The 230,686-nt window shown below is 41.3% G+C and carries 191 protein-coding genes, 1 other RNA gene, 5 pseudogenes and 1 CRISPR repeat array (2 of these 198 running past the window's edge); of the genes and pseudogenes, 106 read left to right on the top strand and 91 right to left on the bottom strand.

Annotated elements, in window-relative coordinates; translation table 11 throughout:
- Together modA (NSTC731_RS29470) and NSTC731_RS29465 are read right to left on the bottom strand one after the other, a co-directional pair.
- Window positions 1–259, bottom strand: partial view of a molybdate ABC transporter substrate-binding protein gene (gene modA / locus NSTC731_RS29470; RefSeq protein ID WP_445628049.1) — the start only. It extends 551 nt beyond the left edge of the window; the window shows 259 of its 810 coding nt (coding positions 1–259); the start codon lies at window positions 257–259; its stop codon lies off the left edge, out of view.
- Window positions 260–422: 163 nt separating this feature from the next.
- The gene (locus NSTC731_RS29465; protein WP_322665055.1) at window positions 423–1,391 is read right to left on the bottom strand and encodes a TauD/TfdA dioxygenase family protein; all 969 of its coding nucleotides are present in this window, start codon (window positions 1,389–1,391) and stop codon (window positions 423–425) included.
- 934 nt (window positions 1,392–2,325) lie between these two features.
- Between NSTC731_RS29465 and NSTC731_RS29460 the strand changes: the two genes are divergently transcribed.
- The 3 genes from NSTC731_RS29460 (at window position 2,326) to NSTC731_RS29450 (ending at window position 8,242) form a co-directional block, all read left to right on the top strand.
- The gene (locus NSTC731_RS29460; RefSeq protein WP_445628048.1) at window positions 2,326–3,939 is read left to right on the top strand and encodes a glycosyltransferase family 39 protein; all 1,614 of its coding nucleotides are present in this window, start codon (window positions 2,326–2,328) and stop codon (window positions 3,937–3,939) included.
- A 188-nt stretch (window positions 3,940–4,127) separates the two neighbouring features.
- The gene (locus NSTC731_RS29455; protein WP_445628047.1) at window positions 4,128–8,120 is read left to right on the top strand and encodes a DUF2157 domain-containing protein; all 3,993 of its coding nucleotides are present in this window, start codon (window positions 4,128–4,130) and stop codon (window positions 8,118–8,120) included.
- Window positions 8,111–8,242: a hypothetical protein gene (locus NSTC731_RS29450; protein WP_445628046.1), complete on the top strand. Its 132-nt coding sequence runs from the start codon at window positions 8,111–8,113 to the stop codon at window positions 8,240–8,242. Before NSTC731_RS29455 ends, NSTC731_RS29450 begins: the two co-directional genes overlap by 10 nt.
- 79 nt (window positions 8,243–8,321) lie before the next feature.
- Here NSTC731_RS29450 and NSTC731_RS29445 read toward each other — a convergent pair whose 3' ends face one another.
- From NSTC731_RS29445 to NSTC731_RS29435, 3 genes are all read right to left on the bottom strand, one after another.
- The gene (locus NSTC731_RS29445) at window positions 8,322–8,696 is read right to left on the bottom strand and encodes a hypothetical protein (RefSeq protein ID WP_445628045.1); all 375 of its coding nucleotides are present in this window, start codon (window positions 8,694–8,696) and stop codon (window positions 8,322–8,324) included.
- Between the two features lie 25 nt (window positions 8,697–8,721).
- A complete protein-coding gene (locus NSTC731_RS29440; RefSeq protein WP_445628044.1) occupies window positions 8,722–9,591 on the bottom strand; it encodes a hypothetical protein in 870 nt (289 codons plus the stop codon).
- Between the two features lie 386 nt (window positions 9,592–9,977).
- Window positions 9,978–10,328, bottom strand: a complete 351-nt coding sequence (locus NSTC731_RS29435; RefSeq protein ID WP_445628043.1) for a hypothetical protein — start codon at window positions 10,326–10,328, stop codon at window positions 9,978–9,980.
- A gap of 234 nt (window positions 10,329–10,562) precedes the next feature.
- Between NSTC731_RS29435 and NSTC731_RS29430 the strand changes: the two genes are divergently transcribed.
- A complete protein-coding gene (locus NSTC731_RS29430) occupies window positions 10,563–10,925 on the top strand; it encodes a hypothetical protein (RefSeq protein ID WP_445628042.1) in 363 nt (120 codons plus the stop codon).
- Between the two features lie 38 nt (window positions 10,926–10,963).
- Here the strand turns inward: NSTC731_RS29430 and NSTC731_RS29425 are convergent, their stop codons facing one another.
- Entirely contained in the window at window positions 10,964–11,923 is a 960-nt protein-coding gene (locus NSTC731_RS29425) for an NAD-dependent epimerase/dehydratase family protein (RefSeq protein WP_445628041.1), read from the bottom strand.
- Window positions 11,924–12,409: 486 nt separating this feature from the next.
- Between NSTC731_RS29425 and purD the strand changes: the two genes are divergently transcribed.
- The 4 genes from purD to NSTC731_RS29405 all read left to right on the top strand — a co-directional run bounded on the left by purD (window position 12,410) and on the right by NSTC731_RS29405 (window position 26,909).
- Complete coding sequence (gene purD, locus NSTC731_RS29420) at window positions 12,410–13,687, top strand: phosphoribosylamine--glycine ligase (protein WP_445628040.1); 1,278 nt, start codon at window positions 12,410–12,412, stop codon at window positions 13,685–13,687.
- A 125-nt stretch (window positions 13,688–13,812) separates the two neighbouring features.
- Entirely contained in the window at window positions 13,813–15,759 is a 1,947-nt protein-coding gene (gene nblS, locus NSTC731_RS29415) for a two-component system sensor histidine kinase NblS (RefSeq protein WP_445628039.1), read from the top strand.
- 398 nt (window positions 15,760–16,157) lie between these two features.
- Complete coding sequence (locus NSTC731_RS29410; protein WP_445628038.1) at window positions 16,158–21,599, top strand: trifunctional serine/threonine-protein kinase/ATP-binding protein/sensor histidine kinase; 5,442 nt, start codon at window positions 16,158–16,160, stop codon at window positions 21,597–21,599.
- A 513-nt stretch (window positions 21,600–22,112) separates the two neighbouring features.
- Complete coding sequence (locus NSTC731_RS29405) at window positions 22,113–26,909, top strand: amino acid adenylation domain-containing protein (protein ID WP_445628037.1); 4,797 nt, start codon at window positions 22,113–22,115, stop codon at window positions 26,907–26,909.
- Between the two features lie 397 nt (window positions 26,910–27,306).
- Here the strand turns inward: NSTC731_RS29405 and NSTC731_RS29400 are convergent, their stop codons facing one another.
- The gene (locus NSTC731_RS29400; RefSeq protein WP_445628036.1) at window positions 27,307–27,678 is read right to left on the bottom strand and encodes a hypothetical protein; all 372 of its coding nucleotides are present in this window, start codon (window positions 27,676–27,678) and stop codon (window positions 27,307–27,309) included.
- Window positions 27,679–27,937: 259 nt separating this feature from the next.
- Between NSTC731_RS29400 and NSTC731_RS29395 the strand changes: the two genes are divergently transcribed.
- Complete coding sequence (locus tag NSTC731_RS29395) at window positions 27,938–29,302, top strand: AAA family ATPase (protein WP_445628035.1); 1,365 nt, start codon at window positions 27,938–27,940, stop codon at window positions 29,300–29,302.
- Complete coding sequence (locus NSTC731_RS29390; RefSeq protein ID WP_445628034.1) at window positions 29,302–30,033, top strand: ParB N-terminal domain-containing protein; 732 nt, start codon at window positions 29,302–29,304, stop codon at window positions 30,031–30,033. The genes NSTC731_RS29395 and NSTC731_RS29390 overlap by 1 nt, the downstream gene beginning before the upstream one ends.
- Before the next feature lie 157 nt (window positions 30,034–30,190).
- Here NSTC731_RS29390 and NSTC731_RS29385 read toward each other — a convergent pair whose 3' ends face one another.
- The 3 genes from NSTC731_RS29385 to NSTC731_RS29375 all read right to left on the bottom strand — a co-directional run bounded on the left by NSTC731_RS29385 (window position 30,191) and on the right by NSTC731_RS29375 (window position 32,982).
- A complete protein-coding gene (locus tag NSTC731_RS29385; protein ID WP_445628033.1) occupies window positions 30,191–31,138 on the bottom strand; it encodes a glycosyltransferase family 2 protein in 948 nt (315 codons plus the stop codon).
- 65 nt (window positions 31,139–31,203) lie between these two features.
- A complete protein-coding gene (locus NSTC731_RS29380) occupies window positions 31,204–32,232 on the bottom strand; it encodes an Npun_R2821/Npun_R2822 family protein (protein WP_445628032.1) in 1,029 nt (342 codons plus the stop codon).
- Window positions 32,233–32,532: 300 nt separating this feature from the next.
- On the bottom strand, window positions 32,533–32,982 hold the full coding sequence (locus tag NSTC731_RS29375) for a hypothetical protein (protein WP_445628031.1): 450 nt from the start codon (window positions 32,980–32,982) through the stop codon (window positions 32,533–32,535).
- Between the two features lie 470 nt (window positions 32,983–33,452).
- Between NSTC731_RS29375 and NSTC731_RS29370 the strand changes: the two genes are divergently transcribed.
- Complete coding sequence (locus NSTC731_RS29370) at window positions 33,453–34,949, top strand: DHA2 family efflux MFS transporter permease subunit (protein WP_445628030.1); 1,497 nt, start codon at window positions 33,453–33,455, stop codon at window positions 34,947–34,949.
- A 121-nt stretch (window positions 34,950–35,070) separates the two neighbouring features.
- Window positions 35,071–35,820: an SDR family NAD(P)-dependent oxidoreductase gene (locus NSTC731_RS29365; RefSeq protein ID WP_334700088.1), complete on the top strand. Its 750-nt coding sequence runs from the start codon at window positions 35,071–35,073 to the stop codon at window positions 35,818–35,820.
- Between the two features lie 289 nt (window positions 35,821–36,109).
- Here the strand turns inward: NSTC731_RS29365 and NSTC731_RS29360 are convergent, their stop codons facing one another.
- Window positions 36,110–37,090: a sugar-binding transcriptional regulator gene (locus NSTC731_RS29360; RefSeq protein ID WP_445628029.1), complete on the bottom strand. Its 981-nt coding sequence runs from the start codon at window positions 37,088–37,090 to the stop codon at window positions 36,110–36,112.
- 101 nt (window positions 37,091–37,191) lie between these two features.
- Window positions 37,192–37,992: an SDR family NAD(P)-dependent oxidoreductase gene (locus tag NSTC731_RS29355; protein WP_445628028.1), complete on the bottom strand. Its 801-nt coding sequence runs from the start codon at window positions 37,990–37,992 to the stop codon at window positions 37,192–37,194.
- Between the two features lie 148 nt (window positions 37,993–38,140).
- Here NSTC731_RS29355 and NSTC731_RS29350 point away from each other — a divergent pair, with 148 nt between their 5' ends.
- From NSTC731_RS29350 to xylB, 6 genes are all read left to right on the top strand, one after another.
- Window positions 38,141–39,487 (top strand): ABC transporter substrate-binding protein, encoded by a 1,347-nt coding sequence (locus NSTC731_RS29350; RefSeq protein WP_445628027.1) that lies wholly within the window; start codon window positions 38,141–38,143, stop codon window positions 39,485–39,487.
- Window positions 39,488–39,598: 111 nt separating this feature from the next.
- A complete protein-coding gene (locus NSTC731_RS29345; protein WP_322692251.1) occupies window positions 39,599–40,522 on the top strand; it encodes a carbohydrate ABC transporter permease in 924 nt (307 codons plus the stop codon).
- Between the two features lies 1 nt (window position 40,523).
- On the top strand, window positions 40,524–41,345 hold the full coding sequence (locus NSTC731_RS29340; RefSeq protein WP_445628026.1) for a carbohydrate ABC transporter permease: 822 nt from the start codon (window positions 40,524–40,526) through the stop codon (window positions 41,343–41,345).
- A 179-nt stretch (window positions 41,346–41,524) separates the two neighbouring features.
- Window positions 41,525–42,682, top strand: a complete 1,158-nt coding sequence (locus tag NSTC731_RS29335; RefSeq protein WP_445628025.1) for an ABC transporter ATP-binding protein — start codon at window positions 41,525–41,527, stop codon at window positions 42,680–42,682.
- On the top strand, window positions 42,639–44,138 hold the full coding sequence (locus NSTC731_RS29330) for a mannitol dehydrogenase family protein (RefSeq protein ID WP_445628024.1): 1,500 nt from the start codon (window positions 42,639–42,641) through the stop codon (window positions 44,136–44,138). Before NSTC731_RS29335 ends, NSTC731_RS29330 begins: the two co-directional genes overlap by 44 nt.
- A 572-nt stretch (window positions 44,139–44,710) precedes the next feature.
- Window positions 44,711–46,177, top strand: a complete 1,467-nt coding sequence (gene xylB, locus NSTC731_RS29325) for a xylulokinase (RefSeq protein ID WP_445628023.1) — start codon at window positions 44,711–44,713, stop codon at window positions 46,175–46,177.
- An 11-nt stretch (window positions 46,178–46,188) separates the two neighbouring features.
- Here xylB and NSTC731_RS29320 read toward each other — a convergent pair whose 3' ends face one another.
- The 5 genes from NSTC731_RS29320 to NSTC731_RS29300 form a co-directional block, all read right to left on the bottom strand.
- On the bottom strand, window positions 46,189–47,028 hold the full coding sequence (locus tag NSTC731_RS29320; protein ID WP_445628022.1) for a class I SAM-dependent methyltransferase: 840 nt from the start codon (window positions 47,026–47,028) through the stop codon (window positions 46,189–46,191).
- The gene (locus tag NSTC731_RS29315; protein WP_445628021.1) at window positions 47,021–47,401 is read right to left on the bottom strand and encodes a DUF120 domain-containing protein; all 381 of its coding nucleotides are present in this window, start codon (window positions 47,399–47,401) and stop codon (window positions 47,021–47,023) included. Before NSTC731_RS29315 ends, NSTC731_RS29320 begins: the two co-directional genes overlap by 8 nt.
- Window positions 47,402–47,577: 176 nt before the next feature.
- Entirely contained in the window at window positions 47,578–48,186 is a 609-nt protein-coding gene (locus NSTC731_RS29310; RefSeq protein ID WP_445628020.1) for a TetR/AcrR family transcriptional regulator, read from the bottom strand.
- Window positions 48,187–48,298: 112 nt separating this feature from the next.
- On the bottom strand, window positions 48,299–48,802 hold the full coding sequence (locus NSTC731_RS29305; RefSeq protein WP_445628019.1) for a GNAT family N-acetyltransferase: 504 nt from the start codon (window positions 48,800–48,802) through the stop codon (window positions 48,299–48,301).
- 114 nt (window positions 48,803–48,916) lie between these two features.
- Window positions 48,917–49,633, bottom strand: coding sequence for a DJ-1/PfpI family protein (locus NSTC731_RS29300; RefSeq protein WP_445628018.1), 717 nt, complete (start codon window positions 49,631–49,633; stop codon window positions 48,917–48,919).
- A gap of 322 nt (window positions 49,634–49,955) precedes the next feature.
- Between NSTC731_RS29300 and NSTC731_RS29295 the strand changes: the two genes are divergently transcribed.
- Complete coding sequence (locus NSTC731_RS29295) at window positions 49,956–50,441, top strand: beta-lactamase hydrolase domain-containing protein (RefSeq protein WP_194040625.1); 486 nt, start codon at window positions 49,956–49,958, stop codon at window positions 50,439–50,441.
- A gap of 344 nt (window positions 50,442–50,785) precedes the next feature.
- Here the strand turns inward: NSTC731_RS29295 and NSTC731_RS29290 are convergent, their stop codons facing one another.
- Window positions 50,786–51,109 carry a hypothetical protein gene (locus tag NSTC731_RS29290; protein ID WP_445628017.1) on the bottom strand — a complete coding sequence of 108 codons (324 nt, stop codon included), beginning with the start codon at window positions 51,107–51,109 and terminating at the stop codon, window positions 50,786–50,788.
- Between the two features lie 799 nt (window positions 51,110–51,908).
- Between NSTC731_RS29290 and NSTC731_RS29285 the strand changes: the two genes are divergently transcribed.
- The 8 genes from NSTC731_RS29285 (at window position 51,909) to NSTC731_RS29250 (ending at window position 64,222) form a co-directional block, all read left to right on the top strand.
- Window positions 51,909–52,361, top strand: a complete 453-nt coding sequence (locus NSTC731_RS29285) for a pentapeptide repeat-containing protein (protein WP_445628016.1) — start codon at window positions 51,909–51,911, stop codon at window positions 52,359–52,361.
- Window positions 52,358–53,524 carry a 5-(carboxyamino)imidazole ribonucleotide synthase gene (locus NSTC731_RS29280; RefSeq protein WP_445628015.1) on the top strand — a complete coding sequence of 389 codons (1,167 nt, stop codon included), beginning with the start codon at window positions 52,358–52,360 and terminating at the stop codon, window positions 53,522–53,524. Before NSTC731_RS29285 ends, NSTC731_RS29280 begins: the two co-directional genes overlap by 4 nt.
- Before the next feature lie 60 nt (window positions 53,525–53,584).
- Window positions 53,585–53,768: non-coding RNA, 6S RNA (ssrS, locus tag NSTC731_RS29275), on the top strand.
- Window positions 53,769–53,904: 136 nt separating this feature from the next.
- The gene (locus NSTC731_RS29270; RefSeq protein ID WP_445628014.1) at window positions 53,905–59,325 is read left to right on the top strand and encodes a trifunctional serine/threonine-protein kinase/ATP-binding protein/sensor histidine kinase; all 5,421 of its coding nucleotides are present in this window, start codon (window positions 53,905–53,907) and stop codon (window positions 59,323–59,325) included.
- A 167-nt stretch (window positions 59,326–59,492) separates the two neighbouring features.
- Complete coding sequence (locus tag NSTC731_RS29265; RefSeq protein WP_445628013.1) at window positions 59,493–60,758, top strand: M16 family metallopeptidase; 1,266 nt, start codon at window positions 59,493–59,495, stop codon at window positions 60,756–60,758.
- 149 nt (window positions 60,759–60,907) lie between these two features.
- Window positions 60,908–62,182: a M16 family metallopeptidase gene (locus NSTC731_RS29260; protein ID WP_445632200.1), complete on the top strand. Its 1,275-nt coding sequence runs from the start codon at window positions 60,908–60,910 to the stop codon at window positions 62,180–62,182.
- A 103-nt stretch (window positions 62,183–62,285) separates the two neighbouring features.
- Window positions 62,286–63,281 carry a peptidoglycan-binding domain-containing protein gene (locus NSTC731_RS29255; protein WP_445628012.1) on the top strand — a complete coding sequence of 332 codons (996 nt, stop codon included), beginning with the start codon at window positions 62,286–62,288 and terminating at the stop codon, window positions 63,279–63,281.
- 587 nt (window positions 63,282–63,868) lie between these two features.
- On the top strand, window positions 63,869–64,222 hold the full coding sequence (locus tag NSTC731_RS29250; protein WP_322692341.1) for a phage holin family protein: 354 nt from the start codon (window positions 63,869–63,871) through the stop codon (window positions 64,220–64,222).
- Window positions 64,223–64,226: 4 nt separating this feature from the next.
- Here NSTC731_RS29250 and NSTC731_RS29245 read toward each other — a convergent pair whose 3' ends face one another.
- The 3 genes from NSTC731_RS29245 to argS all read right to left on the bottom strand — a co-directional run bounded on the left by NSTC731_RS29245 (window position 64,227) and on the right by argS (window position 67,178).
- Window positions 64,227–64,697 (bottom strand): cobalamin biosynthesis protein, encoded by a 471-nt coding sequence (locus NSTC731_RS29245; protein ID WP_445628011.1) that lies wholly within the window; start codon window positions 64,695–64,697, stop codon window positions 64,227–64,229.
- Between the two features lie 37 nt (window positions 64,698–64,734).
- The gene (locus NSTC731_RS29240; RefSeq protein WP_445628010.1) at window positions 64,735–65,298 is read right to left on the bottom strand and encodes a Uma2 family endonuclease; all 564 of its coding nucleotides are present in this window, start codon (window positions 65,296–65,298) and stop codon (window positions 64,735–64,737) included.
- Between the two features lie 125 nt (window positions 65,299–65,423).
- Window positions 65,424–67,178, bottom strand: coding sequence for an arginine--tRNA ligase (argS, locus tag NSTC731_RS29235; RefSeq protein WP_445628009.1), 1,755 nt, complete (start codon window positions 67,176–67,178; stop codon window positions 65,424–65,426).
- Between the two features lie 726 nt (window positions 67,179–67,904).
- Here argS and NSTC731_RS29230 point away from each other — a divergent pair.
- Window positions 67,905–68,741, top strand: a complete 837-nt coding sequence (locus tag NSTC731_RS29230; RefSeq protein ID WP_445628008.1) for a DUF4114 domain-containing protein — start codon at window positions 67,905–67,907, stop codon at window positions 68,739–68,741.
- A gap of 235 nt (window positions 68,742–68,976) precedes the next feature.
- Here NSTC731_RS29230 and NSTC731_RS29225 read toward each other — a convergent pair whose 3' ends face one another.
- The gene (locus tag NSTC731_RS29225; protein ID WP_445628007.1) at window positions 68,977–70,245 is read right to left on the bottom strand and encodes a tetratricopeptide repeat protein; all 1,269 of its coding nucleotides are present in this window, start codon (window positions 70,243–70,245) and stop codon (window positions 68,977–68,979) included.
- Between the two features lie 222 nt (window positions 70,246–70,467).
- Here NSTC731_RS29225 and NSTC731_RS29220 point away from each other — a divergent pair, with 222 nt between their 5' ends.
- Window positions 70,468–71,616: a DUF711 family protein gene (locus NSTC731_RS29220; RefSeq protein ID WP_445628006.1), complete on the top strand. Its 1,149-nt coding sequence runs from the start codon at window positions 70,468–70,470 to the stop codon at window positions 71,614–71,616.
- Window positions 71,617–71,618: 2 nt separating this feature from the next.
- Here NSTC731_RS29220 and NSTC731_RS29215 read toward each other — a convergent pair whose 3' ends face one another.
- On the bottom strand, window positions 71,619–72,287 hold the full coding sequence (locus NSTC731_RS29215; RefSeq protein WP_445628005.1) for a 2OG-Fe dioxygenase family protein: 669 nt from the start codon (window positions 72,285–72,287) through the stop codon (window positions 71,619–71,621).
- A gap of 239 nt (window positions 72,288–72,526) precedes the next feature.
- On the opposite strand from NSTC731_RS29215, the gene sfsA reads away from it, so the two are divergent.
- A complete protein-coding gene (gene sfsA / locus NSTC731_RS29210; RefSeq protein WP_445628004.1) occupies window positions 72,527–73,252 on the top strand; it encodes a DNA/RNA nuclease SfsA in 726 nt (241 codons plus the stop codon).
- Window positions 73,253–73,444: 192 nt separating this feature from the next.
- On the opposite strand, the gene NSTC731_RS29205 is transcribed toward sfsA, so the two are convergent.
- Window positions 73,445–73,846: a fasciclin domain-containing protein gene (locus NSTC731_RS29205; protein WP_322692349.1), complete on the bottom strand. Its 402-nt coding sequence runs from the start codon at window positions 73,844–73,846 to the stop codon at window positions 73,445–73,447.
- A gap of 934 nt (window positions 73,847–74,780) precedes the next feature.
- On the opposite strand from NSTC731_RS29205, the gene modA (NSTC731_RS29200) reads away from it, so the two are divergent.
- The 7 genes from modA (NSTC731_RS29200) (at window position 74,781) to NSTC731_RS29170 (ending at window position 81,404) form a co-directional block, all read left to right on the top strand.
- Complete coding sequence (modA, locus tag NSTC731_RS29200) at window positions 74,781–75,635, top strand: molybdate ABC transporter substrate-binding protein (protein ID WP_445628003.1); 855 nt, start codon at window positions 74,781–74,783, stop codon at window positions 75,633–75,635.
- Window positions 75,636–75,701: 66 nt separating this feature from the next.
- Complete coding sequence (locus tag NSTC731_RS29195) at window positions 75,702–76,307, top strand: DUF642 domain-containing protein (RefSeq protein ID WP_445628002.1); 606 nt, start codon at window positions 75,702–75,704, stop codon at window positions 76,305–76,307.
- Between the two features lie 260 nt (window positions 76,308–76,567).
- Window positions 76,568–77,221 carry a DUF642 domain-containing protein gene (locus tag NSTC731_RS29190; protein WP_445628001.1) on the top strand — a complete coding sequence of 218 codons (654 nt, stop codon included), beginning with the start codon at window positions 76,568–76,570 and terminating at the stop codon, window positions 77,219–77,221.
- A 787-nt stretch (window positions 77,222–78,008) separates the two neighbouring features.
- Entirely contained in the window at window positions 78,009–80,135 is a 2,127-nt protein-coding gene (locus NSTC731_RS29185) for an acylase (protein WP_445628000.1), read from the top strand.
- Window positions 80,136–80,272: 137 nt separating this feature from the next.
- Window positions 80,273–80,383: an iron chelate uptake ABC transporter family permease subunit gene (locus NSTC731_RS29180; protein ID WP_445627999.1), complete on the top strand. Its 111-nt coding sequence runs from the start codon at window positions 80,273–80,275 to the stop codon at window positions 80,381–80,383.
- 2 nt (window positions 80,384–80,385) lie between these two features.
- Entirely contained in the window at window positions 80,386–80,529 is a 144-nt protein-coding gene (locus NSTC731_RS29175; RefSeq protein WP_445627998.1) for a hypothetical protein, read from the top strand.
- A gap of 59 nt (window positions 80,530–80,588) precedes the next feature.
- Window positions 80,589–81,404: an ABC transporter ATP-binding protein gene (locus tag NSTC731_RS29170; protein WP_445627997.1), complete on the top strand. Its 816-nt coding sequence runs from the start codon at window positions 80,589–80,591 to the stop codon at window positions 81,402–81,404.
- A 457-nt stretch (window positions 81,405–81,861) separates the two neighbouring features.
- Here NSTC731_RS29170 and NSTC731_RS29165 read toward each other — a convergent pair whose 3' ends face one another.
- Entirely contained in the window at window positions 81,862–83,925 is a 2,064-nt protein-coding gene (locus tag NSTC731_RS29165; protein ID WP_445627996.1) for a YfbK domain-containing protein, read from the bottom strand.
- A 340-nt stretch (window positions 83,926–84,265) separates the two neighbouring features.
- Here NSTC731_RS29165 and NSTC731_RS29160 point away from each other — a divergent pair, with 340 nt between their 5' ends.
- On the top strand, window positions 84,266–85,723 hold the full coding sequence (locus NSTC731_RS29160; protein WP_445632199.1) for an alpha-amylase: 1,458 nt from the start codon (window positions 84,266–84,268) through the stop codon (window positions 85,721–85,723).
- 864 nt (window positions 85,724–86,587) lie between these two features.
- On the opposite strand, the gene NSTC731_RS29155 is transcribed toward NSTC731_RS29160, so the two are convergent.
- Together NSTC731_RS29155 and NSTC731_RS29150 are read right to left on the bottom strand one after the other, a co-directional pair.
- Window positions 86,588–87,985, bottom strand: a complete 1,398-nt coding sequence (locus tag NSTC731_RS29155) for an ATP-binding protein (protein ID WP_445627995.1) — start codon at window positions 87,983–87,985, stop codon at window positions 86,588–86,590.
- Window positions 87,986–88,273: 288 nt separating this feature from the next.
- Window positions 88,274–89,290: a FecCD family ABC transporter permease gene (locus NSTC731_RS29150; RefSeq protein ID WP_445627994.1), complete on the bottom strand. Its 1,017-nt coding sequence runs from the start codon at window positions 89,288–89,290 to the stop codon at window positions 88,274–88,276.
- Here NSTC731_RS29150 and NSTC731_RS29145 point away from each other — a divergent pair.
- Window positions 89,289–89,429, top strand: a pseudogene (locus NSTC731_RS29145) (AI-2E family transporter); the annotation flags it as partial. The gene NSTC731_RS29150 and the pseudogene NSTC731_RS29145 sit on opposite strands and share 2 nt — an antisense overlap.
- On the opposite strand, the gene NSTC731_RS29140 reads toward NSTC731_RS29145, so the two are convergent.
- Window positions 89,389–89,625, bottom strand: a complete 237-nt coding sequence (locus tag NSTC731_RS29140) for a hypothetical protein (protein WP_445627993.1) — start codon at window positions 89,623–89,625, stop codon at window positions 89,389–89,391. The pseudogene NSTC731_RS29145 and the gene NSTC731_RS29140 overlap by 41 nt on opposite strands.
- Window positions 89,612–90,904: a serpin family protein gene (locus tag NSTC731_RS29135; protein WP_445627992.1), complete on the bottom strand. Its 1,293-nt coding sequence runs from the start codon at window positions 90,902–90,904 to the stop codon at window positions 89,612–89,614. The genes NSTC731_RS29140 and NSTC731_RS29135 overlap by 14 nt, the downstream gene beginning before the upstream one ends.
- Window positions 90,905–91,466: 562 nt before the next feature.
- On the opposite strand from NSTC731_RS29135, the gene NSTC731_RS29130 reads away from it, so the two are divergent.
- On the top strand, window positions 91,467–91,688 hold the full coding sequence (locus NSTC731_RS29130; protein ID WP_445627991.1) for a hypothetical protein: 222 nt from the start codon (window positions 91,467–91,469) through the stop codon (window positions 91,686–91,688).
- A 36-nt stretch (window positions 91,689–91,724) separates the two neighbouring features.
- Here the strand turns inward: NSTC731_RS29130 and NSTC731_RS29125 are convergent, their stop codons facing one another.
- The gene (locus tag NSTC731_RS29125; RefSeq protein ID WP_445627990.1) at window positions 91,725–92,348 is read right to left on the bottom strand and encodes a 4Fe-4S single cluster domain-containing protein; all 624 of its coding nucleotides are present in this window, start codon (window positions 92,346–92,348) and stop codon (window positions 91,725–91,727) included.
- Window positions 92,349–92,658: 310 nt separating this feature from the next.
- On the opposite strand from NSTC731_RS29125, the gene NSTC731_RS29120 reads away from it, so the two are divergent.
- The 5 genes from NSTC731_RS29120 to NSTC731_RS29100 all read left to right on the top strand — a co-directional run bounded on the left by NSTC731_RS29120 (window position 92,659) and on the right by NSTC731_RS29100 (window position 99,550).
- Window positions 92,659–93,906, top strand: a complete 1,248-nt coding sequence (locus tag NSTC731_RS29120; protein ID WP_445627989.1) for a glycosyltransferase family protein — start codon at window positions 92,659–92,661, stop codon at window positions 93,904–93,906.
- A gap of 78 nt (window positions 93,907–93,984) precedes the next feature.
- Complete coding sequence (locus tag NSTC731_RS29115; RefSeq protein WP_445627988.1) at window positions 93,985–95,172, top strand: glycosyltransferase family protein; 1,188 nt, start codon at window positions 93,985–93,987, stop codon at window positions 95,170–95,172.
- Between the two features lie 82 nt (window positions 95,173–95,254).
- On the top strand, window positions 95,255–96,466 hold the full coding sequence (locus NSTC731_RS29110) for a glycosyltransferase (RefSeq protein ID WP_445627987.1): 1,212 nt from the start codon (window positions 95,255–95,257) through the stop codon (window positions 96,464–96,466).
- A gap of 183 nt (window positions 96,467–96,649) precedes the next feature.
- Entirely contained in the window at window positions 96,650–97,636 is a 987-nt protein-coding gene (locus NSTC731_RS29105) for a glycosyltransferase family 2 protein (protein ID WP_445627986.1), read from the top strand.
- 33 nt (window positions 97,637–97,669) lie between these two features.
- Window positions 97,670–99,550 (top strand): ABC transporter ATP-binding protein, encoded by a 1,881-nt coding sequence (locus tag NSTC731_RS29100; protein WP_445627985.1) that lies wholly within the window; start codon window positions 97,670–97,672, stop codon window positions 99,548–99,550.
- A gap of 114 nt (window positions 99,551–99,664) precedes the next feature.
- Here the strand turns inward: NSTC731_RS29100 and NSTC731_RS29095 are convergent, their stop codons facing one another.
- Window positions 99,665–100,903 (bottom strand): peptidase, encoded by a 1,239-nt coding sequence (locus tag NSTC731_RS29095; protein ID WP_445627984.1) that lies wholly within the window; start codon window positions 100,901–100,903, stop codon window positions 99,665–99,667.
- A gap of 544 nt (window positions 100,904–101,447) precedes the next feature.
- Between NSTC731_RS29095 and NSTC731_RS29090 the strand changes: the two genes are divergently transcribed.
- The 4 genes from NSTC731_RS29090 to NSTC731_RS29075 all read left to right on the top strand — a co-directional run bounded on the left by NSTC731_RS29090 (window position 101,448) and on the right by NSTC731_RS29075 (window position 106,399).
- Window positions 101,448–103,520, top strand: a complete 2,073-nt coding sequence (locus NSTC731_RS29090; protein WP_445627983.1) for a protein kinase domain-containing protein — start codon at window positions 101,448–101,450, stop codon at window positions 103,518–103,520.
- Between the two features lie 253 nt (window positions 103,521–103,773).
- Window positions 103,774–105,036, top strand: coding sequence for an O-antigen ligase family protein (locus NSTC731_RS29085; protein WP_445627982.1), 1,263 nt, complete (start codon window positions 103,774–103,776; stop codon window positions 105,034–105,036).
- Complete coding sequence (locus tag NSTC731_RS29080; RefSeq protein ID WP_445627981.1) at window positions 105,033–106,178, top strand: glycosyltransferase family 4 protein; 1,146 nt, start codon at window positions 105,033–105,035, stop codon at window positions 106,176–106,178. The genes NSTC731_RS29085 and NSTC731_RS29080 overlap by 4 nt, the downstream gene beginning before the upstream one ends.
- 29 nt (window positions 106,179–106,207) lie before the next feature.
- On the top strand, window positions 106,208–106,399 hold the full coding sequence (locus NSTC731_RS29075; protein ID WP_445627980.1) for a hypothetical protein: 192 nt from the start codon (window positions 106,208–106,210) through the stop codon (window positions 106,397–106,399).
- A gap of 24 nt (window positions 106,400–106,423) precedes the next feature.
- Here NSTC731_RS29075 and NSTC731_RS29070 read toward each other — a convergent pair whose 3' ends face one another.
- From NSTC731_RS29070 to NSTC731_RS29040, 7 genes and pseudogenes are all read right to left on the bottom strand, one after another.
- Window positions 106,424–109,096 carry a chloride channel protein gene (locus tag NSTC731_RS29070; RefSeq protein ID WP_445627979.1) on the bottom strand — a complete coding sequence of 891 codons (2,673 nt, stop codon included), beginning with the start codon at window positions 109,094–109,096 and terminating at the stop codon, window positions 106,424–106,426.
- Between the two features lie 289 nt (window positions 109,097–109,385).
- Window positions 109,386–110,699 (bottom strand): TldD/PmbA family protein, encoded by a 1,314-nt coding sequence (locus NSTC731_RS29065; RefSeq protein ID WP_445627978.1) that lies wholly within the window; start codon window positions 110,697–110,699, stop codon window positions 109,386–109,388.
- 243 nt (window positions 110,700–110,942) lie between these two features.
- Window positions 110,943–111,176, bottom strand: a pseudogene (locus NSTC731_RS29060) (transposase family protein); the annotation flags it as partial.
- 365 nt (window positions 111,177–111,541) lie between these two features.
- Complete coding sequence (locus NSTC731_RS29055; protein ID WP_445627977.1) at window positions 111,542–112,360, bottom strand: hypothetical protein; 819 nt, start codon at window positions 112,358–112,360, stop codon at window positions 111,542–111,544.
- Between the two features lie 3 nt (window positions 112,361–112,363).
- Complete coding sequence (locus NSTC731_RS29050; RefSeq protein ID WP_445627976.1) at window positions 112,364–113,008, bottom strand: C39 family peptidase; 645 nt, start codon at window positions 113,006–113,008, stop codon at window positions 112,364–112,366.
- A gap of 51 nt (window positions 113,009–113,059) precedes the next feature.
- Complete coding sequence (locus NSTC731_RS29045; protein ID WP_445627975.1) at window positions 113,060–113,437, bottom strand: hypothetical protein; 378 nt, start codon at window positions 113,435–113,437, stop codon at window positions 113,060–113,062.
- A gap of 855 nt (window positions 113,438–114,292) precedes the next feature.
- Entirely contained in the window at window positions 114,293–115,153 is an 861-nt protein-coding gene (locus tag NSTC731_RS29040; protein ID WP_445627974.1) for a Tab2/Atab2 family RNA-binding protein, read from the bottom strand.
- A gap of 422 nt (window positions 115,154–115,575) precedes the next feature.
- Here NSTC731_RS29040 and NSTC731_RS29035 point away from each other — a divergent pair, with 422 nt between their 5' ends.
- Together NSTC731_RS29035 and NSTC731_RS29030 are read left to right on the top strand one after the other, a co-directional pair.
- Window positions 115,576–115,908 (top strand): DUF433 domain-containing protein, encoded by a 333-nt coding sequence (locus tag NSTC731_RS29035; protein WP_445627973.1) that lies wholly within the window; start codon window positions 115,576–115,578, stop codon window positions 115,906–115,908.
- On the top strand, window positions 115,905–116,414 hold the full coding sequence (locus tag NSTC731_RS29030) for a hypothetical protein (RefSeq protein ID WP_445627972.1): 510 nt from the start codon (window positions 115,905–115,907) through the stop codon (window positions 116,412–116,414). Before NSTC731_RS29035 ends, NSTC731_RS29030 begins: the two co-directional genes overlap by 4 nt.
- On the opposite strand, the gene NSTC731_RS29025 is transcribed toward NSTC731_RS29030, so the two are convergent.
- The 13 genes and pseudogenes from NSTC731_RS29025 to NSTC731_RS28965 form a co-directional block, all read right to left on the bottom strand.
- Window positions 116,295–116,942, bottom strand: a complete 648-nt coding sequence (locus tag NSTC731_RS29025; protein ID WP_445627971.1) for an HAD-IA family hydrolase — start codon at window positions 116,940–116,942, stop codon at window positions 116,295–116,297. The two genes, NSTC731_RS29030 and NSTC731_RS29025, sit on opposite strands and share 120 nt — an antisense overlap.
- Window positions 116,943–117,174: 232 nt before the next feature.
- Window positions 117,175–118,368, bottom strand: coding sequence for an NAD(P)/FAD-dependent oxidoreductase (locus NSTC731_RS29020; protein ID WP_445627970.1), 1,194 nt, complete (start codon window positions 118,366–118,368; stop codon window positions 117,175–117,177).
- Window positions 118,369–118,654: 286 nt separating this feature from the next.
- The gene (locus tag NSTC731_RS29015) at window positions 118,655–118,819 is read right to left on the bottom strand and encodes a response regulator (RefSeq protein ID WP_445632198.1); all 165 of its coding nucleotides are present in this window, start codon (window positions 118,817–118,819) and stop codon (window positions 118,655–118,657) included.
- 38 nt (window positions 118,820–118,857) lie between these two features.
- Window positions 118,858–119,526 carry a response regulator transcription factor gene (locus NSTC731_RS29010; RefSeq protein WP_445627969.1) on the bottom strand — a complete coding sequence of 223 codons (669 nt, stop codon included), beginning with the start codon at window positions 119,524–119,526 and terminating at the stop codon, window positions 118,858–118,860.
- The gene (locus NSTC731_RS29005; RefSeq protein WP_445627968.1) at window positions 119,504–121,108 is read right to left on the bottom strand and encodes a sensor histidine kinase; all 1,605 of its coding nucleotides are present in this window, start codon (window positions 121,106–121,108) and stop codon (window positions 119,504–119,506) included. Before NSTC731_RS29005 ends, NSTC731_RS29010 begins: the two co-directional genes overlap by 23 nt.
- Window positions 121,062–121,250 carry a hypothetical protein gene (locus NSTC731_RS29000; protein WP_445627967.1) on the bottom strand — a complete coding sequence of 63 codons (189 nt, stop codon included), beginning with the start codon at window positions 121,248–121,250 and terminating at the stop codon, window positions 121,062–121,064. The genes NSTC731_RS29005 and NSTC731_RS29000 overlap by 47 nt, the downstream gene beginning before the upstream one ends.
- Window positions 121,247–123,295: a protein kinase domain-containing protein gene (locus NSTC731_RS28995; RefSeq protein WP_445627966.1), complete on the bottom strand. Its 2,049-nt coding sequence runs from the start codon at window positions 123,293–123,295 to the stop codon at window positions 121,247–121,249. Before NSTC731_RS28995 ends, NSTC731_RS29000 begins: the two co-directional genes overlap by 4 nt.
- 560 nt (window positions 123,296–123,855) lie before the next feature.
- Complete coding sequence (locus tag NSTC731_RS28990) at window positions 123,856–124,956, bottom strand: protein kinase domain-containing protein (protein ID WP_445627965.1); 1,101 nt, start codon at window positions 124,954–124,956, stop codon at window positions 123,856–123,858.
- Between the two features lie 586 nt (window positions 124,957–125,542).
- Window positions 125,543–126,103, bottom strand: coding sequence for a hypothetical protein (locus NSTC731_RS28985; protein ID WP_445627964.1), 561 nt, complete (start codon window positions 126,101–126,103; stop codon window positions 125,543–125,545).
- A 235-nt stretch (window positions 126,104–126,338) separates the two neighbouring features.
- Window positions 126,339–127,562, bottom strand: coding sequence for a type II secretion system F family protein (locus tag NSTC731_RS28980; RefSeq protein WP_445627963.1), 1,224 nt, complete (start codon window positions 127,560–127,562; stop codon window positions 126,339–126,341).
- Window positions 127,563–127,696: 134 nt separating this feature from the next.
- Window positions 127,697–128,827 (bottom strand): annotated as a pseudogene (locus NSTC731_RS28975) (type IV pilus twitching motility protein PilT); the annotation flags it as partial.
- A 188-nt stretch (window positions 128,828–129,015) separates the two neighbouring features.
- Window positions 129,016–131,022 carry a GspE/PulE family protein gene (locus NSTC731_RS28970; RefSeq protein ID WP_445627962.1) on the bottom strand — a complete coding sequence of 669 codons (2,007 nt, stop codon included), beginning with the start codon at window positions 131,020–131,022 and terminating at the stop codon, window positions 129,016–129,018.
- A 251-nt stretch (window positions 131,023–131,273) separates the two neighbouring features.
- The gene (locus tag NSTC731_RS28965) at window positions 131,274–131,465 is read right to left on the bottom strand and encodes a hypothetical protein (RefSeq protein ID WP_445632269.1); all 192 of its coding nucleotides are present in this window, start codon (window positions 131,463–131,465) and stop codon (window positions 131,274–131,276) included.
- On the opposite strand from NSTC731_RS28965, the gene grpE reads away from it, so the two are divergent.
- The 7 genes from grpE to NSTC731_RS28930 all read left to right on the top strand — a co-directional run bounded on the left by grpE (window position 131,435) and on the right by NSTC731_RS28930 (window position 141,343).
- Complete coding sequence (gene grpE, locus NSTC731_RS28960; protein WP_445627961.1) at window positions 131,435–132,139, top strand: nucleotide exchange factor GrpE; 705 nt, start codon at window positions 131,435–131,437, stop codon at window positions 132,137–132,139. The two genes, NSTC731_RS28965 and grpE, sit on opposite strands and share 31 nt — an antisense overlap.
- 330 nt (window positions 132,140–132,469) lie before the next feature.
- Window positions 132,470–134,428 (top strand): molecular chaperone DnaK, encoded by a 1,959-nt coding sequence (gene dnaK, locus NSTC731_RS28955; RefSeq protein ID WP_445632197.1) that lies wholly within the window; start codon window positions 132,470–132,472, stop codon window positions 134,426–134,428.
- A 767-nt stretch (window positions 134,429–135,195) separates the two neighbouring features.
- Complete coding sequence (gene dnaJ, locus NSTC731_RS28950; protein WP_322668135.1) at window positions 135,196–136,323, top strand: molecular chaperone DnaJ; 1,128 nt, start codon at window positions 135,196–135,198, stop codon at window positions 136,321–136,323.
- Window positions 136,323–136,580 carry a sulfurtransferase TusA family protein gene (locus tag NSTC731_RS28945; protein ID WP_099102520.1) on the top strand — a complete coding sequence of 86 codons (258 nt, stop codon included), beginning with the start codon at window positions 136,323–136,325 and terminating at the stop codon, window positions 136,578–136,580. Before dnaJ ends, NSTC731_RS28945 begins: the two co-directional genes overlap by 1 nt.
- On the top strand, window positions 136,577–137,722 hold the full coding sequence (gene rsgA, locus NSTC731_RS28940; protein WP_445627960.1) for a small ribosomal subunit biogenesis GTPase RsgA: 1,146 nt from the start codon (window positions 136,577–136,579) through the stop codon (window positions 137,720–137,722). Before NSTC731_RS28945 ends, rsgA begins: the two co-directional genes overlap by 4 nt.
- Before the next feature lie 441 nt (window positions 137,723–138,163).
- A complete protein-coding gene (locus NSTC731_RS28935; RefSeq protein WP_445627959.1) occupies window positions 138,164–138,946 on the top strand; it encodes a Uma2 family endonuclease in 783 nt (260 codons plus the stop codon).
- An 807-nt stretch (window positions 138,947–139,753) separates the two neighbouring features.
- Complete coding sequence (locus NSTC731_RS28930) at window positions 139,754–141,343, top strand: glycoside hydrolase family 57 protein (protein WP_445627958.1); 1,590 nt, start codon at window positions 139,754–139,756, stop codon at window positions 141,341–141,343.
- A gap of 193 nt (window positions 141,344–141,536) precedes the next feature.
- Here NSTC731_RS28930 and NSTC731_RS28925 read toward each other — a convergent pair whose 3' ends face one another.
- The 3 genes from NSTC731_RS28925 to NSTC731_RS28915 are packed head-to-tail and all read right to left on the bottom strand — an operon-like array spanning window position 141,537 to window position 142,596.
- Window positions 141,537–141,845: a transposase gene (locus tag NSTC731_RS28925; RefSeq protein WP_445627957.1), complete on the bottom strand. Its 309-nt coding sequence runs from the start codon at window positions 141,843–141,845 to the stop codon at window positions 141,537–141,539.
- Window positions 141,846–141,850: 5 nt separating this feature from the next.
- Complete coding sequence (locus NSTC731_RS28920; protein WP_445627956.1) at window positions 141,851–142,090, bottom strand: hypothetical protein; 240 nt, start codon at window positions 142,088–142,090, stop codon at window positions 141,851–141,853.
- A gap of 11 nt (window positions 142,091–142,101) precedes the next feature.
- Window positions 142,102–142,596 carry a helix-turn-helix domain-containing protein gene (locus NSTC731_RS28915; protein WP_445627955.1) on the bottom strand — a complete coding sequence of 165 codons (495 nt, stop codon included), beginning with the start codon at window positions 142,594–142,596 and terminating at the stop codon, window positions 142,102–142,104.
- 143 nt (window positions 142,597–142,739) lie between these two features.
- On the opposite strand from NSTC731_RS28915, the gene NSTC731_RS28910 reads away from it, so the two are divergent.
- Together NSTC731_RS28910 and NSTC731_RS28905 are read left to right on the top strand one after the other, a co-directional pair.
- On the top strand, window positions 142,740–142,883 hold the full coding sequence (locus tag NSTC731_RS28910) for a DUF6888 family protein (RefSeq protein WP_445627954.1): 144 nt from the start codon (window positions 142,740–142,742) through the stop codon (window positions 142,881–142,883).
- A complete protein-coding gene (locus tag NSTC731_RS28905; protein WP_335116743.1) occupies window positions 142,867–143,064 on the top strand; it encodes a DUF6887 family protein in 198 nt (65 codons plus the stop codon). The genes NSTC731_RS28910 and NSTC731_RS28905 overlap by 17 nt, the downstream gene beginning before the upstream one ends.
- 82 nt (window positions 143,065–143,146) lie before the next feature.
- On the opposite strand, the gene NSTC731_RS28900 is transcribed toward NSTC731_RS28905, so the two are convergent.
- The 6 genes from NSTC731_RS28900 to petC all read right to left on the bottom strand — a co-directional run bounded on the left by NSTC731_RS28900 (window position 143,147) and on the right by petC (window position 147,154).
- On the bottom strand, window positions 143,147–143,833 hold the full coding sequence (locus NSTC731_RS28900) for a Uma2 family endonuclease (RefSeq protein ID WP_445627953.1): 687 nt from the start codon (window positions 143,831–143,833) through the stop codon (window positions 143,147–143,149).
- Window positions 143,834–143,954: 121 nt separating this feature from the next.
- Entirely contained in the window at window positions 143,955–144,077 is a 123-nt protein-coding gene (locus tag NSTC731_RS28895; RefSeq protein ID WP_445627952.1) for a hypothetical protein, read from the bottom strand.
- A gap of 112 nt (window positions 144,078–144,189) precedes the next feature.
- Window positions 144,190–144,492 carry a pentapeptide repeat-containing protein gene (locus NSTC731_RS28890; RefSeq protein ID WP_445632196.1) on the bottom strand — a complete coding sequence of 101 codons (303 nt, stop codon included), beginning with the start codon at window positions 144,490–144,492 and terminating at the stop codon, window positions 144,190–144,192.
- 54 nt (window positions 144,493–144,546) lie between these two features.
- Window positions 144,547–145,140, bottom strand: coding sequence for a pentapeptide repeat-containing protein (locus tag NSTC731_RS28885; protein ID WP_445627951.1), 594 nt, complete (start codon window positions 145,138–145,140; stop codon window positions 144,547–144,549).
- A gap of 374 nt (window positions 145,141–145,514) precedes the next feature.
- Entirely contained in the window at window positions 145,515–146,516 is a 1,002-nt protein-coding gene (gene petA, locus NSTC731_RS28880) for a cytochrome f (RefSeq protein ID WP_445632195.1), read from the bottom strand.
- Between the two features lie 98 nt (window positions 146,517–146,614).
- A complete protein-coding gene (petC, locus tag NSTC731_RS28875) occupies window positions 146,615–147,154 on the bottom strand; it encodes a cytochrome b6-f complex iron-sulfur subunit (protein WP_289797433.1) in 540 nt (179 codons plus the stop codon).
- A gap of 229 nt (window positions 147,155–147,383) precedes the next feature.
- On the opposite strand from petC, the gene NSTC731_RS28870 reads away from it, so the two are divergent.
- Complete coding sequence (locus NSTC731_RS28870) at window positions 147,384–147,692, top strand: DUF3067 family protein (RefSeq protein ID WP_322710417.1); 309 nt, start codon at window positions 147,384–147,386, stop codon at window positions 147,690–147,692.
- A gap of 182 nt (window positions 147,693–147,874) precedes the next feature.
- Here NSTC731_RS28870 and NSTC731_RS28865 read toward each other — a convergent pair whose 3' ends face one another.
- From NSTC731_RS28865 to tatC, 5 genes are read right to left on the bottom strand one after another with little or no spacing between them, the layout of a single operon-like run.
- Window positions 147,875–148,201: a hypothetical protein gene (locus tag NSTC731_RS28865; RefSeq protein ID WP_445627950.1), complete on the bottom strand. Its 327-nt coding sequence runs from the start codon at window positions 148,199–148,201 to the stop codon at window positions 147,875–147,877.
- Complete coding sequence (locus NSTC731_RS28860) at window positions 148,191–148,559, bottom strand: hypothetical protein (protein ID WP_445627949.1); 369 nt, start codon at window positions 148,557–148,559, stop codon at window positions 148,191–148,193. Before NSTC731_RS28860 ends, NSTC731_RS28865 begins: the two co-directional genes overlap by 11 nt.
- A 46-nt stretch (window positions 148,560–148,605) precedes the next feature.
- Complete coding sequence (locus NSTC731_RS28855) at window positions 148,606–149,820, bottom strand: Nramp family divalent metal transporter (protein ID WP_445627948.1); 1,215 nt, start codon at window positions 149,818–149,820, stop codon at window positions 148,606–148,608.
- Window positions 149,817–150,245 carry a hypothetical protein gene (locus tag NSTC731_RS28850; RefSeq protein ID WP_445627947.1) on the bottom strand — a complete coding sequence of 143 codons (429 nt, stop codon included), beginning with the start codon at window positions 150,243–150,245 and terminating at the stop codon, window positions 149,817–149,819. Before NSTC731_RS28850 ends, NSTC731_RS28855 begins: the two co-directional genes overlap by 4 nt.
- Window positions 150,246–150,289: 44 nt before the next feature.
- The gene (gene tatC, locus NSTC731_RS28845; RefSeq protein ID WP_445627946.1) at window positions 150,290–151,084 is read right to left on the bottom strand and encodes a twin-arginine translocase subunit TatC; all 795 of its coding nucleotides are present in this window, start codon (window positions 151,082–151,084) and stop codon (window positions 150,290–150,292) included.
- Window positions 151,085–151,615: 531 nt separating this feature from the next.
- Here tatC and NSTC731_RS28840 point away from each other — a divergent pair.
- From NSTC731_RS28840 to NSTC731_RS28820, 5 genes are all read left to right on the top strand, one after another.
- Window positions 151,616–151,846 (top strand): hypothetical protein, encoded by a 231-nt coding sequence (locus NSTC731_RS28840; RefSeq protein WP_445627945.1) that lies wholly within the window; start codon window positions 151,616–151,618, stop codon window positions 151,844–151,846.
- Window positions 151,847–151,931: 85 nt separating this feature from the next.
- Window positions 151,932–152,789 carry an SDR family oxidoreductase gene (locus tag NSTC731_RS28835; RefSeq protein ID WP_445627944.1) on the top strand — a complete coding sequence of 286 codons (858 nt, stop codon included), beginning with the start codon at window positions 151,932–151,934 and terminating at the stop codon, window positions 152,787–152,789.
- A 635-nt stretch (window positions 152,790–153,424) separates the two neighbouring features.
- Window positions 153,425–154,756: a P-loop NTPase fold protein gene (locus NSTC731_RS28830; protein ID WP_445627943.1), complete on the top strand. Its 1,332-nt coding sequence runs from the start codon at window positions 153,425–153,427 to the stop codon at window positions 154,754–154,756.
- The gene (locus tag NSTC731_RS28825) at window positions 154,732–159,051 is read left to right on the top strand and encodes an nSTAND1 domain-containing NTPase (RefSeq protein WP_445627942.1); all 4,320 of its coding nucleotides are present in this window, start codon (window positions 154,732–154,734) and stop codon (window positions 159,049–159,051) included. The genes NSTC731_RS28830 and NSTC731_RS28825 overlap by 25 nt, the downstream gene beginning before the upstream one ends.
- On the top strand, window positions 159,021–159,914 hold the full coding sequence (locus NSTC731_RS28820; protein ID WP_445627941.1) for a WD40 repeat domain-containing protein: 894 nt from the start codon (window positions 159,021–159,023) through the stop codon (window positions 159,912–159,914). The genes NSTC731_RS28825 and NSTC731_RS28820 overlap by 31 nt, the downstream gene beginning before the upstream one ends.
- A 249-nt stretch (window positions 159,915–160,163) precedes the next feature.
- Here the strand turns inward: NSTC731_RS28820 and NSTC731_RS28815 are convergent, their stop codons facing one another.
- The 5 genes from NSTC731_RS28815 to thrB form a co-directional block, all read right to left on the bottom strand.
- Window positions 160,164–161,567, bottom strand: a complete 1,404-nt coding sequence (locus tag NSTC731_RS28815) for a hypothetical protein (RefSeq protein ID WP_445627940.1) — start codon at window positions 161,565–161,567, stop codon at window positions 160,164–160,166.
- 552 nt (window positions 161,568–162,119) lie between these two features.
- Window positions 162,120–162,485 carry a DOPA 4,5-dioxygenase family protein gene (locus NSTC731_RS28810; protein WP_445627939.1) on the bottom strand — a complete coding sequence of 122 codons (366 nt, stop codon included), beginning with the start codon at window positions 162,483–162,485 and terminating at the stop codon, window positions 162,120–162,122.
- Between the two features lie 360 nt (window positions 162,486–162,845).
- On the bottom strand, window positions 162,846–163,382 hold the full coding sequence (locus tag NSTC731_RS28805) for a universal stress protein (protein WP_445632194.1): 537 nt from the start codon (window positions 163,380–163,382) through the stop codon (window positions 162,846–162,848).
- A gap of 833 nt (window positions 163,383–164,215) precedes the next feature.
- Window positions 164,216–164,728: a hypothetical protein gene (locus NSTC731_RS28800; protein ID WP_445627938.1), complete on the bottom strand. Its 513-nt coding sequence runs from the start codon at window positions 164,726–164,728 to the stop codon at window positions 164,216–164,218.
- 29 nt (window positions 164,729–164,757) lie between these two features.
- On the bottom strand, window positions 164,758–165,672 hold the full coding sequence (gene thrB / locus NSTC731_RS28795) for a homoserine kinase (RefSeq protein ID WP_445627937.1): 915 nt from the start codon (window positions 165,670–165,672) through the stop codon (window positions 164,758–164,760).
- Between the two features lie 206 nt (window positions 165,673–165,878).
- Between thrB and NSTC731_RS28790 the strand changes: the two genes are divergently transcribed.
- Both NSTC731_RS28790 and NSTC731_RS28785 read left to right on the top strand, forming a co-directional pair.
- Window positions 165,879–166,256, top strand: a complete 378-nt coding sequence (locus tag NSTC731_RS28790; protein ID WP_445627936.1) for a hypothetical protein — start codon at window positions 165,879–165,881, stop codon at window positions 166,254–166,256.
- 55 nt (window positions 166,257–166,311) lie between these two features.
- A complete protein-coding gene (locus tag NSTC731_RS28785) occupies window positions 166,312–166,551 on the top strand; it encodes a hypothetical protein (protein ID WP_445627935.1) in 240 nt (79 codons plus the stop codon).
- A gap of 112 nt (window positions 166,552–166,663) precedes the next feature.
- Here the strand turns inward: NSTC731_RS28785 and NSTC731_RS28780 are convergent, their stop codons facing one another.
- Together NSTC731_RS28780 and NSTC731_RS28775 are read right to left on the bottom strand one after the other, a co-directional pair.
- On the bottom strand, window positions 166,664–168,352 hold the full coding sequence (locus NSTC731_RS28780; RefSeq protein ID WP_445627934.1) for an NAD(P)H-quinone oxidoreductase subunit 4: 1,689 nt from the start codon (window positions 168,350–168,352) through the stop codon (window positions 166,664–166,666).
- A gap of 186 nt (window positions 168,353–168,538) precedes the next feature.
- The gene (locus NSTC731_RS28775; RefSeq protein WP_445627933.1) at window positions 168,539–169,258 is read right to left on the bottom strand and encodes a response regulator; all 720 of its coding nucleotides are present in this window, start codon (window positions 169,256–169,258) and stop codon (window positions 168,539–168,541) included.
- 587 nt (window positions 169,259–169,845) lie between these two features.
- Here NSTC731_RS28775 and NSTC731_RS28770 point away from each other — a divergent pair.
- Window positions 169,846–170,940 carry a hybrid sensor histidine kinase/response regulator gene (locus NSTC731_RS28770; protein WP_445627932.1) on the top strand — a complete coding sequence of 365 codons (1,095 nt, stop codon included), beginning with the start codon at window positions 169,846–169,848 and terminating at the stop codon, window positions 170,938–170,940.
- 53 nt (window positions 170,941–170,993) lie between these two features.
- Window positions 170,994–171,257 (top strand): hypothetical protein, encoded by a 264-nt coding sequence (locus tag NSTC731_RS28765; protein WP_445627931.1) that lies wholly within the window; start codon window positions 170,994–170,996, stop codon window positions 171,255–171,257.
- Between the two features lie 296 nt (window positions 171,258–171,553).
- On the opposite strand, the gene NSTC731_RS28760 is transcribed toward NSTC731_RS28765, so the two are convergent.
- Window positions 171,554–171,736 (bottom strand): CsbD family protein, encoded by a 183-nt coding sequence (locus NSTC731_RS28760; protein ID WP_334804111.1) that lies wholly within the window; start codon window positions 171,734–171,736, stop codon window positions 171,554–171,556.
- 445 nt (window positions 171,737–172,181) lie between these two features.
- Between NSTC731_RS28760 and NSTC731_RS28755 the strand changes: the two genes are divergently transcribed.
- The 8 genes from NSTC731_RS28755 (at window position 172,182) to NSTC731_RS28720 (ending at window position 181,191) form a co-directional block, all read left to right on the top strand.
- Window positions 172,182–172,805, top strand: coding sequence for an SMI1/KNR4 family protein (locus NSTC731_RS28755; protein WP_445627930.1), 624 nt, complete (start codon window positions 172,182–172,184; stop codon window positions 172,803–172,805).
- A 575-nt stretch (window positions 172,806–173,380) separates the two neighbouring features.
- Window positions 173,381–173,614, top strand: coding sequence for a hypothetical protein (locus tag NSTC731_RS28750; RefSeq protein ID WP_445627929.1), 234 nt, complete (start codon window positions 173,381–173,383; stop codon window positions 173,612–173,614).
- A gap of 2 nt (window positions 173,615–173,616) precedes the next feature.
- On the top strand, window positions 173,617–175,296 hold the full coding sequence (locus tag NSTC731_RS28745; RefSeq protein WP_445627928.1) for a tetratricopeptide repeat protein: 1,680 nt from the start codon (window positions 173,617–173,619) through the stop codon (window positions 175,294–175,296).
- Window positions 175,297–176,056: 760 nt separating this feature from the next.
- Window positions 176,057–176,380, top strand: a complete 324-nt coding sequence (locus NSTC731_RS28740) for an RNA recognition motif domain-containing protein (protein ID WP_445627927.1) — start codon at window positions 176,057–176,059, stop codon at window positions 176,378–176,380.
- Window positions 176,381–176,496: 116 nt separating this feature from the next.
- The gene (gene rpsU, locus NSTC731_RS28735; RefSeq protein WP_012407716.1) at window positions 176,497–176,685 is read left to right on the top strand and encodes a 30S ribosomal protein S21; all 189 of its coding nucleotides are present in this window, start codon (window positions 176,497–176,499) and stop codon (window positions 176,683–176,685) included.
- A gap of 216 nt (window positions 176,686–176,901) precedes the next feature.
- Window positions 176,902–178,659 (top strand): serine/threonine protein kinase, encoded by a 1,758-nt coding sequence (locus tag NSTC731_RS28730; protein ID WP_445627926.1) that lies wholly within the window; start codon window positions 176,902–176,904, stop codon window positions 178,657–178,659.
- A 505-nt stretch (window positions 178,660–179,164) separates the two neighbouring features.
- Window positions 179,165–179,728, top strand: a complete 564-nt coding sequence (locus tag NSTC731_RS28725; RefSeq protein ID WP_445627925.1) for a pentapeptide repeat-containing protein — start codon at window positions 179,165–179,167, stop codon at window positions 179,726–179,728.
- Window positions 179,729–180,006: 278 nt separating this feature from the next.
- Window positions 180,007–181,191, top strand: a complete 1,185-nt coding sequence (locus tag NSTC731_RS28720) for a M20 family metallopeptidase (protein WP_445627924.1) — start codon at window positions 180,007–180,009, stop codon at window positions 181,189–181,191.
- Between the two features lie 81 nt (window positions 181,192–181,272).
- Here the strand turns inward: NSTC731_RS28720 and NSTC731_RS28715 are convergent, their stop codons facing one another.
- The 3 genes from NSTC731_RS28715 to NSTC731_RS28705 form a co-directional block, all read right to left on the bottom strand.
- Entirely contained in the window at window positions 181,273–182,325 is a 1,053-nt protein-coding gene (locus tag NSTC731_RS28715; RefSeq protein ID WP_445632193.1) for a hemerythrin domain-containing protein, read from the bottom strand.
- Between the two features lie 262 nt (window positions 182,326–182,587).
- Window positions 182,588–184,051 (bottom strand): ABC transporter substrate-binding protein, encoded by a 1,464-nt coding sequence (locus NSTC731_RS28710; protein WP_445627923.1) that lies wholly within the window; start codon window positions 184,049–184,051, stop codon window positions 182,588–182,590.
- Between the two features lie 71 nt (window positions 184,052–184,122).
- The gene (locus NSTC731_RS28705; protein ID WP_445627922.1) at window positions 184,123–185,493 is read right to left on the bottom strand and encodes a protein kinase domain-containing protein; all 1,371 of its coding nucleotides are present in this window, start codon (window positions 185,491–185,493) and stop codon (window positions 184,123–184,125) included.
- 677 nt (window positions 185,494–186,170) lie between these two features.
- Between NSTC731_RS28705 and typA the strand changes: the two genes are divergently transcribed.
- Window positions 186,171–187,961: a translational GTPase TypA gene (gene typA, locus NSTC731_RS28700; protein WP_445627921.1), complete on the top strand. Its 1,791-nt coding sequence runs from the start codon at window positions 186,171–186,173 to the stop codon at window positions 187,959–187,961.
- Between the two features lie 202 nt (window positions 187,962–188,163).
- Window positions 188,164–189,024: a hypothetical protein gene (locus NSTC731_RS28695; protein ID WP_445627920.1), complete on the top strand. Its 861-nt coding sequence runs from the start codon at window positions 188,164–188,166 to the stop codon at window positions 189,022–189,024.
- Between the two features lie 223 nt (window positions 189,025–189,247).
- On the opposite strand, the gene NSTC731_RS28690 is transcribed toward NSTC731_RS28695, so the two are convergent.
- The 5 genes from NSTC731_RS28690 to nagA all read right to left on the bottom strand — a co-directional run bounded on the left by NSTC731_RS28690 (window position 189,248) and on the right by nagA (window position 193,050).
- Window positions 189,248–189,691 carry a DUF29 domain-containing protein gene (locus tag NSTC731_RS28690; protein WP_445627919.1) on the bottom strand — a complete coding sequence of 148 codons (444 nt, stop codon included), beginning with the start codon at window positions 189,689–189,691 and terminating at the stop codon, window positions 189,248–189,250.
- A 219-nt stretch (window positions 189,692–189,910) separates the two neighbouring features.
- Window positions 189,911–190,267, bottom strand: a complete 357-nt coding sequence (locus tag NSTC731_RS28685; RefSeq protein ID WP_445627918.1) for a DUF4288 domain-containing protein — start codon at window positions 190,265–190,267, stop codon at window positions 189,911–189,913.
- Window positions 190,268–190,283: 16 nt separating this feature from the next.
- On the bottom strand, window positions 190,284–191,069 hold the full coding sequence (locus tag NSTC731_RS28680; RefSeq protein ID WP_445627917.1) for a hypothetical protein: 786 nt from the start codon (window positions 191,067–191,069) through the stop codon (window positions 190,284–190,286).
- 327 nt (window positions 191,070–191,396) lie between these two features.
- Complete coding sequence (locus NSTC731_RS28675) at window positions 191,397–191,804, bottom strand: hypothetical protein (RefSeq protein ID WP_445627916.1); 408 nt, start codon at window positions 191,802–191,804, stop codon at window positions 191,397–191,399.
- A gap of 82 nt (window positions 191,805–191,886) precedes the next feature.
- Complete coding sequence (nagA, locus tag NSTC731_RS28670) at window positions 191,887–193,050, bottom strand: N-acetylglucosamine-6-phosphate deacetylase (RefSeq protein ID WP_445627915.1); 1,164 nt, start codon at window positions 193,048–193,050, stop codon at window positions 191,887–191,889.
- Between the two features lie 159 nt (window positions 193,051–193,209).
- Here nagA and purE point away from each other — a divergent pair, with 159 nt between their 5' ends.
- From purE to NSTC731_RS28630, 8 genes are all read left to right on the top strand, one after another.
- Window positions 193,210–193,728 carry a 5-(carboxyamino)imidazole ribonucleotide mutase gene (gene purE, locus NSTC731_RS28665; RefSeq protein ID WP_445632192.1) on the top strand — a complete coding sequence of 173 codons (519 nt, stop codon included), beginning with the start codon at window positions 193,210–193,212 and terminating at the stop codon, window positions 193,726–193,728.
- Between the two features lie 266 nt (window positions 193,729–193,994).
- The gene (locus NSTC731_RS28660) at window positions 193,995–194,294 is read left to right on the top strand and encodes a putative quinol monooxygenase (protein WP_445627914.1); all 300 of its coding nucleotides are present in this window, start codon (window positions 193,995–193,997) and stop codon (window positions 194,292–194,294) included.
- Between the two features lie 153 nt (window positions 194,295–194,447).
- Window positions 194,448–195,227 carry a class II glutamine amidotransferase gene (locus NSTC731_RS28655; protein WP_445627913.1) on the top strand — a complete coding sequence of 260 codons (780 nt, stop codon included), beginning with the start codon at window positions 194,448–194,450 and terminating at the stop codon, window positions 195,225–195,227.
- Window positions 195,228–195,754: 527 nt separating this feature from the next.
- Entirely contained in the window at window positions 195,755–196,519 is a 765-nt protein-coding gene (locus NSTC731_RS28650; protein ID WP_445627912.1) for a sulfite exporter TauE/SafE family protein, read from the top strand.
- Between the two features lie 322 nt (window positions 196,520–196,841).
- A complete protein-coding gene (locus tag NSTC731_RS28645; protein WP_445627911.1) occupies window positions 196,842–198,041 on the top strand; it encodes a sulfate ABC transporter substrate-binding protein in 1,200 nt (399 codons plus the stop codon).
- Window positions 198,042–198,263: 222 nt separating this feature from the next.
- Complete coding sequence (gene cysT / locus NSTC731_RS28640; RefSeq protein ID WP_445627910.1) at window positions 198,264–199,124, top strand: sulfate ABC transporter permease subunit CysT; 861 nt, start codon at window positions 198,264–198,266, stop codon at window positions 199,122–199,124.
- Window positions 199,111–199,986, top strand: a complete 876-nt coding sequence (gene cysW, locus NSTC731_RS28635; protein ID WP_322670851.1) for a sulfate ABC transporter permease subunit CysW — start codon at window positions 199,111–199,113, stop codon at window positions 199,984–199,986. Before cysT ends, cysW begins: the two co-directional genes overlap by 14 nt.
- A gap of 150 nt (window positions 199,987–200,136) precedes the next feature.
- Entirely contained in the window at window positions 200,137–200,403 is a 267-nt protein-coding gene (locus NSTC731_RS28630) for an NIL domain-containing protein (RefSeq protein WP_445627909.1), read from the top strand.
- Window positions 200,404–200,679: 276 nt separating this feature from the next.
- Here NSTC731_RS28630 and NSTC731_RS28625 read toward each other — a convergent pair whose 3' ends face one another.
- Window positions 200,680–202,191 (bottom strand): hypothetical protein, encoded by a 1,512-nt coding sequence (locus NSTC731_RS28625; protein WP_445627908.1) that lies wholly within the window; start codon window positions 202,189–202,191, stop codon window positions 200,680–200,682.
- A 767-nt stretch (window positions 202,192–202,958) separates the two neighbouring features.
- On the opposite strand from NSTC731_RS28625, the gene NSTC731_RS28620 reads away from it, so the two are divergent.
- On the top strand, window positions 202,959–203,624 hold the full coding sequence (locus NSTC731_RS28620; RefSeq protein WP_445627907.1) for an NIL domain-containing protein: 666 nt from the start codon (window positions 202,959–202,961) through the stop codon (window positions 203,622–203,624).
- 22 nt (window positions 203,625–203,646) lie between these two features.
- On the top strand, window positions 203,647–203,979 hold the full coding sequence (locus tag NSTC731_RS28615; RefSeq protein ID WP_445627906.1) for an NIL domain-containing protein: 333 nt from the start codon (window positions 203,647–203,649) through the stop codon (window positions 203,977–203,979).
- 6 nt (window positions 203,980–203,985) lie between these two features.
- Here NSTC731_RS28615 and NSTC731_RS28610 read toward each other — a convergent pair whose 3' ends face one another.
- Together NSTC731_RS28610 and cysE are read right to left on the bottom strand one after the other, a co-directional pair.
- The gene (locus NSTC731_RS28610; RefSeq protein ID WP_322692966.1) at window positions 203,986–204,576 is read right to left on the bottom strand and encodes a Crp/Fnr family transcriptional regulator; all 591 of its coding nucleotides are present in this window, start codon (window positions 204,574–204,576) and stop codon (window positions 203,986–203,988) included.
- A 244-nt stretch (window positions 204,577–204,820) separates the two neighbouring features.
- The gene (cysE, locus tag NSTC731_RS28605; RefSeq protein ID WP_445627905.1) at window positions 204,821–205,546 is read right to left on the bottom strand and encodes a serine O-acetyltransferase; all 726 of its coding nucleotides are present in this window, start codon (window positions 205,544–205,546) and stop codon (window positions 204,821–204,823) included.
- A 215-nt stretch (window positions 205,547–205,761) separates the two neighbouring features.
- Here cysE and NSTC731_RS28600 point away from each other — a divergent pair, with 215 nt between their 5' ends.
- From NSTC731_RS28600 to NSTC731_RS28590, 3 genes are all read left to right on the top strand, one after another.
- Entirely contained in the window at window positions 205,762–206,244 is a 483-nt protein-coding gene (locus NSTC731_RS28600) for an RrF2 family transcriptional regulator (RefSeq protein WP_445632191.1), read from the top strand.
- A gap of 18 nt (window positions 206,245–206,262) precedes the next feature.
- Window positions 206,263–207,225: a cysteine synthase A gene (cysK, locus tag NSTC731_RS28595; RefSeq protein ID WP_445627904.1), complete on the top strand. Its 963-nt coding sequence runs from the start codon at window positions 206,263–206,265 to the stop codon at window positions 207,223–207,225.
- 253 nt (window positions 207,226–207,478) lie between these two features.
- Complete coding sequence (locus NSTC731_RS28590; protein ID WP_445627903.1) at window positions 207,479–208,033, top strand: hypothetical protein; 555 nt, start codon at window positions 207,479–207,481, stop codon at window positions 208,031–208,033.
- Window positions 208,034–208,202: 169 nt separating this feature from the next.
- Here NSTC731_RS28590 and NSTC731_RS28585 read toward each other — a convergent pair whose 3' ends face one another.
- Entirely contained in the window at window positions 208,203–208,913 is a 711-nt protein-coding gene (locus tag NSTC731_RS28585; protein ID WP_445627902.1) for a cadmium resistance transporter, read from the bottom strand.
- Between the two features lie 189 nt (window positions 208,914–209,102).
- Here NSTC731_RS28585 and NSTC731_RS28580 point away from each other — a divergent pair, with 189 nt between their 5' ends.
- Window positions 209,103–209,756, top strand: coding sequence for a cadmium resistance transporter (locus NSTC731_RS28580; protein WP_445627901.1), 654 nt, complete (start codon window positions 209,103–209,105; stop codon window positions 209,754–209,756).
- Between the two features lie 51 nt (window positions 209,757–209,807).
- On the opposite strand, the gene NSTC731_RS28575 is transcribed toward NSTC731_RS28580, so the two are convergent.
- A complete protein-coding gene (locus tag NSTC731_RS28575; protein ID WP_445627900.1) occupies window positions 209,808–210,605 on the bottom strand; it encodes a sulfite exporter TauE/SafE family protein in 798 nt (265 codons plus the stop codon).
- A 651-nt stretch (window positions 210,606–211,256) separates the two neighbouring features.
- On the opposite strand from NSTC731_RS28575, the pseudogene NSTC731_RS28570 reads away from it, so the two are divergent.
- The 8 genes and pseudogenes from NSTC731_RS28570 to hetF form a co-directional block, all read left to right on the top strand.
- Window positions 211,257–211,420: pseudogene (locus NSTC731_RS28570) on the top strand (NADH-dependent alcohol dehydrogenase); the annotation flags it as partial.
- 342 nt (window positions 211,421–211,762) lie between these two features.
- Entirely contained in the window at window positions 211,763–212,350 is a 588-nt protein-coding gene (locus NSTC731_RS28565; RefSeq protein ID WP_445627899.1) for a TetR family transcriptional regulator C-terminal domain-containing protein, read from the top strand.
- 41 nt (window positions 212,351–212,391) lie between these two features.
- A complete protein-coding gene (locus NSTC731_RS28560) occupies window positions 212,392–212,835 on the top strand; it encodes an acyl-CoA thioesterase (protein ID WP_445627898.1) in 444 nt (147 codons plus the stop codon).
- An 830-nt stretch (window positions 212,836–213,665) separates the two neighbouring features.
- Entirely contained in the window at window positions 213,666–214,496 is an 831-nt protein-coding gene (locus NSTC731_RS28555) for a squalene/phytoene synthase family protein (protein WP_445627897.1), read from the top strand.
- Between the two features lie 537 nt (window positions 214,497–215,033).
- The gene (locus NSTC731_RS28550; protein WP_445627896.1) at window positions 215,034–216,629 is read left to right on the top strand and encodes a protein kinase domain-containing protein; all 1,596 of its coding nucleotides are present in this window, start codon (window positions 215,034–215,036) and stop codon (window positions 216,627–216,629) included.
- A gap of 693 nt (window positions 216,630–217,322) precedes the next feature.
- On the top strand, window positions 217,323–218,081 hold the full coding sequence (locus tag NSTC731_RS28545) for an FHA domain-containing protein (protein WP_445627895.1): 759 nt from the start codon (window positions 217,323–217,325) through the stop codon (window positions 218,079–218,081).
- Window positions 218,082–219,154: 1,073 nt separating this feature from the next.
- Complete coding sequence (locus NSTC731_RS28540) at window positions 219,155–219,328, top strand: hypothetical protein (RefSeq protein ID WP_445627894.1); 174 nt, start codon at window positions 219,155–219,157, stop codon at window positions 219,326–219,328.
- Window positions 219,329–220,373: 1,045 nt separating this feature from the next.
- A complete protein-coding gene (gene hetF, locus NSTC731_RS28535) occupies window positions 220,374–222,872 on the top strand; it encodes a cell division protein HetF (RefSeq protein ID WP_445627893.1) in 2,499 nt (832 codons plus the stop codon).
- Window positions 222,873–222,970: 98 nt separating this feature from the next.
- Window positions 222,971–223,439: direct repeats of the CRISPR family, unit length 36 nt; unit sequence GTTTCAATCCCTAATAGGGATTTTGATGAATTGCAA.
- Window positions 223,440–223,839: 400 nt separating this feature from the next.
- Here hetF and NSTC731_RS28530 read toward each other — a convergent pair.
- The 3 genes and pseudogenes from NSTC731_RS28530 to NSTC731_RS28520 form a co-directional block, all read right to left on the bottom strand.
- Window positions 223,840–224,133: a hypothetical protein gene (locus NSTC731_RS28530; RefSeq protein ID WP_445627892.1), complete on the bottom strand. Its 294-nt coding sequence runs from the start codon at window positions 224,131–224,133 to the stop codon at window positions 223,840–223,842.
- Window positions 224,134–224,207: 74 nt separating this feature from the next.
- Window positions 224,208–224,702 (bottom strand): annotated as a pseudogene (locus NSTC731_RS28525) (RNA-guided endonuclease TnpB family protein); the annotation flags it as partial.
- A gap of 273 nt (window positions 224,703–224,975) precedes the next feature.
- Window positions 224,976–225,812 (bottom strand): prephenate/arogenate dehydrogenase, encoded by an 837-nt coding sequence (locus NSTC731_RS28520; protein ID WP_445632190.1) that lies wholly within the window; start codon window positions 225,810–225,812, stop codon window positions 224,976–224,978.
- 70 nt (window positions 225,813–225,882) lie between these two features.
- Between NSTC731_RS28520 and NSTC731_RS28515 the strand changes: the two genes are divergently transcribed.
- The 3 genes from NSTC731_RS28515 (at window position 225,883) to NSTC731_RS28505 (ending at window position 229,119) form a co-directional block, all read left to right on the top strand.
- Entirely contained in the window at window positions 225,883–227,445 is a 1,563-nt protein-coding gene (locus NSTC731_RS28515) for a pentapeptide repeat-containing protein (protein ID WP_445632189.1), read from the top strand.
- A 129-nt stretch (window positions 227,446–227,574) separates the two neighbouring features.
- Window positions 227,575–228,165: a DUF1517 domain-containing protein gene (locus NSTC731_RS28510; RefSeq protein WP_445627891.1), complete on the top strand. Its 591-nt coding sequence runs from the start codon at window positions 227,575–227,577 to the stop codon at window positions 228,163–228,165.
- Window positions 228,166–228,234: 69 nt separating this feature from the next.
- The gene (locus NSTC731_RS28505) at window positions 228,235–229,119 is read left to right on the top strand and encodes a hypothetical protein (RefSeq protein ID WP_445627890.1); all 885 of its coding nucleotides are present in this window, start codon (window positions 228,235–228,237) and stop codon (window positions 229,117–229,119) included.
- Between the two features lie 140 nt (window positions 229,120–229,259).
- On the opposite strand, the gene NSTC731_RS28500 is transcribed toward NSTC731_RS28505, so the two are convergent.
- Both NSTC731_RS28500 and NSTC731_RS28495 read right to left on the bottom strand, forming a co-directional pair.
- Window positions 229,260–229,496, bottom strand: coding sequence for a hypothetical protein (locus tag NSTC731_RS28500; protein WP_445627889.1), 237 nt, complete (start codon window positions 229,494–229,496; stop codon window positions 229,260–229,262).
- A gap of 241 nt (window positions 229,497–229,737) precedes the next feature.
- Window positions 229,738–230,511, bottom strand: a complete 774-nt coding sequence (locus NSTC731_RS28495; RefSeq protein ID WP_445627888.1) for a hypothetical protein — start codon at window positions 230,509–230,511, stop codon at window positions 229,738–229,740.
- Between the two features lie 157 nt (window positions 230,512–230,668).
- Between NSTC731_RS28495 and NSTC731_RS28490 the strand changes: the two genes are divergently transcribed.
- Window positions 230,669–230,686 carry the 5' end (the start) of a hypothetical protein gene (locus tag NSTC731_RS28490; RefSeq protein WP_445627887.1) on the top strand. Its footprint extends 678 nt past the window's final position, so only the first 18 of its 696 coding nucleotides appear in the window; the start codon lies at window positions 230,669–230,671; its stop codon lies off the right edge, out of view.

Below are 230,686 nucleotides of genomic sequence, written 5' to 3'. Positions count from 1 at the left end.
CTGGCGCACCTTGCTCAATTTGTTGCTGCAAGGCACCAGAAGCCCCAAAGTTATAATTAATATTGATATTTGATTTACTTTGTTGGTATAAAGGCTTAATTTCTTCCAGCGCCTCTTTTAAGCTGGCAGCTGCGGACACGAGTATGTTTGTGTTCGACTGTGCTATTACAGGAGCAGGAGGAACTAACGGTAAACCAATTGCTAGCAGCAAGCCAGCGATCGCTATACCCAAAAAGCCAAAAATTTGTCTTCTTTTCATAGAAAAGGCGTTTGAAGGGTTTCTTCCATAAAATTGACGTTAGGTAAAATAGTACCAAAGATACCAATATATAACCAACTATATCGGTAAAAATCTGGCTCGAAAAACTTCAGTAGGTAAACTGGGCTACGAACAGCGCAGCCCTTGTTTACCGCTCTGTAGGTTATGAAAGTGCTGATACTGCTTCTAGCTTCTCAGCTTTGTTCTTCAATACGGTTGGTAGTTCGCTGTTGAACGCCTCACCTTCAACCACTTGCGATCGGAAACCATCGGGCCCAACTGGAACATCGCCTGTGATAGTGGTGCGATAGAGAACGCGCTCGACTTCCAGATGATCCAAGTCTTGAGGGGCCAAATGGGAGGTGGCGCGGTTGTCCCAGAACGCAATGTCACCGTTATTCCAGCGGAAGCGGGTGGTGTAGGCGGGCTTAGTAATCTGGTTGAAGAATAACTCAAGCAACAGGTCGCTCTCTTGTCGTGATACGTCAAGAATGTGCGAGGTGAAGCCAGGGTTGACGTACAATGCGCGTTCACCAGTCTCAGGATGAACCCTTACTACTGGATGGATTGAAACCAGGGGATTGGCTGCGATGCGCTGGGCAATCTTGCTGTTGCTGGGCAAATTCAAACGCGCATTGAAGCGATGTTCGGCTTTTAATGTGTCTGCCAACGCCCGTAGGGGTGCTGACAGACCCTCATAAGCTGCAACTAGATTTGTCCATTGTGTGTCTCCACCGAAGCTAGGGACATTAACCGCACGCAAAATTGACGCCGCAGGTGGGTTGACAACTGCTGTGACATCGGTATGCCAACGGCTTTCGTAGCTGGAACGACGCAAACCATTGCGCCGCTCGTAACGGCTGCGGTCAATGGGCAGGATTTCTGAGAAGCCTTCAATCGGTTCATCTTCGTGGGGATGTGCGTAAGTCACTTCGCCAAAACGAGCCGTAAATGCAATCTGTGCCGCATGATCGATGTTTTGACCGCGAAAAAACACGACTTTCCACTTCAATAGTGCTTGACGAATTTCTTTGACTGCATCATCGTGCAAAGGACGCGACAAGTCTACGCCGCTGATTTCGGCACCGATGAAACCTGCTACCTGTTTGACTTCAATGTGTTTGTTGCTCATCTCAATTCTCCATAGTTTGATCGATCGGGCGGTGTTCGCACTCGTCCGTTTACTTGAGATATGTTGCTTGCGCTTAATGGCTACATACCAAAGGAAGCGATCGCAGTTTAAACATATTACTATAAATTGATCGATTTACCGTAGTATTTGCTTGCCATATTTTAGACTGCTGTGACAATAGTCGATTTAGTCCGGGAAAGGGTAAGTAAAAATTCGGAACACAGATATTAAGAAGCTTCTCAGATCCAGTGAGAAGCAAGCTATGTAATTAAATGGGTACAGAGAAAGCACTAAATTTTTGCTGCAAGTGCTTTTTTGGAACTTTGGACGATTCCACAATCAGTAAGCCGGGGTTAATATTTAAAGTTATGTTAAGAAATTTAAATGTAGGGTGAGTTGCACTGCGTAACAACACACCGTCAACAATTCAGGTACGTTAGTCTATGGCATCACATACCCTACTTCAAATTTATATTTCTTCATATACATTGCTTTTTTTCTCGCAGACTTACTTAGTGTCTCTTTTTTCTGTGTTATTCGCTACTACAAACTTACTTAGGTTTATTTCATATAAAGTTTATTAAATCTTTTTATTTTTCACACAAGTATTTTATTTCTTGATTAATTTATACTGTAGGATGACAAAGAAACAATTATATTTATGATAATTACGTATTGTAAAAAGCTGCAAAATCAATATTTAAATAATTATTTAGAGTAAAAATTTTTAATTAAAATGTTTATAGATAATTTGATACTGGTTAATCAGAAAATAAGACTTTTTATTTAATTCGTAAATTAGATAAATCTTCATGTTCATCTACTCTTTTATTCAGAGATACTAATTTGCTTTTTTCATGAGAACAGGCTAATAAAAAATTATCAATTGATTTTTTACCGAGATTAATTAAGCCTTGAGGAGATCGAAAACTACATGAAAAAGCAATTACCACAAAAGAAAACGCAGATATCACAGAAATGGACTATTTCTAAATACTGGTTACGTTTTTTAATTATAGTTTTATTAGTAATAGGTGTATTTTTTCGCTTCGTTAATATTGATAAAAAAATTTATTGGGGTGATGAAGTTTTATCCTCATTACGCATATCTGGCTATACGCAGTCAGAAATGAGGAAGCAATTAGGTAATGGTCGTTTGATTGGCATAGAAGATTTACACAAATACCAGCATCCTAACCCTGAAAAAAATGCAATTGATACAATTAAAGGAGTTATTGTAGAAGACTCGCAGATTTTGCCACTATACATCTTGATGGCCCGGTTTTGGGTAGAGTGCTTTGGCAATTCTATAGCAGCGATTAGAAGTTTTTCGGCATTTATTAGTCTGCTTACCTTTCCTTGTCTTTATTGGCTATGTCAAGAATTATTTGAGTCTTCACTAGTCGGGTGGATAGCCATCGGGTTGGTAGCCGTTTCACCTGTTCATATCGTGTATGCACAAGAAGCGCGATCGTATAGTTTAGCAATAGTAGCCATTTTAATATCGAGCGTAGCCCTGCTGCGAGCCATACGCCTTCAAACAAAAGCTAGTTGGTGCATTTATGTAGCAACATTATTAATAGGGTTTTATACTCATCTATTTTTTACCTTGGTTGCTTTTGCCCAAGGAATTTATGTAGTTACAATAGAACGCTTCCGATTGAGTAAAACATTAATTTATTATCTGCTATCATCGCTTGCGGGTTTTATCACGTTTGTACCTTGGATTTGGATTATTATTACCAATCCTCAGCCAGAAGCAGTAACTTGGGCGAATATTAAACAAACAGTATTTATGTCAGCTATAAGGTGGGCTGGTATCTTTAGTCGTGCGTTTCTTGATTTAAGTATTAGTCCTAACGATCCTGGAAAACTTAAGTTTTTCTTAATTCCTTTGATTTTGATTTTTTTAGTTATAATCAGCTACTCAATTTATTTTGTATGTCGAAGAACCTCTAAAAAAGTTTGGTTATTTGTTTTAACCTTGATTGCATCAGTAGGGCTTCCCTTACTGATAATAGATTTCGTTTTTTTAAAGCGATATGCTACTAGTCGATATACACTTCCTTCTGTTTTAGGGATACAGTTAGCTGTTGCTTACCTATTTACCACTAAGATTACGTCTATTTCTACTAATGCTTGGCAAAAAAAGTTTTGGTCACTTGTAGCAGTTATGGTAGTTATGGGCGAGGTTGCATCTTGTATGGTTCACTCTCAAGCGCAGATTTGGTGGAACCAATTCCCTGAAAAATACCAAAAATATCCTCAAATGGCTCATATTATTAATCAAGCTAAGAAACCACTTTTAATTAGTGATGAGGATAACATCATTCCACCACTACAAGTACTTAGTAACTTCATCGATCCAAAAGTACAATTCCAAATTGTCGGAAAAAATCAGTTACCAGAGATTACTAATGGCTTTAGTGACATATTTTTATTCTTGTTCGAGCCATCTGATTTCTTAAAAGCTGGAATTGAAAAAGTTTATAACTCAAAGTTACAGCAGGTAGACGACTTTCTCTGGAAAATAACAAAAGCTAATTAAACTCAGGATACGGGCACATCTACCGCCTGGGAGACTGCAAATGGAAACTAAAAGCAGATAGTTGGCATTTGAATCTCGCTTGGCGGTTAAAAATTAACATCAATTAGCCTGATAAGTTGCACAGTTAGAGCAAAAATATACTTTAATTAAACAAATAATTTAAGTATATACTGGTATTGCTGCCGCTTATGTCATCGCCCCTTGAGCGCCCGCTAAAAATTGAAATCAGATTGCCATCTTCCCATCCTCAATTATTGGAAGGACTGGATATATGGTTGCGTTTAGGTTTGATATCTGATACCCAAGTCAGGCAGTTATGTCGAGAGTTTCTGGTGTGTGCGGTGGTGTTGCAACCCCAGGCTGAAGCTCACACAAAGGTAGTATTTGCAACTTCCGACCCCGTGCAGCAGTTGCCTGTAGCAGCTTTACAATCTAGTAGCGGTAAACAACCACAACAAAAACCAGCTAAACCCAACTTCATCGGCACAATGTTGCAGTCCTTGGGGGCAGAACTGAGTGTGCGTTGGCTACTTTTTCTAGGGGTTTTTTTGGTAGTTGTATCCTCTGGGGTACTGGCTGCTAGTCAATGGGCGAGGTTTCCCGCTGCTGGACAGTACGGGGTTTTATTTGCTTATACTTTGAGTTTTTGGGGATTAAGCTTTTGGGCGACTAGGCAAAATAACCTCAGATTGACGGCTCAGACATTGCTGATTGCCACTCTTTTGTTGGTGCCAGTGAATTTTTGGGCAATGGATAGCTTTAAATTGTGGCAAAATCCTGTGGATTGGATTGTAGTTGCGATCGCCTGTCCTACCCTGACTGCTATAACTGTTTTACTCTCCAAAAATCGAACTATTTTTACCAATTTGCATACTGGCAAATTACCTCTGGTAAATATTCTAGGGCTGAGTTATCTGCATTGGGGTTGGCAATTAAGAGGATTTCCCTTAATTGCTGTTTATCTGGCAACGATCGCCACAACTATCATTACCATTTATTACCATCTTTTCCAACAGCCTCGTACTGTCAGCGACGATCGCCGTAGGTTAAGTATTAGTTTACCTGCTGCTGTAATTATTTATTCTTTAATAGTATTGTTGGTGCGGGCAATTTTTGTTACCAAGTTAGATGTCGCACTGTTGGGGTTAGCTATTGGCATTTGCGGCTGGTTGATGACTTGGTTAGCACAGGGAAGAAGGGCAGGGGGCAGGGGGCAGGAGGCAGGGGAAGTAGAGGAGCAGGGGGGCAGGGGGCAGGGGGCAGGGGGAGTAGAGGAAGTAACATTAATATCCTCGTCTCCCTTGTCCCCCCCATCTCCCTTGTCTCCCGCATCATTCTTACTCTGGGAAAGATTTGGGGGCGTTTTACTCTTTTTGGGTTGGGTGGTATCGGTAGTAAATTATCCTTGGCAAGCAATAGCTGTCAGTGGTTTGGGTTTGTGGTTTGTAGGGAGTCGCTTGTGGCAGTACAGTTTAAAGCGAGACTTTGCAGGGGCTTTTGTCATCGGCTTAGAGACGATTTGGCTAGGTTGGCGATTAGTACCCGATCACTTACAAAAATTAGCGATCGCAACTAGTACCCAACTCACCAATTCTCAAAATGAACCTTGGGCGCTACTGGGTATAGCTTTATTTCCCTACGTAATTTTGATGGTGGCGCTTACAGATAGTTTGTATCGCCGCCAAAAGCGAGAATTAGCTAAATTTGGCGAACTGCTTACCCTGTTATTTGGAGCTTTTTTAACAACGATCGCTCTTGTAAATCCCACATTGCGATCGCTAAATCTGCTATTTTCTACCGCCACTCTGGCATTTGTTACTCAACGCCGCTCCCCCTCATCCCTTCCCCTGATATACCTAACTCATATCATGGGGATGCTGACATTGTGCTTTACCATTAATTGGTTATTTCCCAGCCTGACTCAACAAGGTTGGGCAAGTATTTTATTGGCTCTGATGGTTGCAGAATGGCGATTCAGCTTGCAGGAAGGACTATGGCAAGGTAGTGCATGGGATATCGGCTTAGGATTAGCCGCAGTGAGTTTTTTCCTCTTGTGGATGAATGCAGAATCATCTTGGTATGGCATCGCTGATAACCGATCTGATTGGGGAGTTTTATGGCTAATTACGCCTTTAGCTCTGATGGGTGTTGCCAATGCCGCAATTATCGAGCGACGGCTTACTAGCCGTTACTTGAGTGTCTTGGCTGTAATAATTGCTCAGTTACTAACTTTACAACTACCAGAAATCAGATTAATCGGTTTGGCTGTAGGTGCTGGATTGATGTTTGTAAATACGCGCTATTTGCGCAACCAAGTATCTGCGGTAATTACAGAAGGATTTGTTTTAAGTTTCATTGGGGCGCTGCTGTGGACGGGTGTGCCTGGTTTACCTCGCCTCGCGGTAGCTGGTTGGTTTGTTGTCGGAGCGATCGCAATTCTAAGTTTATGGTTAGCGCGGACTATTTTAAGCCGACGCGGTAACGAATTAGCAGTTATCTATGCAGCCGCCAGCGATAAATGGGCGATCGCTTTATGTAGTGTTGAATTATTAAGTTTGACGGTGCATTCAGTGCTGATTTACCAAGGGTTTACGACTTCAGGATTTTTGTTCTTAATTGCCACTGCAATAACCCTGGCAGCCATTGTTTATCGCAGTTGGCGCGAACCGACAAATTGGGCATTTTATGGTGTTGGTTGGTGTTTGGAATTGTTGATTGCTCAGGTGCTAGGGTTGGGGGAACGTTCAATTGTGAGAATTGCGATTGCAAACATCGCCTTGGGTTTAATTACTCAACTTGTTGGCGAGTGGTGGCGGCGACGACATCAATTAGAAAGGTTTCCTAGCAGCCTGCACATTTTGCCATTAATTTATGGTGCATTTAGTGTGTTGCTGCGTTTGAACACCTTTACCGAGTGGACAGGTTTGTATTCCTTGGGTGTAGCTTTAATTATTATTGGCGTGGGGCGACGGCACCAGAGCTTCAAACCCTTGCTGTATTTAGGAATTATTGGCGTATCAATTTCTGCTTATGAACTTTTGTTTTATCAAATGTCACAAGCTTCAGGAGGAGCATTAGGTGATGGATTAATTGCCATGTCTGCCCTTGGCGCGAGTATCATGTATGCTTACCGCATTTTGTCGCCAAGGCTAATCAGCTACTTACACCTAACTCCTCAAGAATTGAAAAGAATTGCTCATATTCACTGGGTTTGGAGTAGCTGTTTATTAATGGCTGCTATTATTACACCCATTGCAGTTAACCGTTTGGTGGGATTGGGAACGGGAGTATTTTTGATTCGCTACGCCGTCTTTCAGGGACGAAATTTACCCACTTCCCCCAGCATCTTGGGAAGAATTACAATTGCCGAGATGTGGGTTTACCTTGGTTTATTAGAGGTAGCCGGGATGAGGATTTATTGGCGAGAGACAGCAGTAGGGCGATTTTGGGCTGGGCCATTAGTTCCTTGGAATGGGGCGATCGCTTGTGTGGTAGCCTACTTTTTGTACATCCTACCTTGGGAAAGTTGGGGTTGGTCTAAAAGACCTTGGCAACAAGCTGCATACATCACACCACTGATAATTTTATGGGAAACTAGACTGCAAACTTACCCCATAACCTTAGTACTCGCAGCTGGATTTTACATCTTTTTAGCAAAAGTGGGTGAAAATATCCGTTTCACTTATATTAGTGTGGCGTTGATTGATTGGGCACTTTATCGCTGGTTTGATTCCTTACGCCTAACTGATACTTTGTGGTATGTAACACCAATTGGATTATCACTGCTTTATATTGCTCAAGTGGATACCCAACTGAAGCTACCAGAGTACAAAACATCTCGTCATTTTCTGAGAGTACTAGGGAGTGGTTTAATTTGTGGGTGGGCAATTTTATTTAATCAAAATACAGCTTGGATACCGGGTATTTTCAGTCTCATCGCTATTTTTGCTGGATTAGCTTTGCGAGTGCGCGCTTTTCTCTACATTGGTACAGCGACTTTTTTAATTACGACAATCTATCAATCAGTAATTTTCAGCTTGCAGTACTCCTTTTTAAAATGGGTAGTTGGTTTGTTAGTTGGCATTTTATTGATTTACATCGCCGCCAACTTTGAAACCCGTCGCGCTCAAATCACTTCCTTAATTCGTAGCGCCATTGATGAATTTCAATCATGGGAATAGGTAAGCTAAAGATTAAACTCATTAGACAGGCGATCGCCCAAATTGAAGATACCTCTAAAATTAAGCAAGAGCGGTGGCTTTGCCAAAGCTTTTTAGACGCTCTGCAAACGACTAATGCATAGAAGCACAAAATAATAACACAGATTCCATTAACACAAGCTCAACTTCATTTACCCGAACTGAGGTTCTTGTTAAATCGTTTTACAACGAGAGAACACGTCGAATAATTCCTGTTACATTTTGGAGTGTAGTGAGAATATTTACGGTATTTTCCACTCGCTCAATTGCTTGAGTTAAGTCTTCTATTCCTTTAAACAAGTCTGGTTCTAACTTCTTTAGATTCGCAGCTATTTCTTTTAGAGCCGCAGTTTCAAGTTGACTGCGTAGAATCGCTATATTCTTACGTTCTTCAAGAAAATCTTGTTTTCGTGACTCGTCCTTTTCATTTTCAAATTTTTGTTGTATTTCTGGTAAATTGAGATTGAATTCTATATTCTTAATTCTCTTGAGGATTTCTTCACAATCTCTAGCAATGCTTGTGTTTTCTTCGGGTGTAATTTTTGAGCTAAAATTCATGGTAATTTTCTTACAATGTAAATATCTACTTTGCGTTTTTATCTGCTTCAACAATTTGTAGAAAATTATCAACATCTTGTAAAAAACTATTGAGTCTAGCAAGATTTAATTTTCCTTCAATAAGACCTTGAAACACTCCTTGAAACTCACTTAATGTATTGCTAGCATCTTTAAGTTCTTTTCCTTGTCTCCTTGTTAATATTTCCCGTCGAGTTTCAATCCATGCTTCTTTGTCAGGAATTTCTGCGTCCTGCGTTAGTGGACGAATAACTAAACGGTCTTCTTCTGCTATACGAATAAGTTTGGTATCTTGTTCAATTGAATCTCCAAGAGATTTTAACATTGCCGTATGAATAGTTAGTTCGCGCATAATTGTGCCATTACGTTTTTCTAGTTCATTGCGTAATGCTCCACGAATTTGTGATGAAACTACAAGATTAGTAATGCCTTCAAAAAGACCTGGATTTTTAATCAAATCGCTCTTTTGTAGTTCTTTCCCAATATTATTGAGATTATCTACTACTCCGTTAATTTCTCCTTCTGCACGTACAGGTGCATCGGAAGAAGCAAGTTCGTTAAGCAGTTGAAAATAATCTCTTAATAGATTGTTATGTTTGCGTAAATTATCAATAACCTCTAAACGTTCTTCATCAGTTTCAGTAAGTTTTTCATAATCTTCACGTGTTTGATTGGTAATTTGGTCATCTTTTAATAATTGCTCAGAAGTTTTATCTATATGAATGTCAGTGGCGGCATCAAGTAATTTGTCAACTGCATTGGCATATTCATTTCCTGCTTTGGCAAATTTTTTGTATTCATCAGTTGAGCGGCACCCTGTTGTTAGCGTTGCAATTACTGCAAATACAACGACGGTTTTACGAAAAGTCTTCTTCATAAACTAATGATTGTTTGTGTTCTTCTTGAGTTTGAGGGTTAAAGGATATCTGAAAACTTTTTGGTGTTGTATTCAAGAATTGTAGATCCTCCTAAATCCCCCCCTTTTTTAGGAGGCTAGGGGAGATCAAGCAAAATATTTAATACTTCTCAGACATCCTTTTAGCGTTAATGCCGTAGGCTTACCGGGAGAAAAACGCTGCAAATTGCAAATAGTAAAAAGCAAATTTGTTTGACCTACGCACAATATAAATCGGAATTAGAAAATTCATAGAGCCTCCAGAAGGATAATATTAGGATTGATTGACACAACTATCGAATACATCTTTATTTACCGTTGCGATATTACTCAAATCGCTGTTGTTTCCTTCTCCACTCCCCAATTAGTCAATTTCGGAATTTTGCGATCGCATCAAAAAATATTGCTCCAGGGTTGACATTTCGGTGTTTCGCGCAGTCTGTAGCAGCTTCCGCCTTCCCTGCAAGAACTTCCGCCAAGACGTTTCGGTGTTTCGCGCAGTCTGTAGCAACTTCCGCCTTCCCTGTAAGAACTTCCGCTAAGACGTTTCGGTGTTTTGCGCAGTCTGTAGGAACTTCCGCCAAGACGTTTCGGTGTTTCGCGCAGCTTGTAATAACTTCCGTCTTCCCTGCAAGAACTTCCGCTTCTGCATGGGAAGTTTCCCGACTTATCCCTTGCGCGTCTCCCAAAGAAAGAAGCAAGTGGCGTTTGAGGAACAAAACCCAACATTTTCATAGCTTTGTTGGGTTGCGCTTTGCTTCACCCAACCTACAATTTTTTTTAACCCAAGCGTATTGGGTTATGAAAGAGAGAGGTAAGATAAAAATTGGTGAAAATACTCAAATTTTAATGATTAAAAAAATAAATAATTTTACTCAGGACAACCTTTTAAAAAATTGTCCACTATGGAATTACTAAAAGTTTAGGTTATCTTTTCAGGCAAAGGAGTATTAATGGCAAGGCACAAACGCGATTCACGTATTCTGAGCAAAGCTGAAATGCGCTTGGCAAGTATTAAATCTATTAGTCCTACCCTAGATGTAGGAGAAAGTTTAACAGTTAAAGATTACACTGACAAAATTGAAAATCTCCGTCAATCTCTGGAAATTTACAATACTACCCTCTCTAATATTGATGTTTTATTAACCCAAATTATTGAAAATGAACAAGATTTAGCAGATTATTCTGAAAAAATTTTGCTTGGTGTTGCTCATAAGTTTGGTAAAAATAGCCATCAATATCAGATGGCTGGAGGTACTCGTAAAAGCGACCGCAAGCGTGCTACACGCCAAGGTGTTGTTTTGACTACCAGCTAAGGGCAAAACGGTTCAACAGATAAAGAGAATCAGGAAAATTAAGAAGATAGGGAATACAAAGATTTTACCCACTCCCATTCCTGCGTCAAACCCTCTTTTAGGGAGACTTGCGGCTGATATCCGAGAATTTTCTGCGCTTTAGATACATCAGCAGCCGTGTGGCGCGCGTCTCCCATCGCTTTTTCTATATGGTTTCTTTTGATTGGCTTCCCAACAATTTCTTCAATCGTATTTAAAACTTCTGCTAAAACCACCCTGCTACCACCACCGATATTAAAGATTTCTCCCACTGCTTGGGGTGCGGTAGCGGCGGCTAAATTAGCGGCGACGATATCACTAACAAAGGTAAACTCCCGCGTTTGCTGGCCATCGCCGTAAATAGGAATCGCCTCATCGTGCAAAATGGATTGAAAAAACTTATTAAATGCCATATCTGGGCGCTGTTTGGGACCATAAACTGTAAAATAGCGCAATGTCACACAGGGCACACCAAAGTTCTTGTGATAGAGTTCACACAAAAACTCTGCTGCTAGCTTTGTAATGCCGTAAGGAGAAACAGGTTGAGGACAAATTCTCTCGTGGGTAGGTAATGTTTCCGCATCACCATATACACTAGATGAAGAAGCAAACACTAATCTTTTGAGGTCTTTAGCATCTTTAGCTGCTTCTAGCAAAACTTGTGTAGCGTTAACATTTCGTTCTGTATAGCCTCGAAAAGCTTTACCCCAACTTGCTCTGACCCCTGCTTGTGCCGCTTGATGGTAAACTACATCAACATCTTTTAGGAGTTTTTGCCAATCTAAAAACTGCATATCTCCTTCAATTAATGCAAAACCAGGGAAACGATATAAGTGTCCAACATTATTTCGCTTTAACATCGGATCGTAATAATCATTAAATTCATCAATCCCGATTACTTCTTCTCCTTGTTCTAGCAATGTTTCTGCAAGCTGAGAACCAATAAAGCCTGCGACTCCAGTAACGATAATTTTAGCCATGTTGCCGATTTTTATATCCTGATTAACCGCGATATTCACAAGTTAATAATTATAATCAAAAATTGGTTATTGATTGATGATTTTTTCATAGATAATTTGATTCGTATCAGCAAAAAAGATAATTCAACTAATATACGTCTGCTGAAAATATGTTACTAACTTTATTTGGTAATTGTTAACAATAAAAATTCCAATTCTACTAATTAGTCAAATTGAATTTTTAAGAAAAAACTTACAATTCAGATAAGTCCAAAATACTTGTAGAGACGGCGATTTATCGCGTCTTGTAAAGACGGCGATTTATCGCGTCTCAAGTGTATGTGGTACAAGCATTTGACCTTAAATTGACACCAATAAGCCTATTCTGACTCCTGAATTCTCCTGTAAACCAAAAGAAACTTGCACAAGTGTGAGAATTGATGAAAAAATTGATCCGCGAGAGCAGTTAAGGTATTCTCATTTTGCAAGGGACGCACGAGGAAATCAGTGAAAGTTTTAGTTGTTGGTAATGGAGGGCGCGAACACGCTCTGGCGTGGAAACTGTTGCAATCTAAGCAAATTGAGCAAGTTATCTGTGTACCAGGGAATGGGGGCACGGCAAGTATGGAACGTTGCCAGAACTTGCCCTTAGCAGTAGATGATTTTGAGGGAATGAGCCGATATGCTCTCTTAAATGGCGTAACTCTGGTAATAGTTGGCCCAGAAGTTCCCCTATCTAAGGGAATCACAGATTATCTCCAAGATAAAGGATTGATGGTATTTGGCCCAGTCAGAGCCGGAGCGCAAATTGAAGCGAGTAAAGCTTGGGCAAAAGCCTTGATGCAAGAAGCAGGGATTCCGACGGCACGGGCTGCGGTATTTACGGAAGCTAAGGCAGCAAAATCTTACGTCAAATCTCAGGGAGCGCCCATTGTTGTTAAAGCTGATGGCTTGGCGGCTGGTAAGGGTGTAACGGTAGCTGAAACAGTTGCACAGGCAGAAAGTGCCATCGATGCGATTTTTCAAGGGCAATTTGGCAGTGCTGGTAAATTTGTCGTCATTGAAGAATGTTTGATTGGGCAAGAGGTGTCAGTTTTAGCGTTGACTGATGGGTTAACAATTAGACCCTTGTTGCCAGCGCAAGATCATAAGCGGATTGGGGAAGGCGATACGGGCGAAAATACTGGCGGGATGGGAGCATACAGCCCAGCACCCATCGCTACACCAGAGTTGATGGCACGCATTCAAACAGAAGTATTAGAAAGAGCGATCGCCACCTTAAGAGCTAAAGGCATTGATTACCGAGGCGTGCTGTATGCTGGGTTAATGATTGCACCCGATGGCGACTTGAAAGTTTTGGAATTTAATTGTCGCTTTGGCGACCCGGAAACCCAGGTGATTTTACCACTGTTAGAAACACCCCTAGAAGAGTTGATTCTAGCTTGCGTACAGCAACGCTTAAGTGAATTGCCGCCCATTGTTTGGAAAGGGGGAGCATCTGCTACTGTCGTTGCCGCTTCCGGTGGTTATCCAGGAGAATATCAAAAAGGCCAGGTAATTACTGGCATTGAGCAGGCAGAAGCAGCAGGAGCAACTGTATTTCATGCAGGTACGAAATTGAACCAGCAACAAGAAATAGTCACAGATGGGGGTCGAGTATTAAATGTGACCGGAATTGGAGAAAATTTTGAGCAAGCGATCGCCCAAGCCTACGCTAGTATCAAACATATTCAGTTTCAGGGGATGTATTACCGGAAAGATATTGGTTATAGAGTTAGGAGTTAAGAGTTAGGAGTTATTCGCCATGCCCAATGCCCTATTCCCTCTTTCCCTAACATATTTGTCAAATTAACTGTTAATTTTTAAGTTGTTGGGCTTTATAACAAAGACTACTAACAACTTTATTTAAGATGCTAAGTCTGTTCAAATCAATTCGAGATGCGATCGCAAGTTGGTGGTCGGAATTCACTCTCCAGACTAAACTGCTGGCTGTGGCCACAATGGTAGTTTCGTTGGTGATGAGTGGTTTGACCTTCTGGGCTGTAAATACAATTCAGCAGGATGCGCGGATGAATGACACCCGCTTTGGTCGTGATTTGGGGCTGCTGCTTGCTGCCAACGTTACCCCCTTGGTCGCTGACAATAATCTCACCGAGGTCGCCCGATTTTCCCAACGTTTCTATAGCAGCACCTCTAGCGTGCGTTATATGCTCTACGCCGATGAAAACGGGGAAATCTTTTTTGGCATTCCTTTTTGGGAAGCCGAGGTAGAAAATTCCCTTACCATTAAACGGCGGATACAACTGCCAGAAGATTACCCTGGTGATGGGGAAAAGCCGATGGTGCGGCAACACACAACTCCAGATGGGACAGTCACCGATGTATTTATTCCCCTGATTGTCAATAAAAAATACTTAGGTGTATTAGCGATCGGGATCAACCCCAATCAGACCGCTGTTATCTCCACCAATTTTACCCGCGATGTCACCATTGCCGTTTTTATCACCATTTGGGTAATGGTGATTTTAGCAGGAGTGATTAACGCTTTGACCATCACCAAGCCGATTAAAGAATTACTGGTGGGGGTAAAGCAAATTGCTACCGGGAATTTTAAGCAGCGGATTAATTTACCTTTAGGCGGCGAACTAGGGGAATTAATTTTCAGCTTTAATGAGATGGCAGAGCGATTAGAGCGCTATGAAGAACAGAACATTGAAGAACTAACCGCAGAAAAAGCCAAGCTAGAAACTTTAGTTTCCACGATCGCAGATGGTGCCGTGTTGATCGATCACAACATGCAGGTGATTTTAGTCAACCCTACAGCAGAGCGAATTTTTGGCTGGGAAGCCGCTAATGTAGTCGGTGGCAATGTCTTGCATCACTTGCCAGCATCAGTACAAATCGAAATCACCCGTCCCTTGTACGAAATGGCAGCAGGCGAATGCGAAAGCGCCGAATTCCGAATTTTTATTAACCAACCCACCCCACGGACGATTCGTATTCTCTTGACTACAGTACTCAATCTGCAAAGAGAAAGCATCAAAGGTATTGCGATTACTATTCAAGATATAACCCGTGAAGTCGAACTAAACGAGGCAAAAAGTCAATTTATCAGCAACGTTTCTCACGAACTGCGAACGCCTCTATTTAACATTAAAACTTATATTGAAACTTTGCACGACTACGGCGAAGACTTAGCTTTACAAGAACGCCAAGAGTTTCTGCAAACAGTCAACCATGAAACCGATCGCCTAACTCGCCTAGTTAACGATGTTTTGGATTTATCAAAACTTGAATCTGGTCGCAACTACAGCTTTGATGGCGTAGATTTAGCCCAAGCGATCGAGCAAACCCTGCGTACTTACCAACTCAATGCAAAAGATAAAGGTGTTGAACTTGTTCAAGAAGTTGCCCCTAATTTGCCGCTAGTATTAGGTAATTACGATCTATTAGTACAAGTGTTTGGCAACCTGATTGGTAATGCGCTTAAATTCACCAAAGCCGGTGGTAAAGTAGCAATCCGCGCCTACCAACTAGATTTCAAACCCAGTCACAACGAATCTGCACCAGTGCGGATTGAAATTTCCGATACTGGAATTGGCATCGCCACAGAAGATCAACACTCAATTTTTGAACGCTTCTTCCGCGTAGAAAACCGAGTTCACACCCTAGAAGGTACGGGTTTAGGTTTATCGATTGTTAGAAATATCATCGACAGACATCGTAGTAAAGTCTATCTAGTGAGTGAAGTCGGCATTGGCACCACTTTTTGGTTTGACTTAGCCATCTTTGAAGAAAAAGTCCCACCGATACAAGTTGAACCTATTGCCGAAACATCCAAAATCACCACAGTTTGAAAATTGCAGAAGCAGCCAAAATCATCACAGCCTGAAGATTAGGGATTGAGTATAGTTTGTTATTTTTTACCATTCCCGATAGTGGCAATTTTGGATGAAGCCTTTGAAGGAATTGCCACACTTTATTCAATTTATACATAAGAGTTGATTAGCGATCGCTCTCTAGGTGGATCGTCTCACAAAATCGCATTGCTCTCTTTTGAATCTAGAAATACTGCACTAACTGTTCGCATAGTTGTTGATACAACTGTCATTGACAATCTTCGTGCAAGCAGCATTGAATTTTGTTTAGTTGTGGCTCAATTAATTATGTATACAAGTTACGGAATGTTTATTCTGCCAAATTCTTGGGAAATATTAAAATGATCGACTTCTTCTCAAAATTTTAACTTTACCCTATGACGACGCTGGCAGCAATCCCCGATTCAAATCCATTGCCGTATATCCCTGGTTATGCCATTGTTAAGCAGCTATATGCAGGTTCTCAGACAATAGTTTATCGAGCAGTGCAGGAGTCAAGTCAGCGTCCGGTGGTGATTAAACTATTACGGCAAGACTACCCCAACTTTAACGAATTATTACAGTTTCGTAACGAGTATGCAATTACCAAAAATCTCAACATTCCTGGCATAATTCATCCATTAAGCCTAGAAGCATACGCTAACAGCTATGCCTTAGTGATGGAAGACTTTGGCGGCATTTCCCTACGGGATTATACCCAAAATTATTCCTTATCTTTAGGAGAATTTTTAGAAATAGCCCGACAAATTGCTGATATTCTCCATGATGTCTGCCAGCATCGAGTCATCCACAAAGATATCAAACCCGCCAACATTCTGATTCATCCAGAATCACAACAAGTCAAGCTGATTGACTTCAGCATTGCCTCACTCCTCCCCCGCGAAACCCAAAAAATCCAAAATCCGAATGTGTTGGAAGGAACCCTTGCCTATCTTTCCCCAGAGCAAACCGGACGAATGAATCGCGGCATTGATTACCGCAGTGATTTTTATGCTTTAGGGGTGACATTGTACGAACTTTTGACTGGACAATTACCCTTTCAATCCAACGATCCGATGGAGTTAGTACACTGTCATTTAGCCAAGTTGCCACTCGCCCCACACAGTATTAATCCAGAAATTCCCGCGATCGTTTCAGAGATAGTATTGAAGTTGATGGCGAAAAATGCCGAAGATCGGTATCAGAGCGCCTTGGGTTTGAAATATGACTTAGAATGCTGTTTCAATCAATGGAAAGCAACGGGTAGAATAGAAACCTTTGTTTTGGGACAACGGGATGTGTGCGATCGCTTCATTATCCCCGAAAAACTCTATGGGCGAGAAACAGAAGTTGCAAACTTGCTCAAAGCTTTTGAGCGCGTCGCTAATGGCAGTTCAGAAATGATGCTAGTAGCAGGATTTTCCGGGATTGGTAAAACTGCGGCGATCAATGAAATTCATAAACCGATTGTCAGACAACGCGGTTACTTCATCAAAGGCAAGTACGATCAGTTGCAGCGTAATATTCCCTTCAGTGCCTTGATGCAAGCCTTTCGTGATTTGATGGGACAACTGCTGAGTGAGAGTAATGTCCAATTGGCCCAATGGAGGGCGAAAATTTTGGCGGCTGTGGGTGAAAGCGGACAAGCAATTGTTGATGTGATCCCTGAACTAGAGCGAATTATCGGTCAACAGCCCCCAGTCCCAGAACTATCTGGTAATGCTGCCCAAAATCGTTTTAATTTGCTATTTCAGAAATTTATCGAGGTTTTTACCACCCCTGAGCATCCGCTGGTGATGTTTCTAGATGACTTGCAATGGGCAGATTCGGCTTCTCTGAATTTGCTGCAATTATTGATGAGTGAAGCCAGTTCTGGATATTTACTGATTCTGGGCGCTTATCGAGATAATGAAGTTTTTCCGACTCATCCCTTGATACTGACGCTGGAGCAGATTCAGCAAGCCCAAGCTACCGTCAATACCATCGCCTTGCAACCCTTGTCCGAAATAACGGTGAATCAATTGGTGGCAGACACCTTAAGTTGTCCCCACGAACTGGCTCAACCCCTGACGCAATTGGTATATCAAAAAACTAAAGGCAATCCCTTTTTTACAACGCAGTTTCTCAAAGCACTGCACGAAGAGGGTTGCATTCAGTTTCAGCCTGAACTGGGTTACTGGCAATGCGACCTGGCTTCGGTGCGGCAGTTGGCATTGACCGATGGAGTGGTAGAGTTCATAGCATTGCAGTTACAAAAACTTCCGGTGGATACACAGGAGCTTTTGAAACTGGCGGCTTGTATTGGCAACCAATTTGATTTGAAGACCTTGGCAATGGTCTGTGAAAAATCACTTGTTGATATAGCGACCAACCTATGGACAGCCTTACAAGAAGGACTGATTCTCCCCATTAGCGAAACTTACAAGTTCTTCCAATCAAATAACTCAGACCATATCAATCGCGGTGCTGAGATTGTCGTTCCTTATAAATTCTTGCACGATCGCGTCCAACAAACTGCCTATGGTCTGATTCCAGAAGATCGAAAACAGTCTATCCACTTCCAAATCGGGCAGCAACTGTGGGCAAATACGCCGGAAGCAGAGCGAGAAGGGAAAATTTTTGAAATTGTCAATCAATTGAACTACGGTCTGAAATTGACACCTCAAAAAAGTTCTCCTGGATTGTTGAATGCAGAAAATGGTGACGAAATCTCCAAGCTGCAAGAATTGGATCTAGCTCAACTGAACCTGCTTGCAGGACAAAAAGCCAAGGCAGCAACCGCCTATGAAATGGCAAATAAATACTTCACAGCAGGGCTGGCAGCGCTCCCAGAAAACGGTTGGTCAGATCGTTACGACCTGACCCTTGCCCTTTATACAGAAGCGGCTGAAATTGAGTACCTGAGTACCCATTTCGAGCAGGCAGAACGGCTTTCAGAAATTGTTCTTCAGCACGCCCAGGATTTGCTGCAAAAGGTGAAGATGTATGAAATCAAAATCTATTTCTACATTGCTCAGAATCAAATGCTGGCAGCGATCGATACCTCTCTACAAGTGCTGGAATTTTTGGGTGAACCGCTGTTTAAAGAACCCCCACTGGAGTTAGCGATCGAGGATTTAATTAACCTTCCAGAGATGCTCGATCCGCACAAGTTAGCAGCCATGCGAATTGCGATCGCAATGGTCACTCCCAGCCTGAATGCTAAACCAGAGTTGTTACCACTGATTGCTTACACACTAGTGAACTTATCGATTCAATTTGGCAACTCGGCATTTTCAGCATTTGGCTACACCTTTTATGGTCTGGTTCTATGTGGTACCCCAACCGGAATTGAAAAAGGCTATCGGTTTGGAAAATTAGGATTAAAATTGCTGGAGCGCTTCAACGAGAGGAAATTGTATGCAAAAGCGATCAATATTTTTGATGTGTTTGTGCGGCACTGGCAAGAACCCGCTCGGAAAACGATCGCTCCTTTACGTGAAGCGATTCAGGTTGGATTAGAAACGGGTGATGTAGAGTATGCCTGCTACAACGCCGCCTCCTACTGTAACTATCTTTTCTTTGTCGGTGAAGCACTGGAGCAGGTAAATCAGCAACAGCAAAAATACATCGATCTGTTGTTGAAATTCAAACAAGAGTATCAAATTTACTTCGGGCAAATTTGTCGTCAGCTGGTGTTGAATTTGATGGGAGCAGCAGAAGATCCCCTAATACTCGTTGGGGAGAGTTTCGACGAGCAAAAAATATTGCCGATTTTAATTGAAACTCAAAACGGAACTCTGTTGTTCCTGCTTCATCTAGCAAAGACCATTCTTCTGTTCATCTTTGAGGACTATCAGCAGGCACTTATCCATGCTCAAGAAGCCGAAAAATACCTGGGAAACATGGTTGGCTTCTTGCAGTATGCCGAACATAATTTCTATTACTCCCTCGCTCTGTTGGCTACCTGTTCAAATGGCACTGAGGCAGAGCAACAATCGGCACTAGAAAAAGTTGCAGAAAACCAGAAATTGATGAGTCAATGGGCTTTTCACGCTCCCGCCAATCATCAGCACAAATATGATTTAGTTGAAGCAGAGCGGGCAAAAATTTTAGGTCATTTAGACGCAATCACCTACTATAAAAAAGCCATTCAGGGGGCAAAAGAAAACAACTATATCCAAGAAGAAGCACTCAGCAATGAGCTGGCCGCCAAATTCTACCTAGCTTGGGGCAAAGAGAAGCTGGCCGCAGACTATATGCAACAAGCCTACTACTGCTACGCCCATTGGGGTGCAAAGGCGAAAGTTGCCCATTTAGAAGAACAATATCCGCAACTACTAACAGCCATTCTCCAATCGCCTAATCTTACCATCACATCTACGGCAACCATCCCCTTAACTTTGATGAAAAGTGTAACTAAAAGTTCTAGCAACCAAAATTTATACTTAGACTTACAAGCGGTGATGAAAGCCGCACAAGCCATCTCTCAAGAAATTGAATTAGAGAAATTGTTGGCAACCTTGATGCAGATCGCGATCGCCAATGCTGGCGCCCAAATCGGTCATTTGGTTCTTCGCCAAGATGAACAATGGTTAGTTGTAGCTCAAGCCGATCGAGAACTGGTAAAAACTTTAGAAATTCCCCTGGAGCAATACTCAGAAATTCCCCAAAGTTTGATTTATGCAGTAGCAAGAACTCAAGAGACGGCTGTGTTTGAAAACTTGAGTACAGCAGTGCAATTTGCCAGCGATCGCTACATTATCGCTCACCAGCCCAAATCAGTTTTATGTACTCCCATTAGTCGCCAAGGAAAACTCATCGGTATTTTGTACCTAGAGAACAACTTAACTTTAGGCGCTTTTAGCAGCGATCGCATCGAGATTCTCCAACTCCTAACTAGTCAAGCCGCTATCTCTGTGGAAAATGCCCGTCTGTATCAACAAACCGAAAACTATTCTTACACCCTAGAAGCAGAGGTAGAACACAAAACCCAAGCTCTCAACCAAAAAGCCCAAGATTTAGAGCAGACCTTGAAAAAATTGCAGCAAACTCAAGGACAATTAATTCATAGCGAAAAAATGTCATCTCTCGGTCAATTGGTAGCTGGTATTGCTCACGAAATTAACAATCCAGTTAATTTTATTAAAGGTAATCTTACCCATACAGAAAATTACATTCAAGATATGATGCGTTTGCTGATACTTTATCAGCAGGAATATCCCCAACCTAATCCAGCTATTCAAGCGATGAAGGAAGAGATTGAGCTTGATTTTCTGTTTAAAGATGCTAATCAAACCTTAGAATCTATGAAGAGTGGTAGCGATCGCATCAGCAAAATTGTCCAGAGTTTACGCAACTTTGCTCGCTTAGATGAAGCCGAAATCAAAGCTGTAGATTTACACAGTGGTATTGAAAGCACGCTGTTAATTTTGCAACATCGCTTACAAGCTTCTGAAAATCAACCCGAAGTGCGCGTCATTAAGGAGTATGGCAATCTACCTTTAGTTACTTGCTATCCTAGCCAGTTGAATCAAGTCTTCCTAAATCTGATTAACAATGCCATTGATGCGATTCGAGATAATCCCCAAAGCAGCCAACACCCAGAAATTCGGATTCGTACTGGAGTGATAGATCGTGACTGGTTACGAATTGCGATCGCCAATACAGATAGTAGCATTCCTGTAAATCTGCAAGAGCGGATTTTTGAACCGTTTTTCACTACAAAACCCATTGGTCGCGGTCAAGGTTTGGGATTATTTGTTAGCTACTCTATTATCCAACAACATCGCGGTACTTTAACTGTGCGTTCTCAGCCCACTGAGGGAACTGAATTTGAGATTGTTCTCCCTATCTATTAGACATCTTGCAAAAGTTACTTTTGCTTTCCGGTTGGGGAAAGGGTAAAGGGTAAAGGTTAAAGGGTAAAGGTTGAAGGTTTTTTCTTTCCCCTTTACCCCTTATCCGAATGGTACTAAGTTAAGATACAGCTATTTTCAGGTAAATAGACTACGCGGTAGGGGTACAGCATTGCTGATATGTGTCAACCTCAGCTGGAAATAGCTTATCTGTTGGCTGACATCCCCGCCCGAAAATAAATTTTCTGGCTTTTAGCTTAAGTCGACTTCAATAGACTGGAGATTTTTAGTCATCTTCAGATGACTTTAGCTATGAGGCGGGAATTTCAATTCCCGACGGACTGCTGTGCCCTTCGGCTCATCTGTACCTCACGCCTGTTGCAATCTGCTGTAATTCTTACGAAATGCCCGCTCTTTTCATTCCTCTAAACTCATACCAAGTAGAAACTTTTGATTGTGACTAGCCAATTTAAGTATTTAAGAATAGATTGGTAGTATCAAAAACTACTATTTCTAATGAAAAATTCTACTGAAAGTTCTCAACAAGACCTCAGTCTACCCAAGATAGAAGTAGACCAGCTGTTTCTGGAATGGCAAGAAAATCCAGCAGTTTACGTAAATGATATATGCATCCATCAGTTGTTTGAATATCAAGTAGAAAAAACACCTGAGCAAATTGCGGTCATTTTTGAAGACAAACAGCTTTCTTACCAAGAACTTAACCAGCGAGCTAATCAACTAGCGCATTATCTACAGACCCTGAATGTCAAACCGGAGGTTTTAGTTGGCATTTGCCTAGAGCGATCGCTAGAAATGATTGTTGGACTATTAGCGATTCTCAAAGCAGGTGGAGCTTATGTCCCCTTAGATCCAGCCTATCCCTCAGAGCGCCTAGCTTTCATGCTAGAGGACTCACAGTTATCGATACTGCTGACACAACAAAATTTACTTTCAAAGCTTCCAGAGCATCAGGCCTATATAGTTTGTCTAGATAGCGATCGAGAGGCAATTAGTCAACAAAGCCAGGAGAATTTAACCTGTCTAGCGACAGATAAAAACCTATCTTATGTGATTTATACCTCCGGTTCGACTGGTAAACCGAAAGGGGTAGCTATCGAACATCACAGCACAGTCGCTTTGTTGTATTGGGCCAGAGAAGTTTTTACAACCGAGGATTTAGCTGGAGTACTGGCCGCAACCTCTATTTGCTTCGATCTCTCAGTTTTCGAGATATTTGTTCCCCTCAGTTGGGGTGGTAAGGTGATTTTGGCAGAAAATGCCTTGTATTTACCGACCTTACCTGCTGCTAACGAAGTCACTCTCATCAATACAGTGCCATCTGCGATCGCAGAGTTACTAAGAATTCAAGGTATACCCGCTTCTGTTCGCATCGTTAACTTAGCAGGTGAACCTCTGCAAAATCGTTTGGTGCAGCAGATATATACGTTGGATAATATTCAAAAAGTCTTTAATCTCTACGGCCCAACAGAAGATACAACCTATTCCACATTTGCCTTGGTGAAGAAAGGTGACAGCATCGTGACAATTGGTCGTGCGATCGCCAATACATACTGTCTTGTGTTGGACGAACAAATGCAGATAGTACCCACAGGTGTTTCTGGAGAACTATACATTGGTGGCGAGGGACTAGCTAGAGGCTATCTCAACCGTCCAGAATTGACAGACCAGCGATTCATTCCCAACCCATTCAACAATTCAAAATTATATAAAACTGGGGATTTAGCTCGTTACTTACCAGACGGCAACATTGAGTATATTGGACGCATTGACCAACAAGTAAAGATTCGCGGCTTCCGGATTGAGCTAGGAGAAATTGAAACTGCACTGTGGCAACATCCTGATGTGCAAGAAGCTGTGGTGATTGCTAGAGAATTTTCTCCTGGCGACAAACGCCTAGTAGCTTACGTAGTTCCCAAGCCCGAATCATCAGACACGAATGTTGGTAATTTACGCCGTTTTCTCAAACAGAAATTGCCCGACTACGCGATCCCTTCTCGGTTTGTGCAATTGAGTGCTTTACCCTTAACAGCTAACGGAAAAGTCGATCGTAAGGCGCTCCCAGCACCCGTTCAAACTTTGAATGCAAATGAGAAGTTTGTTGCTCCTCGTACTCCTATTGAGGAACGAGTAGCAGAAATTTGGTCTAATGTATTGGGTCTAAAAAACATTGGCGTTCATGACAATTTCTTAGCGTTGGGAGGCCATTCCTTACTAGCCTTTCAGATCCTTTGCCGTATCCGCGATATCTTTCAAGTTGAGTTACCAATGCGGCATTTCTTTGAAGCGCCCACCATCTCTGAAATAGCCCAAAGCATTAGACAAGCACAACAGGAAGACATAGGATGTTCTGTGCCAATACAATCTATTGGGCGCGATGGCGATTTACCGCTTTCCTTTGGGCAAGAACGGTTGTGGTTTATTGACCAGTTAGTACCCAATCATGCTTTTTACAATGTGCCCGAAGCCTTTCGCCTCAGAGGTGTACTCAACGCCACAATATTAGAGCAGAGCTTGAATGAAATTATCAACCGTCATGAAGTCCTACGAACTACATATTCGAGCTTGAACGGACAACCCATACAGGTCATCCACTCAACTTTTCCCATCAAACTCTTAGTGGTGAATCTCCAAGGGCTGTCTCCAGACGAGCAAGAATCTCAAGTCCGCCAGTTCATCCTTGAAGAAGCCCAACGTCCTTTCAATTTAGTTCAAGGACCATTGCTACGAACAACATTGCTGCAATTGAGTTCACAAGAACATATATTCCTCCTCAACCTACACCACATTCTTTGTGATGATTGGTCTTTAAGTGTTTTGTTCGAGGAACTGTCAGCTCTCTATCAAGCTTTCTGCACTGGCAACCCTTCTCCTCTTCCTGACTTAGCTATTCAGTATGCAGACTTTGCAGCTTGGCAACGGCAGTCGCTACAAGGTGAAATTTTAGATAATAAGCTTGCCTATTGGCAGCAACATTTGAGTGGCAGTCTACCCATATTAGAATTGCCCACCGATTATCCACGACCATTAGAGCCAACATATCAGGGTGCGCGTCAATCAGTCGTTATTCCCAAATCCCTAACAGATGCCCTCAATGTTCTCTCGCGCCAAGAAAGTACTACCTTGTTTATGACCTTGTTGGCAGCATTCCAGACACTCCTATTTCGCTACACAGGGCAAGAAGACATTTTAGTAGGCGCTCCGATTAGCGATCGCCACCGTTCTGAATTAGAAAGACTAATTGGGTTTTTGCTCAATACTTTGGTGTTGCGAACCAACTTGTCTGGCTCTCCAAGTTTCCGGCAGTTGTTAGGCCGAGTCCGAGAAGTAGCTTTATCGGGTTATACTCACCAAGACTTACCGTTTGAGAAACTAGTTGATGGCCTGCAAATTAAGCGGGACTTGAAGCAAAATCCACTGATTTCAGTGATGTTTCATCTTCAGAATACCCCAAGACCTCAGCTGACTGTTCCCGAATTGACAATGAACCGTCTGGAAATTGATAACGGGACATCTAAGTTCGATCTATACCTGGAACTGCGCGAGACAGCAGCAGGGATATCGGGCAACTTGGAATATAGTACTGACCTATTTAAAGCTGAAACGATCGCTCTGATGATAGAGCATTTTTCTACTCTATTACAGAGTATTGTCTCTAACCCAGACCAGACAATTTCTAACTTACCCCTGTTAACAATCCCTGGCGATCGCCAAACTAAGCAGATATACAACGGCAATATAGATATTCGCAGTCTACCAGAGCCGGAAATGGGTAGAAGCGATTTGGAAGCAGCATTTGTCGCACCTCATACTCCGATTGAGTCACAAATGGCTAAAATTTGGAGCCGAGTTTTGGCGATCGAAGAAGTTGGGATTCACGATAATTTCTTTGAGCTTGGCGGTAATTCCCTACTAGCATCTCAGTTGATTTTTTATGTAAAAGAAACCTTTCAAGTAGATTTACCCCTAAAAAGCTTGTTTGAGAAATCCACTATAGAAGCGCTGGCTCAGGTAATAGAGACAGTGCGTCGAGATGGCGTTTCTACTTTAACCAGTGCGATCGATCTCAAATCTGAGGTAGTACTCGACCCTGCGATCGATTCTCAAGGAAGGTCTGTTGCTCAGGTCGATGAATTGCGTCATGTTTTTCTCACAGGAGCTACAGGCTTTTTGGGGGCTTTTTTACTTGATGAACTGCTACATCAAACTCAAGCAAAAATATACTGCCTGGTGCGTTCCACAAACGAGCATGAAGGGTTAAAAAAGATTCAACAAAACCTAGAAAAATATTCCCTTCATCACCCAAATTTTAGCTCTCATGTGATTGCGATTCCAGGAGACTTAGAACAGCCATACTTGGGGCTTCCTATTGAACAGTTTGAAAAACTGGGTCTGCAAATTGATGTTATTTATCACAGCGCTGCCCAAGTCAATTTTGCTAAACCATACTCTGTAATCAAGGCATCCAATGTTCTTGGAACTCAAGAAGTTCTCAGATTAGCTTGTATGGGCAAAATTAAACCAATGCATTACATTTCTACCATTGCTGTTTTTGGTGCAATCAGCCATTTTACAGGACAAAAAGTAGTTTACGAAGATGACAACATCGAGTCTTGTAAAGACTATGTTGCTCTGGATCTTGGCTATGCTCAAACCAAATGGGTAGCTGAAAATCTTGTATGGGTTGCCAAATCTAGGGGAATACCTGTTAGCGTCTTCAGAACAGGATTTCTTATGGGACATAGCAAAACAGGTATTGCTCATACACAAGATTCTTTTGTGCCTAGAGTTATTAAAGGATGCATACAGCTTGGTAGTTATCCGGAACTCATAGATCAAAAAGAAGAATTGCTTCCTGTGGATTACGCCAGCAGAGCAATCGTCCATTTATCCAAAAAGCAAGAATCTCTAGGAAAAGCTTTCCATATAGTACCCCCACCAGACGAAAATATTGGACTTATCAAGCTTTTTGAGTTTATTTGTTCTTATGGTTATCAACTCAAGAAGTTACCATATACTCAGTGGAAAGATGAGCTAATTGCAAATTTCAGGCACTCTCAGGAAAATGTTTTACATCCGCTTTTACCGATGATGTCTGAAAAAGTCTATCAAGATTCTTTGACAATCATGGAGTTGTATCAAAATACAGTTGATTATGACTATCAAAATACCCTCAATGGATTGGCAGATTCTGCAATTGTTTGTCCGCCAATGGATGTTAAACTATTTGATAAATACTTCTCATATTTCGTCAGTAGTGGTTTCTTAAATTCACCACCTTTAAAACAGGAGTAAATGTTCATGCTATAATTTTCAGCTTAACATTACCTTCAAGTTTCTCCAGTAATTCTGAAGTGCATAGTATGATTTATCTACTATTGAATAAGACGATGTTTGGCTGACAGACCAGAATTGTTGTACACTCAAGTTTTTATTTGGTATTGCTGCTGAAAAACGCTACTTTATTATCCAAGAGCATCAAAGTATGCCAAGGCATACGACTGATAATTTCTGGTTAGTGGGCCGAAGCGATAGTGACACTGTATTTGGTGCTGATAATGGTCAACTGTTAAAGGCACGTCGTGTAAAAAGGGAGCATCTTACTTTTGTAAAAGTGAGATGTTCCCCTCTTTAGTTTTGTATTAGACTCAACACAGAAGCGTTATATTTTCAACTCCCCAGAGAACCCAAATCAAGACCTTAATATCACGAACAACAAACAGACCAATAATAAACCCAAAAGTAACAGCAAAGCCTGATTGCGTTTTACCCAACTTTTCACAGTTACAGCAAAACTGTTAGTGTAACGCTGCTGTTCCAACTCTAATTTTGTCTCTTCAATATTTTGGTAGAGCGTACAGTCTTTAGCGTAGGGACGTTTAGGAAAATTGCAAGTATCATCAGCGTGATAGGTGCAGGTGTCGCACAGATACCCATCCCCAGCGGCGCGGTGCAATGGAATACCGGGATGACCGTAAGCTTTAAGTGTAGTCCGGCAATAGGGACAACTAATAGCTTGACTCTCAACAAGTTGATGGCAGTGGGGACAAGATACAGTAGCCAAAACCTTTAGCGCAAATAGGTAAACACTTTGATTCTAGCCATTTACAGGGATAATAGGGAAATACATACGTAGCCTGTTAATTTTGAATGTGGCTAGCTCTCAGAATTGGTTATTTTATCAGCATAAGTACTAATCTTATGATGATTTTTTAGATTTTTCTCAGTGATTTCTATCACTCAACATCATTAAGGCTATGCCATAATCTAGCAAATATCAGGTTTTATCCCAAGTCCAATAATTATTTAGAGGTAGAAAAATATTGCCTTTTAATCCTGAGCTATGCCGTAACGAAAGCGAAGTTGAAAGCAAACTCATAGTGCAATATTTGCTACCGCAGCTAGGTTATACTCCTGACACCTGGCATCAAGAAGTTGCCATTGGTAGCATCCGTTTAGATTTTTTAGCATTTGCTGCACAAGTGATTCCCTTTGTCTTAGATGCCAACTCACCGCTAAGTGTTGTCATGGAGGCAAAGCATCCCAAACAAAACTTAAATCATCATGTTCCCCGACTCAGGCATTATTTAACCAGCTTGAATGTCAGGTATGGATTGTTGACTAATGGCAAAGAGATTAGAATTTATCAAAAATTACAATACGATATTCAACTAGTATTTCAATGTTCTGGAAAGGAAGTTGAGATACAGTTAGATAAAATTAAAAGTTTAATTGGTAGAGAGAGTCTCAAAGAAGGACAGTTGGTAAATAAACCAGAAGTTCAAATAACTGAAAAGAATTACAAATTTGAAATCAAAAGGAAACATTCAATGAAAACAATCGCGGTTTACCATAATAAAGGTGGCGTTGGTAAGACAACAACTGTAGTTAATCTAGCTGCTGCTATTAGAAAGAAGGGGAAAAGAGTTCTAGTTATTGATTTAGATAGTCAAGCCAACACTACATTTGCTACTGGTTTAGTCAAATTTGATGACGAAGAGTTTGATGATATCAAAGATTCTAATATTCGTCATATTTTGCAATCAGAAGATTTTTTTCCTATAAATGAAGTCGCCAGAAAATCCCAATTCACAAATCCAGAAATTAGCGTTGTTCCTTCTCATATTAGTTTGATGAATTATGAAAATGAGTTAATTCAGCAAGAAGATAGTAAAATGATGCTTGCTCAAAAACTAGATGTAGTAGCAGAGGAATATGATGTAGTATTGATTGATACTCCTCCTTCATTAAATCTGTACGCTAGAATTGCTCTAATTACTGCTGACTATCTTATTATTCCTTCTGATCTCAAACCATTCGCTAATCAAGGACTAATAAACGTTAGGGAATTTCTCAAAAAGATAAATGGATTTAGAAAACAAATAAGAAAGCCTCAAATTGAAATTATAGGTGTATTAGCTTGCAAAATATCTACTAATAACCAGTTTGTTAAACATACTTTGCCCAAGCGACTCGAAGCTATTCCAAAACGGTATGATTTTGAGATGATGAATACGGTAATTTATGATAGAGATGATCTGGCAAAATGTGCTGAGAGATTTCTTATTATAGGAGACATGGAGGTGGCTGATCCTATTTCTGTGCTTGATTTTAAGCCAGATTCAACTGCTGCACAAGAATTTGAATTATTAGCAATAGAAGTTTTACAAAAAATAGGGTTGAATTAATGAAATTATCTACATCACTTGTTGCCATCAAGAAAATTACTTCTACTGTACCTCGTTCAAGTTTTGGAGATGATGAACTAGAACAGGCAGCAAATCTTATTTTAGAAGCGGCGGGAGTTATTAACCCTATAGTTATTCGTCGCTCAAGTATCAATTCCTTTGAGGTAGTTGATGGACACTTTGAATATCATGCTGCTGCTAGAGCTAGAGAGATAGAGCCTCATAAGGGCGAAATGATTGGAGCAATTATTATTGAGTCTGAAAATGAGGAGACTTTAACAAAGCAAGTTCAATTATTTAGACAACAAAAAGCTGATTCTTCAGAAAAAACATTTTTACAATCAAAAGATATAGAACAGTTTTTAATAAATTTGGAATCACGTTTTGAAAAGATAACGAACCAAATAATAGAGCAAGCAAATATTAATGCAAAGTTAGAAAATGAAGTGAAAGAGCTAAAAAAGCAGGTGGCTGATAAGACTGATCCAATAGAAGTTTTTAAAACACTTAGTCAAGTTAAAATTGTCTCAAAATTACAAAATGCTGGTTTTAATCAAAAAAAAGCTTCTCAGATAGCAGAAATAGTAGAAAATGAGCGCAATAAGAAACAATTTCAATCATTGAATGATGTCGTAGAAAGGGTTAAAATCCCGTGGGGGAAAAGGATGGTTAAAGCCATAAGTATTGAAAAAATGCTCGAAATAATTGATCGGTGGTCAGAAAATAATTAACTAAAGAAATTAGTAAAGTACATTAATGCAGCTAGTAGGTTGGGTTGAACGAAGTGAAACCCAACAATTAACGTTTAATGTTGGGTTTCGTTCCTCAACCCAACCTACACAGTTTTTTTGGATGAGGTGAAAAGTAAGTTGCACAATATGTTAATCTTTAACCCTGCATTTGTCGCAGTGCATTAAACGCCTTACCTCGCAACCCAATCGGTAACAACGATAAACCTAAACCAGTCCAAGCTTTAGCAGTCGAAAAAGACTGTCCCGTCAAAACTAGCTCTCTGCCTTTTTGCGTTTCACCCTTTTCAATTAAACGCAAACCTAATAATAATTGTGTTTCCGTTAAACGATTTTTTCTGACTTTCTCTAATTTTTCAGACTCAAACTTATAACTTTCTAAATACTGAATTTTATCAAATAAATAAGGAATGGCTCGATTAATACCCTGCTGCTCTGCATGGTAGCGATATTCCATCAATAATTCTGGTAAGTAATAGCCCTTTTTTCCAGCCAAAGCCAGACGCACAAATAAATCATTATCTTCGCAATTTTGCAGGTTTGGCTGCATATATCCTAATTCTTGCAAGGTTTTACGGCGAAATAATGTCGCTCCAACTTGAAAACTTTGCTGAATAAATACGACTTCTAACAAATTATTTACAACACCTGCGGGTAAATTCTTCCTACCCCAGCGATGAGAATTTTCTTGAGTCTTTGCCTCATCCCGGACATTGTTAATATCAATGATCCAATGGTCTGTACCAACAAAATCAATGCTAGAGTCTTGAGCAAGAATAGCTGATGTACTTGCGAGAAAATCGGGTGTTAGCCGGTCGTCATCATCAAACTTAATAAAATATTCACCACTGGCAGCATCAAAGCCAGAGCGCATATTATTACTTTTACCTATATTTTGCTGATGACGGATATATTTAATCCGATTGTCTGTGTATTGTGACATCAATTCGGGTGTGCGATCGCTAGAACCGTCATCACAAATAATTAGCTCAAAGTCTTGCTCAGACTGGTTGAGTACACTGTCAATTGCGAAAGGCAGTAAATTAACTCGATTAAAGGTGGGAATGGAAACACTAACTTTAGGCATTTTTGCAAGATGAGAGTGGACATTGCTCACTAACTAAACGCTTAATGAGCAAGGCTGGGCAAAAGCTAAGTGTAAGAAATAGTTTGATTAATTTTATTCCAAACTTTTTTGATAAATCGATTGCTTCTAGCCGCTAGGGTGGGTGGCTTTAATTGCTTCGGTTTTTTCTCTGGTTGCTTCAGAAAGCGATAGTGTAAAAATTCATTTTTGTAACGAATATCAACATCTTCACCTTTACACAAGCGGGCAAATCCAATAGCAGAATAGCCCATATAGTGAAGACGATGAATAGGTTTTAATCCCTGTTGATTGTAAAGAACATTATTAATGTTCACAAAGGGATTTGCATTAGCACAGTTACCAGTTCTATCTTCACCATTGGGACTGAGTGTAAAGTTAAATAGTGGTCGAGCAATTCTAAAAGTCATGTAACTAAATAAATCTGCGTCACACCACCAAGCGATTTCGTTAATCAATTCGACTTCTTTATCTTCTATCAATCGCTTTTTGAGTATTTTTAATTCTTCAGCGCCTAAAATACCCTTTTTTGAACCAAAAAAACTAGAACAGTGTATTTCTCGTCTGATTTCAGATTCAGGCAAAGACATTTTTTGTTCTAACTTCGGCAAGTCGAAAGCTGCAACTGAAGTTTGTTTTGTGTGTTCCCAGTCATCAAACACAAAGTCGTATTGGTTTAGTTTTTCTAAAACCTTATCCAACTTATTCATTGCCAAACTATCAGCATCATAAAATACAAATCTTTCAAACTCACCATCAAAAGCACACATTTTTCGGATTAAATTATTTTTTTTATTCCATTCGATAGAAGGTTTATTTTTTCGACTATTTCTGGGATAAGCGTTCCAAACTTGAACGGCAAAATCCTCCCATTTTTTGATTGAGCTTTTATTGTCAAACAAGGTGACATTCGGTCGAGAATCTATCTCCTGTTTAACTCGTTTTAAGCGGTCATCATAGGGAATAATACAAATCGGAATATCTGGACTAACATTTACTTCAATGCTGTTTAGCAAAGCTACTAGTTGGTCAAATACCACGTCATTAGCCAGTGTGTAAATCCCAAAATTATCCATTGTAGTAAATTATTTTGATTTTTGATTTATTGAATAAAGCCAATTCTCTGTGAAGCTGCACATCATTTAGACCCCTCCCAACCTTCCCGAACTCGCGGGAAGCGCCGCAGGTAGTAGGGTTATTTCTACACATCTTTATACAGAATTGGTCTAACGCGAATAATGCGATCGCTATTTTTTGACCGATTATTCTCAAATAATAATATACACATTTTCAACTTAACCCTGAAATAAGCAGGAAGCGATTTGGGTTACGGATGATACTAAACATTACCCTCCTATTTAAAAATGCCTAAAACTCTAGCTGTTAAACAATTGCCTCCTAGAGAATAATCTCAGCAACCCGGCGGTTCCCACACCCCAAGCACCATTAACCAATAAACCTGTCACTATTCCCACAAGTTTCCAGCCGCCAGCAATGGGTTGACCCTTGAGTGGTGCAACCACAAACCAAGCTACTAACGTCGGAGCAATTGCACCAAAGACTAAAGCTCCTAACCAATAGTTTTTATCGTGTCGAAAACGAGGTGCAATTACTACCAAAATCAGTCCCCAAATGCCTCCCCAGAAAGCATTTGACCAAATTTGCGGAATTCCTAATGGTTGTGTCGGTGCAGTTGAATAAGGGGCACGATCTGTAAAATTTACTACATGTAGCAGCGCCAACATACCTTGATGAAATAGCAAAACAGACACAAAGCCTGCAATAAATCCTAAAGCAAATCGAGATAAGGCAGCTTTTTGAGTCATTGCTTATACAAAAAGGTACTTGTTTGCAGTTGCAGATGTGACTTTAATAATTGACATTTCCCATTCCCTATTCTCCATTTTCTTTAGAGCTTGCTTCTGAGAGTTGTCTATGATAGTTTGCTAACTAGTCAAAATACAGTAACTCTATCAAATTACCGTGCTTTGTTGAACACTATCGTTGATATAGCCGAAGGAGTGCAGAGTTAAGAGTACTTAAGTACTTTACCAAATATACGACAAGTGGAAAAGTCAATCTTGCCGATTGGGAAGTAGATACCTGTGTTGGGGAAAGGTTAAAGGGTAAGGGAAAATTTTAGACCTTTACCCTTTACCCCTTAACCTTTTCCCTACTTCTGCAAGAACTCACGTTAAACTTAGTTTCCTGAACTTAGTAGCGAGGATAGCACCCTACAATGAATATACGTATGCAAACTATTCACAACCGTAAAGTCAAAGGCGGAGGCTAAACGTTGGCACAATTCCAAGCAGAACCTCTGGCTTTATCAGGCTCTCAAAAAAATTGGGTCTTACTCGGTGTCGGACTTGGGGTGTTCATGTCTACCCTGGATGTGGGCATCATTAATGTTGCTTTGCCCACATTAGTGCAAGCCTTTGGCACTAGTTTTCCTACCACCCAATGGGCTGTATTGAGTTACCAGTTGGTCAGTTCCGGTTTAGTTTTGGGGGCAACCCGCTTGGGGGATATGTGGGGTAAGAATTCCTTATACCAAGGGGGACTTGTTCTGTTCACTTTCAGTTCGTTATTGTGTGGTTTTGCACCGAGTATCGAGTGGTTAATCGGCTTTCGGGCACTTCAAGGACTAGGTGCTGTGTTCATTTCTGGGCTTGGTTTGGCAATTATCACAGAAGTTTTCCCCTCTTCCGAACAAGGTCGGGCTGTTGGTGTTATCGGTAGTGTAGTGTCGCTAGGAATTGCTTTTGGCCCCTCTGCTGGCGGATTGCTTTTAAACTGGTCAGGCTGGCATAGTATATTCTTCATCAATGTACCCTTGGGGATTATCGCTAGTTTCTTAATAGCTCGTGTAGTACCACCTTCTGCACGCATTGAGGGCAAACAGAAATTTGACTTTTTGGGAGCCATATTAGCTTTATTGACTCTGGGTAGTTTTGGGCTGGGTATGACGCTAGGACAGAGCCAGGGCTTTAGTAGTACTAATGCATTGGTATTATTAGCGATCGCCGCTGTGAGTTTCACTACTTTTTTGGTAGTTGAAGCGCTCCTAAAGCAACCACTACTAGAACTAAAGCTGTTTCGCAATCTTCAGTTGAGTATGGGTTTGCTAAGTGGCTGGCTAGCATTCATTGTTATTGGCGGTTCGCTACTCATCGTCCCTTTCTTTCTAGAGAGCGTTAAGCATTATCCGACAGTAAAAGTAGGGCTGTTACTAGCCGTATCGCCTGTACTTAGTGGATTAATTGCCCCTCTAGCTGGAATACTTTCAGACCGCTTTGGCGCTCGACTAATCAGTTCGATTGGGCTGGGGTTGATGATTGGCGGCTGTCTGGGAATTAGCACCTTTGATGCTCAAATTACCGAGTTAGGCTATATATCACGTTATTTTATATACGGCATTGGTCTGGGTTTATTTCAATCGCCCAACAACAGCACTGTTATGGGAGCAGTACCAAGAGAGCGGCTAGGGATTGCTTCTGGGCTGTTGTCTTTGTCACGTACATCAGGTAACACCGTAGGAGTTTCTCTAATTGGTGCAGTATTTGGAGCCTTAATCGCTAGTATGTCTGCGGGTGCAGATGTCTCTGTTGCTCCTCCTGATGCGATCGTTGCAGGGTTCCAAGGAACTTTTCGCTTCGCAGCCCTAATACTGTGTGGGGCGGCTGTTGCATCTGTTTTGAGGATCGGTAAGAGGTGGGTAGGGGAGCAGGGGAGCAGGGAGATGAGGGAGACAAGGGGACAAGGGAGACAAGGGAGACAAGGAGATAAATAAAACTCCTAACTTCTAACTCTTAACTCTTAACTCAGCACGGGCTAAACGCCCCGCTATCGCTAACAGCACTGTTTTGCCCAATGCCCAATATTCAATTATCAATTACTAAGGAGTTAAAGAAATGACAGGTAAATTAGAAGGAAAAGTGGCAATTATCACTGGGGCTTCTGCGGGAATTGGAGAAGCAACTGCGATCGCTTTGGCTTCAGTTGGAGCTACAGTAGTACTCGCTGCTAGGCGTGGCGATCGCATTCAAGCATTAGCAGAACGTATCGAAGCTAGTGGTGGCAAGGCATTACCTATTGTCACTGATGTAACTGATGAAACTCAGGTAAATAACTTGGTGGCAAAGGCAAATGCAGAATTGGGAAGGGTCGATATCCTTGTGAATAATGCCGGGATTGCCTTATTGGGAACTATTGAAGCTGGAAATAGCTCAGACTGGCGGCGATCGTTTGACCTCAACGTATTGGGACTGCTATATGCGACTCATGCCGTTTTGCCTCTGTTGAAAGCACAAAAATCTGGGCATATAGTCAACATTTCCTCAGTGGCAGGCCGGACGGCACGGGCGGGTGTTGGTGTTTACAATGCTACCAAATGGGGTGTTAATGCTCTCTCGGAAGCATTGCGCCAAGAAGTCCACAAAGATAACATCCGCGTCACCATTATTGAACCTGGGTTGGTGGATACGGAAATTGACAGCCAAATTACCGATCCCGTTGCCAAACAACGGATCGAAGAACGACGCAAGTCAATTCAACCTCTGCAAAGCGAAGACATTGCTGCTGCGATCGTTTACGCCCTTACGCAACCGCCGCGCGTTAATGTCAACGAAATCCTCATCCGACCAACGGGACAAGAACATTAACATAATTTGTAATTCGTAATACTTCGGCTACCTCAATACAAGTTCGTAATTCGTAATTAAAGACTGTTACGTAAGGGGATTTAGAACCAGATGTTTCTTGAGTCTATCTTACCTATACGAGGAAGAAAGCTACCTATAGCGTCTCGTAGGGAACTACTGAAAAAAGCGCCATGTATAGGTATAGATAGACTTAGCTTCTTTGTTTGGGGGAAGAGGAATTAAACCCAAAAATTACGAATTACGAATTAGGAACTCAACACTGAGCATAAATTATCTCACTTAGTATTTACTAAATTTTAGAAAGAATCGCTTGGGCAGCAGCTTCATCGGTAATCAATCCTGTAATTAACTTGCCATGCAGAGCAGCCAAAATTGCCTCTGCCTTTCTCACACCACCCGCCACTCCAATAATCAGTCGATGAGCGGGTTGTTCGAGGGCTACACTGGCAACCCGGCTGTTTGTCCCTTGTTGCAGCAATACTCCGCAATCGCTGTAAGCCCAACCTGCAATTTCTCCGACTGCTCCCAGTTCAATCAATTCAGCTACCTCATCGTCATTGATGAAGCCGTCTTGATGTAACGGAGCATTCCAAGCAATGTGACTAATTCCGACAAAGGTTGCTTTGGCTTGCTCTGCAAGAGTTTTGACGGTGAGAAACGATCGCTGAGTCTGCAAGAGTTCTCGTTCTTCAATGCTAGTGGCGACAACGGGAGTCGGCACTGGGTAAGCTTGGGAACCGACGCGATCGGATAAATGCATAACCACTTCGTGACGACCTGCACGCCCAGAATGAGACATATTGCCAATAATTGAAACAATTTTATGTTGGGGTTGGTTCATTGAGGGTATTTGCTCCACCATTGCTCGCAATGTGCGACCTGACGAAAACGCTAGTATGGTCGGGGTTTTAGCCATCAGGTAAGCCTCTAGGTGGGTGGCAGCACATACACCAATTCCGTATAATGTATCACCACTACCTGCGTCAGTTGGTACTACTTCACAAAGTGACAGAGCAAAGCGATCGCGTAACGACTCAGCCAGAGCAATGCATTCACTCAGAGGATGATCGAGTCGAAATTTAATCAATTTTTCACTGACCGCTAGTGCCACTAAGCGTTGTGCAGCTTGCCGGGACACATTGAGCTTGGTGGCAATTTCTTCTTGCGTATTGCCGGCGATGTAATAGAGCCAAGCAGCATGAGCAGCCAAGTCTAATTTGCGCGCCCGAAGGGGGGTGGCATCGCGCCGCTCTAAAAAAGGTTGTCCCATATACTACCTGCAAAAACTATGTACCTATCAAAGGTATGATTGCATTATTTAGACTATATGCCCAAAGAAATAATCTTTGCTCAATTATTTTTAAATTTCTATTATCCCCCAGTCACCTCTAAGTTAAACCCAGTAATGTAGCTTGCCTCTTCACTCATCAAAAACGCTACCCCATTTGCCACCTCTTCCAGGCTTCCTAAACGCCGCATTGGTACTGAATTAATCATCTGTTGCTCAACCATCTTGGGATCGGCATCAAAGTACTGCGATCCTACTGCTGCTTGCAATTCAGTTTGCCGCGTCCACATAAAACCAGGGCCAATCAACGCAGGCGAGAGTGCATTTACCCGAATGCTGTAAGGTGCTAAGTCTTTTGCTGCCGTTTGAGTAATTCCAATGACAGCAAACTTAGAAGCGGCATAAGCCAACATATTTGGTGGTCCAACCACCCCTGCATAACTCGCCATGTTGACAATCGCACCTCCACCTGCATCGCGTAATTGTTGTGCAGCCGCCTTGAGAATATGGAAAACGCCGACGACGTTGATATTAATGACCTTTTGAAAGTCGTCTTCAGGATATTCGTTAGTCTTGGCAAACACTCCTTGATAACCCGCATTATTAAATACATAGTCGATGCGCCCAAGCTGCTCTACAGCAGCAGTAAAGGCTTTAGCAACATCATCACTAGATGTAACATCACAGCGAAACGTGCCGACTGGAACGTTGTAACCTTTTAGTTCCGCAGCGACATCTGTCATCTTCGGTTCATTCAAATCTAGCAGGGCTATTCCTGCGCCATTAGCAGCAAAACGGTGTGCAGTTGCTTTGCCAATATCTCCTGCACCGCCCGTAATTAGGATGGTCTTACCTGCAAACTGATAAGTTGCTTTTGCCGTCATAGATTCAACCTCTTATTGAAGAATTGTTGCAAATGCCCACGATCAAAATCAGATTGGTATGATTTCTATTATTGAGCTTTTGCCCAAAATTAGAGCATAAAATCAAAAATTTATTTTGTTCGGTTTTTTACTTTAAAGGAGTTATGCGATGCGTATTCGCCGCTTCGCGAAAGTGCTAGCTGCATTTCTCGCTGGAGTAATGCTGGTGCATCTGCTATATGCTTGCTCACCGCGCTCCCAAGCCGCAGAGAAAACTAAACTAACGATCGCCACTGTTAATAATGGCGACATGGTGGTGATGCAAGGGCTTTCTCGGAAATTTGAGCAAGCTAATCCTGATATTCAACTCCGGTGGGTTGTGCTGGAAGAAAATGTGTTGCGCCAACGCACGACTACAGATGTTGCAAGCCAAGGCGGGCAGTTTGATGTCATGACCATCGGTTCCTATGAAACACCAATCTGGGCTAGGCGGGATTGGTTAAGACCTTTGGATCTAGGCGCAAACTATGACGTAAATGACCTGCTCAAACCGATACGAGAAGGACTTTCCAATAACGGCAAACTCTATGCTGTGCCATTCTATGGGGAAAGTTCCATGCTGTACTACCGCAAAGACTTGTTTGAAAAAGCTGGGATTGCAGTTCCTCAACAGCCAACTTATCCCCAAATGAGAGAATGGGCAAGCAAAATTCACGACCCAGCGCATGGAGTTTATGGAGTTTGCTTGCGCGGAAAACCCGGTTGGGGTGAAAACATCGCATTTGTTTCCACATTGGTTAATACCTATGGTGGACAGTGGTTTGATATGAAATGGCAACCAACGATCGATACTCCAGCTTGGAAAGAGGCGATCGCCTTTTATGTCGATCTACTCAACAAATATGGGCCGCCAGGAGCAAGTTCTAATGGATTTAATGAGAATCTAGCATTATTCTCCACAGGCAAATGCGGGATGTGGGTAGATGCAACCGTTGCTGCCGGGTTGTTATCCAATCCGAAAGAATCTCAAGTGTATAACAAAGTTGGCTTCGCTCGTGCGCCAATTGAAAAATATCCCAACGGTTCAAACTGGCTTTGGGCTTGGGCGCTAGCGGTTCCAAAAACGTCAAAATCACCCGAAGCCGCGCAAAAGTTCGTTGCTTGGGCAACATCAAAGGAATACATTCAACTGGTTGCCAAGGAGAATGGCTGGGTTGCTGTACCACCAGGAACTCGGACTTCCACATATCAAAATCCCAACTATCGAAAAGCTGCACCCTTTGCAGAAATCGTGTTGGCAGCGATCCAATCTGCTGATGTTACCCGTCCATCAGCACAACCAACTCCTTATAAGGGAGTTCAATATGTAGATATTCCAGAATTTCAGGCGATCGGTTCTTCAGTCGGGCAAACCTTAGCAGCAGCATTAACCAATCGAGCTTCCGTAGACCAAGCGTTGCAGCAATCCCAGAAATCCACCGAACGCTTCATGAAACACACAGGTTATATCGAGTGAAATTGAGCATGGGGCATTGGGCATTGGGCATGGGTAAAAAGAGCCAATGCTCAACTACAAAACATTCAGAATCCAAAATCTAAAATCTAAAATCTAAAATTCCTTTAGGTTATGTCTTCTTCATTAGCGGTAAAACCTCAACACGAAACGCCACCTCCCACCAAGCAACGAACTACGCGCCAAGTATCAACCTTACCTTTGGTTGCGCCTTCGGTCGTTCTCCTACTGCTGTGGATGATTGTGCCTCTGGTGATGACCGTATGGTTTTCCTTTCAGCGGTATAACTTGCTGAATCCAGATGCACGTAAATTCATCGGGATTGAAAATTTTACTTTCATTCTCAGTGACTCAGCTTTATGGACATCGATCGCCATCACAATAGTTTTGGTTGTTTCCGTTTTAGCAATCACAATTGGTCTGGGTACATTACTAGCAGTACTATTTGACCAAGATTTTTATGGTCGTGGAGTAGCGCGAGTACTGGCAATCTCTCCATTTTTCGTCATGCCCACAGTCAGCGCCCTAATCTGGAAAAATATGCTGATGCATCCAGTGAATGGGCTATTTGCTCAAATTACCAGAGGTTTGGGTTTGGGAGCAATTGATTGGTTTGCCAGCGTTCCCCTGCTTGCCATCATTATTATTGTTTCCTGGGAATGGCTGCCCTTTGCTTTGCTGATTTTATTAACAGCCATTCAATCACTCGATCGCGACCAGTTAGAAGCTGCGCGAATGGATGGGGCAAATGCGATCGCTCTATTTCGTTTCGTCATGCTACCGCATCTGAGCCGCGCCATTTCTGTGGTTGCCATGATTGAGACAATTTTCTTCCTGACTATCTTTGCCGAAATCTTTGTTACCACAGGCGGCGGACCAGGACTTGCAACCACTAACCTTGCCTATTACATCTTCTTAAAAGCCTTGCTGGAATTCGATGTCGGCGGTGCTTCGGCCGGTGGATTAATTGCCGTAATCCTTGCCAACATCGTGGCAATCTTTTTGATGCGTAGTGTTGCTCGTAATTTGGATACTTAACATGGCACGTAAAACCTCGAAGATTTGGCTATGGACATTGCTCGGCTGGCTTGCTGCTTGCATCTTGTTTTTTCCAATTTTCTGGATGTTTCTTACCAGTTTCAAAACTGAAGTCGCGGCAGTTTCAACTCCCCCTCAGTTGTTTTTCCGCCCGACATTGGAGAATTATATTGCCATCCAAGACCGGGCAAATTATTTCAATTATGCGTTTAACAGCGTAGCGATTTCCGTTGGCTCGACTATAGTCGCACTGCTGCTTGCCGTACCTGCCGCTTACGCAATGGCATTTTTCCCAACCAAACGCACCAAGGGCACTTTACTCTGGATGCTGTCCACCAAAATGCTGCCACCCGTTGGTGTGTTAGTACCAATCTACATTTTGTGTCGCAACGCCGGATTACTGGATACTCACATCGGTTTGATTATTATTTATACCCTGATTAATTTGCCAATCGTCGTCTGGATGATTTACAGCTTCTTCAAAGAAGTTCCCAAAGAAATTCTCGAAGCCGATCGCATGGATGGAGCAACTACACAGCAAGAACTTGTTCATGTCTTGCTACCATTGGCAGTGCCCGGAATTGCCTCCACTGCCTTGCTTTCGATTATTTTGTCATGGAACGAAGCATTTTGGAGCTTGAACTTGACAACGGCAGATGCCGCCCCACTTACAGCCTTTATTGCTTCCTTTTCCAGTCCTCAAGGATTATTTTGGGCAAAACTTTCCGCAGCGTCAACACTAGCGATCGCACCCATCCTCATCTTCGGTTGGCTGAGTCAACGGCAATTAGTCCGGGGTCTGACTTTTGGTGCTGTGAAGTAGAAGGCAGGCACTCTTACAGCTTTGCGTAAAACCTTGGCGAATTGAGGTTTTAAATTTAAACGCATAGGGGCGCAGAGGTAAGCGCAAAGGTACGCAGAGAATTTGCTACGAATTAATTAAATGTTGCACCTCTACGTCTGTGCGTGAGAAAAACTTAAACCCGTTAATGGAAACATTTTATGTCAACAGTTGCTTTAAGAAATATCCATAAAACCTACGCCGACACAGAGATCATCAAAGGCATCGATCTCGATGTGGGCGATCGCGAATTTGTTGTCTTCGTCGGCCCCTCCGGCTGTGGAAAATCAACCTTACTCCGCATGATTGCTGGATTAGAAGAAATTTCCTCCGGCGATTTACTCATTGATGGACAAAAAGTCAATGATGTGCTGCCCGATAAACGTGGTTTAGCAATGGTGTTTCAAACTTATGCCTTATATCCCCACATGACAGTGGCAGAAAATATGGCCTTTAGCCTCCGGCTTGCGGGTATGCCCAAAGCCCAACGTTATGAAAGGGCGCGTGAAGTCGCTCGTATCCTGCAACTAGAGCCGCTTTTGAACCGGAAGCCCAAAGAACTATCAGGAGGACAACGCCAACGGGTAGCGATCGGTCGTGCTTTGGTGCGTAATCCGAAAGTATTTTTGTTTGATGAGCCACTGTCCAACCTGGATGCTTCATTGCGGGTGCAAATGCGGATTGAGCTTGCCAGTTTACACGACAGCCTGCAAGCCACGATGATTTATGTTACTCACGATCAAGTTGAAGCAATGACCCTTGCCGACAAAATTGTGGTATTACAAGGCGGCATCATCGAACAAATGGGTTCTCCCCTGGAACTCTACCACCATCCCCGCAATCTATTCGTCGCCGGATTTATTGGTTCGCCAAAAATGAACTTTATTTCGGTGACAGTTTCAGCCGTCAATGACTCTGGGGCAACAGTTAGACTCCCTGGTGACGCAACCGTAACAATTCCGGTGAAGCCCAAAACCCTGTCAGTTGGGGATAGAGCAACATTAGGGATTCGTCCCGAACATCTGCGGCTCGATCGCAATAACCCAAGCGTGAATGGTGAAGTATTAGTCGTAGAACGATTAGGCGGAGAAACCTTTCTCTACATCAAGATTGCAGGTGGTGAAACTATAGTTGTGCAAACAGACGGAGATAATCCAGCCATTATGCATGATTACGTTCCGATTTACATTAATGGTGAGCTTTGCCATTTGTTCGATCGCGACGGTGAAGCCATCCCCAAAGTTCATCGTCACCACCTAACCCAAAATGAATCCCATGAACAGCAATATCAGCACAGGATCGGCAATCAAGCTGAATGAAGCATCTTTGTCTAATTTAGGAAATAACGTTCGCGTACCCAATTACGATCGCCACCAAATTACTAACGGTATTGTCCATATCGGTGTGGGTGGGTTCCATCGCGCACATCAGGCATTATACCTGGATAATTACTTTCATCAAAATCCCGGTAGTGAATGGGGAATCTGCGGGGTTGGGCTACTGGAATTCGACAAACGAATGCGGGATGCACTGAACTCTCAAGATTGTTTGTATACCTTAGTTGAAAGATCCCCAGAAGGCGATCGCGCTCGTGCGATTGGAGCAATTACAAAATATCTGTTTGCCCCAGATAATCGCCAAGCAGTAATTGACACTTTAGCAGACCCCAAATGCCGCATCGTTACCCTCACCATTACCGAAGGCGGTTACTACTATATTGAAGGTAGCGGTGAATTCGATGCCAATCACCCGACAATCCAGTACGATTTGCAGCATCCTGATGAACCAATAGGAGTATATGGCTTTTTGACAGCAGCCCTTGATCGCCGCCGTCAACAGGGAATCGCACCATTTACCGTGTTGTCCTGCGACAATCTCCAAGGTAACGGTAACATTGCCCGCAAAATGTTAACCGCATTTGCCCAAATGCAGAACCCAAAATTGGGAAGTTGGGTTGCCGAACAGGTAGCTTTTCCCAACTGCATGGTCGATCGCATTACTCCCGCCACCACACCAGCAGATATCAAAATGGTGGCGGAACAGTTTAACATTGATGATGCCTTTCCAGTTGTTGCCGAACCGTTTCTTCAGTGGGTAGTCGAAGACAATTTCAGCGCGGGTAGACCTGATTGGGAATCAGTTGGCGTTCAGATGACGAGTGATGTTCATCCCTATGAGATGATGAAAATCCGGCTGCTCAACGCCAGTCACTTGTTAATTGGCTATCTTGGCTCCTTGGCTGGCTACACTTACGTTCATGAAGTTATGGCAGATCGATTAATTCGGCAAGCCGTCGATAATTTGATGGCAGAAGTTACGCCCACACTTCAACCCGTACCTGGAATTGATTTAGATAGTTATAAAAAGACCTTAATTGAACGCTTTGCCAATCCTAAAATTCGAGATCAACTGCCGCGTCTTTGCCTGAATAGCTCCGCTAAAATGCCAAAATTTATTCTCGGCTCAGTGCGTGACGCGCTGCATCAAGGAGGGGCAATTGATTACATGAGCCTAACGGTTGCTGCTTGGTTCCGTTACCTCAACGGACAGGATGACCGAGGGAATCCCATTCCCATTGATGACCCAATAGCAGGTACTCTAACTCAACTAGCTCATTCCAGTGACAGCGATGCCAAACCATTGCTCAATTTAACTGAGATTTTTGGCGATTTGTCCCAATCACCGCTTTTTGTTGATGCAGTTACGAACCATTTACGCAGGTTGTATGAGTTTGGAGCTAAAGAAACATTAGTTAAATTATTACAGAAAACTTAACCAGAGAGTGGAAGCTGTAACATTTGAAGGCGGAAGTTTAATTTCCGCCTTCTAACCTTGAAAATTTTGAGGGGCAATTAATATCATGTTCGCTTGATTACTTATTAAACACGAAGAACCCCACCCTTAATCCCCTTCCCTTGCAAAGGCTACTGTGTACACACAAGAATTTTAAAGTTGCTACGTAACGCCGGGTGGATTAATTTTTGCAGGTCGATGCAATTAAGTTGCAAGTCAATGCAATTAAGTTGCAAGTCAATGCAATTAAGTTGCAAGTCAATGCAATTAAGTTGTAGGTCAATGCAATTAAGTTGCAAGTCGATGCAATTAAGTTGCAAGTCGATGCAATTAAGTTGCAAGTCAATGCAATTAAGTTGCAGGTCAAAAGAATTGTGTGTACACCATAGCTTTGCTAAGGAGAGGGGAGACAAAGCGTAGCTTTGGCGGGGTGGGGTGCAATGACTGTAGGAAGCATAACACCAATTCTCCAAAATAAGGCAACAGATGTAAATCATGAAAGTCTTGCGCCCATTGCGAATTGCGAATTGGTATAACTATTATCCGAACTTGATATGACTGACATCGTAATTGGCTTAGACTTGGGTACAGGAGGAGTACGAGCGATCGCAGTTGATCTGCAAGGGCAAATTATCGCTCAGTCAACCAGAAGCTATCCCCTTTTAACTCCACAACCCGGTTGGACGGAACAGAACTCATCGGATTGGGTGGAAGCTAGCTTGGATGCTCTCTTCGATGTTACTCAACAGCTAAACGGACATCGGGCGATCGCCCTCGGTTTATCTGGACAAATGCATGGTATGGTTCCTCTCGATGCGGATGGTAAAGCAATTAGACCAGCAATTTTGTGGAATGACCAGCGCACGGGTAAAGCTGTTGCTGAGATTGAAGCCGCTATTCCCAGGCAAGAGTTGATCCAACGGACTGGAAATCCGGCAATTACTGGGTTTCAACTGCCGAAGCTCTTATGGTTGCGGACTGAAGATCCACTTGCATACACTCGGTTATGGCAGATTCTTTTACCCAAAGATTATCTGGGATATGTGCTAACAGGCGAAACAGTAACGGAACCATCTGATGCCTCTGGTGTCGGCTGTTTGAATCTGGCAAATCGGCAATGGGATACAGATATTCTCCATACTCTTAATATTAATCCAGCGTTGTTCCCCCCGGTAATCGAATCTACCGCGATCGCTGGACGACTCAAATCAGAAATAGCCGCGCGCGTGGGATTACCTGTAGGATTACCTGTGGTCGCAGGCGGAGGTGATAATGCCGCAGCAGCAATTGGTTTGGGTATCTCATCAAGCAACCTGAGTCGGGGTAGTTTGAGTATCGGCACATCCGGAGTAATCTTTGCACCATGCGAGCGCCCAATTCCCGATGCCGAAGGTCGGGTACATTTGTTCTGCCATGTGGATGGCGGCTATCATCTGCTGGGGGTGACGTTAGCAGCAGGTGGTTCTCTGCGTTGGTATCGAGATACATTTGCAGCGCATATATCTTACACCGAACTGATGGATATGGCAGAGCGATCGCATCCTGGGGCGCGTGGTGTGCTATTTCTACCCCACCTTGCAGGAGAACGCAGTCCCCACCTCGATCCAGATACTCGCGGTGCTTTGGTAAATTTGTCATTAGCTCATACACAAGCAGATATAATTCGTGCTGTGCTGGAAGGGGTTGCATTTAGCTTGCGGTCAGCATTGGAGGTAATTAGTGCGATCGCTCCCCTCGATCAACTCTTAGCAACGGGTGGAGGCGCACGTTCTCACATCTGGTTACGAATTTTGGCAGATGTTTTGCAAACAAAACTCATTGCACCCAAAGCTGAGGAAGGAGCTGCTTACGGAGCAGCTATTTTGGCAATGGTAGGGATTGGTGTTTACCCCAATTTAGCAACTGCACTCAAGATTTTCCCGCAGGATAGTAATGTAGTACAGCCACAGGCAAATCTTTTGTACGAAGCAGGTTTTAACCGCTACAAGCTACTTTACGATACCTTGAAAGCTGTGCGTTGAGCATTAACCGCCTATTTCCGGGCAACAGCCATAATGTGAGCGCTCATCCCCAACATAGAGGGTTCGGTTTCTAACCAGCGAATCGCTTCTAAAAGGCGATCGCGGCGCCCTACATCATTCCAATGTTCCTGAAAGTTTTGTAATAACCAGCCTGGCCCTTCAATCGCTAAAATCTTTTCAGAATGTAAACCCGCTTCTTCAACCTCTGCTCTGAGTTCTTCTGGATGATGAAAGAAGGTTTTTGTAAAGTAGCGAGGATGGTTGTTTGGGTTGCGGTGTTGACCATCAATCAAATCCTGTTTAACAATCTCTACAAACTCTGGATCGTCTAAATGTCCCTGAAATAATCCATCTAAGGTTGAAGCAAAGCGAGAAACTCCCGCAGCAAAAACAAAACCTCCAGTTTTTAAGATCCGATGAGCTTCACGTAAAGCAATAATCCGATCTGTGCGCTCAGTCAGATGATACAAAGGCCCAAGTAACAGAACAGCATCAACGCTATTATCCGCCCGATTGAGTTGCCGAGCGTCTCCAACAGCCAAACTAGCTAGAGGATGCTCCGGTTGAGCTTGAGACAAATGTCGGGCTTGCTCTATGTGCAAAGGAACTGCATCAATGAGATGGACTTCATAACCCTGTTGAGCAAGCCAAAAAGAATAAACGCCAGCACCACCGCCAACATCGAAAATCACTGCGGGAGGAGGCGGTAGGTAGCGGCTAATAAGTTCTTGGCTTCGGGTTAATTCCAGCAGACCTGCACCTTTTGATAACCGATCTTGCTCTTGACCACTCGCGTAATGGATTAACGCTTCATCTCCAAGCAGATTGTTTAATTCAGATAAATCAGACATCGTGAATCTCAACTTCAATCAAATCATTATCTTTAAGGTTATATAGCTCCCGCAGTTTCACATCACAAGCTATCTCAATAATTGTTTTTGGATGATCTCCATTTTCAGTATTATTTTTGTCTGTTCTTAAGATAAAAGCATCTCTGCCAAATATCTGACAGGGAACAATACTCACAGAAACAGTCCCTCCATATTCTTCCTTTTCCAGACGCATAACATTTTTCGGGAGATGGTAAGGTCGATCTAATTGAATATTTAAAGTTCCAGGGAAGAATTTCATTCCGGTTTTTTTCAAGTAATATTCTTGGAGTTTCTCAATCCAGTAAGAAAAGTTTCCGAAACCACTGACAACCTTACCTTTTAAAATTTTCATATATCTTTATGTATATAAATAAGCTGGTATTTATATTAGTTAAACTTCAAGAATAATTTAAAATCCAGAAACAATAATTTGTCTCTAACTCTTTCCCCCTGCTCCCACGGTTACTGAGCGTAGTCGAAGTATGCTCCCCTGCTCCCTATTTGTATCAACCTGAAAGTAAAATGGTATTAGAGGGGAGTAGTACTTATACCGCGCACAAAAATATCTACACAGGTTTCGATATAGTCCTCACAGCTATAGCTGCTGGAATTGAATTTTGCACTGCGGCATAGCATTCCAGCTAACAGCATTCCTGTGAACATATCGACAGCCGGAAATGGATCGAGGTCTGCTCTGACAGTGCCTCGTTTCTGACTCGATTGCAGGTAAGCTACCAGTTTTTCGGCTAAGGGCTTGGCAGCTTCTTGAATCACTTGTTTGGCTGCCTCTGGATGACGTTTGGCTTCTCCAATGAAGGTACGAATTAAGTCTTCCTGCGTCTCCAGCATAGTATTGTAAAGATGGGCATACTGTTTTAAATCAATTTTGAGATCCTGTGTCCACGCTTCGGGGTGTGCAAGGGCTTCTGTCTGGAGTGCTAAGGCATTTTTCATTACTGCTCCCAGAAGTTGTTCTTTGCTAGCAAAGTGGCGAAATAAAGTCACCTCATTTACACCAGCAACACGAGCTATTTCACGGGTAGTTGCTCCTTGAACACCTAAACTGGCAAATACCTGCAAGGCGGCTTCTATCAAACGTGTACGGGTGAGAGTTGATGAACGGATAGTTTTATGCATTTATGCTGGCAAGTACTTACTTTGATCATAGATTATGTAGAAAAAGTAGTCGTAATTTAGGGAAAATAGTATTAATGCCAACATTTTTAAAGTTATTGAAAATATTTCCCTCTTAAGTTGATTTCGCTGCAATAGCTAATGTTTTACTCATTTTAGTAACTGGAACAACTATCCCACTTCTTAAATAATGAGGTGCTTTTTGGATAGCAGTAAATCCCAATCGTAAATAAAACCCTTCAGCATAAAGGCTAGCAGTTGTAATTACCTTGTCTATACTTTGCTCAGTTGCTTCGTCGCAAAAATGTTGAACTAAAGCACGGCCAATCCCTTTACCTTGATATTTAGGATGAACATACAGCCCGATGAGTTCATCAACAATGAAACTAGCAAAACCGACAACAACATCTCCCTCGATCGCAACCCAGAAAGATTCTGTTTTCATACTCTTCAAGATATTTGAACCATCAGGTTTGTCGCGGTAATTGCGCCAAGCTAAAAGTTCTTTTTGGGTGTAGAAAGTTGCAGGTAGAGCTTTGATAGCAGCAATATGAATTGCACTCAGCACCCACGCATCTGTTTCTTGGGCAGGTCGAAGAGATATTTCGTTAGTGTTCATTTGAAATTTGTATTAGATGCTTGTTTGACTTTCTAAGCCAAAGATATCGAGTTTGGGATATAAAAATTTTAGTTGGGTAGGCAGTAGCCCGTCATAGACATCGCAACACATCAATTAGCTGATATTAGTAGTTTGCAATTGAGTTACAACTCGCTGGACAATTTGCCGTCTAATTTCCTGAACATTATGACTCGCAGCGGTAACACGAGCAAGTACAGCCGCCGGAGCAGTTTGGGGAGAACCACTGTTAAAGGGTGGTTGGGGATTGTATTCGATCCCTAGTTGAATTGCTTGGGCGATCGCTTCTCCAAATAACTCAGCAGCGATCGCTAGTCCAAAATCAATGCCAGCTGTCACACCGCCACCTGTAATTCGATTGCGATCGATGACAACTCTTTGGGCAATTGTCTCAACTCCCAACATCTCAAGCAAATCCAACGATTGCCAGTGAGTAGTGGCGTGATACCCCTGAAGTAAACCCGCCGCCGCCAGCAGCAGAGAACCAGTGCAGACAGCAGTAACGTAGCGAGCTTGTTTCCCTTGGTTTCTAAGAAAATTGAGAAACTTTTCATCTTCCATTTTGGCATTGATACCTGGGCCTCCTGGCACAAATAACACATCTAAGGCTGGTGCTTGAGCAAAGGTTGTGTCAGGTAGAAAGGTAAGGCCGCGATCGCTCCGAATTGGTTCGAGTGTTTCCGCTAGCAAATATACCTGCGCCTTTGGCAATCTGACAAAGATTTCGTAGGGCCCCGTGAAATCTAACTGCGTCACATTTGGGAATAATACTATTCCAATCGATAGAGAAGGAACCTGTTCAATAAAAGTCATTATTTATACCCTTATTTGCAAAATTCTAATATAATTGCTCTCCCAGCTTGTCAAATACTATAACTTCTGAAACATAAACTACGGTAATCTTATCGACAAAAAGTATTACAAGCTTTAATCACCACTAAATCTACCGACAAACCGTATATTATGGATAAAGCAATAAAATAACCAACTTCAAAAGACAACTTTTGAAGTAATCAAGCAATATCTTGTGATATTTGGCTAATTTTGTTGTGCTTATTTTGAATATCTGCTTAAAGCTTGCTCTCTTAGAGTATTTAGCAAGCTGGCAGATATTAGAAAGTCAAAAGGAGTGAATGTGATCAACGCCATACAAATTAACGAAAACTTGACAACTACAGGACAAGTCATACCGAAACAGCTTGAGCAAGCTATTCAAGAAGGTTTTAAGTCCGTTCTCAATCTGCGATCGCCTGATGAACTAGGATTTTCTAAGGATGAGCAAAAAGTAGCGGAAGCATTGGGGCTGTATTATCAAAATGTTCCCCTCAAGGTGGATCTCAAAAATTTGAATGAAGAGGTAATTACCAAAATCCTCACGACACTCGAACAAATCCCGAAACCAGCAGTTGTGCATTGTGCCGCCGGAATGCGATCGACTGGAATTGCGCTGTTGAGTATCGCTATCCAGGAAGGATTAACGCCAGAGGAAACCTTAGCAAAAGCAAGAAATCTCGGCTTTGGATTCTTTGAACACGCTGGTGTTAGTCCCCGATTGAAGCAATTATTTGTGGACTATGTTAACAAACACGCGAAGGTAGCTTTACCTGCTAGCTGCTCTTAAGTATTAGTGATTTCTAATTGTTATGTCTTAATAGACTAGACGGCTGCTATACAAATTATTGAAGAAGAATTCAGAAGTTAGGATTCAAAATTAAGATGTTCTCTATGTTCGCGCGGCGGTAGCGAGTCCCACAGAATTCAATTCTGTTAGCGGATAGCTAAGGTTTAGCTCATTCTGACTCACCTCGACTGCACCCTTCTCTACGAGAGGCTGCGCCAACGGCTACGCTCAGGACAGGCTCGGCGACCACCTGACTCCTGAATTCTTTCTTCTTAAAAATTAAAAACTGCTCTTGCTGAAAGTAGACAAGAGCAGTTTTTAATAGCAAAGCCCAACATAAAAATTTAGGCATCTTCAAGTTCAAATTGAGCCACCGTAACAGCATTAAAAGCGAAAGCTAAAACTAATGGCATTGGCGACTGAAACCAAAAGGTAAAAAGAACAGCTAGGATTGTGCCTATTACTGCGGACATTGACCACAATCGCTCTTCAAAAGTCAGTCCTTTTTCGGCTTTAATCAATCTGAGAGCATGAACTGGAATTGGCTCCGGCATTACCCCACCCGGAGGGAAAGCCCAGAAGTTGTTACGTCGCTCAACAAATAAATCTGTCCAGCCATTTTCTTGGCACCATGCCTCAATCCATTGAAGTGAGTAATGATTCATCATCGGGTTTCAGAGTTCGGTTTGTAGAAGTTTTGTGCTTGGTGAATGTAAACTCTTGGAGATTCCTGAAGAACTAACTAATCGCTATAAAGTGAACGCTAATGCTCGATATTTAAGCTTTGTTAAGCAATTGAGACGCATATAATTACGACTCAAACTTTGCTTTCATTAATTAAAAGACTAACAGTTGATCGGGGCTGTTGAATTTAAAAGACAACAAACTTTACTTGAAAAATAGAAAGTCAAGAATTGTAAATAACTCCATGAGTATTACTGCTCAAAAAAACTTTTTATATCTTGAAAATTTAAATCTACAAATGAAGAATTGTAAATAAGTCAACAAGCATAGACCATAGGAAATATTGCTTTATTCAGCTAAATTATTCCTTTAGAGTTAGGAATTTCAAGTTTTATCTTTATCAAGAGCGATAGATTATGCTCCCCGTCTCTGTTTTGCTAAAGCTTGCTCGATCGGAGAAACAATTTATACTCAGTCATGGCGATCGCTATTGTATAAATATTGTTCTGAATATTTAATTTTAGTGCGATCGCAGATTGCCCCTCTCTACCTCAAGTAGCAGGGAGAATTTTGCGAAAGTAAGAAGTTTATGCTCTTTTTGCGTTACAAAATATTAAGCAACGGAAATACACGTTATCCAAGTCCAGTAGCAAGGCTGCGAGTCTCAATTAGTACGATTCAGTCTTGCTAATATTCAAATGCGGTAATTAAATGGGGAAATTATACACTAAATTGGCTCTCAATCTTTTTTGGCGGCAAACACTAGCATTCCTTCTCGGAATTATGATCTGGTGTGTGGCCGATCCAGCAGTGGCAGTAGACTGGACTCATCCACTGTCATTTAGCAATGCAGAGCTATCAAGACGTGATTTTTCTGGACAGAGTTTGCAAGCTGCGGAGTTTTCTAACGCCAATATGGAATTGGCTAACTTTACAAACGCTGACTTACGGGGAGCAGTCATGAGCGCTTCGGTGATGACAAAAGCAAATCTCCACGGAGCGGATTTAACGAATGCAATGGTCGATCAGGTAAACTTGACTAAGGCAGATTTGAGCGATGTAGTTTTCAAAGAAGCTCTTTTGCTCCGCGCCATATTTAATGATGTAAATATAGACGGTGCAGATTTTACAGATGCAATTTTGGATAGAGCGCAAATTAAAGAACTGTGCGAAAAAGCCAGTGGTGTGAATTCCAAAACAGGCGTGCAAACTCGTGATTCTCTAGGATGTCAATGAAGCGTGTTGGTGTAATTGGTGGCGGACAACTAGCCTGGATGATGGCGGATGCAGCACAGAAGCTAGGAGTAGAATTAATAGTACAAACTCCAAGCGTTCACGACCCGGCCGTGTCAATCGCTCAGGAAACTGTTTTCGCGCCAGTTGATGATGCAAGTGCTACGGAAATATTAGCTCAAAAATGCGATGTTATCACCTTTGAAAACGAATTTGTTAACCTGCAAGCTTTATCTCTTTTATCACAGCAAGGCGTTTGTTTCCGTCCCAAATTAGAAGCTTTAGCTCCTCTTTTAGATAAATATCATCAGCGTTGCTATTTACGTGATTTGGGCTTACCAGTTCCTCAATTTTTCGCCCTTGAGGAGGTGGAAAATATTCAATCCAAAATAGAATATCTAGGTTTTCCAGCAGTCTTGAAATCCCGTCGTCATGGTTATGACGGTCAAGGTACTTTCATAATTCAGGATTTTGCTGCTTTAGAACAAAAGCTAAGTCATGAAACCACAACAAAGACTTTAAATCAATCACTTTTCTTGGTAGAAGAATTTGTTCCTTTTGAAAGAGAATTAGCAATAATTGCAGCTCGTTCTGTGGAGGGAGAAATTGTCACTTACCCAGTAGTAGAAACCCAACAAGAACAACAAGTTTGTCGGCGGGCGATTGCGCCAGCCGAAATTACGCCCAATCAAGTAGCAGAAATCCAAGCGATCGCACATACTCTATTAAATAGCTTAGAAGTTGTAGGCATTTTTGGAATTGAGCTATTTCTCAGGGCTGATGGCAAAATCCTGGTAAATGAAATCGCACCACGCACCCACAATTCTGGGCATTTTTCTCTTGACGCTTGCGAAACTTCTCAGTTTGAGCAACACCTGAGAGCAGTTTGTGGTCTACCTTTGGGGAATCCGGCTTTACAGTGCGCGGGTGCTGTAATGGTTAACCTACTGGGGTATGAAAATTCTCACAGCGACTACCAAAGCCAGCGTCAACAAATAGCAGAAATTCCGCAGGCGCACGTTCACTGGTATGGGAAGACAGAATCACGTCCTGGGCGGAAGTTGGGACATGTCACTGTTTTGCTGGATAATCAAAATCGAGAGTCGGCAAGTGCATACGCCAATAACATCGCCCGCAACATAGAATCTATCTGGTATCCCAGGTAAATAGATCGGAAAGTTTCGATATTGAACACACAACATCTTTTGAAAAGCTATAATGAGTGAGTTGCACTACGACGTTGGTGACTGCCATCAAGTTTTTTGATCTATGCCTTTAATGACAAGGGAGTCAACTGTTCTCGTGGCAGTATACCGGGCATGTACCCGGAAACTTTAAACGAGGAATTTAGGTTCCCACCTGGATAAACCCAGGTCATAAACTTAGGTAAAACGGCGTCGCGGTGAACTTAAAATTATTAGCTTCCAAAGTCAGTTAGAATTTGGGAGCTTTAATTATTTAAATCAGTTTAAAATAAGCGAACTGACAGTAAAGATAGGCATGTTTTTGGGAAACCTAGATACTGAGGTCTCAAGAATTAAGCCCTATGGTCAGCATTCCCGGATATCAAATTAGCAAAGAACTCTACAACGGTTCTCGAACCTCGGTTTATCGCGCTAATCGAGAAACTGACCAAAAATCTGTAGTGATTAAGCTGATGAAAACTGCTTATCCCAGCTTCAGCGAATTGCTACAGTTTCGCAACCAGTTCACCATTGCCAAAAATTTGAATCTACCTGGAATCATCCAAACCTATAGCCTGGAACCCTATCAGAATGGCTATGTGTTAGTGATGGAAGACTTTGGGGGAATTTCTCTAAAGCAGTGGCAAGACAGAGTAGAGAATAGGAGAATAGGGGAAACAACACAAGCTCTCATTGAGTTTTTACAAATTGCGATCGCACTGTGCAATACATTAGATATTCTAATTCGTTATCGGATCGTTCACAAAGATATTAAACCTGCCAATATTTTAATTCATCCAGAAACTAAAGAAGTTAAGTTAATTGACTTTAGTATTGCATCTTTGTTGCCACGAGAAACTCAAAGCCTCATGAGTTTTAATGTATTAGAAGGGACACTTGGCTATTTGTCTCCAGAGCAAACCGGACGAATGAATCGGGGGATTGATTACCGGACTGATTTTTATTCTCTGGGTGTAACTTTTTACGAATTACTAACAGGGCAATTACCATTTCAATCGCCCGATCCGATGGAATTGGTACATTGTCATATTGCCAAACTTCCGTCTTTAGTGCATGAGATTAATCCACAAATTGCGCCTGTACTCTCATCTATCGTTAGCAAATTGATGGCGAAAAATGCCGAAGACCGCTATCAGAGTGCATTTGGGCTGAAATATGATTTAGAAAATTGTTTAGCTCAACTTAAAAAGACGGGTAAGATTGTAAGTTTCCCAATTGCTCAACGGGATGTGTGCGATCGCTTTATTATCACAGAAAAACTCTATGGGCGCGAGCATGAAGTTGAAACTCTGCTGAAAGCATTTGAACGCGTTACCAACAACCAAACAGAACTAATGCTGGTAGCTGGTTTTTCTGGTATTGGTAAAACTGCTTTAATTAACGAGGTTCACAAACCTATTGTTCGGCAGAGAGGCTATTTCATCAAAGGCAAATTTGACCAATTTAATCGGAATATTCCCTTTTCCGCTTTTGTGCAGGCATTTCGAGACTTAATGGGACAATTACTGAGTGAAAGTGATGTCCAATTGTCAACTTGGAAAAATAAAATTTTACAAGTGCTGCGGGATGAGGGGCAAGTTATTCTTGAAGTAATTCCCGAACTAGAACAAATTATTGGTCAACAACCACCTGCAACGGAACTTTCACAGAGTGCAGCCCAGAATCGCTTCAATTTACTCTTTCAAAAGTTCATTCAGGTATTCACCACAAAAGAACATCCATTAGTAATTTTCCTCGATGATTTGCAGTGGGCTGATTCTGCATCACTCAAATTGATGCAGTTGTTGATGAGCGAATCAGGAAGTGGAGCTTTACTTTTAATTGGGGCTTATCGAGACAATGAAGTATCTACCGCGCATCAGTTGATGTTGACTTTAGCGGAGATTCGCAAAGTCAATGCGACAATCCACAGCATTACTTTAGCTCCGTTAAGTAAAGCTAGTTTAAATCAATTGGTAGTTGATACCTTGAGTTGTTCAAGTAAAACTGCCCAACCACTAACGCAACTCGTCTATCAAAAAACTCAAGGAAATCCATTTTTTGCAACGCACTTTCTCAAAGCATTGTATGAAGATGGGCTGATTACTTTTAATTTTGCTCAAGGTTACTGGCAATGTGATATTGTTGCTGTGAAAGCACTTGCCCTCACGGATGATGTTGTAGAATTCGTAGCGCTACAGTTGCAAAAATTGCCAGATGCAACGCAAGAGATGTTGAAATTAGCTGCATGTATTGGCAACCAGTTTGATTTGCTAACCTTAGCAATTGTTTCTGAACAATCGGAAACGGAAGCAGCAGCATCTTTATGGAAAGCTTTGCAAGAAGGGTTAGTTTTACCTACTAGTGAAGTTTATAAATTTTTTCAAGATAATGAACATATTTATGACTCAAACGCCTTAGATTCTAATTTCCAAATCCCCACCTATAAATTTTTACACGATCGCGTACAGCAAGCGGCTTACTCTCTAATTCCAGATGAAGAGAAACAATTTACTCATCTAAAAATTGGTCAATTACTCTTACAAAATACCTCTGAGTCTCAGCAAGAGGAGCGAATTTTCGAGATTGTCAGTCAGTTGAATTGGGGAATGGCATTAATCACCCAGCCGACTGAACGTCAACAGTTAGCTCAATTAAATTTGAATGCCGGTCGAAAAGCGAAAGAAGCTACCGCTTATAGTGCAGCAATTCATTACTTATATTCTGGAATGCAGCTGCTACCGATTAATAGTTGGAAAATCGCCTACGAATTGACTCGAAGTTTACACGAAGAAGCTGCCGAAGCTGCTTTTCTCAACAATGAATTTGAGCAGATGGAATCTCTTATCCAGGTTGTCATCGAACAAACAACCACCTTACTGGATAGAGTGAAAGTTTATGAAGTGCAACTCCAAGCTTATCAGGTTCAGGGTCAACCATTCCGAGCGATCGCAACAGGGTGTGAACTTCTCGCTCAACTTGGGGTAACATTACCTGAATCAGTAACACCTCCAGACATTCAGCAATATGTAGTCAACACACTCTCAACTTTGGCAGCCAGAAGTATTCAGAGCTTAGTTGATTTGCCATTGATGGACGATACCAAAGCTTTGGTTGCTTTGCGGATTATGGCTAGCATTGCTCCCGCTATCCACCAGACTTCTTCCTATCTTTTACCCATTATTGCCTGCGAAGAGGTAAATTTATCTCTTAAATACGGTAATGCACCACTCTCTGCACCAGGGTATGCAGATTTTGGAATTGTACTTAATACTTGTAACCAACTGGAGTCAGGCTACGAATTTGGCAAGTTAGCTTTAATGCTTGTGGATAGATTTCAAGCAAAATCTGTTCAAAGTATGACTATATTTAAGGTGGCTGCATTAAATCAATCTAATAAACAACATATTCGCGCCTCAATTAGTTTATTACAGGAATCTCATAATATTGGATTAGAAACAGGCGATTTTTTTCATGTGCTGGCATCGATGATTTTCAAGTTATTCTATGTCTATTTAAGTGGCACAGAAGTTTTAGAAGTCTTGCTAGCAGATATCAAAGCCTACGAATCTAATTTCGCCAAAAACCAGCGCTTATTAAATTGGTCTAGTATAGTCTGTCAAAGCATTAAAAATCTAATCGAATATAGCGACAATCCAGAATGCCTCATTGGTGAAAATTGTCAAGAAGAACAACTTTTATCTGCGCTCATCAAAGAGAACGACGAATTAACACTCCATATATTTTTCTTGAGTAAGTTAACACTTGGTTATCTTTTTGAGAATTTTTCGGCGGCAGTTGAGAATGCAAATCAGGGAGAGCAATACCTTAACGGTGCAGCAGGAATGCTATCTGTGCCTGTTTTCTACTACTACGATTCTCTGTCTCGGTTGGCTATCTATCCAACGGCTGAAGCATCTCAACAAGAGCAATTACTCTTAAAGGTTGGCGAAAATCAGGAAAAATTGCAGTTTCGAGCCAAATTTGCACCGATGAATTTCCAGCACAAATTTGATTTGGTGGAAGCAGAACGGCATCGGGTTTTAGGCGAAAAAATAGCAGCAATAGAATTGTACGATCGCGCCATAACTCTAGCGAAAGAAAACCAATATATCCAAGAAGAAGCCTTGAGCAATGAACTAGCTGCCAAGTTCTACCTCGACTGGGGCAAAGAAAAAATCGCCCAAGTTTATATGCAAGAAGCTTATTACTGCTATGCTCGTTGGGGTGCTAAAGCCAAAACTGAGGATTTAGAAAAACGCTATCCTCAACTCCTGGCTCCCATCTTACAAGGGCAGCATCATCGCTTCCAACTGAGTTCAACCGTCGATGCATCATCATTTCCACATCAAACCATCCACACAAATCTTTCTAGCAGCAGTATTTCGGAAGCCCTCGATTTTGCCACCATCTTTAAAGCCGCACAAGTTCTCTCCAGTGAAATTCAATTAGAGCAATTACTCACTACCCTTTTGCAAGTGGTGATGGAAAATGCTGGGGCACAAAAAGCTGCATTATTTGTACTTCAACAGGGCGACTTGGTGGTTGAAGCTGTAGCTACCATCAATGAAGGAGTCAGCCTGGTATCTGCACCATTGTTAACCAGTGAAAGCATTCCGATTACATTGGTAAACTATGTCAAACGTAGCTTAAAAACTGTTGTGCTGGATGATGCAACAGCACAAACAGATTTTATCGCCGACTCATATTTTATGCAGCAACAACCTAAGAGTGTGTTGTGTACGCCGATGTTAAATCAGGGTAAACTCATCGGGCTGCTATATCTAGAAAATCCCCTGACAATTGGTGCATTTACAAGCGATCGCACCGAAGTTATCCAACTGCTATGCACTCAAGCCGCTATCTCTCTAGAAAATGCCCGTCTTTATCAAGAATCTCAAAATTATGCCCAAGAGTTAGAGCGATCGCTACAAGAACTTGAGCATACCCAATTACAAATGGTGCAAAATGAAAAAATGGCAACCTTGGGTAATTTGGTTGCTGGGGTGGCACATGAAATTAATAACCCGATTGGATTTTTGAAAGGCAGCCTTAACAATGCCGAAGAGTATATTCGAGACTTACTCGCCCATATCCAATGCTACCAACAACATCATGCCAATCCGGCGATCGCAGTCATTGAGCATAGCGAAGAAATTGACCTAGAATTCTTGACTGAAGACTTACCAAAGCTAGTAAGTTCGATGAAGGTGGCAAGCGAGCGGATTAAAGACATTAGCATTAGTCTTCGCACCTTCTCCAGAGCCGATACAACTGAAAAAGTTGCTTGTAACCTCCACGAAGGGATTGAGAGTACCCTGTTGATTTTGAAGTATCGCCTCAAAGCTAACGAAAAACGTCCAGCAATTGAAGTCATCACCGAATATGGAAAATTGCCGCCTGTTAAGTGCTTTTTAGGACAGTTAAATCAAGTATTTATGAATATCCTTGCTAACGCAATCGATGTCTTAGATACTTCCTGTGAAGGGCTTTCTTTTGCCCAAGCCCAAGCCAATCATCACCAAATACTGATTCATACCGAAGTATCCAGCGAACAAAATATGGTAGTAATTCGCATCAAAGATAACGGTCAGGGAATGCCAGAGGAGGTTAGAGCTAGGATCTTCGATCGCCTATTTACAACGAAAGAGGTTGGGAAAGGAACAGGATTAGGATTAGCGATCGCTCGTCAAATTGTCGAAGAAACCCATGATGGGCGGTTGAGTTGCAATTCTGTGCTTGGCGAAGGAACAGAATTTGTCATTGAGATTCCAGTATTTTAACTAATTTGCGATTTTCCTCTCAATGCATAACGCTTCTAATTTTTCGGTAATCTGGAGAACAGCAATAGCATAATTCTCCTAAATCTGTATAACTTGATTCTAAATGAGGTAGCGTTCAGAGTTAAAATGACACAATTGCGTTAAATTGTGGTCAAAACTACAAAAAATTGTTAAAACAACTAACTAATACCGTATTTCCAGCCTCGATCTTCCGACTAGACAGTGGTTTAACTTTTATTCATCAAGAAATTCCCACTACTCCTGTCGTTGTGGCGGATGTTTGGGTGCGTGCTGGAGCCAGCTTAGAGCCAAAACCGTGGTTTGGCATGGCGCACTTTTTAGAACACATGATTTTTAAAGGTACGGCGACGCTACCCCCTGGAATGTTCGATTCCCAAGTTGAAAATCGGGGAGGCATCAGTAATGCAGCGACAAGCTATGATTATGCTCATTATTCACTCACCACAGCTGCCCCTTATTTAAAAGATACTCTTCCCTACTTGGGAGAACTACTACTCAATGCGGCAATTCCAGAAGATGAATTTAGCCGAGAACGGGATGTAGTGCTAGAGGAAATTCGCTCATGTCAAGACGATTCCGACTGGATAGGATTTCAAGCACTGATTCAAACCATCTATCCGCATCACCCTTACGGACGTTCGGTGCTGGGTACTGAACAAGAACTGATGCAGCAATCACCAGAAGCAATGCGCTGTTTTCACCGCACTCACTATCAGCCGGAAAACATGACGGTGGTAATTGCAGGGGGTATAGCCCAGCAACCAGCTTGGGAAATGGTAAATCATTCATTTAGTGATTTTGCCGAACCCTCGAATTGTCCGCAGTTGGAGAAAGTGACAAAGCCAGCGATCGCCGGAATTCATCGTCAAGAATTGTGTTTACCACGGATAGAGCAAGCGCGATTGTTGATGGCGTGGCTGGTACCCGGAGTAGAAGATATCCGTACTGGCTATGCTTTAGATTTTTTGTCAGTTTTATTGGCAGAAGGGCGGACTTCGCGTTTAGTGCGCGATCTGCGAGAAGATTTGCAATTGGTACAGGGAATTTGCAGTAGTTTTTCTCTACAACGAGAATCAAGTTTATTTACAATTACTGCCTGGTTAGCACCAGAAAATCTGGAGGAAGTTGAGTCTTTGATTTGCGCTCATTTGGATGATTTGCAGACTAAAGGAATTAGCGAACAAGAACTTGCTCGTACACGCAGGTTGCTATGTAACGAGTATGCGTTTTCTACCGAAACGCCAAATCAACTTACAGGGCTTTATGGATATTACAATACCATTGCCCAAGCTGAATTAGCAGTGACATATCCCCAGCAGATTCAGTCTTTTGATGCCCAAGAATTGCAAAAATTAGCTAAACAGTATCTCTCGCCAGAGAATTATGCGGTTACTGTACTTAAACCGTGTTAGTTATTGGGCATTGGGCACTTGTACTGAGCGAAGTCGAAGTATTGGGCATTGGGCACTTGTACTGATCGAAGTCGAAGTATTGGGCATTGGGCATTAGTTTTTGACAAAGGACAAAGGACAAAGGACAAATGACAAATGAGAAAGGACAAATGACAACCTTGCTGCAAAAATCGCCCATCCATCGCACTGTATTGAACAATGGCATTGTCGTGCTGGTGACAGAAAATCCGGCTGCGGACATTATTGCAGCGCGAATTTTTGTGCGTGCCGGTAGTTGTAACGAAAACCGGGAGCAAGCAGGGTTGGCACATTTGCTCTCAGCAGTCATGACAAAAGGATGTGATGGACTTTCTAGCTTGGAAATTGCAGAAATTGTCGAGTCTGTAGGGGCGAGTTTGAGTGCGGATGCTGGCACTGATTATTTTTTGCTATCTTTCAAGACGGTAACATCTGATTTTGGGGAAATTTTAACATTGGCAGGGCGGATTTTGCGATCGCCTACCTTTCCCGAAACTCAAGTGGAACTAGAACGGCGTTTAGCACTCCAGGATATTCGTTCGCAAAAAGAGCAACCATTCAATGTCGCCTTTGAACAAATGCGGCAGGTAATGTACCAAAATCACCCATACTCTATGTCAGTGCTGGGAGATGAAACCACTATGAGCCGCTTAACTCGTGCAGATTTAGTGGAGTATCACCAAACTTACTTTCGTCCAGATAATGTAGTAATTAGTATTGCTGGTAGAGTCACACCCACAGATGCAGCAGCATTGGTGGAAGAAGTTTTTGCTGATTGGCAATCTCCACCCCAAGCACTGCCAATACTGAATCTACCTGAGATTAAGGTAGAACCGCAGGTAAGGGTAAAACCAGTACAGACACAACAATCAATTGTGATGCTCGGTTATTTAGGAACATCAGTGAGTTCTGTTGACTACGCCCCATTGAAATTGCTGTGTACCTACTTGGGAAATGGGCTTTCTAGCCGCTTGTTTGTCGAATTACGGGAAAAACGAGGTTTAGCTTACGAAGTATCCGCTTTTTACTCCACAAGGCTATTTCCAGCGTCCTTTGTAGTTTACATAGGTACAGCACCAGAGAATACCAGCATCGCCCTAGAAGGACTGCGGAAAGAAGTAGATTTATTGTGTACTACCGAAGTATCCGAAAGCGCGCTCCAAGCTGCGAAAAACAAGATCCTGGGGCAATACGCCTTGGGTAAACAAACGAACGGACAAATTGCTCAGATATACGGTTGGTATGAAATTTTGGGCTTAGGAATTGATTTTGACACCAAGTTCCAAGAATTGATTACGGCGGTGAGTGCCAAAGATGCGATCGCTTCAGCTTGTAAATATTTAAAAGAGCCTTACTTGTCTTTAGTTGGTCAAGAAGAAGCAATTAATCGAGCGATCGCAAACTGAGAATCTGCCGCAATGACGCCCCTTGGAGATATCGTAAAATGCAGCTGTTTTTTAGACCAAGCGGCTGTACCATTAGCATGAGAATCTTCTGGGAGTGAATTCCATGCAACGCAGCCTGACAGCAAGTATTTTGAGTTACTTAAAATTACTAGACCCAACTGTAAATCGCTGTAGAATGGAAAAACGGCAAAAAGATTGGTGGCCAAAGAAGTCTAAATCTTTATCAGCCATTAAAATACTCTTGTTTTCTGCTACACCTCTGCTGATTACCTCAACGGCTGTAGTATCAATAGCAGCTCCACAAAAAATTGCCCAAGTAAATCCTGGAAATAGCATCAATCGCCCTAGCCTGAAAGTTGGCAGTCAAGGCGAACGTGTAGCTGAACTTCAGGCAGCTCTGAAACTTTTGGGTTTTTATTCTGGTGCAGTAGATGGTATTTATAGTGAAAATACAGCTACTGCTGTTTCCCGATTTAAACAAGCAGCTGGCTTGAATCCAGATGGCGTTGTTGATGCCAGCACTTGGCAACGACTTTTTCCTAATCAACCAGTAGCAGCATCAACCGCCCCTTCATCCCAGCCAATATTTAACTCAGCTACAAATTTTCCTGTTCCAACCCAGGCTAGTAACCTCACCAACGTTAGAAATCCCAACCCCAACCCTCCCAGACAAGCTGTAACACAAGTTCCGACTAGACCAGAACCAAAACCTACTACCCCAAAAAAAGCTGTAACCCAGGTTACGAACAACCCTGAGCCAAGACCTGCTACTCCCAGAAAAACTACAACTTCTAGCACAAAGAAACCGCCAAAGCGTACTACATCAACTACTAGAACTCAGTCAAACACAACTACAAAACGAACTCCTGGTATTCAATACACCTCAGAAGGATTGCCAATTTTGCGTATAGGATTACGTGGTTCTGAAGTTGTTAAGTTGCAACAACAACTGAAAAAGCTTGGTTTCTTGAAAGGTGATGCTGATGGCGACTTTGGCGAGACAACCGAAGCAGCAGTGAAAGCTGCACAAAAACGCTATGGTTTAGAACCTGACGGCGTAGTTGGTGGCTCTACCTGGGAGGTTCTTTTGCGGCGTTAGGTATGGTATGAGCATAGCCAGCATCTCCTTTGCGTGTAAGCAAAAACGCTGACAAAATGCTCCGAAGTTTTGATAACTTATTTCTTTTTTGGAAATCCCCAAGTTACAGAGGTTTTTCAACTTCAATAAACCTCTGTAGGGGTTTTGCGCTTCACAATATTTTTTATGAATTTAACTAAATCATCGTAATACCATTTTGAAAAATGATTGCGACAGATGGATTCACACCAAGCCAGACGCACCAAGGCAATTCCCAATCCAAAATCGTTCGACTGAGCGACTTGCCTTGAGCGAAGTCGAAAGGAGCCGAAGTCTAAAATCCAAAATCTAAAATGGTATAAGTTCCCCACTTAAATTGTACTCAGGTCGGTGTGGGTAGTTCACTGCGGTACATCCTGCAATACGATAAAGATATACCGATTAGAAATATCTCTCTTGCCAGTACTGAAAAATTACATTGATTTTAGGCTGATAAAAGATGATGGCAACTTTTGGAGTCAAGCACAACAACACTCGATAGTGTTACAAATCACAACTGGCAATAGTGAAATTAATTAAACTTACTACTAATTCCTCTAAAAAAACTTATGCAACACTTTGTATTAACTTGGCTCGGTACTGCGGTGGCGTTATTCATTACAGCTAATATCGTTCCAGGATTCTTTATCAAGAATTTTGTGACTGCCTTAATTGCTGCCTTTGTAATTGGTTTGGTTAATGCATTTATTAGACCAATTTTACAGATTTTGACGTTTCCAATTACCTTGCTCACCTTTGGTTTATTTACATTGGTGATTAACGCCTTAGCCCTTTGGCTGGCAAGCGTCCTAACTCCTGGTTCTGGTTTTGAGATTCAGGGCTTTTTACCTGCTTTGTTAGGTTCAATTGTACTAGCAATTGTTTCTAGCATCATTAACTATTTTTTGAGAGTTGTTGACTAGAAAATTAAGGAACTTTTGTAATACTAATAATATTTAAAGCTTGGGCAACCGCAAGAGTTACCGCTCCTGGTTGCCCTTGTATTTGGAAAATTTGTTTAGGAACTAAAAACTTCACCCGCAATTTCTCTATGTTTGTAAAGGGGGAAACAGTCAAAGATGTGAGTTGAGAAGCTGCAAGAATAGCAGCTGCCTCTGCTACGCTAGGCGTACCTACTCGCTCGTCGATAATTGTGGCAGGGTTGGGGACACAGACAGAGCGAAGTATTTCCGCAGAAAAGGTTTTTAGGGGCAAATTGCGGAGGCGACAAAGTTTGACTAAGCCAACTTCCGAGGCTTTAGTGTCAATGGTAGCAATACCTGCGATCGCACTTGGAAAAAGTTGATTTTCTCGAAATACTTGCTCAATTGCCCCATCAATCAACTGCCATGATGTTCCTCGTTTACAACCGATTCCTACCCATAAAACCTGTTGCACTTGGTGTATTTCCTTACTCAATTGGTCAGGGTTTGGTTTACTCCAACAGCCAACCAAATAAATCTCCTACAGTCAGCCTCAATTCACTTGCAAAATCTGGCACAGGGAGTAAAGCTTCTAGTTCATCCAACATGACTGGCTGTTGATTGCGGATGTAGACAAATACCGTTTGTTCTTCTGGATCGATCAGCCAACCCATTTGTGTTTCATAATTCAGGCAATGCAGAATATTTTTTGTAACTTTCGTTTGTCTTTGGTCAGGTGATAGAATCTCAATAGTCCAATCGGGAGCAGCTGAAAATAAATTTGCTACCATGCCATTTTCTTGGCGAGGTATTCTCTCCCAGGTAAATACCGCTACATCCGGGACAATTGATCTGCGACCAAAAGTACACCGCAGTTCTGGATATGCTCGTGCAACTTTTTGGGGTTTCAAGATAGCATTAATAAAAATAATCAGTTCACCTTGAATAGTGCTATGTTCTCCCTGTGCCATTGGTTTTTGAATAATTTGGCCATCGATGTATTCACTAGCGGGCTTTGTTTCTGGTAACATCAGAAACTCTGCCAAAGTTATGCTTTTTGATGGTGTCTGTACCATTTGCGATCGCCTCCAGTCCAGCAATTCTAATTAAAAAACCGCAAAGTACACAAAGAAGCTATAACTTAACTCTTACTCTGCGTACCTTAGCGTTACCTTAGCGCCACTTTGCGTTAAAAAAAGTATTACATCCTCTCCAATACCTGAATTCCCAACAAAGATAATCCCAGCTTCAGAGTTCTAGCAGTCAAATCACATAAAACTAAACGGGATGTGCGCTGCGGTTCCTCAGCTTGTAGTATGGGACAGCGATCGTAGAATTGGTTAAACTTCTGACTCAGTTCAAACAAATACTCACATAAACGATTGGGCAACAAGTCTTGCTCTACACTACTAATAACTTCATCCAGTTGAAGTAAATATTTTGCCAGCACTAATTCTGTTTCATGCTGCAACAAGACGACATTATTTCCCAACTCTTTAAAGTTAATATCACCCTTGCGGCTAATCCCATGAATCCGTGCATAAACATATAGCATATAGGGCGCAGTATTACCTTTAAGATCCAGCATTTTGTCGTAGCTGAAGATGTAGTTACTGGTGCGATTTTGACTTAAGTCTGCATACTTAACTGCGCTGATTCCAACTACCCTAGCAACTTCATTAATGAATTCTTCACTTTCTTGGCGTTCTTCTTTTTGTAATCTAGTTTTTAAGTCAGCATGGGCACGAGAAACAGCTTCATCTAATAAATCCCGCAAACGCACAGTATCCCCAGAACGAGTTTTGAATTTCTTGCCATCTTCTCCTAACACCAACCCAAAGGGTACATGCACTAATTCCACATCATCAGGAATCCATCCGGCTTTGCGTGCTACCTGAAAAAATTGGGCAAAGTGGTTTCCTTGTCCAGCATCTGTTACATAAATTATCCGCTTTGCTCGATCCTGCTGAATCCGGTAACGGAGAGATGCTAAATCTGTTGTCGCATAGTTATAACCACCATCTGATTTCTGCACAATTAAGGGCAAAGGTTCACCTTCTCTATTTGTAAACCCTTCCAAGAAAACACATTTTGCCCCTTGGTTTTCTACCAGTAATCCAGATTTTTCTAAATCTTCCACAACTCCTGGTAGCAAGGGATTGTAGAAAGATTCGCCGCGTTCAGTTAACTTGATATCCAATAACTCATAAATTACTTGAAACTCTCGCCGCGACTGTTCGCACAAAAGTTTCCAAGCATGGAGTGTATCTTCTGCACCTGTTTGTAATCTGACAACTTCTTGGCGTGCTGTCTCTTGAAAAGCTTCATCTGTATCAAACCGCAATTTGGCTTTGCGATAAAAAGAGACTAAATCACCAATATCTACAGCATTCGCGGTGGTAAGGGCGTCTGGGTAAACTTCCCGCAGATAGGCGATTAACATCCCAAACTGCGTACCCCAATCACCGACATGATTTAACCGCAGTACATCGTGTCCTTGAAATTCTAAAATCCGGGCGATGGAATCACCAATAATCGTCGAACGCAAGTGTCCGACGTGCATTTCTTTGGCAATATTCGGACTGGAAAAATCTACAATTTCTCGCTTCGGCGTTTTCGCGGCTGGAACTCCCAGTCTGGGATCGGCTTGAATCGCGTTGAGTTGTGCTTCTAAGTATGCTGTTTTCAGTTTGAGATTGATAAATCCTGGGCCAGCGATTTCCGGCGGTTCGCAGATTTCGGATACATCTAGTTTTTCAACGATCGCACCTGCGATCGCTCTTGGTTGCAATCCTAACTTTTTACTCAAGGATAAAGCCACATTCGCCTGATAATCGCCAAATTTAGGATTGCTAGCAGGAACCAAAATTGGATCTACTCCAGCCAAGTCAGCGCCAAAAGCCGCGATTAAAGCCTGCTCTAAGAGAGCTTTTAGTTTTTCTTGTGTAGCGTTCATATATAGATTTTATCTGTGAAAGGGGGAATGTAGCTCTGGAAAAGCTTGATTATTTTAACCTTAAAAGATATTCATCAAGTCTAAGCAAAGACTCTCATTTTAAAGTAGAACCCCCTTAAATTGTCTCCCATCCTCGGCATAACTTCTAGATTCTGACGATACCGAAGTCTATTTTGACAGACTACTAGTTAATCCAGTCAACTAAAGCGTAGTACGTAGTAAACACTTTAGCGCTTAAAACAAAGACTAAACTTATTTACCCAGGTTTCATTGATTTGATAGATTACTACGTTTTCCAACGTAAGTACGGAGAGCATCTGTATTTGTATAGCAGCGTATTAACTAAGCCTTGGCTTCGTTGATACGGATGACGGCACACCATTACTTATCTACCTCATTTAAATGAAAATTCCTCTAGATAAAGCTTTTAGCTTTTCACTAGAGAAATTGCATATCTAATTTTCATACAAACTATATATTATTCATGAAGTTTTCATTATATATCAGTTTAAGTACTCAGTATTGATAACAGTATCATCCTAGAAGAAAAATCTTTCTTTTCAGTAAAAATCCTTTAGATAAAGCGCTATTTAAATATACTAGCAAAAGTAAATAGACAGATTGACGTTGCAGAAGTCTAGCTGTTAGAAGTAAGAGACAACTGAAGAGAGATAGCTGCTCAAAAAGCATTATCTAAATTGTCTTTCCTACTTAATGGCTCATAATATGAAACGTAATTTATTCCCTGCCTTGATTGCCGCTACAGCTACATTAACCGGATTAGTTTCCAAAGTAGAAACTGCATCTGCTGCTGATTTTAATTGGAATAGTTCATGGACTCAACCAACTGTATATAATAAGTCTCAAACTGGTTTTAACGACGCTCCTTTTCAACAATTTGTCCAAGCAGAAAGTGTTGCTCTTCCAAACAGCGGACAATTTAAATTAGACCCCAGTAAATTAAATTTAAAATACGACCACGATGTTTCTGTTTACTTTATTAATGAGGGCGCAGGTTATAGAAACCAGTTAGCCTTTGAAGCTACAGGAACTACTAACAAATCTGGGCTGCTTTTTAATGATATTTCCTGTCAAGGAAATGGATGTGTTAGTGGTGACTGGGGTGGTAACGCATTAAAACTAGGTGATGGGGTTAAAGTTGGTAATGTTACCGCAGGTACTCAACTAGATTTATGGTTGAGAGCTGATGGTTTGAACCGTGGCAACTCTGCCAATATCTTTGGTACTGACACTGCCTCTAACGCTGACGGACTACAGCACGCAGTTGCTTATGCTTACAACAACTACATCCTCCTGGCATTTGAGGATTTATACGGAGGTTTATACGCTTCAGGGGTAGATCCTGCAACTGGTAAGTGGAACGAAGGTTCCGATCGCGACTTTAATGATGTTGTCGTCGTTCTTGATGTCGGTGAGGCAAATGTTAAAGCGTTAATTGGTGCTACTGTTCCTGAACCATCTGTTACTCTATCAATGTTTGCGGTGGGAGCAGTTAGTATGTTTGGATTGCGCCGTCGCCGTCAAAGTCGCACTTCTCACTAAACTTTGAGACGGTGCTTAAGATAAGGTGCATTTAGTTTCATTGGAAAATAACAAGCGATCGCTCGCATTTTCACCCGTATAAATAATGTACGGGTGATTTTACGTTTGTAGTGGCATTTATATTTCAATACGGTTCAGTTAAGGGCTAATGGCAAAAATTTTGGGTTTTGGAGACGCGATAAATCGCCGTCTCTACAAGTGTTTTGGTCTTATCTGAACTGTATTGATTTATATTTTATCTATTGCGATCGCGTTCTAAATCATTAATCACTTTTTGCAAATACCACTCGTCTGACATTCCAGGATGATAATCTTTGTTTTGCTGAATCAATCGTTCGGCAATTTCCCAGTATCCGCCAACCATTCGTAAAAGTCGCTGACGTAGCAAATGATATTTTTGCTTTTTTGACTCTGGACTAAATTTCTGAATTTTTTCTAGGCTACTTAAGACTTGTTGATAATTTTCCCAGTCTTCTTGTTCGCAAAAGATACTCCCCGCCCGTTGATAATCTTCCACGGCGTTTTGTATTTCTTCTAAGCAAGTATAGGCAATGCCGCGATTGTAATAAGCTTGAGCCTCATCAGAATTGATTTGCAGCGCTTGGGTGTAATCTTGAATTGCACCGAGATAATTACCCATTGTCCGATAGACATTACCTCTGGCAATATAAACTAAGCCATCTTCGGGTTGCATCTGGACTGCTTGGTTGAGATCCGCGATCGCACCTTGATGATCTCCTAAGATAGAACGGGCTTTACCTCGGTTGCGATAGACAATGGCATCTTGAAAATTTAGTCGTAATGCTTGATTAAAATCTGCGATCGCTTCTCGATAATTCCCCATTTTACAACGCACAACCCCACGACAGCAGTAAGCTTGGGCATCTTGCGGATCGGCTTTTAATACCCAGTTTAAATCGGCGAGTGCTTCTTGAGTATCTCCCTTTTCAGCCTTTTCTAATAATTGCGTGAAATAATCATTGGTGGATAAAATCGGCGTATTGATGGAACGCGATTGTTCAATGGCAGTTTTTTCTGGTGGTTGTAGCTGTTTAATTCGTTCTAGACACAGACGACAATTTTCTTTATCTTGTTGCTCTAGATATAACCCAGCAGCTTTTTTAAAGTTAGCGATCGCATCTTGAATATAACCCTGTTTGCGCCGCACCATTCCCCGCAAATTATAAGCAGCAGCATAATTAAGATTGAGACGAATCGCACGTTCTACATCCTCCAACGCCCCCGGTAAATTTTTCAGCGCTACCCTAGCCAATCCCCGACAATAATATGCTTCCACACTCTCAGGATTCAGCCTCAGGGCTTCGGTATAATCTGAAACAGCTTTCAATATTGCTCCTGAGTCATAATGTGCTAAACCCCGTTGCAAATAAGCTTCGCTAAAGTAAGGTGTTAGTTGTAAAGCATGGTTAAATTCTTCAATTGCTCCCGCGTAATCTTTTCGCCTAGCCTTTTCCAATCCCCGATTGTAAAATTCGTCATTCATGGCATTTGTTTGGTTGATTCAGTTCATTGAATTCCAGCAGACTTCTTTTGTAGCCTAACCTATGCACTCATCTTCATATTTTAAGTATATTTCATATTTTTTGTGAAATAAAAACAACACACTACCCTAAGTTGTTATAAATGAAATTTATCCAATAGAATATTGTACGCGTCCAGATTCTAGAGTTAAGTTTAATGAAAAGATCGCTAATTATTTATACTAATGAAAATTAGAACTATTACAACAGGTATATTAATTCAATCTCTGCAATATCAGGAAAAAATTAAGCAAGCTGCTGAGTTTAATCAGCAGGTACAGATTTTGTTTGAAAAACAAGGATATGAAGTCCAAACAACTAGAATTGCTACTAATAGCTGGGAAGAATATCTGCAAGGCTTATCTAAAATCGAAATTATTAATGAAATTCAAGCTCTCGAACAACTTTGTCAAAGTTTGAATATCAGCTTTTTCAATATTGGTTATGCCAGCAACTCGGAAACTATAGATATAATTCCAGATATCAATAAAAATACATCAATTATTTATTGCTCTAGTAAAATAGGGGACAGGGAAAACGGTATAATTTTTGAGAATGCTAAGGAATCTGCCAAAGCCATTAAACGTATTTCCCAAGAAAGTGAAAATGGCTATGGTAACTTTCATTTTTGTGCATGGGCAAACTGCCAGCCAGATATCCCATTTTTTCCTACGGCATATCATACAGGCAATACATCTTTTACTATAGGTTTAGAGTTAGGCGATTTGGTAATGCAAGCATTTTCCCAAGCTAACAATATTCCTACGGCAGAGCAAAACCTGCAATTACTTTTAGAATTAGAATTAAAGAAAATCGCAGTTATTGCTGAAAACATCTCAGATCGATTTGCCGTTATATATAAAGGAATTGATACGTCTCTAGCTCCATCTTTAGATAAAAAAAATAGTATTGCTTTTGCTTATGAAAAATTGATGAATGGCAAGTTTGGTCATTCAGGAACTCTTGCAATTTCTGGGATGCTGACTCGCGTATTAAAAAATGTATCAGTAAAAACCTGTGGTTATTCTGGACTGATGCTTCCAGTTTGTGAAGATGTTGGACTAGCTACCAGAGCTAATGAGCAAACATATAATATTACAAATTTATTATTATATTCAGCAGTTTGTGGCTGTGGACTGGATACAGTTCCGATTCCAGGTGATATCACAATAGAAAAAATTACAGCTTTATTAATTGATATGGCAACTTTAGCTATCAAATTAGATAAACCACTATCAGCACGATTATTTCCAATTCCAAATAAAAAAGCTGGGGAAATGACTGCATTCAATTCCCCATATCTCGTAGATTGTAAAATATTTACGGTCGACTAAAATTATTCTGAAAGCAAGCTGGGAGAAGTTAGCACAAAAACATCTCTACTTCCCTGACCATCAATCTGTGGTTTAATAGGAGTGGTAAAGTGGAAAAAATCACGATCGTTGACTAATAATAGTTCTCCCGGATTTAGAACTTTACTAAATACGGGCTTTTGTTTTTTGTCAGTATATAGATGTGTTTCTCCACCTTGAATATTATCTCTATCTACTGAAAATATACCGATAAAATCAGTACCATCTTGATGAATACCTTCAGGTGCTGGATTACCCAAATTATCCGCCGAACAAATAGTTCTAATTTGATGAACTCCGATTTCAGCTTCCGGATGAAGTTTACAAGAATCACTGAATGCTAAGACAAGATTCTTAAAGATATCAAGTTCTATAAGTCCATCTTCTAATTCTGCAAACTCTCTTTTTATGTCACCCACTAATGGATTGTACTCTTTACTTTGAAAGAGGTAACCATGAGGTAATTTGATTAATTGATTTCCATAAACTGTAAACCGAGATAATCTTCTGGAACGATAAGTGCCTTTGATATAAGGGTCAATAGGCATATTACTAAAAAATGCCTTAAAACCTTCTGGATTGATCGAATTTACCTTTCTGAGAGTAAACAGAAAAGCATATTCTAATTCCGTTGATGTCCACACTTTTTGCATAGGATTTACCTCCTTGCACGTTGAAACTCTCCCAGATTTTTATGGGAGGCTTGTAATACTTAGTATATGCTACTTTTTATTACTATGTTGTCAATTTGACTACAAAAATTGACAATCCATGATATGTCAAGTTACTCAACTTCTGTCGCAGAGCAGAGTAGCTGCTGAAAAGATTTGCAGATATGGGTTCGGTGGGCAAAGAATCGACGTATATTTACAAACAGCAACAAGGTTCCATAATGATAGATTGGCTTTACAAGTACCCACCTTTGCATCCCGGTATTTTACTCAAGCGTTACAAGCGGTTTTTTGCTGACGTTCAACTGACTTCTGGCGAAATAGTGACAGCACACTGTCCCAATACAGGGCCAATGATTGGAGTATCGACACCTCTAAGTGCAGTACAGCTTTCCAAAAGCGATAATCTTAACCGTAAATTGGCTTACACTTTAGAACTAATTCAGGTACATGACAACGAGCCGACTTGGGTAGGCATAAATACTTTTTTGCCCAATCGGGTGGTAAAGCTAGCTTTGGCGAAACATCTTTTTCCAGAATTGGGCGACTACAGCCAAATTAAGGGCGAGGTGGTTTATGGGCTAGATAAAAAAAGTCGAGTGGATTTTTTCTTGACGGGAAGTAATGAGGAACGCCCGATTTATTTAGAAGTGAAAAATACAACTTTGTCCGAAGGGAGATTAGCTTTATTTCCTGACACGGAGACTACAAGAGGACAAAAACACTTGCGAGAACTGATGGCGCTATTACCTTTGACTCGTGCGGTGATGCTTTACTTTATCAATCGCGGTGATTGTATCGAGTTCTCTCCTGGCGATCGCACAGATCCTATATATGGTAAATTATTGCGGGATGCGATCGCTCTCGGTTTAGAAGTCTTACCTTGCCGTTTTGACATTTCCCCCGAAGGTATCCGTTATTTGGGTTTGGCAAAATTAAAAATTTGATTACAGCTAATTAAAAGAAACTAGTAATTACAACGTTTACACCCGCATAAAACAATAAATCCATCTAGACAGCATCTAGATGGATTTGTTGGTAGTTGATGTTTACTAAAAAACATTCAACCAGACTGTAATCAAGAAACGACTATAGGTAGTCGCCACCCCAGAAATAGCATTCGCTATTCTGACATTGGGTTATGCAGGAATCAAAACTGTGTCAATGACGTGGATGACACCGTTATCAGCAGCAACGTCTGGTGTTGCAACTGTTGCATCATTGATCTTAACGCCATTAGAAGCGTCAATTTTTACATCTGAACCTTCAACTGTTTTAGCTGTCTTCAGCTTAACTACATCAGCAGCCAGTACCTTGCCTGAAACAACATGATAGGTCAAGATTTTCTTGAGCTTTGGAATATCTTGAAGTAATGCGTCTACTGTACCTGCTGGAAGCTTATTAAATGCTTCATCGGTGGGTGCAAAAACGGTAAATGGCCCATCACCTTGAAGTGTATCTACCAGACCAGCTGCTTGGATTGCTGCAACTAGTGTGTTAAAAGAACCATTGTTAGTGGCAGTGTCAATTATGTTGGCCATGTGTTTTATCTAGTTCTGTGTAACTTGTTACAAATCTAAACTATTTGCTTAATAAAATCTATCTATCATTAGGCGTATGTCAAATCATTTTTGTTATTGATATCATAAAAGTTTATATATATATTTATATTAGTAAATAATTATACGTACATCGTCCAAGTGGATGAGTTATGGGCGCTGCTGGATGCGTAGTTTACCGCCGCAGGTCTTACCCTGAGCCTGTCGTACCACTTCGTGGAAGCAAGCTACGCGGAGCGTCTCGTAGAGAAGGGCATCGCTCTTTTTTACACAGTAATAGAGGCCGCATCCAAAGATTGTCAAAGCAGCGATCGCATACCAATAAAGTTAGTTAAATAGAAGATTAAAAATATTTAGTTGGTATAAATCAAGCTTTAGATATTTAGGATCGATATAAAAATTTACTATATACATACAGATAAGGGTTATTTAGAGAATTTAAATATACTTGCATTAGCTTTTTGTCAGGATTCGTTAACCAAAAAAGTTGGTAATAAGCATATTTAACTGATATTATTTCATCACTAAATACATTTCACTCGCTGTTTGTGTAATTCCACTTGGAAATAACAAACGGCCCATCATACCAATGCTTTTAGCAATTGTGATTGGCTGTTTGTTGTTTCCAGAATTTATGATGCGTAAGATTTACGCCAAAACCTTAGACAAGAGTGCAAAAGTTACTTTTGCACTCTTGCGGGAAAAGGGACTCATCTTTATTGGGGAAAGGTTTTTTTATTCCTTTTCCCTTTCTCCCAAACCCAATTCCCTACAAATGCCAAGAAGTCTCTTCTCTAACTCCCATTTATCTATATCCTCTACCTTCTGTGTAGTTGGTATTTCTGTTGCCTGTGCGTAAGTCAGGTATGTCAACAATAAGACTTTTAGGTAATATTTTCCCCAAACTATAACTTTCATGAACAGAAGAAGACTTATTGCTTGGATTGCTACAGCAGTTAGCAGCATGATGCTGGTAATAGGCTTGCAGTTCGTTAATTTATCACCAGCAAGTTCTGTAACGACACTGAACGTGTATGCAGCTGTCAGTTTAACAAACGCGCTGAATGCCATTAAGACTCAGTACCAAAATGCTAACCCAGGCGTCAACGTTGTTTATACGTTTGGTGCTTCTGGTACTTTACTAAGTCAAATACAAGCAGGAGCACCAGCAGATATTTTCATTTCTGCTGCTAACAGCCAAATAGATGTATTGCAGAATTCAACCCCAAGTAAATTGGTTGCAGGTAGCCGCAAAAACGTTGTCAAAAACCGTCTAGTTTTGATTGCGCCTACCACACCTCCCGTTAGTGTTGGTAGTGCTGCTCTCACTAGCTTCAATGGTTTGACCAATGCCAACATTACTGGTATTGCCATAGGTGACTACACAGGTACTCCTCCAGTTGTGCCAGCAGGAAATTATGCCAAACAAGTTCTCACTAGCCGAGGTATTTTTAATATTCTCAGTCCTAAATTATACCGTGCTGCCAATGTGCGTAACGTTTTAACTGCTGTTGAAAATAAAACTCTTCTAGTTGGAGGTGTAAATAAAACTATCAACGCAGGTGTTGTTTACAAAACTGATGCGGCCATTTCTAACAAGGTAAGAGTGGTACAAACTGCCCTCACAACAGAGAGCGATTCGATTGTTTATCCACTGGGTATACTCACCAGAACTAAAGTTTTAACGACGGCACAGAGTTTTTCTAACTACTTAAGTGGTAGTACAGCTCAGAATATCTTCAAAAATACTTACGGGTTTATCCTGCCTTAATCACCAGAAAGTAAATCAATCAAGTACTCGTTGTCGTGAATTTTGAACTATTTGGAGTCATGTCTTGTGAAGTTCACTAAAAAACTCTCAATTATTGTTTGTAGTTTGACTACTGCTTTCCTTCATACTGCTGTGATTACTAATACTTATAAGTCAGCAGCACAAGCTGAAAGACAAGAACTGATTATCAATGGGGGATTTGAATACGACTCTCTGATAGATCCTAATAATCCTGAAACTACAAATCCTAATGTTACAGGATGGGTTAAATCTGGTAATGCGATAGATACATCAGGTACTAAAATTGACAATTTTCCTAATACTGGTAAGCAAGGATTATCTCTTGGTGGATTTTCAGCCATTAGCTACATATCGCAGACTATCCCTACATTTCCTGGTCAACGCTACAAACTTACTTACTATCTGGCATCGACAGAAGAGGCACCCGATCTGAATAACAAATTTCAGGTTTTTGTAGGTGATAAAAAGGTTTATGTTCAAAAAGATACTCCTTACCAATCCTACACACAATACACGTTAAATTTTAGAGCAAAAGGAAGATCCACCGAAATAAAATTTGGCTCCCAAGCCAAGTATGCGTTTTTATATTTGGATGATGTAAGTGTCAAAGCTATACCTAAACATCAAGGAAAAAACTATGGATATCAATAAACCACAGGTAGGAGCCTAAGCAATGTCTGGCTCAATAGTGTCAAGAATGCCACTAACATTCATCTGATTTAAAAACTCCATTATGGGTTTATTGAGAAAATTGTCTTGGTGTATGAATCGTTATCTACATCTATAACTAACTCTTAGAAACCAGAAGAAAGTGTTCATTTTTATTGACACTACTGAAAGCCAGCCAGCATGAATGTAACTATCAACTTGTTTTCATTGTCAAAATTTAAAATTATTTGGAGTCAAGTTTCATGAATGTAACTAAAAAACTCTCAATTATTGTTTTTAGTTTTACTATTACCTTAATTAGTACTGCTGCGATCGCTAATATTTATAATACAGCAGCACAAGCAGCAGAACTTGTTAAAAACGGAAGCTTTGAACTCGATCCTCTCGTAGATCCTAACAATTCCAACGCTACAAATCCGAATATTACAGACTGGACTAAGTCTGGCGATCCGATGGATGTATCAGGGATAAGAATAAGCAATTTTCCTCAGCATGGTAGTGGTAATCAGGGCTTATCACTTAGTGGATTTATAGACCTCAGCTACATATCACAGACACTTTCTACACAACCTGGTCAGCAATACGAACTTAGTTACTATTTAGCATCTATAGATGAGGCCCCTGACCTTGATAATCAATTTCAGACATTTGTAGGTGGAAATAAGCTTTTCGATCAAAAAGACATTTCTTTTCAACCATACACGCAATATAAGTTCAATTTCACGGCAGATGCGTCATCCACAGAGTTAAAGTTTGGGGATTGGGATAAATATGAATTCTTATACTTGGATAATGTGAGTGTAAAACCTGTGCCTGAGCCATCAACTGTTGGAGGAATAGTTGTTACTGCTGGTTTATTAGGAATATGGCTGAAGAAAAAGAAAGCAATTAGCTAGAAAGAACAGCCCTTTTTTTACTTTTTGGAAAAGAACAGATCGTAAATCCCTCAAACTACTGTGCAGTAGTTATGAGGGATTTGGTCATTTTCCACTAAAACGGCGATCGCTCTAATATATCGATCTAACTCTCGATAATTTAGAGTCGCTGCTTGTGTTTTACACCGATTACTACTATTGCTACTAATTTGCAATTAATTTTAGAATTTTAAAGCAACTTAGCTAAGATAGCAAGTAATTTTTAATTAAAAACTATTATTATCTTTTATTCCCAAAAATCTTTCAAAAATATATCAAAAGATAGATGACAATAATTTAATTTAGATTAAAAAACTGACTGCTGCTATGCCAATACCTTAAAAAGACTTATCTATAAGGATTGAGCGCACAACATAAGTCAGATTTATAAAATTCAGAAGTTTTGATAAATGCTTGCTCAGGTGTAGCCTTTATGATAATGTCTCCTAATAGCACTAGAGTTAGATGCAAATCAGTCGCAGATAGCTTTTGAGAATTCTAGAACTAGTGTTAAACATTATTGATAATATACAATCGCTTGTCTATTCGGTATCTGTGGGATTAATGCTACTTCAAAAGCATTATTTCCACGCTAGTAGTATGGCGCTAGTAGTATGGAATTTTTATCAACTTATGGTGGCATACACAAAGGTGCTGGGATGCCTCTTTATGTATGTTGCTAGTGAGTGTAGATTTAATGTCTGTTTGTTACGGAATACAGACGAAAGTCACTAAATTTTTCCAGTCAAATTAATTTAATCGAACCATCATGTTGAATATTGGAATTTATTTGTGGCAATTCGATCGGTCAATACTGAAAAGAAAATTTTCTAGATTTTTAGCTTTTATCCTTAGTGCGATTTTAGTTATCGTTTTGGCAAATAACAGTTTTGCAACTGCACCCAAAACTACAGAGATATTATGGGATACTTACGGCATACCACATATATATAGTAAAGATGCTTCAAGCGCTTTTCAGGCGTTTGGTTGGGCACAAATGCAAAGTCACGCTAACTTGTTGTTGCGCCTCTATGGTCAAGCTAGGGGAAAAGCAGCCGAATACTGGGGAGAAGAGTATTTAGAATCTGATAAATGGGTACTGACGATGGGAGTATCCGATCGTGCTAATTCTTGGTATCAGGCACAAAGTCCAGCTTTCCGTAGTTATATAAATGCCTTTGTTAGTGGGATAAATACTTATGCCAAAGCCCATCCTGATTTAATTGACGAGCAAGTAAAAATAGTATTACCTGTCAAGCCAGAGGATGTGTTGGCACATTTGCAAAGAGTGCTGTATTTTACTTTTGTTGTCAATCAAGAACAGGTAGCAGATATGACTCATACTCAATCTGAAGCTGGTTCTAACGGTTGGGCGATCGCACCTAAACATTCTGCCAGTGGCAAGGCGATGTTGCTGGCAAATCCCCACTTGTTATGGTCGGATTTATTTGTCTGGTACGAAGCCCAAATTACTGCCCCAAGGATGAATGCTTCGGGAGCAGCGCTGGTGGGAATTCCGGTTTTAGCGATCGCTTTTAACGATTATTTGGGTTGGACTCATACCGTCAATACTCATGATGGTTGGGATGTATATAAGTTGAAATTAGCTGATGATGGTTATCTTTTTGATGGCAAAGTCCGTCCTTTTACAACATCAAAGTTTTTGTTAAAAGTTAAGCAAAAGAATGGCTCGTTAGTCAAACAACCATTATTAGTCAAAAGTTCCGTCCACGGTGCAGTCGTTCAAGAAAAAGATGGGTTTGCTGTGGCACTGCGGGTTGTCGGTACAGACCGTCCCGGTGTGTTGGAACAGTGGTGGGATATGGCGCGTTCCCAAAACTTAACCCAATTTCAAAAGGTATTGAAACGCTTGCAACTACCAATGTTTACCGTCATGTATGCAGACCGAGAAGGACATATCATGCACTTATTCAACGGTCTGGTGCCGATTCGTCAACAGGGAGACTTTCGATACTGGGAAGGTTTAATTCCTGGCGACACATCTCAGACTTTGTGGACAAAAATGCACCCATACAAAGATTTACCGCGTGTAATTGACCCGCCTAGCGGTTGGTTGCAAAATGCCAACGATCCACCTTGGACAACGACTTTCCCCGCTGTCATCAAAGCAGATGATTACCCTGCTTATATGGCTCCACGAGGAGAGATGTCTTTTCGGGCACAAAGTTCTGCAAAAATGCTGGCTGAAGATCCAAAAATTTCTTTTGCGGAAATGATTAAGTACAAACATTCCACCAAAATGGAACTTGCAGAACGCATCCTTGATGATTTAATTCCCGCAGCTCAAAAATATGGCGATGAATTAGCCCGTCATGCTGCTGATATTTTAGCTGCTTGGAATCGCAATGCTGATGCTGATAGTCGAGGCGCGGTATTGTTTGCTTTTTGGTGGCAAGAAATGGATAAAAACCAAACCTTCAGTATTCCTTGGAGTGAGAACTCGCCGCGCACCACACCCGATGGTTTAAAAAACCCAGAAAGTGCGGCGAAAGCGCTACAAATAGCAGCAACAAAAGTCGAAAAAGCTTATGGAAAGCTAGATGTTGCTTGGGGTGAAGTCTTCCGAGTACATAGCGGAAACTTAGATTTACCTGCCAATGGTGGCGATGGGGATCTAGGAATATTCCGCGCCCTAAATTTTGCTCCAGCTAACGATGAACGCTTTCAAGCTGTCGCTGGTGATAGTTATGTTGCAACCATTGAGTTTTCACAACCAGTAAAAGCAATGGCTCTGATCGGCTACGGTAACGCGACTCAACCCGGTTCGCCCCACATTACTGACCAATTACCACTGTTTACTCGCAAGCAATTGCGTTCTGTTTGGCGAACTCGAAAAGAAGTATTAGCACATTTGGAGGAACGCAAAACTTTTTAAGAGCTGCGCTAACCATAAGTTATGCATCAAAATGCTGACTGATTATGTTGCAGCTGCAACCGAAATGCTAAATACAAACGCACGCGATCGCTTTTGGCAATATTGGTGGGTGCAGTCATGTCTACTCTAGTGCAATTATGCAGAGTGTGACTTGTAATCCATTGGCCGAGCCTGGTATTTTGGGGATGAATGCAGGTGCAGTTTTTGTTGTAATAATTAGTATTGTTCTATATTGGCAAGGTAATTAGTTATGATTCTCATAGTATTTGCACCCTACGCGCCAGTTGCTCATGCCATGACCGCGCTGGCTCCCTTTAATCTCCTATCTACCTGCGGTCAGGGGAAGCAAAGCGCTGATTTCGTGGGGTGGGGTTCTTTGGGTTTAATTAAGTAATCAAGTAGATATGATATTACATATTTACAAAATTCTCAAAGATTTTCTTAAGTTTAATTATGTCAATATTGAGCGATAAGTTACATTACCAACTGTCAGCGAAGAATTTGACTTTGGGTTATGATAATATAACTATTATTAAGGATTTAAATTTAGATATACCGCCAGGAAAAATAACTGCTTTAGTTGGTGCAAATGGTTCTGGAAAATCCACTTTATTACGGGGTTTAGCAAGATTATTAAAACCTCGCGTTGGCACAATTTATTTAGATACAACAGATTTATTTAAGCTATCAACCAAAGATGTTGCTAAAAAATTAGGAATTCTTACCCAAGGCCCCGTTCCACCAGAAGGATTAACCGTTCGAGATTTGGTAGCTTGTGGAAGGTTTCCTTATCAAAATTGGTTGCAGCAATGGACAAAAGAAGATGGAAAATTAGTGGAACTAGCGTTAGAAATTACTGGAATTAAATATTTGGCAGAACGCGAGTTAGATACTCTTTCCGGTGGACAGCGACAACGTGCTTGGATTGCAATGGCATTAGCTCAAGATACAGATATTTTATTGTTAGATGAACCAACTACTTTTTTAGATTTGGCGCACCAAATAGAAGTTTTAGATTTATTGTATGATTTGAACCAAAATCAGCAACGAACGATTGTTATGGTGTTACATGATTTGAATCACGCCTGTCGTTATGCTGATTATTTAGTAGCAGTGAAAGAAGGTCAAATTTTTGCTGTTGGCGAACCTAATTTGGTGATTACTGAGAAGATGGTAAAGGAAGTATTTGGATTGGAATGTCAGATTATCCCAGACCCAGTTTCCGGTACACCGATGTGTATACCAGTGGGAAGAAAGGGGAGAACATAAAAACAAATCAAAACCTTACACAGCAGAATACAGTTCAGTTAAGCATTTCTTCTTTCTTGTCTTGCAGAGTAGGGAATAATTTTTCTGACTAGGAGCGATCGCAAAACATCTCGCAGATATGCAATGCTCTCTTCTGAAATTAAATTGCTGTATTTATTGCAGATATCTAATACAACGTGAGTTCGATGAACCTCTCCCCAACCCCTCTTGGAGGCGGAGAGGGGCAGAAATATTCTTAGTTGATAACGAAAAAATTAGGGTTTCAAAGCCTCTCGAAGAGTGGGGGAGAGGAATGGAAATGGGGTTTTTAGAGCCGTCGAACTCACGTTAATACAGTGGAGAGCGATCGCCTTTAATGTCCTTTGATGTAGATTGTGATATCTCCCAGAGATGATAACGGTTTTCAAGTAATTCAACTACACCACTCCCTACTCGCCGTCTCATTTATGGTCTAAAATCATTTTTTTGTAATCAACGCTCTAGATTGCTCCACTAGGCGAATAAACTCACCCCGATAGCCCTCCTGGTCTTCCCCCTTTCCTTGAGTTGCCAATTTCATCACCAAATCATAATTAGCATCTCCCTTATACTCAGAGTCACGCAGCACCATCCCAAAGGTCGCTACCGCAGCAGCAAATCTCAGGTTTGTGGAGGGATCAGTTCCTAAATCATCATCTTGGATAGTTTGGGTAATTAGTTGACTGGTGCTGTCCTGGGGCAACTTATAACGCAGTTTCACCTGCATCAACTCATTACCAGCAGCATCCGAGACAGTTTCACTAGAACGCTGATACCGCAAAGGATCTATCTCTGGCAGTTTCACATCGCTTTTCGTGCCAGTGGGAATTATTTCATAAAGCGCTGTCACAGAATGACCAGCCCCAATATCCCCTGCATCTTTCTTGTCGTCATTGAAATCCTGGTTTTGCAACAGGCGATTTTCGTAACCAATCAAGCGATATGCTTGAACTTTCGCCGGATTAAATTCCACCTGAATTTTTACATCCTTGGCAATAGTAAACAGAGTTCCCCTAAGATCGTTAACTAAAACCTTTTTGGCTTCCAATAGGGTATCAATATAAGCGTAGTTGCCGTTACCCTTATCAGCCAGTTGCTCCATTTTTCCATCCTTATAATTGCCGGTGCCAAATCCCAACACCGTCAGAAAAATTCCCTGCTCTCGCTTTTGTTCAATTAATCGCGTCAGGTCGCCATCACTGGAAACCCCGACGTTAAAATCTCCATCGGTGGCTAAAATGACTCTGTTATTACCAGACTTGAGGAAGCTTTCTTTGGCTATCTTGTAAGCTAATTCAATACCCTGACCGCCAGCAGTGGAGCCTCCAGCCTTTAAGCGGTCAATCGCCGCCAGAATTGTTGATTTTTGACTACCAGCAGTAGCCGGTAACACCAATCCAGCATTCCCCGCATAGACTACTAAACTTACCCGATCTTCAGGACGCAGTTGATTCACCAACAATTTGAGCGACTGTTGCACTAAGGGTAATTTATTCGGGTCATCCATAGAACCGGAGACATCAATCAGAAATACTAAGTTGCTTGGCAGTAAGGTTTTGGTTTCTAGGCGTTTACCTTGCAAACCCACCTGTACCAACTTGTGTTGAGGATTCCAGGGAGCAGCAGCAACTTCAGTGGTGATGGAAAAAGGACGTTCGCCTTTTGGTTGGGGATAATTGTAGGTAAAATAATTGATTAATTCCTCAATTCGCACTGCATCTTTGGGTGGTAATTCTCCTTGAGTAATAAACCGTCGCACGTTGCTGTAAGATGCTGTATCTACATCAATGGAAAAGGTGGAAAGGGGATCGTTTCCAACGCGATGAAAGGGATTATCTTCAATCCGGTTGTAGTTTTCTGTATTGAATCCGCTACCTATTTGAGGTTCCGGGGCAACCCTTCCAATACTGTCACGAGTTTGGAGTTTAGGCATATTCGCACGATTAGCAACTCGATCCTGGACAGATGAGCCAGACGGAATACTAAGGGGTGGGGCTATAGGTAAGGGTTGAGTCTTTTGGTTAGACTCAGTTTGAATTCGTTCTCTGTTAGGCTGATTCAAAGTGATGGGACTAGGAGCTTCCAATTCCTCTATTGGACTTTTTAGGGTTGCTAACTCCGGTGCAAATTCTGACTGCAAGCGTTGCAGAATTTTCATATCTGCTGGGGTAACTATCTTGGGATCGGTCGCTATTAGCTCATTGCTCCGATTCACACAGGCATTCAAGACTGTGGCAAATTCAGTTCGGGTTACAGGAAGAGTGCCAAAATTTTGAACGGGAACGACACAACTATACTGTTTTACCAATGTCTGGAGTGCTTGGTAGTCAGGGTGATTGGGGAGAATGGAAGTTTTTGGAGTAGAACTGGCAGGATTCTGATTGGCTGGAACTGCAACCGTAGCAGACTGGCGTAAAACGGCAATTCCTATTGAGGGTATCAATAAAAACAATATTACAATACTGACTCGCTGCCACATTTTGGATGGAATCGGGTAAGACACGGCTAAATCCTCACACTAAATTTTTCTGTCACATTTGACTATTTACCCAGAATAGTCCTGAGCAGCTTGGGATTTGATAACCGTTTCAGTTTTGGTAACTGTAATTTATACAACACTAACCAATTCCATTTGGCATTAGGGAATATCACAGTGTTTGTTGGTATCAACTCAAAAATCTGGGTTAAGTAAATTACTCAATCGCTTAACTTCAGATACTCAGTCGTCATTGAAACCTAAATAAATTCAGATGAAGTTACGATGTGTGACAAAAGTAACATATTCTAGCATCAGGATTTCTGACAGAAATCTGGAAAATCAAAGATTCTACAAAGGCGATCGCATGACTAACGGCGTAATAATGCAGTATTACCATTGGTACATCTCCAATGATGGTACGTTATGGGACAAGCTGGATAAAACAGCTAATGAGCTAGCTGATGCAGGCTTCACTGCTTTATGGCTGCCGCCAGCTTATAAGGGCAGTGGTGGAACATGGGATGTTGGATACGCAGTCTACGATTTGTTCGATTTGGGTGAGTTCGATCAAAAAAATACTGTTCGGACAAAATATGGAACACGCGAGCAATACTTAAGGGCTATTAAAACGGCACAGGATGCAGGTATTCAAATCTATGCCGATGTGGTTTTCAACCACAAAGATGGTGGGGATGAAATAGAACGGATCTCAGCTCAAGAAATGGATTGGAATGACCGTAACCGTCCAGTCAGTGATTGGTACGAAATTGGAGCTTATACAAAGTTCAATTTTTCTGGTCGTGGAGATAAATACTCTAGTATGAAATGGTATTGGTGGTGCTTTGATTCATTATCATACAATGTAGATACCAAAAAGGCAGACAAACTCTATCGCCTTAAAGATAAACATTTTGAGACGGAAGTTAGCCACGAACACGGCAACTACGATTATTTAATGGCTAACGACCTGGATACAGGTAACGATCTCGTGCGCGGTGAGTTGATGTATTGGGGGCGTTGGTTTGTTGATACCACAGGTGTAAATGGCTTTCGCATTGACGCTGTTAAACATATTCGCTCTACTTTTTTCCGTGATTGGTTAAATCATCTGCGAGTTCATTTTGGTGGGCGGGAACTGTTTAGCGTTGGCGAGTACTGGTCTCAAGATATCGATGCCTTACACGGTTATATTACTTCCAGTGATGGGCGTTTATCGTTATTTGATGTGCCTCTACATTTCAAGTTTCACCAAGCAAGTCGCCAGGGTAGTAGTTTCGATCTGCGATCGATTTTTGATAGAACTCTAGCTAAAGAACAACCTGCCCTAGCTGTTACCTTTGTCGAAAACCATGATACCCAACCTTGTCAATCTCTAGAGTCGCCTGTTGAACCTTGGTTTAAGCCCTTAGCCTATGCACTAATCTTACTGCGTCGCGAAGGCTATCCTTGCGTTTTTTATGCAGATTATTACGGGGCACAATATCAAGATAATGGACGCGATAATACCCTTTACTCTCACCGTTTTTTAATTGACAAGTTCTTAAAGGCGCGGAGAGAATACGGTTTTGGCGACCAGCATGATTACTTTGACCATCCCAATACTATCGGTTGGACGCGCTTAGGTAATAGTAATCATCCAGGTGCAATGGCTGTAGTGCTGACCAATGGCTCACCAGGGAACAAGTGGATGAATATGTTCCGACCCAATCAGGAATTTTACGATGCCACGGGACATATAAACGATATCATTCACACCAATAACGACGGATGGGGAAATTTTCCATGTCCTGGTGGTTCAATATCGGTTTGGCTGCAAAAATAGTTTGAATAGAAAACTAAGGTTAAAGAGGTAGATAGTAAGGAGTTTTTTCACTATCTACCTCTTTGACAATAGACCTCTTGGCATTTGTGCTTTTTGCACTCTTGGGGAAAAGGGTAAAGGTTAAAAGGGGAAAGGACTTTTGCAGTACCTTTTTCCCCTTCCCCTCGCCCCTTATCCCCTTCTTGGGGCCCCACCTTCCCCTTATCCCCTTCTTGGGGCCCCACCTTCCCCTTATCCCCTTCTTGGGGCCCCACCTTCCCCTTTTCCCGACAAATGCCAAGAAGTCTAATATAGAAATGGAACAAAATTTTCAACAGAATTACGGAATTGCGATCGCATCGCTTGAAGTCATAATCATCAGAACACAAACTGACTGCGTTCGCTGAATTTTTTGCTTGCTCAACTCCAAGCAAGAAATCTGAAAACAGCCAAATAATTAAAGCTATTAAGGAGATAAATTAACATGAGCGAGAATAATAATCCACAACCCAAAACAAAAAAACAACCTCCTAATACTATAGGAAAACCACCTAAGACTGAATTTATTAACTCCGAACAACAGTCCACAAGATCAGAATTATCAGATAAATAATTTTTTTACCCCAGTATTTTATTTATAGCTCAATCCGCTTGGCTTAAGGGTTATTGATGTAGATAATTGGTCTTTGAAGACGCGATAAATCGCGTCTCTACATGAAGGTTTTGTTGCTCATCCTGAACTGTATTGATTTATAACTATAAGACAAATTCTAGTGTAGGAGACAATCAAAAACTAGAAGTCTGACAAAAATATTCACTTGCTGCTAGATTTTGGGAACCATTGGTTTCCATTTTTTTTCATCTCTAATCCCATTTCTGATTGATTTATTGATTTGATAAGGGTAGGCAAATGGTAAAACAAGTTCTACCTGAGCGCGATTCAAATGAAAGCGTACCGTGATGGCGATTTTCTACAATTCGGCGAACGGTTTCTAAACCAAGTCCTGAACCATGTCCTACTGATTTGGTGGTGAAGAAAGGTTCAAAAATACGGGTTTTAATTTCAGGTGGAATTCCACTGCCAGAATCGATGATGTCAATATGAGCATAGCGATCGCAATGGTGTGTTGTAATTTCTAGCAATCCCTTACCATCCATTGCATCGATGGCGTTGTCAATTAAGTTTGTCCACACTTGATTCAGTTCGCTGCCATAGGCAAAGATTTTTGGAAGACTTCGATCGTAATTGCGTTGCACTTGGACACCGCACTTGAGTTTATGAGCAAACAATCGCAAGGTATCTTCCAAGCCTTGATGTATATCTACTTCTTGCTGAGTGCCTTGATCGAGGTAAGAATAAGACTTCATCGCTTGCACTAGTTCGGAAATCCTCTCAGATCCTCGCAAACCATGTTTAATCATCGACATGACTTCAAAGGAAAGCGCTAGCCAGTGCAATCCCAATTCTCGCAATTCTGTGTTGTCGTTGCGCCAACGTTTCATGAGTTGCTCTAGGGTTTCAACCTCAACCCCACCTTCTGCTAAAGGCTCTGCCAATTTCCAGGCTTGGTTTACACCATAGTTTTCTAACCATTCCAGCAATATCTCTTCGCGATCGCTTAGTGTCACCGGATCTACACGATTATTCAAAATCGCATCATAGCCTAGATCGCGTACTCTCAACCAGTGTTGAGTATGGGCTTCCTCAACATTGCGTTGCCCATAAACTAAGTTCATTCGTTGTAACTCTAGGATGGCGGCTGGCATTTCCTTTAAAGTCCGAACCAAGGCTGCGGCTGGGTTGTTGAGTTCATGAGCAAGACCCGCAGCAAGAGTCCCTAAAGCTGCCATCTTTTCCCGCCCACGAATGAAAGACTCTAGCCCCCGGACACGACGTTGCATAATTCGGAAGACCATCCGCTCAAAATCACGACATTCATGCAGCAGTTTGCGGAAGTCTTCTCCCTTCATTTCATAGATGTGGCAATTAGAAAATGCCCGCATTGTCACAGGTGCAGGTTCATCTGTGAGTACTGGAATTTCACCAAAAAAGGATGGGGCTTCGTGTTGCCCAATGGGAATTTCCACTCCTTCACTGCGGCGGGTCATGTTGATTTTACCTTTGACTAAGATAAATAAGCGACATACAGGGTCTCCCTCATGGGACAACACATCTCCGGGGGAAAGTTCAACTGTTTGAGCGCGATCGCAAACCCACTGCAATCGCTCTTTGGGAAGTTGTTGAAATGGGTCTAAGTTGATTAATTCCTCAACACATAACATCGATTAACCTCCTTGAGGGGGCGGGGGGGCAGGGGGGCAGGGGGCAGGGAGCAGGTGGTCACTGAGCGTAGTCGAAGTGGAGCAGGGGGTAGGGGGCAGGTGGTCACTGAGCGTAGTCGAAGTGGAGCAGGGGGCAGGGAGCAGGGATAAGAAAGTAGGGTTATACAGCTGTGTTTCCCTATGGAGAATTTTGGCTTAAATAGTTGAAGAAGGCTTTGTCTCAGTTTATCAGAATGCGCAAAAAACCCGATCCGTATATATGGTGGAGATGGATAGCGGTTCGAGCGCTCAAAATTTATTAAACCCAGCAGAACGACGATAAAGTAACCAGATAAACACGGGTGAACCCAGCAAGGCAGTGACGGAACCTACTGGTAGTTCTACTGCTCCTAGTCTAGAGAGTAAATCTGCAAAAGTGAGTAACCATGCACCTGCAAGGGCGGAAAGTGGTAAAACAAAGCGATTATCTGTACCAACAATCAGGCGGACACCGTGAGGGACAACTAGACCGACAAATCCAACCAAGCCACTGATGCTGACTGCACCTGCGGCTAATAGAGTGGCGACACCACCGATTAACAGGCGCGATCGCGTCAACGAAAGCCCTAAACTCACAGCTAAATCATCTCCCAAAGCCAGGATGTTTAGCGATCGCGCTAGCAAGCATCCCCCAATCAATGCAACGATGATATAAGGGCCAGTTGTAGCAATTTCTTGCCAACCCCGTCCATTAAGACTACCAACCAGAAAACTGAGCGCAACTTGAATTTGCCCATCTTCAGCTAAAAGCAGCAATGTACTTTGTACAGCACCAAATAAAGAACTCACCGCTACTCCGCCTAAAATCAACCGCTCAACAGAAATTCCCGACCCCGAACGACCGAGTAAAATGACGATCGCGGCAGTTAAAATTGCTCCTATCCATGCTGCTAAAGGAATTGCGATCGGGAATATGTGGCACACAATCATCAGAATTACAAGTAGTCCCGCACCCGCTGAAATGCCCAAAATAAATGGATCGGCGAGACTATTGCGTAACATTCCTTGCAGCAGTGCCCCTGACATTCCCAAAGCTGCGCCGACAATAATCGCAGCAGTAATGCGCGGGAGACGTAAATCCCAGAGAATTGTCTGTTTAACCGGATCGCCTTTGTGGAGAATGGCTTGCCACAATTCCGACATATTTAAAGGTACTGCTCCTTGAGAAAGCGACAGTGCTAGTGTTACCACCAGTGCTGTACCAAAAAGTAAAACAGCCCAAAATACGCGGTGTTCAGTAAAAATTGTCTGAAATGGTCTAATCAAATTTCGCGATCCTTTCTCCAAAACAGTCCGCCTGAGCTTCCAATATTTCTTCGTCACTCAGTTAATTTTATCTACCTGTATAACATCAGCCCTTATCCCTACCTTCTTGTGGCTGAAAGTGCCATTTGGTTTACTATTTCAATCTTAAGCGCCTTGTGTTTTGGTAGTCTAAGCAGCAAGACAGACGAAAGCGCCACCGGGGAAATAACTGCACCTATTGCACCAAACAAGTCCCCGAAACCTGGCGCTAAAAATACTCTGAGCATTTCTGAAGTGACATTACCCTCAAGTTCAATTAAAAATGAAGAAATTTTGACTTTTTTACTGTGGGTCAATAATTGAACCCATAAATAAAACTCTTCCCGTCTGATTATCCCTAATGGCACAGAAAAAGGGACGGTCAACAATCATTTGGAATGGTAGATTTATATCAATAGAAGATGTTGCTGATATAGCAACTGAAGTAACAGCAGCCGCTTCTGTGCCTTCTTCGTTCACTTCGACAAAAGTTTTATGCTTAACTTCGCTAATCTGAAGATTTTTACCCATACCGGAAAAATTGGCTTTGTTGCTGAAAGCTTCCTCCATGCCTAAACTTTTCAAGGAATCATTGAGTGTAACGTCGTAATCCGTTTTGAAGCGGGGTAGGCGAATAAACCCTTTTTGTTTGCTGAACTGAGTCATCCATTTTTCCCAGTTTTCAACATTCAAGTTTTGATAGAAGGCTTTTAGATTAGAGTTTTGTTTCGGCAGGAAAATATAAAAACTGAATTTACCATCTTTGCCGTAAGGTAAACTAACTGCTTGAAATTGTTTGCTTTCATAGTATCTATAGTCACCATTTTGTGACATCATCGGGTGTTGTTTTGGTTTGCCAGATGTCCTGTAAAAAGGGTATTGAGCAGTTTGATTTTTATCAAATTCTTGGCTCCATTTACCTTTAAAATATATGGCATTAATCAGAAACAACACCTGATATGGCTCGATTTTGTCAACGACCTTATTGATTTTACCGTTAGTATTATCTTTGACCCAGTTATTGATAATACTAGACGCTGTGGGATCTTTAAAATTTAAATTGCTGACCTTAGCTTTATAGAAATATTGTACTCTTTGGAGAAAGTCTGGCTGAAAGCTAAAGTTTTTATTTGCCCAAAGTGAATTAGCAATATTCAGTTGCACTTTCGGATCGGAATTATCTAAAAGCTGCTTTAATGCAGCCGCGTAAGAAGAATTGATTTCTGATAGATTCAACCCCTGGAATTCCAGGGTTTTTGCGATCGCTAGTTGAGTTGTGCCGCTTGCGCCATTGTAGGTCATAGCTAGAGCGATCGCAACACTCGAAGGTGAGATAAAAACATTCTTCTCACTTTTATCACCTTTTTGAACTTCTGAAAATAGTTTGAAGCCAAACTTATTGCTAGACGCAACAATTTTTGTATCAGTTTTGGCCGCCTTTGTTTGTAATGGAGTTTCTGGCTGAGGTAAGCTAGATTGGGCAAGGACACTTTTATTACTATCAATTTGAGAATAGCCTAATACACTAAATAGAACAACACTTGCAGATGCCAGAGTATAACGTCTGCCGAGACTAGCACCGTAAAGTCTTTGCATAAAATTTTCTCTCACACTACTAAATTTCTGCCGATTTATTTTACCACCTCACTTGTCAAAGATTCCCGTTCTGTGCTCAGAGTTAACGCAGATACTATATTAATGATTAACTCTCTTATATTAATATTGCGAGGGAATAATCTAGAATGCTTATGGAATAAGGATATAAAAAAAACTTGATTTAAGTCGTTCTATTAGAAAATAAACGCTCAAATTCCTGTTGTATCTATAGTTGAAAATTTGGCTCTTATTTTTATTTTTTGAGAGTGTTTAAACAGGGTTAAATATTGCATTTGCTCTAATAAACAAAATCGAACTGTTACAGTTTTTGTAACAGCAAGTTAAACCTCATCTAGGTTGAAACCTAGAGTTTTTTAAAAAATATATTTTTGTAGTGAAACGCAACCCAACATTACTACCAAATTTTATGTTGGGTTACGCTATCGCTGCACCCAACCTACAAAACTCTAGCATTCACCCTTTCCAAATGTCCTAACCTGTGTGATTACGGCTATAGCTTCTCGATGAGAGAGCAGGAATCTAAAAATTTGACCCTCAGAAGGTGAAAGTTGACCCTCAGAAGGTGAAAGTTGACCCTCAGAAGGTGAAAGTTGACCCTCAGAAGCTCAATGTTGACCTTCAGAAGCTCAATGTTGACCTTCAGAAGCTCAATGTTGACCCTCAGAAGCTCAATGTTGACCCTCAGAAGCTCAATGTTGACCCTCAGAAGCTCAATGTTGACCTTCGGAAGCTCAATGTTGACCTTCAGAAGCTCAATTTTTAAATTTTAACTCCCTGTTCTTCCCCCGTGCCCGTGCCCCTACGTTAATTCCAGTCCACCTTGATAGCCAGTGACAATGCGTCCACCATCCTTGAGAATGTGGATTTCTATCTGGTCGCTAGCCCAAGTAATTTGGTCTTGGAAAGCTGGGTTCAACACCCGAACCCGTTGATTGCTAGAAGAAACAGGAGAATTGGGAGAATTAACTGCCAGAGATTGTACAAAAGGCCCGTCAATCAAAATATCGAGTTGTTCTAACAATGCTTGGGAACCTGGCGGCGCAGATTGGGACTGTAGCTGCTTAAGAGTGAAGCCAGAAAAAGACATGACATTTAAACCAGCAGCTTTTACTTTCTGGGCTAAAGATGCCAGTGCAGCTGCTTGCCAAAATGGTTCTCCACCAGAGAATGTTACACCCGTGTTGTGGGGATTGCTGAGAATATTTTCGGCAAGAGCATCAACAGCAATTAATTGGTTAGCCTCAAAAGACCAGGAGTTAGTATTAAAGCAGCCAGGACATTCACGCAGACAACCTTGTACCCAGACGACTGCACGACAACCAGGGCCATTGACTTCTGACCGATCGACGTAACCCATAATATTGAGATAGCCTGGGGGAATTTCTATGAGTGCTAGCGATGGGTCAGTTGGCTTAATTTCCATCTCTTTAACTCCTTTTAGCCGTTAACTGTTAAATATAGCGAATCTCCAGTTAGATAACCGTGACAATAGTTATATAACTGGAGATTTAATTGATGATTAATCTCTCAAAAACTTTTGGTGCTTTGGAAAAGTCTGCTTTAACTTACTAGACTGAATCTTGTAAGATTTTTGTCAAATCTATTACACAATTGCTACAAACATAATGATGAAAATTTTCTCATCAAAGTTTCATAAAAGACTCATGTAACCTTAGGAAGCTACTTAAGTTAGTATGGCATCGATTCACTGAATAACTTAGGGACATTTAACCATGAGACTGATGGTATATTCCCACGATGGCTTCGGTCTCGGTAATATTCGCAGAATGCTGGCAATCTGCACTCACTTACTTGATTCGATTCCAGAGCTTTCTATTTTAGTTGTTTCTGGTTCGCCGATGCTGCACAGCTTTCGGATTCCGAAAAGACTCGATTATATTAAATTACCCTGCTTAAATCGGGATGCATTAGGTGAAATCTCTGTCAAGTATCTGGATGCAGAAATTAATGAAACAATGAAATTACGCTCAGAGTTAATTTTATCTGCGATCGCTAATTTTAAACCTGATATATTTCTAGTAGATAAAAAGCCTTATGGTATCCGTAATGAATTAAAAGCGGCTATCGAATATCTCAAAATAAAGTTGCCGGAAACTTCCCTAATTCTCCTGCTGCGCGACATTTTAGATCATCCAGATGTGACAATCCCAGAATGGCAAAAACATAATTACTACGAAGCAATAGAAAAATTTTACGATTGCGTGCTTGTTGTTGGTAATCCTGAAGTTTTCGACATTTGCCAAGAATATCAACTACCGTCAATGGTTGCCCAAAAGGTACAGTTTTGTGGCTATATACGCAAACAACTAGGGCGTAAAAGTCCAAATATCATCCGTAGTGAGTTGCGATTAAATCCAGAAGAACAACTCATTTTAGTTACGCCGGGTGGTGGCGAAGATGGTTACAGCTTAATTGACACATATTTAGCGAGTTTGGTATTGTTGCCAGCGTCCCATAAATTACGAAGTTTAATTATATGTGGCCCAGAAATGCCCCTAGAACACCAAGCTGCACTGAAACTAAAAGCTGCTGTATATCCCCAAGTGCAGATAGACGAATTTACCGATGATTTAATGAGTTACATCACCGCCGCAGATGCCGTAGTCGCAATGGGTGGCTACAACACAATTTGCGAGATTCTTTCAGTGGGTAAGCCAGCAGTAGTAGTACCCAGAATTAAGCCATCACGAGAACAGTGCATTCGTGCAGAAAATTTGGCAAATTTGGGGATTTTAGCAGCGATTCATCCTAATTATCTGACTCCAGATATATTACTGCGATCGCTGTTACAACAACTCCAAACTCCGCAGATTTCCCAACCGAAAATTAATCTTAATGGGTTGCCCAAAATTAGCCAATACATCTCTACCTTACTAGCAAAAAAAAAGAGCGCGATTCCATTTTGCTACAACCCAGTTGTCCAATTACCGAAATTAGCAATGATTGCCAAAATTGTTTAAGTAAAAAGTAAGAAAATTATTTTTTTATCTTTCATTTGCCTGATTCCAACCATCCAAAATCACAGAGGTAAAATTGTTATGAAACGTATTATGTTTTACTGCCAACATATTTTAGGTATGGGGCATCTGGTTCGCAGCCGCGAAATTGTGCGAGGCTTAACTAAAGACTTCCAAGTTTGTTTTATTAATGGTGGTGAAATAATTCAAGGATTTGAAATTCCTGCTGGTGTGGAAGTTATCAATCTGCCTGCAATTAAAACTGACCCAGAATTTTCTGAACTACAAGTAGTAGATGATGCTTTTAGCCTTGACGAAGCCAAAGAAATTAGAAAAAATCGACTTCTAAAAATCTTTCAGCAATTCCAGCCTGATATTTTGATTGTTGAGTTATTTCCTTTTGGGAGAAGACGTTTTTATTTTGAATTAATTCCATTATTAAAATTGGCAAAATCAAATAAAGGGTCAACTAAAATAGTTTCTAGTTTGCGAGACATTGTAGTTGTTAAACCTGAAAAACAAGTAAAACATGAAGAAAAAGTATGTAATTTAATCAACAAATATTTCGATATACTGTTGGTTCACAGCGACCCAGAATTAGTCCCACTAGAAGCAACATTTTCGAGAGTCAATGACCTCAAATGTCAATTATATTACACCGGATATGTAGTGCAAGAGCCACCAAAAAACCCTATTTTAACTGATGAAGACCGGGAAATTATTAAATCAGACAAACCCCTGATTCTAGCCAGTGTAGGAGGTGGTAGATTTGGTCATGAGTTGCTTGAACGTGTAGTGAATACAGCCCCTTTCTTAGAGAAAGTATTGCCACATAATATTCAGGTTTTTACCGGGCCATTCATCCCAAATTCCAAATTTAAGGAACTGCAAGAAATGGCAAAATTTAGTAAAAACATCTATATTCGACGCTATACTCCTTACTTACTAAATTACATGAAAAAAGCAGACCTTTCGATCAATATGTCTGGCTATAACACCACAATGAATATTTTAACTACAGGTGTACGAGCGATGATTCTTCCATTCACAGGTAATCAGGATAGAGAACAAACAATTAGAGCCGAAAAGTTAAGCAATTTAGGAGTTGTCAAATTTCTTAATCATAATTATTTACAACCTGATTACCTGGCAATTAATATTATTAATTACCTCAAAGAGCAGCCTAATAAAATTAGCTTTGATTTTGGAGGAGTTGAAAAAACTGCAAACATATTAAAAGCTTTAGTATTCAAGCAAAAAATTGCCTAGTTTGAGAAAGTGAGTAGAGTATATTGATTTTTTCTCCAAAATACAAAAAATAATAATCGATCGAATCGCAGAAAATCCAATCATGGATAAAATAAAAATTTGTATTACTACGCTTGAATATCCACCCGATTTCGGCGGGGTAGGTGAATCAGTGCATCGAATTGCAAAGATGCTAATAGACAGAGGCTATGAAGTTCACATTGCAGTGTTTCGCTCGAAACAATGGCTAGTTTCTGATGGAAGTCACAGACGAGCAAGTTGCATCTCAAGGCTTCAAGATGGTGTGTTTGTGCATCGCATTAAGTCAGCCGTTCGCACTCAAACAACAGAAATTCAAGACTTTTTTAGCGACGTTTATTTTCAACTCAAATGTCTGCATCAAAAACATAATTTTGACTTATTTCACGCCTTTTTTCTGAATGAAACAGGTTATGTAACGACGCTTTTAGCAAAAGAAAATGATCTTCCAATAATCAATAGTGTTCGCGGTAGCGACTTGCACAAACATATTTTTAATCCTAAAAATCATGCTCAGATAGCATGGATTTTAGAGAGTTCTGATTGGGTGACATTTGTCAGCCGTGACTTGCTCAAAAGAGCTAGTGTTATTACTCCAAGTGTAAAGTTAAAATCATCCGCTTTCTGGAATTCCATTGCACCTATTGACTTTGAACAATTCCCCACCCCATCTTTAGTTAAAGAATTGCCAGGTATTGTTATCGGTTCATCGGGTAGATTCCGAGATAAGAAGGGAATTGAATTTCTCCTCGATGCCTGCGCCGATTTGGGTAAAGAGTTAGATTTAACACTCTTACTGATAGGTGATTTTGTTGAAAAAGAAGGAAAGTATTGGCAGGAACAAATACAACAAAGTGAAATTGGCCATCGCCTCCATATTACTGGAATTACCAGCCGACAAGAAGCTTTAGCTTATTTACCACATCTAGATATTTTTGCAATTCCTTCACTGCATGATGGTTGTCCGAATACCCTCTTAGAAGCAATGTTGGCGAGTCGAGCAATAATTGGCACTCGTGTAGATGCGATCGCAGAAATCATAGAAGATGGTGTAGACGGTTTACTTATCAACCCCGGCAGTACAGAGGAATTAATTGCTGCAATCCGATATTTGGCAACACAACCAGAACTGCGACAAAAGTTGGGTGCATCAGCTAAGACAAAAGTAACTCAACAGCTTGCCCCATCAGTAGAATATCAAAACTGGATGAATGTTTACCAACGAGTCTTAAGGATATCTGATGCAGGTTTGTTAGGCGAAATATATCTCGTATAGAAAACGTCAGAATTCAGTCCTTCTGAACTCAGGATTGGTGAATAGTTAAAAAATCAGCAGAGCATTTGATGAATAAATATATCAATCACTCTAGATTCTTGATAAATTCTGAATTTTGGGTACTGAATTCTTAATATAAAACATGAAGTCACTTTGCTTGGAATTTAAGATTAAAAATTAATCATGAACAAACCACAAATCACGATAATTGTTTCGCAACGTGAGCGATTCAGTTACACCCGCGAATCTTTAGAAAGCATTTATGAACACACTCAATTACCTTTTTCCCTAATTTATATCGATGGCGGTTCACCTCAGCATATCCAGCGCTACCTTCAAGAACAAGCCGCAGCAAAAGGATTTCAATTAATCCGCACAGAACATTATCTTTCACCCAACCAAGCCCGTAACCTTGGTTTACAACAAGTTAATAGCGATTATTTAGTATTTATTGACAACGATGTAATTGTCAGTCCAGGTTGGCTCAACTCCTTACTTGAATGCGCCAAAGAAACAAAAGCGACTGTAGTCTGTCCGCTAACTTGTATTGGTAAGCCATTGGGAGAAACAGTACATTTAGCAGGTGGTGAAGCTCATATTGTTGTGGAATCGCAAGAGACTGGAATTAAGCGACGGGTGCATGAAAAACATTACTTTGTAAATCGGAAAGTTGCTGAGGTGCAGGATCGACTTCATCGCCAACAATGTGAGTTTGCCGAGTTTCACTGTATGTTAGTTCGCACCGAGATTTTTGGGCGAATCGGGCTGTTAGATGAAGGATTTCTAAGCACACGAGAACACATCGATTTTGGTCTAAAAGTAGCTGAGGCAGGAGGTACATTTTACTGTCAACCGACTTCGGTAGTTACTTATGTACCAGGGCTAAAGTTTGAATTATCGGAACTAGCATTCTTTATGCTGCGTTGGAGTAATGCTTGGGAAATTGCTAGTTTAGAACACTTTTCTAAAAAGTGGAATTTGACAATGAATGACAAGTATTTCAAGAAGCGCTATAAGCGGATGGGGCATCGTCGCCATCAGGGATTTTTAAAACCGTTGCTAAGTCGTCTTACCTTTGGGCAAAATCCCCTGTGGCTGGAGAAAATAGCGATCGCTCTTGAAAGAAAATTAAATTACTACATTAGCGATCGCTATACTCATAATTCGTAATTCGTCAGGTTTTGGAGAATTGGTTGGTATGATATGGCGCATCGAGATCCCAAAAGTCTGAAAGCTGCTTTACCAGGAATAGTACGGATTTTGCAGCGGTTTTCGCCCCAGTTGAGCAAACAAAAGGCGCTGCTAATTGTATCCTTTGTGGCACTGATAGCTGAGATTTTCTTGCACCTGCTAGAACCTTGGCCGCTAAAGTTTATTTTTGATTACATCCTTGTAGCTGGTTTTCAGTCTCAGTCTTTGGGTATTCCCCTACTTTCAAGAATTAGTTCGTTTGCCCTATTAACAGGCTTGACGTTGGGGTTAGTTGCGATCGCTTTACTTCGTGCTACTGCTGCTTACTTCAGTGTAGTGGGCATGGCACTGGCAGCTAGTAATGTGTTAACTGAGATTCGCTCTCAACTTTACAGCCATCTCCAAAATCTCTCTTTATCATTTCACCACAAAGTCAAGACCGGCGATTTAATTATCCGCGTTACCTCCGATATTGAACGACTGCGAGAGGTGACGGTGATGGCAGTATTACCCTTAATTGCCCATTCCCTCACCTTAATCGGGATGATTTTTGTCATGTTCTGGCTGAATTGGGAACTAGCGCTGATTGCTGTCGCCGTGTTTCCCTTATTTATTTTCTTCACCACGCGCTTGACAAAACGCATCCGACAAGTAGTGCGATCGCAACGTCAACGCGAAGGTGCAATGGCGGCAACGGCGGCGGAATCCATCGGGGCAATCAAAGTAGTGCAAGCTCTTTCTCTGCAAAATATGCTGGAAACTACCTTTTACGGTCATAATCGCCAAAGTTTAAAAGAAAGTGCCAAGGCGCAAAAACTCGCAGCCGGTTTAGAACGGATGGTGGAACTGCTGGTAGGAATTGCCACTGCTTTAGTGTTATGGCGGGGTGTGCAGTTGGTATTGGCAAAGGCAATTACACCTGGGGATTTGCTCGTATTTGTCAACTATCTCAGGATTGCTTTTAAGCCGATGCGACAACTTGCCAAATACACCGGACAAATCGCTAAAGCTACTGCTTCCGGGGAGCGTATCTTGGATGTGCTGGATACAGTACCCGAAATCCGCGATTCGCAAAAAGCAATGGATGCAACGCCTTTGTTGGGAGGTGTGCGGTTTGAAAATGTCACCTTTGCCTACAAACCGACCAAGAGAACTTTACACAACATCAACTTTGAGGTGCAACCTGGTCAACACGTCGCCTTAGTGGGGCCGTCTGGTGGCGGTAAATCCACCTTAGTAAGTTTGTTGTTGCGACTTTATGACCCCTTAGAAGGGCGGATTTTAGTTGATGGTCACGACCTGCGCCAATACAAGGTGCAATCTATTCGCCAGCAAATTAGCGTGGTATTACAAGAGAGCATTTTATTTGCTGCCAGCGTCAAAGACAATATTGCCTACGGGTGTTTGGGAGCTTCAGACCAAGCAATTGAACAAGCTGCGCGTTTAGCAAATGCTCACGATTTTATCATGGCGCTACCCGAAAGCTACGAGACTATTTTGGGTGAGAGAGGAGCAACGCTTTCGGGAGGACAACGGCAGAGAATTTCTATTGCTCGTGCTGCTATTCGTGAAGCTGCGATGGCAATTTTAGATGAGCCAACCACTGGTTTAGACAACGAAAACGAACACGCTGTCAATGAAGCACTCGATCGCTTGACTCAGAAATGCACAACCTTTATAGTTTCTCATAATCTTAGAGCCGTTAAACAAGCCGATTTAATTCTCTACATCGAAGACGGACAGATTTTAGAGCAAGGTACGCATCAAGAATTACTGCGCTTAGGTGGACATTACAGCGCAATGTATGCCTTGAAATCTGCGGGAAATTCCCATGAAAGTCATCATGTAAAGACGCGATTTATCGCGTCTTTAAAGACCAATTATCTACACTAATAACCCTTAAATGAACTTTGTACAATGGCATCGAGACTATTACGGTAAATAAAAAAATATTCCGGGCTATATCCACTCATAGCAATAGTCTCGATACAAGATTTGGTAATTACTTCAGAAAATAGTCAATCTATATTTACCACGTTCCTGTGGATTTTTGGAAGTAATAACTATATAGTATGTATCATCTTCAGGCAACCTAGCTCGGTCAATTAAAGCACTGTAGACACCACTTTTGTCTTTGTCTTTATCAATCGCGATCGTCTGTCCTTTAGAATTTAGCAAAGCTACATAGGGAGAAAACTCTTCATCAACACTATCTACACGAATACTTATCAGTTGATTTTTTCTACCTTGAAAATTAGAAACATTGTAAGCGCCTCCATTTTGTTTCAAGGTTGAGCTTTTAGCAGTTAGTTGGCCTGATTCATCTAAAGTATAGCTAGCTCTATCATTCCTGAGAGCCAAACTATAGCGGCCTGTATCTCCAGGATCTTGACTAGTAACAGCAATCTTATAAATGCCATTTTTAGGCAGTCGCGCAAAAATAAATGCATCATCACCACCACTGCTTTTATCCAAAGCGCCTTTTTTAACGATGATATTGTTATCAGGATCGTGCAGAAACAACAACGGTTTTAAACTCAAGTTATTGGACCTGCGTGTATCATTACTACCAATCAATCTAATTTGAACTAATTGATTTTCTCTGCCCTCAAACTCATAGAAATGAAAATATCTACCTTCAGATTGAAAGTCACCTTTACTCAGAATACCTAATGCAACATCTACAAAGTTAATCTGTTTGTAAGTTGGGGTTGCAGGTGAAGAAATCGCTGAATTATCGAGATTTTGGTTTCCTGTAGCGACATTATAACTTGGCTTGCGAACTCTCCCAGAACCACCATTAGAACGATTGGCGTTTGAGTTAGCAATTCTAGCTCTAGACGAGCTAGATGCATAGCCACCACCATTAGAACGATTAGAATTTGAGTTAGAAGTCCTACGTCTAGATGCTCTAGGAGTAGAGCTATTATCTGAAACCCTGGAAGTTCGCTGAGAAGTTTCTCTATGAGACGATACACGAGGAGCCTTTTGTACTGGTGACTCAATAGATATCTTCCGTCTTGGAGATGTTGATGCCTGAGAAGCAGGAATTTGCTCAATTCCTTTTTTTACTGCTTCTGGTTGTCTCTCATCTGGTGATTTAGCAATTATGAAATCTTGAGAACTGTGAGATTTCACCAAAGCACTTATAGGCAGCACATTACTTGTAATTAACAAACTACTACTCACGCAACCAATTAAAACATGACTTAATTTGCGACGATAGTTTTTGTTGTCTAATAGCATAATTACGTTCCTAATTTTGCTGATAATTTTGTCTTTTCTTGAAAAACAAAATTAATACTAGTTGCTGTTTTAGCCACAGCAGTTATGTAAATGAAAAGGGAAATTTAGCGTATATACTTTAGCGGCTTGCTAAAGGCATCGCCTGTAATCAAATGAATTCCTATATCCTAGATACCCAAATGTTTGCCTCAATCAAATCGGAAAAATTGTATTTTCAATTTAGACTACTAGAGGAAATCTCAATTTCGTAGGTATATACTGAGCTACAAACTTAAATTGCTGCTTTTCGGAATTTTGCCCAGATATTTTTGTAAACCTGACTAAATTGCTCATACAGATGTAATACATAAAGACTTGACGCCTATCAATTCGTCAAAAGGCATCGCTCAAACACAATTTTTTGCAATTTATCTAAATTGTTCAATACCTGATGAGGTAAGGAAATTGGGGATTTGTATGCTGTCTCAGTAATATTTACTAACAACAGAGATTATACTGCATGACTTAAGATGAATATATACCCCAACTGAAATGGATTCCCAGTATGCTCTGTTGTGTGAATCCCGATTGCCAAAAACCCTTAAATCCTGATAAAAACAACTATTGCCACAGTTGTAGAGCGGAATTGATACCCCTGCTAGGAGGTCGCTATCGTCCCACTCAGGTTTTATCAGACGAGGGTGGATTTGGTAGAACCTATCTAGCCAAAGATGTACACAAACTGAATGAATGCTGTGTTGTTAAGCAATTTGCGCCAAAACTTCAGGGAACTGGGCCGCTAAACAAGGCCGTTGAACTATTTAAACAAGAAGCGAGCCGACTGCAAGAACTGGCAGAACATCCGCAAATTCCAACTTTATTGGCTTATTTTGAGCAAAATAGCTATCTCTTTTTGGTGCAGCAGTTTATCGATGGGCAAAACTTGCTCAAAGAATCGGAAACGCGAGCAAACTATAACGAAACGGAGATTCGCCAACTTTTGCTAGATTTATTGCCAGTACTGAAGTTTATCCATCTGCGGGGAGTGATTCACCGAGATATCAAGCCACAGAATATTATTCGCCGTCAAAGTGACGGGCGATTAATCCTCATTGATTTTGGAGCTTCCAAGCTGTTGACAGCAACAGTGCATACTAGAATGGGCACTGTGATTGGCTCACACGGTTACACTGCACTTGAACAGATGCAAGAGGGAAAAGCTTACCCAGCTAGTGATTTATTCAGTTTGGGGGCTACTTGTTTTCATCTCCTGACTGGGGTTCGCCCATCTCAACTGTGGATACACCAGGGTTATGGTTGGGTTGCATCTTGGCGGCAACATTTAACCAGTTCAGGTAGGGACGGCATTTCTATATCTGTAGAGTTGGGTGAAGTTTTGGATAAGCTGTTGCAATTAGACATCCAAAAGCGTTATCAATCGGCTGATGAAGTCATCAATGACTTGACACCTCAAATACCATCATTGTCATCAGTGCCCCCAACTATACTGACAACAACATTTGCAGCTCCCCCAGTAAACAAGGTGCTAGTTTCACCAAAATCAAATAACAATCTGAAAAGTCAACTGTTGTTAGGTTCTAGCATTTTAGTCTTGGGATTAGGGGGAGTTTGGTATTTTCAGTCTCGTCCCCAGATAGTCAGCGAGGCTCCTCAACCTGTTTCTCAGCCTGTTTCTCAGCCTATTCAGCCCCAAAAAAACGTCTCAGAAAATTCTTATTCACCCAAACCCTTCAAGGGGCATTCTAGTGACGTGAATTCCGTAGCTTTCAGTCCTGATGGTACAACCCTTGGCAGTGCCAGTGATGATAAGACAATCAAGCTATGGAATCTGACAGGTGGACAGGAAATCCGCACTCTAGAAGGACACTCCAATTGGATTTGGACTATAGCTTTCAGTCCTGATAGCAAAATCCTCGCTAGTGGCAGTGCGGATAAGACAATCAAACTGTGGAATGTGGAAACAGGAAAGTTAATCCGCACCTTGCAGGGAAATAGCGATGGAGTTACTTCTGTAGCTTTCAGTCCTGATGGCAAAACCCTTGCCAGTGGCAGTGCTAGTAAGGATATGAAAATCAAACTGTGGAATCTGGAGACAGGAAAGTTAATCCGCACCTTAGAGGGACATACCAGTGGTGTTGCATCTGTAGTTTTCAGTCCTGATGGTAAAACCCTTGCCAGCGGTAGCTGGGATAAAACAATTAAATTGTGGAATCTAGGGACAGGAAAGTTAATCCGCACCTTAGAGGGAAATGCAGAGTCGATTCTCTCAGTCGCTTTTGCTCCCGATGGCGTCATCCTTGCCAGTGGCAGTAAAGACAAGACAATTAAATTGTGGAATCTGAAAACAGGAAAGTTAATCCACACCTTAAAAGGACATAATGATAAGGTTAATTCTGTCGCCTTTTTGCGAAGTGTAGGTTCAAATGGTATCACCCTTGTAAGTGGCAGTAGTGACAAGACAATCAAACTTTGGAACCCAGTCACCGGAAAGGAAATCCGGACTTTGGAGACAGGTTCTGGATATATTTATGCTGTTGCCATTAGCCCAGATGGACAAACCATTGCCGGTGGTGGAAGTGGTGAGAACATTCTCAAAATTTGGCAGATGACTAATTAAAAATATTTGATAGCGTACATTCAGAATACATTGCGACTTTTTTGGATTCTACCTGAGAAAGAACATTTTGTTGTGCAAAAATACCAAATTAATCCTAGCTTCAAAAGATGATATTGGCGAAGACTGTATTATGGTAATATTCTCTACGTGTTCGGGATTATAGCTTGAAAAAAATCTCAAAATCTATCTTTAAACCTGCAAAAGTGGGTTAGATAGGTTTTATTCTGTGAAAAAATATTTTTAAATAAAAGTTATGATTAATATATTTTTTCTACTCATACTATTTTCTTCACTTTTAGGGCGAATTAAATTTCCAGGAATAAATATTGGTATTCATTATTTATTACTTCCTGTATTTAGTTTCGGAATCATTAGTTTATCTTTAAAATCTCTCCCAGAAGTTGTTAAGAAGCATAAAATAATTGTAATATCTATAGGTCTGATGTATTTGTGGATGTGGTTTTCCTCATTAATGAGCAACTTTCCAAATATTGCTATTACTTATAGTCTAAAATACTCAACTTATTACATATTATTTTTTGCTTTTTTAGTATTAACCTTTAAGAATATAACCGCATCATCTTTAACATTTTATTATCGTTGCATATTATACTTACTACAGATAATTGCATGTTTGGGTTTTTTAGAGGTTTTACTTCCTAATAACTGGATTTTTAAATTATTAAAGTTTCCTAGCTTTTATCCTGAGATTGGTTCAATTATGCAAAACCCTAATCAGTTTGGGGTTATAGTCGCCATTGGATTATGTTTAAGCCTGATTTTAGAAAAACAGAATCAAATTTCTAAAATTGAATTACATATAAACGAATTCATTTTTCTAATTCCCTTAGCTTTGTCTGCCAGCGGTAATGGTTGGGTAATTTTTATAATTGGAATGTTGCTTTTGCTGATATATAAAATTATTAGTTTTAGAAAAATGATTTATCTAATCAGCTTGTTGTTTTTATTCATTTTAACTGCACCAGTTTCTACACGGAGAATTGGTTTGGCAGATAGCAAAATATTTCCATTAACTAATATATTTTTAGATAATTCAAGTTCAGTCAATCCAAATCAAAAAAAAATTCCTACTCTTATGGGAACAGGTTTTTCAAGGTTTCAAATGTGGCAGGCAGCTATTAATGAAACTATTAAAAGGCCATTTACTGGTATAGGCATAGGAGTTTTTCCAGACCAAATAGGAGTTAAAGTTTGGGGAAAAAAAAGTTATCACGCACATAATATATTTTTAAATGTGTCAGCAGAACAAGGAATTCCTGGATTATTGCTATTTACTAATTTTTTAACGAGAATAACATTGAAAGTTAAATATGCTAACCCTTTAATTACTGTTCCAATTATTATGTTTTTAGCATCTCAAATTCCAGATGTTTTTACTGAAGATTATACTTTTACAACTATTGAGTTTTATTTTATAGCAGCGGCTATCAATTCTCGAAAAGATGTTGTCACCCAATTAAAACCTGAAATTATTGAAAATGCCAAAAAAATATGAGTGTTAAACCTCGTCTTTACTTAATATTTCCGAATATATTTGATTTCAAGGGAGGTATTCAAGTTTACTCAAAATTTTTGCTGAAAGCTTTACAAGATATATATCCTGAAGCTGATTATGATGTGTTTCTCAAATATGATAAGTATAGTTTAAAACAGCCAGAGAAATTGCAGTTTTTAAGTTCAACAAGATTTCATTATTTTGGAGATTTACCAAAATTATTGCAACCAATTTTATTTGCCACGAAAATAATTATTTTAGCTATTCTTCAACATCCCGTTATAGTGATTTCCACTCATGTTAACTACGCGATTGTTTGTTATATTGTCAATTTTTTTACTAGAACTCCTTACTGGGTGGTTGCTCATGGCTTAGAAGTTTGGGATATCGAAAATAAGGCAACAAAATTTGCTTTACAAAAAGCAGATAAAATCATTAGTGTTAGTAATTATACTCGCCAGCGTTTGCTTCAAGATCCAAATATTGATTCCGACAAAATAGTTATTTTGCCTAATACATTTGATGCTAGTAAGTTTCCAATAAATTCTAAACCTACCTACTTACTCAAGCGATATAACTTAACAGATGAACAGCCGATAATTTTAACAGTAACGCGGCTGGGAAGTATGGCAAAATACAAGGGTTATGACCAAATCCTTTATGCTTTAGTGAAAGTGCGATCGCATCTCCCTAATGTTCACTTTATTCTTGCAGGTAAAGGAGATGATATACCTCGAATTAAAACTTTAGTTACCAACTTAAATCTCCAAGATTGTGTGACAATCGCCGGATTTGTTCCAGAGCAAGAATTGTGCGATCATTACAATCTCTGCGATGTTTTTGCTCTGCCTAGTAAAGGAGAAGGATTTGGAATTGTTTTTTTAGAAGCTTTAGCTTGTGGTAAACCTGTATTGGCGGGTAATCAAGATGGTTCTATAGATCCCTTGGCTGAGGGGAAGTTGGGATGTTTGGTCGATCCTGATAATGTTGAAGAAATTGCCGATAATCTAATTCAAATCCTACAAGGTGATTGCTCTAATCCAGTAATTTACCAACCAGAATACTTACAACAAAAAACTATTGAAGCTTTTGATTTTAGCCAGTTTCGGGAAAGTTTAGCAAAGTTAATTAGTAGTAATTAGTTACAATTTAATAAAATTTGGTAAAAAAAATGGACAATTCAATATTTGTTATATTTCTTGCCTTTGGATTTATTTGGGTTTTGATGGGAGTTGTAGGTTGGATTGCGTTTCTCAAATCTGAGGGTGAGGAAATTAAGTTTGGTAAGTGGGGACTTATAGTTGCTATTCCCATCTTAATACCAATAATTGTTACTCTAATTATTGGTGTATTTTATCATTAAAAACTCACTAAAATCTATGTTTTTTTACTTTTGAATCGCACCTCTAACCAAAATCACTGTACTTTCAACACCAGAGGCGATCGCTTCGGGAATATTACCTTGAATCGCTTGCTGTAGCAATCCCTCGCGGGAAGCTCCCAAAACTACAACGTCGTAACCTTCGGTTTCCACTAGGTTAATCACACCTTCGGCGACTGAATTAGCTTGCACCGGGAGAGCAATTACAGTATTCGACAATTTACGGCGACGCATCAAACGGCGGATGGCTTGTTCTGAAATTGACATATCTGGCTTGAGTTCAGATGGCTTAAACACCTGTGTCAGGCGAATTTTCGGATCGTTTCCCAATGTAATTAAAGCCGGTAGCAATTTAATTGCTAGTGGGGAATTGGGACCACCAGCCACTGGAACTAGCCAACGGTTAAAGGAGTGCTGAGTGCTGAGTTCTGTTAGCGGAAGCGGGGCGTTTAGCCCGTGCTGAGTGGGGAGTTTTGAGTGGGGAGTAGTGCCTAATTTTACTAATACGACTTCGCAGGTGGCTTGGCGAATTATGGTGTCAACAACGCTACCAAAAATCCTACCAGGGGTAGATGTGTTACCTTTCCATCCCATTAAAATTAGGTCGATGTGTTGTTCGTTGATTGTCTCCAAAATTGCCTGCGCCACATCGTGGGTAACTCGAATCTGCGTGTGCAAAGGAATTTTCCACTTTTTTGCTAAGACTTCTGCCTGTCGTAACAAACGGCGGCTTTTTGCCGTTCTTACCTGTGTTTCTGATGGGGAACTGTGGCGGGGTATCAGCATCACTTGCACGCAATCTATTTCATAATGGCGATCGCGGGCAATAGCTGCTGCCATTTGTAATAAAACACCTGCTGTTTCGGGATTAGCTACGGGTACTAATAATCTACCTCTACCAGTGCTGGGCGATCGCGTCTGGTAAACTATGTATGAAGGTTCTGGTCGCAGTTTCGGTGTGGCATTTTCACCATTGAGATGATCTGCTTCCGCCCGAATAATATCTGCACGGGTAATAATCCCAATCAGTTTTCGTCTATCTACCACCGGTAAGCGACTGATTTGATGGCGATCGAGTAAATATAGTACATTACTTAAAGTGTGAATTGGTGATACTGTCATCGGCACAGATGTCATAATTTCTTTTAAGAAAATATCGGCTAAATTGCGATCGCGAAATGTGTGGTTTGTACTCTCGCGGATTTTTAACAAATCTGATTGCGTTACAATCCCCACTAACTTGCTATCTTCTACCACAGGGAAACCGCGATGATGGGAACGAGCAAAAGCTTGCATTGCTTCTTCTAAGCTCATCTCTGCATCTAGAGTTTCTACCCGTTTTTGCATCACATCTTTTGCAGTTAACTTGGTTAATGCTCCTTCCATCGCAACTTCTTTGGTGAGAGTAATCCCTTTTAACTCCAAAAGTTTTTCATAAAGCGAACCAGGCATTACCTTATCCGCAACCAGGTAAGCAGCGACAGAAACAATCATCAAAGGTAGTACCAAGTTGAAATCTGTCGTCATCTCAAAGACAATCACAATCGCTGTGATTGGCACTTTCGAGACAGCACTAAAAAATCCACCCATACCCGCTAGGGCGTAGGTAGTAGGAGAACCAACTCCGGTGATATATAACTCAGATACACCGATGATGTGTCCTAAGCAAGAACCTAAAATCAGACTGGGAGAGAATAATCCCCCCGGCGCACCCGAACCAAATGCAATCAGTGTGAGGATAAACTGGGCCGCAAAGGCGATCGCGGCAACGCTAGGATGAGAATCTCCAGTAATTAATGACTCCCGCAATCCTGTATTATCACGGAAAGATGGAGGGAGCATAGCCACGACAACACCAGAGATAAATCCAGCTAAAGCCACCCGCCAGGGTAAGCTGATGTGTAATCTTCGATAAAATTTAATACTAAATATAATACCGCGATTAAACAATGCACCAAACAAGCCTGCCAAAATACCTAACAGGATGAAAAAGGGAATTTCTGGGATGGAGAATTGGCTGGAAGATTTTACTAATTGCAAGTTAAGGTCAAGAGAGCCACCACCCAAAAGTCGGGATATCACTCCACCAATAAAGGAGGCGATAATGGCAGTTCCGAGAGTCAATCCTGATAAATCTTGGAGTAATTCTTCAACGATAAATAATACACCTGCGATCGGGGCATTGAAAGCAGCAGCCAAACCGGCACCTGCACCAGCTGCAATCATCTGCCGTCGATGATCTGGAGAAGTGGGAACCCAACGACTCATCCCTGCTGCCAAACCTGCCCCCACTTGGACAGTAGGGCCTTGCCGTCCTAGAGTCATGCCAGAACCGATGGCGATGATGGCACTGAGTAACTTCACACCTGCTACCCGCCAAGATAATGTCACAGGCACATTGGCCAGAGATGCTTTGACTTGTGGAATACCGCTACCAGAAGCCTCTGGTGCTAATCTATCCACCAACCATCCAGCCAGAAATCCCAGGACAAGACCAATTGCAGGTAGTACCAGCCATGTCGGCAAAAGGTGGGTAGTATGCACTCGCCATGTCCCCAGCCATCCCGATCCGACTTTCAGGAATACCGCAGATAGGGCAGCAACCAGACCGATAATACAGGCTTCGGCGATCGCTAAACCTCTTCTAGGCTGCCACCAGGTGCGAAAACGCTGATTCATACCAGTTTTGGATTTGAGATTTTGGACTTTCCTGCAAAACGCTACGCGTAGCTTGCCTCCCCAGAGGGGTACGACTTCTCTACGAGACGCATTCGCGAACGCTCAGTCGAACGATTTTTGATGACAAATCTTAACTAAAAAGCTGTTCGGTGGAATCTTCAGAAGATGTTTAAAAGTCGTTGGCAAAATATAATTCGCTACCACACAAGCATTGTCCCCACTTACGAATTACTGTCTTCGTAGCGGGGCGTAGCCCATTACGAATTACGAATTACGAATTACGAATTATTTAATTGCTTCTTCCCGTAGTAGATAGCCCTTCTACGATCAGAGACGGAGTATAACAAGAACCATTCCAATCAACATCGCTGCCTAGTGTAACCAATTGCTTCAGGGCTGTGTAAACATTACCTGCAACCATCGTATCCTTAACGCGCCCAATTACTTGACCATTTTGGACGCGGTAGCCTAAATCAACGTTGATCGAAAAATCTCCAGAAATACTGCCGCCACCACCCAACATTTGATCGACAATCAAGCCATCATCTAGTTGTTGAATCAAATCTGGTAGCGATGCCGATCCGGGCTGGATGAGAAAATTAAATAAACCAGGGGTAGGATAGCTACCTAAACCAGGGCGAAAACCATTTCCAGTGGTATTAGTACCTAGTTGGGAGCCAGTAGTGCGATCGCTATAGAAATGCTGTAAAATCCCATTTTGGATAAATACTAGAGATTGAGTCGGAGTGCCTTCATCATCAAAAGGGCAACTGTAAGGACCAGCTTCAGGATCTTGGTAGATGGTGAGACTAGGTGCAACTACTTCCTTACCCAAACGTTCTGCCCAAGGTGAAGCTGCTTCTAAAACTCGCTTGCCATTCAAAGCGGCTTGTACAGTACCCCAAAGCATATCGGCGGCTTTAGAAGTGAATAAAATCGGGACACGACCAATAGGAGGTGAAATATTTTCACTAGACCAAATTAACCGTTGTAAAATTTGGTTAGCTAATCTCTGTGAGTCGAGTTCCCCCCGATTGGTTTGACCATCAGCAACACTTAAAAAATCATCACCACGCACCCATTCTGCTGATATATAGCAGCTGAGGGTAGTGTCTGTATAATGACAATCTAAACCTTTGGTGTTGACTAGTCTGGTGGTTTCAATATCACATTCCCAGTCACCATTGCATACAACATCGGGATAGGCATCACGGATGAGTGCGATCGCTTCTTTGCCCCAGTCCACCAAAACCTCTATCGGGAAACTTTCTCCTAAATTGGGGTAGTCAGGCTGAAAGTTAGAGCCTAATTCGACAATTTCCGGTTGATTTAGTTGACTCAAAGCCAGAGCTTTTTCCACCATTACTTCGGCTAAGACAGAACCGTAAGCCACCGTCAGTCCCGGACGCCCATTTCGCCAAAGCCGTAGTGCTGTGCCTTCAGATTGGTTAGTTTCTAGCTGTTTGAGTCGGTTTGCCTCAAAAAACACGGGACGAGAAAGCGATCGCGATTGATACACTTCAGCAGCTTCTGCTCCAGATTTTATAGCTAGTTCCAGCAACTGTTCGGCTAGTGTATCTTGTGACAAATTTTCAGAACCCATGACCCTTAGTGAATTGTGGATTTTGAACCGCATATCAACGCTATCTTTTGAGAAGTGCGATGTCTACGACGGGCTACGCCTACGCACCTTCCAGTGATGAACGCAGATAACTATCCAAAAATCATCAGTGTTTCTTTACAGTTACGATTGGAAACCGCAGATCGACACTGATGGACGCAGTTAATTATCCCAAATCATTGTCATGTCTCAACGGATCTTAGCGATCACTATTTTCAGTTATTATCGCTGTTTACCGCTATAGAAACTTTTTTGACCATACTTAGGCCGTTCTATCGGGCTTTCAGTTATATCCATCACAAAAGTTTTCGGAGTTTGTGACAGAATCAATAAGAACTTTTTTCCTTCTAAACGAAACCTCATAGAACTAATCAACGCGCTTTCTATGAGATGTACTGTACGACATACAGTTGATTCAGATACCTGTCAATCATGAGCTATGTGGAAGTAAGTTCGATATCCCTCGGAGGCGGAACGTCCCCGGCTTCGCTCCAATACTATAAGCAAATACAAAACTTGGTCTTGCAAACTGGTTTGTTTGGAAAACTACGTGTTTCTTTTGTAATGATAGTATCTTGGATTAGTTTAACTATCAAAGTAAATTTAAATAAGTCTTTATACTCTGTACAATATTCATTTATGATTGCTACTATTGGGTGGGTATATCTTGCCAAATGCTTTATAATTTGTAATTCTACATCCATTACTCTACCTACTTTGTAGAGTTTTATCTTTCAATTCCTTTTATCAAAAATACTCGGAAAGTGACAAAAGAGGGAGAATCCAAAATGGTATGAGCATTATTGGAGAAAATTTTAAGACTTTCAACTACCTTTTAATCTCGAATAATTCTCATCAGCATCCTTAGAAATTTTCTTCAGAAAAAATGCAGCCGCATCAAAGCTAAATCCACACGCAGCAGTTGGAAAACCTAAGTTCGGTTCACCCAATAAAGCTATAGAAAAACCTACAATGTTCATAGATACACCCAAACTGTATAAACTCAACATCGCTGTCTTTACAATTTTATTTTTTCTTCTATTTAAAATATTTTTCTCTATTGTTGTGAATGCTTTTATACTCTGTATAAAAGCATTCAAGTTTAAAGGTTTACCTTTTTCATACCAATTATCACTATCAATAATATAAAATTGAATATCTTGTTTTACAGGTTTCAAGCAAAATGTATAGATACGTAATTCCGAAATAATAACTAAATCAATATTATTCACATTAACATTTTTATTTTTTAACTGATTAAAACTTTCATCAATTTTTCTAGCTAAATCAGATACAAACAATTCAGTCAAAGACCAATTATCTTTTAATTCTCTTGCATCTACACGAGCAAAGCCTATTGCATTGTCATGATACTTTATTTGAAAATGCAAGTTATGTGTCTTAATAGCAATTTTTTCTAAAATATTATCAGTACTAGTGTTTTTTTCGCTGACTTCAAGGGAAAGTTTAATAAGGTCTTTAACTGGCTTGGCTAGCCAAATTTTAAAATTTTGATCAATCTTAATTTCTTCCTGCTTTAATTCGGCATATTTGGTATTTTCTTCTTTCAGAATTTCACAAGTTAGATGCTTAATTTGATCAGACAATTGGGAGGGTAAAACTTGATAATTAATGTCATACATAATTTACACACTATTCGTTCTAAATTGCCATGTATACTTCCAAATTAACTTTGGATTATCTGAATATTGAGATAGAGCTTCATAGTTCAAAAAACCAGATCCTTTCTGACTAGATGGGTCATTTACACGAACAAACTGTTTATCATTAAATATTTCATAACCTTTGATAACAACAACGTGTCCATTTGTTACATCATCCATGTAAGCAATTTGTATTGGTCTAAGTTGATCTATCGTTTCTCTAATATCAGCGAATGTAACCGTTCTGTCATCAGGGTTTTCACTATTTATCAATTGACATATAACATTATGCTTACCATATAAATAACTAAAATCATCTAAAGAACACGAAATATTACAACTTTCCCCATTTCTATCAATGCTACAACACTTGGGTCCAAATATGTTACGAAAAAATCGGTTGATCAAATTACGGTCATATAATAAATGTATCAATTCACATTGACTGCTAACTCTTCTTAAAGAATTACCTCTATTCTCCTGATTTAAAGAATTACCTAAATAATTTACAATCATCAAGATACACGCCGCCCAGCACCATCGTTGTTTTTCCTGTTTAATCAGATTTATGGGTAAAGTGTTATTTCTTCTACTTGGATTTGCGGTGCTTGACACTGTTCTTGTCATATCTATTACTTTCAACTCATTTTTAAATTGTCAGCATTTCAAAGTAATTAATTACTTTAATTCAGTGCTAACTCCTACTACAGCCCCAAATACTACAAGACTGTTAAGAATAGCTATACCAATCCCTAAAAACCATTCGTGATAAAGGGGCGATGGTTTTTCTTCTTTTAAATTAGATATAGCTATCAAAATGCCAAGGATAATACAAGTACAAAAGGGTAGCCATATACTTTTTGTCGATGAAATTGGAAGTTGCTGCAAAGACTCCCAGGAACCTTTCACTAATGCAACTAAGACTGGAAACGTTAATGACTTCTCGTTTGTAAAAATTGATACTTTAGGTGTGGTGGGTTGATCCTCATCTGATAATCTTTGACCAAACCTTGGTTTCAATGAGATCATGGTTAATTTTGCCAGCCAGTTTGTCATATTTTTTGTGGGGATACTTAAATCTTAAAAAGAAGTGTAGCACATATTACATTACTAATACTTTTGAAAGTATGTTGTACTTTTTTCAACTTACCTATAGTATCAAAATACTCTAAAAGTAGAAAGTGAATATCATTCCTGTGTAGTATGAGACTTTTTTTAATAAATTTGTTTAAATAAAAATCAGGGCAAGCGCATCTTGCCAATAATAAATCCCTAATATCAATAAAAGCCTATGTAATCGCATTAAGTGCCACTTATTGATAATCATTTAAGCGTTCGCTATTAGCCTGTAGAAATCAACCAAACTATAAATCCTTATTCTAGAGGCTGACCATTAAATGTAAATTTTGTCAATAGCATTTAAGATACACTTACTCTGAAACAAAAATTGACTTTCAAAAATGAACCAGTGTTTTTTAATTTAAATTAAAAGTTATTCCTCTGACTAGATAAATAACTGGCGTTTAAACTAAATTCTATTTTTCAGGCTATAACCTTTGTGTAGTCAGCATTGTAGATTTCCAACTCAAAACAGTATCATAACTGTTAAAAGCCTGCCCAGGATATGACTTTTCACATCCTGTGAAAAGTTAGATTTTAGATTAATCCCATAGCTTCGTGTTGGGACATGGGAGGTCATTAGCCCTGTTCTGTCACTTTGGGAGAAGCCAATGCCTGAAAGCCTTTAAGAGCTTTATTTTTCAGATTTTGGCTATAAATTTTAGTTTCTGTTAGAAAAGAAAAGCTCAAAACTTTATCAAATCAAAGTTTCAGAGTTTCGCTCTGATTATTGTTTTCCGAAAGTGACAAAACAGGGTTAGTCATTCTCCTTCCACTCCCGACTCCCCATTTTCAAAGATTCACCTCTTGCAACAGCCAAAAACCAGCAAAAACTTCTGCTTTAGGATCGGACTGTACGCCGATAAAATGTACTCCATTCGCTTTTTGCTTGGCTGCTTCAAAACCTTTAGCTTCCGCTAAAATTTGAGGTTTTTTGATATTTGCCACAATCCAACTTTCAGTTACACCAGTTTCTAAAAGCAATCTCGCCTCTTCGCTGGCGTCAAATCTTAAGAAAGCCAACTCCAAACCAGACATCCAGCCAGCCAAGGGCAACGCTCTTGATGAGAAAATCAAAATACCAGGAATACGAGCTTCAGGTGAAACTTTCGCCAACTCTAAAGGGAAAGCTTCACCAAAACCGATTTCCCACTCTGGCATATCAGCAAAATCCGCAGCATCTAAGGTAACAAATACCCACTGTTGTCCTTCTAAAGCATCTGGTAAACGTTGTGGCAAAGGTTTCTCTAAGCGGACTGAGGGATTAGTCCCCTCTTGATACCCTGTCTCTTGAGGATACACTTCTTCCATCCGCTGTTCTAACCATTGGTTGAGAACCAAAGTGCGGCGGCTAGGCTGGGCGGGAATACCCAAATCTTGGCAAGCTTTAGTAATCATATTGTTCATTTGGCGGCGGAAAAAGCGGATTTTAATTGGTGCTTTTCCAGCTTGGTTAATAGCCTCCTGCAATGCTGTCCGCAACCAGCCCGAATTTACCTGGGTACTGGGACAATATTGAGCATAGCGAAACAAAGAGTCTACTTTTGCGCCGATATCCAAGGGGCTTTCGCAGACTAAGACTTCCCAAACTTTTTTTTGATTAGCGTCCAAAATCGGACGGGAGTAAAAATCGATTTCCCAAATACTGCCCATGTTTTGCGGTAAAAATCTGGCTGTTATGTTTTTCTGATATCTCGATCATACGAGTGTTGGGGCAGCAGGGGAATAAGACAATACAGTTCGGGTTTTGGGGGAAAGGGAAAAGGGTAAAGGGTGAATTCAAACCTTTCCCCTTTACATCTTCCCCTTTTCTCAAACCACAAGGGAGGTGAAGAATCCTTATCTGAACCGTATTGGGGAATAAGAGAGTGGAGAGTGGGGAGTCGGGTCAAGGGGGATGAACGAGTCTTTGAGGTGGATAATATAAATACTAAGCATGTCAGACCTAGAGGTTTTATGTCCCTGACGCTTTAAAAGTTGGAAAAAATGCAACAACAGTACAGTACCTCAGCGCTCGTATGGAATTAGCCAAGAGTAATTAGGATAATGCTAAAAGACATTTCAGAGGTAGATGGATGCAACTAGAAGATTATTTTGAGTTTTTAGACCCAGATGACATCCGTATCAAAGGGCATCGCATTGGTATTGATAATGTAATTCAATATTACTTGCAAGGATATTCACCAGAGCAAATTTTAGAAGAATTACCTTCCCTGAATTTGGAGAAAATTTACGCTACGCTTACCTACTATCTGCATAATCGTGTTGAAATAGATGCTTATATGTTGCGGCTAGCAAAGTGGCGAGAACAGCGCTATCAAGAATCATTAGCTAATCCTTCAACTTTGATGCAACGTTTAAGAGTATTAAAGGCGCAACGCGAGCAGGAGTTGCTAAACTCTTGGTGAAGGTGCGTTTTCTCATTGATGAAAATTTGTCGCCCAAACTGAAGATAGCTGTTTTGCGCTTCAATCCAGCAATAGATGTTCTGCGCGTAGGCGATGCCGAAGCACCACCATTAGGTACGCTTGACCCAGATATCCTGCGCTACCTGGAATTATCCCAACGAATATTAGTTACAGACAACCGCAAAAGTATGCCCCAACATCTGGAAGAACACTGGGGAAATGGAGGACATATTTGGGGACTAGTTTGGTTGCGTTCGAGTGGGAACCTGAGTATTTGGGCAGAAACAATTTATTTGATTTGGGAAACGACTGAGGCAGAAGAGTGGATTGATAGATTGGATTCCACTTTAAAAAAATTTGGCGTTGTTAAATTGAAAGTATCTCCCTCATTTTCCACGGTCGATCCAAACGCCTCTGAGTCCAGCTGCTTTAGCTCCGTGGTAATCTTCTACAATGCTATCGCCGATATGCCACGCCGCCTCTGGGGAACATTTATGTTTATCTAAGGCAATGGCAAAAATTTGCGGGTCGGGTTTAGCTGCGCGTACCTGCGTAGAAATGGTGACGGAGGAAAAAAACTCTCTCAATCCCAAACTTTGCAATACTGAGTAAATCCGAGAATCAAAATTGGACAGCACCCCCAAGCTAACTCCCAACCGCCGCCAGTTGATTAAAGCTGGTAAAACATCGGGATAGACAAACCACGGTTCGCCAGTGCCAAAGTGAATGTAAAGTTCGCTAAAAAAAGCCGAAAAGTCAGAAAATTCCTTGAGAACACCTGCCCTTTCAAAAGTGTTCAGAGCAATTATCCGCCACCAATCAAACTCACGCTGGGGAATATCTTGCAGTTCTGCATCTGGAAATATCGGCGGCGGCGCTGTTTTAAAGCTTTGGATGAAAGCTGTATTCAATGTTTCGCCTGAAACTGTAACGCCAAATTCCTGGGCGATCTGACTATAAACTTCGCCCACACTACCTTTGACATCGAAGAGTGTACCCACAGCATCTAAAAAAATAACTTTCGGTTGTTCCATTAAAGTTTGAAAATTTTGAATGTTGAATTTTAGATTTTGGCTTGTTCAAAGCTTCTGTGGGTCGAGTCTAGCATCTGCTAAGTAGATTGGCGGAAATAAAACAAATCATCGTAAACATCTTGGTTTTTACCAATGCCCAATGACGGCAGTTGACGGTAGTTGCTCCACTTGGGGAGACCCCAAAACCTCACTGCCTCCCCAATGCCCAATTTCCAATTCCCAACCTTGAAAGTTACCGAGAAAGTGTTTCTATAATCGGACGGAATAGCCAATTAAAACCAACTTTTAGCTGATGGTCTAAAGTTGGCAATCTATATAAATAAGCAGCACGGCGAGCGATGTATGCTAAGGGACCATCTAGTTTAATTCCCAAACCACTGAGAGTAGCGTTGTCTATTCCTAGCGCCATCATCTCTCCTAACTGTTGGTAGTGGAAGGGAAGGAGGGGGCGATTAGTCAGAGTTGCCCAGATATTCCAAGCAGTATAATCAGCTTGTTGAAAAGCCGCTTGTGCCGTAGCAGGGACTTGCTGCCCTTCAGCATCATGGCAGTCTGCTAAATCTCCCAAGGCAAAGATTTCTGGACGATCGAGGACTTGCAGATTGGATGTAGTAATGATTTGGCCGCGCTGATTTTGCTTGAGAGGAAGAGATTTCACTACGGGCGCAACCTTAGTTCCTACAGTCCAAATTACCAAATCCACAGGAATCGTGTCTAACTGGTTTTTGTACTCTAGGGAAATGCAATTTTGCTCGATTGATTCGACTTTGGTTTCTAAGTCAATAAATACACCACGGGCATCTAATGCTTTCTTTGCTGCTTCCCGATTAAACTCTGGGGAAGTTCGCAAAATTTGGTCGGCGATTTCAACGATCCGAAAGCGTCCTCTTTGGCCTAGTCTGTCAGCTAACTTACAAGCTAACTCTACACCACTGTAGCCAGCCCCAACGATCGCTACCCGAATTTTATCAGCATCGGATTCTTCTAAAAATCGCAGGCGTTCTTCTAAACGATAAGCATCAGAGATGGTGCGGAATGTGTAGGCGTAAGCTGCCGCACCAGGAACTAAATCTAGCGGTGTCTCACCTCCTAGCGCCAGCACCAATCGGTCATAAGGGATTTCCGGGCCTTCTTGGATATTTACCCGTTGCTGGTCGATGTCAATTCCAGACACAACGCCTTGATAAAAACGCACCCCTGTGCCTTGTAAAAGTTCTTCAAAGGGTGGGGCAATTTCCCAGGTTTGCAGTTCGCCAGTGAGTAATTCGTAAAGTAAAGGAGAGAATAGGAAGCGATCGCTTTGATCTATTAGAACAATTTCGGGTTTTTGCGTAGATTCCCAAGGTAATTGGCTTAACCGCAAGGCTGTGTAGAGACCACCAAAGCCTCCACCAAGGATACAAATTCTAGAAGTTTGTTCAGTCATCTATTCTATGTTATGGAACAATCAATATTAATTAGGCAACTAACTTCAGGGTAACTGAAAGTTTAGGTTTCAAAACCCTCCATTTGTATGAATGGTTTTAACATCGCTAACTCAACACTGCTTTGGTGAGAAAATTGGCCAGCTTGCAATCTAACAATTGGATAAACTTGTTGGAAAACATTAAGGTTTTATTTCCATGAGTTGGTTTTTTTTCGACGCTAGGAGTTTTCTTGGCACTAATATTGCTTAAAAGTTAGTGTATCGAACTTACTGTGCTATTTCATACTCAACCACGACTTAGATGGATTTCAATTCGTTCCAGTAAGTCTCTGAAGCGAAATGGCTTGGTAATACAGTCATTGGCTCTATTTTTGAGTACGATCGCTCGTTTGCGAGCGTCTTTACGAGCTGTGATGATATTAATGGGTAGCGTCTGTCCCTGTCTACGAATTTCCCTTTATTAGCAAGGACTAATTGCCGCGATTGGTATTAGGTTCGTAAGCGATAACCCATCCCTCTAACGGTTTCAATGATGTTGCTGCCTAGTTTCTTGCGGAGATAACCAACATAGACATCAACAATATTAGAACCTGGATTATAATCGTACCCCCAAACGAAATCTAGGAGTTGTTCTCGACTAATAACTTGTCCGGGATAACGACAAAACATTTCTGCCATTGTAAATTCACGGGCAGGTAATTCTACAAAGCGATCGCCTACTTTTACCCGTCGAGTCCGCAAATCGAGTACCACATTACCCGCTGTGAGGATAAACTCTGGGGTATCTCTCACTAACCTAGCAGCTCGCAAACGCAACTTTACCCGCGCCAGAAGTTCTTCAAATCGGAAAGGTTTGGTGACATAATCATCCGCACCTCCTTCTAGTCCAGCGACTTTATCGTGAATGTCACTCCGAGCCGAGAGAATAATTACAGGTAAATCTTCTCCCTGTCCCCGCAGTTCTTCCAATACCTGAAAGCCATCTTTTCTAGGCAATCCCAAATCCAAAATTAGTAAGTCAAAAGCCCCACTGTGGACAACATCCACCACATGCAGTCCGTCGGCAACTATTGTCGTTGTAAAACCTTGCGATCGCAATCCTTTCTCAATAAATGAGGCAATGCGGGGTTCATCTTCAGCGATGAGAATGTTGGGCATAAGCACTCATTTCTTGCGGGGAATCGAGGGGTAAAACGATACTAAACATTGAACCTTTTCCTAGTTGACTTTGAAGCAATACCTGTCCATCATGCGCCTGTGCGATCGCTCGGACAATTGACAGCCCCAATCCCGCACCCTCGGAACGACGACGACTGTTATGAGTTCGAGCAAAACGTTCAAAAATCCGTCTTCGATCGATAAGGGGAATGCCTTCGCCTGTATCGCTTACCCAGAAACGTACTTTTCCTTTAGCGATCGCAGAACCTATGGAAATAGTATCATTCTTTTCAGTATGCTGAGTCGCATTCTGGGCTAAATTCATTACAGCCTCAGTAATTCTCTGGCGATCGACTATAATCTGACCTTTTGCTACCGCATCTATTTGCCAGTCCCGCTCTGCCAGTGCCTGGGCTTTGGCAAATAACTCTTGGGTTAACTCGGCTACATTCACCGTCGCTAACTGCAAAAAATCTAAGCGTTCTGCCTTTGCCAGCAAAATCATGTCATCCACCAGACGACTCATTCGGTCTAATTCTCCGATAACCAGTGCCAAGGTTTCCTGTTGCTCTTGAGGGTCATCTCCCATCAGTTCCAAATGTCCGCGAATTATGGTAATGGGAGTCCTGAGTTCATGCCCAGCATCGTTGACAAATTCTCGCTGGGTGGCAAAAGCTGCCTCTAGTCTGTCCATCATTTCGTTGAATGTCGTTGCTAGTTCTGCCAGTTCTCCCTTACCTCGCGTAGGTAAGCGCTGGGTTAAATCTGACTCACTAATTGCATGGGCAGTGGTGGTAATTGTCCGTAGGGGAGCTAGCACTCGTCCCGCCGCCAACCACGCCAAAAAGAATGACACTACAAACACTAAACTAGAAACTTCAATAATTACGGAAACTGCTTCTAGTGTCTCTGCTCGCTCACCATCTGTATTATGGGCAACAACAAAAACACCTCGCGTTTTTCCATTAATTTTAATCGCTTCCACCATGTAAAGGATTTTACTGAGATCGGGGTCGGAAAATTCTTTTTCTCCCTGTTCTGGTTTAGTTTGTTTTGCCCACCGTTGCATGAGTGGTGAGTCTTTGGCAAGTGGTTTGGGACGCGCTCTAGGGCTAGACTTATAAAATTCACCATCAACAAAGGTGATGAAATAAGAATCATCCTCTGGTAGTCGATATAACAGATAAGCTCTGAAAAGCTTAATCAAATCTTCTTTGGAAGTGGGAGGAGCAATTTGTTTTTTTCCAGCCAGCAACCATTTCAATTGCTCCGGGCCAATTACTACGTCTTCTGGATCGTCCTCAGTCCGCGCATCCTCTGTAGCAAAGGTTTCACCTTTAATTAAGGCATTGAAAGCCGCCATATCTTCTACCATATCTTGACGAACCCGCTCATCAATGCGGTGGTAGAGCTTATAGCGAAACGCCGGAATGGCGATGAGAAATGTTATCCCCAAAATCAGCAAGTACCAGAGCAAAATCCGGGTGCGTGCTTCTTTAAATACTTGCTGCCAACCCGAAAACAGTTTTGTTATTTTAATCCCAAACCTGCGATCGCGGCGATGATTGGTGATGCTGCTCATTTTTACCCCTCCCCATTTGAGACAGTTTATCGCAATTGGGGATCGTGGGCTGGAGACTGGGAATGGTTGGCGATTCAAAGGTGGATGAACGAGATTCTAACTCTGCTTCATCCCCAATCCCCAATCCATAATTTCCACTCACTGAGACAACCGCCAAATCTTAATCGTGTTATCTTCACTACCGCTAACAAGGGTTTTGCCATCAGGAGTGAAGGTAACAGATGTGACGGTGTTGGTGTGCCCTGCTAATGTGAGAATTTCTTCTCCTGTAGCTGTATTCCACAGTTTGATAGTGCGATCGCGGCTACCACTAGCAACAATTTTACCATCGGGACTGAAGGCTACGGATGTGACAGTATTGCTATGTCCTGCTAAGGTGCGAAGTTCTCTTCCCGTAGCTAAATTCCAAAGTTTAATGGTGCGTAGGCGTAGCCCGTCGTAGACATCGCGGCTAGCACTGGCTAAAGTTTTACCATTTGGGCTAATAGCCACAGTTGTCACTGTTTGAGAATTTCCTTCTAGTGTGCGGATTGGGTATCCCTTTGCTAGATTCCAGATTTTGATCGTCTTGTCAAAACTGCCACTGGCCAGAATCACACCATTAGGACTAATAGCCACTGACCGCACCCAGAATGTATGCCCTGCTAGTGTCCGAATTTGCTCTCCTGTTGCCAAATCCCAGATTTTAATCGTGTTGTCATCACTAGCACTAACTAGAGTCTCGCTATCAGCACTGATGGCTAGGGCATGAACTGAGTCAGAATGCCCTGTAAGAGTGCGAATTTGTTTTCGCGTTGCCAAATTCCAGATTTTAATCGTGTTGTCATCACTAGCACTAACCAGAAGTTTGCCATCTGGACTAATTACTACGACATTCACCTGCTGAAAATGCCCCTTGAGTGAAGCGATTAGTTTTCCGGTTGCGAGATTCCAAAGTTTGATTGTGCCATTGTCGCCACTGCTGGCTATGGTTTTACCATCGGGACTAATGGCGACAGATAAAACTGAGTTTTCGTGTCCTTGGAGGGTGTTAGCTAAGGAAACCTTACCCAAGCTAATCTGACTCAAAATCGCATCATTTTTACTCGGACTATTTTGTTGAATCAACCTAGAGACTAAACTGGTTTGAATCCGGCGAAAATTTTTATACCAAGATTCGCTGAATCCAAATAACAGAATGAAAGCACTTACCAAGATTAAAATCCTCAGTAAGGGATAGCTTTTTGGTAAAACTGGTGCTTTAGTTGCTGGTAATTTCCCAGATGACTTACCCGCAGGTGGCAGTGCGAGGAGTTGTTTGGGAGTCAAGTCTCTCAGGACTTCTTCGGCTGACTGGTAACGTTCATGGATATCTTTTTTCAAAAGCTTGTCGATGACAAAATCCAACTCAGGATTTAACGGACTCCGCAAATATTCCCGCCAATTACTTACCCAGGCGTACCCAGATTCCATCCACAACTGAAACGGCGAATTTCCCGTTAGCAGATGAAAGCACGTAGCCCCCACACCGAACAAGTCGCTGGCGGGGAAAGCTTTCCCATCTCTAATTTGTTCTAGGGGAGAATAACCATGCGAACCAATGGATGTGCCAGATTTCTGCTGAACTTTGGCGGTAAATTGCTTTGAGGAGCCAAAATCAATTAGGCTTAATCGTCCATCATTTTTATTGCGGATAATATTTTCTGGCTTGATGTCTCGGTGAATAACTTTGCGATCGTGGATAAATTTTAGGATGGGTAGTAAATCTAACAAAATAGATTGAATGTCTCTAGCGTTATAAGCCTTGCGCTGTTGCAACTCCTTTAACAAATTATCTCCATTAATAAACTGCTGCACCAAATATAGGCAGCCGTCTTGCTCAAAATAAGCTATCAAAGTCGGAATTTGGGGATGTTCCCCCAGGTCTTGTAATCGCTGCGCTTCTTCGGCAAACAACTCCATCGCCTTTTTTTGCGACCAAGTTCCTTGGAATTTTGGAGCTAATTGCTTGATAACACAGCGTTCATTGAGTTTATCTACGTCTTCTGATAGATAGGTTCTGCCAAATCCCCCCTCATCTGAAAGGACTCGGATCACACGAAAGCGATTTCTTAAAAGTGACACCAGCGGGGTGCTACAACTTTGGCAAAACTTCTTTCCATTGGGATTCAGGGGATTTGAGCAATCGGGATTTAAGCAGCAGATCATGATCTGACAGGCGCGACTGCATGACAACTTAGGCTAAGTTTGTCCCGAACTTTCCCTTAAGATAATTGACTCTCGCTTACTTGTGGTAGATCAACCCTGTTCTGGGGATTGGGGAATTACTTATATAGTTAGCTTTTGTAAATAGTAGTCAGTCTTCCTCATCTGTGGAAAACTACGAGAGCCATAAGATTAATTATTCTATCGATTATATAATAATTTAAATAAAAATATTGGTAGGAACTTTTAAACATAGTAATTTTGCTTGTATCTTAGCAAGCGACAACTGACTAAGTAATGAATATAAACCCCGATCAATAAATCATTACTGACTATCAAATATAGTCAAAATGCTTACTAAATTTGTTTTAGCTATTTTAAATTGCCCATAATTAATTATTCATTTGATACCTCAACTAAAAAGGCTGCAACATACAGCAGATTTCAAGGAAAGTGCGATACACAAGCTAAGTCTGTTACCCAGGTATAAAGTATGTTTTACTCCTGTTAGCGCAGCGGGGCGTAGCCCATTCTGAATTCTGAATTTTGAATTCTGCTGTATGTTATCTTGTTTCCTTGAATCTTGCTCTTGCTCTCCATTTCCGAATGGCACTAGCAGTTCTAGCTACAGGTGGTATGTATACATCATAATTTTCGTGTTGTATAATTTCATGTTGTGTAATTTTATTTTGTGTAATTTCGTGTTGTGTAATACTTTTATTATTTAATTTTTGGGTAGTTAAACAGTTAGCCAAAGTAGGCAAATAACTTTCATTACTTAAAGCTTTCATCACTTCATCAGCAGTCTTAAATCGCTCCTCCAAGGTGATTTTCACCATTTTTCCTAAAATCTGGGCGAAACTGTTGCTGATATTTACCTGTTTTTGCCAAGATATTTCACCAGTGTTTGGGTCGTAGTCCAATTCTAAAGGACTTTTAGCAGTCAACATAAAAATGCAAGTTACACCCAGTGCATAAATATCACTGGCATAAACTGGACGTAAAGAAAACTGTTCTGGTGGTGCAAATCCCTTAGTACCGATAAAGTTGGTATTTGCAGCTTGATTGATTGAGTTTTCACAAGCATCAACTAATTTCTCTTTTACTGCACCAAAATCAATCAGCACTATGCGCCCATCATATTCACACCGCAATAAATTCTGAGGCTTAATATCCCGATGAATCACATGATGTTTATGAAGATACTGTAAGACAGGTAATAATTCCTGTAAGAACTGCTTAACCGAGGCTTCACTTTTGGGCCCAGTTTGCCGCACTTCTCGCGCCAAAGTCAAACCCGGCACATATTCTTGAATTAAAAAAAACTCTCCATTTGCCTGAAAGTAGTCTAATAACATAGGAATTTGCGAATGACTACCGAGTTGGCCCAAAATTCTTGCTTCTTTTTCAAAGCGCATACATGCCCTTTGCCAACTTTGAGGACTAGTCACTTTTGGACAAAGCTGTTTAATAACACACAGTGGCTTCCCAGGTAATACGGCATTTTTGGCTAAAAATGTTACACCAAAACCACCTCTACCTAAAATTTGCAGTATTTCATAGCGATCGCGAAATAGCCGTTTGGAACCACACATATGACTCAACTGAGTTTGTTGTGAAATGCTCTCTTGAGAATTCGTTATTTTTTGAGGAAAACGATTCATTAGTATAAAATATCTGCTCTTAAACGTCTCTAATTCTATGACAATTCTTTATTGGCAACAGTAAGATTACTGAATCTTTGCCAAATCCTCATTACTCTTCAAAAAGTAAAAATAAATTTTTGTAGAATTAGTCTTTTCACGGATGTGTGAAGAGCTAATTTGTAGTTTTGTAAAGGTGAAAGTCTGTTGCGTGGGTATTTATAAAAATTTTGTATGAAGATACACATAATAAAACCCCTCTAGTTTAGCAAAAGGGGACGGCGTAGCCGGAAGTAAAAATATGTAATTTTACACTTAGTACATTTATGATGTTTTTTTGACTATACAGCAGATTTTAAACTAGTTAGGTACACAACGATTCGTCTGTTACCCAGGTAGAAAGCGTATTTTACTTTTGAATTCTGCTGTCATACCAATTCACAAAAAATATGATACAGATGCGAACCATAAAACCTATGCTAATTCTCACTTTCTTAATTTTGAATTTTGAATACTTCGGCTACGCGGTAGTTGAATCTCGACTTCGCTCGATTAGCGCGCAGCCGAAACTCAGTACAAGTTTTGAATTTTGAATTGGTATCAGTCCCTAAGCTGGTGGAGTTTGTGAAGAGAAAATATCTGTGAGATTCTCCTCAACCAGCAAATCCGGTGTTTGCACAATAAATGGGAGTTCGGCTCCCACAAGACCTCTTTGGATGCGTTCTAAAGTCTCATTAAAAACGATAAACAGAGGATATACAGTATTAGCTCCCTCACTCAAAATATGACTGTGACGCAGAGGCATCAACCACTCATAATCATTGTCTAGATAAACTTGGGTTTGTCGCCAACGTCCTAACAAATCAGAAAAGTCTTCGTCAGCGCGATGAATAAAGACTAAAATTTCTGCTCCAGTTTTGATTTTCCACTCTGGATCGCACATCAAAATTGCCACATCACAGGGTAAGCAAATCGTTTGTAAGGCTGTTGTAGCAGGATTGCGAAGCCGAACAATTGGCAAAGGTATAGTGATGACACTTTCATCAGGACGGCGCAGACTGGGAATCATCTCCAAGTATGGCCGATATTGCTTTAGTAAGGCGATCGCAGCTAGATGATTGCTGTACTCTGCCAAACTCGCTTCGTACTGAGATTTTTGCACAGTCATAGTTTATTAAATAGTGAGGAGTAGAGACGCGATTAATGAGCCAGCGCGTTGCGGGGGTTCCCACGGCAGTCGCTCATGGGGGGAACCCCCAAGACCGCGCTGCCTCCCCGTTGTAGCGACTGGCGTCGCGTCTGTACAGGAGTTAAGAATAAAATTAATTAGCGAGCGGCTAAAAGTTAGAAATAAAAAATTTTAATTCCTAACTCATAACTTCTAACTCTTAACTATTAATCCTTTATCCCAGCTTTTCAAATACTGCAAACATAGGCAAATACATCGCTAGCAAAATGGTTCCCACCATTCCCCCTAGAACCACAATCATCACCGGTTCTAAAATACTGGTCATTGCTTTTACTGCTTGCTCGACTTCATCTTCATAGAAATCGGCAACTTTCATCAACATTCCATCTAATTCTCCAGTTTCTTCTCCGATACTAATCATCTGAATTGCCATAGCCGGAAAAACGGCATCTTTTTGTAAAGCAATGCTAATCATGCCTCCTTGTTGAATCTCCATCCGGGCTGCGTCTATGGCATTGGCAATCACTTGGTTTCCTGATGTATCTCGGACAATTTCTAAGCAAGTTAAAATTGGTACACCTGAACGAGTCAAAGAACCAAAAGTCCGGCTAAAACGGGCAACTGAAGATTTTTGAATTAAGTCACCAAACAATGGCATCTTCAGGGAAAAACGATCGATTGTGATCCGACCAACAGGAGTTTTAGAGTATTGTGTAAAGGCAAATTTCAGTCCGATAAGAGCAGCAAGAAGAACTAAAGCACCCGGACTTCTCAGAAATTTACTAGCATCCATCAAGAATTGCGTTAGAGGTGGTAATGTGATTCCAAGTTGTACAAAAATTGTGGCAAAAATCGGAATCAGAAAAATAGTCATACCAAGAAAAATAGCAACTGCGATAAAACCCACGACCGTTGGATAAGACAGTGCTGATTTAATTTGGTTTTGTAAACGGGCAACATCTTCTAACAACTTGGCTAAACGATTCAATACTTCGTCTAGAACACCACCAACTTCGCCAGCTTGAATCATGCTTACATATAATCCATCAAAACAGTCAGGATGCTTCCGCATTGCCTCTGAAAGATTCATTCCGCTTTGAACATCGGTACTAATTTCCACAAGGGCTTGTTTCAGTTTAGTATTACTACACTGGTCGGAAAGCACCCCCAAACTTCTAACGATCGCAACTCCCGCATTCATCAAAACGGCAAATTGACGCGAAAAAACGGCTTTGTCTTTCACAGAAACCTTAACTAAGGAATTCTGGAAATTTTTCAAGGCAACATCTGGCTGAAATCCCTGAGATTGCTTGAGTTCTTGGATTACAAAACCTTGATCTCTAAGATTAGTACGAGCTTGTACCAAGGATTCAGCAACAATTTTTTCTGTTCGAGATTTTCCTTGCGAATCCCGAACACGGGCAACGAAGTTTGGCATAAAATAAATTCAAAATAGTTGTTATTAATTGGGCATGAAACAATTTTATTTTTGATTTTGGATTGAGGATTTTGGATTAAATTTCAATCTAAAATCCAAAATCTAAAATCTAAAATTATTACTCCCCAGTTCCTTTAATGTGCTTTGGCCGCCGTACCAGGTTTCGCACCTGCTGCCTGCGGTGGTACAGAAGTACCGATGAGACGTTGAATTTCATCAGGCTTAGAAGTCTTAGACATCGCTGCTTCAAAAGAAATCGTTCCGGCTTTGTAAAAATCAGCTAAAACCTTCTCCAGAGTTTGCATTCCCAATTTGCCGCCAGTTTGAATTGCTGAGTAAATTTGAGATGTTTTACCTTCTCGAATCAAGTTAGAAATAGCAGGAGTGACAATCAAAATTTCTTGAGCCATCACCCGACCATATTCACCGGGTTTAGGGTTTTTCTTGGACACCAAGGTTTGACTAAATACCCCTACCAATGAGTTAGACAATTGCACTCGCACTTGGGTTTGTCTTTCATGAGGGAAAACGTCGATAATCCGGTCAACAGTTTGGGCGGCGGAACTTGTGTGTAGCGTACCAAATACTAAGTGTCCTGTTTCTGCCGCAGAAATCGCCAAAGAAATTGTTTCCAAATCGCGCATTTCCCCTACTAGAATAATATCTGGATCTTCCCGCAGGGCTGCTTTCAAAGCATTAGCAAAGCTCTTAGTATCTTCTCCCAGTTGCCGCTGGTGAACCAAGCTTTTAATTGGTTCATAGACAAATTCAATTGGGTCTTCCACCGTTAAAATATGCTCTGCCTTGGTGCGGTTAATCAAGTCAATCATTGCCGCTAGAGTAGTTGTCTTACCGGAACCTGTAGGGCCTGTCACCAGGATAAGTCCTCTAGGCTTATCGCACATTTCCCGCACGATATCTGGCAGACCTAATTTTTCAAAGTTAGGAATCTTAGAACTTAATGCTCGTAAGCAAGCAGCATAAGCACCACGCTCTTTATAGACATTGACCCGGAAACGAGCCAAACCCTTAACACCATAAGAACAATCCAACTCCCAAGTCTGCTCTAGGGTTTTACGCTGGGTATTGTTGAGCATACTAAAAATCAGCCTTTGACATTGATCGGCTGTCAATACATGCTCACCTATGGGGGTAAGTTTGCCACTGATGCGGAAGTAGGGAGGTAAACCTGCGGATAAGTGCATATCCGAGCCACCCATCTCAATCAACTGCTCCATCAAGTCTTCAATCATCATTTCCATAGTTCTGCTTCCTTTTAATGTTTTTTATTTGTCATTTGTCCGTTGTCATTTGTTTAAAGTTATTAAGCATTCACCAATGACTAATGACTAATGACCAATGACCAATACTTCTCTACGAGAGGCTGCGCCCGAAGCGTAGCTATGCCGCAGGCTTTACGACTACGCTCAGTACAAGTGACTAATGACTATTCTTAAAACCGAGCTGTCATACAGTAAGGACAATCCAGCCATTCTTGTTTCAATGTGGCATCGCAACTCCGGCAGGTAAGACCAGTCTTGCGTTTGGCTTTTAACTCTGCTTCCAAACCAGTATCAGTAAACGTCACTCGTTCTACTTCTTCTAGGGTGGTGGAACCTTCACGCACTAAGTCCAAACTGTAAGCCAGTAAGGTTTTCATGCCCTCTTCTATTGCCACTTCTTTGATGCGTTCTGTGGGTGCATCTTCGTTGATCAGAGTTTGCAGATTTTCGGTGACTCGCATGACTTCATAAACACCACAACGCCCTTTGTAGCCGACACCATTACATTTTGGGCAAAGGTTATTTTTGGCTTTGGCATCTGCGATCGCATCTAATGTCAAGGTGTTAGCCTTATAGAAAGTGACTCCGACATCTGAGGAAGCTGATAGACCATAACGAGCTAGTTCCTCAGTTGTGGGGGTGTAGGGGACACGACATTCAGAACATACACGCCGCACCAAACGTTGAGCTAAAACGCCAATTAGGGAACTAGAAACCATGAAAGGCTCAATCCCCATTTCTCCCAAACGAGCGATCGCTCCTGGGGCATCATTGGTATGTAAGGTAGTTAATACTAAGTGACCGGTCAAGGCAGCTTCAATTGCTGTTTTTGCCGTTTCCTTATCCCGCGTTTCACCCACCAGTAACACATCTGGATCTTGCCGCAAGAAAGCCCGCAGAGCGGTAGCAAAATCTAGCCCTTTTTCCCGAATCACCTGTACTTGAGTAATCCCTGGAAGACTGTACTCAATTGGGTCTTCTACGGTACTGATATTAATTCCGGGATCGTTCTTTTCTGAAAGTGCAGAATACAGCGAAGTTGTTTTTCCCGAACCAGTTGGCCCAGTTACCAAAATTAACCCAAAGGGACGGCTAACCATATCCTTGACAATATTCAAAGTCTCTGGATCGGTAATTAACTTATCTAATCCCAGTTGGGTGGAGGAGTTATCCAAAATCCGCAGCACCACCTTTTCCCCGTAGCGACTGGGTAAGGTATTCACCCGGAAGTCCACCTTACGTCCTTCAAACAGCCGCCGGATACGCCCATCTTGAGGTAGGCGCCGTTCAGCAATGTCTAGATTGGAGATGATTTTAAATCGGGCTGTCACCGCCGGGATGATTTTTTTCGGCATTAAGGGGAAAGCTTCACGCAGTACGCCATCTTTCCGAAAGCGAATGCGTAAGCTTTCTTCTTGCGGTTCGATATGAATATCAGAAACGCCCTCATGCAAGGCTTTAGCCAGGATTCTATTAACTAGGTTAATAACTGGGGCATCCTCTGCACCCTTCATCGCTGCGCCTAAATCAGCCTCCATTTCTTCAGGAGCATCTGCAAGATCGAGATTCCCAAGATTTTCTAAATCTTGACTAATATCTGTAGAGTTTTCTCGTTCTAGGTGTTTTTGCCGAACAGCCATTTCATCCAAATATTGGTTGATTAGCTGCTGGTAGTCTTCCTGGGTAATCACCATGCGCTGTAACGCCAAGCCTTGGGGGCGCAAGATGCGGTTCAGGTCATCGGAAGCCTCTAGATTATCTGGAGCGACCATCGCCACTAAAACTGAGGGCGGAGTTTGGTCTTCGTGTTTCGACAGTGGTACTAAGCGATGGCGGCGGCAGATATCCACTGGGATGAGGGTTTCAATCAGGTTCCCCATCATCGTGTTGCCAACGGAATTGACTTCTGGATCGAGGAATTCAACTCCGTATAATATTTTCAGTTCAAATAGCTGCTGTTTTTTGTATTGCCTGAGCAACTCAGGCGATAGTTGTTGCCCAGTGATTGACTCTAATACTTCCGTTAAGGGTCTGCCAGATTTGCGGCTTTCAATTAATGCCTGCCTCATCTGTTCGGTATTGACATAGCCAGATTGCACTAGCTTGTTGCCGAAGGGCGAAAACTCTGTTCTGGTAGTTAGAGCGGTACTGCGCCGTTGTGGTGACGAGTAAGTCATAAATGAGCGAATGAGTAGGGGGAACCTCTGCTTAAAGTATTCCCCTACTGGGAGATAGAATTCTCATTTCCCAAAAAAGTCCTGAGTCACGTCGCTTTGCTTTGAATTCAAAATTCACGCATTCAAGATATTTTCAAATAAGATGAGGGACGAGTCGCATTTGGCGCTATTATTGCAAATTACTCGTTCGGGTTCCCGCCTTAGTAACGTCTGGGCTAACGCGTTCACCATTTGTCACAATAAGAGGACGGTTAGATCGCTTCCAGAAACTTGTCGGCAATAAAATCAGCCTCAGTGGCACGTCGTGGATGACGACGGTTGCAAGCTGTGGAGATACACTGCCATAAATAGGATCTGGAATGAATAGACAACGATCGATGAAAATAAACAGATAAACAATACAAGCCAGTAATTGGGTGAACCAACAGAGGTAAAGCAAGCAATGAAGAGTGACTTCCCAGCCCAAACTAATTTCAATGAATCTGGCAGCGAGGTGACAGAACAAGTAGCGGCCCAAACAAATGTATCAGGCGATACTGCTGTCAATTCAGAAAATAGCGTCGCTGCAACTGAGAAAACTGAAGTAGAAAGGGCAGCTTTGGCAGAACTGACTCAACAAATCGAGTCCGTCAAAACGCAACTAGAAGAGCGTAGTACTCAATATATGCGGATTGCCGCTGATTTTGAGAATTACCGGAAACGCACTAGCAAAGAAAAAGAAGACCTAGAGTTGCAGGTGAAGCGGAATACAATTTTGGAATTACTACCAGTAGTCGATAATTTTGAGCGGGCGCGATCGCACCTCAAACCGCAGTCTGAGGGCGAAATGACCATGCACAAAAGTTACCAAGGCGTTTACAAACAATTAGTAGATAGCCTGAAGCGCTTGGGTGTCTCACCAATGCGTCCCGAAGGTCAAGAATTCGATCCTAACCTGCACGAAGCAGTAATGCGGGAACCTACGGATGAACATCCTGAAGGAACAGTGTTAGAAGAGTTAGTGCGCGGATATTACTTGGGCGATCGCGTGCTACGCCATGCAATGGTCAAAGTAGCTGCTCCCAAGGAAAATACACCTTTTGCACCAGAAGATCAGTCGAGTTCAGCCAGCAGTTAAGCTGTAGTCGCTCGCCTCGCTGACCTCAAGTGCCTGGGTTATAGCAAGGACGAGCATCGCGTACCTCAAACTTGGACAAGGCTTTGGATAACTCTCTGTGTTTCAACTTTATGATTGCTACCAGCAACAGGGGTTGCACAGACGTTATCCGCTAGCCTTTGTTCTTAGCAAAAAAGTTATACCAAGCGTGAAAAATGATTGCGACAGATGGAAAACTGAAACACTTATCCAATGGATGTTTCACAATCCAAAATCTCAAATCTCAAATCCAAAATGGTATTAGTCCGCGACATATTACAGCAGAAATATTCAGTAAAAATACTGGCAAATATGGGAAAAGTTATTGGGATCGACTTAGGCACTACTAACAGTTGCGTCGCAGTTTTGGAGGGTGGTCAACCACTTGTGATCTCCAATTCTGAAGGGGGACGAACGACTCCAAGTATTGTGGGATTTGGGAAGAGTGGCGATCGCTTGGTTGGTCAATTGGCAAAGCGCCAAGCCGTAACCAATGCTGAAAACACAATTTACAGTATTAAACGATTCATCGGGCGGCGTTGGGAAGATACTGAAGTAGAACGCGATCGCGTCCCCTACAACTGTATCAAAGGTCGAGACGAGACTGTTGATGTCCAAATTCGCTCAAAAAATTATACGCCACAAGAATTATCTGCAATGATCCTGCAAAAGCTGAAGCAGGATGCGGAAAACTTTTTGGGTGAGGAAGTCACTCAAGCAGTGATCACCGTACCAGCATATTTCACAGATGCCCAAAGACAAGCAACTAAAGATGCTGGCACAATTGCAGGTTTAGAAGTCCTGCGAATCATTAATGAACCAACAGCTGCGGCTTTAGCTTTCGGATTGGAAAAGCAAGACCAAGAGCAGCTAATTTTAGTATTTGACTTGGGAGGCGGTACTTTTGACGTATCGATCCTGCAACTTGGGGATGGCGTTTTTGAAGTGAAGGCGACTTGTGGTAACAACCACTTGGGTGGAGACGACTTTGATAATGCGATCGTCCTTTGGATGATGGAACGTTTCCAAGAACAAGAGAAAATCGACCTTTCCCAAGACAAAATGGCACTGCAACGCCTGCGAGAAGCTGCGGAAAAGGCAAAAATTGAACTCTCCAGTATGGTGAATACCTCCATCAACTTGCCATTTATCACAGCTGATGATACCGGGCCAAAGCATCTGGAGATGGAACTCAGTCGCTCGAAATTTGAAGAACTCGCCGCGAAATTAATTGAAGCGACCATCGAACCACTAATCCAATCGCTCAAAGATGCGGATCTCAAACCAGAAGCCATTGATCGGATTATTTTGGTAGGTGGTTCTACCCGTATTCCGGCAGTCCAAAACGCCCTAATTAAGTTTTTCAACGGCAAAGCTCCCGATCGCTCCATCAACCCTGACGAAGCTGTAGCATTGGGAGCAGCTATCCAAGCAGGTGTGTTAGGTGGTGAAGTCGATAATCTCTTGCTATTGGATGTCACTCCTCTGTCCTTGGGAATTGAAACTTTAGGTGAAGTGTTCACCAAAATCATTGAACGCAACACCACAATTCCTACAAGTCGGTCACAAGTTTTTTCCACCGCAGTTGATGGACAAACCTCAGTGGAAATTCACATCCTCCAAGGTGAACGAGCGATGTCACGAGATAACAAGAGTCTCGGCAAGTTTTTGCTAGCAGGAATTCCCCCATCGCCCCGTGGTGTACCGCAAATTGAAGTATCCTTTGAAATTGATGTCAACGGCATCCTCAAGGTTTCTGCCCAAGATAAAGGTACAGGTAGAGAACAGAGTATCAGGATTACCAATACAGGTGGTTTGAGTAGCAACGAAGTCGAACGGATGCGCCAAGAGGCCGAACTGTTTTCCGAAGAAGATAGAAGACGTAAAGAACTGGTTGAACTCAAAAACCAAGCAGATAATTTGTTGTTCAGTTATGAATCTACAATCAAGGATAATAGCAACTTTATCGGCGACCAGATGAAGACCTTGGCCAGTGAAAAAGTTGCACAACTCCAAGCTGCAATGATTGACTCCAGCATTTCCCCAGTGGAATTTAAGCAGCGCTTAGACGACTTCCAACAAACCTTGTTTGCAATTGGTGCTGATGTCTACAATCGAGCTAACAGCCAAACTGATGAGATTGAGGGGGGTTCATCTAGTCACTTTACCCCAGAAGTAGACTCACCAATGAATGGCACGCTAATACCACAATTCAACTTTGATTTTGACGAAGAAAGTACAGCTCAGGCTGATTATGAGGCGATAGATTAGGGAATGGGCATTGGGTATGGGGCATGGGGAAGAAGCAAGGGAGCAGGGAGATTAGTTTTCCCCTGTGCCTCTTTTGAGTGCCCAATGACGGCAGTTGCTCCACTTGGGGAGACGCCAAGGGCGATGGGGTCTCCCCTTCTCCCAAAGGGAGAGGCTAGCGCCAAGGAAGAAGACCGCACTGCCTCCCCAATTCCCAATCCCCAATTCCCAATATCCTAATTTGCAAATTTTTATTAAGATATTTTAATATATTTAAATATTTAACGAAGTTTCACAAGACCTCAGTCCTTTGCTAGATTGTAGAAGCAAATTACTTTGGGCTGGGCAATGTGCAAGTTCAGAGCCACTTCCATTGCATAAGGGTGGTTTTCCACACCTAATGGTGCGGCTAGCCCCTCTGGTTGATGGGCGAGGTTTTCCTCTCCTACGTAGCACAATTGTAAAAGAGACAGCCGACTCGGCAGTGAGAAGTCTGAGCAGAGGCTCCCCCTGTTCCTAACTTCTATAGCTTTTGTCGTCTCCCACGAGGAAAGCACCTGTTGCTCAAGATTTGTCGGTGATTTTTGTAAAAGGTAAAGGGTAAAATCAGTTATTAATAAAAATTAATTTTATCTTCTGCCTGCCCTCCGGCAAGCCGCCCTCTAAAGGATAATGTGTTGCTCTTGCATCTCTGTAGGCAATAACACTTAATCCATAGGGTAGCAAGTGACCGTGAATGACGTTCTACTGACTTCTGCTTTCTTCCTTCTAACTTTTACCTTTGCTATATGGCCCGCGACTATTATGAAATCCTGGGTGTCTCTCGTGACACTGACAAAGAAGAAATCAAACAAGCCTATCGCCGTCTAGCCCGGAAATATCACCCAGATGTGAACAAAGAACCGGGGGCGGAGGATCGCTTTAAAGAAATTAACCGCGCTTATGAGGTACTCTCAGAACCCGAAACCCGCGCTCGTTACGATCGCTTTGGTCCAGAGGGTGTATCTGGTGCTGGCGCGGGTTTTCAAGATGTCGGCGATATGGGTGGTTTTGCTGATATCTTTGAAAGCATTTTTAGTGGCTTTGCTGGCGGTATGGGTAATCCCACCCAACAAAGACGCCGCAGTGGGCCCGCCAGGGGTGATGACCTGCGGCTAGATTTGAAGTTAGACTTTCGGGAAGCCATATTTGGCGGCGAAAAAGAAATTCGCATTTCCCATCTAGAAAATTGCGAAGTTTGTAGCGGTTCTGGTGCTAAACCTGGAACCCGCCCTCGGACTTGTTCGACTTGTGGCGGTTCGGCTCAAGTACGGCGTGTGACTAGAACACCCTTTGGCAGTTTCACCCAGGTCTCGACTTGTCCCACCTGTAATGGCACAGGGATGGTAATTGAAGATAAGTGTGACGCATGTGATGGTAAGGGTGCAAATCAAGTCACAAAGAAACTCAAAATTACTATTCCAGCGGGGGTGGATAATGGCACGCGTTTGCGGATTTCTAGTGAAGGAGATGCTGGTCAACGTAGTGGCCCTCCTGGGGATTTATACGTTTACTTGTTCGTAAATGAGGACGAGGAATTTCAACGAGATGGGATTAATATTCTCTCGGAAATCAAAATTAGCTACCTGCAAGCGATTTTAGGTTGTCGGTTAGAGGTAGATACAGTAGATGGGCCAGTAGAACTAATCATTCCAGCTGGAACTCAACCGAATACAGTGATGAAGTTGGAAAATCGCGGCGTACCCCGCTTGGGTAATCCCGTAAGTCGTGGGGATCACATGCTGAACGTATTAATTGATATTCCCAATAAAATCACCCCAGAGGAGAGGGAACTGCTGGAAAAGCTAGCTAAAATTAAGGGCGATCGCACTGGTAAAGGCGGTCTAGAAGGATTCTTGGGAAATTTATTTAAGTGATGATGCCCTCTTCTGTTTTAACTCCCGATGCTCAACTTGATTTACGCGGCACCCCTTGCCCGATTAATTTCGTGCGGACAAAACTACGTCTGGAGAAAATGCCATTGGGAGGTTTGCTAGAAGTCTGGTTAGACCCTGGTGAGCCGATTGAGCAGGTTCCTGATAGTTTGACAATGGCAGGTTATCAGGTGGAACAAATTACAGACTGCACTAGTTATTTTTCTCTGTTAGTGCGCCGTCCAGTTGCTAGCCAATGACAGGGAAAAATTTTGACGTAACTGGACAGTTATTGGGTACGGTGGTGGCTGTACAAGCTAATTTTTACCGAGTACAGATGGATCGAGAGGCAGGGGAGCAGAGGAGCATACTTCGACTGCGCTCAGTAAGCAGGGGAGCAGAGGAGAAACTGGATTTAAATGCCTCTTTGCCCTCGCCTTCTCTGCTGCTTTGTACTCGGCGAACACGTCTGAAAAAAATTGGACAACAGGTGATGGTAGGCGATCGCGTTGTAATAGAAGAGCCAGATTGGGCTGGAGGACGGGGGGCGATCGCTGAGGTTTTACCCCGCCAAAGTGAGTTAGATCGTCCGGCGATCGCCAATGTCAACCAAATTCTCTTGGTATTTGCCGTTGCCGATCCACCTTTGGAACCTTATCAACTGAGTCGATTTCTCATTAAAGCTGAGTCTACTGGCTTGGATGTACTTTTATGTTTGAATAAAAGTGATTTAATTTCACCACCAGAACAACAACAAGTTAGCGATCGCCTGCTCGGTTGGGGCTATCAGCCAATATTTATCAGCGTTAAAGATGGTATTAATACTGACCAAGCAGCCAAATACCTGAGCAATAAAATTACTGTAATCGCTGGGCCTTCCGGCGTTGGCAAATCTAGCCTGATTAATACGCTGATTGACTCTCTTCAGTTGCGAGTCGGAGAAGTTTCTGGAAAGTTAGCTCGTGGTCGTCATACCACTCGCCATATAGAATTATTTGAGTTGCCTAGCGGTGGTTTACTGGCTGATACTCCCGGTTTTAATCAGCCGGACATGGATTGTATACCAGAAGAATTAATCCATTATTTCCCAGAAGCCAGAAAGCGGTTAGCAGTTGCTAGCTGTCGGTTTAGTGATTGTCTGCATCGAGACGAGCCTGAGTGCGTCGTTCGGGGAGACTGGGAACGATACGAACATTATTTAGAATTTTTGGACGCGGCGATCGCTCATCAAACACAGCTACATCAACAAGCCGATCCAGAATCCACCATGAAGTTAAAAAGCAAAAGCAAAGGCAAAGGGCAGAGTCAATACGAACCCAAGTTAGAAAGTAAAAAATATCGCCGGATTTCCCGAAAGACTCAGTTACAAGACTTGCAAGAGTTATATCGGGATGAGGAATAATATCGTGTCCGGTTAAAGACTTATCATTAAGACGGCAGGGGAGCAGCACTTCTCTACGAGACGCTGCGCGTAGCTTGCTTCCACGAAGTGGTACGACTACGCTCAGTGACCGAGGAGCAGGGGGCTTTCTGGGGCAGGTTTTTTGATTAGACAAATTTTTGGGATTTTAAAACCAAAACCATTGTCTGAGAACTTAAAACTACGTTCAATAATTGAGAACATTCTCAACTATTTATCGAAAGCCTAAAAGCCTGCCCTTGAAAGGGAGCAGGGGGGCAGGGGGAAAGAGAGTTTCCTGGTTTTTGCACAGATGCGGGAATTATAACTAATTAAGCGGACATGATATAAAAAGTGCGATGTCTATAACAGGCTGCACCTACGCACTCATAATGCAAAGGTTAGTCACGATAGCATAGAGACAAACATAAAAAACTATCTTGTATGTCTCAGCCCCTTGCTGCCACCGGTAGTTTAGAAGATGTCACTGAGAGTATAATTTTCCCACCAGGTGATATCTTTAGTGACGAACCCCCCTTGGAATCTGACTTACACCGCGAACAAATTGATTTGCTTATCCGCCTGATTAAATGGTGGTGGCGCGATCGTCAGGATTTTTATGCTACCGGCAACTTGACAATCTATTTCAGTGCCAATCAGAAAAAGTCAGAAGAATTTCGAGGGCCGGATTTCTTTGTGGTTTTAGATACAGAGAAAAAAGACCGCAAAAGCTGGGTTGTATGGCAAGAAGACGGCAAATACCCCAATGTGATTGTTGAGCTATTATCTAACTCCACTGCCTCTGTTGATAAAGGTTTGAAAAAACAAATATACCAGAATACATTTCGCACTCCAGATTACTTTTGGTTTGACCCAAATAACCTAGAATTACAGGGATTTCACATAGTTGATGGGCAATACCAAGAACTTGTACCCAATGAGTCGGGTTGGTTGTGGAGTCAGCAGTTAGGGCTGCATTTGGCAGTATATTTAGGGAAATTACGCTTTTTTACCCCAGATGGACAGCTGGTGATGTTGCCAGAGGAAGAAGCAAATCAACAGTTACAGCAAACAAATCAACAGGTAGAGCAAACAAACCAACAGTTAGAGCACGTAAATCAACAGTTAGAGCAAACAAATCAACAACTAGAACAAGAACGTCAACGGGCTGCAATATTGGCAGAACGCTTGCAAGCCGCAGGTATTGATCCTGAGCAAATATTCTGAAAAATAGAATTTTAGCTCTAAACTAGACATGGAAAAATAATGCTATGAACCAAACAATATCTGAATAAAGTCCCTTGGACAACCTCAAACTTAGAATTACGAAGCTACCCAATTAAATAGCGATCGCAACTTTGCTGGCCGATCGCAAAATCACATCATCATTGTTTCAGGTTTCGGCGTTCGAGTTCAGCATTTTTTGTATAATTCTGGCGTAGGCGTAGCCCGCACTTCTGGAGCGCCCGCTTTGCGTAGCTTGCTTCCACGAACGCGAACAGCGTGCCGTAGGCAAGTGGTACGGCTGCGGCCCTTCTCTACGAGAGGCTGCGCCCGAAGCGTAGCTATGCCGCAGGCTTTACGGCTACGCTCAGGACAGGCTCAGTGACCATCGTAGGCATCGTTCCAACTCAACTTGATTGGAGAAAGCAAAATTTATGCATTCAAAATTGTTTGCATAGCGTCTCGTAAAGAAGAAAATTTCAGGGGTGGATTAAACGTTCAACTGAGCGCTCGCGGCGAAGCGCTGATTGAAACTGAAACTACCCGAACGTAGCTCAAAAATAATTATTAAACTCTCAAGCCGTAAAGGTCACAAAAGGACTGTAACTTAGAAACCTGATTTTTTTACTGCAATAAGCCAACCAAAAACTAGAACAGGAATGATAACGGGCTGAAAGATTGGCACAAGACTTTTAAATTGATTGAAAACTGCTATAAATCTACTTTACGATCCCCATAAAGTCTTAAAATATTGTTAATTTCTGCCAAACCTCTCGACCTTCAACTTATAAGTATCACCCCAAAATCACTATGGCTATCGGCTACGTCGCGCTTGTACTCCATGCACATCTGCCCTTCGTTCGTCACCCAGAAAGTGACTACGTGCTGGAGGAAGAATGGCTTTATGAAGCCATTACAGAAACATACATCCCCTTATTGAAAGTATTTGAAGGCTTAAAGCGAGACGGTATCGACTTTAAAATCACGATGAGTATGACACCCCCTTTAGTGTCGATGCTTCGCGATCCCCTGCTTCAAGAACGCTATGAATTACACTTAGCTCAACTAGAAGAACTTGTAGCACTAGAAGTAGAACATAATGTCAACAACGGGCATCTTCGTTATTTAGCCGAACATTACGCGACTGAGTTTAGCGAAGCGCGTCAGCTATGGGAACGCTACGACGGGGACTTGGTGACAGCTTTTAAGAAGTTCCAAGACAGTAACAACCTGGAAATTATCACTTGCGGCGCTACTCACGGCTATTTACCGTTGATGAAAATGTATCCCCAAGCTGTGTGGGCGCAAATTAAGGTAGCCTGCGAACATTACGAACAAACCTTTGGACAAGCACCTAGAGGCATTTGGTTGCCGGAATGTGCCTACTATGAAGGTTTAGAGCGGATGCTAGCTGATGCTGGGTTACGCTATTTCCTCACTGATGGGCATGGCATCCTTTACGCCCGTCCCCGGCCGCGCTTTGGCACTTATGCCCCAATTTATACAGAAACTGGTGTTGCTGTTTTTGGTCGAGATCATGAATCTTCCCAACAGGTATGGTCTTCTGAAGTAGGCTATCCTGGGGCAGCGGAATATCGGGAATTTTATAAAGATTTGGGCTGGGAAGCAGAATATGAGTATATCAAGCCCTACATTATGCCCAATGGTCAACGAAAAAACACGGGCATTAAATATCACAAAATTACGGGACGTGGCTTAGGTCTTTCAGATAAGGCGCTCTACGATCCTTATTGGGCTAGAGAAAAGGCAGCAGAACACGCTGCTAATTTTATGTATAATCGAGAGCGGCAATCTGAGCATCTCTATGGTATAATGCAACGACCGCCAATTATTGTTTCACCTTATGACGCAGAGTTATTTGGACATTGGTGGTATGAAGGCCCTTGGTTCATCGATTACCTATTCCGTAAGTCTTGGTATGACCAAGGAACATATCGAATGACCCATTTAGCAGACTATTTGCGGGAGCAGCCGACGCAGCAAGTTTGTCGTCCTTCGCAGTCTAGTTGGGGTTTTAAGGGTTTCCACGAGTATTGGTTGAATGAAACGAATGCGTGGGTTTATCCGCATTTGCACAAAGCTGCTGAACGGATGATTGAAATCTCGCAACTGGAACCAGAAGATGAGTTGGGGTGGAAAGCATTGAACCAAGCAGCGCGGGAATTGTTATTAGCACAATCTTCCGACTGGGCATTTATTATGCGGACAGGAACGATGGTACCCTATGCAGTCAGACGGACGCGATCGCACCTAATGCGGTTCAATAAGCTCTATGAAGACGTGAAAATCGGTAAAATTGACAGTGGTTGGCTGGAAAAAGTCGAGTTAATGGATAATATCTTCCCGGAAATCAACTATCGAGTCTACCGTCCGCTATAGTCCAATACAGTTCAGTTAAGCATCTCTTTCTTCTCTCTGCGTACTCTGCGCCTTGGCGGTTCGTTAAAAAATTGACTTTGGTAACAGACTTTTAGCCTTAACTGAACCGTATTGCGCTATAGTCTTCACAAAAAGTAATTAACAGCAGTAGGGTGGGCATTGCTCACCCTATATTAGTAGTGATACCAATTCTTTATGAAGCTGCGCTAAATAAGGCTTCAAGGATAAAATTGTAAGAAGTAAGAGAGGCAATCATGGAAGGTGTAATTTCTTTGAGGGCATCAGTTAACTTTTGCTGTAGTTGTGAGAGTGTTTTACAGTTTTCCCATTGGAGTTGAGATTTGAGAAATTCCCAAAACCGCTCAATCGGGTTGAGTTCAGGAGAGTGAGGAGGCTGAAAGAGCGGGATAATGTTATCTGGAAAATCGAGAGTTTTCGCTTTGTGAAAAGAACCTCGGTCGAACTGAATTACGGCACTATCATCACCAAGATCAGCAGACAACAACTCTAAGAAGTTTTGAAAACTGCTTCCCCATTAAGGTAAGGGAATTCGTAGAAAAAGCTGTATCCGCTTAGAGGTTCTACAACTCCATATAAATAAAAATTTTCGCGTTGCCATTGACTTAAACCTACAGGTTTAACTCCCTTAGCTGTAATTAAACGTCCGGTAATTGTCTTTAATCCTAAACGTGTTTCATCCTGACATAAATACCTCAATCTTTTCCCTTCGCCAAATTCCTCCTGCAAGAATTTGAGTGCTAGAGGCAGTTTTTTTTAAAGTGAGATAGACTGTCTGGATGTTGTTTGGTGCTTTGAGGACGCGGAACTTTCAGCTTGGCACCAAGTTGATATCTCACTAATTGGTATACCGTTTTATAAGCAACATTTAGTCCTAATTCCGCCATTAACCATTGTTGAATCTGACTGTAACTTTGAAATCCTTGTGGTTCGGATAATCTTTTTTTTAAACGTTCTAAATTCTCGCCACTGACAATTGGCTGTTTTCCTGGTGCCTGTTTCACCTCTAGTAAGCCTTTGTATCCTAATTCCTTGTATTTTTTTAGCCAACGAGTTACTGTTGCCTCATCTCTCCCTAACAACGCTGCCAGCGATCGCCTACTTGTAACCTGTCCTGTTTTTAGCCAGTTGAGCATTTGTAATCTCTCTTTGCTACTAGCTTCTAGCGCATATTTCACTGCTTTTTGTAATTCTTCTTGGCTCTCTTTAATTTCAACTATCAATCTCCGACCCATTACACTTTTACCAAATACACCCTTTTCCACAATTTAGCGCAGCTTCATACAGAATTGGTATCAGGAGCGTTTACTTCGACAAAGCTCAGTACAAGTATTTTACTAACAACAGAGCAAGCCTTAGCTTGTGTACGGTTTGTCAAATGCTGTTAAATCTTTACAAAGACATCCGCTTATTTCGATTTGACGACACAACCGGGCAAGTTTACATCCTAGCTGAAGATGAAGTTCAAATCATAGTTTTGAGTAATGGAATCTGGGATTTTGTCAATGAACCAGAATTATGAGCAAATGAGTTTTACAGAGTTGAGAGCTTATGTCGTAGAAAACCGTGAAGATATTGAAGCTCTACGTTTTTTAATGAGCAAACGCGATCCTAATTCTCCAAAGTATCCCATGCCTGTGACAGAAGCTGATATGCAAGCCCAAATGGAAATTATCAGGCGTAAGATTAATGGAGAACTTTGAGATTATTGTCTAATTCAGTAAGCATAATTAGGGTGGGTAAATCATACTCACCTTATTATTTTGTTAACACTACCGGATTTAGCTAAAGGCTATCTGGATCGATATTTAATTCTCGAAGTTTAGCAGCTAATCTTTGCGCTTTCTCTTCTGCGGCTTGTCGTGCTGATGCTTCCTCTTCATGAGTTAACAGTATTTGACCTGTAGCTGAATTGTAAAAACGTAGTTTTCCTGCTTCTAGACGCAACTCTAGCCCCAAAACTTCACTGCGTAGAGACACTGTACCATCTGGTAAGGTATTGGCTGCCACTGGGAAATAATTTCCATCAACCAACTGTAAACCCTGAAGTTGGGGATTGAGATAATCGCCTGTAGGATCATATTGGAAATATTCACGTACTCCTAGAAAAGCGTAAATTCCTTTCTTTGTACCTTGGTCTTTGCTGCGGGTGGTTTTTGAGGTAATCTCTAGAACAAAAGCTGGGGTTTGATTATTTTCTTCCCAAGTTTTGTAAGAGCGTCTGTCACGGTTTTCTACTCCAAAGACCACAAATACATCTGGTGCGACAACCGATTCTGGATAACCTTTTTCGTAGTAAATAAATAGATTACCAGCGACGTATACATCTGGGTGATTTTGGAAATAAATCTGTAGTGCATTTATTGCATAAGCCAAGTAACTGAACTGGATATCACCTTCAGCCATCGGCTTACCGTCCTCATCTGGATATTCAATTGGGGTAACGGGGATATATTCTACTGAGGCTGTCATGGGTAGTACCTCAACTCAACTAGGGCTAGATTAAATTTAGCATCTGAATTCTTTAGCTAAATAGAAGCTTCAAGTTTTGAGTATAAAAAAGTCTGCCATCCATCACAAGTAAATGCAGCCATTAATTTATAGCTACATCACCTAGTAAATCATCCATTTCATCGCTCATTTCTTGGGTATAAGGAACAAGTTTAGAAGGGTTCTGCATACCATCCTTCATCAGCAAGTCAAGAAAAAGGCTCATGATAATGCCTTCATTTTCATTAGCTTCGTAAACATTAGGGACTTCCATAAGTTAATATAAATATTTTTGACTAAGTACATATCCTCCCAAAGGGAATTTGGATATAAATTATCTAAGTCTCATGCACAGTTTCTTCGTCTTCAACCTCTTCTTCCGCACAACTATCATCGCGTATAGTCCCATCAGGCATAATGGTATTGCCAAAAATAGCCATTCTCATCTGGGCATCAATTAGGCTAGCTTGCTCAAGGTCTGCGTCGGTCAAATCCGCATAATCTAAATCTGCACCTTCGAGATTGGCTTGAAAGAGGGACGCACCACTGAGGTCAGCACCATTCAAATTAGCCTGACTTAAGTTTGCTGTACTCAAGTCAGCATCGCTTAAATCAGTATTTCTTAGATCCAACCCTTGCAGTTGAGCGCCAGCAGCAATCTGTATAGCTCCTTCAGCTACTAGTATTGGGTAAATCTAATCGCTAGACAAAGTTCTTGGAGACTCTACTGGATTTGGTGGAAAAATACAATTGTCGAATATTGTCTCTGAGTCATAGATACACCCATTTAATCTCACATAGCTCAGATTAGCTTGACTTAGGTCGGCTCCTCTGAGCGTAGCTCCCTCTAAAAACCCCGATGTGAGATCAATCCCCTTCATGTTCGCCCCTCGAAGGTTTGCATGACTAAAAAAAGCAGAGAAAGCTGTTGCACCTTCGAGATTGGCTTCTCTCAAATCAGCATCGTTCAAACTGGCTTCCAGTAATCCTGCACCCCTCAAATCAGCATTATATAAATTTGCTCCTGACAGAATTGTTTCATCCAAACTAACTTGAACTAAACTAGCACCCTCAAGATTAATCTCTTCTAAATCAGCGAGATCCAATCGCGCACCATCTAGAACAGCACTTTCTAAATTGGCATTCCGTAGATTGATGGTGTATAGCATAGCGTCTCTAAGAATAATTCCTGGTAAATCAGAATTGTCTAGACCGTTTCCTTCGATCCTAATTCCTGTGAAGTCTCTTTCACCAGCAGCATAACGTTGAATTAGTTCCTTAGCATCCATAATTAGCAAATTACATTGACTTATCAATAGATTTTTTTATAAACATTGATTGTTCCATAAATCCTTTTTCAAAAAGATATCTTTTGTGGTTTAAAGCATTTACCATCAAACTTTACTAGCTGTTAAGTCCTACATTTCCAGGCTTTGTGTAACTAATATCAAGCTCGCGTGATTAATTATAATAAAATCTATCAATGTAGGTTCGGTTAAACGGCAGTAAAACCCAACATAAACAAGGATCAAATGTTGGGTTTTGTTTCTCAGCCCAACTTACAGATATTATAATTTAAGTGTTTAACCAAACCTGATATAACATATAAAAAAAGACAGGCAATATGCCTGTCCTACAAATAATGAATGATTTAGCAAAGAATTTAGAAATTCATCTCAGCAGCTTGAACTTTTTCAACCTGCTTCTTCTTCAGCACGAGCATAACTTGAGCCAACATTACAAGAGCGACGAATGCAATCATCCATTTGACTCTAGAAGCGTCTTGCAATACAATTTCTCCATCTGTTTGACCGAATCCACCGACGTTCGGGTTGCTGGTCAAAGCATCACCAGTCTTAACTGCTTGACCTTCGGAAACAAGCAGGTCTGGCCCTAAAGGAATCGTATCAACAACAACATCACCTGATTCGGGTTGGATGTTTACTAAATATTTAACGTTACCGTCTCCATCTTCCTCTTTGGCAATCTTGGTAATTGTGCCAGTAGCGGAAGCGTTGTAAACAGCGTTATTGCTCTTTTCGCCAGTGGGATAAACTTGTCCGCGTCCCCGATTACCACCTACGTGAACTGAATATTTACCGAAGTGGATGTTTTTGTCGGTTGCGGGGTTGGGAGAAAGAACTGGGAAGACGATTTCCTGATACTGTTCGCCAGGTAATGGGCCGACGATGACGACGTTATCTTTGTCTTCGCTGTAGGGTTGGTAGAAAGTGTCGCCAACTTCTTCTTTAAGTTCTTCGGAAAGACGGTCTTCAGGAGCAATCTTAAAGCCTTCAGGTAGCATCAGTACTGCACCGACGTTCAAGCCAACCTTAGAACCATCGGCACCAACTTGCTGAGCGCTTAGATCGTAGGGGATTTTCACCACAGCTTTGAATACAGTGTCAGGTAGCACCGATTGGGGAACTTCCACTTCTGTAACCTTGGCGGCTAGGTGACAGTTGGCACAAACAATTCGCCCTGTTGGTTCGCGGGGGGTTTCGGGATAGGTTTGCTGTGCCCAAAAAGGATAGGCGGCAGCTGATTGGGGAAGGGCTAGATCGCTGGTGAAGTAAAATGTCACAGTAGCGATCGCTATGAGCAATGTTTTTACAATCGCTCTAGCACTGCGAGTTAACCTCGCTGTTAGGAAAACATTTCTCATCTCTATAAGGGCGACAATTGAATTAGTCATTAGTCATTGGTCATTAGTCATTAGTCATTAAGCCCTGAACAAAGGACAAATGACTAAGGACAAAATTATTAACCCCACCAAGGTGCATCACCTGTGCGGAAGTCGGTTTCAGTCCAAGGGGTTAAAACGATTTTGTCGTCGTTGACGCTGGTATGGGCTAAAGCCAGAGACAGAGGTGCTGGGCCCCGAACAACTTTACCAGTTTCGTCATACTGAGAACCATGACAAGGACACTTGAATTTGTTCTCAGCAACGTTCCAGGGAACCACACAACCTAAGTGGGTGCAGATGGCGTTAATGCCATAATCTTTGATCGCCTCTTTGCTGTCTACCACAATATAGGTAGGATCTCCCTTTAGTCCTTGGACTAGGTTGCGATCGCCTGCATTCCGATTTTCTAGAAATTTAGTGACGCTAACATCGTTACCTAGCTCGTCTTTTGCTGTTGTACCGCCACCTGCGCCACCTGCTGCTGGTGGAATAAAGTACTTGACAACGGGATACAATGCACCCAGAGCTACTCCAGTGACAGTCCCAAAAGTGAGCAGATTCATGAACTGACGACGCCCCATATCGGGCACGTCTGCTGATTCAGAAAATTGAGCCATAATCTACGCGCTCTTTGTGTATTTTGTTAAGCATTTTGACAAAAGTACTAGTACTTGAGCAACTCTTGTCTAAGTCGAAATGCTAGCGCTGACAACGATGCCATAATTCTTTGTTCCAAGATATAAAAAGCATCTTTTCTGTTAGCATTACATTTCTTTATATCCTTATCATACTGGAGTCACGGAACTTAACATCATAACTAAATGTAAAATCTGATTGAGAAAAGCTATGACAGGACAGGAATTACGCCAGATGTTGCTTGATAAGTGGGGATATTCTTACGATGTCCAGTTCCGGCGGACACAGGGAAAGATATTTTTGCAAGTAATGTGGAAATATCTAGAGCAAGCTTCTTTTCCCTTGAGTGAGGCGGAGTACCAAGAACATCTCGATCGCATTGCCAATTATCTTCATGCCTTGGGTGGGTCAACACAGGTACAAACTTTTATTGCCCAAACCCGCGATCGCCCCCGGCTTGGCAAGGCTGTCAGCATCCCTCTAGATTTGGGCGAACGTTCTTCGGAATGGATATTGTGACCAATTATTTGATTAACTTTAATCAATTTCTTCCTTAATTACAGTATTTTTTATGCAAAAATACTTTGAAAAAAATCGGCTTGAGCCTTAAATGCAACTCAGAGAAGCGATCGCAAGTTCCATAGCTCTCATATTTCGTGAAACTGCTTGATAGCCAGAGCAGTCAAACATACGTTAGATTTTTATTTTTTGGAAGTCTCTAATGCTTTTAAATCATCTAAGGTACAGAGCAAACGAGGCTTTTCAGGGTCAGTTAAATCTAGCTGCTCCCAAGATATTGTATAGCCACTGCGGATCTTGTGTGCCCCAAGAAAATGTAAGATTCTCAACCCAATTGCCCAAGCCGATAGTCTTTCTAACATCGCAGTGGTTCCAATTAGATATTCCTGAATAACCCATTCTTCACCTTGCTGTTCGGCACGTACTTCCTCAATGCGTCCGACGGGTTTACCAGTTGAATCCAATACTTGTTTGCCTAGTAGTAATTCCAGATGAATTTCACTTACCATGTTCTGCCCCTGGAATTCGGCCAATAATGTGTTTCTGAAGCCATTTTTCATAAGCTAATGCCGAAGTTTGGTCAGCTTCAATCTCGACTTCGACATCAATACCAACATCCCGCACTTTTGACCACGGAATTCTCAAGGGTTCGCTTTGTTTAGCACCCCAGCTACTTTCAATTGCTGCTACCCACCTGCCTAAACGTGGATGAATACGTCGTGCAAGAATTGTCATACCAGTTTCGATATAAGTGAGTCGTGGCGGTTCTCCATCGCGTAACTCGATGACAATTCCATCGACTTTACCCAGATGGCGGCGATCGCTGTCAACTAATTGGTTATCGAGTACATCTCTAATAATGTCCATTTTCTTTCACTTCCAGTTGATGATTAACAAGAACGCACAGCAGCGATCACCCTCCGAGAATTTCTAGTGGGATAGCAATGATCGCTAACACGAATGTCAGCACAATTGTAAAGATGACAACACTATTACTTATCCAACCGTTGCGATACTTGCCAACATATAATTCATCATTCATCAATACCAAAAATGGCACAATCACAGGCGGCAAAATCACTGCTGTAATCGCCATTGAAAACAAAGTCAATTGCAACGGGTCGATTCCAAATACCATTAATAAAGAAGCGAGAAAGACAAACACAGTGTAGACCAAACTAAAGCGGGCGGCATCTTTTGGTTTCAGATTTTCGCCCCAATTCCAACCAAAGGATTGAGCAACAATATAAGCTGTGTCGAGAGTCACCTCCAGTGCTGCACCAAAGCAAGCAATGCCCAAGGACGCCGCAAATAGTACAAAGCCCCAGTAACCAAAAGTTTCTGTCAACATCAACGCCGCTTGTTCGTAGCTATCTACCTCAACGCCTTTGGGTTTGAGTACCAATGCTGACACAATCAGCACCCCTAGCGATACGACGCTACCAAAGCTCATCCCTAAACCGGCAACTGCACGATTTACACCGATATACTCTTCATCCCATTTATCTTCGACTGCCCCAGATGAGTAAAAGTAAAATAAATAGGGGCTAATCAAAGCCCCCAAAATCCCAACTCCAAGATATAAATAATGAGCGGTATCTTGTTGTGGCAGAGTTGGCAACAAACCACTGCCAAGTTGTGTTAGAGATGGATGCAACTTAAAAGTAGCGACAACAAAAACTAGTGTCACCAAGCCTAATACGGAAATACCATTTTCAATAATGCCAAAGTTGCCATACCAAATTAGCAACCAAATTGCAAAGGCAACGGGTAAAGCATACCACTGAAAGCTAATCCCTGTTAGCAGTTGTAAGGCAATGCAAACACCACCAATTTCCGCTGCTAACACTAGAAAATCAACTACGACTTCTGCAATCAGTGGAATAATATAAAAATTAAATCCAAAACGTTCGCGCACCGCAGCAGCTAAAGTATGTTTGCTAACTGCTGCTAACCGCCCAGACATTTCTACCAAAAAAATCACACAAATTGTACCCAGGATAATCGCCCAGATTAGTTGAAAGCCGAAAATAGATCCAGCCTCGGCTGCTGTAGCGATCGCACCCACATCCAAGAAGCCACCTATACTAGTCACAATCCCCAGCGCGATTTCAAAAATTTTCTTCATGGTTTATTCTGCTGTGGTAGTTGCGAGTCTAGCGTTTGTCCTTCTAGCGATAAATCCTTAAGTCTTTGTGCCACTACAGAATGATTTTCTTGTTCGACTGCGGTTGACATTTGCTCTGTGATTTTTGCTAACCGTTTAATATGACCTAAAAGTGCTAACTTGTAGGGCTGGGGAATCGCTGTAGATGATTCTATTTGGGCGATGTTGTCGGTTTCTGTTTGCAACTCTTGCTGTGCTTTTTTGAGTGTTTGTTTTGCATAGACCTTTGGTACAGCACCTCGTACCCAAGCATCAGCAACCATTTTGCTTGTAGCTGTCCATGATTTTACAGTTTGTAGTTCTTGTGTAAGCTTATCTGTGGCTGCTTCGCTACAAGCGGTTAATAATGTCAACCCTAATAAATAACCTATAAATATCTTTTTCATCAGATGTCCGTCTTCGTAGCCCTCCTGAGAACCGATTCCAAATGTTATTTACCTGTAAGCTTGACTAATCCAACACCGCCGAAATAAAGCGCTAAAACTGCTCCCGCTAAAAGACTTTGAGTCAAGGGGTCAGTAGAAGGTGTGAGGACGGCTCCTAAAATTACTGCTCCCATAATCACGTAACGCCAACCAGAAACCATTCGTTCTGACGAGACAATATTCAAATTACCGAGCAACAGTTGAATAATCGGAATTTGAAATGCTAAACCTGTGCTGAATAACAGTAGCAGCACAAATTCAAAATATTTATCAATTGACCAAAGTTGTTCGACTACATCTGCTCCGTAGCTGATGAAAAATTTCAAGGCTGCGGGGATAAGAAGTAAATAGGCAAATACTAAACCTGCTCCAAATAGCACACTCGAACCCAAAACCACAGGCCCCAGTAAACGGCGTTCGCGGCGAGTCAGTCCTGGAAGCACAAACTGGATAATCTGGTAAAGAATGAAAGGACTAGTAAGTACGATGCCAGTGTATGCTGCAACTTTCAGGGAGACAAAGAAATATTCTCCAGGTGCAAGTTGGAGAAATTTTACTCCTTGTGCTGGAACCTCAAGTAACTGGACAATCGGTTTAACGGCAAAGAAACAGCCAATAATGCCCACTGCTACGGCAATCAACGAATAGAAAATCCGTTGCCGCAATTCTTCTAGATGGTCGAAAAGGGACATTTCGACTTCACCAGGCAACTCATCAAGCGGATCGGTGTCTGAGTTGCCATATCCTTCTGGGTCGAGGTTAGGAACGTTTACAGTATCTACGTCTTGTGAAGGCGTCACTTCGCTTCGCTCCGAATTCAAAATTAAAAATTAAAAATTAAAAATTAACAATGCCATAAATAAATTTAGGGATTGTATCTTTTTTTGTCGGTCATCGACCATTTTGGTGACTCAGGACTCTTCATTATTTTATCTGGGGAATGCAGCTACTAAGATATGTTTTTGGGTGCTGTGGGTTTTTTGTCCTGTTTTTTGGGTTTGCATCTGCATAAGTTAGTGGGAAGACATCTTGTAGGCAATGCCTAACCTAAAATAAAAAAGGGTGGAACCGATAAATTAGAAATCATGTCTCTGCGGCTAGTAGTCTGTCTTATTGGTTTTGATAAGTTTGTAGTAAGCACTTGAGTGTTTAGAGAATGAAGGACTAAAGTCCTGACTACGAACTAGCTTACCCATCAATTTAAACTTGACAGACCACTGCGCTGAGTAAATTAGCACAACATCAACACTTAATACTCAGTTTTAAAAATCCGGTTCATTTAGGTGGCATCTATACAGATGGTAATCGGAAATTGTTAGCTGAGGTTGGGTATGAACCGGATAATTTGCATTGCCCTCATGGCATTGCCTGTTTATTTATACAATGTTGGGCTAGGCAATACTTCTAGTAGCGACGTGGCAATTGTTAAAAACCAGTATCCCACAATAGCTACTCTAATTGCTAACAGTACAAATGCTCAGTTACGCATCTTGCCGTGGCGAATATCGGCTAGAGATGACCAAACCGAAGATTGTCTTCGTGCTGGCACTTGCAAAGATTGATACTAATTCGTTGTGCGTAATGGGCTACGCCCCGTTACGTTAACGTAATTCGTAATTACGGCAGCCCCATCATCAAAGAAAATTAATGGTTGTAGAAAATCAACGTACAGTGGTGGTTACAGGAGCCTCAACAGGAATTGGTCAAGCGTGTGCTTTGCTATTAGATCAATTGGGCTTCTCTGTTTTTGCTGGAGTGCGTCAAGATGTTGATGCTCAAACACTTAAACAGAAAGGATCGCCAAGGCTGATTCCGATTTTTTTAGATGTTACTGACGCTGAATCGATCGCAGCTGCGGTTGATACGGTAACAAATGCAGTTGGTGGTGTGGGGATTTTAGGTTTAGTGAATAATGCCGGAATTGCTGTTCCTGGCCCGTTAGAATTATTAGCGATCGCTGAATTTCAACACCAGATGCAGGTTAATGTCACCGGACAATTAGCTGTGACACAAGCATTTCTTGGTCTTCTACGCCAAAGTCGGGGTCGAATTATCAATATGGGTTCCATTGCTGGTAGGAGTCCAACGCCGTTTTTGGGCGCTTATAATGCTTCTAAATTTGCTTTGGAAGCACTCACTGATGTGATGCGGATGGAGTTACGACCTTGGGGAATCTCGGTTTCAATTGTTGAACCTGGTTCTATTGCTACCCCAATTTGGGACAAGTCTCTGAGTCAATCTGAAGTAGCACAGCAGGATCTACCCGAAACGGCACACAATCTCTACGGACAAGCGATGAATATTGTCCGCAAGAAAATGCAGATTATTGCATCTAAAGGAATTTCTGCGGATATTGTGGCTCAAGTTGTTGTCCATGCGCTGACTGCAAAAAAACCCAAGACGCGCTATCTTGTTGGACAAGATGCCAAAATTGGAGCGCTGATCAAGCATATTTTGCCCGATCGGCTACATGACAAGATAATTTTATACTCAATGGGGCTGTAGATTCCTGGTTGTCAATACTTCAGAGGTTGTCACTCTGAATGCAAAGGCTGTCGTTAACAAAATCATGGTTTTCATCACAAAATCATGATTTTCATCAACAAAATTATGGTTTTCATTAATAAAATCATATTTTTATCGACAAAATCATAATTTTCATCAATAAAATCGTGCTGATTTCAGAACCAGAAGCAAAATCTAGTCAAAAAGTGACTTTGAACTCATAGTTAGCTTAAGCAACGTTTTTGTTAAAAGCCTTATTCTATAAGAATTTTAGATTATTTTTTTGTAAAATTAATGAAAGCTCGTTAATAAATCAAGCTGATGATCAGTTCAAAAGGGCGACAAAATTGTACTTAACAGTACCTTTTTTTGTGTTGGATATTTTTAATATTCATAAGAGTACCTTATTTTATTTTAGATATTTTTGCTATTTGTACTTATACTAGTATTTTTGCTTACTTTAACTAAAACATCACCATTAATATGTGCTATATCGAACTATAGATATAATCAATTATCCGGAATGCTGCTAGTTTAGTTAGTAGTTTGATTAAAATAAGGCATAAATTACCTAAAATCAATATATTTATCTAGTAAATTTTTGCATCCCCATTTTTGAGTGAACTTGATTAGTTATGCTCCTAGATTTAGAAAGATTTTATCAAGCTTGCAATCCGAGCAGACCTCTAATTATAGGAAACGCTAGCGATCGCAGGTACTATATCGATTTTGCTGCGGTGCGGGGTGGCAAAATTATCGAAGCTTTGCAGCGCACGATCGCTAAAATATCGCCAGATACACCAACCTGTCAACTATTTACCGGACATCTCGGTTGTGGAAAATCAACGGAGTTGTTGCGCCTGAAAGCTGAGTTAGAAGCGCAGCAATTTCATGTAGTTTACTTTGAGTCTACTCATGTCTTAGAAATGGCTGATGTGGATGTGACTGATATTTTGTTAGCGATCGCTGGACAGGTGAGTGAAAGCCTAGAAGCGATGAAAATTAGGCTCAAGCCTCGCTACTTTAGCAAGTTGTTTGGTGAAGTTGTAGATTTCTTGCAAACGCCAATTGACGTTGGGGTAGAAGCAGAATTGTCTGTAGGGATTGCCAAAATTACCGCGAAAACAAAAGAAAGTCCCCAATTGCGACGGCGGTTAAGAGATTATTTAGAACCGCGAACCGCAAATATTTTACAGTCAATTAATCAAGAATTACTAGAACCTGCCAACAAAGAACTCAAAACCAAGGGTAAAAAAGGATTGGTGGTAATTGTTGATAACTTGGATCGAGTTGCAATTCGACCTTTACCATCGGGGCGATCGCTGCCAGAATATTTATTTATTCAGCGTGGCGAACAATTACGCAAACTGAATTGTCATGTAGTCTATACTATTCCTTTAGCCTTAACTTTCTCCAACGATAGCGCCGAACTTCAGCATCGTTTGGGGGGTGGAGTTGCCCCAAAAATGTTACCGATGATACCTGTGCGTTTGCGCTCTGGTGAGATTTTTCCCCAAGGGCTAGCAATGATGCGGCAAATGGTGCTAGCTAGAGCTTTTCCAGACATTTTACCTAGCGATCGGTTAGGCTTAATTACAGAGGTGTTTGATAGTTTAGAAACCTTAGACCGATTGTGCCTGATAAGTGGTGGTCATGTACGCGACTTATTAGGTTTACTGTTTGACTGTCTGCGAGAACAAGATCCACCCTTTGACCGGGAATGTGTCGAACTGGTAATTCAAAGACAACGGGATTACCGAGCCAACGCTATCGACCCTCAAGAGTGGGAATTAATCTTTCAGGTAGTGCAACAGCAACGAGTTAGAGGTGATATAGAATACCACACCCTCTTGCGAAGTCTATTTGTATTTGAATATCGCGATCATCAGGGAGCTTGGTTTGCCGTCAACCCAGTTTTAGCAGAGACGGAAAAATTTAAATCATGGTTGAGCGACACGCACAAGTAGATATCAGAGCAGCTAACGAGCGGGCTTTACGGAGTTTGGGGAGAGCAATTACCCTTTCTAGCGGTCAATTTTCCCTGGTTTTGGTGTGCTGCAATTATCGAGTTTTGCAAGAGCAAATGCTGCAACGACTCGAAGAAATTTCTTCAGGAGTACACCGCATTCAAAAGGTAATTCTGCCGCATAATGCCAGAAGTCTTTATACAAGTATTCATTTACAACTGCTAACCGAAGCTAATCCGCCATCGGCGTTGATGATTTTGGGTTTAGAGTCAGTAGATGGACTCGACGATTTCCTGAGGTCTATTAATCATATTCGGGATGAATTTCGCAAACGCCACCCATTTCCGATGATTGTCTGGGTGAATGACGAAGTGTTGCAAAAGGTAGCGCGTTTAGCACCAGATTTTGCTAGTTGGGCGGCGACACCAATTCGGTTTGAAATGACAACTCAATCACTGCTGCAATTTCTGCAACAGGAAACTGACTCTTTATTTGCCACAGTGTTAGCAAACGATGCTGCACAACACCAACCTCCTCAACTTGCAAAGCATTATTCCACTGTCGAGCAAGTCTGGGAACATAGTTATGAACTCCACTTTGCCATTAGAGAGTTGCACAATCGTGGTATTACCTTAGAGCCAGAACTACACGCTAGTTTAGAATTTGTTTTTGGTCTAGATAATTATATTAGCGATCGCATCAATACAGGTTTAGTCCATTTTCAGCAAAGCTTGCAAGTTTGGCAAAAGTTGACACAGACAGAAGAAGCAGAGGAGCATACTTCGACTACGCTCAGTAACCAGGGGAGCAGAGGTGCAGGGGAAGCAGGGGGAAATCAGGGGGATAAAGAAGTATTTTCTTCCTCATCTCCTCCATCTCGTCCATCTCCTCTACTGCTGCGACAGGGAATTTTGCTGTTTTATATTGGGCTGTGTTACTGCCGTTTTGCAGAGCAAAATCAAATAGAAAACCGCCGCCATTGGTACACTGCTAAATCTTATTTTCAGCAGTGCTTGAATATTTTGCAGGTGGCTGGGCGTTTAGATATAGTTGCTGGATTTATTAATCAACTTGCTGAGGTTTTGCAATATCTGCAAGAGTGGGAAGAATTGCAGACAGTTGCCCAAAAGTCTTTGGAGTTACATCAAACTTATGGTAGTCAAATCCAATTAGCTTGTGACTACGGTTTTTTGGCGCAAGTAGCTGTGCAGCAGTCGCGGTGGGTACAGGCGAGTATCTTAGCACACGTATCGCTGCTGAAATTAGGTGAGGCGCAAAAGCAGAACGACCCTTATAACTGCTTTTTTCCGTTATTATTGGCGCAGATTTACTATTTAGTGTTGGCGAAAGCACAGCGAAATATCGGCGAGCTAGTAATCGCTCGTGAATACTTAGATAAGGCGACAAAAGAACTGCCAGCAGCTTTAGAAAGCAGTGCCCATCAATACGATGCCCATCGTTATATTCGCTTATTGCGGAGACTGCGATCGCTCTACTTTGAAGAAGGGCGATATTTAGAAGCCTATTACATTCGACAGAAACGGCGTTCTGTTGAGCAGCAGTATGGTTTTCGGGCTTTTATTGGTGCAGGGCGCTTGCAACCTCAAAGACAGGCGACAAACCCAGCATTGATGTCACCTTCTGGAAGTAGTAGCGTTGCTTTAGAAATTGCGGCTTCTGGTCGAGAACGTGATATTAATAACTTAATTGGCAGAATTAGCCGCGCCGATCAAAAGTTGACGGTGATTCACGGTCAATCGGGGGTGGGTAAGAGTTCCACTGTAACGGCGGGTTTAGTTCCAGCGCTGCAAAATCGAGCCATTGGCGATCAAATAGCCGTGCCTGTGGTACTGCAAGTTTATACCGATTGGGCACGGGAATTAGGGAAATCTTTAAGTGAGGCGGTGTCTAGTGACGCATCCCTGGCGATTTACGCTGATATTAAGCCAGAAGCAGCCATTGAATCAGAGACTTTACCTTACTCTGGTACACCGTTCACCATTAGCATTTTACAACAACTCCAAGAAAATGCCGATCGCCATTTGATTACAGTTTTAATTTTTGACCAATTTGAAGAATTTTTCTTTGGTTATAGCGATCGCAATCAAAAGCAAGAGTTTGATAAATTTATTAGCGATTGCCTCAATATACCTTTTGTCAAAGTCATCCTTTCTTTGCGAGAAGATTATTTACATCGTTTATTAGACTTTAAACATCTCTCGGCACTGGAAGCGATTAATAATAATATTCTCGACAAACATATTCGTTACCAGTTAAATAATTTTTCGCCAGAATATGCTAAAGCAATTATCCAAAAATTGACCGAGCGATCGCAGTTTAATTTAGAACCCGCTTTAATTGATGCTTTAATCGAAGATTTATCTACAGAATTTGGAGAAGTCCGTCCCATTGAATTACAAGTTGTCGGAGCGCAAATTCAAGATGAGCGCATTACTACCCTAGAAGAATATCAGCCATATAGACCGAACAAACTCATCGAACGATATATCAAGGAACTAATTAAAGACTGCGGCCCAGAAAATGAACGAGCCGCGTTACTCGTCTTATACTTATTAACAGATGAAAGCAACAACCGACCTTTTAAAACTCGTGCTGAGTTAGCGGCACAGCTAGGAGAGTTAGAAGATGCTGACAAATTAGAGTTAGTATTAGAAATTTTAGTGCGCTCCGGTTTAGTCGTTCTCTTTCCTGATGTCCCAGAACGCTATCAACTGATTCACGATTATTTAGTAGACTTGATTCGCTACCTGCAACAACAAGAATCGAGCTTACAAGTACAACTAAATCAGTTGCGCTACAAAGTAGAACAAAGTAAAGCTGAGATTGAGCGACTTAAAAGCGAACTTAGTCAGAATAAGCAGCGTTCTAAATTGGTAGATTCTCATCCCCAACAGGGATTAGACTTATTAACGGAATTGCGAGAATTACACAAACGAGAAGAATTAAGCCAGTTAGAAATTGAGCAATTACGAGCTGAACTCAAAGAAAAAGAGTTAACAGCTAAACTTGCAGAAAGTCAAAAGAAACAAAGACTTAGTGAAGCTCAATTAAATCGTTCGCTGAAAATTGCTCTCACCGCTTCCGTTCTCGCCATCTTCGGATTAAGTGTTTCCATCGTCACAGCAGTAGATAGCGAAATTAAAACTCTCAGTGCATCCAGTGAAGCTCTCTTTGCCTCCCAAAAAGGTATTGATGCCTTAAAAGAAAGTTTAAAAGCAGGGAGAAAATTACAACAAACAGTCTGGGTAGATTCCAATACAAGAGAACAAGTACAGACGGCGCTTTATCAAGCTGTTTCAGGGGTCAGAGAATATAACCGCTTGGACGGGCATGTATCTGGCGTCAATAGTGCTATATTCAGCAGCGATCGCTCTTTAATTGCCTCAGCCAGTGCGGATACTACAATCAAACTCTGGCGTCCCGATGGTAGTTTGGTCAAAACCTTGTCGGGGCATGAAGATGTAGTTAATAGCGTCAGTTTTAGCCCAGATAGTCAAATCATTGCTTCCGCCAGTCAAGACAAGACGATAAAACTTTGGAGTCGAGAGGGTCAACTGCTTGCTACCTTATTAGGACATCAAGGTGTAGTGAATAGTGTGAGTTTCAGCCCAGATGGCCAGGTTATTGCTTCAGCGAGTACAGACAAAACAGTGAAACTGTGGAGTCGCGATGGTAAGCTGCTCAAAACTTTGCAGGGACATGATGGTGCAGTCTTGAGTGTGGCTTGGTCAAATGATGGTCAAACCTTAGCTTCTGGGAGTGCTGATAAGACGGCGAAACTGTGGAGCCGCGATGGTAAACTGCTCAAAACCTTGCAGGGACATGAGGATGCAGTCAAAAGCGTAGCTTGGTCGCCTGATGGGAAAACAATTGCATCTGCTAGTTTAGACCAGACAATCAAGCTGTGGAATCTGGAAGGTAAGCTACTGCGAACCTTATCGGGGCATAGTGCTGGAGTTACCAGCGTCAGTTTTAGCCGCGATGGTAACACGATCGCTTCCGCAAGCACTGATGAGACAATCAAACTTTGGAGTTCTGAAGGTGTGTTGCTGGGAACCCTGAAGGGACATAATAATTGGGTTAACAGTGTCAGCTTCAGCCCAGACGGTCGCACCCTTGCTTCCGCCAGTCGGGACAAAACTATTAAACTTTGGCATTGGGACGATGTGTTATTGCGAAAGCCGAAAGCGGATAATGATGACTGGGTAACTAGCATCAGTTTTAGCCCAAGCGATATCGCACCTTGGCAGCAGCAAGCCGAGACAAAACTGTAAAACTTTTCAGTCGAGACGGTAAACTACTGCGTACATTCACAGGGCATCAGGGTCAAGTTTGGGGTGTAGCTTGGTCGCCCGATGGTCAAGTAATTGCCTCGGCTAGTAAAGATAAAACAGTAAAACTTTGGAGTGGTGACGGTCAACTACTCAAAACCTTACAGGGTCATAATGAGACCGTCTTGAGTGTAGCTTGGTCGCCTGACAGTCAAATAATTGCCTCCGCTAGTAAAGATAAAATAGTAAAACTTTGGAGTCGCCAAGGTAAACTACTTAATACCTTGCAGGGACATCAAGAAGCGGTGAATTGGGTAAGCTTTAGCCCCGATGGCAAGTTGCTAGCCTCAGCCAGCGATGATAAAACCGTGAAAATCTGGACTATAGAGGGTAAATTGCTATACACATTAATTGGTCATAGCCGCCGGGTAAATGGAGTTGCTTGGTCGCCTGATGGTCAAAGCATTGCTTCAGTTAGTATTGATAGCACGGTGAAGATTTGGAATCGAGACGGGAATTTACTAGATACTCTCACAGGCGATGGCGATAGTTTTATCAGTGTCAGTTTTAGCCCCGATGGCAAAACTTTAGCAGCTAGCAGTGATGACAAAGTGAGGATTTGGAACCGAGCAGGAACGTTGCTGATTGCTTTGAAAGGCGATAAAGATGAGTTAACCAGCGTCAGTTTCAGCCATGACGGGAAGACTCTGGCTGCGGGTAGTGGTAATGGCACAGTAATTTTCCGAGATTTAGCAGATATCCAACTGGATAAATTACTGGCACGCGGTTGCGATTTGCTACATGATTATTTGCAGACTAACCAGAAAGTAATTAAGAGCGATCGCGCCTTGTGTTCTAGTAGGTGATTTGAAATTAATCGACTTCATGAATGATTTTCAGGCTTTCCCAATCAGTTTTCCTTTTGCTAGTTGAATATTTGATTAATTTTTTCTCCCTAAAGTAACAAAATCTCTCAGAAAATCTGGTTTCTTAAAAGAGGCATTATCTGATGACTAGATAATAGTAAAAGTAACGTATATCATAGCCGCCTCTTCGCTTGTTATGAAGGAGGTAAGTAATATTTTTATACCTTACTCAACCGATAACAGCTATAACTATGTTAAATCGATCAAAAAATGAGCTATTAAAGTATTTCTTTCGTAGGATAGCAAGTAAAGATGCAAAAGATTTGAGTTATCTTTATCAAGGTGCATCACTGAACCATCAACTGCTAAGTGGTGATGATCTATCCATCGCCCCTGTGAATCTAGTAAAAAACTGAAATAAGGGCTGACATCTGGATGATTTTTAGTTAATTCTTCATAGCTTTGATAAAAAGGAGGTATCCCAATTCCCATCGGCATATATAAGCCTTTGGAATAATCTGCTACAGACAATTGAGGAAGCGTTTTCAGATTAATGCCACTAATGAATAATTTATTTTGTTCACCAGTCTTGGTATCTGTGAATCCTAACTCAATTTCCTGTAAATTTTGTTCCACACCAATCGGTTTAATATTTCTTAAAATGGCTTTATCAAATTTACCTATTCTCCAGTATTGATTTCCCCAAGGCTTATTTTGATCGTAAAATCCTGGCGCTCGAAAACTTGCAAACCTAACTTCATTTTTAACGTCGTAAAAATCTCTCCATTTGCTGATGTTGGTCGCTAGTGTAGTTCTAACTTTTCTACTTTGCTCTCCTGATACAATTATCCTCTCATCAAGGGGGAACTGAGTAGCAACTTCTTTTTGATCTATTACATTTCTTAAAAGATTAGTTTTGACTATTGTGCCACTCGGATCTTGCCAGTGTTCTAATTTCCACCAATGCTGCCAATATGAAATCTTATTAATTTTTTCAAAAATATTTTTGTAATGTCCAATTGGGAAAGTAAACCAACTTTGATAATAAAGGGATTTGTTATTATCCTCTTTATTAAAAAGTAAAATTTCCCAAAATCCGGCATTTAAGCAATTATTAGCCAAAGCTATCTCTACAATATTTTGCTTTTCAAAACCATCTCCTCCAACAATTTCTATATTTTTTGAATTAGCAGGAAAACTAATCTGTTGCCTGTTCCATTCCCTATCTGTAAAAGCTATTGTTTCTAAACCTCGATCTTTCTTAACCCATTCAGGTATTTTAGGAACCAATAGCTCTAAATCAATATTTTTTATAACTATTTTTGCCGTGTTTTTATCTGTTGCTTCCAGTACGAAATCGAAATGTGTATCATCTTTCTTAATAAGTGTTAATTTTCGATTAGAATATCTTTTAAAATTTTTTCCTAATGGTGCAGGATTGGCTGGATAATCGACATTAGATAATTCTTGTAGTTTTACATTCATCTGATTATCAAATCTATATCTGGATTTAAACCAGAAACCACTTAGTCCCAGCAAACCAAAGCAGAAAACAAGAGTACTAAATAAAATCTGTTTCTTCGTAACTCTGAAATTAGCTTTGCCGAATTGGGAAATGCTTGCATTTTTTCCTTTCGCAGACATATTTTTCATCAGACAAATTTATTTTTATGAGAATGCTGCTTAACAGCATAGCATTCTGCAAAACGGATGTCTTATATCATGTCCGGTTAAAGACTTATCATTAAGGCAGCAGGGGAACAGAGGGGCAGAGGGGCAGAGGAGAGGGGCTTTTGGGCTCCATAGATTCGGGAATTAAAACTAATTAAGCGGACTTGATATTACTTCTATTTTTAATCAAAGTCTTAATAAACAGTTCTCTGCAATTAAGTAGGTAGACATAATTAAATATAAAATAAACTCCTAGTTTGTAGTGAGCGATAAATCGCTCAGAGCAAGGATTATCAGGACTAAAGTCCTTACTACAAACTTGAAATTTATTATGCCTAGATACTTAAGAGTTGAATACCAATTCTTATTTTTCCTTGATTGCACTTGCAGCAAACCGCTAAAGCGCCTACACATAGCCTGAAACCTGTATTTATTGGGAAATTGGACTTTTTCAACTTCACCAGAATTAGTCACAATAGAAAAAGTTTCACGCCTCAAAGCAAAACTTTTACCCAACTACGTCGTTTACTTTTCTTAATTGGATAAAGTCGGACTAAGCTGTTGAAGAAACTCAATATTTAAATCTAGCTTTTCTCCTAACCATAGGGAATGAACTGCATGGTCTGCCACAGCATCCCCTGTCTCAGGATGAACGAGAATATCCAATCCCTCACGATTGAGCATTAACCAAGGAACGACTTTCTCAAACTGATTCGGTAAGAAAGCAACTTGATACATCGCTTTTGGATGGGGGCCGATGGGCTTGTCAAACCAGCGTCCGAGTTTCACCTCAAACCTAGCGCCTAATCCTTCACGTACACGCGCAGCTGCATCCCGACTCGCAGGATCGAAGTAAACATGAGCATGAAAACCAACGATCTCAATAGTATCTTTTTCCATAGATCCACTTTTCGATCTCAACTCTAATTTTGGATAGCGGACTTTTTATTTCTTACTAAAAAAGAGATGTCTACGATGGTCACTGAGCCAAGTCGTACCCCTCCTCTTAAGCAAGCTAAAGCGGACACACCAGAAGTGTGGGCTACGCCTACGCTCAATTTTAGCCCAATACAGTGTAGTTAGCGATCGGTTGTTGGAGACTCAATTTACAGAGATCGTTGATTGAGATAACTAACTTTTATGGGGTAGGCAGCATACTGAGCGTTATGGTTAACGCGGCCTCTTGCAGAGAAGTAGCGATATCGCGCCAAAGTTTTGCCCACCCTAACTATGCAAGTTAAATGTGGAACAGCTTAGTAGTTAGTTAACGCTAAAAGCATTTGTAGTTTCTTTGACAACTTCATCTTTTTTAGGAGTAACTGAAAGATGCACAACATGCACTGAACAAGTAGCATGGTGAAGAACGTAGTTACTCACACTACCAAGAAATAGTTCCATCAGCCGAGAATGGCCCCGACGCCCCATAACAATTAGATCGGCGCCACAACTATGGGCTAAATCACAAATAATGCGACCAGGATTACCAACATTTTGTGTAAATTCCGTAATCACACCTGCTGTGTTTGCTTGGGCACAGAAAGATTGCAACATCTGGATTCCTAGATTTTTAAAGGTATCCCACTGTTTTTGGTATAACTCAAAGCTTTGATTGGTCAATCCTGGATAGTAGTCCATGTTAGACAGCATAGGTACATAAGGACTACCCTCTTCTTCGGAAGACAGGACATGAAGTAACATTAAGCTAGCTTGTGTTAACTTTGCTAAATCTAATGCTTCCTCAAAAACCTGTTGCCCTATTTCCGAGCGATCTAATGCAACTAGAATCTTTTTAAACATCATATAGACCTCCGATTTCATTGGTGATTGGTCTTTACGGTTTCGGGTTTCCAGATGCTGGATTGTCAAAAATGACTAATCCCTCAACTATGTTTAGCGACTTTTAAATCTTAAATCTCTTAAAGGTTTTTGCCCTATATTTATGTATAGCAAAATAATTTGAGGAAGTTGTGAGGAAAATCAGCATTTATCTTTGAGCATGAAGGAGCATCTCATTTCGCAATAAATATCTTTGGGTACTGAGCCTAAATTCCTCTCTGAAAATTGCTATGCATTAGTCAACCCCTTTGGGGAATTCAAAATTCAAAACTTGTACTGACTTGTGCCGAGCATCTCGACTCCGCTCGATGGAACCGTAGCCGAGGTAGCTTGTCGAAGTATTCACGCATTCAAAATTATTATCCCCATAAATAAATTTAGGGGCTTGTAGTACCATAAGTCTGTTTTGGTCACATTTTTCTTAAGATTGTTGCAAATAAGCTAGGAACAGGATTGTAGAACAAGGCGATCTGCGGATAGACAAAAGCAGAAGAATGTAAATGACAAAAATTTTCTAGGCGATCGCTAACCACAAACTAAAGAATTTGAGTGGATAACTATCAATGTTTTTGCGCTTGTTTTAAGTAAGTTATATTTTTGTTGAGAAAGATTTGGATAATGGATAGGCTAAAAGGCGAGAGGTCAATAGACTTCTTGGCATTTGTCGGGAAAAGGGGAAAAGGTTCTGCAAAAGTCCCCTTCCCCTTTAACCTTTAACCTTTTCCCCCAAGAGTGCAAAAAGCACTTTTGCCAAGAGGTCTAATGTATTGCCTACAAACGAAAAGAGTAAAGTATTAAACAATCCGGTTGACAATTGTCCACACTTCTCCATCAGAGCGGACATAGGGAACGGAGATTGTCTTCAAGCCAGTAATAAAGGGCTTGTAATAAATCTGCCAATACATTGGACTCAGTTGATTGGCACAAGCCTTAAGAAAACGGACTTCTGCGGCCAGTTCACTTGCTAGTTGATTGATGCGTTCAGCATGAACCTGAGCCACTTCTTTCGCTTCCTCTAGCTGCTGCTGTTGGATAAGTTGTTTGGATTCACCTTGCCAACGCACTAACTTGCCTTGTTTTTGTTTTATCTTGCCTTCTAAAGCGGCGATCGCTGCATCTATGCCTTGGAGTTCAACTGATAATTGGGCATTTTCTCTGGCTTGACGGCGGTAAGCTTCTACCATCGCCTGGGGTGAATCATTCTCGCCAGAGATGACATTACTTTTGATCGTGAGTGCAGCGCGTTCTTCTAAAAGAGCCTGAATTTGAGATTTAAGCGCTGCTATTTCAGCCTGAGTTTGCTCCATAAATCGAGTTTTAAGTGCTGAGTAAAATATTAAAAGCTTTTTGCGCCTTGGGTATCTAGAGAAAGCGATCGCACCTCGGCTGTAATTCCTTCTTCTTGCCAAGCAGCTAACATCGCCGCCTCCACTTCCTTTGAGTGTAACTTATCTGCCAAAGCTAACAGTGTCGGCCCTGCACCACTAATCACCATACCATAAGCACCAGCACTAACAGCTGCAATGTTGAGAGCATCATAACCAGGAATCAAAGCTTTACGATAGGGTTGATGCAATCGATCTTGCAAAGCTGTCTTTAACCATTGTCCGTTACCAGTTTCCAAGCCGCGCAACAATAAGCCCAAATGGGCGGTATTGAAAATCGCATCAGCACGACTTACCTCTGTTGGCAGAACGCCTCGCGCTTGTGATGTGGAAAGTTCAAAATTAGGAATAGCCACAACTGGCACAACATCTTTATGCCAGGGAACATCACAAATTTCCCAACCTGAACCACTGCTAGCAGCCAGACGACATCCTCCCAACAAAGCTGGAACTACATTATCAGGATGTCCTTCCATTGCGATCGCTAACTCCATCACCTGCGACTGAGAAAGAGTAGCACCTTCTAGTTGATTAGCCGCAACTAATCCACCAACAATTGCTGTCGCCGAACTACCCAAACCTCTCGCCAACGGTACACCTAACTTAATCTCTATTTTCACAGCCGGCGGTGTCTGCTCTATATGTTGATAGAACTTGACAAACGCTTGGTAGAGAAGATTACTTTCATCAGTTTGGACTCGTTGGGCTTCCGTACCAGTGACATGAATAATTAACCCACCCTCTTCTAGGCGAGTGAACTTGAACTCGTTGTACAGCTTTAATGCTGCACCGATGCAATCAAAACCAGGCCCCAAATTTGCAGTTGTGGCGGGAACGGTAACAGTAATGGTAGAAACAACAGACATTGGCAAAACTCACTAATCATCAACCAGCATCCCATGTAAAGGGTTGATTTGTTTATTAGCGATCTAATTATCTGTTGTGGTAGTTTGCATACCCATCTGAAATATTTACATTTTATTTTTTATTAATATATTATTTTACCTAATGACTGAAAAATAGTGTTATTATCGGATTATATATTGACTATTTATATTAATTAATTTAAAAAATGGAATATTTAAAGCGCTTTCTTGAGTATGCTCCTGAAGCGTATGATGCTATTCGTGATGCTGACGATATAGCAATGATTGCACGTAACACTGGATGGGCAGAGTTTCGCATTCGTCGGATCAAAAAACATTTATTTAATGATGAACACCAGTTGGATTACGACCTCGGATTTAACCGCTTTAGTCCAGATCCAGATATAGCAGATGCCTGGATTAGGTTACAGCGAGGTAATTTTAACCCTGAAGATTTGAGACTATTGGAACATGAATACTTTGAGTCGAGGTTTGAAGGAATTTTCCATACTAACTACCGTACAGCTCATGAAGCTACTGAACGCTCTGGTCGTTTGTGGAGTCCCCCAGTAACATCAGCATAACTCAAATAAGTTAAAACTAAAGTATCGCAACTCTTATAAACCAAATTAATCTGTTATGGCTTTTTACGTATTAATTCTAAAAGAAAAGGAGGATGAGATCGGCGTTACTTACCGCTTTGGTCCAGATGAAGATCGTCTCGGCTCTTTGTGGATAGATAAATTTAGTGGCGAAGTTAAAGAACTTCAAGAAACACCAGAGCAAAACTCGCAGGCCTTTTTTCAACGAGCAGCAGTAAAGGTTTGGCAAAATTGGAAAAAAGGAGCTTTTCCAGAAAAAACATCTTGGGCATCCTGAGAATGATTTGAAATTGATAGCCTACCCATAGTGAGCGGCTATCAATGCTTTATTATTCCTAAAAAAGATACCTAGAGTTCGCTCTTTTTCACAAGTCTATTAATCAAAAAGCTTACTTCAAAGTTCCCAAAACTGGCGCTACCTCAACCTCTGAAATTTGCGGAACCAAGAGTGCCTTAGCATAAATTTGGGGATTGGTTTGTGAGACTATGGCATAAGACTGGCGAAGATTAGCATTGACTGCAACGGTCTTCACATCGTACATCTGCATCGCCATCTTGGGATAGAAACCAATACCAATAATCATCAGCAGAAAACAGGCGGCGATAAATACCTCACGAGGTCTAGCATCCTCGTAGACTGCATCTTCTGGCACGAGACAGTCCGTACCAAAACAAACTGTTCCCTCATCTTCTCGATTTTCCAAGCCTGCATTATTAATGTCGCATAGCAGGGCTGCGTCTTTCCCATAAAACACTTCCCGCAGCATGGAAAGTAGATAAATCGGTGTGAGGATAACTCCAACGGCGGCGAGAAAAACTGTGACGGTGCAGAAAGTGGAACTGTAAACGTCACTGCTGGTCATTCCAACAAATACCGAGAGTTCGCCAGCAAAGCCGCTCATACCGGGAAGTGCCAGAGATGCCATTGCTCCAATTGTAAACAGGGCAAAGACTTTGGGCATGGCTTGACCGATACCGCCCATATCTTTCATTACCATTGTGTGGGTGCGATCGTAAGTAACACCTGCTAAGAAGAACAGCACCGATGCAATCAAACCATGCGAAATCATCTGCAACATCGCGCCGTTGATTCCCAAATCAGTGAAGGACGCAATCCCAAGCAGTACAAATCCCATGTGAGAAATCGACGAATAAGCTAAACGCCGCTTCATATTCGTCTGAGCAAAGGAGTTCAATGCACCATAGATAATGTTGACAACACCGAGAATGGCTAAAACAGGCGCAAAGTAAATGTGTGCATCGGGAAGTAACTCAAGATTCAGGCGAATCAGTCCATATCCGCCCATCTTCAGCAATACACCAGCTAATATCATCGATACAGGAGAAGATGCTTCGCCGTGGGCATCAGGCAACCAAGTATGCATGGGGAAAACAGCAAGCTTGACACCAAATGCAATCAACAATCCTGCATAAAGTAGCAGTTGTAGACTAAGAGGATATTCTTTGCTGGCGAGGGTGGTGATGTCAAATGTCATATCACCGCCGCCGTATAGCCCCATTGCCAAGGCTGCCACCAAAATAAATATAGAAGCAGCTGCGGTATACAACAAAAATTTCGTAGCTGCATAACGACGCCTTTGCCCACCCCAAATGCAGACTAGTAGGTAGACGGGAATCAACTCTACTTCCCACATAATAAAAAATAGCAGCAAGTCTTTAGCAACAAACACCCCTACTTGTGCCGAATACAGCACCAGCATTAAAAAATAGAAGAGGCGGGGTCGGCGATCGACTTGCCAAGCTGAAAATATCGAGAGTGTGGTGACAAATCCGGCTAAAAGCACAAGTGGCGCTGAAAGCCCATCGACTGATACCGCCCAGTTAAAACCTAACTGAGGAACCCAGGCATAATTTTCCACCATTTGAAAACTAGCACTGCTGGCATCGTAATGCTTCCAAAAGGCGTAGCACATTAAGGCAAAATCTGCAATACCTACACCCAGCGCATACCACCGTACGAGTTTACCATCTTTATCAGGCAACACGGGGATGAGCAGGGAAGCAACAAGTGGCAGTAAGACAATCGCGGTAAGCCAGGGAAATTGAGCCGCTATCATGTATGTATAGAAAAATACTTATTTAGTCAATTATGTCATTCTACTAAACTTTGTAACAATTTCTTCATAAATCTTTGTCCCAGTGAACTGCTTTGGCCAAAAAAACAATTTACTGGAGACTGGGAAAGAAATATTTTTATTTGTTAAGTGTTCTTGTATACGCCTTTGATGATGTTACTTACTTGCTTACGGTACTAATCCGGCCCGCAACGCACGGACAGCAGCTTGTGTCCGGTCAGCAACACAGAGTTTATTGAGAATACCTCGAACATGAGTTTTGACAGTACCGACTGTTAAATAGAGCCTTTTGGCAATTTCTGCATTGTCACAGCCAGCGACAATCAACTCTAAAACATCCATCTCTCTATGAGTTAAAGGATAGCTGACTATACTTTTCTCAACATCTGGGTCAATACCTTCAATCAAAACTCTTTTTCCAGATGCGCCTTTGTTGCCATCGGGGAAATCTTGACGTATTTGTTGTAGTACAAGGTCTGCGATCGCTGGATCGATCCATGAGCTACCTGCATAAGTCGTTTGCACAGCTTCTACTAGTTTTTCTGTTTCTATATCCTTCATACAATAAGAATCTGCACCTGCTGCAAATGCTGCTAAAACTGCTTGTTCGCTATTTTGCATCGTTAAAATTAGCAGCTTTGTTGTATAGTCCTCATTATCTGCCTGATATTGCCTAAATGTGCGTGTTAGCTCAATACCATCCATGTCAGGCAAACCAATGTCAATAGTAGCAACATCCGGCTTGAGAGTTTTTAGAAGCTTGATACCATCAGCTGCATTGGCTGCTTCACCAACAATGTTAAACTCTGGCTGGGTTTGTAAAGCAGACCGCAAGCCGATTCTTGTCAGGTTGTGATCTTCAATCACAAGGATCTTGATTTCACTCATAGTTGCTTAACTTTACTGTTATTTATCTAAAGTAGAGATTAAAATCATCTCGTTCTTCTATTCGGGATCTTATACAAAAAGCAATGCGTTTGGTATTATTTCCTGAACTTCATCTACCATTAGACATAGATAACCTTATCTCGTAAGCTTTTCTAAGGCAAGAGTTTCGATATGACAATATAAGTCAATCAGAAAATATTTTTATACATAAACCCAACGCCCGATGTGTTATGCTAAACAAATTTTCCGGAAAAATCTGGTAGCGAGTAAAAGTAGGTGACTATTAAGTAGTTATCCTTGCTTTGAGCGGTATTATGCATATAAAAGCGACTAAAATAACTCACTTTAGCACCCAGGTACTCATATTAATTGGATAATTTAGGCGACTAATATACTTATGAGAAGAGTATTTTATTAAACAAATAATACACAGTATCAAGAAAAGGGCAGTGTAATTACGCAAAAAAAAGGTATTAAACTCAGGAAACTCCAAAAGAAAATGTTAATCCTTAATAATCTCAGCGCTGGTGAAGTAAGCTATTACTAGATTTGCTAGGGATAGCCAAGCACTTCTTTTTTATATAGCCATGTCTTTACCTAAAACTGTCAAAAAAGATAAAATTCTCGTTGTCGATGATATTTTTGACAATCTGCTGGTCTTAGAAGCAGTCCTAGAAGATGAGGACTATGAAATTAGCTTGGTAGAAGATAGTAAGATTGCTCTGGCTATGGTTGAAGAGTCACCGCCAGACATAATTCTCTTAGATGTGATGATGCCGGAGCTAGATGGCTATGAATTCACTCGGCGCATCCGACAGAATCAGGCGCTGCCATTTATCCCGATTCTGCTGCTCACGGCTCACTATGAGTCTAGCGTAGTTGAAGGACTAGACGCTGGTGCAGATGACTTCATTCGCAAACCATTCGATCCTGATGAACTCCATGCAAGGGTGCGATCGCTCCTGCGCCTCAAGCATAGTATCGACGAACGAGATCAGATGGCGAACCTCCGTGCAGATTTTGTCTCCCGTTTTACTCACGACTTACGCATTCCCCTAGTAGCTTCTAACCGCGTATTAAAATTATTGCTGGAAGGCAGGTTTTGCGATGTTTCGCCACAATTGCAAGAAATAATTAATACCATGATTGGCAGCAACCAAGACCTGCTGGAAATGGTAAATACCTTGTTAGAAGTTTATCGTCATGAAGCGGGCTGTAAAACCTTAAAAATTTCTCCCTGCAATATTCAGGAATTAGTTAGTGAAGTTTGCCAAGAATTAACTCCTTTAGCTGAAGAAAAAGGATTAGCTGTAAACATCGATCTAAGTGAAACTGCAAGCACCATTATGGGCGATCGCTTAGAACTGCGGCGAGTTTTGACAAATCTGATCGGCAATGCTATCAAATTTACAGACAAAGGCTCTGTAAATATTCACTGTTATCTGACTCCGATAGCTGTGAATATTGATATCCAAGATACAGGCCCAGGAATTTCTAAACCAGATCAGGCAATATTATTCGAGCGATTTCGTCAAGGAAAACACCAACGTTCTGGTAGTGGTTTGGGATTATATCTTTCTCGCTGTATTATCGAAGCACATCAAGGCACAATCGATGTGACATCTGAACCAGGCAAGGGTAGTACATTTACTATCCGCCTACCTTTAGCTGACGAAAACTAAAAGTAGGCGACAAAAAATTATTACCCTAATAACGCTGTTAGTAAAATAAGCTAATGCGCCTACATATTGCACAAACTCCGTTAAGACCGTCATTAGTCACTTGTACTGAGTTTCGACTGCGCGGTAATCGAGCGACTTGTACTGAGCGTAGTCGAAGTAAGTCGAGATTCAACTACCGCGAAGCCGTTGGCGCAGCCTCTCGTAGAGAAGTATTAGTCATTAGTCATTTGTGTTTACCAACTGGACTTTGGACAATTGACTTAGGACAACTTTCACCAGTTGATGTGCTTTTCTTTTTGGGTAACAGCTTAGTATAAGTCGAGTTACCTTGTGATGTTGGGATGTCTGTTAAAAGATAGGTAAATAGAATATTAATTATGAATTAGCACTTTTGAAAAAATCAGTAATAGATTGAGAAAATGTTTTGCGATCGTTATTTTCAAAATGGCTGAAAATCTTAGGTAAAAAACAGAGTGAATAAAGGTAGAAGGTTCAGTAAATAATTATTTAACTTAAACCTTCTTCCTAAATAAAATTTCACCTATTACATTACCATCAAAATCTAACTACTTGAACAATTTGTGACAACGAGGAAAACCTCTATCACGCTGTACTAGTCTAAAGTCTTTTTAACTTCATCTTTGATATTCTCAGCGGTGTGACGGACTTGGGCTTCAGCTTGTTTAGCTTTACCTTCAGCTTTATCTTTAGGATCGCCAGTTACTTCGCCAATTGCTTCTTGTACTTTTCCTTCGACGTTTTTAGCAAAAGCTTTTGCTTTATCTTCGATACTCATTTTTTTTGCTCCTAAAATAGTTTAAGTCTTGATTATTTCTTGCTTGCTTGAAAAGCGCTGCAATATCTATAGATTACTTTTAAATAACTTTTGCTTCTTCTATCTGACGATGTTTTTATGACAAATATTTATGTCCATTGTACATAGTTATTTAACCTTAAAACTCATCTTTGGAAATTCAGGTAATATCCAAAAGAGGGAAAGGATCGTTTTATTGTTCTATCTTTAGACAAAATAACTTATAACTTCAGGTAGATAGTGATGCTGATAACCCACAACTTGGCTTATTACCACTGGATATAGTAAATATGTCAACAGGGTGCGTAGGCTTTCAAATTGGTGGTAGATAGTGCAGTATTAGCGAGTCCGTGTACTTAATTCTGGGTAAATGAGAGGAGATGCTTCAAATTACTTTCGTTTTTAATCACTAAATGAGGTTAGTGAAATGTCTGAACTTACGGATGAACTTCAATATATTTTGAATTGGTTAAAATCTACCAATCATGATTTCTTTGATTGTTACAATCCAGGTTTAACTCGCCAGCAGATTGACGAAATTACAAAGGATTTACCATTCCGGTTATCGGAAGAAGTATACGAACTTTATCAATGGCGCAATGGAACCGCCGATCTTGGTTATAACAATGGCTATCTACCACTCTATTTTTTGTTTCCTGAGCAATTAAGAGCCGATATCATTTGTTCTTTTTGTTCCTTGCAAGATTCAGTTTATATTTACAAAAGTATAGGGAAAGCAACTAACTACGATGATGCATATTGGAAGCAAGAATGGTTTCCTATTGCAGCGTATGAAAATAAAAGAATGCTTTATGTAGTTGGCGATCTCGATCCATCTCCGGTTTATCTTTGGGATGTTGGTTGCCATGAAGATTCAGTAAGAATATATAAAAATCTTATCAGTATGATATCTGTAATTGCAGAGTGTTGTGAGTTTGGTTTATATCAACTCATACCAGATGAAGATGGAGAGGAAGATGACATGATAATCCGAATAGATGAAGAAAAGCTAAAACTTGAAAAAGAGATATATCGAAAATATAACTCATAATTTAAAAAAATATGAAGTCGTGCAAATGTTGGGTTACACTTTGGGATCTTGCTACGTTCCTCAAACGCCACTTGCTACCTGAAGGGAACGCTAAAAGCGTAGCTTGCTTCCCCGTAGGGGTACAAGTCAGGAAACCGCAAGGGCCCAGTGCCACCCAACCTACATAGTTTAAGGTTTTTAGGGCTAACCCAAGCTTATTGGGTTATATATTAGTCACATCTTTTTAATAGTCACTTATTAACTTGCAATCCGCTGTATATTGCTTCTGCAACTCTGACTAATTAAAGCTTGTACTAGAAATAACTGACACTAAAAATAGTTGAAATTTCAGTAAATACTTTAGGAGCAGTAGCTTACAGAATAAGGATTTTGTCACAAAAATTAGCAGAAATCAACATAATTTTTCAGGTTTTAACTGAAGAATAATTTAGCTAGTGGAAAAAGGCATAGATAAGTCTCAGCAGCGACTTTGAAGTACCTAATAGAACTTGTGATTAATTTCTGCTCAAAGACAGCAGGAACAATTATCCACGTTTATTTCTAGCTTCTTACTTGTAGTATTTATGAAGATATTTATGCAATCAAATTTTAGTACTCAACCAACTCCCAACTCCCAATATATAGACTACAAAATGCCAACTGATTCGTCTGTTAACATTTTCATCGGATATTCTATCTTGATTCCAATGATTGTGTTTGTCGGGTTTAATATCTATAAGCAATACCGGACTGCTGTTTTTTGCCGACAAGTTGCTTATTTAGAGAAACTGTGGCATTTGAATATTAAAAAAGAGCTTGAAGAACAATAATAATGAGGTACTTATTTCTAGTTTGGGTGCTTATATTCTCTTTAGTCGCTCCTAGTGCGGCGATATCTGACAACAAGCCGCTTCTCGACGAGAGCCTACACCAACACGTCTACACTGAATTAAAACAGCCATACAACTTAATATCTGGACTTGGTACAATCCACCATCCAGTTTCTACTTCTAATCCCCAAGCCCAAAAGTTTTTCGATCAGGGATTAAATTTAATTTACGCTTTCAATCATGATGAGGCAGTGCGTTCTTTTCAATACGCTGCCAAACTCGATCCGCATTTAGCGATCGCATATTGGGGTGTTGCTTTAGCCTTGGGGCCCAATATTAATTCAGAAATAGACCCCAATCGGGAATTAGCTGCTTACCAAGCAGTACAGCAAGCTTTGGCCCTTTCTACCCAAGCTTCCACCCCAGAACGAGACTACATTAACGCCTTAGCAAAACGTTACTCTCAAGATGCCGATGCTGATTTGTATCAACTAGCAGTAGATTACGCCAAAGCAATGGGAAACCTAGTCAAGCGCTATCCTGATGATTTGGATGCAGCGACACTTTACGGTGAAAGCTTGATGGATCTGCATCCTTGGCAGCACTGGACTAAAGATGGTAAACCACAGCCAGATACAGAAGAAATTGTGGCTGTTTTAGAATCAGTTCTCAAACGTAACCCGAATCATGCAGGAGCTAATCATTACTATATTCATGCAGTAGAAGCCTCACCTTCTCCAGAACGGGCCCTTGTCAGTGCTAACCGACTCGGAACTCTAGCGCCAGCAGCAGGACACTTGGTACACATGCCAAGTCATATTTATTTTCGTGTGGGAGATTATCAAGGAGCAATGCAGGCAAACGAGCTGGCGATCGCTCAAGATGATATTTACATCAAAAAATATCAAGTCCAGGGCACTTACCCCATGATGTATTACAACCACAACGTACATTTCCTCATGGTGGCTAGCAGCATGGCAGGAAGATATGAAGATGCTCTGAAATCCGCAGATAAATTAGTTGCAAATGCTACTGCAATTGACCCCTATGCACCAATGCTTGAGGGATTCCTCGGCAGCAAAATACTGATTCAGACACGCTTTAGTGATTGGGATGCGATCTTCAAAACTCCTGCTCCCGAAGCTAAATTGCCCACTACCTCTGCACTTTGGCATTTTGCTCGCGGTATGGCAAGCGCAGCCACAGGCAAACTTGAAGATGCAGCAAGTGAAAGTCGGGCATTACTGGCTGCCAAACAGGGAATTTCCACTAAAGCAACCATTGGATTCAGTCCAGCCAGTACTATTTTAGACATTGCCTCAAAAGTTCTAGACGCTAAAATTGCCAGAAAAAAGCATGATTATGAATCTGCCATCCAATTGCTAGAAAAAGCAGTAGTAGCAGAAGATGCCCTTAATTACGTGGAACCACCAGACTGGTACTTTCCAACGCGGGAATCTTTGGGTGCTGTGCTTTTGGCTAAGGGTGATTATAGAGAAGCTGAGAAAGTCTTTCGTGCCGATTTAAAAAAATATCCCCATAATGGACGTTCTTTATTTGGCTTGCAGGCAACTTTGCAGGCACTAGGCAAAGATGAGGCCGCTCAACTTGTTAAAGCTGAATTGGAGACAGCGTGGAAAGGTGATGTTCGGCAACTTAAGATTGCAACTTTGGTTAATTAGCCGAACATGATGTTACCAAGAAGGGGAAAAGGGGAAAGGGGAAGGTGGGGCCCCCTCTGGGGATAAGGGGAGGGGGGAAGGGAAGAAGGAAAAACTTTTACATCATGAACAAAAAAGAAGATTTTACCCGCCACGTAGTGCGATAAAAATTGCCGACTCGATATCTGAAACCCCTGTTTTGAAATACGGGGTTCCCTTTCCCTTTTCCCCCTTGCCCTTTCCCCCTCTTTTTCATGCCACTTACTCTCCTTTTCCAAAAAAAGAGGCTAGCGCCAAAGAAAAAGACTCGCGATGCTTACTGCTATCAGCATCGCAGTTGCTTTTATAGCAGGTTTTCCCAAAGAATACAAGTCACAATAGTTTTATATTTGTTGCCTGACTTTGCCTTTCGTATTAAAATCTTGAAGTAATGCTTCATGGTGAATGCAGTCAAACGTTCAATTCGGATATTCAAAGATGCGCCCCTGCATGTCTGATTTTCTATATCACCCTACAGAATTTATCTTATTCCATTTCCAACCCCTTTTTGCGGTGGATTGTACTTAGGGTATGTGGGGGCGGGCGATCGCTTAGGTGCGATCGCATCACTAGTTAACTATCTAGTGGGTGCAAAGAGTTGGCTCGTATGTCATCCTAGATTTATGAGAGTTAATTTAGTGATGTCTTTGGTTTTAGTATTGAAAGGCTTTTTCCTTTTAGTATTTACAGACTTCTGAGAGAAATTAAAATCTCTACACAGTGATGATTTTGGAGAGAATCGATGTCAATTTATGTAGGTAACCTCTCTTATGACGTTACACAAGAAGATTTAAGTGGTATTTTTGCAGAATATGGTACTGTAAAGCGCGTTCAAGTACCTACTGACCGTGAAACAGGTCGTCCGCGCGGCTTTGCTTTTGTGGAAATGGGAACTGAAGCTGAAGAAACTGCTGCCATTGAAGCTCTCGACGGTGCTGAGTGGATGGGTCGTGACTTGAAAGTTAACAAAGCTAAACCCAAGGAAGACAGAGGTGATAGAGGTTCCTTTGGTGGTAACAGAGGAGGATACGGCAACCGCGGCGGTGGCAGTGGCGGACGGTACTAACCTTGGAAACAAAAACTTACCAAGAGTCTTAAGGTCAGACAAACAAGAGTCTGTCTTTTTTTTGTAATGTTACCGCCTGCATAGCCATTGATGAAGTCAACTTAGTAGGAGAAATAATGACCCAAGTAATTGTAGGTGACAATGAACACATTGAGTCAGCTTTACGACGATTTAAACGAGAAGTTTCCAAGGCGGGAATTTTTCCAGACATGAGAAAGCATCGTCATTTTGAAACACCCTTAGAAAAACGCAAGCGCAAAGAAGTTGCCAAGCACAGACAAAGTAAGAGAAGTTTTCGTAATTAAGGGCTGAGATACAGCAGAATTCAGTGAGTCAGAAGTCAAACAGGCTTTATACCTTGCTTTGAGACGCAAGCTTGTGTACTTCACCTTCCTTGAAATTCGTTGTAAATATGAATGAATTCCCTCATAGAATCTATGGGGGTTTTCCTTTTATCTATTTTCAAATCAGGAAACCTAAAGAAACGCTAAAATCAAGTCAGCCTTTGTATTGTAGCGGTTGTGTCCCACATCACTCAGAGTGCGGTTCACTGCATAAATCCTGATTGTCAACGTCCTTATCCTCAGCCTTGGGGAAACAAATTTTGCAACAGCTGTGGCGCACCGCTAGAGTTGTTAGACCGCTATGTTCCACTTCAGTCCTTGGGATCGGGAGGATTTGCTCAAATCTACACAGTTTGGGATGAAAAAACTCAAACAGAGAAAGTGTTGAAAGTATTGGTAGAAGATTCGCCGAAGGCACTGGAGTTATTTACCCAAGAGGCGGCGGTTTTATCCGGTTTGCACCATCCAGGTGTCCCCAGAGTCGATGCCGAAGGATATTTTCAGATACAACTGTTTAACCCCAAACCGCACCAACTCCCTTGTCTGGTAATGGAAAAAATCAATGGGCAGACTTTAGAGGAGATATTAAAAAACTTTCCCCAAGGGTGTCCAGAGAATTTGGTTTTAAATTGGTTTGCCCAAGCAGTGCAGATTTTACAAGAATTACACAAACGTCAGATTCTTCACCGAGATATCAAACCTTCTAATTTAATGCTGGGTACTTCGTCATCTGTAACCCCGTCTCCAGGGCAAGCAGAAGGCGATCGCTTGGTGTTAATTGATTTTGGTGGAGCGAAACAATTTAGTGCCTCTAAGGTGCGTTCTGTGTCCAGTTCCACGCGATTATTTTCTTCTGGCTACAGTCCACCAGAACAAGTGACTGGAGGTATTGTTGGACCAAGTGCCGATTTTTATGCTCTTGGTCGAACGGTGATTGAACTACTAACAGGCAAATACCCGCTAGAGTTGGAAGATCGGCAAACGGGTAAATTGCGCTGGCGAACTGTGGTGAATGTCAACCCGCAACTAGCAGATTTGCTGGATGAGATGGTGCAGGAGGATGTGCGATCGCGTCCAGCCAATGCAGCTATAATTCAAAAACGTTTGGCGAAGATTTCTCAACCATTACCGCCACCAGGGTTATTTGCTCAACTGCAAGACAAGATTAAGCAAGCCTCAACGCAAGTTTCCCAGAGATTTACACTGATAACACAAGCTATTGAACAAGTTTTAGTTAACTTTAGCCTAGCTGTCACCAAAACCGTTATTTTTATCGCTCAGACAATCATCAAAATTTTCCGAGCTTGTTTGGCGACGATTTGGGCGATGATCCTGAGTACTATCGGCGCTTGTTTTGGTGCGATCGCCGGTTTTATTTTGGCCTATCGCACCAGCTTGGGGCCTCAGGTTGTGGAATTGATTGGGAGTCAGCTAAATCAATTAGTACCAAATACTCAACCCGTCTTCGGGGCAGATATTTTGGTATTCGTCGCCGCAGGCTGGGGAACCGCGTGGGGATTAACAGTATCCGGGTGTTTTGGTCAACGGCGGCGGTTTTTAGTGGCTTCCCTGATGGGCATGATTAGCTATGGCTTTGGCTGGTTGATTTTGCAATTAATCACCCCAAAAGATAGCGGCGAGGGCTTAGTAGCTGTGATTTTAGTAGCAGTTTGCCTACTCACCTTGAGTTTAGGACTTCGCAGCCATCATGTAGTGTACGCTGTGTTCGCGGCCTTTGGCAGTGCGATCGGTTATGCAGTTTTGATTCTTTTGAATTTAGCACCCCCAATTTTCCAATTTGCCAGTCAACCAGCTTGGTCAGCATTAAAGTTACCTCTGACTTTTTTTGGCTCTGTAGGCTTCTTTATCAGCTTCTGGTTAGGAGTGAGTTATTACCTAATTGTTCCTGGACTGCGCTTTTTAGGATGGCGGTGAAGAAGGCAGGGGAGCATACTTCGACTACGCTCAGTAACCGTGGGAGCAGGGGGATGTGGTTCGACTGCGCTCACCAACCGGGAGATAAGGGAGACAAGGGGACAAGGGAGACAAGGGGACAAGGGAGACAAGGGGACAAGGGAGACAAGGAGATAAATAAAACTCCTAACTCAGCACTGGCTAAACGCCGAGCTTCGCTAACAGCACTCTTAACGCCCAATGCCCCATTCCCAATGCCCAAAAACAAGATCCCCCTAGTCGTATTTTTCATCGAGCTAGGGGGATCACATATTTGGTAGTCTATAATTGGTTCGGTATAGTTCCTTACGATTTGATTCTATAGCCTATATTTCCGTTTGAGTAGTGTTAATACTATAATTTATAGTATTTTTACAGCTTCTTAATCAATGCTTCATCCCTGTACTTCCTTAGAGAAGCGGTATATGTAAGGATGACAGTACGTGATGTTCGTAACTTGTCATTTTTGTAAATATCAGTAAAAAATATGAAACTTAAGATTATTGCCAGCGTCTCCCTGTTAGCTTGTTTAGGGTTTGCAGAGCAGGCTCTTGCATTAAATCAGCTAGACTTGGATCAGTTGAAGGCAACAAGTGCCTGTCCTCGGTGTAATTTGAGTGGCGCTGACCTCACTAGGCTGAATCTAACTGGAGCAAATTTGCGAGGGGCTGACTTGAGCGGCGCTACATTATCTCAAGCTAATCTCACAAATGCCGATCTCACCGGTGCAAATTTAGAAGGTGCGATTCTGAATTCGGCGAATCTCAATGGTGCTTCTTTAACTGGAGCAAATTTAAAATCAGCATCCCTGGAAAATGCCGATCTGTCTTTTGCCGGTTTTATCAGCGCCAATTTAGAAGCAGCAAACTTAAAAGATGCCATATTGCAATTTACTAATTTTCGAGGGGCTAACTACCGACTAACAACTCTGGCTAATGGTGTCGTTACCTCCGACAAACCCTATGGCTGGTCGTTAGAGCGTCAAAATCCCAGAGAATGTAACGAGTTTAAACCCGAAAATACTCGAGGCACAACCTGCTATTCAAAATAAACTGGGGCATTGGGCATTGGGAATGGGGCGTTAGGAGTGCTGAGTTAGGAGTTAAGAGTTAGGAGTTAGGAGTTAGGAGTTTTGTTTATCTCCTTGTCCCCTTGTCCCCTTACTCCCTCATCTCCCGGTTGGTGAGCGCAGTCGAACCACATCCCCCTGCTCTCTGCCCCCTGCTCCCTGCTCCCCTGCCTCCCTTATCCTTGTATAGCAAAAGCATTTTGTTTGTTAACAGTTCTTTATCATGGGAAAAAAGCCTAGCCTATAGATTAATTAAATCGATGCTTACCCATATAAAAGACTTAGCAGCAAAACTAGCGCCCCGCTTAATTGAAATTCGCCGCCATATCCACTCTCATCCAGAACTCAGTGGGCAAGAGTATCAAACAGCAGCCTTTGTTGCTGGTGTTTTGTCTTCCAGTGGACTGCACGTACAAGAAGGAGTTGGTAAAACGGGCGTGATTGGAGAACTTCAAGGCACTGGCCAAAATGACCGTTTATTGGCAATTCGCACTGATATGGATGCCTTGCCAATTCAAGAGGGTACTAATTTAGAATATGCCTCTCGTACAGATGGGATTATGCACGCTTGCGGTCACGATGTTCATACTACTGTAGGGTTAGGAACGGCAATGGTGCTGTCCCAAATGACTGAGGAATTAGGTGGGAAAGTGCGGTTTTTATTTCAGCCAGCCGAGGAAATTGCTCAAGGGGCAAGCTGGATGGTGAAAGATGGGGCGATGGAAAATGTCTCAGCTTTATTAGGGGTTCATGTTTTCCCTTCTATACCCGCAGGTTCTATTGGCGTGCGTTACGGGGCATTAACAGCCGCCGCTGATGATTTAGAGATTCTGATTATGGGAGAATCTGGACACGGGGCGCGTCCCCATGAGGCGATTGATGCGATTTGGATTGCTTGCCAAGTGATTACGGCACTGCAACAAGCTATCAGCCGGACACAAAATCCTTTGCGTCCTGTAGTATTGAGTATCGGGAAGATTAATGGTGGCAGAGCGCCGAATATAATTGCTGATAAAGTGCAATTATTGGGAACAGTGCGATCGCTCCATCCCGTAACCCGTGCCCATCTCCCAAACTGGATTGAAAACATTGTATCTAATGTTTGCCATACCTACGGAGCAAAGTATCAAGTCAATTATCGCCAAGGTGTACCCAGCGTCCAAAATGATTACGCCCTGACGCAATTGTTACAATCAGCCGCAGAAGAAGCTTGGAGTAGCGATCGCGTTCAAGTACTACCCGAACCTTCCCTTGGTGCTGAAGATTTTTCTATATATTTGGAACACGTCCCCGGTTCTATGTTTCGCTTGGGTGTCGGCTACAAAGAAAGAATCATAAATCACCCTTTACACCATCCCCAATTTGAAGTCGATGAATCTGCAATTATCACCGGGGTTGTAACTATGGCATACACCGCTTATAAATACTGTCAGCAACATTTGTAAACAAAAACTCCCAGCAGATAAACGCTGGGAGTTTTTGTTTAATTAACCTTTTTTAGCGGATATAGAATGCTTTTAAGCATTCTACGCATTGGATTCGCTAACAACGCCTAATTTTTCTTGAATTTTGGTCTTAGCGGCTTTGAATTCAGTAGCCAGTTGCTCGCTTTCATCGCTGCTCAAGTTGTTACGAATAGCAGCAAACATTGTGCTTTCTTCTTGACGAATATGGTCGCCAACAGCTTCCATCAGCTGTCTAACTCGATCTTTGAATTCAGATGAAGAAGGACTAATACCCTTAATTTGGTCTAACACTTGCTTCATTTCAGCTTGTTCGTCAAACAATTCTTGGGTGTTATCTTGACCGTAGAAAGGACGTACTCGTGGGTAAACTACTTCCTCTTCAGCTTCAGCGTGAGCATTTAAATCCTTATAAATTTGACCGAAGTACTCTTGGATCTTTTGTGGATCGTTGCTTTGCAGTAGTTCGGTGAATAAGGTATTTACCTTGTTGTGATCGAGGCGGATAACATCTTGGATATTTAGATCCTTTTTGTCACTGTTTTGGGTGACAGCACTACCAACTACACCACTGACTGCGGCCATAGCGTCTTGAACACGTGCCCAAATTCCTTGATCTGCATCTTGTCCGGTGAGTTCGCGGACACCCAGAATTTCCAGAATGCCTTTGAGTTGCTCTTGGTGGGCGCGGTTCTCAAAGTTAATGGTATTTAATGGCCCGATCGCTAGCAACACATCAGCGCCAACTTTTTGAGCAGCTTTGTGAACTATCAAGCCACTCATTACTATTTGATGTTTCAGCAATTCATGCTGAGAGACTTTCTCATACAGGCTTAACTCAGAACCTTTGAACAATTCGCGAGCTTTTTCAATGAATTGTGTAACATTTTGTTTGGGTTCAGCCTGAATCCCATATTGACCAATTACGGTTTCCAAAACACCAAGGTTTTTTTGATCGTCATTGATAAAATTTCGGATGCGATCGGCAATTTCAGCATCAAGCCCTTGCGTCAAAAGCGATTGTTCATTTTCGATGACCAACTGTTGCAGAGCTTTAAGACTTGCAAGTTTTACAGCAATAGCATTGCGTTTCGTATCATCTAAAGTAGTAACCATCCGTGTTCTCCTCGGCAAAGTGTTCGTAATTCTTACTTGATATAACCTTGACACAGGGGTTAGGGAGATTCCATCTTTCTTTTGAGCGATCGCGCTCACAACTCTGGGTAGAGAAAAAAACTTTTCGTTAGAGAAAATTGAAGCGATCGCTTCAATTTTAGATTGCAATTAAATCAAGCATTTTAGTATGACATTCAAATTGAATAAATTACCTATTTGAAAGCAATCTATATCTTTAGAATGACAATTAACATCAAGAAAACTACTTCTTATTCAAGAGGGCAAAATCGTAACCAGTTCCACTAGAGCAAGACTCACAACGCTCAATTTTGACAAGCATTGCTTCTCCTTGACGCTCCCCAGATGCCGAAAACTGAATCATTCCGGTTGCACCAGATGTTGAAAAATTGGGATTAGACAATACCCTTTGTAATCCTTCGCGGGTACTATCTTTTTTTAAACCAGCAATTATTGCTTGGAGTGCATCATAAGCTCCTGCTGTTCTCTGATTTACTTGTGCATTCCAAAGTTGAAAGGCATTTTTTGCAAAGGGGTTATCTTTATTAGCATCACGATGCCAATACACAGGTAATACCATTCCTTCGAGATCCTTGCCATTTTGCAAAGTTGTAGCACTGTACATAGTTTCAGATGCAAACAGTGGCTTTCTACCTTTAACTTCTTGTGCTACTTTGGTGGCAAAGTATATATTTCTGATTGAAGGCATTAGTAAAAAGCCACTTGCATTTTCTGTTTCTATGGCTTTATCTACAAAAGCTTTCGGATCAAAATTCTTATCTGCTAAATTGCAAGGCGTACTAATAACGTTGCTGCCATAATTTTTGATAGCTTGAGTGTACTTTTCTACGAGTATCTGATTTGATGAAGAGGTTGGATTATCTCTTGAATTACGAACATCGCCACAAATAGCAATATTCCTTGCTTGTCGAGCAATGTAGCGAGAATGAGTATCTACTAAATTATCATATAAGGGATTTACGTGAAATAAGTAGTTATTTGTGGAACTATTAGGCTGACTATTTAATGTATTATTATTTAACTTTCCTGGATTTTCTGCTTGATTTGGTAGCTCGACGGGTAAGACTAAAACCAAACCTTTCTCTTTATATATTTCTGCGTTACGTCTAACGCCCACAGCAGCTACAAGGCTTTGATCTTCAACTAATTCATTATCTAGCCGTGCAGAATCTTCTCTATTATCAGCACTTGCAATTACAATTTGCAATTTTTTACCATTAATTCCTCCTTGGGTATTAACTTCATTTTGAGCTTGAGCTACACCGCGTAAAATCTCTTCTGCTAAACTAGGATCGAAGTTAATTGGTGCGACGATCGCAACTTTTATAGCTGATGAATTATCTCGCGCTATTTTGGCATTATTTAAATAAATTAAAGTTTCTGGGTCATTGCGATTATTTTTCAGAGAATCAGTAAACTTTTTAACGGCAGTGACGTAATCTTTTTCAGCAAAAGCTTTAACTCCATCTGTTTTTTCAGGGGATGTTTGCACTTTCACTAAAATCCTAGTACCTAAATTCAGTAATGACGACTTATTTGTAAATGAAGATGAAGTTTGTGTGGGGTTTGATGGTGTTGTTACGATAGTAGAAGATACTTTATTAATTAACCATAAAATAGCTGCTACCATTACCCCAGCCAGACCCAAAGAAATAAGTAGTCTCAAGTTTTCTTTTTTATTTATCATGAATAATTACCAATCTTTTACAAAATTTATCTTAATATAGAGATTTATGACAATTGAACAAAACCAAAAAACTAAAGATATTTAGCAATCAGGTTGTTGATTATTTCAGATATGCCCACAATAATAACTGTTAATAAACCTGCTAGAATAACTAGCAATCCTACAAGTAACATCCCATTTAAACCAGCTTTAAAAAGATTATTAGTTAAGAGATTTCTGAAAATAAAGACAACGAGTAAATTGGCGATGATAGCAATAACAATTAAATAAGCTTTTTCTAGAATTGGGCGAGATTGAATAAAGATTAATCCTCCTAAAATGAGCAACCACAATCCAGAGCTAATCCAAGTCGTTCCAAGAAAACTTATAAGTGCGATCGCTAAAAATGAACTACCCGATCCAGCTATTATTGCTCCAGACAATAATCTCCTGTTAGATAATTGTGGTAGATATCGAGTTGATTGATATTGATTTTGCGGTTGCGTTCTTGATGGTAGAGTAGGTGGAATAACAGTAGGAGGTGATGTATACCTTAGCGCTGGCAACTTCTTCAAGTCTTGTAAGACAGCCTGTGCAGATTGATAACGCTGTTCGTGATTTTCTTGTAGACACTTGTTAAGAATCATCTCTAATTCTTGACTTATAGGTTGCGTTAAATACTGCCGCCAACTAGAAGTCCAACCATAGCCTTGTTTCATCCACAAACTCGAAGGAGAAATATTGGTCAGCAGTTGAAAGCAAGTTATTCCTAAACTGTAAATATCACTAGACAGAAAAACTTTACCCGTTTGCATTTGCTCAATTGGTGCATAACCCAAAGAACCAATAATTGTCCCGATCGTAGTGTTTGTAGGTTCCGTTTTTTGTTTTGCCACCCCAAAATCAATTAGTACTAACTTCCCATCATTTTGACGACGAATAATATTTTCTGGTTTAATATCTCGGTGAATTACTTGTTGTTGATGGATGTCTACCATTACGGATAATAAATCATTTAAAAAATCTCGAATTTTGGCTTCATCAAAAACTCCCTGTTGTTTTAACTCTTGCAACAGATTTTGCCCTTCGATAAACTGCTGCACTAAATACAGATATTCAGCTTCCTTAAAATATGCATATAAATTGGGAATTTGGACATGTTCTCCTAGTTCTTTGAGACGTTTAGCTTCTCGTTCAAACAACTCAGTCGCTTTTTTATGTGCCTGACTACCCTGACTGGCATAAAATTGACTTAGAACCAGCTGCTTAACAACACATCGTTCATTGAGCTTGTCTATATCTTCTGCAATATATGTGCGTGAAAAACCTCCTCTTCCTAATGGTGCGATGATTCGGTAACGATTTCTCAATAGCGATACCAACTGTGTGCCACAACTGAGGCAGAAATTTGCCCCGTCAGGATTTTTGGGATTCTCGCAATTAGGATTTAGGCAGCAGACCATATAACTATCGCTGTCATTTTATTAGTTTTTAGGATATACCTTAAATTCTCTAGAAGCGTTACATTGTAAAGTCTCTACATAGATAATGACGTAGGCGTAGCCCGCACTTCTCTACGAGACGCTCTTGCTAGCTTGCTTCCACGAAGTGGTACGACAAGCTTAGTGACCATCGTAGACATCGCTTCTTACTCTCCTAAACAATTGACCTCGCTCTACATTGTGAGAATTCTGTGTAAGTTGAATATTTTTGTAGAGATACCCACCCCATTCTAGTCAATAAAAACCAGGCTTGGCGATCGCTTCTCTATCGATCCCAAACACGAAATAACCTGACTTTTAGCAGCCAGGAACTTCATCTCTGTGTGACAAAGATCGCACTTTTCACCAAAGTATTTCAATGACAAAATTCCTCTATGCGAATCAACCGCAATTCTCAAAAGCAATACAGCCCTTCAGTTAACACCTGTTTGTCACAGAAGCTTTTTTATCCCACGAACGCCGTAATTACCACACATCTCGATTGTGGGGTTTACAAAACTCCCCGCAATTGTGACGATTACGCTAGAATTATTAAAGGTTCTTTACAGAATTTGCCGATCCTTCTCAATTCTGTTAAAACAGCCTAGCATTCAAATGTAAATCTTATAAACACCCTCTAGAGTTCACCAAAAGCTTCTATGACGCTCCCAATTCGCAACGTCGCCATTATCGCCCACGTTGACCACGGCAAAACCACGCTGGTTGACGCACTTCTCAAACAATCCGGCATTTTCCGCGAAGGCGAAGACGTTCCGGATTGCGTTATGGACTCCAACGCCCTAGAACGGGAACGGGGTATTACTATCCTGTCCAAAAATACAGCAGTTCGCTACAAAGAAACACTAATTAATATTGTTGATACTCCTGGACACGCTGACTTTGGTGGCGAAGTTGAACGGGTACTTGGCATGGTTGACGGATGTCTGCTGATTGTCGATGCCAATGAAGGCCCCATGCCCCAAACACGCTTTGTTCTGAAAAAAGCTTTAGAAAAAGGGCTGCGTCCCATCGTTGTCATCAACAAAATCGATCGCGGTCAAGCTGACCCCCACGTTGCAGTTGATAAAGTCTTGGATCTGTTCTTGGAATTAGGCGCAGATGAAGACCAATGTGATTTTCCTTATCTGTTCGCCTCCGGGATGGGAGGTTTTGCCAAAGAAACATTGGAAGCAGAATCGGTAGACATGCAACCTTTGTTTAACGCGATTTTGAAACACGTTCCATCACCAGTGGGCGATCGCAATAAGCCTCTACAATTACAAGTCACAACCCTAGATTATTCTGAATATCTGGGACGGATTATCATTGGCAGAATTCACAATGGTACTATCCGCTCAGGACAACAAGCCGCTTTAGTTACAGAAAATGGCACCATTGTCAAAGGTAAAATTACCAAGTTGATGGGCTTTGAAGGACTCAAGCGCGTAGACTTGGAAGAAGCAACCGCAGGTTATATTGTGGCGGTGGCTGGTTTCGCCGATGCTTATATTGGGGAAACGATTACCGATCCTAACGAACCCCAAGCTTTACCACTAATTAAAGTAGATGAACCAACTTTGCAAATGACCTTCTGGGTGAATGATTCACCCTTTGCTGGTCAAGAAGGCAAGTTGGTAACATCAAGACAAGTGCGCGATCGCCTATTCCGCGAACTTGAAACCAACGTGGCTTTGCGTGTCGAAGAAACCGATTCTCCCGATAAATTCCTCGTTTCCGGTCGTGGAGAACTCCACCTGGGTATCTTAATTGAAACCATGCGCCGGGAAGGCTTCGAGTTTCAGGTATCTCAGCCACAGGTTATTTACCGCGAAGTCAACGGTCAACCTTGCGAACCTTACGAACTCTTGGTGTTAGACATTCCTGTTGATGCTGTGGGTAGCTGTATCGAACGCCTGGGACAACGCAAAGGCGAAATGCAAGATATGCAGCCTGGTAGTGGCGATCGCACCCAACTAGAGTTTGTCATTCCCGCCCGTGGTTTGATTGGTTTCCGGGGTGAATTCATGCGGATGACTCGTGGCGAAGGCATCATGAACCACAGCTTCTTAGATTACCGTCAACTGAGTGGCGATATTGAAGCCCGTAACAAAGGTGTTTTAATCTCCTTTGAAGAAGGCGTTTCTACCTTCTACGCCATGAAAAACGCCGAAGATAGAGGAGCATTCTTTATTACTCCCGGCACAAAGGTTTACAGAGGCATGATTGTCGGCGAACACAATCGTCCGCAAGATTTGGAACTGAATATCTGTAAAACCAAGCAGTTAACCAACCACCGCGCTGCTGGTGGCGATGAACTAGTGCAACTGCAAGCACCAATAGACATGAGCCTAGAACGTGCTTTGGAATACATTGGCCCCGATGAATTGGTAGAAGTTACACCCCAATCAATTCGTCTGCGGAAGATGTCGAAGAAGTTGGCGAAACGCTAAGTAAAGCAATAACTTAATTAATTTAGAAAGTCCGCATCAGCGGGCTTTTTATTTTGTTATCTACTGCATTTTGTTTAAATTATTGCGCATCAAATAGAAGTGCAATCTAAACTGCATTGACGTTATATGTGAGGAAATTTTGGGCATTCTATAAATAGAATTTGCTGATTAAATTCTTCACAATATAATTGCACATCTAGCAATGAAATCTAAATTGTATACATCTCAAGTTATTGCTACTGCTAACCGTATTGATGTAACTAAACTTCCTTGGGTTTTATATATTGATAAAAAATCACTTCCTACCTTCGGTGGTATTTATTTTGTAGGCAGTGATCAAGAGCCTACAGCTTATATTGGTCAAGCCGGATGTTTCAAAACTCGTTTTATTGGACATCATCGAAAAAATGCTTTTGAGCAACTGGTTAAAGAATATGGTAAAAAATGTGTCAGAGTCCGCTATTGGCAAGCACCATTAATGCCTAAATGCGAATTAGTACCTTTCCTGTCTCAACTAGAGAGTTATTTAATAGAAAATTCCAAAACAAGGTATAACCACACAGCAAATTCTTTGCCTAAAACACCATTTGCATCTAGACAACGCACTTATTATCACCCTATATATGTCCAGTTAAATAAGTTAGGTGAATACTATGTACCAAAGTCTTCAGATCGAACGGCAGGATTCTACTTCAGTCTTCAAAAAATCCACATGGCTGAAAATGCTATTAAATATCATTCTCCAACATTTATAATTTCCAGTGGTACTTGGAAAGATGCTTTATACGAATATGATAATAATCTTAATTCAGAGTGGAAGCAATACTCAACACTATATTTCTTAGAAGTAAGATTTCAAGCGCGTTGGATTAACTATGTTGGTCAGGGTGGCATAGAAGATTATGTTCTCTGTGGCGATCAGGCTACTTTCCATCGTATTTTCTTAAATGAGCACCCAGGCTTTAAGGAATTCTCAATTAAGTATTTAAGAACGGGACTAACAAATTGCAGTAAATCAGATTTTTGTGAAACTCTGCTGGGTTTAACAAAAGCACCTATATGAGATTGGCACAGGCTTATAATACAGCTGCTCAAGTTGTTGGTAAAGACAGAACGCTAGCCAGTAGGCACTCTTACACAAAGCGCTCGCCCTTGCCATGCATTTAGTCAAATCCTTGAGTCAAAATGAAGAGGACTGAAAAAGGCAATTATCATGACTATTCGTGAAACTGCGATCGCTCTTAGTGCTGCTTTGATTTCACCAAAATTAGATAATACTGCTATCTTTAAGGTAAATAATTTTCATCTAATAATTGTACAAGAGTGTAAGGACATTTTTCTAAAAAAATATTTAAATCGGTTTTAATTTTCACAAACTCAACTGCACTTTGATAAATATTCTCTAAATCATCCTGTAACTTTTTTGTTAAATTCGTTGTTAAATGATTATTTAAGTCATATCTAAAAGTTTTAATTTCTCCAATCCAATGACGATAGTTTCTCTCATATTCAATCTGCCAATATTGGAGTAACAATATATGAATAATAATTTGCCTTAAAAGACCTTTTGCTTTAGCTAAATCTCTTTTACCCAAACTGATTAATTCCTCAATTAAGTTTTCTAAATCAAGCTGGCTAAACTGTTTTTGTTTTAATAATTCAATAGTTTCTTCTAACCATAAATTCTCATCGGTTTCATAGAGTTGTTTTAGTTTGGTAGTAATTGTCATTTTTTTACCTTCTACATACATTCCATAATTTAACTATATACAATTATAAATTTACAGATTTTCACACAAAGCGATCGCCGATTAAAAATTATCAATATATTTTGTTAGAAACATTAATTGATTTGCCATACCCTCGGCTTCTACACGTATGCGATCGCTCTTGTCAATTCCCATCACTGAGACAAAAGCGATCGCGTGGTTTGATAACTATTCTCCAAGTTACTCTTGAGATAATAATGGCTCAAATAATTGGTAAGCCTCATAGTTCCGAAAATGTCGAGTATATAAATCAACAATATCCTCAGATGAATCAAAATCATCATACAAAACTGAATTCACGTCTACTATTTGCTGTAAAGACCAAGTAATAGTTTCTTCATTTTCATTTGTATAGCTGACACTTTCATTTTTCCCATGATTCAAAGCTTTTGCTTTTGCTTCCTCCAAAGAAGCGGCTTTAATCAAGACAAAGCTTTCTTGGTACAAAGGTTGATAATCAGGTTTATCTGAAGATGATTTGTAGAGAATTATAGCAATATAGAAGGATTCTGCTTGATTTGCACTTTCAGTTTTCATCTCATGTTCTCCACGGCTACTTTTTAAATCTATTATCATTCAATAATTTCCAAGCTTTTTTACCAATAGCCGATTTGTTTTTCTTGATGTCTTCTAAATAAGAGTTCAGAAACTCACTGGGAAACTCCCGCCTAATCGATGCTTTTCGGCACACACTAATAAAAGTATCAGCAAACAAACTTAAGTTGTCGTTGGCTTCACAACTAGCATCTGGTCTAAATTGGCTTATTAGTAAGGATTGCTGAGATAAACTTGGATTGCTGTAATTATAGGTTAAAGCCTGGGAGTAAGCAGCAATAGATTGCACAAACAATCCCATAGTTAACAGACTGACCAGTGTTTTTTGCAGCATATAGTTGAAAAATAGCCGACTATTTCTGTTTTCATAAGAAGATAGTGAATTAATATTACCGCCTAAACCAACTACGTACCCAATGCCATAACCGACGACAATTTCATCATAAATTTTTGTAGCCAGCATCGATTTACCTGTGCCACCGATGCCTTCTATACCAATTAAAAAGGTATTTTCATCAATTAACCATTGCTGTATTTGGGCGATTTCTGCTGTTCTTCCTTGCCAGTAAGCCAAACTTTTACCGGGATTCCCTGCTTTGAGAACCCCCGGCGATTCTGGTGGAGAGATTTGTTGCAATCGCTCTAGTATTGGTTGTACATCGTCAACAATAAATTTGACTTCTGCTGCATTTAACTGCCCTACCATAGTCACTTTACTGTCACCGTGGGCAGTGGCATTCATTTCAATGTTGTTCGGGTTACTGGGGCTGGGTTCCTCTACCATTGCTTAGAGTAGGTAGAAATTTTGCTTGATATTGTGGCTGTGAACTCGGTCGTTCCTGTTTAGAACTCGGCTGTTCCTGTTTAGAACTCGGCCGTTCCTGCTTAAAACCCGGCCGTTCCTGTTTAAAACCCGGCCGTTCTTGTTTGGAACCCGGCCGTTCTTGTTTGGAACTCGGTCGTTTCTGCTTAAAACCCGGCCGTTCCTGTTCGGAACCCGGCCGTTCCTGCTTAAAACCTGGCCGTTCCTGTTTGGAACCCGGCCGTTCCTGCTCAGAACTCGAAACATCAAAATTTTTAGGGTAGGCAGTACTCTATCCACCCTATTCAATTAAAAACTTACTTGGTTTGCGTCAATCTTCCCAACTTGCTTCACCGTACTTTGGTCGTAAGCATTAGCACTGACCTGAATATTGTCTCCGGGTTTGTCAGTCGATGTTTGCAAAATCTTAGCTATTTCGTCTGCAAGTGCTGTATCCGCTTCTAAAATCTTCTTGAGTTGCACCCGCAAACTTGCTTGTAAATCTTCATCCTCTGGCTTTTGTGCCACATCCGTTGCTGCTTCGTTTGCTGCTTCTTTCGCCTCTACTTTGGGATGTAACTTAGCCCAAATAGCTTTGGCTTTATTCCAAACATCCTCACCTACTTTTTGAGATGCCCCTTCTACGGCTTTGTTACCCACATTCAACAGAAATGGCAGACAGGGAGCGAGAAATTTAACGAGTAAAGCTATATCCATTGATTTATGATGTCTATCTCACAAATGTACATTTTTATTGAGTATAATTAACGCTTCTTCCCCTATCACCTTGAAGCGAAATTTAGCCCAATAATCGCTGCCACGTTAGTTCTTTTGTCACTTCATCCCAATGCCAGCGTAATAAATTAGCAGGTTGACTTTTGGTAATTCCAGGCAAACCAATCGCTCGTCTAGGTGCATCCGTAGCTAGTAAAATGGCAGTCTCTACATCACAAATCCCCCACTTCACCAAATTCTGCACTCCCACTAATAAAGGTAAAGTCGTCCCTGATAAGGTGCCATCGGCTAGTCGTGCCGTACCGTTTTTAACTTCTATTTCCCGACTGTCCCAAGGATACACGCCATCGGGTAGCCCCAGAGGTGAAAGGGCATCACTGACGAGGAACAGCCCTTTTTCTTCATAGCTAGCGCGAAGTAATATTTGCAGCATTGTGGGCGAAACGTGTTCGCCATCAGCAATAAAACCACACATCACATCAGAATGGGTAATTGCTGCCCCTAATAATCCTGGTTCGCGGTGATGCAATGGTGGCATGGCATTGAAAGCATGAGTTACCATCGTTGCACCGAGTTCAAAAGCAAGTTGCGCTTGGGCTGATGTTGCCTGAGAATGTCCTAAACTAACGGTAATTCCCAAAGAACGCAAATATGGAATTACTTCGCCAGTGGGATCTAACTCCGGCGCTAAGGTGATGACTTTCACAACGCGGGCATAATCTCCCAAAACCCGCCTTACCTCGTCAATTGTTAAGGGTAACAAGTACTCTGCTGGGTGTGCGCCGCGCTTATGGTAATTCAAACATGGGCCTTCTAAATGGACTCCGAGAATCTTGGCACCAGCTTGTTGACAGGGGATAATATCAGCAATCACAGCAAGCGATCGCTGAATATTTTCTACTGAAGTTGTTACAAGTGTCGGTAAAAATCCATCTACCCCGACATCCCACAAAAATTGCGTTATTTTCTGGAGTACATGAGCATTTTCAGCCGTTAAATCAGGAAATGCCAAACCCAATGCACCGTTAATTTGCAAATCAACGCCACCCAATGAAATCCAGTCACCTGCAACATTGATCGCAGATGCACAGATGTCTTTCCCGACTGTATCCATTGGCAAAATTTGCTCTATTATGCCCTCTTGATTAACCAAGAGCATCTGCAAATCTTTGTAACCAGGCACTCTAGCATTGATAATATCTACAGGATTTTGTGTTGCTTGGGTCATCACACTGAGGAGAAGATAGCTAAATCTCTCCGATTTTAGATGAAACAACCGACGATTAATCCAAAATCCAAAACTTGTACTGAGTTTCGACTGCGCGGTAATCGAGCGAAGTCGAGATTCAACTACCGCGAAGTCGAAGTATCCAAAATCCAAAATTCTATGGCTCCCCTAGTTGGTATTATCATGGGCAGCGATTCCGATTTGCCCACTATGAAAGATGCGATCGCAGTTTGTGAAGAATTTGGTATTGAGAGCGAAGTAGCGATCGTTTCGGCTCACCGCACCCCAGAACGCATGGTGCAATATGCTCAACTTGCACACCAACGCGGTATTAAGGTAATTATTGCAGGTGCTGGTGGTGCTGCCCATTTACCTGGAATGGTAGCGTCTTTAACTCCCCTTCCTGTGATCGGTGTTCCTGTACCCACTCGGAACTTACAAGGCGTAGATTCTTTGTATTCTATTTTACAGATGCCTGGTGGTATTCCTGTGGCAACAGTAGCGATCGGTAATGCCAAAAATGCCGGTCTTTTAGCAATACAAATCCTCGCAACTCATCAACCAGAATTGTTAGAAAAAGTGCAACAATATCGTCAAACCTTATGTGAATCAGTAATTGCAAAGCAAGCAAAATTAGAACAACTAGGCTATGAACAATATTTACAGCAGATGTTTTAATAAATATTAATACCAGAGCAGCAGGGAAGATCGGGGAGCAGGGGGCAGGGAGCAGGGAGCAGGGGAGGCAGGGGGCAGGGAGCAGGGGAGCAGGGGAGCAGGGGAGCAGGGAGATGAGGGAGATGAGGGAGTGAGGGGACAAGGGGATAAACAAAACTCATTACTCATTACTCATTACTCATTACTCATTACTCATTACTCATTACTCATTACTCAACACTGTTTTGACCAATGACCAATGACAAATGACCAATGACAAATAACAAATGACAAACCAAACTATTCAAATTGTTGCCCGTATTATTGCTTTGCCTAACAAAGTAGAAGAACTAAAAGCTGTACTGTTGGAACTTATTGAGCCAACCCGTCAGGAAGCAGGTGCGATCGAGTATAAACTTTTGCAAAACCAATACGATCCAACAGACTTTACTTTTGTAGAAGAGTGGACTTCTGATGAAGCCCTGAATACTCATCTAGATTCACCCCATTTCCAAGCGGCCGCAGCTAAACTCGAAGGTTTAGTGACTGCTGCACCAGATATCCGCCGTTACCATCTTTTGGCATAGTGTCATCATCCTAACTAGAAGCAGACTCTTTATTTTTGGGGATCGTTTGGCATATCTCAGCCTTAAATTCTAAGATTGAAGCGATCGCTCCAGAATCAATGCAGCATTCTGAAGTATCTTGATCCTGAGACCTTAGTCAAAAATTGAGAGCTAATGTGCCAATTGCTCGGAATGAATTGCAATGTTCCAACGGATATTTGCTTTTCTTTTGAAGGGTTTTCTGCACGGGGAGGAAAAACGGATGACCATAGCGATGGTTGGGGCATTGCTTTCTTTGAAGGAAAGGGATGTCGAATGTTTTTAGACGCTCAACCTTCTGTTGCTTCTCCGGTAGCTGAGTTTGTGCGGAGTTATCCCATCCACTCAACCCATGTCATAGCCCATATCCGCAAAGCTACTCAGGGTGAAATTGCCTTACACAATTGCCATCCTTTCCGCAGAGAATTGTGGGGCCAGTATTGGGTGTTTGCCCACAACGGTAATTTGCCAGATTTTGATCCAGAAAATTTGGGCTTTTATCAAGCCGTAGGTGATACCGATAGTGAAAAAGCATTCTGTACGATCCTAGAAACATTGCGATCGCGCTTTCCTAAAGGTAAGCCCGATATCAAGGAACTGTACTTTGTGCTGCAAGAAATTACTGCTGTAATTGCGAAAGTAGGTATATTTAATTACTTATTATCAGATGGAGAACACTTTTTTGCCTACTGCTCAACTAAACTCAGCTACATTGTTCGCCAAGCGCCCTTTGCTGCTGCCCATTTAATTGACCAAGACATGACCGTAGATTTTCGGGAAGTGACTACTGAACGCGATCGCGTCGCTGTCATTGCTACCACGCCCCTGACTGACAATGAAGTTTGGACACAAATTCAACCAGGGGAATTACTAGTTTTTCAGGACGGGCTACCCCTGAAATATGCATTCAGTTAATCATAAATATTTGTTCGATTTTTCCCATTTAGATAATTTCTAAATGGGTTTTGTTTTTGATGCTATTTATATTGTAATACATACAGTTCATAATCATACCAATTGAAAAAAGAATGCGACAAATAGATCATTTGTAGAGACGCGATTTATCGCGTCTTTAGCCAAGGATATGTTGTAATCATTAATTGAATTGGTATCACCAATCAAACCCTGATGTAGAGACATTATTTATCGCTTATTGAAAGACCAATTATCTACACCAATAACTCTCGATCGCACAGTATTGGATGTGGCTCACTGTTGTAATTTATCAATTTATATAAAGTCCCCCAACTTAGTTGTTACCAATATATAAAATTTACCATTTATCTTGGTATAAAATTATAAGTTTACACGGAATTATATTTATATTAATATAATTCCAAAAAGCTGTATCTCCTTCAGATTAGGGGCTTTAGATATCTTTTATCTACTGCAAGCATTCTGTAAAAAAATGTATTTATAACAACATAAAGATCGAATCTCTAATGAATGCTATCCAATTATTTTTACTCATTGCAGTTTTCTTTCTCACAAGTGTTATAAGTGTCATTACAGGAAGCACTTCTTTAATTACCGTCCCTGTAATGTTTCAATTGAGCATTGAACCGCGTATTGCTCTTGCCACTAATATGCTGGCATTAACTTTTATGAGTGTTGGTGGTACATTGCCTTTTATTGGTAAAAAAGCAATTGACCACAGGCGCTTGCCAATAATGATTTTATTAACCCTTTTAGGCTCAATTATCGGTGCATTACTTGTTTTAGTTGTACCTTCAAAATCGATGCCTCTGATTATCTCGATTTTGATGATTGTAGTTACCGTCTTTTCAATCACCAATCGGAATGCTGGAATCGTTTCAAAAATAGGGAAACCCTCACCAATAGCAGAAATTGGTGGATATGTGGCAACTTTTGTGCTTGGTGTTTATGGTGGTTTCTTTAGTGGAGGCTATATCACTATGCTCACAGCAGTTTATGTCAGTCTATTTCGGATGACATTTGTGCAGGCGATCGCAAACACAAAGTTTATCAACATTTTTTCTTCGTTAATTGCCACCATTATTTTCTTTATGCAGGGAATAGTTGATTACAAACTAGGTATTATTCTGAGTATTACTATGTTCATTGGTGGAGTTGTTGGATCGCGGGTTGCTCTCAGACTCAGTAACCTCTGGTTGCGCCGTATATTTCTCACTACAGTAATTTCTCTTGCACTCAAGACGTTATTTGATTTTGTTGCACTGCGTTGAACGAAGCCGATATCTACGATGGTCACTGAAGCTCACTCGAAGTGCGGGCTACGCCTACGCTAGATTAGCTATTCTATAGCAAGTTGCTTGATGCAGCAGATAGTTGATTGCGATGCCTACGAAGGGCTGCGCCTATGCAATTTGATAGTTGAAAGTAAAAGCATTTTTAATTTTTCACAGAACTGGTAAAATCACCATGTTCTTGATAAAGAATGTGAGGTTTTTTGGTGTTTGCAACTAGATACATGGAATCATCCAGTATGATAAACACTATATAACTGTATTCCCATCGACTATTTGTGGATTTAGTGGAGGAAATAGAATGAGTTTGTGGCAACGCTTATTGAAAAGATTACAAGCGATGTCTTACGACAAGCTGCTAGCCTACGGCAACGCCAAAGGCGAACGCATCTACGCGTTCAATAGAACGTATCGATTCAAACTAAATTCGCTCAAAGGCTTTGTATCACTCTTTTTGGTAGGTACTGTATTGAGTGTAGCCCTTGCCGCCTGCTCTGGTGGAGGAACTGGGAGTACTTCTTCTTCTGAAACCCCTGCTGCTAATGCTACTCCTGTGGCTGCAAGCAAAGATAGTGTTGAACTAACTCTAGTTTCCTTTGCTGTCACCAAAGCCGCTCACGAAGCAATTATTCCTAAGTTTGTAGAACAGTGGAAAAAAGATCATAATCAAACTGTTACGTTCAAGCAAAGCTATGGTGGTTCTGGTTCCCAAACTCGCGCTGTTATTGATGGTTTGGAAGCAGATGTTGTTCACTTAGCATTAGCTGGAGACACCACAAAGATTGAGAAGGCTGGATTGATTCAGCCAGGATGGGAGAAAGAAGTTCCCAACAATGGCATTGTCTCCAAATCTGTTGCAGCAATAGTCACTCGTCCCGGCAATCCTAAAGGCATCAAGAACTGGCAAGATTTAGCCAAAGATGGTGTGAAATTGATTACTGCTAACCCCAAAACTTCCGGCGGTGCTAAGTGGAATTTCTTAGCACTATGGGATTCTGTAATTAAAACAGGTGGCGATGAGGCGAAAGCTACTGAATTTGTGACTAAAGTTTACAAAAATGTGCCAATCTTGCCTAAAGATGCGCGGGAAGCTACTGATACATTTGCCAAGCAAGGGCAGGGAGATGTCTTAATCAACTACGAAAACGAAGTTCTTTTGGCACAACAAAAGGGCGAGAAGGTTGAGTATGTCGTTCCCGATGTGAATATATCCATCGACAATCCGATCGCTGTGGTAGATAAAAACGTCGATAAGCACGGAACCCGCGAAGTTGCTGAAGGTTTTGTGAAATACCTCTATAGCCCAGAAGCACAGCAAGAGTTTGTCAAATTAGGATTCCGTCCTGTGGATGAGACTTTAGCTCAAACCAAGGAAGTCACTGACAAATTTCCTAAGCTGAAAACTCTGGGTACAGTTGCAGACTTGGGCGGTTGGGAAGCAATTGATAAGAAGTTCTTCGCAGATGGGGGCGTGTTTGACAAGATTCAAGGCAAAAAATAATTCGTAATACTTCGGCTACGCCCTTCTCTACGAGAGGCTGCGCCAACGACTACGCTCAGGACAAGCTCAGTACAAGTTCGTAATTCGTAATTCGTAATTCTGACTCCACAACTTTCTTTTCTCCAGAATAAAAAATAGTTGGTCTGTGGTTGAATTACGAATTAGCAATTACGAACACTGGCAAAAAGCTCCTTGTGAATTTCCAATTTTGAATTTTTGACTATGACGACTGTATCTCCTTCTGTAGAAGTTGAACGCAAAACACCGTTTTTGAAGAGATTGGAGCGAGTTTCTTGGACTTGGGTAATCACCATTGTATACTTGACAGTTATGTTGCTGATCCCCATAACTGCAATGTTCCTGAAAGCAGCTACAGAACCTCCATCTAGGTTTTGGGCGATCGCAACCAGTGATATCGCACTAGCAACATACAACGTAACTTTTGTGACGGCAATATTTGCTGCCTTACTCAATGGGGTATTTGGAACTCTAATTGCTTGGGTTTTGGTTCGCTACGACTTTCCCTTAAAGCGCTTGATTGACGCCACAGTAGATTTACCCTTTGCACTACCAACTTCGGTCGCAGGGCTAACCCTGGCAACAGTTTACAGCGATAACGGCTGGCTAGGTTCGCTACTAGCACCATTGGGAATAAAGGTGTCTTTTACCCGCACGGGAGTAGCGGTAGCAATGATATTTATCTCACTACCTTTTATTGTGAGAACTGTGCAACCCGTGCTTCAGGAAATGGAACATGAAATTGAAGAAGCCGCCTGGTGTCTGGGTGCTTCTCAATGGCAGACCTTCTGGAAAGTGATTTTGCCACCTTTATTTCCCACGATTTTGACTGGTGTTGCCTTGGGTTTCTCTCGTGCAGTTGGAGAGTATGGTTCAACTGTGATTATCTCCTCTAATACGCCCTTCCAAGATTTGATCGCACCTGTACTGATTTTCCAACGGCTAGAGCAGTACGACTATTCTGGTGCAACAGTAATTGGCATAGTTTTACTATCAATTTCGTTGGTACTGTTATTGGCAATTAATTTCTTACAAGCATGGGCAAGGCGATATGACAGTAGATAAGCCAAGTTTTCACTCATCTGCATCTGAGACACATACGGCCAAGCCGAAAGAGCAGAAGAGTTGGGTGCCAATAGTTTTAATTGGGATAGCGATCGCTTATTTAGCCCTAGTTCAATATATCCCGGCAATTAACGTTTTTGTCCAAGCCTTTAGTAAGGGTGTTGGGCCGTTTCTGTCCAACCTGACGCGACCAGCTTTTATCCATGCAGCTTGGCTAACACTGTTACTAGCTGTGATTTCTCTACCTTTAAATACGGTATTTGGTTTATGTGCAGCTTGGGCGATCGCTCGTCATAAATTTCCTGGACGCGCCGTAGTTTTGAGCATTATCGATCTGCCCTTTTCAATTTCGCCTGTAGTTGCAGGATTAATGATTGTGCTACTTTACGGCCGGAATGGGTGGTTTGGCCCTTGGCTCCAAGCCCATGATATCAAGATTATCTTTGCCTTTCCAGGTATGGTATTGGCTACAGCCTTCGTGAGTATGCCTTTTGTCGCACGGGAAGTAATTCCGGTTTTAGAAGAATTTGGTAAGGATCAAGAAGAAGCTGCAAGAACTCTAGGTGCAAAAGATTGGCAGATATTTCTGCGCGTCACTCTACCTAGTATCCGTTGGGGCTTACTCTATGGTTTAATTTTGACCAATGCCAGAGCAATGGGTGAATTTGGAGCGGTTTCAGTGGTATCTGGCAACATTGCTGACCAAACCCAGAGCCTACCACTGTTTGTAGAAGACGCTTACAAACAATACGAAACTGAAGCGGCTTTTTCTGCAGCTGTACTGTTAGCGTTGTTAGCAGTAGTAACCTTGGTGCTGAAGGAGATTCTAGAACGGAAAACCCGCATTAAAGATGTTGAATAGAAAAATCAAGCGATTATAGTTATCTTTTGAAATAGGATACAAGCAAATCATGGGACATGGTACGATCTACTTAGTACCTATCAGGAAATTACCGTTAGGGTTAAGAGTAGTTCTGTACCAATCCCGATTAGGGATTGAAATAACTCAGATATGGCTACTGACAATACACTTACCAATAAACGGATTCGACTCAGAATTCCTAAAGATTATCACCAGGAACCTGTCATTTCTCGCCTGGTGTCTGACTACGGACTGATTGTGAATATCACGGCAGCGATTTTGGGAGCCAATGCTGTCGGAGATGGTTGGTTTGACCTTGAACTACAAGGAACAGATGCACAAATTCAAAGCGGTTTAACTTATCTCCGCGATTTGGAATTGGAAATCTGGGATGATACTAAAGCAACCGATTGGTAAGAGTTATAGTAACACAAACAGTTTATTTGTCTGGTTTTAAGAGTCTTGAAACCCAATACGCTTGGGTTAGTGCCAAAAACTTTGAAATGTGTAGGTTGGGTTGAGGAACGAAACCCAACATTTTCGGGGTTTTGTTGGGTTGCGCTTTGCTTAACCCAACCTACAATTTTCTTTAACTGAACTGTATTGTATTAAAACCCGCAGATCCCCGACTTTATAAAAGTTGTCGGGGATCTTATTTCTGATAAATGATTCAGAATTGCTGTAGTGATTTGTCTACAAAAGTGTATACCAAGTACCGTTATTATTTTGACGTAAAATACGGTATTTACTCTCAAGAAATTCTAGCATTTTGGGAAAACTTTTGTTGATAGTAGGCTGCTGAATATCATCAATAAAGATATAAGGAGGCTTAGATGAATCTAACTCTTCTAAAAGTTTTGTCCATTGCTCAGGCAGAAAATATTCAAGTGCCCAACCACGTAGTGATGTTGCCTGAGTCCGATTGGAGAAGTAGTAAATAGATGGATCGCCAGCTACATAAATCTCACCAGGAAGACTTTCTGGTTGGGAGATAAATTCAGCCTCTGAACGAAGAGATGGATATTTTGCTCTAAAAACAGTCTGATATTTGAATCGTGTCTCTTCAGTTAATGCAAAGTTATTATTAGCCAGAACAACACTCTTTTTTATCAGAGTGTGCGATAAAGGAAAGAAAAACAAAAATATCAGCAGAATTGTCGTAAATGGAGAACTCAATTTTATTAAAGACTCCCATAAAACATCTAATCCTTTAGTAGCTAAAATACCTAAAGGTACAAACAATAGTAAATAATGGTATTCCCAAAATGCGCCACGTTGTAGAGCTATCACACCCCAAGCAAAAATACACCAAATAACAAGTAGCAAAGTCAATATATTCTTGGACTTACGTAATGATACATCTACTGCAACAGTAGCAGCTAAAAGTAGAGGGTAAAAATTATTTAAAAACCATTTTATTCCTGCAAAAAGCCCACTTGGATTAAATTGGGAATTAGCAACAATCCGAGGTGGATATACAAAAAATGTCTGATACAAAATTGGTAAACTATTAAACCAGGCAAAATAGATAACAATACATAAAATAGGAAATATAATCCCCATAAAAATGGGAATAAAGATTTCTACAAATACTTTTGTAATTGGCTGCCGTTTGATCGGCAAAGAATATATCAAAGTAGTTAGCCAAAAAGAAAGTAATATTAGTAAAAGTATTAATTTAAATGTGATGACAATTCCACCAATAAAGCCTGATAGTAAAAGTATAAAAAATGCTTTTCTACCTTCATATTTAAAAGATTGAGAAGTTAACCAAACACAAGTAAATAAAGGCAAACTAACCAGTGCCTCTACTTGAGTAAGATGCCAAGGCTGTGAAACAATATAGTAAACGCCAACCGTTAACAAAGGTACTAAACTTGCGATTATCGGATGCTGAAAATAGCTTTTTAGACTCAGCAACAATATTATAGACAGAAACACCATGTAAATAAGTTCAAAGAGATGGATGCCAATCTCATTAAAACCAAATAAAATTCCTCCCAAAAAGTAAAAGCAAAAAATCCCCGGTTGCTTGACATCCCAAAAATCACGATAGAGTAACTTTCCTTGTTGCATCTCCAAAGCACCAAGCCGAAAAAATGCTTGATCTCCATCAAATGGAAAAGGCAAATGTATAAGACCAATAATCACAATCCCAATCAAAACTAAAAAGTCAATTTTATTTAATTTAGTAATATTAATCATCAACTTTTATCATGAAAGTTTAAGCGACTATTCTACAGTCATTAATATCCTAACAAGGTAAAGATCAAGGCAATTTTAGGATATGAACTTAAAGTTTAAAGTTTCTGCGATCGCGTCAACACTGACTTTTCATTTTATTAAAAATTACCTGAAGTACCAAAAATATTTAAGTAAGTAGGCAGTCACAAATTAAAGTACATTAAATAATGTAAAAAACATAATTTTTCTCTGCTTTGAAGGCTCTAGCCCTACTTTGAGGGCTAGAGCCGCTTAATCTAAACCTTTAATTATTAACACCGTTCTACTTCTCACAAGAGATGGCAGTTATTCCTAGAGGAAATAAGTATGAATAAAAACTTTCCTTCCAAGTAGAGCATCTAACATCGTCCACTGCCTAAGTCTCAAGTTGCGCGTGGATTACTTAAACTGGACTATCTCTGTAAAAGGTATACATACTATTTTTTTATAAAAATGTCAACCGTATTAACCTCAAGCTAGTCAAAATATAATGAGTTTGATTTACGTTATTTTACCCATTGTATTTTTTCCGTCTTTGTGGGAGTCTCCTTTACATAACAATTAAGTGCATAAAATCGATAGATTTACAGTAGTTTAATAAAAGCTAGAAATATGAACATTTCTATGAGGCTAACATTCAAGCAGACACAGTTGAGTTGTGGGGGCACGACATCAGCAAGATTCTCTGCCGAACCCAAAAATTGCGTAGGCGCAGTCCGCCGTAGGCATCGCTATTGGGAATTAATCTGATGTCTCAGAGTAAATCCGTAGAACCTGCTTCAGTCCACAGTCGAATTCTCGTGCCTCAACGGTATAACAGGCAACCTGTAATTTCTCGACTGGTTTCTCGTTATGGTTTAACCGTCAATATCAAAGCTGCATCCCTGACATCCGAAAATGACAGCGATGGCTGGTTTGATTTGGAACTTTCAGGAAATCCTCAAAAACTGACAAATAGCCTATCTTACTTGCAAGGATTGGGAGTGAATTTACTGCAACTCGCGATCGCTAACCAAATTCAACTTAACCAGCACACTCTACCTTTCCCAAATTCAGCTAGTAAACTCAGTCCCAAAGACTCTGCATGGCTGACAAATAAATGGCAAGAACAATTCCAGCAATGGATTTCTCAAGGTCAAACCAATCGATTGCGCTTACAACTGTGCATCTTAAAATCTTATTACCAAGAACCAGTAATTTCCGAGTTAGTTTCTGGTTATGGACTAACAGTTAATATTACCAGTGCGATACTTCAACCCGATACGCAAGATGACGGCTGGTTTGACTTGGATTTGTGGGGAAGAACAAAGCAACTCTACTCTAGCTTGAGTTATTTAGAAAAACTGGGACTACCGATTTGGCTAGATTTGTCTAGCGTTTATAGCGATGTCTACGACGGGCTACGCCTACGCTAATTAATAAAATCATCACTATCCAATGTCAGCACTAAATAACCAAAAAACCAATTCCCAAAACAGACTATCACTGGTTTCTTCAGTTTCTGAAAAAAGCCAAATCACTCAAATTCGTCTGCGGATACATATTCCCAAATGCTATCTGCAAGCGCCCGTGATTTCGCAGTTAATTTCTACTTACGGCTTGGTAGTTAATATTACCAAGGCTATGCTACAACCAAATACAGAAGGATGCTTTGACATTGAACTGCGGGGAACAGTGCCACAAATTTCTCGCGGTTTAGCTTACCTAGAATCCTTGAATCTTAGAATTGTGGGCAAGCCGAATGCCGACGGCGATAGCTGGTTTTACTGAAATAATTTAAATTTCGTAGTACCAAATTTCTTCTTCTTTGAGAACAATTCGATGTAAGGAGAGGCGATCGATCAAGCCCTCTTGCTCAAACTGCCCCAGAACACGAGTGATCGTAACACGAGTTGAACCGACCATTTCCGCCAGGTCTTCATGAGTCAGACGCATATCTATTAAACGTCCCTTCTCAACTTCCGAACCAAACTTTTTGGATAACCATGCCAATAGCTTGATAAGCATAGTATCCACTTTTTTATGGCTACGAATGATCATCAATTCTTGAGCCTGTTGGATATGGGCTAGTAGAGTTTCTGTGAGTTCAGTCCACTCCTCTAGAGGTAAAACTGTTGCCTCCACTTTAGTTAGGCATTCCATTTGATAAGGTTCTAATTTTGACAACCTTTTACCAACGACATCTCCAGGCCCCCACAATCCTAAAGCAACAGTTGTACCATCTTCCAGATAGCTAAAAGTTCTTACAAAACCCGTTTCAATCTTCCAAAGGTCGTTATGATGCTCTGGCAGAAATGACCTACGGGCAAAAAGTTGCTTAGTATTGTTACTGTTTGAACTTGATAAGCTTGTGTACAAAGACACCATATATATAAAACTATTCTCCGATAAATTAACCGTAGTATTACATTTATATCAGGTTATAAGAACCTATGGGTATTTTAAAGAGGAGAGGAGGGGGCAGGGAGCAGGGAGCAGGGAGCAGGGGGATAAGGGAGACAAGGGAGACAAGGAGATAAATAAAACTCTTAACTCTTAACTCCTAACTCATTACTCATTACTCATTACTCATTACTCAGCACTCTCAATGCCCAATGCCCCATTCCCAAAATTAAATTCCTGCACCATCAAGAAAATCTTCAATCATCCCATCAGAATTTTTGCTCTTAGGGTTGTCAGTTAATTCGTCGCCAAGCTCAGTTGGGGACAAACTTGATTGTTCCAACTCCTCGAACTGTTTCTCTAGAGACTTGACGCGTTCAAATAAAGCACGGATGACTTCAGCTTCTACGTCGCGGACTTTATCATGATCCAGAATATTGGTAGATGAGTTGTTCTGACGAGTCACACGCCCTGGAATCCCAACTACTGTAGTGTTACTGGGAACATCTCGTAATACCACTGAACCGGCTCCGATACGGACGCGATCGCCAATTTGAATATTTCCCAATACCTTCGCACCCGCTCCCACAACCACATGAGAACCTAAAGTTGGATGGCGTTTGCCACTTTCTTTTCCAGTCCCGCCAAGGGTGACACCTTGATAAATCAGGGCATAATCCCCTACGATCGCAGTCTCGCCAATCACAACTCCCATACCGTGGTCAATAAACACTCCCTGGCCAATTAATGCCCCAGGATGGATTTCAATTCCGGTTAAAAACCTACTAAGATGAGAGATGAATCTTGGTATGAAAGGAATTCCAATTTTATACAGCCAGTGCGCCAATCGATGAAACACTAGAGCTTGGAGTCCAGGGTAACAAAACAATACTTCTAGCCAGTTACGGGCTGCTGGATCACGCTCAAAAATGGTTTGCAAATCAGTTAGTAGCATACTCTGTTGAGATTTCTATTGATGGGTGAGGCTCTGAAAACAGAAACTCAGGATGACTCCCAGAAAAAGGTCGAGTCCTTATATTGGGAATTGTGTAATATCTAAATCTACGGTAAGTCGATAGATTATAGTGTTTTTGTGGGTAATAAGTGGGATGCTATCACATTCCACAGTTGAAAAAAATTAATTTCGCATAAACTGCGATAAGTCCCTCAATTCACCGTAGTATATTGAGTACAGTCTTGAATAGCCAAAACTACGCTCTCTTGGATCTGTCTTCCAAAGTGGAATACGCGCTGCTGGCACTCTTAGAACTAGCAAGCCACCACGGACAAAAACTTCCTTTAACCATGAGCGAGATCGTTGCCAAGCAACCCATACCTGAGCGCTATCTGGAACAAATTTTGACTAACCTCCGGCGTGCTGGTGTGGTGCAGAGTCAACGCGGCTCTAAAGGAGGTTTCGTTTTAGTTCGGGAACCTTGGCAGATTACAATACTTGAAATTGTCACTTTGGTTGAAGGCGAGCGGAAAGAGAAAGATACCTCTAACTCTCCGACTCTAGAAAAGACTCTGGTTTATGAAGTTTGGGAGCAAGCTAACGCTGCCTCAATAGAAGTTTTGGGTCGTTATACACTCCAAGACTTGTGCGAGGAAAGAGAAACTCGCGCCCAGCAGAGTCCAATGTATTATATTTAGACACGACGGAGTACCCACATGCGGATAGCGAAAGATATCACAGAGTTAATCGGCCGAACTCCTCTAGTTCAATTAAACAAGATTCCCCAAGCTTCAGGAGCGGTTGCTCGGATTGTGGTGAAGCTAGAAAGCATGAATCCAGCATCTTCTGTGAAAGACCGGATTGGCGCGAGTATGGTGGAAGTGGCAGAAGAAGCAGGCTTGATTCACCCCGGAAAAACTGTTTTAGTAGAGCCGACTTCTGGAAATACAGGAATTGCGCTAGCGATGGTGGCAGCTGCCAAGGGCTACCATCTCATTCTAACGATGCCTGACACAATGAGCCACGAAAGACGATCCATGCTCAAAGCTTATGGCGCTCAACTAGAGTTAACGCCAGGGGTAGAAGGGATGCGAGGAGCGATCGCTCATGCAGAACAGCTTGTAGCTAAAACGCCCAATGCTTATATGTTGCAGCAGTTCCGCAACCCTGCTAATCCGAAAGTTCACGCCGAAACCACAGCCGAAGAAATTTGGAATGATACCGATGGAGAGGTAGATATTCTTGTGGCGGGAGTAGGTACTGGTGGGACGATTACGGGAGTTTCAGAAGTTATTAAAAAACGGAAGCCGAGTTTTCAAGCGATCGCAGTTGAACCCAGCAACAGTCCGGTATTAGCAGGCGGTAAATCAGGGCCTCACAAAATTCAGGGTATTGGCGCGGGATTTGTCCCAGCAATTTATCGTTCCGAACTGGTAGATGAAGTGATTCAGGTAGCCGATGAGCAAGCGATCGCTTACAGCCGTCGCCTTGCAAAAGAAGAAGGATTACTATCGGGGATTTCTACTGGCGCTGCTTTATATGCGGCTATTCAAGTGGCACAACGACCAGAAAATGCAGGCCGCCTCATCGTCATGGTACAGCCTAGCTTCGGCGAACGTTACCTCAGCACCTCACTATTCAAAGACCCAGAGGAGAATGAGTGGTTGAGTAAAGTTTGATTTCTTATAGTTAAGTAAGCATTCTCAGGATAAGACTCTTAATGAGGCAACTTAGAATCGTGAATTAAACTAAGTTCCAGGATTAGGTAGGGGCGGGTTTCCTCGATCCGATCGTGAACTGTTAATTAGATCGTCAAATCCGCCCTTCTTTACAGTTTGGGGAGTTATTTAATCCTGATTCCTTAGTACAAAAAGGCAACTATACTGGACTGGAGGCACAGAGAAGTTCGAGCCGTTCAAAACCAATAACAGTATGATAATACAGAATACACCAGAACTGGGTAGGTTAAATGGATACATGGAAGCTATGAGTTGTTGCCTACAAGGTGGCAACTATGTCATCTGGTTCAGTGCGAAGGGAATAAAGCTTGAGGATGGTGATTTAGAGCCTCAAACATTGGACAAACTAGCCATTCAAAAAACTTCTCAAGAAGCAACGCCAGATTTAGAAATGCAAAGATTAATCCAATTGGCTTATCCAGGAGCAAAGCCAGAACTGGCTACCATGTGTGAGTGTTATCATGCTTCCACAGTGCTGACTACCAGAATTAATACTTTTATTGCACGCATCAACCCATCTGACGGATTCAAAAACGTTGAAAAATCTAAAAAGCGCAATCTGATTACAAGTTTTTGGCGGAATGTCAATGAGTGTATTGATTACCAGAATGCGAGAGTTTTTCAATATAATCCAGCCTTTGATATCGATGACGAACTGTGGGATTTTATTATCTGGGGATTTACATTTTTGATAGTTAATCAAGAACAAAGACAATGTTTATTAATACACGCTGGAGCATCTGATTAACAATAGCGATCGCCTAATCTTCTGTTCTTTTGGAATATTGCGATTGCTTCAGCACACTCTCCTGCTGTTCTACTGTGTACGCACAGCCGTTAGCTGATACAGAAACAGAAATTTTTTCAAACATCAATCCTTTCGGAGATTTTCGCCACGTCCGTCGTACTAGTTACATTCATTTACTAGAATTTCCGCCAATTTTATCATTACTTTCATTATTTTTCACCAAAATAATCAAACAGATACTACTAGCAGCTAGCTTTATTGGACTTAAAGCTTCACTTTTTAATACAATAAAAGCGCCTAATCCGATAAGAACAAAAGGTACTAGATTGTTAATGTAGTGAGTAAATACTTCAGCTATAACTCTGTTGTTAATTAATTTATATGCAACGTAGCACCAAACTCCTAACAAGAGAAAAAATAATCCGATAATTACCAAAAAGCTCTCTAAGTTGCAGCTAGCAAATAAAGGTATATAAACACTAATATTATCGCTTCCATTGGCAATTGTAACAGCAGCCACACTATAAGCTTGGGGAGAAAAAAAGCTAGTAATCGTTGATGTTTCAGCTTTTTCTGTTGCAGCTACAACTTTTTTTGATGAATCTTCTTCCTGATTGACTAAGCTACTGATACCTATGGACATTGGTAGTAAACCAAGTAATCCAATCCAGTTTTTTGATAAAACTAATCCCCCAAATAAACCCGAAAGGCTAAGGATTAACAGAACTGTAAAACCGAGAAACTGGCCAGCAACTATATGCCGGGGGCGAAAGTTAGCATTTATTTGAGAAAAAAATAATAATAGAATGACAATATCATCAATATTAGTAGCAATGAATGCGATTGCCCCTGTAGTAATTGCAGTAACTAACTCGTTCATATTTTAAAATCAAGAAGAATTGAGGAGTCAGTAATAATTACTGTGTCATTTTAAATCTAAGTTGTACCAGAAGGTTAAAATAATTCGTGATTGATAATGACGCGCGAGTATTTGTCAATAATTACGAATTACGAATTACGAATTAGTGAATTTGGTATGGTGGTAAATCGTAGATTCTAAAAATCCAGCATGAGTCAGCTAGGGACAGCCTTCAGTGAAGGGATAATTGCCTTCATCGCCACTAACATAGATGACATCATTATCTTGTTAATATTTTTTTCACAAGTAGATGCTAATTTTCGGCGGCGGCATATCTTACTCGGTCAATATTTGGGTTTTACAGCCATTATCATCGCTAGCTTACCAGGATTTTTTGGTGGATTGGTTGTACAGCGAGAATGGATAGGATTGTTAGGACTACTACCAATAGCAATTGGTATTCAACAATTGATATCTAGAAAAGAAGAAACTATAACAGTTCAGACAGTCAGTAGTGATTTTATAGAGCCTACACCTACTAACCCGGTATTGTCTTTTATTTTGAGTATTTTGCACCCCCAAACCTATAAAGTGGCAGCAGTAACGATCGCTAATGGTGGTGACAATATTAGTATATATATCCCTTTGTTCGCTGGTCATAACCTTACCAGTTTGGGAGTAATTTTAGGTATATTTTTTATCATGGTAGGAGTTTGGTGTGCGATCGCTTATTTTTTAAGCCGTCAACCTACCATTGCTAATATTTTAAGTCGCTACGGTAAAGCTGCCGTACCTTTTGTGTTAATTGGCTTGGGTCTGTTGATTATGTATGAGCGAGGTACATTCACTCTACTCTTTGGGTAAGAAGTTAATCAATGTTGGATGTTGGATTTGGAATTGAAAATCTCAAGTTGGTTACACTTGATGAACTAATTTCCAACTTACCATCATTAAAATGGCGTAAATAATAAACCGTAGTGGCCGTTGCGGAGCTACTTGGCAGATTTTAGCACCTAGTAACACCCCAGGCACAGAGCCTAACCATATAGGCAGTACCAAACTCCAATCAACTGTTCCCAGGCTGAGATGACCAAGGGCTGTAAACAGCAGTAAAATCGCTGCGTGTGAAATATCTGTACCCACTAACTTCCGGGCGTCAAGGCGGAAAAACCCAATCAGTACTAGGGCAAACATCGAACCTGAGGAGACGCTAGTTAGACCCACCAGACAGCCTAAAATTGCTCCTAAAGTAACTGTCATAAATCGACCAAAGTTAGTTTCTAAGTCTAACTTTGGCAGTTCGGGTAAATTAAATTTGGGGAAAAAAGTCAATAACAACAATTGCACTAGTGCTAACAATGTGACTAGCAAAATCATCCCGCCAAGCAAACGGAGCAAGATATTATCCAGGCTATACTCACCTGTATGTTTAATGAAGTGCAAAATCCCTACTCCGAACAATGAGCCTGGAACACTTCCAAAGGTCAGCCATTTGACAACTTCTGTGTCGAGGGTTTTCTGTTCCCAATGCTTGACGCTACCAACAATTTTCATTAAGGTGGCGGCCACAACATCAGAACTCACAGCGATAGAAGGCGGAACCTGAAAAATAAAAATTAACATTGGGGTGATGAGAGACGCTCCACCAATACCCGTCAAACCAACGATGATACCAACAAAAAAGCTTAAGAACGGTAGTAATAAATAGTGCATACTCTTCAGGGGTTTCAACAATTAGTTATCAGTTATCAAAGTCCTGTTGAATCTCCCACTTCTATAAGTGAGCAGCGTCGGTAAGGGTTGATTAGATCCCCAAACGAAGCCTTGATAACTGTTCACTGACTTAATTACGAGCAGTTAGAGAGCAGCAACTCAGCCAAACTATAGCCCAGTGGTAGACAGAGCTAGTTATGACAAGTTATTGTGTTTCTCAATGATTCCTGGACAACTTAAAACCTGTCTGGAAGTTTTTGTAAGCATGACAACTGGCATTTAGCTCAAACAGAATTTGATAACTGCTTATTGGTCAGTCGCTCTGCGAAACTCAACTTCTAACTAGGTTTTTCTACAGTTTTACATATAAAACCACGTAAGGCGATGCACTTACCGTATTTTACTCGGAAGTATGATTAAACGTCTAGCGTATTCGCGTTGTATATTGCTCAATTATCTGGATAATACACCGCAGTCAGTCAAACTCCCTACGGACTGGTTGCTCAAAAATTTACCTACAAGTTAGTAAGCATAGGGATAATATCAAACTTTGTAGAGACGCGATATATCGCATTTATGCTGCAATTAGGCAATATCCTGAAAGTGATTACAATACTCAAGGTCAATTTCGATTCCCTAGTTTAATGACTCATGGAAAACTTTGTTTTTTGCAATCCAGTCAAAATCCTGTTTGGCAAAGGTCAAATCGCCAACATTGCTGCTGAAATTCCCGATCGCGCCAAAATCCTGATTAATTATGGTGGGGTAGCATCAAAACTAACGGCGTCTATAACCAGGTGAAGTCTGCATTGGCAAACTTTTCCTCCAGCAAGAACTGCCTGGTTGTTGAGCGACTAGCCCTCTTGGTAGTCGTTGGCGTAGTAACAGAGCGTAGTCGTACCACTTCGTGGAAGCAAGCTAGCAAGAGCGTCTCCAAGAGTTGTGCAGCCTTTCCAAGAGTTGGGAGTCGAAACACTGCCTCCTGCCTTATTTTCAAGGCAGGTCTAATGCCTAGTTCTTTACTCAGTGTTGAAAAAATCTTGACTTACAAGCAACTATCATGATAGTTTAAATCAAACCATTCGGTCGGTAATATTTTATTTACAGCAATTTTCAATTCAATAAACTCCTCACTCCCTACTATCAAAATCGCTGTAATGTCCAAAGGCGAAGAAACAAAAACTAGAATTCTTGAGCAAGCAGCCGAACTGTTTAATCAACAGGGGTATGCAGGTTCATCGATGTCAGACATTATGCGTGTAACTGGATTGCAGAAAGGAGGAATTTACAATCACTTCCAAAGCAAAGACGATCTCGCACTACAGGCTTTTGATTTTGCGATCGCTCGCATTAAGCAGCATACTAGATTTGCATTACGAAGCAAACACCACGCAGTAGAACGTCTGCAAGCAATCATTGGGGTGTTTAGTAGCTTCGCAGAAAATCCACCAATCAAAGGCGGGTGTCCACTGCTGAATACTGCTGTGGAAAGTGATGATGCTCATCCGGCGTTGCGACAACGTGCTCAACAAGCGATGAACTCTTGGCTACATCTAATTTGTCGAATTATTGAAAAAGGAATTAAAAAGGGTGAAATTCGCCCGGAAGTGAGTGCTGATGAAATCGCTACCATCATAATCGCAACACTGGAAGGAGGCATAATGATCAGCAAGCTTTATGGAGATTCAATTCATATCCATAGGGTAATTAATCACTTGAATCAATACTTAAAAACTTCTCTTTAATTGAACAGACCAAGCAGTATTAAAAAATATCAAGAGAAATAATGCTAGTAAATAACAACTTACACAGACCATTAGAAGTAGTATTAGCAATTCCTGTCAAAACATACGACATTGATTTTATGGGAATTGTGAGTAATATCGTGTATATCAGATGGCTAGAGGATTTACGTCTAAAGTTTTTAGATGAACATTGGCAACTCAATCAACAAATTGAGCTAGGATATACACCAATTCTAGCTGGGACTGAAATTGAATATAAACGTCCAATAAAGATTATCGATCGAGTGATTGGACGTTTATGGCTGAGTGGTTTAGGACGCTTAAAGTGGACTGTGCAAGCTGAAATTTTATCTAACAATGAGTTAGCAGCAGTGGCTAGTCAGAAGGGTGGTTTTGTCAGTTTGCAAAATAATCGTCTTATTCCCATTCCAGAGGAATTACATAAAAAATATTTACAGTATCAACAAGAGATTCAGAAAATTTAATAATTAGGAATACTTCTATATTTTTTTAATTTTTTACAAACTGTTCGGTTTGTTTGTAAACATAATCTAGACTATAACACCGATTCTTGATGAATACGCGAAAGAACCCCAATGCCTACGGCATCTCCCCTTCCTAAGAGCAGATGGGGAGGTGTCCTCTCATTCCCACTTCTTGCAAAAGTCGGGAAAAGGTATGGAATTTTCCCGACTTTTGCCAATCTCGTAAATATACGGGAACTTCTTGTTCTAAGTTTTGGTCACTTTATGTCACTTTAAACAGCAAGACGGTTCTGACTCCAATCGATTAGGCTTAGTCCAACTCAGGCATTGCAGCCTTATATGTTGTCCAATTTAACTGACCCTAAATCTTCGGTAAACCATTGTACCCATCCAAAGGTATGTACAAATGCTGTTATCCGTTGTCAGCTTTTCCTGAATTGTCTTTATATATACAAGAATTACATTTTGTTAGTCAGATTAACGCAGACTTCAAGCACTTTCAAATCGCTAAAATGGATGTTTGCTTATAGAACAATTTCGTCATATCCAACCAAATATTACCATAATTCTTTATATGTATGCTAAAAGTTTATGAAAGCTATATCAAACGACACTTCAAACACTTTTGCACCCAAAAACCTCTATACTAGACTAGACTTTGATAAATTTGAGAGTTTTGTTAATTGCAATACCAAAAACTATCAATTTTTAGATGAAATACTAGCGTATCTTATAGTCTATAGTTTTTAAAGTTTAGTCAAAACTATATCCAGTATCATCAAAAAACTGCAAACTTCATGTGGTGCAAAAATCAAGTGGGGAGTGAAAACATGAATTTACGTAGAGATGCATTGCAAATCCTCAAAGAAACTAGCCGAACTTTTTATATTCCAATTAGTCTTTTACCGCCAGGATTGCAAGAAGCAGTAGCATCAGCATATTTGTGTATGCGTGCCATTGATGAAATTGAAGATCATCCCGAACTAGATAACGCTACTAAAGCAAAGCTGTTAAGAACCATTAGCTTGACATTACAGGCAGGAGTTGATGGCTTTGCGGTAGATGCTTTCTTTGCAGGATTTAGTGGGTATGAGAATTCATTAGAAGAAGTCACTTTGAGGATTAGAGAATGGTCACTGCTAGCACCAGACACCATTGCACCTCGAATTTGGGATGCCACTGCTGCAATGGCTGACCGGATGGCTTATTGGTCAGAAAAAAACTGGAAAATTTATACAGAATCTGATTTAGATCGTTATACCTTTGGAGTTGCAGGTGCAGTGGGACTATTACTTTCTGACTTGTGGACTTGGTACGATGGAACACAAACAAACCGTACCCAGGCGATTGGTTTTGGGCGGGGTTTACAAGCAGTCAATATCTTGCGTAACCACACTGAAGATTTGAAGCGTGGGGTAGAATTCTTCCCAGAAGGTTGGAGTGCAGAAAATATGCAAGAGTATGCCCGACGCAATCTAGGTTTGGCCGAAGCTTATATCAAAGACCTTCCTACCGGGCCAGCCTTAGATTTTTGTCAAATCCCCTTCACCCTGGCAAACGGCACTCTTGACGCCCTTGCTAATGGTAAAGAGAAACTCAGCCGCAGTGATGTTTTTGCACTTATCGAACAACTGACTAGTGTGAATATGAAAGCTAGCTAATAATCTCTTAATGACTAATGGAGATAATTCTAAATTGCCTCCAAATTTGGGCATCCAAAATTCTACAGCGAATTTCTGTAGAGTAGCCAGTGCGGTCTTCTCCCTTTGGGAGGAAGGGGAGACGCTAAAAGCGATAGCGTCGGCGGCAAGCGAGTCGGCGAGCGTCTGGGGTTTCCCCAAATTAGTAACTGGCGTTGGGCACTGCCCTCCAATACCTTTTAATACCAGTTCTCCCATACAAAAAACCAGATTAAAGCTGATTTTCTGAATGGAATAACAGCACGATGCACGCCACAAGCCTTGAGAAAGCGTGATTAGGAATTAGGAATTGGTAGAAAGTAGCATACACAGTCTTTACCAATGTAAGTATAATAAATAATCTTGTTTAGCGATCGCTTTAGGTAATCTCAGTTAAACTTTAGGAACTCTTCAAAGGATTTCCAGCAAAAATTACCTGGCAAGAGTTGATTAATGTCTAAATAATTGGAAGAGAGTATAACACTCCCCGTGATTATTCGTGCAGCGAGTTGAGAGTGCATGAGCTACTGCTTAAATCCTACCTGTTCCAATCCAGAAAATTTGGTATATAGCCAAAGGTGTCAGTCTTGTGGCTCGCAACTACTGTTGCGCGATCGCTATCAGACGATCAAACCATTAGGTCAGGGTGGCTTTGGAGCGACCTTCCTAGCCAACGATCGAGGCTTACCAGGAGAACCGAGTTGCGTAATCAAACAATTACGTCCATCAGGAAGCGCTCCATACGTTTTACAGATGGCCAGAGAACTCTTTGAACGAGAAGCTAAAACTTTAGGTAAGATTGGCAATCATCCCCAAGTACCAAGATTGTTAGACTATTTTGAAGATCGCGAGCAATTCTACTTAGTTCAAGAATATATCAGTGGTGACACCTTGCAAGAGGAGGTCAAACTTAACGGCATCTTGAGCGAAACTGGAGTTAAGCAATTTTTGAGCGAGATTTTGCCACTGTTGCAATACATCCACGAGCAAAAGGTGATTCACCGTGATATCAAGCCAGCCAACTTAATCCGCCGCACTCAAGATGCCAGAATGGTACTCATCGATTTTGGTGCCGTCAAAAACCAAATTAGCCAAAGTGCGGCAGGCCCATCAGGACAGACAGCATTAACTGCATATGCTATTGGTACTCCTGGTTTTGCACCTCCAGAGCAAATGGCTATGCGTCCAGTCTACGCCAGTGATATTTATGCACTAGGTGTGACATGCATTTATTTACTGACTAGCAAAACTCCTAAAGATTTAGATTACAATCCCAACACTGGCGAGATGATGTGGGAGCAGCTTGTGCAAGTGAGCGATCACTTGGGCAATGTGTTGCGAAAAATGTTAGAGGTGTCTGTACGTAATCGCTATCAGTCAGCGGCAGAAGTTCTCAGAGCATTGGAAATAGAACCATACTTAGATAGTTTAGCAAAGGGTTTGCTGACTAAATCTGATAATCGATCTAAAGAGCGAACACATAACCACCTGGAAAATTCTGCTGTTTTATGTAACAATCCTGCTGGTACCAACACTGGAGTGGCACAGGTAGCGGCAGCGATTCGTGCTAGACGAGCCAAGGCAGCGGAAGCTGCGGGATTACACCAGGGTTCTGGGATGGCCAAATCAACGACTTTCAGTAGCAACAGCAATGGTTCACAAAGTCAAAATTCTAAAGTTGGGCGAAAGTTAGATACCCAAGCTTTATTGACAGCTTATCTGAAGGGAAGACGAGATTTTGCCTTACACAATTTAAATTTGCTAAATCTGCAAGGTGCTGATTTATCTCAAACAAATTTCCATTCTGCTCAATTGCAAAAAACCAATCTTCAGGGAGCTAATCTTCACAATAGTGACTTTGGCAGAGCCAGTCTGACTCGAGCAAATCTTAAAGATGCTAATTTGAGCAAAGCATACTTTAACCATGCTGATTTAGAAGGAGCAGACCTGCGAGGCGCAGACCTTAGCAATGCTTATCTCAGCAATGCGAACCTCCGAGGAGCTAATCTGTGTGGTGCTAATCTCACCAGTGCCAAAATTTCTGATGAGCAGCTAGCACTAGCAAAAACAAATTGGATGACCGTGCGTCCCAATGGCAAACGAGGCCTGTTGTGATTTGAAAGTGTGAACTACCCCAATCTTTAGACGAATGGAGTTTCCTGATTCCTCGGGAATAGTCTGTTTTGCCGTCGTATTTCTATGCGAATATTCTCCGATATTAGGTTCTAGATTATCTTGAAGGATAAATCTTTTTTATTGAAATCAATTATTTTCGATTAGCAGAATAGCCTCAACCTCCCTGCTTTTCAATTCTCCATTTTTATTAACAATTTTCAAACACTTGTTCGATCGAAATCACAATGCTGAACTTTTCTTATATATGGGAAAATTAGCCCTGATTCTTTTCGAGAAAACTTAGATTTATTCAAAATTGACCAAATATGTATAATGTTTCAGTTAAGCCATAGCCATCACTCTCACGAATATTAAGAAATATCCGACTATCTAGCAAAAATACGTAGATGGTTGTCAATTCTTCATGAAATCTTTATGATTTTTATCTGTTACAAATAACAAATGATTATTTACAATAAACCATAAAGCATCATAATAATTTTATAAAGGTATTTACATGCTTTTGATGGCTATAAATAACAGAGAATCTCATACCTAAAATTTGTAAAATAGCATGTTTCTAAACCACTAAATTTTTCAGATGGCAGCAAAAAGCAAAAAATCAATTATTCCTGATTGTCGGCTGGAAATATATATTACACGCGAAATCAGGTAGTATAAGGTTCACGTATAATGACTGACTTTGCACAAACGGAAATAGAACGGCGATTAACTTTATATCAAGTATTCCTCAAGTTGTACGAACACCACAGCAGCCTTCTAGATGAAATTCTTCAGCTAGAAAACCTATCTCAACCGTCGTTGAGGAGAGTCAAGACGACAGGTTACGTACATGGTGTAGTGGATAGTGTTGCTGTTTATCTGATGACTAACTTGGGCGATAATGAGACTCAGAGTTTACGACAGCCACAACAAATCTGGACGATAGGTCGTAATCGCACTAGTGGTATTTGCATTGCTGACAATCATCTGTCTCGTCGCCACGCTGCTATTCAGCATATTGACCAGCAAGGCTTCTACTTAATTGATTTCAACAGTACCAATGGCTCCTTTGTGAACGGTAATCGCGCTGTTAGGCCGATTAAGCTCAAAGACGGCGATCGCATCCGTCTAGGAAATATGACTTTTGATTTTTTTGTGACTTCTACCTACCGCGTTCTGCCAACTGTTGCAATAGATTTATTGATGCAGCTTGTGCATCGAAGGAATAATCATACAGTAGATATACTTAGTTATTCCCAGAATAGACAAAAACCTTTAATTGAAAAACCAGATTCTAATTTAGAGGCTTTCAGAAATTTCGGAATAGTTGAGAAGCTGGAAAATTTTTATGACAACTTCAGTTCAGAACAGAAATCAGAAATTTTAGACCGCCTGTTTACCACACAATTAGCGTCTAATCCCAACCAGCTAAAAAATTGGAACTTCTAGCAGTTTTCAATTGCTTCAGGGGTGCTGTTAACGGTAGCCTGATATTTAGTCTGTTAGTGGGTGCTGAGGCAGACAAATAGTGAAAGTTAAAAGGGAACTCGTCAGACAATTTTGGATTTTAGATACTTCGACTTCGCCCTTCTCCTGTCGGAGACGCTACGCGTAGCTTGCTTCCCCGGAGGGGTACGACTACGCTCAGGACAAGCTCAGTACAAGTTTTGGATTTTGGATTGACCCTATAGATAAATCTAGGGGCTTGTACCATCAAGGAATATCGGTCAAAATATATAAAAAAAATTAAGAATGTGATTAAATATCATAGCAATCATTTTGGAGTGGCGTCTCTAGCTCACAATAAAAAGAAAGCGATTCAGGGATTGAGTGAGTAAGTTATGCTCTATCCTGGCAACAGGAGGATACTCAAGGTCTACCAGCAGTAGCAATAAGACTAGTGATAGTGATTTACTCTGGTTATATGGCTCACTGCTACGCGTCTGGGGTAAAAAAACCCCCAGTGGGTGTTAACCTACTAGGGGAGTTAGTTATCAGGGTGCATCTACCAATTAAGTGTTCTCAAGTTGAAGACCATACTCCGGATAAATTTGCACAAAGGTTAGTTATTTTTTAAATAAAAAACCCCCAGTGGGTGTTAACCTACTAGGGGAGTGAGTTATCAGGGTGCATCTACCAATAATCTTTTCTAGGGGCATCCAGCATCTTCCGGGAAAAATGAACTCAATTAGAGTTGATGGTGATGTCTATAACGGGCTGTAACGTTCGTACCTCATGGAGAAGCAAGCTACATGTAGCATCTCTGAGAGGAAAAGACTCGGTAATATTTTTCTACCAGAGGCATTTGCGATCGCTATTGGGAACGCAACTAGAAAAAATCCCCAGTGGGTGTTAACCTATCAAGGGAGTTGAGTTATCAGGGTCAGTTATTTTTTTTTAATAAAAAAAACTCCCAGTGGGTGTTAACCTACTAGGAGAGTGAGTTATCAGGGTGCATCTACCAATAATCTTTTCTAGGGGCAGATAGCATCTTCCGGGAAAAATGAACGAAATCAGAGGCGATGTCTACGACGATGGGCTGTAAAGCTCGTACCTCTATGGAAAAGCAAGTTACGCATAGCATCTCTGAGAGGAAAAGACTCGGTAATATTTTTCTACCAGAGGCATTTGCGATCGCTATTGGGAACGCAACTAGAAAAAATCCCCAGTGGGTGTTAACCTATCAAGGGAGTTGAGTTATGAGGGTCAGTTATTTTTTTTTAATAAAAAAAACTCCCAGTGGGTGTTAACCTACTAGGAGAGTGAGTTATCAGGGTGCATCTACCAATAATCTTTTCTAGGGGCAGATAGCATCTTCCGGGAAAAATGAACGAAATCAGAGGCGATGTCTACGACGATGGGCTGTAAAGCTCGTACCTCTATGGAAAAGCAAGTTACGCGTAGCATCTCTGAGAGGAAAAGACTCGGTAATATTTTTCTACCAGAGGCATTTGCGATCGCTATTGGGAACGCAACTAGAAAAAACCCCCAGTGGGTGTTAACCAACCAGGGGAGTAAGTTATCAGGGTGAATCTACCAATAATCTTTTCTAAAATAAATGGGTCGCTACCGGATAAATTAGCAGAGGTTGAAGTTGTTACTGTTTGTCGATGGAAGAGAAACCTCAAAAGGGTTAGTTATCAGGACAGACCTACCAATTAAACGATCGGTGCGCTGCTTTACAAAATGGGTGTTTCAGGGTTAATCAATAGGACTGAATTTTCATAAAAAAACCCCCCAGTGGGCGTTAGCCAACCAGGGGAGCTAGTTATCAGGGTGCATCTACCACTTAAATGTTCTAGGTTTAACCACCATGCTCCGGATAAATTTATGAGAAAATTGATTGTTATCGTGTGTTAAAAAAACCAAAGTGGATATTAACTCAATTAGGGGAGTTAAAGATCGAGGGACATCCATCTATTAATCAAGTATTCTAGGATTAAGCACTATTTTCTGGTAGAGAATATCTGCGTCAGAAGTTGCTGTTGTTTGCCAAAAATAAAAAAACCCCCAGTGGGTGTTAGCCAACTAGGGGAGTTGAAGATCAAGGTGCATCTACCAATTAAGTGTTCTAGACCCAGGTAATCCGATCCGGATAAAGTTGTAAAGGCAGAAAAACCAAAACGACACCGAATCAGAAACATTCAGGGGCAGGATGCATCTAAATTATCAGAGAAAGCGAAAAATCGACTTGAAACTTTCGCGTTTCAAACCAGATTTAGGAGGCGGACAGGAGAAGTTGTGACCCAGGAATTCCATATTTCCGTAACCCCAGTAGGGCAAAATGACTACTTGGTGCGGACGGAACAAGTCGCGCCTGGGGTACCATTGGCAGAAGAATTGGTGACTTGGCCTATAGCTGATTGGTTGATGGCTGCTGGGCATTTGATGAATGACCCGTTGAATTCAGTGTTGCAAGGAGATCCATTTACCTCTGGCGGACATGAAAGCGATATCGCCAGAAACTCTGTGAATTTGGTGGCATTGGGTCAACAATTTTATAACGCCCTATTTCAAGGCACTCTCAGAGATAGTTGGATTACTGCCCAAGGTATTGCCCAAAACCATCAACAAGTACTACGCTTACGCTTGGGGCTAAAAGACACTAGATTAGCTCGTTTGCCTTGGGAAGTGATGCACGCAGGCGATCGCCCTTTGGCTACTGGGCCTTATGTGGCTTTTTCTCGCTTCCAAAGTGGAATTTTGGGGGCTTCTCCTTTGCGGTCGCAAAATATGCCCACACCACCAGAACAAGGTGGTGTCAGAGTCTTGATGGTAATTGCTTCTCCCTCAGATCAAGTCCGTCTTGACTTACAGAAACAAGAAGCTATTAAACTGCAAGCGGAACTTCACCGTCAAACGTCACGACCTGGTGAAAGTCGCAATCGTTTCCCAGAAATTGAACTCACTGTCTTAGACCAACCAGGACGGGAAGAACTGACGCAAGCCCTAGAACAAGGTAGATACCACGTTCTCCATTACTCTGGTCATAGTAACTTAGGCGCAAATGGCGGAGAAATTTATCTTGTTAGTCGCAGAACTGGCTTAACAGAAATCTTAACTGGGGACGATTTGGCAGGTTTGCTCGTCAACAATAATATCCAAATGGCAGTGTTTAATTCCTGCTTGGGGGCATACACAGCAGCGTCCAATCCCTCTGGAGATACTGGCGAACGAAACTTAGCAGAAAGTCTGGTGAAGCGGGGAATTAGAAGCGTTTTGGCGATGTCAGAACGGATTCCTGATGAAGTGGCGTTGACGCTTACACAATTGTTTTATCGCAATTTAAGTCAGGGATATCCAGTAGATTTGTGTGTAAGTCGGGTGCGCCAAGGATTAATTTCGGCTTATGGTTCTCACCAGATGTACTGGGCATTACCGATTTTATATCTCCAGCCAGAATTTGACGGTTTTTTAAGTCAGGAAACTGAGGTATCTACAAGTACAGATTCGCTGAATCAGTATAGTTCGCCTTTAGGGGTAACTTCCATGATGTACCCTGGTATGCCTGATGATAGCGAGATGCCTTTAGGAATAGAAGATATGATTCCTAGTGGTTTAACGCGGGATTCTGGGTTGGACTGGCTGGGTGAAGAGACTTGGGGCGATCTGGTTGATGAAATTGAGTATGATGACCCAAGCTATGAAGAAGATTCTGCGATCGTTTCGGATTTATTTCGTCAGTTAGATAACCAAAAACCTACAACTGAACCGGATCGACAAATTCGCGAAAATAGTCTTCACCAAAGCCAGATTTCAGAGGAAATGACTTCTTCAGAAGAGTCAGCAGATTTGTGGGGAGAAGTTCCCCCACCGCCACCTGCAACTCCGGGAAACCTTGAAGAAAATTGGCAAAATTCTAATTTTTCGCAATCGCAACCACCCCCGCCAAGAAATCGTACTCGTCGCCGCAAACTCTGGCCGATTGTGGGTGTTGTGGGGATTAGTGCGATCGCCGCTGCGATCGGTTTAAATTGGTGGCAAAATCGCCCCCAAGCATTGCCTAAAATACCAGAAATTCCCACCCAGTCTCTACCTGATTCTCGACCGATTCAAAAGCAGCCGAACATCGATTTAGGAATAGAAGCAACTGGAATTGTCACCGCTACTGCTACGGAAAAATTGAGTCAGGGTGACTTGCAAGGTGGGTTATTGGCTGTAGAAGAACTCCTGAATCGGGGCGCACTGGCTGCGGCTGGAACTTCCTTAAAACTAATTCCCAGTAAACAAGCTGACGATCCATCTGTGAATTTTTACAAAGGACGATTGGCGTGGCAGTCTATCCAAACTGGAGACAATAACTATAGCGTCGATGATGCCCGTCGTTATTGGGAAACTGCTGCCAAAGCTAAACCCGAATCGCTTTTGTATAATAACGCTTTGGGATTTGCCTACTACACAGAAGGCAATCTGAATCGCGCCAATGATTCTTGGTTCAAGGCTTTGAATTTAGCTCTCAAAGAACAGAACACAAAATCAACATCCCAAAACACAGCAGTTCCTCAAGATGCTTTAACTTCTTATGCTGGTTTAGCTCTTGGATTGTATAAATCTGCACTTAGTCAATCTAATGGTAAGCAGACGCAATATTTGAATGAAGCGATCAAATTGCGGCAAACGGTTCTCAAGTCCGATCGAGAAAATTTCCAGGTAGATAAATTAGCTAAAAATTGGCTGTGGACGGAGAAGGCGATTGAAGATTGGCGATCGCTCCTTCAAGAAAAAGGCAAAGAACAGTAATAAGTAGATGCGTGTAAGTATTTGTCGTTGGGATGAGGCAGGAGGCAGGAGGGAAGAGGGTTTTAGCATTAGCGCTAATGCTAAAACCTATATGGGATTTCAGCTTCCCTAATAGGGATTTTGATGAATTGCAATTTTTCAAGCTTCATAATAGGTAAGAAAGAGTTTGGTTTCAATCCCTAATAGGGATTTTGATGAATTGCAATGTGAACGCTGGTGAGGTGCGAGTAGTTATAGGTTCCACCGGTTTCAATCCCTAATAGGGATTTTGATGAATTGCAACTTGTACAGTCTGACCAACGGTACTAGCAGCAGCAGGTTTCAATCCCTAATAGGGATTTTGATGAATTGCAAAAGAAAAAGGTCAGCCATCTGTGGATGTTAGGGCGTTTCAATCCCTAATAGGGATTTTGATGAATTGCAACGGGGGTGATGGGTTAGTATCCGGTGGACTACCTGTTTCAATCCCTAATAGGGATTTTGATGAATTGCAATGGTAACGATCGCCGGAACCATTGTAGTTCAGCCGATGTTTCAATCCCTAATAGGGATTTTGATGAATTGCAATGCGGGAGCCTGAAAGCCAAGCTATATTTAGTTTTCAAGGTGCGGTTGCGCGATTCTGGAGCAATCATAGCATTAGAGAATTCCTTTGGGAAGAGTGCCGGGAAAAGTTAAAGGCTGACATCCTAGTTTTTGTAAGCATTTCAGAGATTGCGCGGATGATAATTGGGTGATGAGTGGGGTGAAATGCTTACTGGTATTGAGATAGAAGCAATTTTTTGGGGGTGTGAAATTTGTACACCTACCCATTCGCGCATTTGACATACAGGAACTCTATGAGAGACGCGATCGCTAAAAATAATCTAATGGTGATGGGGGGCGCGATCGCTGCCTTCGGAGTCAGAAATCTCAATCTTTAATATGCTTATAGCCTCCCACATCACACACAACAACACTTGTAATTTTAGTCTTGAGACTCCTCAGAGATAGATTCTGATTCGGTTTCAAGTTCTTCTGTTTTAACTTTGGGGGTTGGAGGTTTAACCGGTTTTGGGCCACGCGCTAGTGCCGGATTTACCGGTGGTCTGCTTTCATCCCTAGATGATGCTTTTTTCCCTTTGTCAGATGAGCGTTCGCGGCTCGGTTTTGAGCTTTTGGGGTTGGATTCAATCGGAGTTACAGAATCCGAATTTTCGGAATTGCTGTCAGTGTTTGCTTGAGCCTGACGTTCCGATTTCTTGATTGGACGTTCTACCATTGTTGATTTTTGTAAATTTATCTGTATGGTACATCGGTTTGGTGACTATCAGACTGTTGAGTAGCATTTGTGAACTACTCACACTGACTTGGAGTACCAAGTACAGTGTTGGCTTCTGTAATCACGGGGGAGTGCCGCAACTTGGACTTTCGCCCTAATTTTGGTCTTACCTCCCCTTCTACAGCAGAGACGGCTGAACCTTCCGCCTTTATCCCTTCGGCTGCGCTCAGGGCAAGCATTCTGATACCCTCTGCTCTAATATTTACGGCTGCGTTCGCATCACGATCGTGATGAGTTTTGCAATGAGGACAAGTCCATTCACGGACATCCAATAATATCTCACCGATTTGATAGAAACAATTAGAGCAAAGCTTAGAACTGGGGAATCATCTATCAATCTCAACCAACTTTCCACCTCCGCGTTCTAGCTTGTAGGCTAAAAAGTTGGTGAATGTTCCCCATCCTGCATCAGATATTGATTTCGCCAATTTATGATTGCGTACCATGCCTAATACATGAAGATTTTCTACTATGACAGCTTGGCTATCGCTGACCAACTTATAACTAAAGTTTCCTGATTGATTCTGACTCCTGAATTCTGAATTCTGAATTCTGTTTATCAATTAACTTACTAAACCTCATCTATGTTGAAACCTAGAGTTTTTTAAAAAATATACTTTTGTAGGTTGGGTGGAGTGAAACGCAACCCAACATTACCACCAAATTTTATGTTGGGTTACGCTATCGCTGCACCCAACCTACAAAACTACGGTTTTCAAGGTAGACGAGGTTTAAATTAAAAAATGGGTACGTTATCGATAGCTGAACGCACCCGACAACTATTAAACAAAATCAGGTCGTGCCTGTTGCCTTGATTTGAACTTTTCCTCTAAAACTGCCCAATTTTCTTGCTCAATTAAATTAGTCAATTCATCGAGGTTTTGACGATATTGTTGCAGCGATCGCAGCAATGCTTGACGATTATACCGCGCCATCATCACGCCCAATTCTGGATTCCCACCACCCACACGACTAGTATCCCGAAAACCCGAACTAGCTAACTTTTGGGCTAATTGCAAAACATCGGGGTCAGTTTCGCTCAAACAAGCAGCAATCAACGAAGAACTAACCATCACCGGTAAATGGGAAATCCAACTCACAGCGCGGTCGTGTTGCTCTGGTTGACAAAAATAGATATTAGCTCCGAGCGATCGCACGATTTCTTCTACAACTGTAATTGCATTAGTTGGAGTTGTTGTTATCGGTGTTAAGACATAAGGTTTATCAACAAATAAATCGCGCTGTGCAGCTTCTATCCCACTATCTGTTCTGCCTGCCATTGGATGACCGCCGATAAAATTATCCCAAAGGGGAGTAATATCCTTAACTATCTGTGCTTTTGCCGAACCGACATCAGTGACGACTGTAGCCGTAGACAAATGAGCGATTAACTGTTCAAATTGGGGCACAATAAGCGCTAGAGGTGTACAAATAAATACAACTTCTGCGGCGGCTAATAGGCTCAGATCGACTGATGCTTCATCAACACTGCCCAAGGTAACTGCCTTTTGACAGGTTGCTTCACGGCGACTAACTCCTAAGATATGATGTCCTTGCGATCGCAAATCAAAACCTAAAGATCCGCCTATCAGTCCCAATCCTAAAATTCCAATATTCATTTTTGATTTTGACATTCCGTTTTTTATGACTTTACCAACTATTAAAGTTGGCATCCAAGGGGTAGCATCGATGACTGTAGAGGAATTACTGGAACAATACGCAGCAGGAGTCTTAAACTTTAATGGTGTTGACCTCCCAGAAGCTAATCTGAGTGGAGTAAAACTCAGTGGCGTAAATCTGAGCGATGCTAATTTGAGTATAGTCAACCTGAGTGGCGCGAATCTGAGTGAAGCTAATTTGAGCAATGTCAAGCTGAATGTAGCCAGACTCAGTGGTGCAAATCTATGCAGCGCCATCCTTAATAACGCCAGTCTCAACGTTGCTAATTTGATTCGAGCCGATCTAAGTCGCGCTCAACTTAGAGGAGCCTCATTAATCCGCACCGAGTTAGTTCGCGCTGACCTCAGTCGCGCTGATTTGTTGGAGGCCGATCTCACCAGTGCTGATTTGCGAGAAGCGACACTGCGCCAAGCGAATCTCCGTCACGCTAACTTAAGTGAGGCGATCTTGAGAGGTGCTTCTTTAACTGGAGCCAACTTGGAGATAGCTAACTTAAACGCCAGTGACCTGAGTCGTTCTGACTTGAGCGGTGCAAATTTGCGAGATGCCGAACTCAGACAAGCCAATCTCAGCCATGCTAACTTGAGCGGGGCTGATTTGAGTGGTGCAAATCTCCGGTGGGCAGATTTGAGCAGCGCAAATCTCCGGTGGGCAGATTTAAGCGGCGCAAAATTGAGCGGGGCTGATTTAATTGGCGCAGATTTAAGCAATGCCAATTTAACAAATACAAGTTTAGTCCACGCTAATTTAACTCAGGCAAAATTAATTAGAGCAGAATGGATCGGTGCTGACTTAACAGGAGCAACTTTAACGGGAGCCAAGCTTTATGCCACTTCCAGATTTGGTTTAAAAACCGAAGGCATAGTTTGTGAATGGGTCGATCTTAGCCCAAATGGCGATCGCTCCATTGTCCAAAATTTCCATTCTGAAGAGTCACGAGATTTTTTTAACGAAACACCGCCAACAATTCGGATTATTGTTGATGCAGCTCTAGAACATGAAGCCAATTTTGCGATCGCTGGTGCTTACTACCAAATTGCTCAAAAATATCGAGGGCTGAAACAACCTCCAAGCATTGAAAGTGGCCGTCGCCGAACTATTTTTACCTTTCATGTAGATAGCGACGAAGCATTATTTCCCACTGCTTACATTGTCATTCTTCCCTTTCTAGATGCGGCATCTACCCAAAAAAATATTTCCAGTATAGTGGAAATAATTAACAATAAAGTTGTTGCAAACCAAAACTTAAAATCGCCTCAGATAGTCAAACAATTAAATACTCTTTTTGAACAAGCTATGAATCAGGCTACAACAATTAAACAGATGAAAAAAAATATCGAAGTTGCCGCAAAACTAAATTTTTGTAAAGCCCCAGCCCAAATAGTTTTAACGAATTCCAGTGCCCACACTTTGATTGTTTACGATCATCCCAACTTTGGAAAAAGATTTATTAATCGCTCTGCTCTTAATGCTTCAGCTTATGATATATCCAGTGATTCAACAAAAAATATATTACCTTCATTAGATATTATTATAGATTTTGTTAAAGGATTTCATTATATTAATCATTAGTTATGAGACATTGGGGATTGAACTAATGACAAATGACCAATACTTCGGCTTCTCTTCGAGACGCTACGCGAACGCTCAGTACAAGTGACCAATGACAAATGACAAAAAACAAAAATTTTGGAGGAAAAAATGAGCAATATTTTTAATAAAATGATCGGTCGAACTCGCTATGTAGTGTTTCGTCTATTTCTGCACTTAGGGGGAGGTGAAGTAGCGCCAATTTTGGGAGTATTAAATAGTGCTGGACGAGATGCGATCGATGCCGATGGCGATTTAGAAGTTTTAGGAGAAGGATTGGTAGAAATCAGCCAAACCCTGCTGCAATACGATGAATATTGGCTTTCTGCTGCTAACGAAGGTGACGTATTTTTTAATGAGGGCGAAGCGGGAGATTACGTAAATGAATTATTTACTGACTCTGCTGAAAGATATCTTAGCGAACCAGATTACGCTTCCAATGGATCGAATGAACCTTTATCCATACCTGTTACCCGCAACGTCATTGTGATGATTACAGTAGCTTATGAAGGAGAAGTACCAGATTTGGAAACCGATCTTTCTAACGTTCAGGCGCTCAAGGAAGGATTGAAAGCATTGATAAATTTGCACTATAAACATAAATTAAAGGCAATCCAAGTACATTTCTCACCGGCACAGTTGGGCGATGAACTTAGTAGCGATCAACTGTTGCAATATTACCCAGAATTGATTCCTTTGTAATATGTCGGGTAGTCCGTACTTACTACTTAGATGATAAATTGTTAAGCTCAGAGATAGGACAATAATCCAATGATCATGACCATAGTACGTAAATTTACAGCCGTTTTTTTAGCTCTGAGTTTGTGTATCACAACTGTTGCTTGTGGTGGCGAGAACCAAAGTACTCCTCCAGCTAAGAACGTTAACCAAACCTCTACTAGTACAAAGTTGAGGGATGGCGAGTATCAAATACAACAAGCCACTTATGACGATGCAACTGGTGAGTATAGCCTGTTTTTACTTAACAATAATCCCCCAACCTTTGCAACTGAAAATTTGCAAATGGCGCGGTTAACTGATGATGAAATCAAGCAGGGTAAAAAAAGCTATCTGAAGGTAGAAAAAGGGCAACCAATTTTATATCTGACGGAAGATTTTAAAATTGAGTACGTCCACAACGTTACTGAGAATAGAACTAATCCCCAAACAGGACAACAAGAGACGGTTGTAGTCCGTCGAGAAAATAACTTCTGGGCACCATTTGCTGGGTCTGTAGCTGGTAGCTTGGCGGGACAGGCAATTGGTAGTATGTTGTTTAGACCCCAATATTATGTACCCCCTGCCTATTACCCAGGACAAGGATTAAGTGGCTTCGGTGGATATGGCGCAAGCTATGGCCAAGCAGTTCAACACTATCAAACTCGCTACAATGCGCCACCCGTAGCCGTAACAAATCGCACTGCCTTCCGCAATACAGGGACAATTAGAAGGTCATATCCTGGAAATACAAATATACGCAATACACCGCGTAGCACTACAGGTAATAACCGTCCTTCTGGTTCTGGTTTTGGTGGTAGTACGTTGCGACCCTCTGGTAGAGCCACTTCACCCAGACGCAATTCTGGCAGTGGTTTTGGTAGTGGACGTAGTTCAGCCCCCCGCCGCTCAACTGGTTTTGGCAGCAGACGCCGTTAAGAAATTTCAAGTTTATTCAAGTTTAATAAATAGACTGCCTAACAAGTAAAGGTAGTTGTGCATAAAGAAGCCGAAGGGTAACAAATCAAACCTCCGGCTTCTCTTGAATATCTATGCAATTTAGGAGGAGGAATTATTAATTATTCGGTTAAATAATATGAAACACTAAATACAAATATTGCTAAGAGAACAGGTATCATTTTATTAAAGTCTATACGCTTTTGTTGAACCATTTCTAAACAAGACATCGGAATCATCAAAGGCCAGAAGATAGTTGTCACCATAAACATCACAAACGAGAAAAATTTATCTTCTGGATTGGAAGCAGGATGATGTAAAGAAAATATCAACCAATTAGTTAAAAAATAGCATGTCATTAATAAGTAACCAATAGTTAAAGTCAGTTGTATCTGATTCACCGTGAGTACTCCTGAAGTTATGTAAGCTTTACTAATCATCATTCGTACAAAGTTATAACATATACATTCGGAACCTCACCCCGTATTTGCTGAGGCAAACACTCCCTTCTCCTTAGTAAGCAGAGGCATTAGGGTTGAGGTTAAAAGATGTACTTTATATAAACGACAACTGCTAGAGCTGTAGCTATTAAAGCAATCATTAAGTGGTCTTAAAAAATCGAATAATTTCGCGGACATGATCGAGAAATTGCCCATCTGTGGAAAGTTGGGCGATCGCATTTCTGGCTTCTCTTGCCAAACGCTCATGTTCTGTTTGATTTGTCGCCCGTAATTCTTCTAAATTAGCGGCAATTCGAGCTAAATCTCTGCGAGTTTCTTCGGCAAAACGTTGTTGAGTTGCAGATAAGGAATAGGGTTGTTCTGGGTTGAGTTGATCTTCCAATGACTGGATTTTTTGTTCCAATATAGAGAAGCGATCGCGCAGTTCAAAAATATCTTCGCGGGGATACTTCCATTCTTGGCGAATCATCGCTAACCGCGCATATAAATACTCATAAGCGCGAATTGCGGGACGCAGAATTGTTAATAATAAAGCTGCACCAGAACTTATATATCCCACTGTACTAATACCAGTGGCAGCAAGAGTATAAAGACCAACAGCTGAGAATAAGTGTAAAGCAATGGCAACCCAGAGCGATCGCTTTGCCAACAATGTGACATACTTTACTTGTTTCTCATCAACTGGAATTCCTTTCTCAGTTGATTGTGCTGCTTCTGCTAAGACTTCTTTAGCTTGAAAATGCACATTCCACGGTACGGTAACAATTACCAACAGCCACCAAAAACTAGCACCACCAATCACCCAATCAAGAAAGTTTCCTGTAGGTATGTGCAACCATTGCAGTAAGCCAAAAGCCGTTAGCACCACAACCACTATTCCAGCGATGGAACTGGCGAAAAAGTTAATATACATCTTGTCGTCTCCGATGAAACTATACCTCGATCATGACTATGCCTCACCAGTTATACGGAAATGCTTGTGATGCTTTTTCTAGTAGCACACATCATACTGTGCAGAATTCAGACTTAAATTTTTTTTGATTTCAGTAATTAACAATTTGTAGGAAATCATGATGTCAGCCTTGTTA

This window comes from Nostoc sp. DSM 114167 (assembly GCF_052692655.1).
This window is presented reverse-complemented; position numbering and strand designations above follow the sequence as displayed.

Coding starts and splice junctions, on each gene's coding strand:
- typA (WP_445627921.1), top strand. CDS start 186,171: ATGACGCTCCCAATTCGCAACGTCGCCATTATCGCCCACGTTGACCAC.
- NSTC731_RS28915 (WP_445627955.1), bottom strand. CDS start 142,596: ATGGGTCGGAGATTGATAGTTGAAATTAAAGAGAGCCAAGAAGAATTA.
- petC (WP_289797433.1), bottom strand. CDS start 147,154: ATGGCTCAATTTTCTGAATCAGCAGACGTGCCCGATATGGGGCGTCGT.
- NSTC731_RS29040 (WP_445627974.1), bottom strand. CDS start 115,153: ATGGGCAGTATTTGGGAAATCGATTTTTACTCCCGTCCGATTTTGGAC.
- NSTC731_RS29410 (WP_445628038.1), top strand. CDS start 16,158: ATGACGACGCTGGCAGCAATCCCCGATTCAAATCCATTGCCGTATATC.
- NSTC731_RS28745 (WP_445627928.1), top strand. CDS start 173,617: ATGAGGTACTTATTTCTAGTTTGGGTGCTTATATTCTCTTTAGTCGCT.
- NSTC731_RS28510 (WP_445627891.1), top strand. CDS start 227,575: ATGAGCAATATTTTTAATAAAATGATCGGTCGAACTCGCTATGTAGTG.
- NSTC731_RS29425 (WP_445628041.1), bottom strand. CDS start 11,923: ATGGCTAAAATTATCGTTACTGGAGTCGCAGGCTTTATTGGTTCTCAG.
- purE (WP_445632192.1), top strand. CDS start 193,210: ATGGCTCCCCTAGTTGGTATTATCATGGGCAGCGATTCCGATTTGCCC.
- rpsU (WP_012407716.1), top strand. CDS start 176,497: ATGACCCAAGTAATTGTAGGTGACAATGAACACATTGAGTCAGCTTTA.
- NSTC731_RS28675 (WP_445627916.1), bottom strand. CDS start 191,804: ATGGATATAGCTTTACTCGTTAAATTTCTCGCTCCCTGTCTGCCATTT.
- NSTC731_RS29220 (WP_445628006.1), top strand. CDS start 70,468: ATGAAAATTAGAACTATTACAACAGGTATATTAATTCAATCTCTGCAA.
- NSTC731_RS28545 (WP_445627895.1), top strand. CDS start 217,323: ATGACTGACTTTGCACAAACGGAAATAGAACGGCGATTAACTTTATAT.
- NSTC731_RS28590 (WP_445627903.1), top strand. CDS start 207,479: ATGATAATACAGAATACACCAGAACTGGGTAGGTTAAATGGATACATG.
- NSTC731_RS29360 (WP_445628029.1), bottom strand. CDS start 37,090: ATGGGACAACCTTTTTTAGAGCGGCGCGATGCCACCCCCCTTCGGGCG.
- NSTC731_RS29110 (WP_445627987.1), top strand. CDS start 95,255: ATGGATAAAATAAAAATTTGTATTACTACGCTTGAATATCCACCCGAT.
- NSTC731_RS28815 (WP_445627940.1), bottom strand. CDS start 161,567: ATGAAAAATATGTCTGCGAAAGGAAAAAATGCAAGCATTTCCCAATTC.
- NSTC731_RS29255 (WP_445628012.1), top strand. CDS start 62,286: ATGCAACGCAGCCTGACAGCAAGTATTTTGAGTTACTTAAAATTACTA.
- NSTC731_RS29290 (WP_445628017.1), bottom strand. CDS start 51,109: ATGATGAATCATTACTCACTTCAATGGATTGAGGCATGGTGCCAAGAA.
- NSTC731_RS29315 (WP_445628021.1), bottom strand. CDS start 47,401: ATGAAAATTTTAAAAGGTAAGGTTGTCAGTGGTTTCGGAAACTTTTCT.
- cysE (WP_445627905.1), bottom strand. CDS start 205,546: ATGCTACTAACTGATTTGCAAACCATTTTTGAGCGTGATCCAGCAGCC.
- NSTC731_RS29010 (WP_445627969.1), bottom strand. CDS start 119,526: ATGCCCAACATTCTCATCGCTGAAGATGAACCCCGCATTGCCTCATTT.
- NSTC731_RS28755 (WP_445627930.1), top strand. CDS start 172,182: ATGTCTGAACTTACGGATGAACTTCAATATATTTTGAATTGGTTAAAA.
- NSTC731_RS28615 (WP_445627906.1), top strand. CDS start 203,647: ATGTCAGCACTAAATAACCAAAAAACCAATTCCCAAAACAGACTATCA.
- dnaJ (WP_322668135.1), top strand. CDS start 135,196: ATGGCCCGCGACTATTATGAAATCCTGGGTGTCTCTCGTGACACTGAC.
- NSTC731_RS29330 (WP_445628024.1), top strand. CDS start 42,639: ATGAACAGCAATATCAGCACAGGATCGGCAATCAAGCTGAATGAAGCA.
- rsgA (WP_445627960.1), top strand. CDS start 136,577: ATGACAGGGAAAAATTTTGACGTAACTGGACAGTTATTGGGTACGGTG.
- NSTC731_RS29305 (WP_445628019.1), bottom strand. CDS start 48,802: ATGAACACTAACGAAATATCTCTTCGACCTGCCCAAGAAACAGATGCG.
- NSTC731_RS28980 (WP_445627963.1), bottom strand. CDS start 127,562: ATGCCAAACTTCGTTGCCCGTGTTCGGGATTCGCAAGGAAAATCTCGA.
- NSTC731_RS29205 (WP_322692349.1), bottom strand. CDS start 73,846: ATGGCCAACATAATTGACACTGCCACTAACAATGGTTCTTTTAACACA.
- NSTC731_RS28530 (WP_445627892.1), bottom strand. CDS start 224,133: ATGGTAGAACGTCCAATCAAGAAATCGGAACGTCAGGCTCAAGCAAAC.
- NSTC731_RS28660 (WP_445627914.1), top strand. CDS start 193,995: ATGACAAACCAAACTATTCAAATTGTTGCCCGTATTATTGCTTTGCCT.
- NSTC731_RS28515 (WP_445632189.1), top strand. CDS start 225,883: ATGACTGTAGAGGAATTACTGGAACAATACGCAGCAGGAGTCTTAAAC.
- NSTC731_RS29375 (WP_445628031.1), bottom strand. CDS start 32,982: ATGACTCAAAAAGCTGCCTTATCTCGATTTGCTTTAGGATTTATTGCA.
- xylB (WP_445628023.1), top strand. CDS start 44,711: ATGACTGACATCGTAATTGGCTTAGACTTGGGTACAGGAGGAGTACGA.
- NSTC731_RS28775 (WP_445627933.1), bottom strand. CDS start 169,258: ATGAGTGAAATCAAGATCCTTGTGATTGAAGATCACAACCTGACAAGA.
- NSTC731_RS28885 (WP_445627951.1), bottom strand. CDS start 145,140: ATGGATGCTAAGGAACTAATTCAACGTTATGCTGCTGGTGAAAGAGAC.
- NSTC731_RS29170 (WP_445627997.1), top strand. CDS start 80,589: ATGTCAATATTGAGCGATAAGTTACATTACCAACTGTCAGCGAAGAAT.
- NSTC731_RS28620 (WP_445627907.1), top strand. CDS start 202,959: ATGTCTCAGAGTAAATCCGTAGAACCTGCTTCAGTCCACAGTCGAATT.
- NSTC731_RS28565 (WP_445627899.1), top strand. CDS start 211,763: ATGTCCAAAGGCGAAGAAACAAAAACTAGAATTCTTGAGCAAGCAGCC.
- NSTC731_RS29365 (WP_334700088.1), top strand. CDS start 35,071: ATGACAGGTAAATTAGAAGGAAAAGTGGCAATTATCACTGGGGCTTCT.
- NSTC731_RS29455 (WP_445628047.1), top strand. CDS start 4,128: ATGTCATCGCCCCTTGAGCGCCCGCTAAAAATTGAAATCAGATTGCCA.
- cysT (WP_445627910.1), top strand. CDS start 198,264: ATGACGACTGTATCTCCTTCTGTAGAAGTTGAACGCAAAACACCGTTT.
- NSTC731_RS29080 (WP_445627981.1), top strand. CDS start 105,033: ATGAGTGTTAAACCTCGTCTTTACTTAATATTTCCGAATATATTTGAT.
- NSTC731_RS29465 (WP_322665055.1), bottom strand. CDS start 1,391: ATGAGCAACAAACACATTGAAGTCAAACAGGTAGCAGGTTTCATCGGT.
- NSTC731_RS28690 (WP_445627919.1), bottom strand. CDS start 189,691: ATGACAATTACTACCAAACTAAAACAACTCTATGAAACCGATGAGAAT.
- dnaK (WP_445632197.1), top strand. CDS start 132,470: ATGGGAAAAGTTATTGGGATCGACTTAGGCACTACTAACAGTTGCGTC.
- NSTC731_RS28505 (WP_445627890.1), top strand. CDS start 228,235: ATGATCATGACCATAGTACGTAAATTTACAGCCGTTTTTTTAGCTCTG.
- NSTC731_RS29120 (WP_445627989.1), top strand. CDS start 92,659: ATGAGACTGATGGTATATTCCCACGATGGCTTCGGTCTCGGTAATATT.
- NSTC731_RS28650 (WP_445627912.1), top strand. CDS start 195,755: ATGAATGCTATCCAATTATTTTTACTCATTGCAGTTTTCTTTCTCACA.
- NSTC731_RS28555 (WP_445627897.1), top strand. CDS start 213,666: ATGAATTTACGTAGAGATGCATTGCAAATCCTCAAAGAAACTAGCCGA.
- NSTC731_RS29440 (WP_445628044.1), bottom strand. CDS start 9,591: ATGAAGAAGACTTTTCGTAAAACCGTCGTTGTATTTGCAGTAATTGCA.
- NSTC731_RS28770 (WP_445627932.1), top strand. CDS start 169,846: ATGTCTTTACCTAAAACTGTCAAAAAAGATAAAATTCTCGTTGTCGAT.
- NSTC731_RS28725 (WP_445627925.1), top strand. CDS start 179,165: ATGAAACTTAAGATTATTGCCAGCGTCTCCCTGTTAGCTTGTTTAGGG.
- NSTC731_RS29385 (WP_445628033.1), bottom strand. CDS start 31,138: ATGCCTAAAGTTAGTGTTTCCATTCCCACCTTTAATCGAGTTAATTTA.
- NSTC731_RS29225 (WP_445628007.1), bottom strand. CDS start 70,245: ATGAATGACGAATTTTACAATCGGGGATTGGAAAAGGCTAGGCGAAAA.
- NSTC731_RS28785 (WP_445627935.1), top strand. CDS start 166,312: ATGGCTTTTTACGTATTAATTCTAAAAGAAAAGGAGGATGAGATCGGC.
- NSTC731_RS29280 (WP_445628015.1), top strand. CDS start 52,358: ATGAAGCGTGTTGGTGTAATTGGTGGCGGACAACTAGCCTGGATGATG.
- thrB (WP_445627937.1), bottom strand. CDS start 165,672: ATGTCTGTTGTTTCTACCATTACTGTTACCGTTCCCGCCACAACTGCA.
- NSTC731_RS28585 (WP_445627902.1), bottom strand. CDS start 208,913: ATGAACGAGTTAGTTACTGCAATTACTACAGGGGCAATCGCATTCATT.
- NSTC731_RS29045 (WP_445627975.1), bottom strand. CDS start 113,437: ATGACAAACTGGCTGGCAAAATTAACCATGATCTCATTGAAACCAAGG.
- NSTC731_RS29320 (WP_445628022.1), bottom strand. CDS start 47,028: ATGTCTGATTTATCTGAATTAAACAATCTGCTTGGAGATGAAGCGTTA.
- cysK (WP_445627904.1), top strand. CDS start 206,263: ATGCGGATAGCGAAAGATATCACAGAGTTAATCGGCCGAACTCCTCTA.
- NSTC731_RS28910 (WP_445627954.1), top strand. CDS start 142,740: ATGCTGTTAAATCTTTACAAAGACATCCGCTTATTTCGATTTGACGAC.
- NSTC731_RS29335 (WP_445628025.1), top strand. CDS start 41,525: ATGTCAACAGTTGCTTTAAGAAATATCCATAAAACCTACGCCGACACA.
- NSTC731_RS29260 (WP_445632200.1), top strand. CDS start 60,908: ATGACAACCTTGCTGCAAAAATCGCCCATCCATCGCACTGTATTGAAC.
- NSTC731_RS29050 (WP_445627976.1), bottom strand. CDS start 113,008: ATGACAAGAACAGTGTCAAGCACCGCAAATCCAAGTAGAAGAAATAAC.
- NSTC731_RS29095 (WP_445627984.1), bottom strand. CDS start 100,903: ATGCTATTAGACAACAAAAACTATCGTCGCAAATTAAGTCATGTTTTA.
- NSTC731_RS28575 (WP_445627900.1), bottom strand. CDS start 210,605: ATGCACTATTTATTACTACCGTTCTTAAGCTTTTTTGTTGGTATCATC.
- NSTC731_RS29175 (WP_445627998.1), top strand. CDS start 80,386: ATGATTCTCATAGTATTTGCACCCTACGCGCCAGTTGCTCATGCCATG.
- NSTC731_RS29115 (WP_445627988.1), top strand. CDS start 93,985: ATGAAACGTATTATGTTTTACTGCCAACATATTTTAGGTATGGGGCAT.
- nblS (WP_445628039.1), top strand. CDS start 13,813: ATGCTAAGTCTGTTCAAATCAATTCGAGATGCGATCGCAAGTTGGTGG.
- NSTC731_RS29005 (WP_445627968.1), bottom strand. CDS start 121,108: ATGAGCAGCATCACCAATCATCGCCGCGATCGCAGGTTTGGGATTAAA.
- sfsA (WP_445628004.1), top strand. CDS start 72,527: ATGATAGATTGGCTTTACAAGTACCCACCTTTGCATCCCGGTATTTTA.
- NSTC731_RS28720 (WP_445627924.1), top strand. CDS start 180,007: ATGCTTACCCATATAAAAGACTTAGCAGCAAAACTAGCGCCCCGCTTA.
- NSTC731_RS28680 (WP_445627917.1), bottom strand. CDS start 191,069: ATGGTAGAGGAACCCAGCCCCAGTAACCCGAACAACATTGAAATGAAT.
- NSTC731_RS29065 (WP_445627978.1), bottom strand. CDS start 110,699: ATGGGTTCTGAAAATTTGTCACAAGATACACTAGCCGAACAGTTGCTG.
- NSTC731_RS28625 (WP_445627908.1), bottom strand. CDS start 202,191: ATGATTAATATTACTAAATTAAATAAAATTGACTTTTTAGTTTTGATT.
- NSTC731_RS29445 (WP_445628045.1), bottom strand. CDS start 8,696: ATGAATTTTAGCTCAAAAATTACACCCGAAGAAAACACAAGCATTGCT.
- NSTC731_RS29020 (WP_445627970.1), bottom strand. CDS start 118,368: ATGACTGAACAAACTTCTAGAATTTGTATCCTTGGTGGAGGCTTTGGT.
- NSTC731_RS29355 (WP_445628028.1), bottom strand. CDS start 37,992: ATGACGGCAAAAGCAACTTATCAGTTTGCAGGTAAGACCATCCTAATT.
- NSTC731_RS29155 (WP_445627995.1), bottom strand. CDS start 87,985: ATGTTATGTGTTGAGGAATTAATCAACTTAGACCCATTTCAACAACTT.
- NSTC731_RS29100 (WP_445627985.1), top strand. CDS start 97,670: ATGGCGCATCGAGATCCCAAAAGTCTGAAAGCTGCTTTACCAGGAATA.
- NSTC731_RS29300 (WP_445628018.1), bottom strand. CDS start 49,633: ATGACTTTTATTGAACAGGTTCCTTCTCTATCGATTGGAATAGTATTA.
- NSTC731_RS29460 (WP_445628048.1), top strand. CDS start 2,326: ATGAAAAAGCAATTACCACAAAAGAAAACGCAGATATCACAGAAATGG.
- nagA (WP_445627915.1), bottom strand. CDS start 193,050: ATGACCCAAGCAACACAAAATCCTGTAGATATTATCAATGCTAGAGTG.
- NSTC731_RS28855 (WP_445627948.1), bottom strand. CDS start 149,820: ATGAAGAAAATTTTTGAAATCGCGCTGGGGATTGTGACTAGTATAGGT.
- NSTC731_RS28970 (WP_445627962.1), bottom strand. CDS start 131,022: ATGACTTACTCGTCACCACAACGGCGCAGTACCGCTCTAACTACCAGA.
- NSTC731_RS28985 (WP_445627964.1), bottom strand. CDS start 126,103: ATGACTGTGCAAAAATCTCAGTACGAAGCGAGTTTGGCAGAGTACAGC.
- NSTC731_RS29190 (WP_445628001.1), top strand. CDS start 76,568: ATGAATGTAACTAAAAAACTCTCAATTATTGTTTTTAGTTTTACTATT.
- NSTC731_RS29215 (WP_445628005.1), bottom strand. CDS start 72,287: ATGCAAAAAGTGTGGACATCAACGGAATTAGAATATGCTTTTCTGTTT.
- NSTC731_RS28870 (WP_322710417.1), top strand. CDS start 147,384: ATGACAGGACAGGAATTACGCCAGATGTTGCTTGATAAGTGGGGATAT.
- NSTC731_RS28835 (WP_445627944.1), top strand. CDS start 151,932: ATGGTTGTAGAAAATCAACGTACAGTGGTGGTTACAGGAGCCTCAACA.
- NSTC731_RS29185 (WP_445628000.1), top strand. CDS start 78,009: ATGTTGAATATTGGAATTTATTTGTGGCAATTCGATCGGTCAATACTG.
- NSTC731_RS28805 (WP_445632194.1), bottom strand. CDS start 163,382: ATGTTTAAAAAGATTCTAGTTGCATTAGATCGCTCGGAAATAGGGCAA.
- NSTC731_RS28685 (WP_445627918.1), bottom strand. CDS start 190,267: ATGAAAACTGAAAGTGCAAATCAAGCAGAATCCTTCTATATTGCTATA.
- NSTC731_RS28790 (WP_445627936.1), top strand. CDS start 165,879: ATGGAATATTTAAAGCGCTTTCTTGAGTATGCTCCTGAAGCGTATGAT.
- NSTC731_RS28830 (WP_445627943.1), top strand. CDS start 153,425: ATGCTCCTAGATTTAGAAAGATTTTATCAAGCTTGCAATCCGAGCAGA.
- NSTC731_RS28540 (WP_445627894.1), top strand. CDS start 219,155: ATGTCTACGACGATGGGCTGTAAAGCTCGTACCTCTATGGAAAAGCAA.
- NSTC731_RS29345 (WP_322692251.1), top strand. CDS start 39,599: ATGTCTTCTTCATTAGCGGTAAAACCTCAACACGAAACGCCACCTCCC.
- NSTC731_RS28750 (WP_445627929.1), top strand. CDS start 173,381: ATGCAATCAAATTTTAGTACTCAACCAACTCCCAACTCCCAATATATA.
- NSTC731_RS28495 (WP_445627888.1), bottom strand. CDS start 230,511: ATGTATATTAACTTTTTCGCCAGTTCCATCGCTGGAATAGTGGTTGTG.
- NSTC731_RS29380 (WP_445628032.1), bottom strand. CDS start 32,232: ATGGATAATTTTGGGATTTACACACTGGCTAATGACGTGGTATTTGAC.
- NSTC731_RS28840 (WP_445627945.1), top strand. CDS start 151,616: ATGAACCGGATAATTTGCATTGCCCTCATGGCATTGCCTGTTTATTTA.
- modA (WP_445628003.1), top strand. CDS start 74,781: ATGAACAGAAGAAGACTTATTGCTTGGATTGCTACAGCAGTTAGCAGC.
- NSTC731_RS29285 (WP_445628016.1), top strand. CDS start 51,909: ATGATCTGGTGTGTGGCCGATCCAGCAGTGGCAGTAGACTGGACTCAT.
- NSTC731_RS28905 (WP_335116743.1), top strand. CDS start 142,867: ATGAACCAGAATTATGAGCAAATGAGTTTTACAGAGTTGAGAGCTTAT.
- NSTC731_RS28760 (WP_334804111.1), bottom strand. CDS start 171,736: ATGAGTATCGAAGATAAAGCAAAAGCTTTTGCTAAAAACGTCGAAGGA.
- NSTC731_RS28520 (WP_445632190.1), bottom strand. CDS start 225,812: ATGAATATTGGAATTTTAGGATTGGGACTGATAGGCGGATCTTTAGGT.
- NSTC731_RS28765 (WP_445627931.1), top strand. CDS start 170,994: ATGCGCCTACATATTGCACAAACTCCGTTAAGACCGTCATTAGTCACT.
- NSTC731_RS29025 (WP_445627971.1), bottom strand. CDS start 116,942: ATGGAACAACCGAAAGTTATTTTTTTAGATGCTGTGGGTACACTCTTC.
- NSTC731_RS28705 (WP_445627922.1), bottom strand. CDS start 185,493: ATGGTCTGCTGCCTAAATCCTAATTGCGAGAATCCCAAAAATCCTGAC.
- NSTC731_RS29035 (WP_445627973.1), top strand. CDS start 115,576: ATGCAACTAGAAGATTATTTTGAGTTTTTAGACCCAGATGACATCCGT.
- NSTC731_RS29135 (WP_445627992.1), bottom strand. CDS start 90,904: ATGCAAAGACTTTACGGTGCTAGTCTCGGCAGACGTTATACTCTGGCA.
- NSTC731_RS28580 (WP_445627901.1), top strand. CDS start 209,103: ATGAGTCAGCTAGGGACAGCCTTCAGTGAAGGGATAATTGCCTTCATC.
- NSTC731_RS28655 (WP_445627913.1), top strand. CDS start 194,448: ATGTGCCAATTGCTCGGAATGAATTGCAATGTTCCAACGGATATTTGC.
- NSTC731_RS28850 (WP_445627947.1), bottom strand. CDS start 150,245: ATGAAAAAGATATTTATAGGTTATTTATTAGGGTTGACATTATTAACC.
- NSTC731_RS28865 (WP_445627950.1), bottom strand. CDS start 148,201: ATGGTAAGTGAAATTCATCTGGAATTACTACTAGGCAAACAAGTATTG.
- NSTC731_RS29270 (WP_445628014.1), top strand. CDS start 53,905: ATGGTCAGCATTCCCGGATATCAAATTAGCAAAGAACTCTACAACGGT.
- NSTC731_RS29450 (WP_445628046.1), top strand. CDS start 8,111: ATGGGAATAGGTAAGCTAAAGATTAAACTCATTAGACAGGCGATCGCC.
- NSTC731_RS28930 (WP_445627958.1), top strand. CDS start 139,754: ATGGCTATCGGCTACGTCGCGCTTGTACTCCATGCACATCTGCCCTTC.
- NSTC731_RS29090 (WP_445627983.1), top strand. CDS start 101,448: ATGCTCTGTTGTGTGAATCCCGATTGCCAAAAACCCTTAAATCCTGAT.
- NSTC731_RS28560 (WP_445627898.1), top strand. CDS start 212,392: ATGCTAGTAAATAACAACTTACACAGACCATTAGAAGTAGTATTAGCA.
- NSTC731_RS29430 (WP_445628042.1), top strand. CDS start 10,563: ATGGCAAGGCACAAACGCGATTCACGTATTCTGAGCAAAGCTGAAATG.
- NSTC731_RS29085 (WP_445627982.1), top strand. CDS start 103,774: ATGATTAATATATTTTTTCTACTCATACTATTTTCTTCACTTTTAGGG.
- NSTC731_RS28610 (WP_322692966.1), bottom strand. CDS start 204,576: ATGGTGTCTTTGTACACAAGCTTATCAAGTTCAAACAGTAACAATACT.
- NSTC731_RS28860 (WP_445627949.1), bottom strand. CDS start 148,559: ATGGACATTATTAGAGATGTACTCGATAACCAATTAGTTGACAGCGAT.
- NSTC731_RS28715 (WP_445632193.1), bottom strand. CDS start 182,325: ATGGTTACTACTTTAGATGATACGAAACGCAATGCTATTGCTGTAAAA.
- NSTC731_RS28630 (WP_445627909.1), top strand. CDS start 200,137: ATGGCTACTGACAATACACTTACCAATAAACGGATTCGACTCAGAATT.
- NSTC731_RS28500 (WP_445627889.1), bottom strand. CDS start 229,496: ATGACATGCTATTTTTTAACTAATTGGTTGATATTTTCTTTACATCAT.
- NSTC731_RS28645 (WP_445627911.1), top strand. CDS start 196,842: ATGAGTTTGTGGCAACGCTTATTGAAAAGATTACAAGCGATGTCTTAC.
- NSTC731_RS28900 (WP_445627953.1), bottom strand. CDS start 143,833: ATGACAGCCTCAGTAGAATATATCCCCGTTACCCCAATTGAATATCCA.
- NSTC731_RS29105 (WP_445627986.1), top strand. CDS start 96,650: ATGAACAAACCACAAATCACGATAATTGTTTCGCAACGTGAGCGATTC.
- NSTC731_RS28780 (WP_445627934.1), bottom strand. CDS start 168,352: ATGATAGCGGCTCAATTTCCCTGGCTTACCGCGATTGTCTTACTGCCA.
- NSTC731_RS28550 (WP_445627896.1), top strand. CDS start 215,034: ATGAGCTACTGCTTAAATCCTACCTGTTCCAATCCAGAAAATTTGGTA.
- NSTC731_RS29160 (WP_445632199.1), top strand. CDS start 84,266: ATGACTAACGGCGTAATAATGCAGTATTACCATTGGTACATCTCCAAT.
- NSTC731_RS29340 (WP_445628026.1), top strand. CDS start 40,524: ATGGCACGTAAAACCTCGAAGATTTGGCTATGGACATTGCTCGGCTGG.
- NSTC731_RS29390 (WP_445628034.1), top strand. CDS start 29,302: ATGAAATTATCTACATCACTTGTTGCCATCAAGAAAATTACTTCTACT.
- NSTC731_RS29405 (WP_445628037.1), top strand. CDS start 22,113: ATGAAAAATTCTACTGAAAGTTCTCAACAAGACCTCAGTCTACCCAAG.
- NSTC731_RS28895 (WP_445627952.1), bottom strand. CDS start 144,077: ATGAGCCTTTTTCTTGACTTGCTGATGAAGGATGGTATGCAGAACCCT.
- NSTC731_RS29310 (WP_445628020.1), bottom strand. CDS start 48,186: ATGCATAAAACTATCCGTTCATCAACTCTCACCCGTACACGTTTGATA.
- NSTC731_RS28800 (WP_445627938.1), bottom strand. CDS start 164,728: ATGGAGCAAACTCAGGCTGAAATAGCAGCGCTTAAATCTCAAATTCAG.
- NSTC731_RS29125 (WP_445627990.1), bottom strand. CDS start 92,348: ATGGAAATTAAGCCAACTGACCCATCGCTAGCACTCATAGAAATTCCC.
- NSTC731_RS29055 (WP_445627977.1), bottom strand. CDS start 112,360: ATGTATGACATTAATTATCAAGTTTTACCCTCCCAATTGTCTGATCAA.
- NSTC731_RS29070 (WP_445627979.1), bottom strand. CDS start 109,096: ATGAATCAGCGTTTTCGCACCTGGTGGCAGCCTAGAAGAGGTTTAGCG.
- NSTC731_RS28935 (WP_445627959.1), top strand. CDS start 138,164: ATGTCTCAGCCCCTTGCTGCCACCGGTAGTTTAGAAGATGTCACTGAG.
- NSTC731_RS28945 (WP_099102520.1), top strand. CDS start 136,323: ATGATGCCCTCTTCTGTTTTAACTCCCGATGCTCAACTTGATTTACGC.
- NSTC731_RS28810 (WP_445627939.1), bottom strand. CDS start 162,485: ATGGAAAAAGATACTATTGAGATCGTTGGTTTTCATGCTCATGTTTAC.
- NSTC731_RS29350 (WP_445628027.1), top strand. CDS start 38,141: ATGCGTATTCGCCGCTTCGCGAAAGTGCTAGCTGCATTTCTCGCTGGA.
- NSTC731_RS28825 (WP_445627942.1), top strand. CDS start 154,732: ATGGTTGAGCGACACGCACAAGTAGATATCAGAGCAGCTAACGAGCGG.
- NSTC731_RS28995 (WP_445627966.1), bottom strand. CDS start 123,295: ATGATCTGCTGCTTAAATCCCGATTGCTCAAATCCCCTGAATCCCAAT.
- NSTC731_RS29250 (WP_322692341.1), top strand. CDS start 63,869: ATGCAACACTTTGTATTAACTTGGCTCGGTACTGCGGTGGCGTTATTC.
- argS (WP_445628009.1), bottom strand. CDS start 67,178: ATGAACGCTACACAAGAAAAACTAAAAGCTCTCTTAGAGCAGGCTTTA.
- NSTC731_RS29180 (WP_445627999.1), top strand. CDS start 80,273: ATGCAGAGTGTGACTTGTAATCCATTGGCCGAGCCTGGTATTTTGGGG.
- NSTC731_RS28710 (WP_445627923.1), bottom strand. CDS start 184,051: ATGATAAATAAAAAAGAAAACTTGAGACTACTTATTTCTTTGGGTCTG.
- cysW (WP_322670851.1), top strand. CDS start 199,111: ATGACAGTAGATAAGCCAAGTTTTCACTCATCTGCATCTGAGACACAT.
- NSTC731_RS29230 (WP_445628008.1), top strand. CDS start 67,905: ATGAAACGTAATTTATTCCCTGCCTTGATTGCCGCTACAGCTACATTA.
- NSTC731_RS29075 (WP_445627980.1), top strand. CDS start 106,208: ATGGACAATTCAATATTTGTTATATTTCTTGCCTTTGGATTTATTTGG.
- NSTC731_RS28990 (WP_445627965.1), bottom strand. CDS start 124,956: ATGAATCGTTTTCCTCAAAAAATAACGAATTCTCAAGAGAGCATTTCA.
- NSTC731_RS29240 (WP_445628010.1), bottom strand. CDS start 65,298: ATGGTACAGACACCATCAAAAAGCATAACTTTGGCAGAGTTTCTGATG.
- petA (WP_445632195.1), bottom strand. CDS start 146,516: ATGAGAAATGTTTTCCTAACAGCGAGGTTAACTCGCAGTGCTAGAGCG.
- NSTC731_RS28695 (WP_445627920.1), top strand. CDS start 188,164: ATGAAATCTAAATTGTATACATCTCAAGTTATTGCTACTGCTAACCGT.
- NSTC731_RS28740 (WP_445627927.1), top strand. CDS start 176,057: ATGTCAATTTATGTAGGTAACCTCTCTTATGACGTTACACAAGAAGAT.